Source organism: Nocardia rosealba (assembly GCF_020216065.1).
Lineage (GTDB): Bacteria > Actinomycetota > Actinomycetes > Mycobacteriales > Mycobacteriaceae > Nocardia > Nocardia rosealba.
Genome location: NZ_JAIWNA010000007.1, coordinates 1 through 230,686, shown reverse-complemented (window position 1 = coordinate 230,686; position 230,686 = coordinate 1). Strand labels below are relative to the sequence as shown.

Sequence of the window (230,686 nt, the reverse complement as noted above, 5' to 3'; positions counted from 1 at the left end):
TCACGACCAGACCGTCGTAGTACTCGAGCAGCGGCTCGGTCTCCTCGCGGTAGACCCGCAGCCGGTTGCGGATGACGTCCTCGGTGTCGTCGGCGCGGCCACGGGCGAGCATGCGCTCGACCACGGTGTCCTCGGCGACCACGAAGCACAGCACGGCGTCGAGCGCGGTGCCGTGATGCTCGAGGATCTTCTTCAGCGCGTCGGCCTGGTCGACCGTGCGCGGGTAACCGTCGAGGACGAAACCGTTCGCGGCGTCCGGTTCGGCGACGCGGGCTTCGACCATGCGGTTGGTGACGTCGCTGGGGACCAGGTCACCGGCGTCCATGTACTTCTGCGCCTCGCGACCGAGGGCGGTCTGCTGGCTGATGTTCGCGCGGAAGAGGTCTCCGGTGGAGATGTGCGGAACGCCCAGCTTTTCCGACAGCAGGACGGCCTGAGTACCTTTGCCGGCACCAGGCGGACCGAGCAGAACAACTCTCACTTGAGGAACCCTTCGTAATTTCGATTCATCAGCTGGCTCTCGATCTGCTTGACCGTGTCGAGACCCACGCTGACCATGATGAGCACCGCGGCACCGCCGAAGGACATGTTCGCCGACTGGCCCGTGCTGCCGCTGCCGAGGGCGATACTCGGCAGGACGGTGACCGCGCCGAGGTAGATCGAGCCGGGCAGGGTGATGCGGCTCAGAACATAATTGAGGTAGTCGGCGGTCGGCTTACCGGGGCGGTAGCCCGGAATGAAGCCACCGAACTTCTTCATCTCGTCCGCGCGTTCCTCCGGGTTGAAGGTGATCGCGACGTAGAAGTAGGTGAAGAACACGATCAAACCGAAGTAGACGGCGATGTAGACCGGGTTGGTCGGATCGACCAGATACTTCTGGATGATCTCCTGCCACCAGCTCGGGTCCGTCGCGGTGCTCGACGAGGTGAGCTGCGAAATCAGGTTGGGCAGGTAGAGCAGTGAGGACGCGAAGATCACCGGGATAACACCGGCCTGGTTGACCTTCAGCGGCAGATAGGTCGAGGAGCCGCCGTACATCTTGCGGCCGACGACCCGCTTGGCGTACTGCACCGGGATCCGGCGCTGACCCTGTTCGACGAAGACCACCGCGACGATGATCAGCAGCACACCGACACACACGAGGCTGAAGATCATGGCGCCACGGGTATCGAGGATGGCCTTGCCGTCGAGCGGGATACGCGCGGCGATACCGGCGAAGATCAGCAGCGACATGCCGTTACCGACACCGCGCTCGGTGATCTGCTCGCCGAACCACATCACCAGGGCCGCACCGGCGGTCATCACCAGCACGATGACGATCATGCCGAAGATGCCGGTGTCCTCGAGGATGTCTTCCTGGCAGCCCTGCAGCAGCTGACCGCGAGCGGCGAGCGCGACGAGACCCGTGGCCTGCAGGATCGCCAGGGCGATCGAGAGGTAGCGGGTGTACTGCGTCATCTTGGTCTGGCCTGCTTGGCCTTCCTTGCGCAACTCCTCGAAGCGCGGGATGACCACGGTCAGCAGCTGGATGATGATGCTCGCGGTGATGTACGGCATGATGCCGATCGCGAACACCGAAAGCTGCAGTAGCGCACCACCGGAGAACAGATTGATGAGCTGGTAGATACCGGCGGATTCGCCACCGGAAACCAGCTTCACGCATTCCTGGACGTTCTGATAGTTGACGCCGGGGGACGGCAGCGCGGCACCCAACCGGTACAGCACGATCAACCCCAGCGTGAAGAGAATCTTCCGCCGTAAGTCCGGAGTCCGGAAGGCCGATACGAAGGCGGAAAGCACAGATCCTCCTGGCGAACGACATGGTCATGCCATGCGACTGAACCAACACGGCGTCGTGGTGGAGACGTCAGCCGATGACGAGCTTGGCAGACAACACTTGTTGAGACTCTACAGTGACACCGGACGAGTACTCGACTCGTCCGGTGTCGCTGTGACTACAGTACCGTCAGGCCAGTTCGGTGACGGTGCCACCGGCGGCGGTGATCTTCTCCTTGGCGGAGCCGGTCACCTTGTCGGCGGTCACCTGCACGGCGACGGAGATGTCGCCGTCACCGAGGACCTTCACCAGCTCGTTCTTGCGAACGGCGCCGGCCGCGACGAGCTCGGCCTTACCGACCGTGCCGCCTTCGGGGAACAGCTCCGCGATGCGGCCCACGTTCACAACCTGGTACTCCACGCGGAAGCGGTTGGTGAAGCCCTTCAGCTTCGGCAGGCGCATGTGCAGCGGCATCTGGCCACCCTCGAACGCCGCGGGGACGTTCTTGCGGGCCTTGGTGCCCTTGGTACCACGACCGGCGGTCTTGCCCTTGGAACCCTCACCGCGACCCACACGGGTCTTCTCGGTCTTGGAACCCGGCGCAGGACGCAGGTGGTGCAATTTGATGGTCATGTCAGACCTCCTCAACTGTTACGAGGTGGCGCACGACATTGATCAGACCGCGGTTCTGAGCGTTGTCCTCACGAACCACCGACTGGCGGATCTTCCGCAGGCCGAGGGTACGCAGGCTCGCGCGCTGGTTCGCCTTGGCACCGATCGTGCTCTTGATCTGGGTCACCTTGAGATCTGCCATGTCAGGCTCCCTGTCCCGCACGCGCACGCAGCATGCCCGCCGGAGCGACGTCCTCGATCGGCAGACCGCGACGCGCGGCAACCTCTTCGGGACGCTGGAGCATCTTGAGCGCGGCAACCGTCGCGTGAACGACGTTGATCGCATTGTCGCTACCGAGCGACTTGGCCAGAATGTCGTGAATGCCAGCGCATTCGAGCACGGCACGCGCCGCACCACCGGCGATCACACCGGTACCGGGCGAAGCCGGACGCAGCATGACCACACCGGCCGCCGCCTCACCCTGAACCGGGTGGGTGATGGTCGAGCCGATCATCGGGACGCGGAAGAAGCTCTTGCGAGCCTCCTCGACACCCTTCTGGATGGCCGCGGGAACTTCCTTGGCCTTGCCGTAGCCGACGCCGACCAGACCGTTGCCGTCACCGACGATCACGAGGGCGGTGAAGCTGAAGCGACGACCACCCTTCACGACCTTGGAGACGCGGTTGATCGCGACTACGCGCTCGAGCTGGTTCTTCTCGGCCGCGTTGTCCCGACGGTCGCCGCCACCGCGACGATCGCCGCCACCGCGACGGTTGCCCTCGGGGCCACCGCTGGGGTTGTTGTTGTTCTGTCCGGCGGGTCCGTTGCCGCCGTCACGCCGCTGACGTCCCGGCATCAGACGTTCCTTCCGTTCGAAAATTCAGTCATCAGAACTTCAGCCCACCTTCACGAGCGGCATCGGCCAGCGCCGCGATGCGGCCGTGGTAGTCGTGACCACCACGGTCGAACACGACCGACTCGATACCGGCAGCCTTGGCGCGCTCGGCGATCAGCTGACCGACCTTGGCGCCCTTGGCGGACTTGTCGCCCTCCAGCGCACGCACATCGGCCTCGATCGAGGACGCGGCGGCGATGGTCTTGCCGACCGAATCGTCGACGAGCTGAGCGTGCAGGTGCCGCGAGGAACGGTTGACGACCAAGCGGGGACGCTCGGTGGTGCCGACGACCTTCTTACGCAGACGGAAGTGACGGCGGGTCTTCGACAGACGACGCTTCGTCGATGCGTCCTTGCCGAGCGGAATCCGCTTGGCCTTCTGGTTAGCAGTTTGCGCCATGATCACTTACCCGTCTTTCCGACCTTGCGGCGAACGACCTCGCCGGCGTAGCGGATGCCCTTGCCCTTGTACGGGTCGGGCTTACGCAGTCCGTGGATCACAGCGGAGATCTGGCCGACCTTCTGCTTGTCGATCCCGGAAACCGAGAACTTGGTGGGCGATTCCACCGCGAAGGTGATGCCTTCCGGGGCCTCGATCGGCACCGGGTGGCTGTAGCCGAGGGCGAACTCGAGGTTCGAACCCTTGGCCTGAACGCGGTAACCGACGCCGAAGATTTCCATCTTCTTCTCGTAGCCCTTGGTGACACCCTCGATCATGTTGGCGATCAGGGTGCGGCTCAGGCCGTGCAGCGAACGGTTGGCGCGCTCGTCGTTGGGACGGGCGACCACGAGCTGGTTGGCTTCGTCTTTGCTGACGGTGATCGGCTCGGCAACGGTGTGCGACAGGGTGCCCTTGGGACCCTTCACCGTGACGACCTGACCGTCGATGCTGACGTCGACACCGGCCGGGATTGCGATGGGGTTTTTACCAATACGCGACATTAGTCCAGACCTCCCTTACCAGACGTAGGCGAGGACTTCGCCCCCGACGCCCTGCTTGGCCGCTTGCCGGTCGGTGAGCAGGCCGGTCGACGTGGAGATGATCGCCACGCCGAGGCCGCCGAGGACCTTGGGCAGGTTGGTGGACTTCGCGTACACACGCAGACCCGGCTTCGAGACGCGACGCAGGCCCTGCAGGCTGCGCTCACGGCTCGGGCCGTACTTCAGATCGACGACGAGGGCCTTGCCCACCGGCGCGTCTTCGGTGCGGTAATCGGCGATGTAACCCTCGCGCTTCAGGATCTCGGCGATGTTCGCCTTGAGCTTGGAGTGCGGAGCCTTCACCTGATCGTGGTACGCCGAGTTGGCGTTGCGCAGACGCGTCAAGAAGTCTGCGATCGGATCAGTCATGGTCATGGTTAGACCTCGACACCTTTCTCGCTGCGGTTCCCATGCAGCATCTCCCCGCTTTCGCGAGGCGACCGTGGGCCTACAACAATTCGGCTGGTCCGGGCGGCACTTACCGACCGGATGAGTACTCTTCACGAGCGCTCGGCGCCCGGCACGATCCGCCCACGTCGAGCGTGGAGCGGACACAGATCTGCCCAGGCAACCGCTCTAGTGTAGGCAACGCCGTGGTCAGGACAAAATCCGGGGTTCAGGACGCGGGCTGGTTCGCGCGGGAGGTGGCCAGAATCGCCGAAGCCGAGACCCCGGTGGCCACGATCAGCATCATCTCGCCGCCGACCAGCATGCTCATCACGCCGCCCAGCAGCGCGCCCGTCGCGAAGGCCGCGTACTGCAGGCCGTACCCGAGCCAATCCCGCACGCTGCCGCCGCTGACGTGACTCTCGATGCCCTGGCCAAGTTTCACAACCGTTCCGGTGACATAGCTGAGCGGGACGCTGACCTCACCGCTCTTGACAAAGGCGGTGTTGAGCGCGCCGACCGCGAACGCGACGAACATGATCGGGACGAAACCCAGTTCCTGCCCGCCGGTTCGGCTGACCACGTAGTCGACCACCACCGCGGCGGCCAGCGCGACCGTGGTCACCACCGAGGCGCCGTAGTGGCCGTTGCGCCACAGCCGCCGTCGCAGCAGTGAGGCCACGAAGACGCCGAGACCGAAGGCGAACAGCAGCGATATCGCGCCGATGGCCAGCAGATAGTCGCCGTCGAACCAGCCGAGGAGCGCGCGTTCGGTATTTCCGGTCATGAATGTCACGAAGTATCCGGCGGAATGTGTATAGGCTGCCGCGCCGATAAATCCCGCCAATATCGAAAGAAACGCCACCATTGTCATCGCACCTGCCGGGATACCCCGCAGCGGCTGACGGTTGTCCAGGTCACGTGCACTTTTTACTGTGGTCGCAGTCACAATCCCACATCCTTCGCATCGAATCGAATCGGGGATCGACTTTGACCCTTCCCGCTGTCGTGACAACCCCGACGGTAGCGACAAGTGGAATTGCGGGCCATTGCTCGGATCACATTCTCGGAGAAGACACAGGATTATCAGGTTCCGGTAATACACAGGTAACCCGGTAATTCCCGATGAATTCTGTGTGACTTTTGTGAATCGACCGCACTACACGATGTGGTATCGAAACAGGTTCGGCGACAACCGATTTCCCCAGGTGAGGGGTGTGGTAGCTTCACGGAGTTCGTCGGATCTGCGCAGGAGGCTCGGCAGGTGTTTTCGCGCTCGGTGCGCCGTGGAACTCGCCGAGGCGGCTTCTACGCGCTGGCTGTTCTGCTCGGTGTCGGCACATTCGCGTTCCCCTCCCCCGCTCGCGCCGCCGATGCCTATGTCGACCGGCTCGCCGAATCCGCGGCCACTCCCGAGTTGAGCTGGTCGGACTGCGACGACGGTTTCCAGTGCGCGTTGGCGCGCGTACCCATGGATTACAACGAGCCGGCGGGTGCGCAGCTCGAACTGGCCACCATCCGGCTTCCCGCGAGCGATCCGAGCAAGCGCCTCGGCACTTTGTTCGTGAACTTCGGTGGTCCGGGGCCCTCGGGCGTCGACCGGTTACGGGAACGGGCACGCTGGCCGTGGCTGTTCTCCGAGGAGCTTCGCGCGCGCTTCGACCTGGTGTCGTGGGACCCGCGCGGGGTCTCACGCAGTGCGGGCGTGCGCTGCTTCGCCACTGCCGAGGAACAGGCCGAATACTTCGGCACCTTCCCCGGGACGCCCACCGACGCGAGTCAGGAAGCGGAATTCTTCGCGCGTTCGGCCGATCTCGCCGCCCGCTGCGGTCAGGCGGCAGGCCCGATCCTGAGTCACGCCTCCACCGCCAACACCGCCCGTGACCTGGACCTGCTGCGTCGCGCGGTCGGCGACAACGCGCTGACGTATCACGGCATCTCCTACGGCACACAGGTCGGCGCGGTCTACGCGAACATGTTTCCGCGCCGGGTGCGCGCGATGGTGTTCGACGGTTCACTCGACTTCGAGGGCAATGCCGACGGGCACGGCGCGGAGGGCACCCACCTTCCCCTCGACACCAGGCAGGGTGTCGCGGTCGGCATCGCCGAGACCTTCGACGCGTTCCTGCGCGAATGCTCGGCGGCGGGCCCGCGCTGCGCGTTCTCGGCCGGCGATCCGAAGCTGAAGTGGCTCGCGCTGGCCGAACGGGCCCGCCACGCCCCCATCCTGCTCGACGGAACACCATGGACGTTCTCCCAGGTGGTGACCGCCGCGGGCAGCCTGTCGCGCCCCGACACCTACGCCGATCTGGCGAACTTGCTGCAGCAGCTGTTCGACGCTGCGACCAGCGCCCCCGCCCTCGTGCCCGACTCGCTGTTCGACCCCGCCTACCCCGCCAACCGAGCCGAGGCGTTCTACGCCATCCAGTGCGCCGACAGCATGGTCCCGACCGAACCCGCGGCCTACAGTCGCGTCGCCGCCGTCGAAGACCTACACAACCCCTACTTCGGCCGCACCGCCGTCTTCAACGCCATGCCCTGCGCCTTCTGGCCCGCCCGCGACGCCGACCGCTACACCGGCCCATGGAACCGGCAGACCGCCGCCCCCATCCTGGTCATGAACAGCCGTTACGACCCGGCGACCCCCTTGCACGGCGCCTACGCCGGCGCTGCCCAACTGTCCACCGCACGAGTCCTGGTGATCGAAGGCGCCGGCCACAGCAGCATGTACGTCCCCAGCACCTGCGCCGAACAAGCCAAACGCGACTACCTGTTCACCGGCCAACTACCACCCGAGGAAATGCGCTGCGGCGTCGACCACTCCCCCTTCCCCTGACCCGTACCTATCATTGCGCCATGACGAACGCGCACGACCGGCGCCCGAAGCTGCCCGAATATATGACGTGGGAGGAACTCGAGCAGCAGCCCGAGGAAATCGCCTCGCGCATCGAACTGTGGGACGGTCGTGTGGTCTGGACGCGACGTGGACCAGGCGAGCATCAGGAAGCGAGCAACCTGTTGTGGAGCGCTCTTCGGCGCGACGCCAAGTGCGCGATGGACAGCAGACCCGACGAGTGCTGGCAGGTTCGCACCGAGACCAACGTCTTCTTCGGCCGGGAGGGCAAATCCGACTTCGTGACACCGGATTTCATGGTCCACCGATGCCTGGACGAGCCTTACGCCCACGTCCGCGCGGACGACGCGCTGCTGGTCGGCGAGGTCCTCTCCCCATCGAACACTGCCGCCGAAATGGAAGCCAAGAAGGCCAAATACGCGGCCGCGGGCATCCCCTGGTACTGGGAAGTCACCCTGCATCCGCGGCGCAGTGAAATCGCCTACGTGCAGGCGTCCGGCCTGGAATCCGGTACCGGGCCCTTGCCTGCGGGCGTATCACCGCTGCACAAGGCCAACTACATCTTGGTCGGCGCATGGTCGCCGGGCGATTCCACCGAGATCACCATCGGCTTCCCGTTCCCGATCACCATTCCGTGGCGGGATCTGGTGCTCTGAGCAGCGCCCGAAACGCGCGAAGGCACGGACTTCGGTGGAAGTCCGTGCCTTCGTTCGGTATTCGCCTTGGTGGCTGCGCTCACGAGGAGCGCGGGGTCACCAGGAGCTCTTGTGCACGCCCGGGAGCTCACCGCGGTGGGCCATTTCGCGCAGGCACACGCGGCACAGGCCGAACTTGCGGTAGACCGCGTGGGGGCGGCCGCAACGCTGGCAGCGGGTGTAGGCGCGGACGGCGAACTTCGGCTTGGCCTCCGCCTTGATGCGCAGTGCTTTCTTAGCCATGTGCTCAGTTCTCCTTGAACGGGAAGCCGAGGTGCTTCAGCAGCGCGCGGCCTTCTTCGTTGTTGGTCGCCGTGGTCACCACGGTGATGTCCATACCGCGCGGGCGGTCGATGGAGTCCACGTCGATCTCGTGGAACATCGACTGCTCGCTCAGGCCGAACGTGTAGTTGCCGTTGCCGTCGAACTGCTTCGGCGACAGGCCGCGGAAGTCGCGGATACGGGGCAGCGCGATGGAGACCAGGCGGTCCAGGAACTCCCACATGCGGTCGCCACGAAGGGTGACCTTGGCGCCGATCGGCATGCCCTCACGGAGCTTGAACTGCGCGATCGACTTGGTGGCCTTGCGGATCTCCGGCTTCTGGCCGGTGATCAGCTCGAGGTCCTTGACGGCACCGTTGATCAGCTTCGCGTCACGGGCGGCGTCGCCGACACCCATGTTGACGACGACCTTGACCACGCCGGGGATCTGCATCACGTTGGCGTACTCGAACTCGCTGTTCAGCGCGTCCTTGATCTCGGCGCGGTAGCGCGCCTTCAGCCGGGGCTGAGTCTGCTCAGAGGTGGTCATGTCAGATGTCCTTCCCGTTCTTACGGGAGATCCGAACCCGCTTGCCGGTGGTTTCGTCGGTGCGGTAGCCGACGCGAGTCGGGTTTCCGTCGGAGTCGACGACCATCACGTTGGAAACCTGGATGGGGGCTTCCTGGGTCACGATGCCACCCGAGGAGGCGCCACGCTGGTTGGCGGAATCCGCGACGTGCTTCTTGATGCGGTTCACGCCTTCGACGAGAACCTTGCCGGTCGCCGGGTAGGCCTGGATGACCTTGCCCTTGGCGCCCTTGTCCTTGCCCGAGATGACGAGCACGGTGTCACCCTTGTGCACCTTCATGTCAGAGCACCTCCGGGGCCAGCGAAACGATCTTCATGAAACGCTTGTCGCGCAGCTCACGGCCGACGGGGCCGAAGATGCGGGTGCCGCGCGGATCGTTGTCCGCCTTGATCAGCACAGCGGCGTTCTCGTCGAACTTGATGTAGGAACCGTCCGGACGGCGGCGCTCCTTGACGGTGCGCACGACGACAGCCTTGACGACGTCGCCCTTCTTGACGTTCGCGCCGGGGATGGCGTCCTTGACGGTGGCGACGATGATGTCACCGATACCGGCATAGCGACGCGACGAGCCACCGAGCACGCGGATGCAAAGGATTTCCTTCGCCCCGGTGTTGTCGGCGACGCGCAGTCGCGACTCCTGCTGAATCACTTCAGCACCTCCTGGACCTGGATGTATACGTACGCCGGATTGCCGACCCGACGCACATGGTCAGTTACCCACCAGACGCGCGCCTGCCAGCGGTTTTGTCCACCACTGGGGGTTCACGGCCGGATTGCGAGGGCAGAGCTCCCGCAGGCAACCGGTCTAGTGTAGGCGAACCCGCAGGTCGACCCAAATCGGGGGTCGTCGGCCAATTTGAAGCGAATATGTTTCAAACTGCCGTGCGCGTGTGTGCCCCGTTGTTACGGTCCCCCTGCTCGTCGCGGGGACGAGCCGACGAGGAGCCACCATGAAACTCACCCTTGCCTCCACAGCCTTCGCCGCCGTCCTCACGGTGCTCGCGCCGCAGGCCGCCGCCGGGCCCGTCATCGACATGCTCACCGACACCCTCACGGTCGGCTGCACCTCCAAGATCGACGTCGTCGGCCTCGACGACTACGTCGGCGCCCAGGTCGACTTCGTGGCCAACGGCAAGTTCTTCGCCAGCGACACCGTCGACCTCGAGGTCACCGTCGGTGGTGTCACGGTCGCCAAGGCCACCGCGTTCTACCACGTGGAATCCGAGGTCGAAGTGCAGTTGACGGCGTTGCTGCACGCCACCGGCATGCCGCTGGTCTCCAAGCGCGTACCGACGGTCATGCGAATCATCAACGCGGGCAGCGGTTTGGCCTGTGACCTGGTGACCGGCAGCGCGGGCAGCTCTTCCTGATCGCCGCAGCCCCCGAGACGGCAGCCGCGCCGGTAGCCTGTGCGAGCTGGATCGCAACGAGCATGGGTGCGGTTGCCGCATCGGGGAAGGAAGTCCTGTGACACAGTCCGGCCGTCCGTCGGTTGTCGACCGCCGCGCATTCCTGGCCGCCCTGGGGTTGGTGCCGGTGGCCGTCGCCCTGGCATCGTGCTCGTCCGATGCGCCCGCGGCGCAGTTGAACGGTGTGGATCTGAGCGGGGGCGATCCGGCGATTCGCCCGCAGGACGACCTGTACCGCCACGTCAACGGCGCCTGGCTGCGCGACTACCAGCTGCCGCCGGACAAGGCCTCGGTCGGCGCGATCACCGACGCCAACGACCGGACCCTCGATCAGCTGCGCGCGATCATCGAATCCATCTCCGATCCCGAGCCGGGTTCGGAGGCGCAGCAGATCAAGGATCTCTACGACGCGCGCCTGGATCTCGACGAGATCGAGCGCCTCGGCATCACGCCGCTTGCCGGGTTGTTCGCCGCGATCGACAAAGCCCCGGGCAAGCCGGAGCTGGCCAAGGAGATGGCGATCGCACCGATCGCCGGCCTGATCGGGATGGGCATCGGCATCGACCGGAAGAACTCCAAGGCTTACATCCCCAGCGTCGGCCAGTCGGGCCTGATGCTCGGCGAGCAGTACTACCGCAAGCCGGAGTTCGCCGAGCAGCTGGCGGGCTACCAGGTGTACCTGGAGAAACTGGCGCAGGGCATCGGCCTGCCCGACCCGGCCGGGGTGGCCCAGCGCGTGCTCGACCTGGAGAAGCGCATCGCGGCGGCGCACTGGGACAGTGTGCGGCTGCGCGACACCGACGCCACTTACAACCTGATGAGCTGGGACGAGCTCACCAAGCTGGGACCGCAGTTCGACTGGGACCCCTGGCTTTCGGGCATGACCGACCGACCCAAGTCGCTGTTCGACAAGATGGTCGTCGGGCAGCCGTCATTCGTCACCGCGGCCGCGCAGCTGTGGAGCGAGGTCGACATCGCTCTGTGGCGCGACTACCTCAAACTGCACGTCGCCGACACCTACGCGCGGTTCCTGCCCAAGGCGATCGCCGACGCGCGCTTCGAATTCGTGGGACGGGTGATGGCCGGGCTGGAGGAGAAGCCGGAGATGTGGCGCTCCGCGGTGGGCGTGGTCGACGACAATTTGGGCGAGCCGCTCGGAAAGCTGTACGTGGACAAGCACTTTCCGCCCTCGGCGAAGGAACGCGCCAAGGAGATGGTCGCCGATGTCACCGCCGCGTGGCGCGACAACTTCACCAACTCCACCTGGATGTCGCAGGCCACCCGGCAGGCCTCGATCGCCAAGCTGGACAAGATCGTCGCCCAGATCGGCTACCCCGACAAGTGGGTCGACTACTCCTCGGTGCAGATCAAGCGCGGCAAGCTGATCGAATCCCTGCTCGCGATCAACGCTTTCGAGTCCAAGCGCGCCTTCGCCCGCCTCGGCACCGAGGTCGACCGCTCGGAGTGGGGCATGTCGCCACAGACGGTGAACGCCTACTACAGCGCGACCACCAACCAGATCGTGTTCCCCGCCGCCTATCTGCAGCCGCCGTTCTTCGACAAGGACGCCACCGACGCGGTGAACTACGGCGCCGTCGGCTCGACGATCAGCCACGAGATCGGTCACGGTTTCGACGATCAAGGTTCCAAGTACGACGGTGACGGCAACCGACGCGACTGGTGGCAGCCGGAGGACCGCGCGGCGTTCGACGCCAAGACCCAGCAGATCATCGCGCAGTACGACGTGCTCGTCCCCGAGGGCGCCCCGGAGGGTCAGCACGTGAACGGCGCGCTGACCGTCGGCGAGAACCTGGCCGACCTGCGCGGCCTGCAGATCGCGTTGGAGGCGTACAAGAAGGTGGCGCAGCGGTCCGGCGAGACGCCCGATTTCCGCTCGGTGTTCCTGTCGTGGGCGCGGCAGTGGCGCGACAAGCAGACCGTCGAGGCGACTCTGCAGGGTCTGCAGGACACGCACTCCCCCAACGAATTCCGCTGCAACCAGGTGGTACGCAATATCAACGAGTTCTACACGACCTTCGATGTGAAGGAAGGCGACAAGCTGTTCATGCCCGCCGACCAGCGCGTCGCCCTGTAGACGGGGCTTGCACCCTCCCGATTCGCCGTAGGTTAGCCTAGGCTGACCTAAACCTGCTCGATGGAGGATGCGCTCATGACGTCAGTTCGGACTTCACGCGGCTGGCGGCGCGCCGCGGTGGCCGCGCTCGCCGGTGCGCTCGCCTTCGGCGTCGTCGCCTGTGGTTCCACCGAGGACGAGGCGGGCTCGGGCGAAGCGGTGACCATCACCCACGCCCGCGGCGAGACCACCGTCACCGGGACGCCGAAAAAGATTGTCGCCCTCGGCAATCAGTGGCTCGATTCCACGCTGGCGCTCGGCGTGGTGCCCGTCGGCTACATCGACAACGTCTCCGCGCTGTCCAAGAGCACCCCGCCGTGGACGCCCGACAGCCTGAAGTCCGCGACCGCCCTCAACACCCAGGGCAGCGTCGCCGAGCAGGTCGCCGCACTGGAACCCGACCTGATCCTGGCCGACCCGTTCATCGCCGATCAGAAGACCTACGACGACCTGTCGAAGGTGGCGCCGACCATCCCCGCGCTCACCAAGGACGCCGTCACGCCGTGGCAGGACCAGGTCGCGGCCCTCGGCAAGGTGCTGCACAAGGAATCCGACGCGACCGCGACGATCAAGAAGGTCGATGACAAGATCGCCGCCATCACCACCGCCAACCCGGGCCTGAAGGGCAAGACCTTCGCCAGCACCTGGCTGGCCAGCCCCGCTCAGCTGATGGTGCTCACCGACCCCAACGACGGTTCGGCCAAGGTGTTCACCCAGCTCGGCATGTCGATTCCGGCGAACCTCACCGCGCAGCCCGCCAACCAGGGCCGGCTGGCGTTGTCGCCGGAGCGCGTCGACGAGCTCACCGCCGATCTGCTGCTGGCCGGCTACTCCCCCGGTCTCGACGAGAAGTACCGCCAGCTGCCGGGTTACGCCGAACTGCCGTCGGTCCGCAAGGGTTCGGTGGTGTTCCTGACCACGCAGGAGATCAGCGCGATCAACCAGCCGAGCGCCCTGTCGGTGCCGTACATGCTCGACAAGCTCGAACCCGCGTTCGCCGCCGCCGCGAAATAAGCTCCACCCACAACTCGAGGATTCACCGTGCTTGCCTCCCCATATCCCGCCCAGACTCGGTTCGCCCTCCGCGCAGGTGTCACCTGTTTGACCACGCCGGCCGGTGCGGTGCTGCTCAATCCGCCGCGCAACGAGAAGCTGACCGGTCTGGGCGCGGGGGCACTGCAGGCACTGAAAACCCTCAACCAGGGCCCGGCGACGGCCGCCGAGATGGCGACCGCGGCCGCTGGTGACGACATCACCGGCCTGATGCGCAAGCTCACCGACGGCGGCTGGCTCGCGGTGACCGTGCGCGACGGCGGCCGCGATCTCTACAGCATCCGCCCGTTCGCCCAGCCCGCGCCCCGGCCCGAGGTCGCACTGCCGACCTGGTCGGCCACGCTGTCGAAGTTCGCCGTGCTGCACCGCGACGCACAGGGTTTCGTGCTCGAGCATCCACGCTCGTGGTGCGATCTGCGCATCCACGATCCGCGCCTGCTCGCCCTGCTCGACGGGCCGCTGGCCGCCGATTCGCCGGTGGCCGCCGCGGTGAAGACGCAGTTCATGGCCGACCTGCAGTGGTGCGGGTTCCTCGTCGACGGTGACGAGGAGGAGCACGAGTTCACCACCCGTTCCTGGAACGCGCCCGACCTGTGGTTCCACCGGCGCAGCACGCTCGGCGCCCGCACGGTCACCTGGGACGATTTCGGCCCGACCCGCTGGGCCGAGGGCAAGTTCCCCGAATTGCCCGCTCGCCGAGCGCCTTTCGCCGGTGACCCGATCTTCCTGCCCAAACCCGATCTGGTCGCGCTTCGCGTCGGCGACCCGAGCCTGTCGGCCGCCCTCGAAGACCGCGTCTCCACCCGCGCCTTCGACGACAGCGCCCCCGTCACCACCGCCCAACTGGGCGAGCTGCTCTTCCGCAGCGCCCGCACCCGCGAGGACGGCTCCCGCCCCTACCCCTCCGGCGGCGGTGCCTACGAGCTCGAGGTCTACCCCGTGGTGCGCAATGTGGCAGGCCTGGAAAGCGGGATGTACCACTACGATTCGGTCGACCACGCCCTGCGCCACGTTGCCCCCTTCGACTCCCCCGCCGTCCAGAAACTGGTGAAGTCCACCTCGGCCACCCTGGCCGGTGGCGCGGAACCCCAAGTGGTCCTGTTGGTTTCGGCCCGCGCGGGCCGGGTGATGTGGAGCTACGAACAGGTCGCCTACGCCAACATCCTCAAGCACGTCGGCGTCTTCATGCAGACCGTCTACCTCTCGGCCACCGCCATGAACCTCGGCGTCGTCGCCCAGGGCTTCTCCGACACCTCCGCCTTCGCCACCGCCACCGGCCTCGACGAACTCGAGGAGTGCAACGTCGGCAGCATCATCGTCGGCTCGCCTGCCCGCTGAGAAACTTCGCGTGAGAGCTACGTCACAAGATGCAACCCGCGACGCGGGGAGTGCGTCCAACCAATCGACGTGCTTTCTATCGGAGCGAGGGTTTCATGAACGACGACTGGTCGGCGCCGACTCGTGCGGAGAACAACGCCCTGCGTGCGCAGATCGATTCGATGCTCGAGATGTTCGCGTCGGAGAAGTCGGCGCTGCTCGGAATGCAGGCGCGTGCGGCCGAACTGGTGAGCGTGTGGTCCGAGGACGGGTTGGTGCGCGCTTCGGGCAATATCGCCGGGGTGTCCGAAGTGCACATCGAACCGGACGCCTTCAAACGGTCCACTCCTGAGTCCCTCGGCCGCTCCGTCACCGAAGCCCTCGGCGAGCTCGGCCGACAGACCGCCCGTACCCAGGAAGAGGCACTGAGCCCGATCTCGGCAGCCATGCCCGACCTGTCCGACCTGGTTCCCGGCGCACCGAGCATGAAAGAACTGATGGCCCAGCTCGCCCCGCCCGCGCCACCGAAACCGGAACCGGTCGCCGAGGCTCCGCGCGGTCTCGTCGACGATGAAGACGACGAAGACGGCTACTTCCGCAACCGCAACTACCTGCGATGAGTTCGCTGAACGTCGACCCCGACGGCCTGCGCAACACCCAGCCGGCCTTCACATCGGTCGCGTCGACCATCACCACAGCGGCTCAGCAGCTGGCGGCGGTGATCGCGGCCGAAGGCGAATGCTGGGGTGGAGACGAGATCGGCGCCGCGTTCGCCAAGAACTACACGCCCGGCGTCGAGCCGGGACAGCAGGCGATCACCGGTCTGGCCACCGTGATGACGCAGCTGGGCACCAACATGGTGACCATCGCCGACACATTCCAGAACCAGGACACCGGCCACGCCGGGCAGATCGCCCAGGCCGAGGGCGCTCTGTAATGGGCATCGAGATTCCCGACGAACTGCAATGGGTCGCCAAGTACATCCTCGGCGCCGGTGACTGGCCCGATGGCGACGAAACCGCCATGCGCCGCGTCGCCGACGGGTGGACTGCGGTGGCCGGCACTCTCGACACCGTCGACGACGCGGCCGCGCTGGCACTGAACGCCGCGCTGACAGCGATCTCCGAAGGTGAAACCAACACCGCCATAGCCACTTTCCGCGACAAACTGCTGTCCGGAGATCAGGCGACGATGACGGCGGTCCGCAAATGGTGCGAAACCCAAGCCACGCTGCTCGACGACGGTGCCAACGATATCGAGCACACCAAGTTGGTGATCATCGGAACGATGATCGTCACGGCGGTCGAGCTATCCGTGGCGCTGGCGACATCCTGGACGGGTGTGGGTGCGGTCGCCGGTGTCGCCGCGCGCGTCGCGGGCCAGATCGCGGTGCGTATGGCGATCAAACAACTCATCGCCCGCATGCTCACCCGAGGTGCCGCCAAAGCCGCAGCCCGCCTCGCCTTGCGCGGCGCCGCTTTCGAAGCACTGGAAGAGGGCGGCGTCGATTTGGCAGCCCGCCTGATCCAGGTCTCCAACGGCGACCGCACCGCCGACAAGTTCGGCTGGACCGACCTCGGTCTTGCCACCTTCGGCGGGGCGGTCGGTGGTGCGGTCGGTGGTGTATTAGGCGGCGGCACAGGCGCTCTCGCCGACACCGCAGGCTCCACCGTGGGCAAACTCGCCGGAAAGGTCGTCGGCGGCACCGTCACCGAACTGGGCGCCGACATCTCTGCTCAAGCCGCGGCCGCCGGAGTCGGTGCCGCCTTCCTCGGCCAGGAATTCAACCTCGACCTCGGTGTCGACACCTTCACCAGTGCCGGTGCCGGCGGTGTCCAGACCGCCCTCGAATCGGGTTCCTCGCCGGGTCAGGCGCCCACGGTCCCCGACCTCGGCACCGGTGTCCCTGCCGCCACCTCCCCCGCCGCCACCAGCCCACCCGCCTCGACTACCGAGGCTCCCGCCGCCACCGCGCCCGCTGCCACCGGCGAACCCTCGACGTCCGCTCCCGACAACGGCTCCCCGTCGACGTCGGCACCAGTCGACAACAACGCCCCGGCAGCCGCCGGCGATCCGGCAACATCGGCACCCGCCGCCGGCGATCCCGCCCAGACTGCCCCAGCCGCCACCGGCGAACCCGCGACATCCGCACCAGCCGACACCGGTGTTTCCGCACCTGCCACAAGTACCGATCCCGCCGCTACCGCCGCGCCAGAGGCCCCAGTCTCCACCAACCCGGACTCCAGCGCCTCCATACCTTCCGATGGGGACGTCCCCTCAGCCGGGCTGAACACCAATGACCCAGGGATCACCGATAATTCGTCTCCGTCTACGAATCCCCCGACGGCGGAAGAACCTCAGTCGAATCCCACCGCCGATACACCACCAACACCCGCCCCGGAGACCGCGCAACCGACAGGCGATCCGACGCCCGACAACGGCACACCTACCAACGACGACGCCCCTCCGTCGAACCCTCCGTCGAACCCGCCGTCCACCACTGTCCCGGACGCACCTGCTCAGTCCACACCGCTCACCACTGACACCTCCACCCTCGACCTTCCGCCCCAACAGTCACCGACAACCGTCGTTCCGGAATCCGAGACAACCGTCCCGCCGGTGGCGCAACAGAATCCGAACACCTCACCCCCGAGCACAGCGCCCGAATCGTCACCCCAGCAAACGCCGACCACTACCGTCCCCGCCTCGGTACCGACAGCCGTCGGCAGCACCACCCAGCCACCGACCGCTAATCCCACCACCGCACCCGCATCCACCGAAACATCCACAGCTACGGCAACTTCCAGTCCCCCACCCGCGACGGCGCCGGCCACTCAGCCCGGAACCACAACGCCCCCGAGTGCTGCGACCAACCAACCGACTGTCTCAACGCCGCCTACCCACAGCTCGACGACACCGTCCTCCACCACCCCCACCTCACCTGGGCGGTCCAATCGCCCCGCCACAACAACTCCGACCCCCAGCCAGGTCGCGCAGAATCATCTACCGGATCCTGGTCACAGTCCCGATGTCCGTCCGCTCCGCGATTCGCCACCGATCAGCCTGGCTGCCCACTCCTCGGCTTCCACCGTCATGCCGGTCGACCAGCAGGAAGCATCCGATGCAGCCGCCACAACTTCGAACAACGGAACAACTGCGGGCGTACCTGGCTCAGATCTTTTCGACCCAGGAATTCACGATAATCGAGAGCCGTCACGCGTGGATCTGTCGCCAGATCCTGACCCCGAAGGAGATCGAGGAGGGAATGGGGCTCGGCCTGGCGAGCTACGCAGTGGACAAGACGACCGGGGTAGTCATCGCGCAGTCGAGCCTGGCGCTGGAAACGATCGGGGAGATGTACGACACGGCAATCGAGGAGGAGAGGCCGCTCCAAGCCGAGCAGGTCTACCCGCCACTGAACCGGTTGGCGCTCAATCAGATCCGGGAGGACTCCGAGACGATCGAGTACCGGGTGACGGTCGAGTCGATGGAAACATCACCTCCGACCACCGAGGACCTGCATCTGACGATCAACAAGACAACCTTGGAAACCACGCCGTACACACCACTGGCACCGATGGTGGCCGCCCGAGCGGCGTGGAGCCGGGAACGCCACGGCACGTGGCCGACAACGGAGACGTTCGAGGTCTAGCGGGGTCACGCGACGCGAACTCCACTCTGCCCGCCGATAGCCAGGCGACCGTGCAACCGGAAGCGCCCAGAACCACAACAACTTCTGAGGCCTCTACTCCTACTCAGCCTGGTACGTCCCCGCACTACGGTCCCTCGCAGCAAAGCCCGCAGCTCACGCCGCACCAAACCGCCCAAACCGCCATCACGAGCTCTGCGGAACACAGCAGGCAGCGTCGTGACCGACTCCGAAACCGGAATCCTCAGCAATCGAACCAAGTTCAGAATGCGCGGACCAACGGACGGTTCCTCTGGGAACGGCACGACAATCAGGTCGACCAACCCATCTCGGTTATCCGACTCCGGGTCTTTATCGCCGGCAATCTCCCCCCACATATCCGTGCCGACATCGCGCATCATCTGTCCTGGATCGCTGACACTTCCTTCGCAGACCCCAACGCTTCGCTACGGTCGGGCGACCCCCTGGTCATCGATATCGTCCCGGTCGCAGACCCCGGCGAAGCAGACATGGCTGTCGACCCGAGCCAGATCACCAATCCCCAACAGCTCGAATCTGCGCTGCGCCAACACCTCGGCGTCACAACGCAACTCGGGGCACCACTGACCCTGGATGATCTTCGTTCGCTGAGTAACGATGTCGCAAGGGCAAATACGAATCCCCCGGTCACCAACCCGGGGGCCCTGCGCTCGTATGGACCGCAACGGCTTCGGGGAATCGAGACACCCGCCTATCAGGCCGACCTGGAAGACCTTCTGCGAGAAGGCAATTCTTTCAGCTCGGGCGCCGACCCCCGAACACACCCGTATGGCACGGCGATAAACGACGGCGGCACCAGTGTGTCGGGACGTGGGAACAACTGCTTGGACTGTTCACTCTCAGCCCTTGCCTCGTTCTTCGGCCTTCCGCAGGTGTCGGCACCGCGGTTCCCCGATCCCGCGCCGACCGGCGGAATCGACGAGCAGAGCGGCGAAAGTACCGGGCTCGACCGAGCCCGCACGTGGCTCGGGGACGGTTTGCGTTCGTTCGTCGGCGGATTGCCGATAGCGGCCCAGTATGCGGAACTTCATAATCACATCGCTGCGCTCGGGCCCGGGTCGGCCGCCCTGGTCGTCAACAGTTGGCATGCTCGCGACAGCGCGGGCAACCTGCGATACAACGGCGACGGCACGCCGGTCATCGCTGGTTCCCATGCGACGGTGATCGTGTTTCCGCCCGGTGCGACGGGACCGGTGTGGTGGGATCCGCAGCAGGGCTTCACCTCGGACACCCCGCCCGCTTGGATGGTGGACAATTCCTATTCGCTGAGCTTCACCCCGATCACTCCCTACGGAGGTACGGCCCATGGCACAACCGGTTCCAACTCTGGAGCAAGCCCAGCAGCTCCTTCGGACGGCGTTCGAATCGACCCGGGAATTCAATCTGATCGAGACCCGTCAGGGTTGGGTAGCCCACCCGGTTCCGACAGCGGAGCAAGCCGAACAGGGGATGACGGTCGGCCAGGGCAACTTCGTGATCAACAAGGCGACCGGGGTGATCACCGCGCACAGCAGCCTGCCGATGCAGATGATCGGGGAGCAGTTCGACCAGGCGATCGAGACAGGCCGACCGGTGCAGGGTCACCAGGTGTATCCACCACTCCATCGGATCCATCTGGTGAAGACCTTCGAGGACCCACAAACAGTCCGGTATCAGGTCCACGTAATGGAGCTGGAGCAACCGAACAACCCGCCGACGACGCAACTGCTGACGATCGACAAGGAAACCCTGCACTTCCAGCCGAGCAGTGGACCACTGTCGCAGGCCACAGCGTGGGCCGAGATGCTCAGCAGAACGACGGGATCCTGGCCGACGGAGGAAACGATCGACCGGTAGACAGCGCACCGTCGGCCGTCGAATCTCCGACTCCGCGGGAATCCTCACCCGCCAGCGACATACACGGCGCCACGAGCCCGTCGGCGACAACCCCACCGGGCCAACCGTCGCCGGTACCGCAGCAGTCGCTCGGGACGAGCCCGACGCCGTCGCATCCCCCGAACGATCAACCGGCGTTCGGGCAGACTCCATTGCCTGCAATCAGCGCAACCACGGCGACAAGCACGAATCAGTCCGCCCGTGCTCTTCGCGAGTCTCTTCGAGGGTTGCCGTCTCAGGGCGGACATACGGTACCGGTCGACACCAACCGCAGCCCATTCATCCAGCGCCCACCCGCCTATCGCATCCGCCGCTTCCACCTCGGCGGAAACCAACGGGTCGCCGTCGCCACCATCCGCGCCCACATCCCCAACGCACACCTGATGTCGCCTGCCGACCTGCGGCAGGCGATGGAGAGTATCCAGGCGCGGGTGGACGCCACCTTCAACAACGGGTCCCGACTATTGAGTGGAGATCTACTGCTCGTCGACCTGGAGTTCACCACCGATCCGCAAGACGCAGACCTCGAGTTGGACTCGGCCCAGCACCCGAATCGCCAGGCCAACATCCTCCGCGAGCACATCGGACTGTTCCCCAGTCCACCCGGAACAATGTTGAGCCCCGATGACCTCCGAGAAATCAGCAACGACATCGCACGCGCCAACACACCGACGCCCTTCTCCGACCCGGCGGATTCCCGGGTCGTCGATCACAACCATCTCGATGACATCGAAGACTCGGCGTACCAGAACGAGGTCGAAGACCTTCTTCGCGACGGCAATTCCTTCGTCACCGGGGCCGATCCGCGCACCCACCCGTATGGGCAAGCGATCAATGACGGAGGCACGGAAGTGCCCGGGCGGGGAAACAATTGCCTCGACTGCTCCCTGTCGGCATTGTCTTCGTTCTTCGGCCTTCCCCGTGTTTCGGCACCTCGTTGGCCAGACGTGAACGATGACGGAACACCGGATTCCCGCAGTGGTGAGGAAGACGGCAACGAGCGCGCCGCAACATGGCTCGGCCGTAATTGGGTCTCGTACTCGAGTACTTCGGGTATGCCGGTCGTCGCGCAGTACCAGGCGCTGCACAACTACATCGCCAGTCTCGGCCCCGGCTCGGCAGCCTTGGTCGCCACGGGTTGGCACGCGCGGGACCAGAACGGCGCCCGACGGTACAACCCCGATGGAACACCGGTCATCGAAGAAGGACACGCGACCGTCATCGTGTTTCCACCTGGCGCGGCCGGGCCGGTCTGGTGGGACCCTCAATCAGGCGAAACGTCCGACGTACCCCCGCCTGCCCTGCTCAAGGATGCCGGGGCGATGTGGTGCATACCCATCGACGCGAACAATGGAGGATCGAACAATGGCGCAACCAGTGCCGGACAGGGAACAGGCCCGACAGTTGCTGGCCCAAGTCTTTGGCCCGGAGAAGACGTTCAGTATCTTGGAGAGCAACCACGGCTGGGTATGCCGCGAGATGAGCGCCCAGGCCAGCACTTCACGCCAGCAGATGCCGACCCTCGGCCGAGGGAGTTTCGTGATCAACAAGCACACCGGGGTGATCACGGCGCACTCGAGCATGGGCATGACATCGATCGGCGAGGAATTCGACCAGACAACGGAAGCGGGCCTACCGCCCCAGGGCTATCAGATATATCCGAAACAGCGCCGAATCCACCTGACACGAATCTCGGAGGAACCGAACACCATCGTGTACCGGGTCGACCTGACATTCCTGGAAGCACCGGACGACCCGGGGATCACCCAGGAAGTCGAGATCACCAAGAACCCGATCCGCCACCAACCCACGGATCGGGTCTCAGCAGTGGTGACATCGTGGGCATCCATGAAGAGCCGTACCACGGGAACCTGGCCCGCGGAGGGGACGATCGAGGAGTAGCGGGCCAACAATTCACGGTCGCCTCCGCCACACCCACACCGCAGCAAATTCAGAACGCGAACCGAGCGCGTGCGGCGCGTGCCAGTCTGCGAACACGGCAGCCGGATGGTGGTGTACAGCCAGTTGTCGAAAGCGGCAGACGTTTCACCTGGGCTCGGCACGTCAGCGCTTTCAACACCCCCGTCTCTGTACTTCGAGTCGGCCTCGGCATGGATGCCAGGGGCATCGATCCTGCGGTGCTCGCGGCTCTCCACGCGCGGCTTCAGCTAGCCGTCGACCTCCATTTCAATGGCGGCAGTCGGTTCGCGAACGGCGACTGGGTCATGGTCGATCTCGTTCCGGTGGCGAACTCCAGTGCGGCTGATATGGAACTGCGAGTAGACAATTCAGGCCTGCCCGGCACGATCGCCCCTGAAGCCGACATGAGCGAGGTCACGGCTCACCTGCGTGCGCAATTGGGCCTCGAACCCGGGGGCGAGCAGCTTTCGCCGCATGACCTTCAGCAGCTCAGCAGCGCCATAGATCGAGCAACTTGTGCACCTCCCACACCACCATGGCTCACCGACCCGCCCGTTGGCCACGCTTCGGCGACAGTGTCCCAGCCGAACTCCCCGTTCCCGTCTCCAACCCCGCCAGATTCCCGTGCGCCCGAGTCGATTCCGGCTGCACGCCAGGCACCGCCTTCGACGGCGAGCGGTAGTGCGCCCCGATGGCCCGCCGGCGACGGGCCGGATCAGACTTCGCGATGGATTCCGGACGGCCAGTCCTGGGGTATGGCCAGTCCCGCTCAATCACCACCGGCGGCCGGCCGACGACCGCTCTGGCGCAGGATCCTCGGGCTGCCACCGCGTACTCCCACACCGGCCGCACCCGTACAACAGCCCCATCCGACGCCCACGCCAGCGGTCGTTCCAGCACCCGCTCCACCACAGCACCACAACGACGATCACCGATCGCAGTCGATCGAGGAGCAACTCGGTTCGACGGCTTACCGACCGCGACCTCCGTTCGAAACCCGCGATATGCAGAACACATACCGCGGCGAACACCTTCCGGGAAACAGCATTTGGACATCGCCGCCTTCGCACGTGGACTACCTGGATGAAAACAGACGTCAAGCATTTCGCATCGAAATCCGAGGTGGACGTATCTACAATTCGAACGGCGAACTGTTCGATACCAGAGCTGGGCATTCGGTCTGGGGCGGATCCGGTCGCGCAATATTCGCGATGGACGAACACGGCAACCTGTATGCTGCACTCGAACACGCGCCCGGCGAGTTCCATCATTCCAGCTTTCTCGCCGGAGCGCCGGTCGCGGCGGCAGGCGAACTCGTCGTTGTCAACGGAGTAGTTCAGCAACTGACCGACTCCAGTGGTCATTATCGACCCGAACGAGGCCACACCTTGCAGGCCGTCAATCACCTGCGAGCATTGGGAGTTCAGCTCACTGCAGCGCAGATACGGCTCGAGGCATCGCAGTGATGAAAGGAATGTGGATGGATTACTGGGACGGAATCGTCCAGCGAATATTCTATCGGATCCAGTTCGAGCCCGAGCTCAGCGAAGAACTGGCGAGCAGAATCGCTGAAGCGCTGGTGCTCGAACCCATCGAATACCTCACCGCCGAGATGGAGTACGAATCTCTGGCAGGCGGGATCAACGACGGAAAACCCCTGCCCACACTTGTTCCGATGCGCCAGACCGAACCACAGCTGCGCGACTTCATCGGCCGAGTGGTAGCACACCTGGATTCGACTCGCCCCTGGCCGACACCTGCCTTCACCAAGCTGCCGGCAGAGTATCTGGCCGAATTTGCGAATTCCCGCCCCATCGCCCGGCTCGCCCTGGCCGTCGACGAAGTGTCAGCACGCCTAGCTCGGAGATTCAGTCACGACAGTGACGACGGCCCATTTCTGCTGCTGAAAATGCGCTCGGGAGAAGTCATCGGCATGTTCTCTCCATATTGGGACGACAGCACCGATGTCGTTGTCTACAGCGCCGACTCGAGTCGCGATGCCACCGATATCCTCCGCGAACTCACCGACTCCGGGCGGCTCGAACCGGAACGAATCTTCGTGCTCACCGCCGAATCAGCCCAGCAAAGCGCTGGGCGATACGAGACCACGAGCATTATCCCAGCATTTCACGGTGAGAGCGAACCCGGGAATACTGTATGGGAGGGCACTCATGTGGACTACCTCGACGATACTGCGCGACGCGAGTTCCGCCTCTTCGGCTACGACGGCCTACTTCATGACAGCAAAGGCGACTTGTTCGACACGTCGGCTGCGAAAACGCTATGGACCCCCGGCGGCGGGCGGGCAATATTCGTCATGGACCGCAATGGCGTCCTGTATTCGGCACCCTTTCACCTTCTCGGCAAATTCCACCATTCCAGTTTTCTGGCGGGAGCGCCGGTAGGGGGTGCGGGCGAGATCGAGGCAAAAGCTGGCGTAGTGCGCCTGATCAGTGACCACAGCACTCATTACCAGCCGACTCGGAAATACACTGGGCAAGTCTTGGACAGTCTTCGCCGTCAAGGTGTGGACACGACACCGATCGTAGTCGAGCACCATTCGGCCGAGGAATGAACTGAGCGCCCACCGCGAGCTTCGGGCCCACCGCAGTTACCCCGCTAGCCGACCTGGCTGTCGCGGCGGCGGACATTGGTTCAATGCGTTCAATGTGGAAGGGGTGCACATTGATGCCGACGGAGACCACCTGAGAGAAAGCGAACTTCCATGATCGAGGAATCGCAGGCCAGAGAAATTGCGCAAGCCTTTCTGGGGTCGGACGAGTTCAGTCTCAATGAATTCAGTTCCGGCTGGCGTGTCGTACCGCGTACACAGAATCAGGGTTCAACCCCGTTGGTTGTGGAACGCGAAAAAGGAGAAGTACGTCAATTCCCTTCCTCCATCCCTCCGATGCGGATCGAGACCAGATATGTATACGTACGACACCTCGGACACGCCATTGTGACCGAGGCCTAGCGACAAATCTCCGACCGATGAACCCGAACCGGACGAAGCGATCAACGAACTGCTGTCGACCACACGGATTGACCCGGCAACGGTCACACCGTTGTCGACCGAAGACCTAGAGCCGTTCACCGACCAGTGAGAGCGAGAGGCGGGGATGAATCGCCCTGAGTTGCGGCGACATCGGCGATCTATGGTCGCCAGCCCATAGAGGACACCCATTGGCAGTAGTATCATCAATGTTACTAACATCAATGATACGGAGGGTCTATGGACTTCGTCGGTCGATGGCGTGAGTTGCGAACCCTCGATGAGGCGTTGGACGGGGTTCGCGCCTCGATCGGCACCGCGAAACCGGGGCGCTGCCTCATCCTGCGTGGCCGTCGGCGGATCGGGAAGTCCGCTCTGGTCGAGGAGTTCACTCAGCGCAGCGGTGTACCGAATGTGTTCTACACCAGCGAGATCGGGCTCGGCGCCGATCCGCTCGCCGAGTTCTCCGACACGGTTGTCCGCTCCACGCTGCCGGAGGCCGAGATCTTCGCCGAGGCGTTGCCTGCCAATTGGACAGCCGGCCTGCGCCAGCTCGCGGGCATCCTGCCCGATGACCAACCGAGCATTGTCGTTCTCGACGAACTGCCCTACCTGATGGACGAGGCCGGCGCGTTCGAGAGTGTCTTGCAGCGTGCGTGGGACCGCGAACTGTGCCGTAAGCCGGTGCTCTTGATCCTGATCGGCTCGGATCTCGCGATGATGCAAGCGCTCACATCCTATGGCCGCCCGTTTCACCAGCGTGGCTCCGAAATGCGGCTCGGACCGCTCGACCCCGCCGATGTCGCCACCATGATCGGGGCAGAGCCCGCCCCTGCGTTCGACGCCGCCCTGATCACCGGTGGTCTGCCCATCATCTGCGCACGGTGGCGGGCAGGCGAAGACATGTGGAAGTTCCTGGAGCGCGAGCTGGCCGACCCGGTCAGTCCGTTGGTCGTCTCGGCGCAACTGTCGTTGGCCGCCGAATTTCCTGAGCACACACTGGCACGCCAGGTCCTTTCGGCGATCGGTAGCGGGGAACGCACGTTCGCCAATATCGCCCGAGCAGCAGGGGGCCTGGCGTCAACGAGCCTGACGCGCGCACTGAGCCTCTTGGTGGACAAAGGAATTGTCGCCGCGGAGCTGCCCGTCAGCTTGACTCCGTCGAAGGACCGCCGTTACCGGATCACCGACTCGTATCTACGATTCTGGCTGACATTCCTCGGTCCCTACCTTCCCGAATTGGATCGGCTGCGCGCCGATCTCACTCTGCACAGGATTCGCCGCGGCTGGTCGAGTTGGCGTGGGCGCGCGGTGGAGCCGCTGATTCGCGAGTCGCTCTCCCGGCTCCTACCGGCCGAGGGCCTACCGGCCGTCCCCGTGATCGGCGGGTACTGGACCCGGACCAACGACGTGGAGATCGATATTGTCGGCGCCGACCGGGAGCCTGTAGCCCAGGAGTTGGCGTTCCTCGGTTCCATCAAATGGCTCGAGAACTCCCCCTTCGACGTCCATGACCTCACTGACCTGCAGAACCACCGGTTTCGGTTGACGGATGCGGCGATCCCGCTGATCGCTGTCAGCCGTTCCGGTTTCGCCACAGACCACCTCGCTGCCAGCTTCGGTCCCGCGGATCTGCTCGCGGCCTGGCAGCCGCCCGGAGGTCGATGAGGGTTCGACCTCGCCCGGCTCAGTCAGGGTTTCCCGGGACCGAATACAAATAGAGGGCGGGGGCTGCCGGTTGATCGAGGGAACCGGTTGGTGCCGGGGTGCGTCTAAGTTTGTAGCGGCGGGATTCTGCCGTGGGCGATCAGGTAGGAGTGCTGTGCGTAGCGTTGTGGTGATGCGGGCCGTGGTGTGTGGCGCGGTCGGGGCGGCGGTGCTTGCCGGGTGTGGGGAGAGCACTGAGGGGTCGGCCGGGCCTACTACTACCGTGCGGGATCCGGACACGATCGAGGTGTTCAACCCCTGCCGGGGGGCGTTGTCGGATGAGGTGCTGCGCAGTGTCGGACTTGATCCAGCGACCAAGCTCGTGACCACCGATCCTCCGAGCGGGGTGTCGGCATGGCGCGTCTGCAGTTGGGCGCCGCTCGACAGGCGCCCGGATGTCGGTCGGACCAGGGTCGCCGTTCTGTCTACCAGCCACAGCCTGGCAGAGGGACGCCAGAAGGCAAGCCTCGTCAACCTGCGAGATACCGAGGTGAACGGCCGCCCGGGTTTCGTTTCGCAAGAACGGGACGATCCCGACAGCTGCTACGTGTCGTTCGCGGCCGAACAGGGGATGTTCGAGGTCAAAGTCGGTTGGTTGAGCACCGAAGGGCCACGAGTCGGAGACACATGCAGCATGGCAGCCGACTACGCCACGGCGCTCGAACCGAATCTTCCGAAGTAGAGGGGGAAGCTGATGTCGCAGGACCACGCCACGCACTGGCGAAACCTGAAGACCCAAGCCATGAACGGCGAATTCAAGCTCGAGGAGGATCTCGGCCAAGCGCTCGCTGACGTAGTGAGCCAATACATCTCCGACCTCGAGGCACAAAAGTTCGAGGCGGGAACCCTCAGCCACCTCAGCGGCTGGGGCAGCCTCCCTTCCGCGGAGGCGATCCGCGGCAAGTACGAGAACAAAGCTGTAGCCGGCGGCTCGCACGACCCCGACGACTCCGCCGTGAAACGCCTGGATCAACACATCGCCATCGCCCGCGACCAGCGCGACACCTTCCTCGCCGCCATCGGCAAGTTGCAGGCTGTCGATCAGCAGTCCGCGGGCGCGATCGGCAATGCGGGAGCGGGGATCTGATGGGGTTCTGGGATCCCCTCGAGTCGGTCGGCATGGGTGTCTTCCACGTCGGCACTCTCGGGATCTTCAAGGTGCTCGACAACCATGACCGGTCCGACAACGCCGACGATCAACGGCGCGCTCTCGATGACCAGGGCAAGCTGGCGTGGGAGGGCGACCGCACCATCATCGGCGACGAGTGGGCGCGGTTGCGTGCGTGCGCGGATGTCACCATGCAGGAGGCTGCGGTGAAGGATCCCGAGCCGTTCAGCGACTGGCCGCATCAGCGGATCTGGGAGGCCTTGCAGGGCAAGGACGGTCAGGGCGGGGTCGATGCCGGGCAGATCAATGCGACGGCCGACGGTTGGCGTCGGCTCACCACCGGCACGGAAACCGCTGTCAACAACTACCGCACCAACTTCGAACGGGTGTTGACCGAAAAGTGGTCCGGCGCTTCGGGTTCCGCGGCCATCGAGGCGGTGAAGAGTTACACCACCGAGGCTGCCAAGCTGCCGACCACCTTCCAGATGGTCGCCAACGGTATCGACTACATGGAAGGCCTTCTCGGACAAGCGAAAATCGCCATCCCGAAACCGGAAGAGGTCAGCGCCTTCGACGAGTTCGTCGGCCATATCCCGGGCAACGGTACGGTCAAGGCCGCTCAGCATCGGGCGAACGAAGCGGAGGCGGACGCTCGGCTGTTCATGATCGGCACCTATCAGCCGGGTGCGCTCACCGTCGACCAGCAAACTCCGGTGCTACCCCTCCCCCGGAACAATGTCACGGATCCGGGCGGCGGAGTGCCGGGTGACGGTCCGGCGGGAGATCCGAACGGCGGGGGCGACAACACCGACAACGGTGGCGGCGCGTCGACGAATCCTGCTGGTACGCCGGAGAATCCAACCGCCGAGACCCCACAGTCGACCACTCCCGGCGATGATCAAGAGGACGACGGCACCGACGACGACTCGACCAGCCCGGCAGGCACCGAGTCACCGGCCACAACGCCCGCTACGACGCCGACGACGACACCGGCCACACCCGGCGACAGCAAACTCGGGTCTCCCGGAGCCGGGTCTCCCGGCTCAGGATCGCCGGGGTCTGGATCGCCCGGCTCGGGCGTGCCCGGTGGTTCCGGAGTACCGGCCGCGGGACGCTCCGTCGCGGGAACACCGGGAGCCGCAGGGGCGCAGAACTCCGGCGCTCGTGCGGGGGCGTCGGCGGCGGGTGCGCGCGGTATGAGCGGGATGCCCGGCATGATGGGCGGCGGCGGAAGGGGCGGTGGGCGTGACGACGAGAACGAGCACACCACCCCGGATTACCTCATCCATGATCGCGAGCACGAACTCATCGGGCAGTTGCCGCCCACGCTGCCGGCGGGTGGGGTGATCGGCGCATGAGCCGACCCCAAGCACCGGCCCTTGATCACACCTGGGTGCTCGATCCACATGCCTTCGCCATCGGGCTGGAAGCGCACGGCCGGGACCGGATGCCGTACCCGCTGACCTTCCAGCCCGAATTCGCCGAGACCATGGGAATCCACCGGCAGCGGCGGGAAGCTGCCCGGCACCGGTTGGTGCAGGTGTACGACGCGGTTCTGGACAGGGTGTTCCGGGCCGTTCTCGAGCCCGAGGTCCGGGTGGAGATCCAGGGCTTACACGGGCCGGGCCAGACCGAGGTCGTGCGCGTTTATGCGGGCATCGTCGAGGATCACGTGGCGTTGGCCGTTCAGGCCCCGGGGCCGACGCGCGAGCAAGGCGGCGACATCACGCTCTCCGTTGTCCCGCTGGGCGATCTGGCAGCGGCTATCGTCGCGAAACTGCCACGCCTGCACGGTGGTTCGACACAGCGTTTCGAGGGCAGGCGCAGCGATCTCGAGACGGCCACGTTCGCTCGCCACCCCACCCGCCTGTCCCCGGTCGAGCACACGCAACGCTTCTTCCGGCGCCCCCGAATCGGCACGGGCGAGATCACCGTTTTCCCTGGGTTCCAGGTCGATTCCCGGCCCACTTCCGACGGCAAAGCGTTCCTCTGGCTCGACTACCCCGATGACGGCCGCTACCTCCTGCAACACCACGACGCCGACAATTTCACGGTGATCCCCGGCCCACCCGCCGAGTTGGAGCACCGTCTCTTCAGGCACATAGCCATCTTCACCGATCGCAGATGAACCCTCACCGTCGATCGGATTCGACGCGGCGGGTGTAGCCGTGGCGCCTGCGCGTGTCAGGCAGCGGGAGTGCCGTCCCAGGTGACGAGTTTCCAGCCCTTCGCGGGGCTGCCCTTGACGACTACGCGCCCGGTATTGCGGATGGGGTCGGACTGCAGTTTGGTCATGTCGGGGTTGCTGACGGTCATGAGGGTCCAGACCATGATGGAGCCGCCGTGGGAGAAGATCGTGGCGCGCTTGTCGCCGCGGTCCTGGATGTCCTGGATGGAGTCGTCCATGCGCTTTTTGAATTCGTGGCCGTTGATCGAGCCGGGAATGCGGGCGTCGAGGTTGCCTTGCATCCACTGGACCGGTGCGGCGAAGTAGTTCGCCATCGCGTCTTTCTCGGGTGTGCCTTCGTAGATTCCGGCTTCGATTTCGTGGAAGCCCTCCTCGACGACAACGGGGCGGTCGCACAGTTCCGAGGTGGGTAGTGCGGTCTGCTGTGTGCGCACCATCGTCGAGGCGTAGACGCCGTCGAACTTGCAGTCGGCCAGGCGTAGCGCGGCCGCGGCGGCTTGCTCCCAGCCCTTTTCGGTGAGGTCGGGGCCGGGCACGGACGTGTCGATCAGGCCGGATGCGTTGCCGGCCGATTCGGCGTGGCGGACGAAGGTGAGGGTCATTTCACCTGTCTGCGGTGCGGCGGCCGCACTACCGCCGCCGGCTGTGATGACGGCAACCGCGGCGATGACCACGGACAGACGTGACGCGATCTGGGGCATAGGGACTCCTCGAGTAACCGGTGTGGGCCCACGCTGGTGCATGAATGCGACCCGATCCGGGACGGTAGGTTCGCGGCCGACCGGTCACCACGTCGTCTCCCGATGAACGGCACGTTATCTACTTTTCGCGAGGACCCGGTAGACGAAGACGATCTGCCAGAGGCCGATGAACAGTGTCGGGAGGCGTTCGTATAAGCCGGCCGACGATTGGGCACCGGCCGGTGTCGATTCCACGGCGGCGAAGAAGGCTCCGACCGCTGCTAGCGAGAACACGGCGGTGGCGACGGAGAAGGCCGACCACAGGCGGGCGTGGCGGGACACGGCGGTGAGGGCCGCTACGGGAAAGGCCGTGAACACGACGAGGGCGCCGAGGTTGTGGATGCTGCCGGTCGCGGTGACGACCGTGGGGGCTCCTTCGGGGAAACCGAGCACCGGGTCGGTGGGGAAGAACCCGATGACGATCAGCCCGGCGGCGGCGACCAGCAGGGCGAAATACCCGGCGGTGCGCAGGGACGCGGCGCGGCGGAGCCCTTCGGCGAAGAGCACCGTCAGGATGCCGTAGAGGACGAAGTTGCTGTTCTGGATCCAGCCGTGGGGGGCCAGGCTAAGGGCGCTGATGGTGTCGTGGGATGAGTCGTAGCCGGCCTGGAGTGCGCCGTTGATCAGATAGCCGAGGACGAAGACGGCCGGACCGAAGGCGCCCGCCAACAGCAGATGTGTACTGCGTATGCTCACAGATACAAAGTACACATCTCGTGCGTACTAAGTACACATCAGGAGCGGAACAGGCGTGACTTCTCTCTGGGAACGGCTCACAGAAGGCGACCGGAACACCGGTAAACCCTTGTCCGCCAGACGAATTGCCGAAACCGCGGTGACGGTTGCCGACGTCGACGGGCTCGACGCCATCACGATGCGCCGGCTGGCCACGGAGCTCGGGGTGGCGCCGATGGCGGCCTACCGGCATGTGGCGGGCAAGGACGAGGTGCTGGAACTGATGGTCGACCTCGTCTACGGCGAGGTCGACTGCACGGTCGGTGACGGCTGGCGCGCGACGCTGCGTGAGCTGGCGACGGCCCTTCAGGCGCTGATCCTGCGACATCCGTGGCTCACCCGGCTCACCGCGCCGGAGCTCGTCTACGAGCTCACACCCAACCGCATGGCCCTGACCGAGCACGCCTTGACCGCGCTCCACGACGACCTCGGCCTCGACCTCGATACGGCGATGGCGGCCGCGCGAACGGTTTTCGCGTATGTGCAGGGTGCGACCGGTGCCGAGATCGGCCTACGCGCGCTCATGGACGATCGCGGCTGGACCACCGGCGCACAGGCGCGCACCGGCCTGTCCACCCAGATGACCTGGCTGCTCGGCACCGGCCGCTATCCGACCTTCCAGCGCTATGTGCACGAGGCACGGCGCAAGGACGACCTGCGCTGGCAGTTCGACACCGGCCTCGAGCAGGTACTCGACGGCATCGAAGCGCGTCGGTGACCTACTTGCCGCGCAGGCCGAAGGGGTTGCCGTCGGGATCGGCGAGGGTGCAGATGCGGAGGTCGGGGGCAACTGTCTGCGGGCCCGATTTCTCGGTGGCTCCTGCGGCGAGAAGGGCGTTTCGGGTGGCGTCGAGGTCGTCGACGTCGGTCATCGCGACCGGTCCGGTAGCGCGGTCGCCCTGGGGGTTGAGGCTGATCTCGAAGCCGTTGACGTTGTAACCGACGTAGTAGGGCTGGTCGGTGTGAGGCCGGCCGTAGAGGGCGGTGTAGACCTTCTTGGCGGCTTCCAGGTCGGAGACGGGGATGACGACGGCACCGATGGCGGGACTCATGTGCTTCCTTCCGAAGAACAGCAGGACTGCGTCGAATGGAAAACGGTCGGCAACCAGCGTAACCAGTGGTCAGCCCGAAATGCGGCAGCCGGGCGTGATCGCGGATATGCCCTGGCGTTATCGGCCGGGGGCGGGTGTGAGCATGCCGCGGTCGATGATCAGTTCCGTATCCGGTGTGAGGAAGCCCTGCGCGCCGAAATCGATCAAGGGTTGCGGACGGAACCACTCGACGCGGTGGACCGGACGGGAACCGACGAGGAACAATGAATTCGGATAGTGGACCCTTTCGTAGAAGGGGTCGAAGGTCGGAATCCCCTTCACACACATATTCGGATCGTCGATGCCTGCGGCCGCGAGGATCTTTTCCGGGGCCGCGCCTGGTCGGAGCGGGATCATGCGGTCCCATTCCGGCGACCAGCCTGCGCGGCGGCCGATCTCTCGCATCGTGATCGGCACCTCACGCGCGGTCACCACGTCGCGGACCTTGTCTTGCAGCGCGACGAAGTTACCCAACTGGCTCTCGTTCGTCTGCACGTTCAATGTTCCCGACGGACAGTGCGGCTCGGCCGTACCGATTACGGCGCACGACGTGAGCATCAAGGACAAAGCGAAAAACCCCGCGACTACGCGCACCACATTCCTCCCCTGATAATGGCCCGCCAACTCTACCGGCCCACCGGCATCGACGATCGGTCCTCAGAGAGCAGCGGCCAGGATTCGAACGGCCTGGGCCCACAGTTCGGCGAACCGGTCAGCCTGCTTTTCCGTGAACAGAGCGGTGCTCCAGCGGAAGTTGGTCGTCAGGGCTGGGCCTTCGGGGGTGGTGCCGATGCCGGCGATGACGTCTACCGCGTACCGCAAGGGAAGGTCGGGTTCCGGATCGAGCGGAAGGGCGGTGTCGTGGGCTCCCACGAGCAGCGACCATGGCTCGTTGTCGTTGCCGCTGAGGTCGATTCGGCCGAGGTAGTTGAATTCCACCTGCGGTTCGGCGGCGTTGCGCAGTTCGGGGGCCCGGTCGACGTAGCGGAGCAGGCCGTAATCGAGCCCCTGGTTGGGGATTTCGCGCAGGTGGCGGATGACGGAGTCGAGCAGCGACCGCGCGGAGGCCGGATCAGCTTGGGCCCGTGCGACATCCACGCACTGCTCGCCGACGCCGAGGCGGACGGGGAACACGCTGGTGAACCAGCCGAGAGTGTTGGCGGTGTCGGTGCCGAGTTCGGCGTCGGCGCGGCCGTGGCCCTCGAGGGCGATCAAAGCGCCTGCGGCTGGATCGTTTCCGTTGTTCGCGTGCAGCGAGGCCATGGTCATGGTGAGGGCGGTGAGCAGGAATTCGCGGACGCCCTCGTCCTTGCCGATGCGGTCGAGGAGGCGCTGGGTCACCTCGACGGGGGTGGCGACGGTGTTCACGCGAAGACTCGACCAGGTGTCGGACGCGGGGGCGGGGTGCCGGGAACCGAGGGGCGCGTCGGGTCGGCGCACCTGGGACGCCCAATAGTCACGCTGGGCAAGCACTTCCGGCGTGCTGGCGCGCTGCCACATGGCCTCGGACCACTGCCGGTAGGAGGTGAACTCGGGCAGCATCTTCGGTGCGACGCCGGACTGGATCTGCTGCCAGGCGGCGGCGAGACCGTCGATCATGATGTGCCAGGACACCACGTCGACAGCCAGGTGGTGCACCGCGAGCAAAAGAATGTCGCCGGGATCGCCATCAGCGTCGTCCCCGGAATTCTTCGCGTCGCCCGAGCTCTGGTCGACTTCCGACGAGCCCGGTGCACCCGGGAACCACACCGCGCGCACCATCTCCCCCGACCTCGGGTCGATCGCGTCGTTGGCGATACGCGCGTATTCCGTGATGACGGAATCCAGTTCGGAACCGGCGAGTCCACGCGGCGCTTCGATCACCACGTCGCCCGCGGCAACGACACCGGGCGCGCGGGTGAGCAGGCGGGGACCATCGGGCGTATCGGTGAGTACGGCACGCAGGGTGTCGTGCGCGTCGAGCAGAGCCTGCAACGTGGATTCCAGGCCGGCACGGTCGATTCCGGCGGGCAGGCGTAGCAGGGCGGTCTGGGTGAAGCGGCGATAGTTGCCGTACTCGTACATCCACGACACGACCGGCAGCGGCGGAACCACACCGTAGGAGTCGGCGCCCGCCTGGGCGGCGGCGGGTGCGTCGTCGACGGCGGCGGCGAGTTCACGGATGGTCGGGCAGGCCAGAACCATGCGCGGGTTGAGCGCGAGGCCTCGGCGGCGGGCCTTGTTCACCAGGGAGATGGCGACGATGGAGTCGACACCGAGTTCGTAGAAGTCGGCGTCGATACCGGGGGCGCGGCCGTCGAACAGTTCGGCGAAGACCTCGCTGAGCGCGATCTCGGTGGGCGTCTCGGCGGCGGCATGGCTGTCGGCCGACGAAAGTGCTTGTTCGGCGAGCTCGTTCAGCGCGTGCCCGTCGAGTTTGCCGTTGACGTTCACCGGCAACCGGTCGAGGACGACGATGCGCGCCGGGATCATGTACGCGGGCAGGCGCTGCGCGAGGTCGGCCCGCACCCGACTCACCACCACGGCGCGTCCGGCCTTACCGACGACGAAACCGACCAGCGACGCGCCACCGGCACGACGGACCACGGTGACGGCCGCGGTGTCGATATCGGCCGAGCGGCGCAGCGCGGTCTCGATCTCGCCGACCTCGATGCGGTACCCGCGCACCTTCACCTGCGCGTCGGCGCGGCCGAGGTAGCCGAAACGACCGCCCGGCAGGCGGCGGACGAGGTCACCGGTGCGGTACATGCGCTGACCCGGGCGGGCCGGGTCGGCGATGAACCGGTCGGCGGTGATGGCGGGTTTACCCAGGTAACCGCGGGCCAGCTGCACGCCCGACAGGTACAGCTCGCCGACGATCCCCTGCGGAACCGGGCGCAGCCGTGAGTCCAGGACGTAGCCGACCATGCCGCCGTTGGCGGTGCCGATCGTCGGGATTTCCGAGGTGGCGACCGGGGCGACGACGGCTTCGACGGTCGTCTCGGTCGGCCCGTAGCAGTTGTACACAGCCGTCCCCGGGAGCGCGCGCAAACGTGCCCACAGGGCGGTATCGATGGCCTCACCACCGAGAGCGAGGACGGACAGCTCACGATCGAGCAAGCCCGCCGCCGCCAGCTGGGCCAGCATCGAGGGGGTGGTGTCGATCATGTCGATGTCGAATTCGGCCATGCCCGAGACGATTCGGTGTGCGTCGCGCATCTCGTCGGCATCGAAAAGATGTAGGGCCTGGCCCGCGAAGAATCCGACCATCGGCTGCCAGGAGGCATCGAACCCGAGCGACCAGGCGTGCGCGATGCGCAGCGGGCGACCGAGTTTCGCCATCGCCGGGCGGTAGAACCGCTCGAGATGGTCGGCGAAGTACCCGGCCAGCGCGGCGTTCGTGCCGACGACGCCCTTGGGTTCGCCGGTGGAGCCGGAGGTGAAAATGATGTACGCGGCGTGGTCGAGTTCGCGGCGGACGACGGGAGCCTGCGCGGGGCGGTTCGCGATCCGGTCGACAACCTCGGCGTCATCCAGCACGAGCACCGCCAGACGGGTCGGCAGGTCCTGCTGCGTAATCCCGTCGAGTAGGTGACGATCCTTGTCGAGGACAATGGCGAGAACCGGCTTCGACTGGCGCAGGATCGATTCGATGCGCCCGGCGGGCAGGGTGATGTCGACCGGGACATATGCCGCACCGGCAGCGAACGTGGCGAGGATGGTGACGATCGCGTCCGTGCCGCGCGGGAGCATCAGGGCGACAACGGTTTCCGGACCGACACCGTGTGCGGCGAACTCGACACCCAGGCGGCAGGCACGATCGTGCAGCTCCCGGTAGGTGAAATGCTCGCCCGAGGTGGTCGTGAGGGCGGTGGCGTCCGGGGTCGCGGCGACCTGCCGCTCGAACAGCTCCCAGGGCGTGAAGGAGGGCGCGGATACGAGTTCCGCGGCAGCACTGGCCAGTTCGGCGTGCTCGGCGGGCGTGAGCAGGTCGATGGCGTCGAGGGTCGCCTCGGCGTCGAGCGTGGGCAGGGTGCGCAGGATGGTGACCAGACGGGCGCCGAGGTCGGCGGGGTCGAGGTGGCCGAGCAGGGCGGGCACCGCCTCGACCAGGACGAGCAGTTCGCCTTCGCTGATGTGCGAGACCACGGTGAGCGGATAGTGGGCGAGGCTTTCCATCTCGATGGGCCGGAACTGGGCGCCGTCGGCGGCGGTGACGGTCTTGATCGCGTCGTCGATGGGGGCGTTCTCGAACACGAACAGGGTGTCGAACAGGGCGCCGTGTCCTGCCGCACGCTGCAGGGTCGACAGGCTCAGGTACCCGATATCGCGCATGGTCGACGAATCACGTTGCAGCCGAGCGCATTGCGCGACGACCGGTTCGGTCGACGCGAGCCGGTGCACGACGGGGACGGTATTGATGAACAGCCCGACCATGCCCTCGACACCGGCCAGCTTTTCGGGGCGGCCGCTGATGGTGGTGCCGTAGACGACATCCGTGCGGTCGGTGATCCGGCCCAGCAGCACCGTCCAGGCGAACTGCACAGCGGTATTGAGCGTCATGCCGTTGGCACGTGCCCACTGCTGCAGAGCTTCGGTTTCGCCGGCGGAGAGACGAAGTCGCGTGGTCTCGGGCACCGAGGAATCGCGCGCACCGGTGCCGTCGGCCAGCACCAACGGCGCGCTCACCTGACCCAGGTACTCGGCCCAGCGGCGCGCGGCCGCATCGTGGTCCTGGGCGCCGAGCCAGCCGATGTAGTCGCGGTACGGGCGCGGGGCGGGCAGCCCGTCGAGACTGCCGCCCGCCTGGTACACGGCGAGCAGTTCGGTGAAGAACACCGCAACCGCCCAGCCGTCCATCAGGATGTGGTGGGCGGTGAGGATCATCCGCTTGCGCGGCTGCGGCGCGTCGGTGACGTTCAGCAGCAGGATCCGCAGGGCCGGACCACGACTCAGCGCGAACGGCACCCGCCGCTCCGACTCGGCGATGGAGTCGAATTCCGTTGCCACCGCGTCACGTTCGTCCCACGGCAGCTCGGCGTGGGACGGGATGATCTGCACCGGCTTGGGCACGTCGGTGTCCCAGAACGCGGCCCGCAGGTTCGGGTGGCGGTCGAGCATGGCCTGGGCGCTGCGGCGCAGCAGGGCGGTGTCCAGCGGGCCGTCGATGTCGACCACGAACTGCATCGTGTAGAGGTCGATCTCGGTCCCGGCCATCCGCGAAAGAGAGAACAACCCCTCCTGCAGGGGGCTCAACGCGAGTACGTCTTCGATCTGCGGCGCACTCATGCTGCGTCCTTTCCTAGTGGTCGGGTCGTCGGAGAGCCGAGACCCGGTCGACATGCGGCGCCGCACCGTGCCGGGCGGGTGCCCGGCAGGTGCGGCGAGGATGTCGGGTTGTTCATCCCTGCGCGGACCACGCCGCGGTGAGGGCGGACAGGGCATCGGAATCCAGGCCGGACGCGCTCATCGGCGCGTGCGTGACCTGCTCGGGCTCTTCGGTTTCCGCCCCGCGGGGAGCGGCATCGACGGCGGCGGCCAGTTCGGTGATGGTCGCGCATTCGAACACCATCTGCGGGGTCAGCGGCAGTCCCTGGGCGGCGGCACGGGCCGACCACTGGATGGAGATGACACTGTCGCCGCCGAGGGCGAAGAAATTGTCGTCGCCGGTGACGTCGTCGATCTCGAGGAGCTCCTCGATCAGGGCGATCAGGGTGCGCTCGGTGTCCGAATCGGCGGCTCCCCCGGCGGCGGCCGTCGTGGCGACCGGCGCCGGCACGGCGAGCAGCCGCTCCAGGTCGGCCTGCGGCAGTACCCGCAGGTCCGCGATCGGCTGGTCCGGGTTGTCGGCGAAGGCGCGCAGGGTCGCGGCCAGGGCGTCGGCGATGAGCGCGGCGGTGGCCGGTTCGTACAGGTCGGCGTTGACGACGACGCGCACGTCCATGCCGCCCTCGGCGGTCACGTTCAGGCTCAGGTTCAGATCGAGGAACGAGACGTCGAAGTCGGCGGGCAGCACGGTGACCGTGCTGGCACCCGAGGTCGCGAACGGCAAGGTGGTCGGGGCCCAGTCCGCGCCGCGGAAGTGGATCATGCTCTGGAACAGCGGGTTCCGCGACCGCGAACGGCGCGGATTGAGTGCCTCGACGAGACGCTCGATCGGCAGTTCCTGATGCGCGTTGGCATCGAGCACCACATCGCGGGCACGGGTCACGGTGTCGCGCAGGGTGGTCGCGCCCGACAGATCGTTGCGGAGCACGACCATGTTGGCGAACAACCCGATCAGGTTCGTGGTTGCCGGATCGGTGCGTGCCGCGACGGGCGTGCCGAGCGTGATGTCGGTGCCGCCGCCGAGCCTGTGCAGCAGGGTCGCGACCGCGGCCTCGCACACCATGAATTCGGTTGCGCCACTGCGCTTGGCGAGAGCCTCGAGACCGGAGCGGACGCTCGCGGGTAGTGAGAACGTGACCACCTCGCCGCGCTTGCCGAGCACCGGCGGACGCGGACGGTCGTGGGCCACCGAGATCTCGTCTGGCACCCCGGCCAGCGCGGCGCGCCAGAAGTCGATCTGGGTCTGCGCGAATTCGCTCGGCGCCGCCTGGTCGAACAGTTCGCGCTGCCACAGGGCGTAGTCGGCGAACTGGATCGGCAGCGGCTCCCAGGCAGGCGCCGTGCCCTGCTCGCTGCGGGCGCGGTAGGCGGTGGTCAGGTCGTCGAGCAGCACACCGAAGGAGGCGTGGTCGGCGACGATGTGGTGCACCAGCAGCGACAGCACGTGGGTGTTCGCGTCGAGTTCGAGCAGTTCGGCACGCAGCAGCGGCTCACCGTCGAGGGTGAACGCGTAGCGGGCGATCTCGGCCAGCTCGGCCGACACCTGGTCGGCGGCGATCTTCCTGATCGGCAGCGCGACCTCGGTAGCGGGGTGGATCACCTGGTAGGGCACACCCTCGTGCTCGGGGAACGTGCTGCGCAGGGATTCGTGACGGGCCACGACATCACCGAGCGCGGCGCGCAACGCGGCGATGTCGAGCGGGCCGTCGAAGCGCATGGCCAGCGGGAGGTTGCCGACCGAACCGGCACCTTCCATGCGGTACTGGAACCACATCGCCAGCTGAGAGTACGACAGCGGGATGCGCTCGCCGCGCGGCCGTCCACCGATCGCAGGGCGGGTGGCCTGTGCGGGAGCGACCGCGTCGCTGCTCGCCGCGGGTGCCGGTTCGGCTGCCTCGTCGAAATCGGAGTCGACCGCATCCAGGTCCATGTCGAACTCGGCGAGGAATCGGGCGACCAGATTCGCGGCGAGCGCGGCGGGGGTCGGGCTGTCGAAGATGACGCGGACGTCGAGTTCGATGCCGAATTCCGCACGAACCTGCGCGACCAGACGGGCGGCGAGCAGCGAGTGCCCGCCGAGTTCGAAGAACGAGTCCTCCGCGCCCACCTCGTCGAGATCGAACAGGGCGCCGAACAGCGCGCACATCTTGCGTTCGGTGGCCGTGGCGGGCGCACGGTGGGTCCGCGCGACGGCCGGGGTGGCGGCGGGCAGGGCGCGCTTGTCGAGCTTGCCGTTGACCGTGAGCGGCACCTCCGGGATCACCGCGAACGCGCTGGGCACCATGAAGTCCGGCAGACCCGCCGCGGCGAAGGCCTGGATCTGTTCGAGGTCGATGAACCCTTCGGCGGGCACCACGTAGGCGGCGAGCATGGCACCGATGGCCGGGTCCTCGGTCACCACGACCACACACTGGGCGACCGACGGATGCGCGGCGATGGCGGCTTCCACCTCACCGAGTTCGATGCGGAAACCACGCACCTTCACCTGCTCGTCAGCGCGGCCGACGAACTCGAGCTCACCGAAGTTGTTGCGGCGCACCAGGTCACCGGACCGGTACAGGCGGGCGCCGGGGGTGAACGGATCGGCGACGAAACGCTGCGCGCTCAGCGCGGGGCGGTCGAGGTAGCCGCGGGCGAGCTGATCGCCGCCGAGGTAGAGCTCACCGACCACACCGTCGGGCACCAGCTGCAGCGCCTCGTCGAGCACGTAGGTGTAGACGTTGCGGTTGGGCACGCCGATCGGCACCACACCGGTCCCCTGCGGCCCGTGCACCGGCATGTACGTCGAGCAGACCACGGCCTCGGTGGGCCCGTAATGGTTGCGCAGTTCGGCTTCCAGGGTGTTGGCGAAGCGGTCGGCCACCTCGCCGGGCAGCGCCTCGCCGCCGACGGGAACCTGGCGTAGCGAACGCCATTCGCTCACCTCGGGCAGCAGCAGGAAGGTGCTCAGCATCGACGGGACCATGTGCAGCACGGTCACCTGACGCCGCGTGATGAGGTCGGCGACGTAGCGGATGTCGCGGAACGGCTTGGGTTTCGGCACCACGATCTGCGCACCGACCGACAGCGGGATGGCGATATCGGCGAGCGAGGCGTCGAAACTCACCGACGACGACTGCATCATGCGGTCGGCGGGCGTCATGTCCCACTCGGCCGAGAAGCACACGATGTGTTCGGCGATCGCGTTGTGCGGCACCGGAACACCCTTGGGCTTGCCGGTGGAGCCGGAGGTGTAGATGACGTAGGCGAGGTTGGCCGGGCGCAGCGGGCGCAACCGGTCGGCATCGGTCGGCGCCGAGCCGGACAGCCCGGTCGCCATCTCCTCGGCGGCGGCCAATTCGACCGCGCCGAGCAGCAATCGGGGGTTCGCGTCCTCGATGAGGTACTCGATGCGGTCTTCCGGGTATGCCGGATCGATCGGCAGGTACGCGCCGCCTGCCTTCAGCACGGCGAGCACGGCGACGATGAACTCCACCGAGGTGCCCAGGCGCAGGCCGACGATGTCCTCGGTGCCGATGCCCTGCCCGATCAGCCAGTGCGCCAGGCGATTCGCACGGGTGTGCAGCTCGGCGTAGGTGAGTTCGGCGGTATCGGCGAGCAGAGCGGGCGCGTCGGGCGAGGCGGCGGCAGCCGATTCGAACAGGGCTACAAGGGTGGTGGCGGGCTGGTCGACGAGCAGACCGTGGGAGCGCTCGAGCAGGGCGCTGCGCTCGGCTGGGGCGAGCATCTCGAGGTCACGCAGCTTGCGGGACGGCTCGCGCAGCGCATTGTCGAGCAGCACGCCGAAATGCACGAGCAGCTGGTCGACGAGGGCGTCGGACAGCACGTCGGTCTGGTATTCGGCCTCGACCACGGCGGTGCCGTCGGCGTCGAGCACCACAGCGAAGGCCAGCGGCACCTGCGCGCTCACGGCGCCGAGTTCGAGCAGGGTGGAGGTGACGCCGTCGAAGGCGAAACCGTCGGCGCTCTTGCGCACGCTGAAGCCGAGACGGACCAACTGGTCGAGACCGTCGCGACCGGCGACGCGGTCCGGGTTCGCTTCGCGCACTACGCGATCGATACCGACACCGCGGCGCGCGAACGCACCGGTGCAGGTCTCGCGGACGGCGGCGACGAGGGTGGTGAAGTCGTCGCCGGTACCGATGCCCGCGCGCAGCAGCAGGGTGTTACCGAAGTAGCCGATGAGCTGCTCGGTGCCTGCCGGACGGTCGGTGACGGGGATGGAGACGAGGAAATCGTCGGCGGCGGTGTAGCGGTGCACGAGGGCGTCGAAACCGGCCAGCAGCACCATGAACGGGGTGGCGGCGTGTTCGCGCGCGAACTGTTCGGTGCGGGTGACGAGGTCGGCCGGGAGCCGGTGGGTGCGGCGCTGCGCCTGCCTGCCCGCGGTGGCCGAGGCCGAACCGGGCAGCTCTAGAGGTTCAGGCAGGGGGCGCAAGGCGTCGCGCCAGTAGGCGACGTCGTCGGCCGCGGGTTCAGCGGTGGGGGCGATCGCGGCGAACTGCACGGTGTCCGCCTGCGCGGACGCGCTGTCGGCTTGCTTGGGGACGCTGTTGGCCTGGCCGGGGATGCCGCCGGGTTGTGCGGGCGCAGCGTCGGCCTGCGCGGGCGCGCTGTCGTCCTGCGCGGGCATGGTGCGGTAGGCGGCGTTGAGCTCGGTGAAGAAGACGGCCCAGGAGTCGTCGTCCCAGCAGATGTGGTGGATGGTGAACAGCACCACGTGCTGGTCGGTGCCGGTGCGGATCAGGGTGGCGCGCAACGGCAGTTCGGTGCCGAGGGCGAAGGAGCGGCTGAACTCGCGCTGCGCCAGCACCTCCACCCGCAGGTCACGGCCGGATTCGGCGAGGTCGGTCAGGTCGTGGGTTGTCCACTCGGCGCGGGCGTCGGTGGTGAACACCTGGAACGGTTCGCCCTCGGCGTCCACACCGTAGGTGGTGCGCAGGATGTCGTGACGGGCAACGACAGCGTCGAACGCGGCGTGCAGGCGGTCGGCGTCGAGCGGGCCGGTGAGGCGGTAGGCCACGCAGATGTTGAGGGCGGTGTCCTGCGGGTCGCGGGTCTGCAGGAACCACATGCGGCGCTGGCCGGGCGTGAGCGGGCGGCGCTCCCCCGCCGCGATGCGCGGCAGGGCGACGGATGCGGTGGACGCGGCCATGCCGCGCTCGCGCAGCTTCTGCTGTAACAGCTGCTTGCGGCGTTCCGCGACGGACAGGGTGGCTTCGGTGTCTGACATGTTCTTTCGGCCCCTAGCCCTGGTTGGTGTTCTGTGCCATCAGCTGCACGACGTCGTCGAGCGACGCGCCGCCGAGAATCGCCGCGACCGGCAGGTCCCGGTCCAGCTCCGCCTTCACGCGCTTGCGGAAGTCCAAGGCCTGCAACGAGTCCAGGCCGAGCGCGACCAAAGGCATGGTGGCGTCGATGGATTCGGCGCTGTCGCCGCCGATCACCTTCAGCAGTTCGGTACGCACACGCAGGTCGAGCGGAGAGCTGTCGGGCTGTACCGGCGTTTGCGCTGCCTCGACCACGGCCTCCGGAGCCGGAGTGACCGAAACAGCTCGGGTGACAACCGAAGCCGTGGAAGGCGATTCGAGACCGGTGAGGACACTGTCCTGACCGAACGCGCCGAGCACCTCGCGCAGGAAGTCCCAGTCGGCGGCGATGATCATGCCGTCGCGCACGGGCGCGGCTAAGCCGGCCTCGATGGCGTCGGAGGGAACCATCGGGAACACGCCCGCCTCTTCCACCCGGGCGAACCCGGCGTCGTCGAGCGGACCCGCCACGCTCCACAGCCCCCACTGCAGGCTGGCCGCGGCGATGCCACGGGTGCGCAGCCTGCGAGCGGCGACATCGAGCATGCGGTTGGTGACCGCGTACAGGATCTGGCCCCGTCCGCCGATGGTCGCCGCCATCGACGAGCACAGCAGCACACGGCAATCGGTGGTCAGCGGCACGGTGTCGATCAGGGTGTCGAGGCCGTGCAGCTTGGCGCGGGCGGCGGTGTGGACGGCCTCGGCGGTGACCTGGTCGAGTTCGGCGTCGACATAGTTCACGGCGGCGTGGATCACCAGATCGGCCGGGCGATCGGCGATCTCGGCGGCGAAGGCCTTCGCCGATTCCGGATCGCTCACATCACAGGACCGCACGACGATCTCGGTGTCACCGAGGCCACGCAGACGCGCCAGTTCTGTTGCCAGGCTGGGGGTTTCACCGCTGCGGCTGAGCAGGGTGACGCGGCCGGTACTCGTGCGCGCCAGGTGATCGGTGAAACGGAGACCGAGCTGACCGGTACCGCCGACGATCACCACATGATCGAGACCCTCGGCGAGCGAGCCGGTTTCGGCGGTCTCGTCGACCACCAATCGCTTGACGAAGAGCTTGCCCGCTCGCAGCGCCAGCTCCGCCTCACCGCTGGAATGCACCGCGCCGACGATCCGGGGCGCCTGCGCGATCGGATCCTCGTTCGCGGCGAGGTCGAGATGGCGGAACAAGGTGCCAGGGTGTTCGATCCCGACGCTGCGGAATCCGGCCGCGACGCCTGCCTGGAACAGACAGGGGATCGGATCGCTCTCGTGCACAGCCTCGCCACCGACGGTCAGCAACCAGCACTCCCCGCCCGGACGCAGCACGGAAAGCGCTGGGGTCCAGCCTCGTTCGGCGTAAAAGGAGGTCAGTGCGGCGACAGCCGTCGCGGTGTCGTCGGACGCCGACGGTGGCACCAGGACAACGACGGAATCGAACGGCTGCATACGCACCGAGTCGGGCAGGCCGCGCGCGTCGCCGGGCACGGCATGCTCTTCGCCGGGTGCGGCGGAGCTCATCGCATCGGCGGCGGATCCTCGATCGTTCGCCTCGGCGCCTGCGCCGACAGCCGGATTCAGTTCGGCCGGGCCGAGCACCCGAGCCTCGGCACCGTGACGGTCCGCGGCGTTCACCAGGGCGACGGCCAGAGCCGAGCATTCACCCGTGTGGTCCACGATGAGCAGGCTGCGCGGGGCGGTCAGGGTGCGGCGCTGGAGCGGGGTCCATTGTTCGACCAGCCGTTGGGGTTTCGGCGTGGTGCTGGCGAGTTCGGGCGGAGTTTCCGATTCGTCAGGGGCGGCCCAGAGCCGCTTCGGGGCGGTGACGGTGTGCGGGAAGTCGCGCAGCGGCAGCGTGACGGTGTCGTCGACCCGCAGCGCGTCCCAGCGGTACCCGGCGTCGAGCACCGCGACCTGGGCGAGATTACGGGTGAACTCCGAGAGACCCTCGGCGGTGCGCAGCGACGTTCCGAGGACACGGAAGTCGCGCTGCGGCAGACCGGGACGCGACGGCACGAGGCCGAGGTTCTCCTGCAGGGCCAGCTGCAGCACGGGGTGTTCGGCGACCTCGATCAGCAGGTCGACGCCGTCGCTGCCCGCCGCGATCACGGCCTTGTCGAAACGCACCCGGTTGCGCAGGTTCCAGTACCAGTAGTCCTGATGATTGAGGTCGGAGCCGATCTTCGCGCCGAGTGTCGCGCCGTAGCAGTCGATCTCGGATTCGGTGAAGTGCGTACCGCTCATCTCGTCGCCGAGCATGTCCACGAAATCGGAACGCAGTTCGGCGACGATGGAGGTGTGCGCCGGGTAGGCCACGCGGATCTCGCGGGCGAACTGGCCGCGCTCGGTCGCGGTGGCGACCAGGTCGACAATGGTCTCGCGGTCACCGGAGATGGCAAGGATGTGCGGTGAGTTGACCACCGACAGCTCGGCCCAGCCCGAATGCCTGGCCAGCAACGCCTCGCAGGACTCGCGGTCCATGCCGAGCACGGCCATCGAGTAGCCGCGCGGGGAGATGCGCTCGACCAGGCGGGCGCGGTGGGTGACGGCCAGGACCGCGTCGCGCAGGGTCATCACACCCGACACCGCACCGGCCGCGAGCTCGCCCTGGCTGTGCCCGATCGTCGCCTGCGGCGCCACGCCGGCGGCCCGCCACAGCGCGGCGAGGCCGGTCATGTGGAACATCAGGGCGGGCTGTACTTCCCACACCGTGTCCTCGTACTGTCCCTCGTCGCCGAGCAGGTAGTGCAGCGGCTGGGAGTGGCCGAAACGTTCGAGGTGGATGGCGGCGCACTCGTCGACGACGGTGCGGTAGGCCGGTGATTGCGCGTAGAACAGCGCACCCATGCCGGGGCGCTGGCTGCCCTGGCCGGGGAAGACGAAACCGATGCGGCGAGAGCTCGCGGGGACGTCACCGAGAACCACGGTGTCGTGCTCGGCGCCGGTCGCGATCGCATTCAGCGCGGCGCGCAGCTCACTCGACGACTCGGCGTCGTTTCCGTGCACGGCGGGCCGGGCCAGGATCAGCGCTCGCCGACGTCGCGGCAGCCGGGTGCGGAACAGCATGTCGGCCAACCGTTCCGGTGTCACCGCGGGGTGCGCGTCGACGTAGTCGCGCAGGGCGGCGGCCTCGGCACGCAGCCCGTCGGCACTGTCGGAGGACAGCAGAACAGGAACGCTGCCGTCGGGCAGACGGTACTCAGCCATGATTGGTTTCCTCCAGCACCGGCAGGCCGACGATGGCGTGCGCGTTGGTTCCCGCGACACCGAACGACGACACCGCGGCGTAGCGCAGCCCGTCGGGGCGCGGCTTCCACTCGGTCGCCTCGGCCGCTAGGCGCAAAGTGGTTGCGCTCCAGTCGATATCGGTGGTCGGCTGATCCGCCCACAGGCTCGGTGCGATGGTGCCGTGCTCGCCGCACAGCAGCACCTTGATGAGCCCGAGCATGCCCGAGGCCGCCTGCGCGTGACCGGCATTGGACTTCACGGAGCCGAGCAGCGGGGCATCGGAACGATCGGCGTTGCCGTAAGTCGCCGCGAGCGCGGTCAATTCGAGCGGATCGCCGACGGCGGTTCCGGTGCCGTGGCCCTCGATCAGGCCGATATCGTCGACGCTCACCCCCGCGGCGGCCACGGTCGCCTCGATCAGTCGCTGCTGTGCGTCCGCGCTCGGCACGGCGATCGGCGCACCGGCGCCGTTGTGGTTCACCCGGGAACCGAGCAGCTGACCGTAGATCCGGTGGCCGAGCGCCTTCGCGCGCGACTCTCGTTCCAGCACGATCACGCCCGCGCCCTCACCCCACAGGGTGCCGGTCGGGTCGGCGGCGTAGGAACGGCAGTGACCGTCGGTGGCCAGGGCATTGTTCTTGGAGAACTCGTAGAACGCGCCGGGCGTGCCCATCACGCACACCCCGCCGGCCAGCGCCCAGTCGCACTCCCCCGCCCGGATCGCCGACGCGGCCTGGTGCACGGCGGTGAGCGACGAGGCGCACGCGGTGTCCACGCTGATCGACGGACCGACCAGGCCGAGCCCGTGCGAGATCCGCCCGGCCACCGCACCGAGCGCGGTGCCGGTGCCCCGGTATCCGCTGTACTCGTTGACACCCGCCGCGCGCGGACCGTATTCGGTGATCGACACGCCCATGAAGACACCGGCCGGATCACCGTCGAGCGCACCGGGGTTGATGCCCGCGTGCTCGAGCGCGCGCCACGCCACCCGCATGGCCACCCGCTGCTGCGGGTCCATCGCGACCGCCTCGCGCGGCGTGATGCCGAAGAACTGGGCGTCGAATTCCGTCGCGCCGTCCAGGAATCCACCGGCGTCGCGCACGGGCGCCCAGCCGTCGAGCCTGCCGAGGGCGAACAGTTCGGCCAGCGCCCAGTCACGGTCGCGCGGGAACGGGCCGATCAATTCCCGGCCGTCCGCGAGCGCGGACCAGAAGTCCGGCAGGGTTTCGATGCCGCCGGGGGCCTCGATTCCCATCCCGACGATGACGATGGGATCCACGCTCATCGGGTCAGCGCCTGTCCGGCCAGCACCTCGGCGATGCCGTCGATGTTCTCGTCGACGTAGAAGTGCCCACCCGCGAAGAGGTTCACCTCAACCTCGCCCGTGGTGGCCTGGTCCCAGCCGTAGAGGTCGCGCGGGCCGACGAACGGGTCGTCGTCACCGCCGAGCACCAGCACGGGTGCGGCGACGCGCACGCCGGCATCGCAGGAGTAGGCGTCGAAGGCGCGGTAGTCGGCCTTGAGCACGGGCAGCGCCATGCGCATCACCTCGCGGCTGGCCATCACGTCGGCGCCGGTTCCGTTGAGGGCGGCCATGTGGTCGAGCAATTCCTCGTCCTCGGTCGGATGACCAGGTAGCTCGGCGATCCGCTGCGGCGCGGCGGCCGCGGAAACCACCAGCAAACGGACGGACAACCCGGCGGCCTCGGCGAGCCGGGCGAATTCGAAGGCCACGATGGAACCCATGCTGTGGCCGAACACGGTGATCGGGGCGCCGGTGTCGCGCGCGGAGTCACGGAAGGCTTCGAAGGCGCCCTGCGCGAGCTCGGGCAGAGTCTCGGCGGCCGGTTCACGAAGGCGGTCCTGACGGCCGGGGTATTGCACGATCACGGTGTCGAAGTCCTGCGCCATACGCTTGGCGAACACCCGGTAGGCCGATGCGCCCGCGCCCGCGTGCGGGAAGACGATCAGTGGCGGTAGGGAGTCGGTTCGGGGGGCCTGGAATTGCCTGATCCAGCCGAGTTCTCTTGCCATGTCGCTCTCCCTCACCGACCGCGCCTAGCAGCGGCCGTTTCGCACTATCTCTCGCCGGGCCCGGACACGGGCCTACCCGGCGCAGTCGTCCGGGACCGGGGCGAATGTTGTTGCCGCCGAGCCCGAACCAGCTCCGGGCGCGCTCCGGCAACCACCGGGCGATCGGTCGGGCAACAGTAGCATCAACCCATTAGTATAGGCTAGCCTTACCAATCGAGGTGACCAAGGTAACGATGGAATGGAGCACCCAGCAGATGAACCCCGCCGGGACCCCCACCGCGCTACCCCGCGAGCAGACAGACCTGCCCGCTGACGTAGCCGCCGCCCCCGCGCCGAACCTGCCGGTGTTCGAGGCGCCCTTCTCTCTGCGGATGGCCGATCCCGACGGTACCGACCCCGACATGCTCGAAGAGTGGATGGCCCGGCCACACCTGCTCGAGTCCTGGGAGCAGGACTGGGACGCGCAGCGCCGTCGCGAGAATTTCCGCGCCCAGCTGGCCGGAACCTATTCACGTCCCTGCATTCTCAGCCTCGACTTCGCGGTGATCGGTCAACCGGAGAAGGGCGTGGTCGATGTCGCCTACATCGAGTTCTACCGTGCCGCCAAGGACGAGATCGGCAAGCTCTACCACGCCGACGCCGGCGACATCGCCTTCCACATCGCCACCGCCGAGACCGCGGTGATCGGCAAGGGCATCATGTCGGCCTGGATCTCGATCCTGCCCGCCGCCGTGTTCGCGGCCAACCCCGACTGCCGGCGCATGATGGGCGATCCCGACCATCGCAACGAACCGATCCGGCGCAGCCTCGAGAAGTCGGGCTGGCAGAGCATCGGCGAGTTCGACGTCCGCCCGGACCGCCGCATCTTCCTGTACACGGTCCCGCGCACCCCGGCGGATCTGCCTGTTCCCGTCTCCCCGCGAATTTAGGCCAGGCCAGGCGCGGCGCGATTTGCGTTGGCGGCCAGACGAGATCGAGGGTCACGGTCGCCCGTTCCCGGTGAGTTACCCATCTTCTCGCGAGATCAGTGGGTAACTCACCGCACGGGTCAGCGTGAGACTGCTTGCGCTGCGGAAACGTGACTGCGCGCCGGGACCGTGCGCAGCACTCGGTCCGACAGCTCGCCCAGGCAGCTGAGGTTCGGGAAGCCGGGGCCCTGCGCCATGGCGGCCATGTTCGGCAGGTACAGCTTGCTCGCCAGTCCGTTGACGGCCAGGTCGTAGCCGATCGACGATTCGATCCGGTTCTGCGTGAGCGGGCCGCCCACAGCCAGTTCCAGCTGATCGGCGGTCTGCTGATCGAACATCTCCAGGAACCACAGCGGCTGACCACCGGTCGCGTCGACGACGAGGTCGAAGTTGTGCACCTGGTCGGCGCGTAGCTCGTTGGTCAGCGTGAGCGCGAGTGAATCACCGGCCGGCACGACCTTGGTGACCCGGCCCTGCAGGTGGTGGACCCGGCTGTCGCCGAGCAGGCTTTCCTGCACGCGCACCGAGAACACACCGCGATCGGTGCGCCGGATCACGTCACGACGCTCCTGGATGCTCAGCGCGTTCCACTTCACCGGGTCACTGAACAGCGAGTTCTCGAAATAGCTTTCGCCGCGGGTGTAGATGGTGGCCATGGGCGAGATCACCGAGATGGTGAGCATTTCGTGGCGCACGAGTTCGTCGAGCGCGGAGCCCGCCGTCTCGCCGCCGCCGATCACCGCGGCCCGCGAGGCGGCGGGCAGACTGCGCTTGCCCGCCAGGTCCCAGAACTTCGCGATGCTCAGCACGCGCGGGTGTTCGGCCAGGGCGCGGCTGCTGCGGCCGGGGCCGGTGATCATCAGGCCGTCGGCGCTCAGTTCGGTGGCGGCGCCGTCGGCGTCGACGACGCGGGCCTGCCAGCGGTCGTCGTGGCGGATCTGCTCGACACGGCCGATCACCAGCTCGAGGTCGATCGACTTGGCCACCCACTGCAGGTATTTCGCCCACACGTGGTGCTGCGGGCTCGGCCTGCCGCGGTCGATCCACTCGGCGTAGGTGCCGTGCTCGATGAGGAACGAGGTCCAGCTGTAGGCCGACATGGCCCGGTCGATCTCGCGATTGCGACCGCGCGCCCAGGTGGAGTGGTACGGGAAGCCGATGTCCTTCTCGGGGCTCGTGCCGAGCCGGTGCTGCCCGTCGGTCCAGCCACCGGTGGGCAACCAGTTGCCACCCACCGCATGCGCCTCGACGACGACCACACGTGGCGCGGGCAGGCCGAGTGAGCGCAGGACATGCGATTTGGCCGCTACCGCAAGGGCTTTCGGCCCCGCACCGACCACCAGCAGGGTTTGCACCGGTTCGTTCTCCACTCTCTCAAGCACGGCCCATAGTTGCATAGGCTTACCTTATTTATCCACCGGGGGCAGACAAGTAAGTGTCGTTAGGCTAACCTAACGTTCATGGGTAAGGGATTCAACGGCCTGATGGTCAAGGCTTGGGGTGGCTCGGACTACCGCCTCACGGTGACTGCCAACGAGCAGATCACGGACAAATTCGTGCGGATCAGTTTCACCGCGGGCGGGCTGCTGGCCGACAATCCGGTGCACCCCACGCAGTGGATCCGCCTGTGGATTCCCGACGAGCACAGCGACAAACTGCACCACCGCGGCTACACCCTGGTGAACCAGAACCCGGCCGAGGACACCGTCTGCATCGACTTCGCGCTGCACGACGGACCCGCCGCCAACTGGGCGCGCCGCGCCAAGCCCGGCGACCCGCTCGATGCCAGCGTCCTCGGCTCCGACTTCCAGCTGCCCGAGCAGACGCCCAGCGAGTACGTCGTCTTCGGCGACACCGCCTCGCTGCCGGCTATCAACTCGCTACTGGACGCCATCGGTGACACCCCCGCGCGAGTGTGGCTGGAATGGCAGTACGAATCCGACACGACGATCCCCGTGCACAACAAGCCGCACCACACGGTCACCTGGGTGCAGCGCATCGACGACGGCCGCCTGCTGCGCGAAGCCGCGAACGAAATGGCCTGCCCCGCAGACGCTTTCGCCTGGATCGCCTGCGACGGCCACACCACGCGCTCGATCGTGAAGACCCTCAAGACCCACCACGCTCTGCCCAAGACGGCCATCAAGTATCAGGCCTACTGGAAGTGAGAACGCGGCGCCCGAACGGGCGCCGGTCCTAGACTGGGGATCTCCTACTCCGAGGAGGTCCCCATGTCCGTTCTCGACGTCAGTACCCCGCTCGGCGCGACGGTCGCCGCACGACTGGCCGACGAGCACGTCGTCTGGCTCACCACCATCGGCGCCGACGGCACCCCGCAGCCGAACCCCGTGTGGTTCCTGTGGCGCGAGGACACCTTCCTGATCTACACGATGCCGAAGGCGAAGCGGCTGCGACACCTGGCGCGCAATCCGCGGGCCTCGCTGAATTTCAACAGCAGCTCGAGCGGTGGCGAGGTGGCCGTGTTCACCGGCTCGGCCCGAGTCGGTGAACCGGTGAGCGACGACGCGCTCGCCGCGTTCGCGAGCAATTACACCAGGGGCTTCGTCGACATCGAGATGACGCGTGACGAGTTCTTCGACACCTACTCCGTCCCGATCCACATCACCCCGGATCACCTGCGCGGCTTCTGATCCCGACAGCGACGGGCGCAACGGAACACCCGTCGCGCCCGTCGTCGTTCTCAGACGGGTACCGGCTCCAGCCGCCAGCCCGACGCCCGCTCCCGCTCGTTCCAGAACGCGGCGTACCGGCCGTCGAGCGCGAGCAGCTCTGCGTGTGTGCCCTGTTCGACGATGCGACCACCGTCGAGGAACAGGATCTGGTCGGCGTGGGCGATGGTCGCCAAGCGGTGCGCGACCACGAGAACGGTCTTGTCCTTCGCCAGTTCGTGGATGCCGCGCACCACGACGGCCTCGCTGTGCGGGTCGAGCGCGCTCGTCGCCTCGTCGAGCAGCACGATCGGGGCGTCCTTGAGCAAGGCGCGGGCGATCGACACCCGCTGGCGCTCACCGCCCGAGAGCGACGCACCGCCCTCGCCGACCATGGTGTCGAAGCCGTCGGGCAGCCGGTCGACGATCTCGTCGACCCGCGCGGCACGGGCGGCGCGCAGCACCTCGTCCTCGCTCGCGTCGGGTTTGCCGATGCGGATGTTGTCGGCCACCGAGCGGTTAAACAGGTAGACGTTCTGGAAGACCAGGGCGAGCTGATCGAGCAGCGTGTTCGACGGTTGTTCGCGCACATCGTGTTCGCTCACCGAGACCGCGCCGGAATCCACATCGTAGAAGCGGGCGGCCAGGCGCAGCAGGGTGGTCTTGCCCGCCCCGCTCGGCCCGACGATGGCGGTGGTCGTGCCCGCCGGGACGGTGAAGGTCAGGTCGCTGAGCACGGGTTCGCCGGGGCGGTAGCCGAAGCTCACCTTGTCGAAGACGACGGCGGGCGCACCGGGCGTGACCGGCTCGGTCGGCATCGGCAGGGTCGGCTCGGCCAGCAGTTCGGTGATGCGGTCGGCGGCCGAAGCGGCCGACCGCAGCGCGGCGCCGAGCTGGGCGGCCTGGTTCACCGGTTCGATGAACCGCGAACTCACCGCGATCAGGGCGATGGCAGCGACGGCCGAGATGGTGCCGTCGGTCACCTGGACCACCGCGAGGTAGGCGAGCACGAGGAACACCGCCTGCACGAACAGCGCGAACACGATCAGGCCGGGCACCGTGGCCACCATCATCTTGCGCACCGCGCCACGCTGGCGGACCAGCGCCGCCTCGAGCGCCTTGTTGCCGGTGCCGACCGCGCCGAACGCGCGGAGCACCGGTTGGGCCTGCGCGAATTCGACCACCCGCGAATCGGCTTCGGCCGCCGCCTCGTGCAGCCGTGCGTCGGCACCGGTGTAGGCGCGGTTGGCGACCGCGTTGACCAGGTACAGCACCGGCGCGGCCAGCAGCATCGCGACACCGATGCGCCAATCGATGAACAGCATGCCGAGCGCGACGACCACCGGAACGATCACACCGGTGAGCACCTTGGTGAGCAGATAGGCGATCAGGCCTTGCATCTCGCGCACCTGCTCGACCATCACCCGCGAGAGCGGGCCTGCCTCACGGCCTTCGAACCAGCCGAGCGGCAGTTCGTTGAGCTTGTCGCCGAGGCGGGTCTGCAGCCCACGCTGCATACCGAGGCCGATGCGCAGACCGATGACGGCCTGCAGGTAGCCGAACACCACCACGCCTGCCACGGCCGCGGTCATGCCGAGTGCCCAGGTCCACGCGCCGCTCAGGTCGTCGCCGAACAGCGCCTCGAGTAACGGGACGAGCAACAGGTAGGCGATGGCCTGGCACACGGCCTGCAGCACGATGGCGGCCAGCAGACGCGGGACGAGCGAGGCGAACTCGTCGGGGACGAGGCGGAAAACCTTGCGGATCATCGTGTTTCCTCCACCAGGGCGAGCGTGCCGAGCGCGGCCTCGTTGATGTCCCACAGGCGCTGATACAGCCCGCCCGTGGAGCGCAGTTCGTCGTGGGTGCCCTGTTCGACTAGAGTCCCGTTGTCCAGCACCAGGATTCGGTCGACACCGGTGATGGTGTGCAAGCGGTGCGCGATGACCAGCACGGTGCGGCCCGCGACCAGCGCGGCGAGCGCGTCCTGCACGGCGGCCTCCGACTCGGGGTCGGCGAAGGCCGTCGCCTCGTCCAGGACGAGGACCGGGGTGTCGGCCAGCAGGGCGCGGGCGATCGAAAGACGCTGTGCCTCACCGCCGGACAGCGTGGCGTCCACACCGATCTCGGAGTCGTATCCGCGTGGCAGCGCGACGATCCGGTCGTGGATCTGGGCGGCGCGGGCGGCTCGTTCGATGGCCGTGTCGTCGGCGCCGGGTCGGGCGAGGAGCAGATTCTCGCGGATCGAACCGCGGATCAAGCGCACGTCCTGGAACACGAAACCGACCGTGCGATACAGCGCTTCGCTGCTGAACTCGCGGATATCGCGACCGTCGATGGTGATTCGGCCCGCACCGACGTCGTAGAAACGCGGCAGCAGTTTGGCGAGGGTGGATTTGCCGGAACCGCTCGGGCCGACCAGCGCGGTGATGGTGCCCGGCGTCAGTTCCAGATCGATGCCGCGCAACACGTTGTGGCCTGTGCGGTAACCGAATTCGACATTTTCGAAGCGGACCACACCGCGCTCGACCGGCACGTCACGGATCGACTCGGCGATCTCGAGTTCCGGCGTCTGGCGCAGCTCGTGCAACCGCAGCGCCGCTGCCCCACCGGCCCGCAATGCCTGCGACCCGTAACCGAGGCCGAGCAGCGAGCTACCGATTCCGAGCCCGACCAGCAGGAACGGCAGCAGGTCGAGCGGTTCCACCCAACCCGCGCCGACGAACGCCAGCCCGGCGAGCACGACGACGAGCATCACGAACACCGGCGTGACGACGATGTCGGAGGCCGACTGCACCCGGATGATCGGCATCTTCAACCGGTGCGCGGCATTCACCTGACCGTCGACGGCGGCCTGGAACTCGCTGTGCGCCTTGCCCGCCTGACCGAACGCGCGAACCACCTGGATGCCGTCGACGAACTCGATGGTGGCCTCGGCGGTGCGCCGCTCCCACCGGGTGTAGACGGCGAGGCGGTCGCGACCGTCGCGGTCCATGATCCGACCGAACAGCACGAAGTAGGCGATCAGCGGGATCAGCAGCACCAGGGTGAGCCGCCAGTCGACGGTGAACAGATACCCGAGGGTGACCAGCGGAACCACCAGTGCGCCGACGAACTCGAGCCGCGCGTGCGCGACCAGATAGTGCAGTGCCTCCACGTCGTCGCGCAGATAGGTCTTCACCTCGCCGGAGCTGCGCTCGCCGAACCAACCGAGCGGCACCCGGGTGAGCTTGGCCGCGAGCAGACGGCGCAGGGTGAGCTGGTAGCCGGCGTCGGCCGCGTGCGACCAGGTGAGGGCGACGGCCTGCAGCAGCGCTCGCAGGACGAGCACCGCGACGGCCGCGCCGAACAGCCACCACACCCGGTCGGTGTCGACCGGGGTCGTGAGCAGTTCCCGGCACGCCTGCACGATCAGCAGGAACGGGACCACGCTGCACACCGAAGCCACCGCGACGATCAGGCTCGCCGCCGTGAGCATGCCCGCCACCGGAGCCAGGATGTCCTTGCGCGCCTGCGCTTCTCGTTGCTTCTGCGCTTTCGCGGCCGCCTTGGACGGCCGGTTGCCCGACTCCACCCCCGGCGGCGGCGCTACCTGCACCGTCATACGTTCTGCCCTCTCGACCTGTCCACAGCAAGCTCTGCCGATGTAGGTTAGCCTAAGTTGAGTGGTTGTGGCCGGGTGGGGAAGGTTGCGTGAACTGCCAGTCAACCCCGGCGATATCGCACCGAATCGGGCGTAATTTGCTCCTACCTTGTTATCCATCGACACGGTGGGAGTACGAAAATGTTTGTCACGTCAATTATTTCGGCAATTGCGGACTGCCGGACCGACCCCGGGAATATGACACCCGAACAAGCGCATCGGGCCATGCAGATACACCTCGAATGCAGCGTCGACCTGTGCCGAGTGCGGCGGCGTGCGCGCCAGATTCTCGTCGAGGCGAAATTGATGGTTCTGGATCAACGCGCCGGCTGAGGATTGATACCCGAATTTCGGGGCATGTCCCAGTCGTGTTCACTCACCTGCCCCCATCGGCCGCCTGGATACAGCACCAGGCGCGAACCGGTTTCGAAGTGACGTATTTCCGCGACGGTGATCGTGGCGTGCTCGTCGAAGGGTGCGCCACCGGAACCGAGGACGGCGCCGTCTGGGTGATCGACTACCGGCTGCGGCTCGACGGCAGCTGGCACACCCGTTCGGCGCAGATCACCGGACGCTATCCCGACGGCAGGCGCACGCTCACCGTGCACTCCGACGGGCTCGGACGCTGGCAGGTCGACGGTGCCACCGCACCCGAACTGGACGGGTGCCTCGACGTCGACCTCGAGGCATCGGTATTCACCAACTCGCTCCCGGTGCGCAGGCTGGCACTCGACATCGGCGACTCGGCCGACGCGCCCGCGGTCTACATCCGCGCTGCCGACCTGAAGACGGTGCGACTGCCGCAGCACTACCGCCGGGCCACCGACGGCGACGACGGGCCGCGCTTCGACTACACCTCGTCGGATTTCGACTACCGCGCCACCCTGTCCTACGACGATGCGGGGTTGATCCTCGACTACCCGGATCTGGCCCGGCGCACGGTCTGAACCGGGGGCCTGTGGCGGGGCCGGGTGGTCCGGCGGCGAGACTGTCGGTATGCGACGCAGGCAGCAGCCGCCGCTGCCCAAGCGGCACGGCCTCGACCCGGCCCGGCTCCGGCTCCCGGAGGACGGACACTGGGCGACCGTGCGCGACCACCTCGTCGAGCGGTTGCCGCGGGTGGATCCGGCGCGCATCGACGAGATGCTGCGGGCGGGCGAGATCGTCGACCTTGACGGGCCGCTCGCGCCCGACGCGCCCTACGTCGCGGGCGGTGCGGTCTGGTTCCATCGCGACCTGCCCGTGGAGCAGGAAGTGCCGTTCGAGATCGGCATCGTGCACCGCGACGAGGACATCCTCGTCATCGACAAACCGCACTTTCTCGCGACCATTCCGCGCGGTCAGCACATCCTGCAGACCGCGCTGGTCCGGTTGCGGCGCGAACTCGACCTGCCCGACCTGATCCCGGCGCACCGACTCGACCGGGTGACCGCCGGACTGATCCTGTTCGTGGTGAATCCGGCCGTGCGCGGGGCGTATCAGACGATGTTCGGGCACCGGACCGTGCGCAAGGAATACGAGGCGATCGCGCCCTACGACCCCACATTGGAGCTGCCGAGGGTCGTGCGCAGCCGGATCATCAAGGAAAAGCATGTGCTCGCCGCGCAGGAAGTGCCCGGAGTGCCCAATGCCGAGACCCACGTGGAGCTCGTCGAGCATCGCGACGGGCTCGGCCGGTACCGATTGCGGCCACACACCGGGCGCACCCACCAACTGCGCCTGCATATGAACAGCCTCGGCGTACCGATCCTCGGCGACGATTTCTTTCCGGTCGTCACCGACAAATCCGTCGACGACTACACGCGGCCCCTGCAATTACTGGCGGCCACCCTCGAATTCACCGACCCGATCAGTCGCGTGCCCCGGCGATTCGAATCGCGGCGAACTCTGCAGGCGTGGCACGATTTGCCGGGTTGGTCCGGATCGGCTGTCGAGTAGCTCACGGACCGTTTCCCTTCTGTAATAAATCCGTACACTCGACCGGGTGCCCGTCTCCGCCGATCCCCGACCCGGACTGCACGCCTATATCGATATCGCCGTCGTTGTGGTGGTGCTCGCCGGAACCAATCTCATCGCACACTTCACCACCGCCTGGGCCAATATCGTCACCGTGCCCGTCGCGGCATTCCTGCTGCTCGCACTGATGCGCAAACGCGGGCTCGGCTGGGCCGAACTCGGACTGTCACCCAGGCACTGGCGCCGGGGCACCGTCTACGCGCTCGGCGCGGTGGGGATCGTGCTCACGGCTGTCGCGATCGGGGCCTTGCTGCCGATCACCAGGCCCTTCTTCCTCGCCGACCGGTACGCCACCATCTCCGGCGCACTGATCGCGTCGATGATCGTCATCCCCTTGCAGACCGTGATCCCCGAGGAACTCGCCTTCCGCGGCGTCCTGCACGGCACCCTCGACCGGGTGCTCGGTGTGCGCGGCCTGTTCGCGGCCGGCTCGCTGCTCTTCGGCCTCTGGCACATCGCCTCCTCCCTCGGCCTCACCGCGAGCAACACCGGCCTGTCCGGGATCGTCGGCGGCGGCCTCGCGGGCCAGGTCATCGGCATCACTCTCGCCGTCGCCGCCACCGCCGCCGCGGGCGTGGTCTTCACCTGGCTCCGCCGCCGCAGCGGCAGCCTTCTCGCCCCCATCGCCCTGCACTGGTCCCTCAACGGAGCAGGCGCCCTCGCCGCAGCCCTCGTCTGGCACACCGCACTGGCCTAGCATCGGTCCGGTGAAACGTGTGCTTGTCGGATTGGTAGTCGCGGTGACCGGTGGGGCGGCCGGGATCGGGCGGGAGATCGCCCGGGAACTCGGGGCCGCGGGCGCCTTGGTGTGTATCGGAGACCTGTCCGGTGACGCGGCCCGGGCGGCGGCGGCCGAGCTGCCGGGGACGGTGCACGGGTGCGAACTCGATGTGACCTCCGAGCGGTCGTTCCACGACTTCCTCGCCGTTACCGAGGCGCTGCTCGGGCCGGTCGATGTGCTGGTCAACAATGCCGGGGTGATGTGGGTCGGCGCGTTCGACGACGAACCCGACAGTGCTACCGCGCGGATGCTCGCGGTGAATCTGCACGGGGTGATCCGGGGTGTGCGGCTGGCTGCGCCCGCCATGCGCGCACGTGGGCGGGGACATATCGTCACCATCGCCTCGGTGGCATCGAAGGTCTCACCCGCCGGGGAGGCGACCTACGCGGCGACCAAACACGGTGTGCTCGGGTACCTGACGGGCGTGCGGGAGGAACTGCGCGGCAGCGGCGTGCGGTTGAGCGCGATCATGCCGGGGGTCGTCGATACCGAACTCGCGAAGGGCACGTCCAGCGGGGCGGCGCCACTGTTGCAGCCCGCCGATGTGGCGCGGGCCGTTGTCAAGGTGATCCAGCGGCCACGCTTCGAGGTGACGGTGCCGGGATCGCTCGGGCCGATGCTGCGCTGGGCCGGAGTGCTTCCACAGTGGGCCCGCGATCTGATCCTGCGCAGGACCGTCCCGAATCAGCTTGCGGCCGTTGGCGGTTCGTCCGCACGAGCCACTTACGAAAAGCGTTTACTCGACGGCGATTCCGGGGCCTGAGGGCTTTCTCCGCTCCATTTTCACACCATGATCGTTGACCCGGGAACGGTCGGCGTTTACGCTCTCTGCAATCACACATATGTTCGATAGTCCATATGTTCGAGTGACGCGGAAGGCGCGAGATGTCCGACGATCGGTCGATCGACCCTGCCGATACCGAGATCACGGCCCTCGCCAAGCAGGTCGCCACCGCCAGGGGCAAGCTGCCGCTGCAGCACGACACGGCACTCTACGACGCACTCTCGGAAGCCGAGATCCGCGCCGAACGCGAACTCGCCGAATGGATCCGGGCCCAGCGCCGCAAACAGCGGCGTCGCACTGTCGCCGACGAACTCGCCGCCGACAAACGTGACCGTCGCACTGGCGCTTTGATCCGGCGTACCGACGAAGCCGACGCCCGCTGGCACCGCAAAGCACTGGCCGCACGACGCCGGGTGTCGAGTGCCGACGCACGACTCGCTCAGCTCTACCGGCGCGCCGAATGGTCCTCGCGCGCACTGATCGGTGTGGTGCTGCTCGGCATGGTGTGGGCCGGGGTGAATGTGCAGCACAACCTCGTGCCGAGCGGGGACATGGGCGATCCGCTGTACTGGCTCAGCTTCGGCATCGAGGCGATGATCTCCATCCCGATCATCGTCATCATGATCGCCGCGACCACCGCGGCCCGCTGGGGGCGCGAACTCGAACGCGGCAAGGTCATCGTGTTCGAACTCGCCCTCCTCGGCACCACCGTCGCCCTCAACGCCGGGCCCCACCTGGCCTCCGGTGCATGGGGGCGGGCGGCAGAGTTCTCCATCGCGCCCGTGATGGTCGGTGTCGTGATCTGGTTGCACGCCTGGGTTTCGGCGCGGTACGCGATGTTGATCGAGAGCGCTTCGGTGGAACTGCCGGGGAGCTACTCCCCCTCCGAACGAGTGGATTCCGCTGTCACACAGCAGGACTCACTGTCGACGATCGGCAATGGCGCGCGCTTGTCCGCCGTCGACACCGATACTCAGGTCGGCGGCAGCGCAGGGCTCAACCACCACGCCTCGCAGGCCGACCGCGCCACACACAGCACAGAGGCCGGGCAGGTCGATCACGCCATGCCCAGCAGCGACGCCGGTCTCGACGACGAAGCCACTCTCGATGGCGACGTCGTACTCGGCGGCAGAACCGGGCACGACGCCGCCGTCGATATCGAAGCGCCGCGCAGCGACGAGGAGGATCTGGTCGCCGGATCCGACGACGCCGCGCCCGGCGAGCGCCCGAACCCCAAGCGCCCGCACATCACCCGCCGCCCTGCTGCCGAAAAGTCGACCGCTCCCGGCACTCTCGAACTCATCCACCGGGCCGCCGCCGACCACCGGCGCAACGGCCACGCCGACACCAACGGTGCCACCCCCTCGTTGCGGCGAATACCTGTCACCGCCGCCGCCCGACCCACTCTCGGCGAAGCGACCGGCACCGACCCCGTTACCGAGGCGACGGCGCACGCCGGCACCGTCGCCCGTGACCACAACGGCGACACGGCTGCCCCCACTCCGGTGGTAGCGCAACACAATTCACCGGCCCCCGCCGACGAGCCAGAACAACTCACCCTCGCCACGGAACCCGCCGAGCAACTGCTGCTGGAGACCGAACCCGCCCGGGTCGCCGAGCCCACCGCCTCGCCCACCGCGGTCACCGAGCCCGTCGCACCGGACAACCCGGTCACTCGGGTCACCCCGGTCACCAAGCCCATCACATCGGCCACGCCGGTAGCCGAGCCCATCGCACCGGCCACCCCGGTAACCGAGTCCGTCGCGCCGGACAACCTGTCCGCCCGCAAATCCGAGTCGGTCGCACAGGGCGAAGTGTCGGCCCAAATATCTGAGCCGCCCGCACAGTTCGAGACGTCCGCCGAAGACACCGAGCCCACCGCGCCGGTCGCACTGCCAACTGACACCTCAGATGCCGACGAACCGCTCACCGCGCAGGAATCCGCCCCAGAGGAAGACCCCTTCGAAGACCACCCCGCCGACGAATTCGACTACGACGACACCGAGGTCCGCGCCCTGGCCCGCCGTATAGCCACCCACAGCCCCCTGCGCCTGACCCTCGAACAAATCGAGGAAATCCTCGAACTCACCGACCAGTCCTGGTCAGCCCGCAGCATCGGCGCCGAAGTAGGCGTCCCCGGCAAAACCGTCACCAACGTCGTCGAATTCGCCCGAAAAATCCGCCACCCCTACGCCTTCACCGGCTGAGGCCTGCGATCCCTTTCGGACCAAGAGTCCAAGCTCCTCGCGGGCAACAACGACGCTCTCGGTGCAACCGAGGTAGCTCACGCAAGCCGCCGCATCAGCACGGCGTGCTCGTCCATGATCGAGTAGACCACCGCACCGAACGCCTCGTGCCCAGCGACGTACCTGCGAATTGCCTCTTGCGCCAAATCCTGCTCGCTCAGTCCGAGACGCTCGGCCAGCTCGGTCATGCGCCGGCCATCATCGCCGTCGAGATGCAGTGTTATGGCCATTCCGCATGATATCCGGCAATATCACCTAGCCCGCGACACGACGAAGGCCCGCTTCCCAGAGGGAAACGGGCCTTCGTGGCAACGATCTCGATGGATCGAGGAGGGACCTTACTTGGCCTTCTCCAGGACCTCGACCAGACGCCAGCGCTTGGTGGCCGACAGCGGACGGGTCTCCATCAGCTGAACGCGGTCGCCGACGCCGGCGATCTCGTTCTCGTCATGCGCCTTCACCTTGGAGGTGGTGCGAATGATCTTGCCGTAGAGCGGGTGCCGGTGACGGTCTTCCAGCTCGACGACGATCGTCTTGTTCATCTTGTCCGAGACGACGTAGCCGCTACGAACCTTGCGGCTGCCGCGCTCTTCCTTCTTCTCGCTCATGCCGCATCTCCCTTGCCCGCGGGCGCCGTGGCCAGGCCGAGCTCGCGCTCACGCATGACCGTGTAAATGCGCGCGATCTCGTGGCGGACGACGCGCAGACGACGGTTGTTGTCGAGCTGACCCGTCGCCATCTGGAAGCGCAGGTTGAACAGCTCTTCCTTCGACTCGCGCAGTTTGGCCACGAGCTCTTCTTCGTTGAGCTCGCGGAGCTCTGCGGCCGGTGTTCCGGTAGCCATCAGAACTGCTCCTCCCTGGTCACGATCCTGCACTTCATGGGGAGCTTGTGCATCGCGCGGCGCAGGGCCTCGCGAGCGGTCTCCTCGTTGGGGTAAGACATCTCGAACATGACCCGACCGGGCTTCACGTTCGCGACCCACCACTCCGGCGAACCCTTACCGGAACCCATGCGGGTCTCGGCAGGCTTCTTGGTGAGCGGGCGGTCGGGGTAGATGTTGATCCAGATCTTGCCGCCACGCTTGATGTGGCGGGTCATCGCGATACGCGCCGACTCGATCTGACGGTTGGTGACGTAGGCAGGCTCGAGAGCCTGGATGCCGTAGTCACCGAACGCCACCGCGGTGCCGCCCTTGGACATGCCGGAGCGGCTGGGGTGGTGCTGCTTGCGGTGCTTGACCCTACGGGGCATCAGCATGCGTCAGCCCTCCTTGTTCTCTGCCGGAGCCTCCGCCACTGCGGTGGCGGCGCGACCGACCTCGGTGCTGGTCGCGGTGGTGCCAGTGGCGCCGGACCGACGGGGGCGGCTCGGACGCTCGCGACGCTGGCGATCCGGAGCAGCGGCAGCGGCAGCGGTCACCTCACGACGACCACCGACGATGTCGCCCTTGTAGATCCAGACCTTCACGCCGATGCGACCGAAGGTGGTCTTGGCCTCGTAGAGGCCGTAGTCGATGTCCGCGCGCAGCGTGTGCAGCGGGACGCGACCTTCACGGTAGAACTCCGAGCGCGACATTTCGGCGCCACCGAGGCGGCCCGAGCACTGCACACGGATGCCCTTGACGTTCGGCGAACGCATGGCCGACTGGATGGCCTTACGCATCGCGCGACGGAACGCCACACGGTTCGACAGCTGCTCGGCAACACCCTGAGCAACCAGCTGCGCATCCGATTCGGGGTTCTTGACCTCGAGGATGTTCAGCTGAACCTGCTTCTTGGTGAGCTTCTCCAGCTCGGCGCGGATGCGGTCGGCCTCCGCGCCACGGCGACCGATCACGATGCCGGGACGCGCGGTGTGGATATCCACACGGACGCGATCACGGGTGCGCTCGATCTCGACCTTCGAGATGCCGGCCCGCTCCATGCCAGTGGCGAGGAGCTTGCGGATCTGAACGTCTTCCTTCACGTATTCCGCGTACTGCTTGTCCGCGTACCAACGCGACTTCCAGTCGGTGGTGATACCGAGGCGGAAGCCATGGGGGTTGATTTTCTGTCCCATTTACTTTGCCCCTCCCTTCCGGCGGCTACGAGTGGCAGCGCCGGCAGTGGGCACGCTCTCGACCTCGATGGTGATGTGGCTGGTGCGCTTGCGAATCCGGAACGCGCGGCCCTGGGCCCGCGGCTGGAAACGCTTCATGGTGGCACCCTCGTCGACAAAAGCAGTCGAGATGACCAGGGTGGCCGGGTTGAGGCCGAGGTTGTTCTCGGCGTTCGCCGCGGCCGAAGCCACGACCTTGGCCACCGGCTCGCTGGCGGCCTGCGGGGCGAACCGCAGGATGGCCAGCGCGTCCTCGACACGCTTGCCGCGGACCATGTCCACGACGCGACGCGCCTTCATCGGGGTGACCCGCACATGCTTAGCGGTAGCGCGGGCAGTCGGGTTCTGAACCGTTTCGGTGTTGGTTTCAGTCATCGCCGCTTGCTCTTCCGGTCGTCCTTGACGTGGCTCTTGAACGTCCTGGTCGGCGCGAACTCACCGAGCTTGTGGCCGACCATGTTGTCCGAGACGAACACCGGGACGTGCTTGCGACCGTCGTGGACGGCGAAAGTGTGACCGATGAAATCGGGGATGATGGTCGAGCGACGCGACCAGGTCTTGATGACCTGCTTGGTGCCTTTTTCGTTCTGGACGTCCACCTTCTTCAGGAGGTGGTCGTCGACGAACGGGCCCTTCTTGAGGCTGCGTGGCATTTCTTACCTCCTCCTTTAGCGCTTCTTGCCGGTCTTGCGACGGCGGACGATGAGCTTGTCGCTCGGGCGGTTGGGCTTGCGGGTACGGCCCTCAGGCTGGCCCCACGGGGAGACCGGGTGGCGACCACCGGAGGTCTTACCCTCACCACCACCGTGCGGGTGGTCGACCGGGTTCATGACGACACCACGGACGGTAGGACGACGGCCCTTCCAGCGCATACGGCCGGCCTTGCCCCAGTTGATGTTCGACTGCTCGGCGTTGCCGACCTCGCCGACGGTGGCGCGGCAGCGCACGTCGACACGGCGGATTTCACCGGAGGGCATACGAAGGGTCGCGTACGGCCCTTCCTTGCCCAGCAGCTGAATGCTCATACCAGCGGCACGGGCCATCTTGGCGCCACCGCCCGGACGCAGCTCCACGTTGTGGATCGTGGTACCGGTCGGGATGTTGCGCAGCGGCAGGTTGTTACCCGGCTTGATGTCGGCCGTGGGGCCGGACTCGATCGGGCTGCCCTGCTTGATGCCCTTCGGCGCGATGATGTAGCGCTTCTCGCCGTCGGCGAAGTGCAGCAGTGCGATGTTGGCGGTGCGGTTGGGGTCGTACTCGATGTGAGCGACCTTGGCCGGGATGCCGTCCTTGTCCAGTCGACGGAAGTCGATGACACGGTAGGCACGCTTGTGACCGCCACCGCGGTGACGCGTGGTGATGCGACCGTGCGCGTTACGACCACCGGACTTGGTGAGCGGGCGCAGCAGCGACTTCTCCGGCGTCGACCGGGTGATCTCGGCGAAGTCCGAGACACTCGAGCCACGACGGCCCGGTGTAGTCGGCTTGTATTTACGGATTGCCATGAGTTCTTCTCTGCTTTCTGGATCGCCAGCCGCTTACGCGACCGGTCCTCCGAAGATCTCGATGGGCTTGCTGTCGGCCGAGATGGTCACGAGCGCGCGCTTGGTGTCCTTGCGCTTGCCGTAACCGAAGCGGGTCCGCTTGCGCTTGCCCTGACGGTTGGCGGTGTTGACGCTGGTGACCTTGACGCCGAAAACCTTCTCGACGGCGATCTTGATCTGCGTCTTGTTCGAATCCGGGTGCACCAGGAAGGTGTAGGTACCTTCCTCGATCAGTCCGTAGGACTTCTCCGAGATGACCGGTGCGAGCAGGATGTCGCGGGGGTCGGCGATGGTGCTCACTTGCTCTCCTCCTGGGCCGCCTCGGCGGGACCGTGAACGAACGCGTTCAGGGCCTCGACGCTGAACACCAGTTCGTCGCTGTTGAGGACGTCGTAGGTGTTGAGCTGATCCGGGGCGATCGGCAGCACGTTCTGCAGGTTCGCCACGCTCTTCCACGCGGCGACGTCCTCGCGACCGACCACGACGAGGAACTTCTTGCGGTCCGACAGCTCGGACAGGAAGCTCTTCGCGGCCTTGGTCGACGGGGTCTGACCCGAGACCAGTTCGGTGATCACGTGGATGCGCTCGTTGCGGGCCCGGTCGGACAGGGCACCGCGCAGGGCGGCGGCCTTCATCTTCTTGGGGGTCCGCTGGCTGTAGTCACGCGGCTGCGGGCCGTGGACGGTGCCACCGCCGGCGAACTGCGGCGCACGGGTCGAACCCTGGCGGGCGCGGCCGGTGCCCTTCTGGCGGTAAGGCTTCTTGCCACCACCGGAGACCTGGCCACGAGTCTTCGTGGCGTGGGTGCCCTGGCGAGCGGCGGCCAGCTGCGCGATGACGACCTGGTGCATCAGCGCGACGTTGGCGGTCACGTCGAAGATCTCCGCGGGGAGGTCGACGGTGCCTTCGGTCTTGCCGCCTGCAGCCTTGACGGTCAGCGTGAGATTAGCGGCCTTCTTCTCCGTGTTAACTGCGGAGCTGGTCATGCGTGCGCACCACCCTTCACGGCGCTCTTGACGATCACGACGTTGCCCTTGCGGCCGGGGATGGCACCCTTGACCAGGAGCAGGCCGTTCTCGGCGTCGACCTTGTGAACCGACAGGTTCTGCGTGGTCACGCGGTCGTTACCCATACGGCCCGACATGCGCATGCCCTTGAACACGCGGCCGGGAGTGGCACAGCCACCGATGGAACCCGGGCGACGGTGCACAGCCTGCGCACCGTGCGAGGCGCCCTGGCCCTTGAAGCCGTGACGCTTCATGGTGCCTGCGAAGCCCTTGCCCTTGCTGATTCCGGTCACGTCGACGTAGGTGCCCTCTTCGAAGACGTCGGCGGAAAGCTCCTGGCCGACCTCGAAGGTGGAGGCATCCGCGACGCGGATCTCGGTGACGTGGCGGCGCGGGGTGACACCGGCCTTGGCGAACTGGCCGGAAACCGGCTTGTTCACCTTGCGCGGGTCGATGGCGCCGAAAGCGATCTGGACGGCCGAGTAGCCGTCGCGCTCCACGGTGCGGATCTGGGTGACCACGTTCGGGCCCGCCTTGATGACGGTGACCGGGACGACGCGGTTCTTCTCGTCGAAGACCTGGGTCATGCCGAGCTTGGTGCCCAGGATGCCGGCTGCGGGCCGGTTCTTGTTGTCAGTCATATCTCGAGTCCCCGTCACTGAATGTTGACGTCGACGCTGGCCGGCAGGTCGATGCGCATGAGCGCGTCGACCGTCTTCGGCGTCGGGTCGAGGATGTCGATGAGGCGCTTGTGTGTACGCATCTCGAAGTGTTCGCGCGAGTCCTTGTACTTGTGCGGCGAACGGATGACGCAGTACACGTTCTTCTCGGTGGGCAACGGCACAGGCCCGACCACACGGGCGCCGGTGCGGGTCACCGTCTCCACGATCTTGCGCGCAGACGCGTCGATCGCCTCGTGGTCATAGGCCTTGAGCCTGATGCGGATCTTTTGTCCCGCCACGCTAAGTGTCCTTTTCTCCGCTTTCCTTCGTGGTCACAGGAGCAAGCTCCCGCACCACCCTCATTTGCACAGCCCGAACACACGTGAGGTTTCGAGATCGCCACCGGGCACCGCCCAGTCCTCGCCGCTGTTCATCTGTCATGGTTCTCCGGTCCACGCGGTCGGGCGTGTCGCCCTTTTTGCTACAACGTGGTCCCGAACGTATCCACACCGGCGAACCGGTGGGATACACAACTGCTGCCTGCCCTGCTCGACCCGTCGGCCCCGAAGGGCGACGATCCTGCGCAAGGCAACCCGAACAGTATGCACCATGCCGACAAAGGTCTTCAAATCGGGGGGCATGAGGCATCGGTCACTGATCGGACTGTGCTCGACCATGGTAGCTGGCGGGTCACCAGCGCTGGTCAGTGGGCTTCCCGCTTATCTTACTTTTGAGTAAGATACGGGGATGGCACAGGAAACCGCGACGTACCGCGGCTGGAAGAAGCTGCCCGACAACCGCATCGGGCACGCGCTGTTCTCACTCGGGATGGTGGCCCGGGTCCCCTACTTCGGCACGGTGCTGCCGCAAGTGGTGCGGCTCGAGCCCGGACTGTGCGAGGTGACCTCGCCGAAATGGTTCGGCATCCACAATCATCTCGGCACCTTCCACGCCATCGCCGCGTGCAATCTGGCCGAGGTGGCGATGGGCATGCTCAGCGAGGCGACGGTGCCGACCACCCATCGCTGGATCCCCAAGGGCATGAATGTGCAGTACCTGGCGAAGGCCGAGTCTGGGTTGCGCGCGGTGGCGAAGCTGGCCGAGATCCCCGATTTCGCGGCGATCACCGAGGGGCGCGAGCTGACGGTGCCGGTGTCGATCTTCGACAAGGACGGCGTCGAGGTGGTGCACGCCGAGATCACCACCTGGGTCACGCCGCGGTAACCCGTTGGGCCGGTACGGTTGTGAGCACGGCTACAGACGGGGAGGTTCGATGCTGGAAGTCGCGCATGTGGTCCGCCGGTTCGGCGACAAGGTCGCGGTCGACGACGTGTCGTTCACGGTGGCGCCGGGGGTGCTCACCGGGTTCGTCGGTGGGAACGGGGCGGGTAAGACCACGACCATGCGGATGATCATGGGCGTGCTCGCCGTGCAGTCCGGCGAGGTGCGCTGGGACGGCCGGCCGGTCACGGCGCTGGATCGCCGCTCCTTCGGGTACATGCCGGAGGAACGCGGGCTCTACCCCAAGCAACCGGTGCTCGATCAGCTCGTCTACCTCGCGCGATTACGTGATGTGACGGCCGAGGCAGCCAAGACCCGCGCGCTCGGCCTGCTCGAACGGTTCGGGTTGGCCGACCGTGGCAAGGACAAGCTCGAATCGCTCTCGCTCGGCAACCAGCAGCGAGTGCAGATCGCGGCGGCGGTGATCGCGCAGCCCACGGCATTGATTCTCGACGAACCGTTCTCCGGGCTCGACCCGCTGGCCGTCGACTCGATGGTCGAGTTGCTGCGGGAGTTCGCCGCGAAGGGTGTGCCGGTGCTGTTCTCCTCGCATCAGCTCGATCTGGTCGAGCGATTGTGTGATCGGCTCGTCATCCTGTCCTCGGGGCGGGTGGTCGGGCAGGGGTCGGTCGATGAGCTTCGTTCGGCCGGCGGGTTGCGATATCGGCTCGTCGTCGACGGTGACGCGGAATGGTTACGGTCCCACCCCGGTATTCGGTCGGCGGAAATAGACGGTGGGCGTGCGGTTTTCGAGGCGTCGGAGACCGATGCCATCTTGAAAGAGGCGTTGTCGCGTGGATCGGTGCGTGAGTTCACCGAGGTCAGGCCGACCGTTGCCGAGATCTACCGGGAGGTGACGGCATGAGAGGTCAGCGCCTGGCGGCGGTAGCTCGCGTGACCACGAACGGCGCCCGATCATGCCAGGGAGGCGCAGCATGACGGGGGTGTGGCGGATCGTCGCGGCTCGCGAGATCGTGGTGAAGCTGCGGGATCGCAATTTCGTGATCTCTACGGTGGTGACCATCGTGGCGATCATCGCGTCGGTGGCGGTCAGCGGGTTCCTCAACAGCAGGCCCGACAAGGTCGATGTCGCGATCACCGGAACGGCTGCCGTAGTGGTGCTCGACCGGGCGAACGAGCTGGGAGCCGAGAAGGACGTCAGCTTCACCGGGCAGGCGGTAGCCGACCGGGCCGCTGTCGAACAGCAGGTGCGCGACGGTGCGGTCGATGTCGGCCTGGTCGCCGCCGAGCCCGACGGCTGGCAGCTGATCGGCAAGACCGCCGAGAACGACGACGCCACCACCTACATCACCGCCGCCGCCCAGCAGTTGGCCTTGCAACGCAATGCCGCCGCTGCCGGTGTCACCATGGACGAACTCGCCCAGGGCGCCGGTGTGGATTACACGCTGCTGGAGAAGAACGCCATCGATCCGGGGCTGGCCAAGATCGTCGCGTTCGTCTTCGCGTTCCTGTTCTATCTGGCGTCGCTGCTGTTCGGGATGTCGATCGCGCAGAGTGTGATCGAGGAGAAGCAGAACCGCATCGTCGAGATCCTGGCGAGCGCGATCCCGTTGCGGCAGTTGCTGATCGGCAAGGTGGTCGGCAACGCGGTGCTGGCGTTCGGGCAGCTCGTGCTGTTCGTGGTCGCCGGGCTCGGCGGGTTGGTCTTCCTCGGCAAGGCCGACCAGCTCGGCCGGATCGCCGGGGCCGCAGGCTGGTTCATCGTGTTCTTCGTGGTCGGTTTCCTCGCGCTGGCCAGCCTGTGGGCGGTGGCCGGCTCCCTGTCGACGCGCAGCGAGGACCTGCAGTCCACCTCCACTCCCCTGTCGATGCTCATCATGATCGTGCTGTTCGCGGGCATCTTCCTCTCCGGAACCGCCCGCGTGATCGCCTCCTACGTCCCCATCACCTCGATCATCGCCATGCCGAGCCGCCTGGCCGAAGGCACCGCCGCCTGGTGGGAACCCCTCATCGCCCTCACCTTGATGGCCGCAGCCACCTACGCCATCGTCATCGTGGCCGAAAAGATCTACCGCCGCTCCCTCATGCAAACCCAGGGCCGCCTCACCCTCCGCCAGGCCCTCGCCCTCGAGGACTGACACCGGGACACCGGTCACGTCTCCTTGCGCCCGGGTGTGGGGTGTGGATTGAATGCGGGGGTGAGTGTGCGGGAGTTCGATATTTGCGTGGTCGGGTTGGGGCCGGCTGGGCGGGGGTTGGCGCATCGGGCTGCCGGGGCCGGGTTGCGGGTTGCGGCGGTGGATCCGCGGCCGGAGCGGCTGTTTCCGCCGACGTTCTCGTGCTGGGTGGACGAGCTGCCGGGCTGGTTGCCCGAGAGTGCCGTCGCGCAGCGGATCGCGGCGCCGACGGTGTGGACCAAGACCGAGCACCGGATCGAACGGGCCTACTGTGTGCTGTCGAAGGCGGGGTTGCACGCGGCGCTCGCGCTCGACGACGCGACGGTGTTCGCGCAGCGGGCCGGGCGGGTGGACCAGCACGAGGTGGAGCTGGCCGACGGGACGGTGATCTCGGCGGGCACGGTGTTCGACACCCGTGGGCTACCGACGCTCGGCAAGCGGCGGGCGGCGTCGGCGCACGGGATCTTCGTCGATGCCGAGACCGCGGCGCCGATGGTCGGTGACGGCGAGGGCCTGCTGCTGGACTGGCGACCGGAGAACGGTGCGGGTCCGGACGAGCCGCCGTCGTTCCTGTACGCGGTGCCGCTCGGCGACGGAACCGTCATCTTCGAAGAGACCAGCCTCGGCCTGCGCGGCGGCATGCCCCAGCACGAACTGCGCAAGCGGACGTTGAATCGTCTTGCCGCCCACGGTATTCGGCTCACCGGCGACGAACCGCACGAGGCCGCCCACTACCCGCTCGACCAGCCGCCACCGAAGAAGGGCGCCGCGGCGGCGATCCCGTTCGGTTCCCGCGGCGGCATGATGCACCCGTGCACCGGCTACAGCGTGGCCGATTCGCTCGCCCTCATCGACACCGCCGTCTCGGCCGTGCAGCAGGGCACCGACCCCGTCGAGGCGCTGTGGCCGTGGCAGGCGCGAGCGGTGTACTGGATGCGGATGCGCGGCCTGTGGGGCCTCGGCAGGCTCACCACCGACCAGTCGATCGCCATGTTCGAGGCGTTCTTCACCGAATCCGAACGCGGCCAACGCGCACTGCTGTCGGCCCACGACGACTACACCGCCCTGGGCGCGGTGCTGTTCAACACCGTCGCCCACACCTGGCCGTTCCGCTGGCGCTACGACCTGGTCGGCTGGACCAACCGCAACCGCTGGGTCGACTACCCGTTCGCGGAACCGGAATGAGAAAGGCCGCGCCGGGCAACGGCGCGGCCTTCCACAGAACTACGCGGTCTCGGCGGCCTTCTTGTAGCCGCGGATGGCCGGGTAGGCGAACACCGCGATCATCCCCACCGTCCACAGGACCGTCTTGAGCAGCGGGTCCGCGACAGGACCGCCGTAGGACAGCCCCTTCATCGCGTCGATCGCACAGCTCATCGGCTGGTTCGCGACCACGGTCTGCAACCACGTGGGGTAGGCGATGATCGGGACGAAACCGGTGTTGAAGAACATCAGCAGCGTGTTGAGGATGCCGATCAGGCTGATGAGCATCACGCCCTCGGTGATGGTCGCCAGCGCCGTCACCATCACCGCGAAGCCGAGCCCGAAGAGGATCGGAACACAGATCAGCGCGATATTGGTGAGCGGGTCTTCCATGAAGAGGAAGCCCAGCGGCACGGCGACGAGCAGCACGATCACCGTGGTGATGAGAATGCGCAACGCCTCCGCGATCAGGCGCCCGGTGAGCAGCGACGCCTTGTTCAGCGGCATCGTGTAGAAGCGGCTGAGCAGGCCCGAGGCCTTCTCGCGTTTGAAGCCGAGGGCACTCACCACCGCACCGGTCATCGCCGCGACGAGCGTGAGCAGCGCGGCCTGGCCGTAGATGCTCGGTGTGCCGGTGGCGGCGGTGATGGAGTCACCGAGGACGATGCGGAACATCAGCAGCGTCACAGCCGGGTAGGCGATGGTCTGGATGGTGGTCGACGGGTCACGCAACCACACCATCAGCAGTCGTTTGGTCTGGATGAGGCTGTGGCTGAACCACACCGACACCGAACTCTCCGGCTTGGCGTGCACCACCGGCAGCTGGGCCGCCGTTTCCGTTGTCGTCATGATCGCCTCACACTCGCCCACACTGCCAGTGGGAGGAATACAACTGCCGCGATGCCGAGCCACACCAGCGATACCCAGCTGCCCGCCCACGACAGGTGACCGGCGGCCATGTCGCTGAGCGTCTGCGCCCACTGCGAGATCGGCTGATTGCGGGCGAACCCGCGCGCCCAGGTGGGGAAACTGTTCTCGGGCACGAACCCGGTCGACATCATGCCGAAGATCAGGATCGGCAGGGTGAGCGCCTGGCTGAGCGCCTCGGGGTTCTTGGTGAGGCTGCCCAGCGCGTCGGCGCCGAGGGTGAGCACCACACCGACCGCCAGCGCGAACCCGCAGAACGCCAGGGCCTGCAACCAACCACCGGTGAACCGGAAGCCGATCATGTACCCGTAGCCGACGGTCGCGACCAGCGAGACCACCGACCGGACGAGCCCGGCGCAGATGCGTGACATCAGCGGAACCAGCGACCCGATCGGCATGGTCTGCAACCGGGTACTCAACCCGGTGAGCGCCTCGAACGCCGCGAGTTGCGCGTTCGACATCATGGTCATCGCCATGGTCTGCAGCACGATGATGGGCATCACGTACTGCGCGTAGTCGATGCCCTGCACCTTCATCACGTAGCGCAGCGGCAGGTAGAACGCGACGGTCACCACCAGCGGGGTGAGCACGGCGACGATCAGTTCGCCCTTGGTCGCCATGGTCCGCACGATGCGACCGGTCAGCGCGCGCCACTGCGCGAAACTGCTCTGGTGCACCTGGGGTAGGTCGGCGAACAACCCCGTCGCCGCGGGGGTCGACACGCTCACTAGTGGCCGCCCGAATGACCGGTGATCGACAGGAACACGTCGTCGAGGGAGGGGCGGCGCAGGGCGATGTCGGCCAGGTCGATGCCCGCGTTGTCGAGCCTGCGCAGCGCCTCGGCGAGGGTGGCCGCGCCGTCGGGCGCGGGGATGGACAGCTTGTCGGCACCCGCGATCTCGGCGGCGACGGCGGCCGGGACCAGGTCACCGAGGGCCTGCACGGCGGCCGCGATGCGGCTGAGGTCGAGCGGGATGATCTCGCAATAGCTGCCGCCGGTCTTGGCCTTGAGCTGGTCGGCGGTGCCTTCGGCGATGACGGTGCCCTTGTCGATGACGATGATGTTGTCGCTGAGCACGTCGGCTTCTTCGAGGTACTGCGTGGTGAGCAGCACGGTGATGCCCTGGTTCTTCAGTGCCGTCACCAGATCCCATACGCCCTGACGGCTGCGTGGGTCGAGCCCGGTGGTCGGTTCGTCGAGGAACACCACCTCGGGGCGGACCACCAGCCCGCAGGCGATGTCGACCCGGCGACGCATACCGCCCGAGTAGTTGCGCACGGCCCGTTTACCGGCGCTGACCAGGTCGAATTCCTCGAGCAGCACCTCGGCGCGCTTGCGGGCGGCCGACTTGGTCAAACCCATCAGGCGACCGAACAGCTCGAGGTTCTCGCGTCCGGTGAGGTTCTCGTCGAGCGCGGCGTACTGGCCGGTCATCATGATCGAGCGGCGCACGCCCGCGGCGTCGGTGAGCACGTCGTGCCCGGCGACGACGGCGGTGCCGGAGTCGGGGCGCAGCAGCGTGGACAGGATTTTGACCGTGGTGGTCTTGCCCGCGCCGTTGGGTCCGAGGATGCCGAGCACGCTGGCCTTCTCGGCCTGGAAACTGATGCCCTGCAGCGCGTGCACGTCGCCGAAGGATTTGCGCACGTCGGAAACGAGCACGGCGGGCTCACCGCCGTGCGACGCGACGCCACCCACGGGCGAATCCACTGAGATAGAACTCGGCATCAACTCTCCACCATCGGCCGCGGCGGCGCCGATCGAACGGGCGCGCGCCACGGAATTTTTCTTCCCGGTAAGTGATCCATACCGTTCGGCGCGATGTTACCGGTCCGGCGATTTTCCGGGTCGGGACTGAGCGGGCCCGGGAAGATTCGGTCCGATTCCTTGTCGCCGCGACGACACGCCCATACCCTGGCATCCGGGTAGAGGGAGGTGACCATGGCCGAATCGGCCGCCGCATTGCCGGGCCGTACCGATCTGCTGATGTCGTTCGATCCGCGCACCGGCGAACAGCTCGCGCAATATCCGGTGCAGGGCGGTGCCGAGGTCACGCGCGCGGTCCGCACCGCGAGGGCGACACAGAACTGGTGGGGGGAACTGGATTTCGGTGAACGCCGCAGCCTGCTGCTGGATTGGCGAAGCCATATCGCCCGGCGCAGTGGCGAATTGGTCGAGATCCTGCGCAACGAGACGGGTAAGCCGGAGGCCGATGCCGCGCTCGAGGTGATGCTCGCGGTGGAGAACCTGGATTGGGCCGCGCGCAATGCCGAACGCGCACTCGGTCGCAAACGATTGCGTTCGGGCTGGTTCACCCGCAATCAATACGCGTCGGTGGGTCATCTGCCGCTCGGTGTGATCGGCGTGCTCGGTGCCTGGAACAACCCGGTGTTCACGCCGATGGGTTCCATCGCCTATGCCATGGCCGCCGGGAACACGGTGGTGTTCAAACCGCACGAGATCACCACCGGCGTCGGCCTCTGGCTGGCCGCGAGCTGGTCGCGCGTGGTACCCGATTATCCGGTGCTGCAGGCCGTGACGGGTGACGGCCGCACCGCGACGGCGCTGTGCGGCGCGGAGGTGGACAAGATCGCCTACGCCGGTCCCGAGGCCGGTGGCCGCGAGGTGATCGCGCAGTGTGCGCGCTCGCTCACGCCGGTGGTCGTCGAGCACAGCGGCAAGGGCAGCATGATCGTGCACGTCGACGCCGCTCTCGACGAAGCCGCCGAGGCCGCGGTGTTCGGGGCGATGGCCAATTCCGGCCAGAACGCCTCGGGTATCCAGCGCTGCTATGTGGCCGACTCGGTCTTCGACGATTTCCTCGCCCGCGCCGCTGACCGGGCCGCCAAGCTGCGGCCCGGCGCCGACAACCGCGCCGCCTACGGCCCGATGATCAATGCCGACCAGGTCGACGTGGTGCGCTCCCAGGTGCGCGATGCCATCGCCCGCGGCGGGCACGCCGTGCTCGGCGGACTCGACTCCTTCCGTGACCCGTATGTGGAGCCGATCGTGCTCGCCGAGGTGCCGGAGGAGAGCATCGCGATCACCGGCGAGGGCATCGGCCCGGTGCTGGTGGTGAACCGGGTGTCGGACCTGGCCGACGCGGTGACCCGGGTGAACGCGGCGGGCAACGGCATCGCCGTCACCGTGTTCACCCGCGATATCGTCAGCGCCGAGTTCATCGCCGCACAGCTGAAAGTCGGTGTGGTGACGGTGAATTCGTCGACCGCGTTCACCGGTATCCCGGCTCTTCCGTTCGGCGGGGTCGGCGAGTACGGGCAGGGGCACAGCCACGGCGGGCAGGGTCTGCAGGAATTCAGCCGGACGATGTCGATCGCACGCAGACGTTTCCGCGCGCCGGTGCGCCTGTCGACGTTCGATCGCAGGCCGGGACATCTGCGCCTGGCCAAGGCGGCGTTCCGGTTACGCCACGGGCGCTGACTGCCCGCCGAGCAGCACCGCGCTGGTGAGCGCGCCGAGCCGGGCGAGCTGCTCGGGCCGGGAGTCGAAGCGCAACAGCCTGCCCACGTCGATGATCTGACCGATCGCGGCATGCACCCGGAACCGCGCCTCGATCGGGTCGCCGTCGAGCAGGTTGGCCCATTCGAGGATGTTCTGGCGCTGGATCGCACGCAGCCGATGCTGTTCGGCCTGGGGCAGATTGCTGAACTCGGCGTAGTACACCGGCATGATCTCCGGCGTCGCGAAGGTGAGGCGGGCGTGCTCGTCGGCGATGCGACGGGCGGCGTCGGCGCGGTCGTTCGACTGCGCGAGCGCCTCGCTGATCCCCACGGCGAGGCGGTCGCCCGCACGGTGGAAGGCCGCGGCGAGCAGGTCGGCTTTGCTGTCGAAGTGGCGGTACACGCTGGAGGCGTTGATGCCGACGGCGGCGCCGATCTCCTCGATACCCGACTCGTGGTAGCCGTTGCGGCCGAAGATGCGGATCGCCTCGGTGAGCAGCTGTTCACGTTTCGATGTCACCGGTAGCCCACGATTCTGCTTGCCGGGCTCGGCCGGCGCCGGTGCGGGCGGCAGGTCGGCGCGCACGATGGACCAGGCCATGTCGAGCTGCAGGGCGAGCATGCGCGAATGCGAGAGTGTGGTGCGGTGCGCGGCGATGCTCGCCAGGGCGCTGAGTGCGCCGACGGCGAGCAGCGTGATGTCCTCGGGGCTCGCGTCCGGCCGCAATTCCGCGATGGGCGTGGCGACCATGGCCTCGAGTTCGCGGTAGAACGCGCGGATGCGGACGCGGTCCTCGCGCTCCAGATAGCGACGTTCCCAGCGGTACAGACCGGCTTCGCGCCGGATGTCGATATTGTGCTCGGCCACGGCGGTGAGCAGCGCGTCGAGGCGGTCGTGCGGGCTCAGCGCCGGGTCATCGGCTGCTTTCGCCACATCGCGCAGCCCACGCGCGCCCTCTTCGGCGGCGGCGACGAGCAGTGCGTATTTGTTGGCGAAGTGGCGGTAGAGCGCGGGCCCGGAGATGCCGACCTCGGCCGCGATCTCGTCGACGCCCACCGGGTAGTAGCCACGCGCGCTGAACGCCCTGGCGGCGGCGCGCATGATCTGCATCTTGCGGTCCTTGGGCCTGCGGCGGACCACCTTGGCCTGGGTGGTCGCCTGCTCGGGGCCGCTGTGGGACTCCCTGCGATCGGCGACCATGTACGTTGCTCACTTCCCGTTGCGCGAACCGTCGTCGACGGTTCGGCGCCGTCCGCAACGGCGCTGGACCAGTCAACCTAAGTTAACCACAATTCGCAAACGGCGTGACGAAGTCGGGCAAACGCGAACCGTCCCGCTCGCGACGGTGCGAGCGGGACGGTTCGAGTGAATCGTGGGGAACTTAGAGGCCGAGCCCCCGGGCCAGCGTCGGCCACGACAGTTTCAGTTCGTCCTGCCAGTAGCCCCACGAGTGGGTGCCGTTGGGACGGAAGTTGAAGGTGGCCGGGATGTTCAGCTCTTTCAGCCGGTTGGCCAGGTTGTTGGTGCAGTAGTTGGTGCCGGCCTCGATGATGCCGCCGATGACGATCTGGTTGGCCAGACCGTAGGCACCGGGCAGTGCGTAGGGGCCGTTGAGGGTGTCGTACGGTCCGGGCAGGCCGTTGCCGGTGGAGACGTACAGTTCCACGCCGCGCAGGCCTTCGGCGTTCACGTACGGGTCGTTCTTGACCCATTCCTCGGAACCCTGCGGGCCCCACATGTTCATGGTGTCGCCGCCGCCCCACGTCTCGACCGTGAGCTTCACGAATTCCGAACCGACCGGGTCGGAGGTCTGCGCGCAGCCACTGTAGGCCGCGGCCGCCTTGTACAGGCCGGGCTTGGCGATCGGCAGCGCGAGAACGGTGGTGCCGGAGGTCGACAGACCCGCGATGGCGTTCACACCGTTGGTGCCGAGCGCACCGTCGACGAGCGGGGGCAGTTCCTCGGTGAAGAAGGTCTTCCACTTGTTGCGGCCGACGACCGGGTCGTCCTTGATCCAGTCGGTGTAGTAGCTCCAGGAGCCACCGATCGGCTGGATCACGTTGACGTTCTTGTCCGACAGGAATTCCAGCGCGTCGGTCTTGGCGACCCAGGACGCCGAATCCTCGCCGCCGCCCGCACCGTTGAGCAGGTACAGGGTGGGGCGCGGGACCGAGGCATCGGCGGGGCGCTGCACGTCGACGATGATGTTCTGGTCCATGGCCGCCGAGTACACGTGCAACCGCAGGCTGCGCGAATCCTTCACCTCGGCCTTGACGATCTTGGAACCGTCCTCGGAAACCGGGTTGGCGAGCAGGCTCTTGGAATCGATGATCGGGTCGGCCGAAGCCGGTGCGATGCCGAGGCCGGACAACAGTCCGGCGGCCACTGCCGTTGCCGCGATCATCGCCGCGGCTCGGAGGCCACGACGCCGGGTGTGCCGACGGATCACTTTCGCACCTTCGCTTCGTCTCGAATTCCGACTCGGTCCGCACCCGTTTTCCCGGGGCGTAGTTGCACCACGGCAGAACCTTACGGGTTATGCACTCGATACAACAGTAGTAATCGTTACAACAGCGCGGTCACATCATGCCGCATCAGCCACAGCCGCCTCATCGCGGCCCGGTCGCCCGGTCACCCGCGTCGAGCAGCTCCGCGAGCCGCGGCCCGATCTCGGCGAGTGCCTGCGGTGAGGTCATCTGATCGTGCACCACGGCGATGGGCCGATCGCGGATTTCGCCGTCGACATACCGGGCCCAGTTCGCGGCCGCCTTCTCGTGTCCGAGGGCGCTGAAATACTCCAGCCTGCCCCGGAATACGGCGGGCCGGTGCTCGGCGATCAGTTCCGCCGAACGCACCGCGCTGCGATAGATGCGGCGCACCCGTTCGGGGGTGAGCACGGCCATGTTGGCCGGGATGATCGCGTGCAGGGCGGCCAGCGCCTCGTCGCTGAGTTCGCGCACCCCGTTGGTCGCCACGGCGGCGCTCAGGTCGACCCCGAGCTCGGCCAGCGCGTCGCGCACGGCGGTGTGGAAATCGGGGACGTCGATGTCGGGGTGCGAGTCGAGCATGGCGAGCATGCTCACCTGCTCGCCGTCCGCCTGCAGTTCGGTGGCGACGGCGTGGGCGAGCACACCGCCGAGCGACCAGCCCATCAGCCGGTAGGGGCCCTGTGGCTGGACGGCTTTGATCTCGATGACGTAGCGGCGGGCCATCGCGGCGAGGGTGCCCGGCAGGTACCCGGACTCGCTGAGCGCGGGTGACTGCAGACCGAAGATCGGTCGGCGCGCCGGAATGTATTGAGCCAGCCCGGCATAGCACCAGGCAAGCCCGTACATCGGGTGCACGCAGAACAGCGGGCCACCCGCTTCGGTGCCGTGCGGCACGCGGTTGCGGATGGGCAGCAGCACGCCGAGGGCGTCGTCGGATTCGAGGTCGTAGTCACCGGCGCCCGCCTGGGTGGCGTCGATGCGTTCGGCGAGCGCGGCCACGGTGGCGTCGCTGAAGAACCACTGCACGCGCACGTCGGCGCCGACGCGGGTGCGCAGCCTGCTGATGGCCTTGGTCGCGACGAGCGAGTTGCCGCCGAGCTCGAAGAAGTCGTCGTCGAGGCCGACCTTGCCCGCGCCGAGCACCTCGGCGAAGACCTCGGCGACCGCGCGCTGGACCGGGGTGGTCGGTGGCCGGTAAGGCCGGGTGGTCGCCGCCGGGACGGGCAGGGCTTTGCGGTCGAGCTTGCCGCTGGCGTTGAGCGGCAGCGCGGTGAGCACGACCAGCGTGGCGGGGACCATGTACGCCGGGAGCGCGGTGCGGGCATAGGCCAGCACTTCGGCTTCGACCAATCCACTTGTACCCGCACCGCTTTCGATGGAGTAGCCCGCCGCCGGGGTGGCGGTTCCCGGCTGCTCGGCAGGCGTTTCGGCGGGGACGACATAGCCGACGAGGCGGTCACCGGTCGGACCGTGCACCAGGGCGACGGCGGCGTGCCGCACCGCCGGATGCCCGCGCAGGACCGCTTCGACTTCACCGAGCTCGATCCGCTGACCCCGGAGTTTCACCTGGAAGTCGCTGCGCCCCAGGTACTCCAGCGCGCCGTCGGCATCGAGCCGGACCACGTCGCCGGTGCGGTAGAGCCTGCCGCCACCCGGGTGGGCGACGAACCGTTCGGCGGTGAGCGCGGGCGCGGCGAGGTAACCACGCGCCAGCTGCACGCCTTCGAGGTACAGCTCGCCCGCGATGCCGGGCGGGACCGGCCGCAGGTGCCGGTCGAGCACGTGGACGCGCGTGTTGGCGACCGGTTTGCCGATCGGAATGTGCTCCCCCGTAGCCACTTCGGTCGCCGTGACGACGGTGGCCTCGGCCGGGCCGTACCAGTTGACGAGGTCGGCTCCGGGGAGCACCTCGGCGAACCGGCGCGCGGTCGGTGCCTGCAGTGCCTCACCGGCGGCGAATACCCGTCGCAGCGAGGGCAGTTCGCCCGCGCGGCGGTCGGTCAGGAAGGCATCCAGCATGGACGGCACGAAGTGCACAGTGGTGACGGAATTTTCGGTGATGACCTCGGCGAGGTAGTCGGGGTCGCGATGACCGTCGGGCCGGGCGATGACCACCGCCGCACCGGTCTGCAACGGCCACAGCAGTTCCCAGGTGGAGATGTCGAAGGTGACCGGTGTCTTGTGCAGCACCACATCGCCGGGGCTGTGCAGGTAGTCGCGTTGCGCCCAGCGGAACTGGGCGACGAGCTGACGGTGGGTGAGCATGACGCCCTTGGGTTTTCCGGTGGAGCCGGAAGTGTGGATCACATAGGCGAGGTTGTCCGGCGCCGGTTCGGCCAGCGGTGCGGACGCGGGGGCGAGGGTGTCGATCTCGACGATCCTTGCGCTGCTGTGGAATCCGGTGCCCGTGGTCGTGAGCACACACAGCGGTGCCGCGGCGGCGAGCACGCGTTCGGTGCGTTCGGCCGGATGGTCCGGGTCGACCGGTACGTAGGCCGCCCCCGTGCGCAACACCGCGTAGATGCTGGTGACGAGGTCGATACCGCGCCGCATGGCGACCGCGATCAGCACCTCCGGGCCGGCTCCGATCGCGCTCAGCGCGGCGGCCAGTTTCCGTGATCTGGCGTCGAATTGCTCGTAGGTGTAGCTGTTCTCCCCGTCGATCACCGCGACCGCGTCGGGTGTGCGGGCCACCTGGGCGTCGAACAGCGTCAGCAGCGTCGAGTCGTCGAGCAGTTCCGGTGCGTCGGTGACGTTGAGCGTGGTGAGGGTGCCGCGTTCGTCGGCCAGCAGCACGTCTAGTGCGCCGAGGCGGGACTGCGGGTCGGCCGTGAAGCGGGCCAGCAGCAGTGAGAACCGCTGGGACAGCAGGTGTGCGGTGTAGGCGTCGAACACGTCGCGCAGGTACTTCACCGACACACGCAGTTGGTCACCTGCCACCACCTGCACGGTGAGCGGGTAGTGGGTGCCGTTGGTCGCGTCGAGACCGGTGATCGCGGCCGACCCACTGGCGGCCCGGTCGATCGCCGCCCGGTCGACGGGGAACGACTCGAACACGACGAGCGAATCGAACAGCGCGTCGACACCGACGATCTCCTGGATCTCACCGAGACCGAGGTAGTGGTGGTCGAACAGGGCGGCCTGCTCGTCCTGCAGGGTGCGCAGCAGTTCGGCGACGGTGTGCTCGGGCCGCACCCGCACCCGCACCGGAATGGCGTTGAGGAACAGCCCGACCATGCGTTCCACGCCGGGCAGCGCGGCGGGCCTGCCCGAGACGGTGGCACCGAACACCACGTCGTCGCGATCGACGAGGCGGGCGATGAGCAGACCCCAGGCCGCCTGCACCACGGTGTTCACCGTGACGCCGAGGTCGGCGGCGAGCCGGGTCAGCGCCGCGGTGTCGGCAGGTGTGAGAGCGAAGCCGGTTTCCCCTGTGCCCGAGGCGATTTCGCGGCCCTTCTCGACCGGGGCGAGCGGGGTCGGTTCGGCCAGGCCGGTGAGCGCGCCACGCCAGGCCTGCCGGGCGGCGTCGAGATCCTGTTCGGTGAGCCAGGCCAGGTAGTCGCGGTACGGCGCCGGTTTCGGCAGGCGACGGGTGCGCCCGACGGTGTAGGCGGCGAGCAGTTCCTGCAGCAGCAGCGGCATCGACCAGCCGTCGATGAGGATGTGGTGGCTGGTCACCAGCAGGTGTGCGCGCTGGGGTGTGCGGACCAGGGTGAAACGCAGCTGTGGCGCCACGGCCATGTCGAAATGTGTTGCCAGGTCGGCACTTCGGATGCGTTCGTAGGTGGCTTCGTCGGCATCGATCACCTGCCACGGCACGTCCACGTCGTCGAGGACAACCTGCAGCGGTGTGCCCGACGGGTCGGTGGCGAAGGCGACGCGCAGGTTGTCGTGCCGGTCGAGCACGGTCTGGGCAGCGGTGTGCAGGCGTTCGGTGTCGACGGCCGGGTCGAGGTCGAGCACGAACTGGGTGATGTAGGGGTCGACCGAGTTCTCGGCGAGCAGGGCATGGAACAGCATCCCGGACTGCAGCGGTGTCACCGGCCAGATGTCGCTGAGCCGGGGGTAGCGGCGCACCAGGCGGTCGAGTTCGGTCTGACCGAGGCGGACCAGGGCGAAGTCCGACGGGGTGAATCCGCCCGCGTCGGGTCGCAGGCCGTGTTCGGCGAGTCCGCCCAGGGCGCGGATCCAGTGCTCGGCGAAGTACTTCACCGCGTCGGCATCGAGAACTGTTGCGGCATAGTCGAAGCGGGCGACCATGCCGTCGGCGGTGGCGTCGACGGTGAGCACGAGGACCAGGTCGTCGACGGCCACGTCCGTGTGGACGCGGGCGGGTCTTAGGTCGCGCACCCGTACCGCGAAACGGCCGCGGTCGACGGTGCGCACGGTGTCGGCCGCGTCGGCGTCGAGATAGCGCAGCAGTCCGAAACCGGCGCCGTGGGCGGGCACGGTGCGGCACAGTTCCTTGATCTGGGACAGGGCCGTGCCCGCGGCGGGGCCGCCGACGAGCGCGTCGGCCGGGTCGACGCCGTCGAGGCGGAGGGCGAGCGGGAAGTCGGTGGTGAATCCGCCGACCACGTTCTCCGCGTCGTGCCGTCCGAGGACGCGCTGGTCGGCGCGCAGCCGGACGACGCTGCCGATCGCGCGGACGGCCGCCGAATCGGCTGCGGTGTGCAGTGCGAGGGCGACGGCGGTGAGCAGCACCTCGTCGAGCGTGGCGCGGTAGGCCTCGGCGACGGTGCCGACGGCGGCGGTGCCCTCGCCGGTGATGCTCAGCGATACCCGGCGACGCTGGCGCAGGTCGCCCGGATCGGCCACCCTGGCGCGCACGGCGCGGTGCCAGTACTCGCGTTCGGCACGGGCGGCGGGCGAGGACGGGTAGTCGGCGAGGCGGCGGATGAGGTCGTCGAGACCCGCGTCGGGTGCCGAGGGTGCGGCGTGGCGGCCCCGGCTCCAGGCGGTGGTGAGCTGGTCGACCACGGCGCGCCAGGAAACCTCGTCCAGCACGAGCGCATTGGCCACCACGACGAGGGTGAACGGGCCGTCGCCGGTGAGGATGAAGTGGATGTTGCGACCCTCGTCGGGGTCGAGCGCGGCGGCCGCGGCGGCGACGATGTCGTCCACGGGCAGCGAGGCCTCGCCGTCCTCACCGGCCAGTCTGCGGAAGGCGCCGCCGGTGCGTTCCGCGGGCGGCGGGATGCGCAGTACCGGGTCGGGTTCGGTGCGGTCGAGGACCGCCCACAGCATGGGGTGCTGGTTCATCACCGCGGCCGCGACGGCGGCGACGGCCTCGTGGGGGCAGTCGGCAGGCACGTCGAGCAGCAGTGCGCGTGGTTCGACGGCCTGCTCCCCCGCTTCCAGGAGCTGGGCGGCGGTGGCGGTGAGCGGCAAGGCGCCGGTGCGGGTGGTCGCCTCGGCGGTGAGTTGCGCGCGTTCGGCGAGAGCGGCCACGGTCCGCGCGGCGAACAGGTCGCGCGGACGGAGGGTGACGCCCGCGTCGGCGGCCCGCGACACCACCTGGATGGCAGTGATGCTGTCGCCGCCGAGGGCGAAGAAGTCGTCGTCCACACCGACCCGGTCGTGGCCGAGCACCTCACCGATCACGCGGGCGACAGCGCGTTCGGCCGAGCTACGCGGCGGTCGGAACTCGCGGCGGCCGAGCACCGGATCAGGCAGGGCGCGGCGGTCTAGTTTGCCGCTCGGGGTGAGCGGCAGGTCGTCGAGCGCGACGACGGCGGCGGGCACCATGTAGTCCGGCAGCACCTTGGCGGCGGCGGCCGTGAGCGCGCTCGGTTCCAGGTCGGTGCCCTGCACGTACGACACCAGCATGGTGGATCCGGTGCCGTTGTCGCGACCGACGGTGGTGACCCAGCCGACGCCGGGGACGCCGGCCAGCACGGCGTCGATCTCGCCGAGTTCGATGCGCAGGCCGCGGATCTTCACCTGGAAGTCGTTGCGGCCCACGAATTCCAGCACGTCGCCGCGACGGCGGACGAGGTCGCCGGTGCGGTAGAGGCGTGACCCGGCCGGCCCGTACGGATCGGCGACGAAGCGGGTGGCGGTGAGGCCCGCCCGCTGGTGGTAGCCGCGGGCCAGCTGGATACCGCCCACGTAGAGCTCACCGGTGGTGCCTTCGGGCACCGGGTGCAGGCGCGGATCGAGGATCAGTGCGCGGAGGCCACGGATCGGGCCGCCCATGTGCACGTCGGTGCCGTGCAGCGGTGCGCTGATCGTGGCGGCGATGGTCGCCTCGGTGGGGCCGTAGGCGTTGTGCAGGCGGCGCTGCGGCAGCGCGTCCCATCCGGCGGCGAGGTCGGCGGGCAGGTGCTCGCCGCCGACGATCAGGACGCGCAGGTCGGGCAGGCCCTCGGGCTCCAGGGTGGCGAGCACGGTCGGGGTGAGGAAGGCATGGGTCACCCCTTCCGTGCGGATCAGTTCGGCCAGGTCGGTGCCGCCGACACTGTCGGCCGGGGCGACGACGAGCGTGCCGGCACCGCCGAGGGCGAGCAGTAGTTCCAGCATGGACGCGTCGAACGACGGTGAGGCGAATGCCAGTGCGCGCGTGGACTTGTCGAGCCGGTAGCGCTCGACCTGTTCGGCGCAGAAGTTGGCGACACCGGCATGAGTGACCACGACGCCCTTGGGCAGACCGGTCGACCCGGAGGTGTAGATCATGTACGCGGCACCGTCCGGGCGCGCGGTGCCGAGGAGCTCGATCTCGCGCAGCCCGACACCGGGATTGGCCGCGACCTCGGCGGTGAACGCGCGGTCGTCGAGCGCCACCCAGCCACCGGCGGCGGGCAACGCGGGCAGGTCGGCGAGTTCGGCGGCCAGGGTGACGCCGAGGGTCGCACCCGAATCGGCGACCATGTGCGCGATCCGGTCGAGGGGGTAGCCGGGGTCGATCGGCACGATCACCGCGCCGGTGCGGGCGATGGCCCACAGCGCGAGGACGGATTCCACCGATCGCCGGATGGCGACGGCCACCGGCACTTCCGGGCCCGCGCCACGCGCGATGAGCGCACGGGCCAACTGGTTGGCGGCCGCGTCGAGGTCGGTGTAGGTGAAGCCGCGTCCTTCGCCGCGTAGCGCGATTCCCGACGGGTTGGCGCGGACGGCGTCGCCCATGAGCTGGGCGAGGGTGCGCGGCGGCGCGGCGGGTGGGCCCGCGAAGGTTGTCTGCGCGGCGAGTTCCTGGTCGTCGAGCAAGTCGATATCGCCGACGGGCACGGTGGGGTCGGCGACGACTGCGGCGAGCAGGCGTGCGAAACGGGCGCCGAGGGTACGGACCGTCGATTCGTCGAACAGGTCGGTGGCGTAGGTGAATTCGGCGTACATGCCGCCGTTGCGCTGCTGTTCGCGCACGGTGAGCAGCAGGTCGAACTTGGCGTCGGCGGTGCGGGCGTCGAGGGCGTGCACGGCGAGACCGGGCAGTTCCACGGTCACCGGGGCGAGGTTCTCGAACGACAGCGCCACCTGGAACAGGGGGTGCCTGCTGGTCGAGCGGGCCGGTCGGACCGCGTCGACGACCCGCTCGAACGGGACGTCGGCGTGGGCGAAGGCGCGCAGGTCGGTGTCGCGGGTGGCGGCGAGCAGCGCGGTGAACGGTTCGTCGCCCGCGACGCGGCTGCGCAGCACGAGGGTGTTGACGAACATGCCGACGAGGTCGTCGAGTTCTCGCGCGCCGCGACCGGCGATCGGGGTCCCGATGGCGACGTCGTCGGTGCCGGACAGGCGGGCCAGGAGGGTGGCGAGCGCGGCCTGCACGACCATGAACACGGTGACGCCTTCGCGGCGGGCCAGTGCGGCGAGTCCGGCGTGCAGGTCGGCGTCGATGTCGAAACCTGTTGTGGTACCGGCGAAGGACTGCACCGCCGGGCGCGGCCGGTCGGTCGGCAGGTCGATCTCGTCGGGGAGGTCGGCGAGTTCGGTGGTCCAGTAGGCGAGCTGGTTCGCGGCGATCGATGACGGGTCCGCCTCGTCGCCGAGCGTATCGCGTTGCCACACCGCGTAATCGACGTATTGGAGGGGCAGTGGCGTCCACGCGGGCGCGGCGCCCGAGGTGCGCGCGGTGTAGGCGAGCACCAGGTCCCTGGTGAGTGGGCCCATCGAAAAGCCGTCGGCGGCGATGTGATGCGCGACGAACACCAGCACGTGTTCGTCGGCACTCAGCCGGAGCAGACGCAACCGGACCGGTGGCGCGGCGGTGACATCGAACCCGGTCGAGGCGGTGCATCGCACTTCGGCGAGCACGTCGTCGGCGGTGACCGGTACGGGCGTGAGGTCGAGGTCGACCGCCCCCGGTGCCAGCACCTCCTGCACAGGACCCCGTTCGGTGCCGCGCCCGGCCGTGGCGCCCGCCGACGCACCGGTCGCCGGTTGCCCAGCCGTCCCCGTGCCGCGATGCCCTGTGCTGGCGCCCGCCGACGCACCGGTCGCCGATTGCCCAGCCGTCCCCGTGCCACGGTGCGCTGTGCTGGCATCCACCGACGCACCGGTCGCAGGTTGCCCGGCGGCGGTTCCCCTGGTGAGCGCCGCAGGCTGACGGGTCCGATCGTGCGGGGTCGCCGGGTAGCGGGTGCGCAGGACTTCGTGGCGGGTGAACAGGTCGCGGACGGCGGCCTCTAGGGCGGGCAGGTCGAGGGTGCCGGTGAGGCGGATGGCGGCGGGGATGTTGTAGACGGTCGCGTCGGGGTCGAGCTGGTTGAGCAGCCACATGCGCTGTTGGGCCAGCGACAGCGGCACCTGGGCCGGGCGCGGTCCCGCGACCGGGCGCGCGGCCGACAACTCGTCGGCCCGGTGTACCCGCAGCGCGAGTTCGGTGACCGTCGGGGCCTCGAACAGCAGTCGCACGCCCACCGCACGGTTCAACGCCTCGGCGATGCGGGCGGCCGCACGGGTCGCGAGCAGCGAGTTGCCGCCGAGGGCGAAGAAGTCGTCATCGGCACCGACGTCGTCCACCCCGAGGATGTCTGCGTAGACCCCGGCGATCAACTGCTCCGTAGGCGTCGTCGGCGCCCGGAAAGCGGCGGATTCGAAGACCGGCGCGGGCAGCGCAGTGCGGTCCAGTTTGCCGTTGACGGTGCGAGGCAGCGCATCGAGCACCACGAATGCCTCAGGTACCAGGTACGCGGGCAGTTTCTCCCGCAGCGCGGACTTGACCTGCGCCACATCGAGTTCCGGGCGAACGGCCGGGGCGGATGCCGCGACCGAGTTCTCGGCAGCACCGAAATGCGCGGCGCGGTCGGCGGCCGATTCAGAGCGGGTGCCGCCGACAGCCGGGTACGTGCTCGCCCCTGGAGCGGTGCCGCCGGACGCCCCGGTGATGTCTCCACCTTCGGCCGCGCGGGAGGCCGTCGGCACCACGTACGCGACGAGGCGGTCGCCGTAATGGGCGTCGGTGCGTGCCAGGACGGCGACTTGCGCGACCTGCGGGAGGCCCAGGAGCGCGGCTTCGACCTCGCCGGGTTCCACCCGGAAGCCACGGACCTTGATCTGGAAGTCGGTGCGGCCCAGGTAGATCAGTTCGCCATGGGTCCCACTGTCCGCGGGCGTGCGGATGACCAGGTCGCCGGTGCGGTACATCCGGGCACCCGGCTGGAAGGGGTCGGCCAGGAAGCGTTCGGCGGTGAGGGCCGGTTTGCGCAGGTAACCCCTGGCCAGCTGAACACCACCGAGGTACAGCTCGCCACGCACGCCGGGTGGCACGGGACGCAGACGCTCGTCGAGCACGTAGACACGGCTGTTCCACTCGGGCGCGCCGATGGGAACGGTCTCGGTATCGGCGGAGGTCACCCGATGGTCGGTGATCGAGACGGCCGCCTCGGTGGGGCCGTAGAGATTGTCGATCCTGTCGTCCGGCAGGGCATTCAGCAATCGCTGCGCCAGCGCCGCGGGCAGCGTTTCGCCGATGGCCAGGATGCGGCGCAGCGGGGGCGTTGCCGCCTCCCAGTAGCCGACCAAGGTGTCGAGCAGCGACGGGACCGCCGTGAGGGTGGTGACGTCCGCGTCGGCGATGAGCGCGTCCAGGTAGGCCGGATCGCGGTGCCCGTCGGGTGCGGCGATCACCAGGCGTCCACCACAGACGGCCGCCGACCAGAACTCCCACACCGAGAGGTCGAAAGTGGCGGGCGTCTTCAGCAGGAACGCGTCGGCGGCGGTCGTCTCGAATTCGGCACGAAGCCACTGCAATTGGTTGACCACAGCCGCATGCGGGACCGCGACACCCTTGGGTCGTCCGGTGGATCCCGAGGTGAAGATGACGTAGGCCGTGTTCTCCGGACGCAGCGGCGCGCGACGATCCGCATCGGTCACCGGGGCCGGATCGGCGGACTGCACCGCCGGATGGTCCACCCGGACCACGGGCGCCGCGTCGGTGCGGAAGCCGTTGGTCAGCACGCAGATCGGGGCTGCGGTGTGCAGGATGTAGTCGGTGCGGTCGGCGGGTTGATCCGGGTCGATCGGCACGTAGGCGCCGCCGGAACGAGCCACCGCGTACATGGCGACCACCAGGTCCACCGAGCGGGGCAGGGCGAGCGCGACCAACGTCTCCGGGCCGACACCGAGCGAGATGAGATGGCGGGCAAGGCGATTCGCACGCGCCTCGAACTCGGCATAGGTCAGTTCGAGACGGCCCTCGGGCAGGTCCGCGACAAGGGCGATCGCTTCGGGCCGCGCGGCGGCGGGCAGATCGGCGAGGGTGCCCGTCGGCATCGCGAGATCGGCGGCACCGCTGACGATTTCGCTCGCCCGTTCGACGGCCGTGCGCAGATCGACATCGCCGACCACCCGGGCCGGTTCACGCACGATCGCGTCGAGCAGCAGGTTCAGCCGCTCGGCGAACCCGGCCACGGTGGCGGTGTCGAACAGGTCGGTGGCGTAGGTGAAGAACCCTTCGATGCCGGTGGGGGTGCCGTCCCCGCCGTACCCGTCACCGACGATCAGGTGCAGGTCGAATTGCGAGACCGCGAGATCCGCGGGCACCGGGGCGATCCGCAGACCCGGCAGTTCGAGGGTGGCGTGGTCCACGTTCTGGAAGGACAGGCCGACCTGGAACAGCGGGTGACGTGCCGTGGAACGCGGCGGGTCGAGGACCTCCACGAGCCGTTCGAAGGGCACATCGGCGGCGGCGAAGGCGGCCAGATCGCGGGAGCGCTGGTCGGCGAGCAGCTCGGTGAAGGCCGCGCTCCCGTCGTAGCGGGTGCGCAGGACGACGGTGTTGACGAACATGCCGATCAGGTCGTCGAGTTCGCGTTCCCCGCGTCCGGCGACGGGTGTCCCGACCGCCACGTCGGCGGTACCGGCCAGCCGCGCGAGCAGCACGGCGAAGGCCGTGTGCAGCACCATGAAGACCGTCGAACCGGTCTGCTGCGCGATCCGCGCGAGCCCGGCGTGGGTGTCGGCGTCGATCCGCACCGGCACCCGGTCACCGGCGAGCGAGGCGACGGCGGGGCGCGGGCGATCAGCGGGCAGTTCCAGCAGGTCCGGCAGCTCGGACAGTTCCGCCTGCCAGAAGGCAACCTGTTGTGCCGCAAGCGATTCGGAGTCGCTTTCGGCGCCCAGCCGATCCACCTGCCACAGCGCGTAGTCGGCGTACTGCACCGGCAGACTCGCCCAGTCGGGCGCGTGACCGGCCGCCCGTGCGAGATAGGCGGTGGTCATGTCGCGTACCAACGGCGCCATCGACGAGGCGTCGGCCGCGATGTGATGCACCACCACCGCGAGCACGTATTCCGTCGGCGCGTCCGGATCGGCACCGGTCACCTCGAACAACCGCACCCGCAAGGGCACCTCGGCCGTCACATCGAAGGCGGTCGAAGCCAGTGCGGTGATCTGTTCGACCAGCTCCGCGCCGGACCCGGACTCGGCGGCGCCCACACCGGCGGGCTGATCGTCCCCGAAGCCGGAAACACCGGAGGTCGGGTGATCCGCACCGGCGGCAATGTTCACGACCGGGAGCTTGGTGGTGGCGAAGGGGTCGGCGGGTTCACCGATGCGGTGGACCGTGATGCCGAGGTCGACCTCGTCGGCGGGCAGGATCCGCTGGATCGGGCCGTCGCCGGAGTCGGGGTAGACGGTGCGCAGGACCTCGTGGCGGGCGAGGACGTCGTGCAGGGCCGTGGTGAGGGCCGCGACGTCCAGGTTGCCGGTGAGGCGCAGGGCGAAGGGGAGGTTGTAGGCGGCGGTGCCGTCGCCGGTGGCGCCCTGATCGAAGCGGTTGAGGAACCACATGCGGCGCTGGGCCGGTGACAGTGGGAGGTCGGCCGGGCGGTCCAGGTTGCCGAGGGTGGAGACGGTGTCCGCCGTCGCGTCGACGGCGGCCGGGTCGAGGGTGGCGGCGAACGCCGCGACCGTCGGGTGCTCGAACAGGGTGCGCACGGGGATGCGGCTACCGGTGGCGGCGCCGAGACGGGCGACCAGCCGGGTCGCGACAAGGGAGTTCCCGCCGAGGGCGAAGAAGTCGTCTTCGGCGCCGATGTCCTTGCGCCCCAGCACTTCTCCGTAGAGCGCGGCGACCAGCCGCTCAGCCGCGGTCGCGGGGGCACGGAAGGCGCGCGTGGTGAAATGCGGTGTGGGCAGCGCTTTGCGGTCGAGTTTGCCGCTCGGATTGAGTGGCAATTCGTCGAGCACGGTGATGGCGGCCGGAACCATGTACGCCGGAAGCGTTTTGGATACCAGGGCGAGCAGACGATCCGGATCGGCGGCGCGACCGGGCGCCGGAACCACATAGGCCACCAGCTGATCGCCCAGTTCGGTCGCGGTAACCACCGACACTGCCTGGCTCACGGATTCACTTGCCAGCAGCGCGGTTTCGATCTCACCGAGCTCGATGCGCTGGCCACGGAACTTCACCTGGAAGTCGATGCGTCCCAGGTAGTCGAGCCGCTGGGGCTCCCCGGCGGTCGGCCTGCGCCACACCACCAGGTCACCGGTGCGGTACATGCGGGCGGCACCGGTCACCGAGCCACCGAAATCGGCGGCGAACGGGTCGGCGACGAACCGATCGGCGGTGAGACCGGGCCGCGCGACATACCCGCGCGCGAGCTGATCGCCCGCGAGATAGAGCTCACCCGCGACGCCCGGCGGCACCGGCCGCAGCCGCTCGTCGAGCACGTACACCCGGGTGTTCCACTGCGGCAGACCGATCGGCACCGACCGCTCCCCCGCCCTGGCGGGCCAGTAGGTCACCGAGACAGCGGCCTCGGTCGGCCCGTACAGATTGTGCAGCCGCGCCGAACACACCTCGGCCATGGCATCGACGGTTTCCGGCGGCAACGCCTCACCGATCACGAAGACGTCGCGCAATGTCGACAAGCTGGCAGGCTCGGCCCCGACCGGCCCGGGCAGCGGGTTGGCCGAGGTCCGCGAGGCCCGCAGCGACCACGCGGGCGGCTCGTCCTCCTGAGCGGGCGCGGTAGCCAGCGCGGAACGCAAGAGCCGCTCGCGGGTGACACGATCCCCGACGGATCCCGACGGGGCCGCCGGGGACGGACCACCCAGACCGTGCGCCTGTCGCGAACCCGAACCGGACTGCGTCGAGCCACCGAGCCCGGACGAAGCCTGACCGGCATCGCCACCGCTCGTCGCCGAACCACCTCGGAGCCCCGCGGAATTCCCGGGCACACGCTGCGGCAGCCCACCCGCCACGCCTCGCGGCGATGCCGAGTCGGCGGGTCCGCCCGAGGCCTGCGTGGCGTCGGCGACCACACCGGCAGCGTTGTCGCCAGGTGCCGACCCGCTCGTCGCGGACTCGACTTCCGGCCGGTCGGCGCGAGCCTGCGCCGCGAAAACCGTGAGCATCGACGGCACGAAGTCGGTGACGGTGACGCGGTGGGTGTCGATGAGATCGATGAGGTACGCCGGATCGCGGTGGCCGTCGGGGGTGGCCAGCAGCAGAGTGGCTCCCACGCGCAAGGGGAGGAAGTAACCCCAGAGGGACACGTCGAAGGTGGTCGCGGTCTTCTGGAGGTAGACGTCGCCCAGGACCAGGGGGTATTTCGCCAGCATCCACACCAGCTGGTTGTGGATGGCGGCGTGCGAGATCAGCACGCCCTTGGGTTTGCCGGTGGAACCGGAGGTGAAGATGACGTAGGCGGGGTGCTCGGGGTGCAGCGGGGCGAGGAGTTCCTCGGGGCGCACCGGCTCGACGGACACACCGGTGGTGTCGAGTTCGTCGACCAGCACCACGCCGATCCCCGTGGGGAGGGCTGTGGCGTCGGCGCGGGTGCTCACCACGCAGGCGGGGCGGGCGGTGTCGAGGATGTAGGCGATGCGGTCGGCCGGGTGATCCGGGTCGAGCGGCACGTAGGCGCCACCGGCGGTGAGCACCGCGTACATCCCGATCACCAGTTCCGGCGAGCGCCGAACAGCCAGTCCGACAAGGCTTTCCGGGCCGACACCCGCACCGATCAGCACGCGGGCCAGCGCGTTGACCCGCTCGTCGAACTGCCGATAGGTGAGCGCGACGCCCTCGTACACCAGCGCCGTTGCCGACGGATGTGCCTGCACCGCACGGCGATAGGCTTCGAGCACGAGCTCCGGCGCCACCGGGTGGGTGGTGTCGTTCCAGGCGACGATGCTCTGGTGACGTTCCTCGTCGGTGAGCAGGTCGACCTCGGCCACACTCAGCGACGGCTCGGCGGTCACCGCCGAGAGCAGGCGGGTGAAGCGCCCGGCCAGGTTCTCGATGGACGCCGCGTCGAACAGATCGGTGGCGTAGGTGAACAGCGCCGCCATCGGTTCGGCCGGATCGGTACCGGGCACGACGGTCAGTTGCAGGTCGAAACGTGCGACCGCGCCACCGAATTCGACGGGTGCCACTTCCATGCCGGGCAGCCGCAGCGTCGGCAGGTCGAGGTTCTGGAAGAACAGCGCCACCTGGAACAGCGGATGATGCGCCTGCGAGCGCACCGGGTCGAGCAGTTCGACGAGCCGTTCGAAGGGCAGGTCGGCATGGGCGAACGCGGCCAGGTCGGCGCGTTTGGTCGCCCGCAGCAGCTCGAGGAAGCTCGCCCGCTGGTCCACCTGGGTGCGCAGGACCAGGGTGTTGACGAACATGCCGATCAGGTCGTCGAGTTCGCGGGCACCGCGCCCGGCCACCGGGGTGCCGATGGCGATGTCGTCGGTGTGGGCCACCCGGCTCAGCAGCACCGCGAGCGCGGCGTGCACGACCATGAACTCCGAGGTGCCGGTACGTTGGGCCAGGTCGGCGAGGGCGGTGTGCACGGCGGCGGGGATCTGGAAGCCGAATTCCGCACCGCGACCGCTGAATACGGGGGGACGCGGACGGTCGGTCGGCAGGTCGAGGCGGTCGGGCAGGGCGGCGAGGGTGTTGCGCCAGAAGGCGATCTGGGCGGCGGCCAGGGAGTCGGGATCGTCCTCGGCGCCGAGCAGTTCGCGATGCCACAGCGTGTAGTCGGCGTATTGCACCGGCAGAGGCGCCCAGCTGGGCCGGGACCGGTTGCGCCGAGCCAGGTAGGCACCGAGCAGGTCGCGCAGCAGTGGGGTGATGGAGGCACCGTCGGCGGTGATGTGGTGCAGGGCGATCGCGACCACATGATCGCGCGGGCCGAGCTCGGCCAGCGCCACCCGCAGCGGCACCCCGGCCGCCACATCGAAACCCTTGGCGGCGAATTCGGCCAGCCAGAGCGGCAATTCGTCCTCGGACAAACTGTCTACGAGCACCTCGGGCACCGCTTCGGCGGCGGGCAGGATCACCTGGTGCCCGACACCTTCGGCCACACCGTCGCCGTCGGCGGTTTCACCGGCGGTGAGCACCGGGTACCAGGTGCGCAGGGATTCGTGCCTGCCGACCAGATCCGACAGCGCCGCGTACAGCGCGTGCGCGTCGAACGGTCCGGTCAGGCGCAGGGCGAACGGGATCGTCTCGGCCGTGGAGTTCGGGTCGAACTGGTTGAGGAACCACATCCGCCGCTGCGCGGGCGAGAGCGGAATCAGCTCGGGCCGGCCACGCCGGGTCAACGGTGCGTGTCCTCCGGCACCTTTCAGCGGCTCGAGCAGCGCGGCAAGCCCCGCGACAGTGGGACTTTCGAAGACATGCCCGGCCGGAACGCGGGTGGACAGTTCGGCGCCGAGCCGAGCCGCGACCCGGGTGGCGAGCAGGGAGTTGCCGCCGAGGGCGAAGAAGTCGTCGTCGGCGCCGATCGGGTCGGCCGGGTGCAGCAGGTCGGTGAAGACCGCGGCGACCAGCTCCTCCATCGCACCGGACGGCCTGCGGAACTCGGCGGCGCGCAGGGTGGGGGCGGGCAGCGCGGCGCGGTCGAGCTTGCCGACGGGGGTGAGCGGGATGGTGTCGAGCACCGTCAGCGCGGTCGGCACCATGTGGGCGGGCAGACCGGCCTTGGCGTGGGCGAGCACCTCGTCGAGATCGATCGAGGCGCCCGGCGCGGCATGCACGTAGGCGGCGAGAATCGTTGTGCCGTTGTCGAGTTCGTGGCCGACGGTCACCGCGAAGTCGACGGACTCGTGCGCGGTGAGCACGGTGTCGATCTCGCCGAGCTCGATGCGGAATCCGCGCACCTTCACCTGGAAGTCGTTGCGTCCCACGAATTCGATGGCGCCGTCGGGTCGTCTGCGCACCAGATCGCCGGTGCGATACATGCGCCCACCCGCCGGATCGAACGGGTCGGTGACGAACCGGGAAGCGGTGAGTGCGGGCCTGCGGTGGTAGCCGCGCGCCAGCCCGTTACCCGCGATGTACAGCTCGCCGATCATGCCGTCGGGCACGCGGACGAGGCGTTCGTCGAGCACGTACTCGGTGACCCCACGCAGCGGGGCACCGATGTTCACCGTGTCGCCGATCTCCAGCGGCGCACTGATATTGGTGACGATGGTGGTCTCGGTCGGCCCGTAGCAATCGTGGAAACGCCGGGTGCCGGTAGCCCAGCGGCGGATCAGATCCGGCGGACACGCCTCACCACCGGTGGTGACCACGGCCAGTTCGTCGAGGCCGGTGGGATCGAGCGAGGCAAGGGCGGCGGTGGTGATGAACATGTGCGTCACCGACTCGCGGCGCAGCACCTCGGCCAGCTCGGCACCGCCGAGGATGCCCGCGGGCGCGATCACCATGGTCGCCCCCGCACCCACGGCCATCAGCAGTTCCAGCACGGCGGCGTCGAACGACGGCGACGCGAAATGCAGAGTGCGCGAGGTGGGTTCGATGCCGTAGTGGGCGCGTTGCTCGGCGCAGTAGCCCGCGAGACCGGCGTGGGTGACCACGACGCCCTTGGGCAGACCGGTCGATCCGGAGGTGTACACCACGTAGGCGGGATGCTGCAGCCGCAGCGGGCGCACCCGGTCGGCGAAGGTCACCGGGTCGCCGGGGTGTTCCTCGGCGGCGCGGCGCACCGAGGGATCGTCCAGACACAACCAGTCGACGGTGGCGGGCAGGCGATCGACGGCCGCCGACATCGACAGCCCGACCACCGCGCCCGCGTCGGCGAGCATGTGCGACACCCGCGCCTGCGGGTAGTTCGGGTCGACGGGCAGGAAGGCCGCACCGGCCTTGGTCACCGCCCACATGGCGAGCACCGACTCCGGTGAGCGGCCGATACCGACGGCGACCACGTCCTCGGGACCGACCCCACGCTCGATCAGCAATCGGGCCAACCGGTTGGCGCGCTCGTCGAGTTCGCCGTAGGTCAGGCGAACCGGCGCCGACACACCGTCGGACCAGCTCAGCGCCAATCCACCCGGGTTGGACTCCACCGCGACGGACAGCAGTTGCGGCAGCGTCTTGCCCCGCTGTCTGGCTCGGGTCCCGGACGCCCGCGACGCCCTGGTCACGACAGCCCCATCCGATCGCCGGAGTCGACTCGCCGCTGCCCGGTCATGCACGCACCTCGTACCTATCCATCCATCCCAGCCACCGCACGCCGCTGCTGCGACCGGCCGGCGTTGCCGATCATCTCACTCAACGCGACGATCGTCGCACCGGCACCTTCCCCTGGTTCGGCAACAGCGACCGCCGATTCGGTGAACACATGGCTCACCTCGTCGGCGCCGTCGTCACCGGACCCCAGAACGACTGCCGCACCGGCGATTCCGGCGGCGACAAGTTCCAGTACCCCGGCTACCGAATCCGGCCTGCCCGCCGTGCGGGTCCGTGATTCGAAATTCAGACCCGTACGCTGCCCGATCCGCTCGGCCGCACCGGCCAGTTCGTCGTAGTTCAGCACCCGGCCACCACCGACGAAGGCCACGTCGTCGCCGCGCAGGGCGCGGGTGCGGTGGGCGTAGCCGATGGGACGCGGCGACTCGGCGGCCAGTTCGGCGCGCAGGGCCGGGTCGGCCAGGTCGTACCAGTCGAGACCGTCGGGCGGGTCGAGGATGTCGAGACTCAGTCCGAGCTTCACCTCCAGCCCGTCGGGTAGCGGCGCGTCGATGGTGAGCAGCGGCACCACCGCCGCACCCGCCTTGAGCACCGCCCACACGGCGATGGCGGCCTCGGCACCCCGGTCGAGCCGGATCGCGACACCGTTGCCCGGCCCCGCACCGCGTGCGATCAGCGAGCGCGCCAACTGTGAGGAGCGGGCGTCGAACTGGTGGTAGCTGAGTTCGGTGTCGCCCAGGTCGAGGGCGGGCGCGTCGGGGTCCTCTTCCACCGCTGCGGCGAGTTCCTGGGCCAGCGCGGCACCGTTGGCCGACGGGGCGGGCGCGTAGGCCGCGGCGGTGAGCTCGCGTTCCTTCTCCCTGGCATCGCGCAGGTCGATATCGCCCACCCGCACCGCGGGATCGGCGGCGACGGCCGCGACGATCTCGCCGAAGCCACGTGCCAGCGCGGCGACGGTGTGCTCCTCGAAAAGGTCTGTCGCGTAGGTGAACACGACACCGACCTCGGCGGGTTCGCCGGTGGCGGTGTGCATGGGTTCCACGTTCACCTGCAGGTCGAACTTGGCCGAGCGCGCGGCGGAGTCCACCGCCTCGATGGTGAGCCCGGGCAGCCGCAGGATCGGTGTCTCGTTGTTGTGGAACGACAGCACCACCTGGAACAGCGGGTTGTGCGAGACGGCACCGGTGGGCGCCACCTCCTCCACGATCCGCTCGAACGGCAGGTCGGCGTGGGCGAACGCGGTGAGGTCGACTTCGCGCACGGTGTCGACGAATTCGGCGAAACCGCGCTGCGGCGTGACCTCGGTGCGCAGGGTCAGGGTGTTGACGAACATGCCGACCAGGTCGTCGAGTTCCGGTTCACCCCGCCCGGCGATGGGTGTGCCGATGGCGATGTCGGTGTCGCCGCTCACCCGCGCGAGCAGCACCGCCAGCGCCGCGTGCACGACCATGAACAGCGACGCGTTGTGCTCGCGGGCGATCTCGGCCAGCCCGGCGTGCACGTCGGCGGACAGCGTGGTTCGCACATCGGCACCGCGCAGCGAGGCCTGCGGTGGACGCGGGTGGTCGTGCGGCAATTCGATGGTGCCGGCGCGACCGGCCAGGGTGGTCCGCCAGAACGCGAGCTGGCGTGCGGCGGTTGATGTCTCGTCGTTCTCGTCGCCGAGCACCGCGCGCTGCCACAGCGCGTAGTCGGCGTACTGCACCGGCAGCGGCGCCCAGCTCGGCGAACGCCCCTCCACGCGGGCGCGGTAGGCGATCACCAGATCGCGGGCCAGCGGGGCGAGGGAGGCACCGTCGGCGATGATGTGCTGCACCACCACCGCGAGGACATGCTCCTCCTCGGCCAGCGGGTCGGTGTCGGGCACGGTGAACAGGCACGCGCGCAACGGTACTCGCTCGGTGACGTCGAAACCACCGGCCAGCAACCGCATCACCCGTTCGGCCGGGTCGTCGCAGGTCTCGATCGGCAGCCCGCCCGGCAGCACCGCGCTCACCGGCAGGATCTCCTGGTAGGGCAGCTCGCCCGGCGCGTCGGCCGGGAAGCGGGTGCGCAGCGCCTCGTGCCGCTCGAGCACATCGGCCACGGCGTAGCGCAGTGCCGAGGTGTCGAGCGCGCCGCGCAGGCGGAGCACGAGCGGGATGTTGTAGGCCGGGGAATCCGGGTCGATGCGGTTGAGCAACCACATGCGCTGCTGGGCGGGCGAGAGCGGAATGACGCCCCGATCCTGGGCGGGAACCAGCGGCGGGCGCGGGTTGGTGACCGCGCCGGGCCGCACCCGCGCGGACAGGGCGGCCACGGTCGGCGCCTCGAACAGGTCGCGTACCACCAGGTCGGCGGCCAGGGCGGCGTCGATGCGGGCGATGGCCCGGGTCGCCAGCAGCGAGTTGCCGCCGCGATCGAAGAAGTTGTCGTCCAGGCCGACTTCGGGCACGCCGAGCAGGGTGGCGAACACTTCGGCCACGCTCTGTTCGATCGGGGTGGTCGGCGCGCGGAACGTCGCCGCCGAGGTGAACTCGGGGGCGGGCAGCGCGGCCCGGTCGAGCTTGCCGTTCGCGGTCAGCGGCAGCCCGGCCACCACCATCACGGCGTCGGGAACCATGTACCCGGTGAGGAATTCGGCGACGGTCGCGCGGACGGTCACCGGGTCGAGGTCTGCCCCCGCCACCGGGACCACGTACGCGATCAGCCGGTCGCCCGCGTGTTCGTCGGCACGCACGACCACCGCGGCCTGCCCGACACCGGCGACGCCGAGCAGCGCCGACTCGATCTCGCCCGGCTCGATCCGGAAGCCGCGCAACTGCACCTGCTGGTCGCCGCGGCCGCCGTATTCGAGGGTCGGGGTGCCTCGGAAGCTGACCCAGCGGCCGAGGTCGCCGGAACGGTAGCGCCGCGATCCGGGCGGCCCGTACGGGTCGGCGACGAAACGGGTCGCGGTCAGTCCCGGCTTGCCGAGGTAGCCGCGCGTCAGCTGGTTGCCCGCGATGTAGAGCTCGCCGGCCACGCCGAAGGGCACCGGACGCAACCGGTCGTCGAGCACCCCGACCGAAAGACCGGGCAGGGCGCGACCGATCACGCTGCCCGCGGTCGCCGACGGCTGCGGCGCCAGGGCCAGGTGCGACACGTGCACCGTGGTCTCGGTGATGCCGTACATGTTCACCAGTTCGGGTGCGGCCGGGCTGTTTCCGTACCGGTCGTACCAGCGGACGAGTTTGCGCGGGTCGAGCGCCTCGCCGCCGAAGATCACGTAGCGCAGCGCGAGCGGGGCTGCACCCGCCGCCTGGGCGGCGCGGTCGGCTTCGTCGAGCTGGGCGAACGCGGTCGGTGTCTGGCTCAGCACCGTCACCTGTTCGCGGGCGAGCAGGGCACGGAATTCGATCGGCGAGCGCGAGGTGACGTGGTCGACGACCACCACCGACGCGCCGCCCGCCAGCGCGCACCACAGCTCCCACACCGAGAAGTCGAAGGCGAAGGAGTGGAACACCGTCCATACGTCGTCGAGGTCGAAGCTGAACAGCACCTGGGTATTGGCGAACAGCTCGAGCACATTGCGGTGGCTCACCGCCACACCCTTGGGCAGACCGGTGGAACCGGAGGTGTAGATGACGTAGGCCAGATGGTCCGGACGCAGCGGGGCGTGACGTTCGGACGAGTGCAGCGGGGCGTCGGAATGCAGGGCGCGCTCGTCGAGCAGTACCACCGGCAAGGCCGAGGCCCAGCCGTGTCCGGCCGCGCGCAGGATTTCGTATTCCGACGACGAGGCAAGCAGCACAGCGGGTTTCGCGTCGTCGACCACGTACGCGAGGCGTTGCGCCGGGTACCCGGAGTCGATCGGCAGATAGCCCGCGCCCGACAGCAAGACCGCGAGCAGCGCGACCGGCAGCTCCTCGGTTCGTGGCACAGCAACGGCGACAAGGGTTTCCGGGCCCGCGCCGCGGGCGATGAGCGCGCGGGCCAGCGCCGAGGCCTGACCGAACAGGTCGGCGAAGCTCAGCGACCGCTCCCCCGCCCGCACCGCGACGGCGTCGGGCTGCTGCCGCGCCTGGGCGGCGAGGAGGTCGACCAGGGTCACCTCGGGAACCGGCACACCGGGCGAATTGCCTTCCCGGAGCACGAGTTCGCGCTCACCGGGAGCGAGGACGTCGATATCCCCGACGGGCAGGGTCGGATCGGCGACCACGGTGCCGAGTACGCGCGCCCAGCGGTCGGCGAAATCGCTCACGGTGCCGCGATCGAACAGGTCGGTGGCGTACCCGAACGACACGGCCATGCCCTGCGGTGCGCCGTCGTCACCGATGTGTTCGGCGACCTCCACCTGCAGATCGAACTTGGCGATCGGCACCGTGAAATCACCGTCGCTGACGGTGAGCCCGGGCAATTCGAGGTCGGTGCGGGCCAGGTTCTGGAAGGTGAGCATCACCTGGAACAGCGGATGCCGCGACGTCGAACGGACCGGCTCGAGCAGTTCGACGAGACGCTCGAACGGCACGTCGGCGTGGCCGAAAGCCGCCAGATCGCGGGCGCGGACGTCGATGAGCAGTTGCCGGAACGACACCGCCGGGTCGATCTCGGTGCGCAACACGAGGGTGTTGACGAACATGCCGATGAGCTCGTCGAGCGCCTGCTCGCCGCGCCCCGCGACCGGAGTGCCGATGGCGATGTCACGAGTGCCCGACAGGCGCGCGAGCAGCAACGCCAGCGCGGTGTGCACCACCATGAACACGGTGGCGTTGTGTTCGCGCGCGAGGTTCTGCAGGCCCGCGTGCACCGAGGCCGGGACGTGGATGTGGTGCAGGTCGCCCTCGTGGCTCGCGACGGCGGGGCGCGGCCGGTCGGCGGGGAGTTCCAGCTGTTCGGGCAGGCCCGCGAGGGTGTCGCGCCAGAACGCCATCTGGGTGGCGAGCAGCGAATGCGGGTCGTCTTCGCGGCCGAGTAGTTCGCGCTGCCACAGCGTGTAGTCGGCGTACTGCACCGGCAGCGGCGGCCACTGCGGTGCGCCGCCGCCGCGTCGCTCGGCGTAGGCGGTGAGCAGGTCCCTGGTGAGCGGGGCGAAGGAGAACCCGTCGGCGGCGATGTGGTGGATCACGCACGCCACCACGTGTTCGGTCTCGTCGAGTTCGAAGATGCGGATCCGTACCGGCGGGGCGGCGGTGACGTCGAAGCCGGTGAGGACGGTATCGGCGACGGCGGCGGCCAGCTCGGTCTCGTCGATCGCGACGACCTCGAAATTCGGGGTGGCCAGCGGATCACAGGGCGCGAGGATGAGCTGGTGGCCGTGGCCTTCCAGCACCGGCCCGTCGACACCCTCGATGGCCGGGTACACCGTGCGCAGCACCTCGTGCCGGGTGGCGAGGTCACCGATCGCGGCTTGCAGGGCAGGCAGATCCAGGCGCCCGTTCAGGCGGATGACGAGCGGGATGTTGTCGACGGCCGAGGACGGGTCGAACCGGTTGAGGAACCACATCCGCTGCTGGGCGTAGGACAGCGGGATCTGCGCGGGTCGCGACCGGGCGACGAGCGCCAGCGCGCCCGCCGAGGTCCGCTGCTGTTCGGCGCGCTGGGCCAGCGCGGCGACGGTCGGCGCCTCGAAGACGGCCTGCACGGGCACCCGCACGTCGAGTGCGGCACCGATGCGGGCGACGGCCTGGGCGGCCAGCAGTGAGTCGCCGCCGAGCTCGAAGAAGTCGTCGTCGGCGCCGACCCGGCCCGCGCCGTCGCGCAACAGCAGCGCGGCGAACACATCGGCGACGGCCTGCTCGGCGGGGGTGGCTGGCGCGCGGAAACCGCGAGCGGTGAACACCGGGGTCGGCAGTGCGGCACGGTCGAGTTTGCCGACCGAGTTCAGCGGCAGTTTGTCCAGGACCATGATGACGGCCGGGATCATGTACGCGGGCAGCGATTCGGCGAGGAATTCGGCCAGTTCGCCGGTGTCGACCGTGCGTCCGAGCCGCGGCAGCACATACGACACGAGACCGGTGGCCCCCGACGGCATGGACTTGCCGAGGGTGACGGCGTAGTCGAGGTCGGGATGGGCGGTGAGGGCGTTGTCGATCTCGCCGAGCTCGATGCGGAACCCACGCACCTTCACCTGGAAGTCGGTGCGGCCGAGGTACTCCAGGGTGGCACCGCTTTCCACGCGACGCACCAGGTCGCCGGTGCGGTAGAGCCTGCCCGGCCCGAACGGCGAGGCGATGAACCGCTGCGCGGTGAGCCCTGGCTTGCCCAGATACCCCTGCGCCAGCGCCGGACCCGAGAGGTAGAGCTCGCCGACCACGCCCGCAGGCACCGGCCGCAGCCGCGCGTCGAGCACGAACAGGCCCATGCCGGGCACGGCGGTGCCGAGGGTGATCGGCTCGTGCGGGTGCAGGGCGGCGGTGCTGGTGGCGAGGATGGTCGCCTCGGTCGGTCCGTAACCGTTGTGGAAGTTCCGGCCGTCGACCGCCCAGCGGCCGACCAGTTCCGGTCCGAACCGGTCGCCCGCCACGACGACGGTGCGCAGGTCGGGCAGCCCGGCCGGGTCGACCGACTCCAGGGCGCCGGGCGTGATGAGCAGATGGGTCACGCGCTCGCGGCGCAGCAGATCCGACAGTTCGAAACCGCCGAACACGCGCGGCGGCGAGATCACCAGCGTGGCACCGGTGGCGAAGGTGAGCAGCAGCTCGAGCACCGAGACGTCGAAGTTCGGCGAGCACACGTGCAGTACTCGCGAATCCGGGCCGACCCCGAAGTTCTCGCGTTCGGCCGCGACCAGCGAGGCGAGACCCGCGTGGGTCACCACCACGCCCTTGGGTTTGCCGGTGGAGCCGGAGGTGTAGATGACGTAGGCCGGGTGGGCCGGGTCGATCTGGCGCACCCGGTCGGCGTAGCTCACCGCGTGCGCGGGGTGGACCGCGATGCGCTCGGCGACGACAGGGTCGTCCAGTTCGATCCAGTACAGGCTGGTCCCGAGGCTCGCCCGGTGGGCGGCGGTGGTGAGGCCCAGGGTGGCGCCGGAATCGACGGCGATGTGCGCGATCCGGTCGCTGGGGTAGGCCGGGTCGACGGGCACGTAGGCGGCGCCGGTCTTGGCGATCGCCCACACCGCGAGCACCGATTCGACGGAACGGGAGATGCCGACGGCGACCACGTCGCCCGCGCCGACACCACGGCCGATCAGTTCACGGGCCAGCCGCGAGGAGCGTTCGTCGAGCTCACGGTAGGTGAGCACCTGCTCGGCACCGGGCATGCCGGTCGGGTTGTAGCGCAGCGCGACGGAATCGGCTGCGGACTCGACAGCAGCCGTGAGCAATTGGCCGAACAGCGCTCGGCCGCCGGTTCGACGACGTTCACGGCCAGCGCGGCGGGGGCTTTCCACAGACCAATACACCTCTCGCGTCCGACGAGGCCGAACGGGACACAGCATAGATCTCTACATTGCACCGCCGACCGTCGCCGAGGTGTGCGCCATGACACACCGACTCTCTGGCAACAGAATCGTAATCTGCCGCTGGCCCGTTACGTGGTGCTATGCCCAGACCCGCTGATGACCTGGCCCAGAACCGGTCCGATGACGGTCGGTGCCGGGTCGGCGAGCATGAGCTGGTGGGTGGTGGCGACGGGGTGATCGACGATGACCCCGCTGATGTGGTGCCGCCACCGCGAAGCTCCGCCGCGGTCGATGCCGCCGGTGTTCATGGCGGTGAAGTAAGTGAGCGTTCCGTCGAACCGGTCCGGGAGGAGTTCGGTCACCAGCGCGACCGAACGCAGCGCGCCCCGGTACATCGCCACGAAATCGTCCCGTGAGATCGGCAGGTCGGCCGCGAGGGTGGTGTGCAGCGCGGCCACGGCGTCGTCACCGAGGTCGGCCAGGTCGTCGGCCGAGGGGAGCTTGTCGTCGGGGATGCCCAGGTCGAGCAGGGCGTGACGCAGTTCGGCGCGGAAGTCGGTGAGGTCGGCGCCGGGCACACTGTCGAGCATGGTCAGCGAGGCCACCGTCTGGTCCGCTGCCTGCAGTCGGGTGGCGACGGCGTGGGCGAGCACACCGCCGAGCGACCAGCCGAGCAGCCGGTACGGGCCGTGCGGTTGGACGGCGCGGATTTCGGCCACATAGCGGTCGATCAGTTCGTCGGCCGTGCCGGGCCGGAAGCCGGGTTCGCTCAGGGCGGGTGACTGGATGCCGATCACCGGCCGGTCGGCGGGCAGGTACGGGACCAGCGACGAATACGCCCAGGCCAACCCGGATACCGGATGCAGGCAGAACAGCGGTTCAGCGTTCGGCGGACCGCCGGCCCGCGTGCGGCCGCGGGCGGCGTCGTTCAGTGGCAGGACGACCGACAGCGCGGCCGCCAGATCCTGCTGTCCCGAACCGCCGAGACGTTCGGCGAGGCCACCCACGGTGGGGTCGGCGAAGAACGCGGCGACGGTGAGCGCGGTTCCGGTGCGTTCGTGCAGGCGGTGGACCACGCGGGTGGCGAGCAGGGAGTTGCCGCCGAGAGCGAAGAAGTCGTCGTCGAGGCCCGGGTCGCCGACACCGAGCACCTCGGCGAAGACCTCGGCGACCGCGATCTCGTCGCCGCTTTCCGGCGCCCGGTACCGGCGCGGTTCGACGACCGGTGCGGGCAGGGCGGCACGGTCGAGCTTGCCGTTCGCGTTGAGCGGCAGCCGATCGAGGACGACGAACACCGACGGCACCATGTACGACGGCAGCACCTGCGCCACCGCGTTTCTGGCGACGGTCGCGGTGAGTTCGGCGTCGGGGGCCGGCACCACATACGCCACGAGCCGGTCACCGAGCTGCGGGTCGGTGGTGGCGAGCACCGCCGCCTGGGCCACCTGCGGCGCCGCGAGCAGGGCCGACTCGATGTCGCCGAGTTCGATGCGGAAACCGCGGATCTTGACCTGGAAGTCGGTGCGACCGCGGTAGTCGAGTTCGCCGTACCCGATGCGGCCGGCGGAGCGTGACCCCGCAGGGCCCTCGGTCGCATCGTCGGCGGGCACAGCGTTCCAGGCGACCAGGTCGCCGGTGCGGTACATGCGGGCACCCGGTTCGAAGGGGTTGGCGACGAAGCGGTCGGCGGTGAGATCGGGGCGGGCGAAGTAGCCTCGGGCGAGCTGGTCACCAGCCAGATACAGCTCCCCCGCCACGCCCGGAGGCACCGGCCGCAGGCGGGCGTCGAGGACGTAGACGCGGCTGTTCCATTCGGGTGCGCCGATCGGCACCGTGGTGCGGTCGGCGGCGGTGACGCGGTGGTCGGTGATCGAGACCGCCGCCTCGGTCGGCCCGTACAGGTTGTGCAGCGCGGCGTCGGTGGCGGCGAGGAACCGCTGAGCCGTGTCGGCCGGGAGGGCTTCGCCGATGGCGAGCACGCGGCGCAGCGAAACCGGAAGTGCGCCTGCGCATTCGGTGAGCAGGGCGTCGAGCATGGACGGGACCACGTGCAGCGTGCTCACCTGCTGATCGGTGAGCACCCGCAGCAGGTACGCCGGGTCGCGGTGCCCGTCCGGTGCGGCGATCACCAGTTTCCCGCCGCTCACGGCGGTGGTCCAGAACTCCCAGACCGAGAGGTCGAAGGTGGCGGCGGTCTTCAGCAGCACGGAGTCGTCGCTGGTGAGACCGAAATGCTCGGTCTTCCACAGCAATTGGTTGACGATGGCGCCATGGGGCACCGCGACACCCTTCGGCTTGCCGGTGGACCCGGAGGTGAAGATGACGTAAGCCGTGTTCTCCGGCCGCAGGTGACCCCGCCGCTCACGCGCCCCGATCGGGCTCGCCGGATACCCGGCGAGATCGAGCGTGTCGATCGCGACGGCATCGCCGAAACCGTCACGTGCGGTGGTCAATACGCACACCGGCGCGGCGGTGTCGAGCACGTGGCGCACCCGGTCGGCGGGCTGATCGGGATCGAGCGGGACATAGGCCGCACCCGCCTGAGCCACCGCGTACATGGCCACCACGAGATCCACGGACCGCCGGATGGCGAGCCCCACCCGGTCCTCCACACCGACACCTTGCGAAATCAGGTGCCGTGCAAGCTGGTTCACCCTTGTCGCGAATTCGCGGTAGGTCAGCTCGGCACCGTCGGGAGCGACCAACGCCACCCGACCGGGATGCCATGCGACCATCTCGTCGAACAACGCGGGCAGCGTGGTCGACGGGCCTTCGTGCCGAGTGTCGTTCCAGTCGTGCAGGATCCGAGCGCGTTCGTCCTCGGACAGCAGATCGATTTCATCGACGGGCCGCTCGGGTGCGGCCGCGATCCCGGCGAGCACCCGCGCGAACCGGTCGGCGTACACCCGTGCGGTCTCGGGCTCGAAAAGATCGGTGGCATAGGTGAGTATACCGTTGATGCCCTGGGCGACGCCTTCGCTGTCGTAAGCGTCGGCGACGATGGCGTGCAGGTCGAACTGCGAGACCGCCAGGTCCACGTCGACGCCTTCGACGTCGGTCTCCCCCAGCTCGAGCCCGGTGCGGGTGAGGTTCTGGAAGGACAGGCCCACCTGGAACAGCGGGTGCCGCGCGGTGGAGCGAGCCGGGTTGATCGCCTCGACGAGGCGTTCGAACGGCAGGTCGGCGTGGGCGAACACCTGCAGGTCCGTTTCCCGTTGCCGCGCCAGCAGATCGGTGAACGGTTCGCCTGCGTTCAGGGTGGTGCGGAACACGAGGGTGTTGACGAACATGCCGATGAGGTCGTCGAGCGCGGCCTCCCCACGACCGGCTATGGGGGTTCCGATGGCCAGGTCGTCGGTGCCGGCCAGTCTGCCGAGCGTCACGGCGAGCGCGGCGTGCACAACCATGAACAGGGTGGCGCCCTGCGCACGGGCCAGGGTGAGCAGCGCGCGGTGGGTGTCGGCGTCGATCTCGATCGGCACCCGACCACCTGCCAGCGACTGGACGGCCGGGCGCGGGTGGTCGGCGGGCAGGTCGAGCTGGTCGGGCAGACCGGCCAGGGCGGTGCGCCAGTAGTCGAGCTGGGCCGAGGCCAGCGAATCCGGGTCGTCCTCGCTGCCGAGCAGCTCGCGCTGCCACAGCGCGTAGTCGGCGTACTGGACGGGCAGGGGCGCCCAGTCCGGCGCGGTACCGGCCGAACGAGCGCCGTAGGCAAGCATCAGATCCCGGCTGAGCGGGGCGAGCGAGCTGCCGTCACCGGCGATGTGATGCACGACGACCGCGAGCACCGATTCCTCCGGGCCGAGCTGGAACAGCGCGACCCGCAGCGGCACCTGACTGCGCACATCGAAACCGTGCGAGCCGAGTTCCCGCATGGCTGTTGGCAATTCGTCGGCCGTCAGGGTGCGCACCTCGAGCCGGGGTGTCGCCTCCGACGGATCGAGGATCCGCTGCACCGGCCCGTCGTCGGTCTCGGGGTAGACGGTGCGCAGAGTTTCGTGCCTGGCCACCAGGTCGGCGACGGCCGCGTCGAGCGCGGCCACGTCGATGGCGCCGGTGAGCCGCACCGCCATCGGGATGTTGTAGGCCACCGACTGCGGATCGAACTGGTTGAGGAACCACATCCGCTGCTGGGCCAGCGACAGCGGGATCCGGGCGGGTCGCTCGCGGGCCACCAGCGCCGGACGCGCACCGGCACCGGCGGATTCGGCGAGCCGACGCGCCAGGGCCTCCACCGTCGGCGCCTCGAACAGCAGCCGCACCGGGAATTCGGTGTCGAGGGCGGCGCCGAGCCGGGCCGCGACCTGGGTGGCCAGCAGCGAGTTGCCGCCGAGGGCGAAGAAGTCGTCGTCGAGGCCGAGCTGGGTGTCGACGTCGAGCACCTGGGCGAAGGTGCCCGCCACGATCTGCTCGACCGGGGTGACGGGCGGGCGGAATTCGGCATGCTCGAGCACCGGCGCCGGCAGCGCCCGGCGGTCCAGCTTGCCCACGGGGGTGAGCGGGATGGTGTCGAGTTCCATCAGCACGGTCGGCACCATGTGCGCGGGCAGGCTGCGTTCGGCGAACGCGGTGAGCTCGGCGGTGTCGACGACGGCGCCCGGCGCGGCATGCACATAGGACACGAGAATCGTCGCACCGCTGTCGAGTTCATGTCCGACAGTCGCGGCGAAGTCGAGACTCTCGTGCGCGGAGAGCACGGCGTCGATCTCGCCGAGCTCGATCCGGAAACCACGGATCTTCACCTGGAAGTCGTTGCGCCCCACGTACTCCAGGGCACCGTCGGTGGTCCAGCGGACCAGGTCACCGGTGCGGTAGAGCCGGGAACCGGCGGGCTCGAACGGATTCGGCACGAAACGTGACGCGGTGAGGCCCGGCCGCGCGTGGTAACCGCGGGTGAGCTGGGCGCCGGTGATGTACAGCTCGCCGGTGACGCCGGGCGGCACCGGGCCGAGCCGGTCGTCGAGCACGTATTCGGCCACACCGGCCAGCGGTCCGCCGATGGTGAGCGGGTCACCGGGTTTCAGCGGCATACTGATGTTGGTGACGATGGTGGTCTCGGTCGGCCCGTACACATTGTGGAACTGCCGAAGACTGCCGTCGGCCAGCGGAATCGCCCAGCGCCGCAGCAGATCCGGCGGACACGCCTCGCCACCCACCGCGACCACCCGGAAGTCGTCGAGACCGGCGGGGTCGATCGAGGCGAGCGCGGCCGGGGTGATGAAGGCGTGACTCACCCGCTCGCGGCGCAGCAGCGCGGCCAGTTCGTCACCGCCGAACACACTCGGATCGACGATCACCATCGTCGCGCCCGCACCGACCGCGAGCAGCAGTTCGAGAATGGACGCGTCGAACGACGGGGACGCGAAATGCAGTGTCCGCGAGTGCGCTTCGACCCCGTAGTGCTTGCGCTGTTCGGCGCTGAACCCGGCGAGCCCGGCCTGCGACACCGCCACACCCTTGGGCAGACCCGTCGAGCCCGAGGTGTAGATGACGTAGGCGAGGTCCTCGGCGCGGATCTGGCGCACCCGGTCGGCATTGGTGACCGGCACACCGGAGAACTCGTCGAGGCGCGCCACCGTTGCCGCGTCGTCGATGGCCAGCCACTGCACCTGCGCGGGCAGCCGCTCGGCCGCGCTCGCGACGGTCAGCCCGAACACCGCCCCGGAGTCGGTGACCATGTGCGACACCCGATCCGGCGGGTAGTTCGGGTCGACGGGCACGAAACCGGCACCGGTCTTGGCTACCGCCCACACCGCGAGCACCGACTCGATCGAGCGCGGAATCCCCAGGGCCACCAGGTCGCCCGCGCCGATCCCGCGCGCGATGAGCAGGCGCGCGATGCGGCTGGACCGCTCGTCGAGCTCGGCGTAGGTGAGGCTACCGAGGGTGCGGGTGGCATCGGCCAGCACCACGGCGACACCGTCGGGAGCGGTCTCCACGGCGGTGGCCAGCAGCTGCGGCAGCGCGGTCACCCGGGCGCGGCGTGTGCGCACCGGGCGGGTGCGTACCGGTCGTGTCATCGCGAATCCACCTCATCCGTCACCGAAACTGCCTCGGTCATGGTTTCAGACCGCGGCGGCGCTCAGCTCGGCGAGTACCAGGACCACCTCGGCCCGGCCCGCGTCGCCGGGTGCCGCGTCGTCGGCGATCACCGCGCGCAGATCCTCGAGCTCGCCCGTATCCACCGCGTCCAGACCGGCCCGGTCACCGAACAGGTGACTCACCCATTCCTCGGCGAGCGCGTCCGACGGATCGCCGGTGACCAGCACCATCGACGCACCGGCCACACCGGCCGCGACCGGTTCGACGACGGCCGCGAAGGTGTCGGTCGCGGTGGCGAAGGTCCGCGATTCGAAGGTGAGCTCGGCCTCGGTGCGCACCCGCGCGCCCGCGGTGGCGAGGTCGTCGTAGCTGCGCACACCCTCGGCACCGACGAAGGCCGGGTCGCTGCCACGCAGGGCGCGGGTGCGGTCGGCGTAGGTCACCGGGCGGGCCGACTGCGTGGACAGTTCGGTGCGCACGGCGGGATCGTCGAGCACCACCCAGTCGAGCTCGGACGAAGGTGCCGTGCCGGTGGTGATGCCGATCTTGGCCGTCGGCTCGGCCGCCGTCTCCCGCGAGAACGGCACGATCGCCGCGCCCGCCTTGAGCACCGCCCACACCGCGACGGCCCAGTCGGCGCCACGCGGAAGGGCGAGGGCCACACCGGAACCCGGTCCGAAGCCACGCGCGATCAGCAGGCGTGCCAGGCGCGAGGAGCGGGCGTCGAGCTGTTCGAAAGCGACCTGCTCGTCGCCCCAGACCAGCGCGGGACCATCTGGGTCGTCCTCGGCGGCGGCGGTGAACGCCTGGGTGAGCGTGGTTCCACCGGTCGCCGTGGTCGGCGCGGGCGCCTGGGCGGCGCCTGCGAGCAGCCGCGCGCGTTCGCTCTCGTCGAGGATGTCGATGTCGCCGACGCGGACCTGCGGGTCGGCGGCCACCGCCGTGAGGATACGAGCGAAGCGCGTACCGATGGAGCGAACGGTCGCCTCGTCGAACAGGTCGATGGCGTAGTTGAACAGCGCGACCAGCTCACCGGGCGCGCCCTCGTCGGTGTAGCGCGGCTCCACGTCGACCTGCAGGTCGAACTTGGCCGACACTCCGGTGTCGAGCGCGGCGACGGTGAGGCCGGGCAGTTCGAGTGCGGCGGTCTCGTTGTTGCTGAAGGTCAGCGCCACCTGGAACAGCGGGTTGTGCGTGCTGCTCTTGCCCGGCGCCACCACCTCGACGACCCGCTCGAACGGCAGATCGGCATTGGCGAACGCGCCGAGGTCGGTTTCGCGGGCCAGGTCGACGGCCTCGTCGAACGAACCGGCCGGGTCGAGGGCGGTGCGCAGCGTGAGCGTGTTGACGAACATGCCGACCAGCTCGTCGAGCGCTCGCTCACCACGACCGGCGACGGCGGTGCCGATCGCGATGTCGGTGCTGCCCGACAGCCGGGCGAGCAGTACGGCCAGCGCCGCGTGCACAACCATGAACAGCGACGACTTGTGTTCGCGCGCAAGGTGATTCAGCTGCTCGTGCACCTCGGCGGGCAGCCGCAGCTCGGTGGTCGCGCCGCGCAGGCTCGGCACCGAGGGACGCGGACGGTCCTGGGGCAGCTCGAGCAGCGGCGGCATCCCGGCCAGCTGGGTGCGCCAGTAGTCGAGCTGGGCGGCGGCCACCGAACCCGGCTCGTCGTCGGCGCCGACCACTTCGCGCTGCCAGAGCGCGAAGTCCGCGTACTGCACCGGCAGCGGCGTCCACGCCGGGCTCTGCCCACCCGTGCGGGCGACGTAGGCGGTGATCAGGTCGCGCGCCAGCGGGGCGAGCGAGGCGCCGTCGGCGGAGATGTGGTGCACCACGAACACCAGCAGCGAATCCGACGATCCGTCGGTGAGCAGCCGCGTCCGCACGGGCACCTCGCGGGTGACGTCGAAGCCGGCGCTCGCGAGTTCGGCGACGCGGCCGAGCACGTCGTCGGTGGTCTCCACCACGAGGCCGTCGGGCAGCACATCGGTGACCGCCAGGATCTCCTGGTACGCGCCGGTCTGCTCGGTGGCGGGGAAACGGGTGCGCAGCGATTCGTGCCTGCCGAGCACATCGGCGATGGCGGCGTCGAGCGCGGCCACATCGAGGTCCCCGGTGAGGCGAAGCGCGAAGGGCAGGTTGTAGGCGCCCGATGCAGGGTCGACCTGGTTGAGCACCCACATGCGCTGCTGTGCCAGCGACAGCGGAATCCGCTGTGGGCGGGCGGCCGGGACGAGGGCGGGCCGTGCGCCGGCACCGCTCGCGCTGATCCGGGCGGCCAGCGCGGTCACCGTCGGCGCCTCGAACAGGTCGCGGATGCTGATGTCGGCGTCGAGCGCCTCGTTGATCCTGGCGATCGCGCGGGTGGCCAGCAGCGAGTTGCCGCCGAGGGCGAAGTAGTCGTCGTCGGCGCCGACGCGGGCCATGCCGAGCAGTTCGGCGTAGACGCCCGCCACGATCTCCTCGGTGGGCGTGGCCGGTGCCCGGAACTCACCCGCGGTGAAGGTGGCGGCGGGCAGGGCCTTGCGATCGAGTTTGCCGCTGGGGTTGAGTGGCAGTTCGTCGAGCGCGACCAGCGCGGCCGGAACCATGTAGGACGGCAGGATCTCACCGATGGCGGCCAGCAGTGGCGCCGGTTCGATCGTGGCGCCCGGCTTCGGCACCGCGTACGCCACGAGCTGTTCTCCCGCAGGCGAATCCGCGACGATCGCCACGGCCTGGCTCACGGCGGGCTGGCCGAGCAGCGCGGTCTCGATCTCGCCGAGTTCGATGCGCTGACCACGGAACTTCACCTGGAAGTCGGTGCGGCCCAAGTATTCCAGCGTGCCACGGCCGTCGGCCTGCGTGCGCCACACCACCAGGTCGCCGGTGCGGTACATGCGCGCGTTCGCGCCGAAGGGATTGGCGACGAAGCGGTCGGCGGTGAGGTCCGGCCTGGCGACATACCCGCGTGCGAGCTGGTCACCGGCGAGGTAGAGCTCGCCGACGACGCCCGCGGGAACCGGGCGCAGCCGCGAATCCAGTACGTACACCTGGGTATTCCACTCCGGCACACCGATCGGCACCAAGCCGCGGCCCGGGTCGTCGGCGGGCCAGTAGGTCACCGAGACGGCGGCCTCGGTGGGCCCGTACAGGTTGTGCACGCGGGCATCCGAGACCGCGCGCATGGCGGCGACGGTCTCCGGCGGCAGCGCCTCACCGATCGCGAACACGTCGCGCAGGGTGGGAATGCTGCCCGGGGCGGTGTGCGCGGCGAAGACGGTGAGCATCGAGGGCACGAAGTCGGTCATCGTGACACGTTGTGCCGCAATGGTTTCGGCGATGTAGGCCGGGTCGCGGTGGCCGTCGTGGGTGGCGACGACCAGCTTCGCGCCGGTGCGCAGCGGCATGAAGTAGCCCCACAGCGACACGTCGAAGGTGGTGGCGGTCTTCTGCAGGTACACATCGCCGGGGCCGAGCGGGTATTCGGCGAGCATCCAGGCGATCTGGTTCTCGATCGCCGCGTGCGACACCGCGACACCCTTGGGCCTGCCGGTGGAGCCGGAGGTGAAGATGACGTAGGCGGGGTGCTGCGGCAGCACTGGGCGCGCCAGCTCGGACGCGGTCAACGGTTCTGCCGAGAAGTCCCGCAGCGCAACGGTATCGATCGAGATCACCGGCGTTCCGGCGGGCACCTCGACCGCGTCGGCGGTGGTGGTGAGCACGCACACCGGCTGCGCGGTGTCGAGAATGTGAGCGATGCGTTCGGCGGGGTGGTCAGGGTCGAGCGGCACGTACGCGCCACCGGCCGTGACGATGGCGTACATGCCGACAACCAGATCGAGCGAACGCCGAACGGCCAGCGCCACATACGATTCCGGGCCGACACCGTCGGCGACGAGCTTGCGCGCCAACCGGTTGACCCGCGCGTCGAACTCCCGGTACGTCAGTTCGCTGCCCTCGTAGGCGAGCGCGACCGCGTCGGGGTACTCGGCCACCGCACGGCGGTAACCGTCGAGCAGCAGCGCGGGCGCCAACTCGTGACGAGTGTCGTTCCAGCCCAGCAGGATTCGATCCAGCTCGGCCTGCTCCATCAGCTCGTGCCCGCCGAGCGGGGCCGCCGGGTCGGCGACGATGGCGGTGAGCAGCCGGACGAACCGGGCGGCGATACCTTCCACGGTCGCCGCGTCGAACAGGTCGGTCGCATAGGTCAGGCCGACCACGATGCCGTGCGGCACGCCGTGACGGTCGGTGTCCTCGACCATCTCGAACTGCAGGTCGAACTTGGCGAACGGGATGCTCAGGTCCACCCCGCTGACGGTCATCCCCGGCAGCTCGAGAGCGGTGCGCGCCATGTTCTGGAAGGCGAGCATCACCTGGAACAGCGGATGCCGAGCGGTGGAACGGGCCGGGTCCAGCAGCTCGACCAGCCGCTCGAACGGCACGTCGGCGTGGCCGAACGCGGCCACGTCGGTGGCACGCGCCTGGGCGAGCAGTTCCTCGAAGCCCATCGCCGGATCCACCTCGGTGCGCAGCACGAGGGTGTTGACGAACATGCCGATGAGGTCGTCGAGGGCGGCGTCACCACGGCCGGCGACCGGCGTGCCGATCGCGATATCGGTGCTGCCCGACAGCCGCGCGAGCAGCGCCGACAGCGCCGCGTGCACCACCATGAACAGCGTCGAGTTGTGGGTGTGCGCGAGCTTGTCCAGCGCGGCGTGCACGTCGGCGGGGATGCGGAAGTCGAAGGTGGCGCCACGGTAGGTGGCCACCGAGGGGCGCGGCCGGTCGGCCGGGAGGGCGAGCTGGTCGGGCAGGCCGGCGAGCTGGGTGCGCCAGTAGCCGATCTGCTGAGCCAGTACCGATTCCGGGTCGTCCTCGGTGCCGAGCACGGCGCGCTGCCACAGCGTGAAGTCGGCGTATTGCACACGCAGCGGTGGCAATTGGGGTTCGGACCCCGCGCTGCGCTGCACATAGGCGGTCATCAGGTCGCGGGTGAGCGGGCCCATCGACACACCGTCACCGGCGATGTGGTGGACCACGCAGATCAGCACATGCTCCTGCGCGGTGAGCCGCAGCAGCCGCAGCCGGATCGGCGGCGCGAGCGACACATCGAAGCCGACACCGACGGTCTCGGCGACGAGCCCGGGCACCTGCTCCTCGGTGACCTGCTCGCAGGCCATCTCCGGCACCGCACGCGGATCGGACACCGGCAGAATCAGCTGCTGACCGGCGCCGTCGACCTGCGGATACATGGTACGCAGCACCTCGTGCCTGGTCACCAGGTCGCGTACCGCCGCGCGCAAGGCGTCGACGTCGAGCGCGCCCGACAGCCGCACCGCGATGGGCATGTTGTTCACGGCACTGGCCGGATCGAACCGGTTCAGGAACCACATCCGCTGCTGCGCGAACGACAGCGGAATGATCTCGGGCCGCTCCTGGGGCACGAGCTCCTGACCGGAACCGGTGCCGATGTGGCGTTCCACCCGTTCGGCAAGCGCCGACACGGTGCTCGCCTCGAACAGCACCTGCACCGGCACCCTGGTGTCGAGCGCGGCGCCGATGCGGGTGGCCGCCTGGGCGGCGAGCAGCGAGTTGCCGCCGAGTTCGAAGAAGTCGTCGTCGGCGCCGACCCGGATCTCCTCGTCGCCACCGGTGGTGAGCAGGGCGGCGAAGACGTCGGCGACGATCTCCTCGACCGGAGTGGACGGTGCGCGGAACTCGCGCGCGGCGAACACCGGTTCCGGCAGCGCGTTGCGGTCGAGCTTGCCCACCGGGGTGAGCGGGATCCGGTCGAGCACCATGATGGCGGCCGGAATCATGTAGCCGGGCAACGACTCCGAGAGGAAGGCGTCGACGGCGGGGATGTCGAGGGTGGCGCCCGCGCGCGGCAGCACATACGACACCAGCGCGGTGACGCCGGAGGGCAGGGTCTTGCCGAGAGTGGCCGCGAAGTCGATATCGGGGTGGGCGGTGAGGGCGTTGTCGATCTCGCCGAGCTCGATGCGGAAGCCGCGGATCTTCACCTGGAAGTCTGAGCGGCCCATGTATTCGATGACACCGTCACCGGATTCGCTGCGGCGCACCAGGTCGCCGGTGCGGTACAGCCGGGCGTTGGCGTCGCCCGCCTGCGCGCCGAACGGGCTCGCGACGAACCGCTCCGCGGTCAGGGCAGGCCGGTTCAGATAACCCTGGGCCAGCGCGGGGCCGGACAGGTACAGCTCGCCGATCACCCCGGCGGGCACCGGTCGCAGCCGCGAATCGAGCACGAACGCACCGATTCCGGCGATGGCGGAGCCGATCGTCACCGGGGCGGCGGGATCCATCGGCGAGGTGCTGGTGGCGAGGATGGTCGCCTCGGTCGGGCCGTAACCGTTGTAGAAGCGACGGTCACCGACGGCCCAGCGGCCGACCAGTTCCGGGCCGAACTTGTCGCCGGCGACCACGACGACCTTCAGATCGTCGAGATCGGCCGCCTCCACCGATTCCAGCGCACCGGGGGTGATGAGCATGTGCGACACCCGCTCGCGGCGCAGCAGGTCGGCCAGTTCGAAACCGCCGAACACCAGCGGCGGCGCGATCACCAGGGTGGCGCCCGCCGAGAACGCCAGCAGCAGCTCGAGCACCGACACGTCGAAGTTCGGTGAGCACACGTGCAGCACGCGCGAGTCGGCGGTGACGCCGTAGTGCTCGCGTTCGGCGGCGACCAGCGGGGCGAGGCCGGTGTGGGTGACCACGACGCCCTTGGGCTTGCCGGTGGAGCCGGAGGTGTAGATCAGGTACGCCGGATGACGCTCGTCGAGCGTGCGGACGCGGTCGGCGTAGGACACCGGGTGCGCGGGCTGGGCGGCGATCCGCTCGGCGGTCGCGGTGTCGTCGAGCTCGAGCCACGGCAGCGTGGTGCCGAGGACCGCGCGGTGCGCGGTGGTGGTGAGGCCGAGGACCGCGCCGGAGTCGGACAGGATGTGGCCGATGCGATCGGCCGGGTAGTTCGGGTCGACCGGAACATAGGCCGCACCGGTCTTGGCGATGGCCCACACCGCGAGCACCGATTCGATGCTGCGGGCGATGCCGATGGCGACCACGTCGCCGGGGCCGATGCCGCGCCCGATCAGTTCCCGCGCCAGCTGGGCCGACCGCTGGTCGAACTCGGAATAGGTGAGCTCGCGCTGATCGGCGGACTCGCCCGTGGGATTGAAGCGGACTGCCACCCGATCGGCCGACGACTCGACAGCGGCGGTCAGCAACTGCCCGAAAGTCGGACTGCTCGACCGGCGACGGCGGTTACCGCGGGCAGAACGACGGGCAGTTTCCATGCGGGATCATTCACCTCTCATCGAGCCTGACGCGCGGCCACAACCGCACCGTGCAGATCGAGCCATCATATCGACCGTCCACACACATACCGGGATCGCGCCGGTAGCCCCCAGAATCTCGGGCCCAGAGGAGTATCGGCGCCGGCTTTGTCGCTGTTGCCGCTTCAACGGCAAAGTGACGGGGCTCATACGAACCACCGTCACTAGATCGTGCCTGTTTGCGGGCGATATCCGCTCAGTGAGCCGACGGGCCCCATTCCATCGGAACGCCCTTGGAAGCCAGGTACGGCAGCGGGTCGATCTTGGCGCCGCCCTGATCCCAGATCTCGAGGTGCAGGTGCGGGCCGGTGGACTGGCCGCGGTTGCCGACGGTCGCGATGACCTGGCCCGCGTTCACCCGCTGCCCCTCGCTGACGAGCATGTCGTTGACGTGGCCGTAGACCGCGGTGGTGCCGTCGTCCTGCAGCACCCGCACCCACAGGCCGAAGCCCGAGGCCGGGCCCGCCTCGACGACGGTGCCGCTCATGACGGAGTGGATCGGGGCGCCGAGGTTGTCGGCGAAATCGATGCCGCTGTGCATGGCACCCCAGCGAGCGCCGAAGCCGGAGCTGATGGGACCGGCGACCGGGCGGGCGGCCTGCGGCGGCGCGACCTGGTGCTGGATGCCCTGGAGAATGTCTTCGACCTGCGCCAGCGGACCGGAGATCTCCGGGGGCAGGTTGCCGATGCCGAACGGGGCGGCCACCGGAGCGGCGATGGGGGCTGCGACGGCCTGCACCGGCGCGGGCGCCTCGACGTGGGAGGCGACTTCCTGCGCGGCGACGAGGTTCACGTCTTCGCGGGCCGACTCGGGAACGACGGATTCCTCGACGTCGTCCTGGGTGGTCGGCAGCAGCGGAGCGGCGTAGGCGATGGCGGGGACGACCTGCGCGGCGGTCCCGACCAGGGCGCCCGCGGCGACCGCGGCACCGGCGGCGGCCCGCACCCGCTCGGTGCGCGAGGGCGCGGCGCGGTGCCGGCTGGGGCGTCCGGCGCCGCCGTCGGCCAACAGGGCCTTGACGGAGATCGAATCGGGGCCCATACGGTGCTGCGACAAGGTTTCGTCCTAGCGTCCGGCGACAATGACGGTACGAAGCCGATCTCGCGATCGACCTGGGATCTCTCCCGATGCCGAACTATGTGTAACGGTTCGGCATCCGTCGTGACGTGAACTGTACCGCGCCGTGATCATTCCGCAACCTTCGGTGGCAAATTCCCAGGTGAATCGCGTGTTGACTAGTAACGAGCCCAAGATCGAGACGGGTAACCGAGAGCGTCGCGGGGGCTGGACACCGGTTCGCCGGGCCACACTCTTGGCATGGTGATCGAGAGCTTGCGCGTCCCCGTCGTCGCTGCGCCCATGGCGGGCGGCCCGTCCACTCCCGAGTTGGTGGCCGCGGTGTCGGCCGCGGGCGGGTTCGGTCAGCTGGCCGCCGGATACCTCGGCACCGAGGCGGTGGCCGCGCAGATCGCCGCGACCAGAGCGCTCACCCCCGGACCGTTCGGCGTGAACCTCTTCGCGCCGGGCCCCGTCGCCGATCCGGCCTCCTACGCGGGTTACCTGGCCGAACTCGGGATCGAGTTCCCGCTCGGCACGCCAAAGCACGACACCGACAGCTGGGCCGACAAGCTCGACCTGCTGATCGAGGAGCCGGTCGCGGTGGTGTCGACCACCTTCGGTTGCCCCACCGCGGTGGAGGTGGACCGGTTGCACGCCGTCGGCTCCGAGGTCTGGGTGACGGTGACCTCGCCCGCCGAGGCCGCCATCGCGCTCGACGCGGGCGCCGACGCACTGATCGCCCAGGGCGCCGAGGCGGGCGGGCACCGCGCGTGCTTCCTCGACGACCCGGCCGACGACCCGATCGATCCCCTCGGCCTGCTTGCCCTGCTGCAACTGCTCACCGCCGCCACCGATCGCCCGATCGTCGCCGCGGGTGGCATCGCGACCGGCGCGGCGGTCGCGGCGGTCCTCGCCACGGGCGCACGGGCGGCGCAGGTCGGCACGGCCCTGCTGCGCTGCCCGGAAGCCGGAACCAACGCGGTGCACCGTGGCGCGATCGGCTCGACCGAACCGACCATGCTCACCCGCGCCTTCACCGGTCGGCGTGCGCGCGGCATCCGCAACCGGTTCCTCATCGACCACACTGCTGGCGCGCCCGCGGCGTATCCTGAAATCCATTACGCCACTTCCCCTTTGCGCGCAGACGGCCGGGTTTCGGGCAACGCGGATCAGGTGAATCTGTGGGCCGGGCAAGCACATTCGCTCAGCACCGAGCAACCAGCGGGCGAACTGGTCACCACTCTGTGGTCGGACGCGAAATCCTCGCTGCGCCGTGCCCTTTCGGACTGAACCCCGCTTATCGACAACGGATTTCGTTTACACTCGGCCGGGCATCGCATTCCACCGAACACTTCGAGCAGGAGGAGAGCGCCATGTCCCTCGATGTCCCGGCAGCCTTACTAGAACGCGCCGAACAGGGCGATATCGACGACGCGGAATTCGTCGACTGTGTCCGCCGGTCGCTGCCCTACGCCTGGGAAGTGGTGAGCCGGGTCGCCGGTGATCTGCGTGCGGGCACCGACGAATACGCCGACAACCGAATCCCGCCGCCGGACGAGGCGGCCCGCGGCCAGCTGTTGCGTGCCCTCGCCTCCGACGCCATCCGCGGTGGCCTGGAACGCCACTTCGGGGTCAAGTTGGCCTTCCAGAACTGCCACCGGGTCGCGGCCTTCCCGCTTTCGGCGGTCGGCGGGGAAACCTACACCCGCTACATCAGCCCACGCGCCCAGCTCTTGAACCAGAGTCCCGAGCTCCGCAACTGCTGAATCTTCGGCGGGCGGCGAAAGGGCGGGCGTGGAAGTGATTCCACGCCCGCCCTTTTCGTCGTTCTAGACCGTGACGACCTCGAGCTCGCCTTCGGCGTACTGGGCGCGCAGGCGCTTCTTGTCGAACTTGCCGACGCTGGTCTTGGGCACCTCCGCGATGAAGGTCCAGCGCTCCGGCAGCTGCCACTTGGCGAACTTGTCGGCCAGGAAGTCACGCAGCTCGGTGGCCTCGGCGGCCGCGCCCTCGGCCAGCACGATGGCGACCAGCGGGCGCTCGTCCCACTTCTCGTCCGGCACGCCGATCACAGCCGCCTCGGCGACGGCCGGGTGGCCCATCACTGCGTTCTCCAGGTCGACCGAGGAGATCCACTCGCCGCCGGACTTGATGACGTCCTTGGAGCGGTCGACCAGGGTCAGGTAGCCGTTGGGGCTGATCTTGCCGACATCACCGGTGCGCAGCCAGCCGTCGTCGAACTTGTCCGGGTCGACCTCGGCGCCGGTGGGCGAGTAGTAGGAGCCGGTGATCCAGGCGCCGCGCACCTCGAGCTCACCGAGGGACTCGCCGTCGTTGGGAACGACCTTGCCGTCGTCACCGACGAGGCGGGCCTCCACATTGGCCGGGAAACGGCCCTGGGTGTAGCGGTACTCCCAGGCGTCGTCGCCCTCGACACCGGCGGGCGGGTGCGCGACACTGCCCAGCGGCGAGGTCTCGGTCATGCCCCAGGCGTGCAGGATGCGAACGCCGTGCTTCTCCTCGAAGGCGCGCATCATCGACGGCGGCACCGCCGAACCGCCCACGACAGCCGTGCGCAGATGCGAGATGTCCTGCGGCGCGGCCGCCAGCGCGGCGAGCACACCACCCCAGATGGTCGGCACCGCGGCGGCGAAGCTCGGCTTCTCGGCGGCCATCATCTCCAGCAGCGGCGCGGGCTGCAGGAAACGGTCCGGCATCAGGATGTTGGCGCCCGACATCAGCGCCGCGTACGGCAGGCCCCAGGCGTTGGCGTGGAACAGCGGAACGATCGCGAGCACGTAGTCGCCGCCGTGGAAACCCATGCCGTTGGGCGAGTTCACCTGCATGGCGTGCAGCCAGTTGGAGCGGTGCGAGTAGACGACACCCTTCGGGTCGCCGGTGGTGCCCGAGGTGTAACACATCGCGGCGGCCGAACGCTCGTCGACGACGGGGAAGTCGAACTCGGCGGACTGGCTGTCGAGCAGCTCACGGTAGGAATGCACCTGCACGCCCTCGGGCGCGGTGAGCGCGGCCGGGTCACCGTTGGCGACGATCACGTGCTTGACCGTCTTCAGGTTCGGCAGGTACTGAGCGAACAGCGGAACCAGCGTGCCGTCGACGATCACCACCTGGTCCTCGGCGTGATTGGCGACGAACACCAGCTGCTCCGGGAACAGCCGGATGTTGAGCGCGTGCAGGACGGCGCCCATCGCGGGGACCGCGATGTAGGCGGTCATGTGCTCGTTGTTGTTCCACATGAAGGTGGCGACCCGGTCGCCCTCGTCGATGCCGAGCCCGCGCAGCGCGTTGGCCAGCCGAGCGGAATCCGCGCCGAGCTCGCGGTAGGTCATGGTGCGAACACCGTCGCCGGTCCAGGTGGACACAGTGGAATCGCCTTGGAAAGTGGCGGCATAGTTGAGCAGTTTTGCCAGCGAGAGCTGGTCGTCCTGCATTGTGCTCAGCATCGGTGCTCCTTCGAATCCCTCGCCGCGGAATGATCCACGTCACACGGGATGTTACCGAAAGGTTTGGCCCGGGCAACGGGTTCCTCAACCAAGATTCCGGTCTCGACCTTGTCGGCGCGGACGGGTAGCCCGGCCGTACTGTGACCGGCATGGCTGTTGACCGCATGTTGCCCACCGAAGAAGCGCGCGACCTGATCGAGCTGACCCGTGAGATCGCCGACAAAGTGCTCGAGCCGCGCGTTGCCGAAAGCGAGAAGACCGGGGTCTTTCCCGAGGGCGTTTTTCCCGCCCTCGGCGCGGCCGGACTGCTCAGCCTGCCCTACCCCGAGGAGTTCGGTGGCGGCGCGCAGCCGTACGAGGTGTACCTGCAGGTGCTCGAGGAACTGGCGAGCCGGTGGGCGGCGGTCGCGGTGGCGGTGAGTGTGCACGGGTTGTCGTGCCACCCGCTGTTCACCTATGGCACCGACGAGCAGAAGCAGCAGTGGCTGGCCGGGATGCTGTCGGGCGAAACCATCGGCGCCTACAGCCTTTCCGAGTCACACGCCGGTTCCGACGCGGCCGCGCTGCGCTGCCGCGCGACCCCCGTCGACGGTGGTTACCGGATCACCGGAACCAAGGCCTGGATCACCAACGGTGGCCGCGCCGACTTCTACACCCTGTTCGCGCGCACAGGTGAAGGCTCGCGCGGCATTTCGTGCTTCCTCGTGCCCGCAGGCACCGAGGGGCTGAGCTTCGGCAAGCCCGAGGAGAAGATGGGTCTGCGCGGCATCCCGACAACCACCGCCGCCTACGACGACGTCTTCCTGCCCGCCGAACGCCGCATCGGCGAAGAGGGACAAGGACTTTCGATCGCCTTCAGCGCCCTCGACGCGGGCCGCCTCGGCATCGCCGCCGTCGCCACGGGTGTGGCCCAGCGCGCGCTCGACGAGGCCGTCGCCTACGCCAAGGAGCGAGAAGCGTTCGGCCGCAAGATCATCGATCACCAGGGCCTCGGCTTCGTGCTCGCCGACATGGCCGCCGCCGTCGACACCGCCCGCGCCACCTACCTCGACGCCGCCCGCCGCCGCGACGCCGGTCTGCCCTATTCGCGTCAGGCCAGCGTCGCCAAACTCGCCGCCACCGATGCCGCGATGAAGGTGACCACCGACGCCGTCCAGGTGTTCGGCGGCTACGGCTACACCCAGGACTTCCCCGTGGAGCGCTACATGCGCGAGGCGAAGGTGATGCAGATCTTCGAGGGAACCAATCAGATCCAGCGCCTGGTGATCGCCCGCCATCTCGCCGGGTGAGCAATTCGGCAACGCGCTGATCATCCGTGGTCAGCGCGTTCACCGCAACCGGTCAGTAAACTGGACGGCATCTCGACACCTCGACGAAATGAGGCGTGCGATGCTGTGGTGGCTGGTCTTGATCCTGGTGTTATCGGTGGGCGCACTGCTGTACCTGCGCGCCGAACAGAACAAGCGCACCGCCCGCGAATTCGACGAGGCACGAGCCGAGGCCAGGGTGGGCATCGAACGCCTCGGCGGCCAGGTCTACGCCCTCGCCCCGCGCAACGAAGCCGCCCGCCAAGCCCTCGCCGACGCCTCCGAACGCCACACCGCCGCCACCGCCCAACTCGACCGCGCGCGTTCACCCCACCAGGCCGACCTCGCTCGCCGCACCGCCCTCGAAGGCCTCTATTACATCCGCGCCGCCCGGCAGGCGATGAACATGGACCCCGGCGATCCCATCCCCGCCCTCGACGGCCAAGACATCGCGGGCCGCGTCGAACAGTCCCGAACCATCGACTACAACGGCCGCCGCATCACCGCCTCCCCCCACCCCTCCCCGACCACCGGCCACTACTACCCCGGCGGCCGAGTCGCAGGCCGCCCCGTCCCCGCGGGCTGGTACTCCGAACCCTGGTGGAAGCCCGCCCTCCTCGCCGGCGCCTGGGGAGCAGGCTCGGTCCTGTTGTTCTCCGCCTTGTTCGCCGGTATGCACGGCATCGGCTACGACGCCGAAGCCTTCGAAAACGGCACCGGCCAAGCCGCCACCCCCACCCCCACCGACCTCACCGACCCCGGCTACGACACCGGCACGTACCCCGCCTTCTGACCGAGCCCACCAACCCACCCACCGCGTCGCGTTATACTCACCTCGGCCCGCCGAGCGAGCCCCCCGCCTTCGTAGCTCAGGGGATAGAGCACCGCTCTCCTAAAGCGGGTGTCGCAGGTTCGAATCCTGCCGAGGGCACCAGAAATTCTCAGTCGGGCATCGCCGCGTATGTCACTACGAGGGGCGCGTGGTCGGAGAGGCGCTCGGCGGGTGACGGTTCCTTGTCGACGACGACAGACCTCGCGTGGCGGGCGAGGCCGGGTGTCGCGAGTTGGTGGTCCACTCGCCAACCCACATCCTTGGCGAACGATTGTCCCGCCCAACTCCACCAGGTGAGTGGACCCGGGCGATCGCCGTGCACCTGTCGCACCACGTCGACGAGCCGGCGCGTGCCCAGAACCGCACTGAACCACTCGCGGTCGGTAGGCAAGAAGCCGTCCATCGTGCGGGCGGCACGCCAGTTGGTCACATCGTGTCGGGTGTGCGCGATGTTCAGGTCCCCGGTGAGGACGAACTCGCGTCCCGCACTCAGCGCAGCGAGCCGATTCCGGTGCACTTCGCGGGCGAACGCAGCGAGGAACCTCTGCTTGCGTTCGTACTTGACCCCACCGTCGGGCTGTTCGCGCATCGATCCCGGACGCTGGAGATGCGCGGGCAGACCACCCTTGGGGAGATACAGCGAGGCCACCGTCACCGGGCGGTCGGCCAGGTCGACCTCGATATAACGTCCCTGTGCGGTGAATTCACCGAGTCCGCGGGCCCTGGGTGGGTGGGTCACCCACGTCCGCACGGCAGCGGCGGGAACCTTGGTCAATACGGCCACACCGTTGCGACCGGCCACGGAACCGACGTCCACTGCCGCCGAATAGCCCGGGAAGGTTCCCACATCGGCTGCGGAACAACGCAACTCCTGCAGCGCGACCACATCCGCCGCCCGGCCCCGCAACCACTGGTCGAATCCACGACGACGTGACGCACGAATTCCGTTGACGTTGAATGTGGCGACAGTGAAAGAGTCAGCGACCGACGAACCCATGGCAACACTGTGCCGGAGCCCCCTGTCACCTGCCCGGGCGAGCCCTGGATCACGACGCTGACCCCCGATCAACTGCTCGAGCGGAACACCGACGAGTAGCCACACAGCCGCGTATGAACCCGATCGCCCGATACGGCAGATCGACGGCGCAGTTCCCGGCAGATCGACGACACACCATCCGGCAGATCGACGGGAGAGCGTAGGATCCGGCTGTGCATCACACCGCTGATTTCCTCCCGAGAAAAGCCGCTACGCTGGTGAAAGAGGCGCTGGCAGACACGCGGGTGGTCATTCTCAACGGTGCCCGGCAGACCGGGAAGAGCACGCTGGCTGAGCAGTGCCTGCGCGGCATGCCGGAGGTCACCAAACGCTATCTCGACGACAAAGCTACGCGTACCTCGGCGGAGACCGACCCAGCCGCCTTCCTCGACGCACCCGGCACCATGCTGATCGACGAAGTGCAGCGCGTTCCGGATCTCTGGTTGTCGATCAAGCACGCTGTCGACCGCGACCCACGGCCGGGGCATTTTCTGCTGACCGGCTCGGCAAGACTCCTCGGACTGAGTTCGCTGGGCGATTCACCGCCCGGCCGGTCGGAAACCATCGAGCTCTTTCCCTTGTCGCAAGGTGAAATCAACGGCACCCCAGATGGTTTCATCGATGCGGTGTTCGCTGCCGGTGCCGATTTCCGCACCGGATCATCGGAGCTGAGACGCAAGGACTACCTGGCCGCGGCGGCCAGGGGCGGATATCCCGAAGCCATCCGTCGTACCGCGCCGCGTCGACGCGCCCAGTTCTACAGCTCCTACCTCGACGACATCATGAGTCGCGACGTGCACCAGGTGGCAGACATCCGCCGCGGATCCGACATGCGTCGCCTCGTCGCAGCCCTGGCCGCGCAGACCAGCGGCCTACTCAATTACAGCCGCCTGTCCGCTGATCTGGGGATACCAGTCACGACCCTGCGGGCTACGTCGACATCCTGGAGCTCATCTACCTCGTCCGCTTGGTCCCGGCCTGGTCGGCGAACGCCACCGCACGTGCCATTTCGACACCGAAACTGACCTTCACCGACTCCGGCCTCGCCGCCTATCTACTGACCGGCGTCACCAATGACGCGACCACCGGCGCCATCATGGAGACTTTCGTACTGGGCGAACTGACCCGTCAACTCACCTGGAGCACGACCATGTCCAGGCTGCACCACTACCGCGACCGGGACGGCTACGAGGTCGACGCCGTCCTCGAGGACAACGCGGGCAGGATCGTCGCGATAGAGGTCAAAGCGGCGGAGACGATTCGCCCCGACGATTTCCGAGGCCTGCGAGCCCTGCAACGTCGCCTCGGCGATCGCTTCCATGCCGGCTTGGTCCTCTATTGCGGTGACCAGCAACTCCCTTTCGGCGACGCTCTGACCGGTGTTCCGATCAGCGCCCTGTGGACGACCCCGCCGCCCGAGCTGCAAGCCTGAAATAAGTTCAGCTGATGCGCGCCGGTCATGCCATGTCACGGTCTTCCCCGTGACAAATGCCGGCCGCTCCGGCAGGGAAGTCCGCGCTCAATCCGGGACGATGACGGCGCGGGGACGGCCCTGATGTGCCCAGGCTTCGCCGACGCGGCTGAGGGGGTATGTGGTGTACGGCGGGTCGAAGGTGCCGTCGGCGAAGCGGGCGAGGATGGCGGGGACCTCGGCGATCATCTGTTCCTTCGAGACCGAGCCGAGGCCACTGCCGCTGATCCGGATCCGGCGGCTGCGCAGTAGCGCTGCGGGGAGTGAGGCATCGGTTCCGGCGAGTGTGCCGATCTGCACGTAATCGAGCGGCACACTGTTGGCGGACGGGCCGGAGCTTCCCACTGCCGCGAAGGCAGCCTCGGCGACGGTGCCCCACACGTAGTCGAGAACGAGGGTGGGTTGGGTGTCGGCGACGGCCGCACCGAGGGTGGTCGACCAGGTGTCGGGTGCGTCCGGTGCGAGTGCGACGGTCACTACACCCGGGGCGCGCAGTCGTTCCAGCGCTGCGCGGTCGCGCCCGACCGCGACGACCTGTTTCGCGCCGAGGGCCAGCGCGACCCGCACCGCCAGACCGCCCGAGGCGCCGGTCGCGCCGAGCACGAGTACGGTTCCGAGTTCGCCCGCCTCCTCGCGCCGGGCAATCAGGGGCATCCAGCCGGAGAGGGCCGGATTCATTCCGGCGGCGACGGCGAGCGGGTCGGCCCCGGCGGGAAGCTCCGCCTCGAACGGCGTGACCATCCATTCCGCCATGGTCCCCCACGGCGCCCGGGCGAAACCTGTGTAGACCAGCCGCCCGTCCTCGGTGCGGGCGACGGCATCGACGCCCGGAACGAGGGGATGTGCCGGGCCACCGGAGTAGTGGCGCCCGGAGGCCTGCCCACGGACGACGTGGTGCAAACCAGCGCCCACCAGCCTCAACGGTGCTTGGCCCGGCCGCGCTTGCGGATCCGGGAAGTCCGCGAAGACAGGTGTCGCGTCCGGGGTTTCGACGACAGCAGCACGCATCAGATATCTCCTTAACTAAGTTAATTTACGCTGCCACCAACGGTGCCTTAACTTTGTTAAGGTGTCAACCGTGGCAAAAGGAATCACCCGCGAGCAGATCGTGACGACAGCACTCGAACTGCTCGACGAGCAGGGCATGGACGCCCTCACCGTCCGCGCGCTCGCCACCCGGCTCGACGTGAAGGCCCCCGCCCTGTACTGGCACGTCCGCAACAAACAGGAACTCCTCGACGAGATGGCCACCTTCGTCATGCGACGCGTCACCGATGCCCTCGCGGCGATCCCGCGCGGCGCCGACTGGCGTGCCGACGTATCCGCCTACGCCCGCGTCCTGAGGTCGGAATATCTGCGGCATCGCGACGGGGCGCGCATCTTCAGCGGCACGCGTTTCGCCGACCCCGACGTGGTGAAGGCGAAAGAATCGTGGCTCGAGCGCCTGACCGCAGCCGGGTTCTCACTGCCCGAGGCCGACGACACCCTCGACCTACTCACGGCCTTCGTGGTCGGCTTCGTCATCGAAGAGCAGGAGCGCAGCCCCTCCACGAGCGCTCGATACTCGCTTGCCGAACGTGATGCGTGGCTCGGCGGAGGGGCCGAACTGGTGAAGGCCGCCGGACATCTCCGCGACGACGGCGACCCGAGGTTCGAACGCCAACTCGGCGTTGTCCTCGACGGGCTCGCGACCCGGCTGCGCTGACGGCCGGGCGTTCACCCCTCGTCCACATCGTGCTGGTCGGCTACCCGCTGGGGATCCGCCGACCGGTGCAGGCCCAGGACACGAGACACCCGCCACCATCGACGCGATCGCACCACTGCACCCGAACGCGGCGAGCCACGCCGACACCGCACAGCAGGTGCTCGGAGCACTGCCGCCCTAGCTGGTCGAGCGCAGGGCCTTCCCGAGTTTCACCCGGTGCTCATCGTCCGTCGAACGCCGGACAGGCCAAAGGGTTTCGGCGATTTCCGTCCCCGCCTGGGTCCGGTAGGCGTCGACCAAGATGGCCGGGTCGCCGCCTGTTTCGGTGAGGGTGGCCGCCGCTTCGCTGCCGTCGGCGAAGACGAGGTCGAAGCGGTCGCCGGGGAGGTCGAGTTCCAGGCCGGGGAACAGGTGGGTGTAGGCGACGACTACGGATGCTGCTTCGGTCACGGCGTTCCTTCCGGTCGGAGGCGATCTCACCCTACGTCGGGAAGTGCTCCGGCGACCCGCACCGAGTCTCCGGTGTCGGGAGTGCCGGTCACCGATCAGGACTGTCGGATGATCGGTGGGAGTTCGTAGGATCCGTCGAGGACACTGGGGTCGGGTTCGTACACGCGCAACAGGGGGCGGAAGGGGCCGACGGGCGTGGGGAGCCAGTTGGCACGTTCTGTCGGGTCGGTCGGCTGGTCGTGCTGGAGGGTGACGGTGAGGGAGCCGTCGGCGCCGGTGACCAGTCCGGTGGTGCGGTCACCGATGGAGTAGCGGTCGATGGGGTTGTCGACGAGGTAGAAGTTCTCGGCGTCGTACATCGTGATCGACCAGAAGGCACCGCAGGGTGGTGGAGTGGCGAAGGTCAGCTGGTATCGCTGTGATCCGTCCAGTGCGGCGCTGACGCTGTCGACGTAGACCATCGCGTAGGCGGCCTCGTAGCCGTGATTGCCCCACAGTCCCCCGCGCGCCGCCGCGGTGCGTTGCGTGTAGCGGGCAGCGGTATCGGGCACCTTCCATTCCGGATCGTCGAGGGCGCCGACTTCGAAGAAGTCCAGGTTGTAGTCGAAGATGTGGTAGGCCAGGTTCCAGCCGTTCTGTACAGGGCCGCTGACGTGCTCGAGCTCCGATTCGAGGTTCTTCCTGCCCGCCGCCAGACCCTCGACCAGCGCCGCGGCGAGGTCGGGATCGGCAGCGCGGTAAGGGGATTCATCCGACAACAACCCGAGTGGGGCGAACCGCTGCTGGTATCGCTTGTCGCGTTCGGCGGGTGGGAAAGCAGCCATCGCGACGCGTAGCTGTTCGAAGAACAGCAGGTCGTCGGGCACACCGGTGGCCGGCGTCGGCAGTCCCTTTCCGGTACCTGTCGGGGTGAGCCGCAGCCCGGATTGCAGCGCCTTCACCTGAGGCAGGTCGGATTCGCCGTCGACCGCCCAGCGGCCGACGATCGAGACGACCGCGGTCGGGCAGTGGATCACGATGACGTCCCCGGGTGCGTCACCGTTCCATCCGGGCGGCACGAGCAGGAACGATCCGGCCCCGGTTCCGGTCGCACGGTGACCGACATAGGCGAAGTTGTTCGTCCAGGCGTCCACGAATTGCATGACGTAGTAGCGGCCGTCGGCTTCGGGCACGTCGAAGCGCACCGGGCCGCCACTGGTGTCGACCATCGCGTTCGAATAGACGGTGTCGTTGTTGACGGACACGAATTTCGTATCGGGCCCGGCCAGAGACGCTGCGTTGGCGAATTGGTTGAACGGGGCGGCAGAGGTCGCCCCCAAACCGTTCCGCACCGCGTCGGCGACCTTGTCCAGATCGGCCAGGATCGGATACCCGTAGACGAAGGCCTCCGCGGCCAGTGCTGCCAGATCGGGTTTCGACGCCGGTGCGGTAGTCATCGGGCAATCGTCACGCCTGGCCGGACGCGAGGCATCATCCGTTCCGGGTGAGATCGCCGAACCGGTCAGCCGATGCCGCCGACAGCGGGCAGCGCTTCGGCGACCCGCACCGCCTCGGCCAGCTCGTCGGCGGTGCGCTGGAGCTGGTCGGTGGTGTGTTCGGAGGTCAGGAAGAAGCGCAGCCGCTCGCTGCCGACCGGGACGGCGGGGGCGGTGATCGCACCGGTGTAGATGCCCTGTTGAAGCAGCCGGGCCGAGACGAAACCGGCGCGGAATTCCTGCGGCACCATGACCGGGAAGATCGGAGTTCCCTCGGAAACACCCAGGTCGAGGTCACGTTCGACGAGCAAGCTCCGGAAGAACTCGGTATTGGACCACAGCCGGGTCAGGCGTTGCGGTTCCATGTCGAGGATGTCGAGTGCGGCCAGGGCGGCACCGATGGTGGACGGCGCGGGCCCACCACTCAGCATCGCGACGCCGGGTGCGGCGACCTTCATCGCACCGATCAGGTCGGCGTCACCGGCGACGAAGCCACCGCAGCTGCCGAGCGCCTTGGACAGGGTGCCCATCCAGATGTCGACCGCATCGCCGGGCAGGACGAAATGTTCGCGAACGCCCCGGCCGTTCGCGCCGAACACACCGAGCGAGTGGGCTTCGTCGACCATCACCGCACAGTCGAATTCCCTCGCCACAGCGGCGATTTCGGGAAGCTTTCCGATGGTTCCGTCCATGCTGTAGTGACCTTCGAGCACCACGAGCGCACGGTCGAAATTGGCGCGCGCCATCCGCAGCACCGACCGCAGCGACTCGGGATCGTTGTGCCGGAAGGTGAGCTGACGCGCGCCCGACCACTGCACACCCGACACCACACTGCGGTGGATCAGCGAATCACAGATGGCGACGTCGCCGTCGCGCAGGAGAAAGCCGATCACCCCGGCATTGGTGAGATATCCGCTGGTGGTCACCAGGGCGTCGCCGACGTCGTACATTCCGGCCAGACGCTGCTCGAGTTCGGCGTAGAGCGGGATCTCCCCGGCGACGATGCGCGAGGCCGAGGCGGAGGCGCCGTAGGTGTCGAGCGCGTCCTTGGCCGCCTGCACCACCTTCGGATGATTGCTCAACCCGAGGTAGTTGTAGGCGCCGAAGTTCACCAGTTCGCGTCCCTGCCAACGGATCACGGTGTCGTTGGCGCTCTCACGCAGCAGGAAGACCGGGTTCGGCATGTCGAATCGGTCGTACAGTTCGGCGATCGTGGCGCGTTTCTTCGCCATCGCCGCCACTTCGGGGTGGTCGGCGAACTGGCGGCCCGGACCACGGCGGGGCCGCCGCGTGACGGGCGGGGGTGTGGACGGTGCCCGCGACACCCCCTCGCCGACCGTATCGTTGAGCAGCTTCCTGGCCAGTTCCCGCGCCGACTCGCTCATGCCCGCACCCCGACGATCGCCTCCGCCACCCGCGCTCCCGCCTGTTCGAGGCTGAACGAACGGCCCATCTGCAAGGTCAGCAGCTCGACACCGAGCGACTTCGATACCAGCGCACCGAATTCCACCGCCATCAGCGAGTCCAGGCCGAGTTCGGGGACCGGAACGCTCAGGTCGATCGAGTCCGCCGCGACACCCATCACCTGCGCCAGCTGTTCGGCCAGCATGTACGCCACCACCTCCCCGCGTTTGTCCTCGTCGAGTTCGGCGAGCTGGATACGCAATTGGCTCGCCGCCGAATCATCCTGCGCCGCAGCGGCGATCATCGTTTCGAGCCGTCCGGTCTTGGCGAAGAACGGCGCGGTGGCATCGACCTTGGCCCAATCGATCGGAATGATCGCGGCCTGCGTAATACCCAGGCGCAGAGCCTGTTCCAGATATTGCGCGCCCTCGTCCATGTCGAGCGGGTCGAAGCCGGTGGTGCGCAGATAGCGGGTGATGTGCTCGTCGGCGGCGGCCATTCCGCCGCCGGACATGTGACCCCAGCCGACCGCGAGCGCTGTGCCACCGGTGCGCACGACCGATTCGGCCATCGCCTGCAGCGCGGAATTGGCGGCGGTGTAGGCGAATTGACCGACCGCACCGAACATCGTCGAGCCGGAGGAGTACAGCACGAAGTGGTCGAGCCGCACGCCTGCCGCCTCGAGACCCGCGGCGAGGGCGCGCACACCGTCCACCTTCGGCCGATACACCGCCGACAGGCTGTCGATGTCCATCACCGTGGCCCGTTTGTCGTCGATCACGCCCGCCGTGTGGAACACACCGCGCAGCGGATGGTCGGCCGTGTGCGCTCGGTCGATCACCGCGGCGACGGCCTCGGCATCGGTGATGTCGACCAGTTCGCTCACCACCGTGATGCCCTGCTGCGCCCACGCCGCGAGCTGCGCGACCGCCGCCCCCGTGGTCGGGCCGCTACGGCCGAGCAGCGTCAGGTGCCGGGCGCCGTTGCCGACCAACCACCGACCGGTAGCCAGACCGAAGGCACCGAACCCACCGGTGATCAGGTAGTTCGCATCGGCCTCGATACGCACGTGCGGCAGGGCGGGCCGGACCAGGGGCGCGGCTTCGGTGAGGTCGAGCGCCACGCGCCCGGTCCCGGTGGACCGCGCCACCGCCTCGAAGGCCTCCCCGACCTCGGCGGTGCCGTAGCTGGTGAACGGCAGCGCCCGGTAGGTGCCGTCGTCGAGCCGGGCGTTGATTCCACGCACCAGGTCGAGCACGCGGTCGCGCCGGACGCGGGCCATCCGGTCCAGGTCGAAGGAGTAGTAGGCGATGTTCTTGTCGAAGGCGGCCAGTTCCAGCACACCACCGGCATAGATGTCGGCCTTGCCGATCTCGACGATGCGGCCGAATTCGGCGACCATCGTGAAGTTCTGGCGCTGCAGCTCGCCCGGCGCGGTACTGAGGATCACGTCCACACCGCGGCCGTCGGTGAGCGCGAGCACCTCGTCCACGAGCGTGAGCGAGCGCGAACCGAGGACGTGATCGGCCCCTTCGGCCGCCACGAGCGCACGGCGCTGCTCGGTGCTCGCGGTGCCGATCACCACGGCACCGTGCTGCTTGGCGATCTGCACCGCGGCGGTGCCGACACCACCGGCGGCGCCGTGGATCAGCACGGTTTCCCCCGGCTGGATCCTGGCCAGTTCGAGCAGGGAGTGTTCGGCGGTGGCGAAGGCGGTTCCGCTCGTGCAGCGACCGGGCTCGGTGCCGGGGCGCACACGGGCGAGCAGGGCGGCTTCGGTGGTATGGAACCGGGCGATCATGCCCTTCGAGGTCACGGTCACCTCGTCACCGACGGCCACCTCGGTGACTCCGGCACCGACCCGCACGACGGTCGCGGCTCCTTCCATACCGGGCACCGTGCCGAAATATGTGGGCGCCAGCTCCCGCTCACCGAGCACGCCGATCACCTTCAGCGCGTCCTTGTAGTTCAGACCGACCGCACGCATGCGCAGCTCGACCTCACCGGGTCCCGGTGCACGGCGTTCGCACCGCCGCCAGCCCAACCGGGCGAAGCTGCGCGAGCGGGGCAGCTCGAGTTCGAAGTTCGCCTCCGGATCGGTGAGCGGCTCCGCCGTGTCGAGCGCTTCGAGGCGCTGCGGCATGGTCCGGTCGACGACGGTGACCCAGCGCAGTCCGTCGCGCAGGATCACCTCGTCGCTGCGGTCGTAGGTGAAGGCACCCGGTACGGCCAGTTCGGCGGCCAGTTCGGTTTCGGTCACCCGGGCGTCGATATCGACGAGCCGCCACCGCAGCCGGGACTGTTCGTTGAGCAGCACACGACGGGCACCCGCGATCGCGGCCTGGGTGAGCGAGGGTGGCGTCGGGTCGGCCGGGTGCGCGTAGGCGTTGGCGGTGACGACCGTCGCGTGCAGCGACCCGTCGCCGGTCATCGGCAGGTCGACGGCGAGTTCCTTCGCGCGGACGTCGAGAAAGCTTTCGAGGGTGGCCGCGACACGGCGAAGAGTCCACAGGGTGGGTATATCGCCGTCGGCCGAGGCGCCGGGCACCACGCAAACATGCACGCGCTCAACCTCTTCGAGAGCGAAGAGGTCGCGGAGGCGGGCGGTGAGGTTCGCTTCCAGCTCGGTGTCGTCGAGCAGGACGGCGGCCGAACCGGCGGCTCCGGTGCGCACGGCCTGGTGCACCCGTTCGACGCGGTCCTCGACGCCTTCGCCGTAGCCGAGGACCAGCGTGAACAGTCCGTCGTTGCCGGGCAGCGCGGTCGTGTCGACCGGTTCGCGTAGCTCCCAGCGTTCTTCGTAGAAGAAGTCGCTCATCCGCTGCAGTGGTCCCGCACCCGGCGTGAGCGAGGCGAAGCGCACGCCACGCAACTGCAGGCAGACGGCGTTGTCGGCGCCGAGCAGGTCGATGTCGGCGGCGTCACCGGACATCCGGGTGACCACCGTGATCTCGGCGGGCAGGGCGGCCAGCCGGCGCACCGAGCGGACGCCGACGGGAACCATCGCCCCTTCGGCGGCACGCCCGGCGAGCAGAGCCGCCACCGTTTGCAAGGCGGCATCGACCACGGCGGGGTGTGCGAGATGCCGAGCGTCCCGGTCGATTTCACCGTCAACCCGCGCGACGACCGAATCCGTGTCGAGCCGGATCGCGGTCACTCGCTGGAACGCCGGACCGTACTGGAGCCCGGCCGCTGTGAGACCGGTGTAGAAGTCGGCGGGTTCGACCGGTGTCGTCGCGGAAAGGTCGGGCACGTCGGCGGTGACCGGGGCGTAGGAGCCCTCGACGAGCCGTCCGGTCGCGTGCACGGTCCACACCGAACCGGCGGCGCCGCGCGAACGGATGGTGAAGCGTCGTGTCGAAACCTCCAGGTGGAGTTCGACGATCGGTGCGTCACCACCGTCGACGACGAGCGGCGCGACGAACCGCACGTCCTCGAGTCCTACCTGCTCGGACTCGGCTCGCACGGCCGCGGCGCTGAGCGCGGCGTCGAGGTAGCCCGAGCCCGGCATGATCGCGGTGCCGCCGACGACATGGTCGGTGAGCCACGGCAGTGCGGCGGTCGACAAATTGAGCCGCCAGGTGCTCGCGTCGTCGGGGCGCCGGTCGCCGAGCAGGGGGTGCGCGTCCGGGGTGCCGTGCCGTTGCGTCCGCAGCTCGGGTAGTTCCGAGCGCAGTACGGTGCGCTGCCACGGGTAGCGCGGCAGGTCGATATGCGGTGTCGGGCAGACCGTTTCGCTGAACAGCGCGTCGATGTCGAGAGCGCCTGCGGCGTAGAGGTCGACCAGCACCTGACGCATGCTGTGCGCGTCGTCCTGTTTGCGATGCAGGGTGGCGATGGTCGTGCCCGTCTCGCCCGCACCGATGAGGATCTCGCGAATATTGGCGCCGAGCACCGGGTGGGGACCGACTTCGAGGAACACCCGGTGTCCCGCCTTCACGAGCGCCGTTGCCGCCGCCGCGAAGCGCACCGGCTTGCGCACATTGGCGCACCAGTAGTCGGCGTCCCAGTCGGCGCCGGTGACCAGTTCGCCGGTGACGGTGGAGTACAGCGGGAGGCATGGTTCAGCGACGGTGATGTCGGCGAGCGCGGCACGCAGTTCGTCGAGAATCGGGTCCATCAGGGCGCTGTGATACGGCACCTCGACCTGCAGACGTCGCGCGAAAACACCCCGCTCCGTGAGCGTTTCGGCAATGGCGTCGAGCCGGTCGACCGCACCGGCGAGGGTGACCGCCGACGGGCTGTTGATCGCCGCGTTATCGACGGCGTCCTCACCTGCCACGAGCGCACCGGCCTCGTCCGGCCCGAGCCCGACCGCGAGCATGCCGCCGGTGCCCGCCGTGGTCGCCTGCAGCCGCGAACGGTGGTAGCTGACGAGAACGGCGTCGCCCAGCGACAACATGCCGGTCAGATACGCGGCGGCCACCTCGCCGACACTGTGCCCGACGACAGCCGCGGGCTCGATCCCCCGCTCCCGCAGCGTCGCGAACAGCGCGACCTGCACGAGGAAGTTGGCCGGTTGCGCGATGGCGGTGGAGGTCACCCTCGATTCTTCCTCCGGCCGCAGCAGTTCTTCGATGATCGACCAGCCCGCCACCGCCTGGAACTCCGCGTCCACCCGCTTGGCCTCGACAGCGAAAGTGCCTTCCGCCGTGAGCAGCTCACGCGCCATGCCCCACCACTGCGGGCCCATACCGGTGCAGACGAACACCGGTTCACCGGCGCGTTTGGCAACGGTCTTGGCGACCCGGCCCGATCCGGTCGCCAGGTCGATCAGCCCCTGCACCAGCTCGGTGTCGTCGCCGAAAGCGACGCCCGTGCGCACCGGATGATGCTGACGCCGCCGCCACGCCGCCTCGGCCAGCCGCTGCGGATCGGCACCGTCGGCGATGCGTTCGGCGAACCCGCGCGCCAGCTCACGTACCGCACCCTCGGAACGCCCCGAGAGCGGCAGCACACCGAAATGCACAGGTGGCCGCACGGTTTCGGTGCTCGGCCGGTACTCCTGCAGAATCGCGTGCGCGTTCGTCCCGCCGTAACCGAACCCGTTGACCGCCACGGCCATGCGCTCGACGTCGGGCCCGACCGGCTCTGCCTCGGTGAGTACCCGAATCCCCCACTCGTCGAAGGGAATATCGGGGTTCGGCGTGTCCAGCCAGCCCTGCGGCGGGATCGTGCGATGCCGAATCGCCAACGCCGACTTGATGACGCTCGCGACACCGGAGGCGGCCTCGGTGTGCCCGAGCGTGGCCTTCAACGACCCGACGCCGAGCTGCCCCGGCCGTCCGGCAGGTGCGCCATAGGCGCGACCGATGGCCCGCAGTTCGATCGGATCGCCCACCGGGGTGCCGGTACCGTGTGCCTCGACGTAGGTGACATCCCGAACATCGAGGCCTGAGCGCCGGATCACCTCGCGCGCAAGGCTTTCCTGCGATTCGGCATTGGGGACGGTGATGGCGGTGGTCCGCCCGTCCTGGTTGGCGCCGGTGGCCTTGACCACCGCGTAGATCCGGTCACCGTCGCGTTCGGCGTCGGCCAGCTTCTTCAGGACGACCACACCGGCGCCCTCGCCTCGGCCGTAGCCGTCGGCCGCGGCGTCGAACGGCTTGCTCCGCCCGTCGGCGGCGAGGAAGCCGCCCTTGCACATCGTGACGAACGTTTCCGGCTGCACCATCACGTTCACGCCACCGGCGATCGCGACGTCGCAGTCACCGTCGGCGATTGCCCGGCAGGCCAGATGCAGGGCGACCAGCGACGACGAACAGGCCGTATCCACCGTGACGGCGGGGCCTTTCAGGTCGAGCGCGTACGCCAGCCGGTTCGACAGCATCGTGTACGACACACCGACGGCGGTGTGCAGGTCGACATGCGGCAGCGCGGCACCCGCCGAAACCACCATCTGATCGAGGGTGAAGGCACCCACATACACCCCGAGCGAGGACCCCGCGGCTCGTCCGGCCACGCCCGCGTCGTCGAGCGCCTCCCAGGCCACCTCCAGGATCAACCGCTGCTGCGGGTCCATGCTGGTGGCCTCGCGCGGCGAGATGCCGAAGAATTCCGGGTCGAAGGCCCACGGGTCGCCGGTCATGAAGGCGCCGCGTTTGGTGTACATGCGGCCGGGCGCGCGCCGGTCCTCGTCGTAGTAGCGGCGCCAGTCCCAGCGCTCCTCGGGAATCTCGCGAACGCCGTCGCGCTTGTGGATCACGAAGTCCCAGAACGATTCCGGCGACTCGATGCCGCCCGCATAACGGCAGCCGATGCCGACGATGGCGATGTCAGTCATGTGCATTCCTCGGGTCAGAGCGGCCGCGGGCGGCGAATCATGATGTTGAGTTCCGGGCCGGTCGCACCGAGCCGGACGGATCCGGTGCGCTCGTTGCCCAGCGCCTCGTAGTAGCCGACATTGGCGTCTTTGCAGATGCCGCAGATCGACGCACCTTGCCGGTCGGCCTTGTCGGTGAACGAGGCGTACAGCGCCCGGCCCACACCGCTGCGCTGCAGGCTCGGATCGGCGCCGAGGTAGACGTGGAAGAAGTGCGGTTCGGGCGGAGCGGCCCGATCCATGGCGGCGTCGACCTCGATACCGCGACGCACCGCAGATCCCATTGCGACGAGAAGCTCTGGGCCCGCGATCATTTCGCGCAGCCCACCCGGACGATAGCCCTGCGGGTACCACAGCAGCACCCCGACAACCCGCCCGTCGAGCACCGCCACCTCGGCCCCGCCCGCAGGCAGGAAACGGTGCCGGATCATGGCGCGCAACATGCGCGGGGCCCGCCGATACCGGACGGTCTCGTCTGGAAAGACGTACTCATCGATCGGATCGTCATGGGCGAAGGCGGCGGCGAGCACGTCCACCATGGAGTCGATATCGGCCCGCGTCGCCGCACGGACGAGCGGACTCTGCGCTGAACTCAAAGCTGTTGTACCTCAGTAGATCTGCTGTGCCGGATCACGGAAATCGCTCGGGCAGATTGTCTTTCGTTAGGCTATCTCAGCAGATCGACCAGGCATAAAATTCAGAACGACTTGTCGGTTTTCGTCAGGTCGTCAGGCGTCAAGGGGCACTGACAGGGTGGCTCCGAAAGCGTCCGTGTCGCCGTCCGCGCGAACCCCTCGCTCGCGCGGACGGTCTCGAATCATCGGCCGGCGCGGGCTTCGGCCGGGCGGGGTGCGGCCGGGCGGCGGATGGCGATCAGCAGCTGGATCGATGCGGCCGTGGCGAGGATCCACGGGGCCGGTTCGAAGATGGCGGCGCACAGCAGAGTCCAAGCAATGAGGCCGACGGCCAGCAGGACGGGTGGCGTGATGCCGCGGCGGTCCATCCAGGTGATGAGGAAGCCGAGCAGCATCAGGGGGATTCCGAAACTACCGGGGCCCATCCAGAAGGCGCCGATCTCGGGTGGCAGCGCGGCGATATCGGCGTCGGGCGCCCAGAGCTCGAAGGAGAACCACTGCCCGAAATAGCGGTGGCCGAGCATTGTGGCGGCGAGTGCGTGCGCCGCACCGAGGGTGGCCAGCACCCTCCCGGCCCAAGTGATCATGGGCGTACTCCGTTCATGGGCAAGATACGAGACCCTTGCTATCGAAACTGACGGTTCCGTATGCTGCCATTGTGGCGAAGACAAAACAAGCCGGGGGACGCCCCCGCGAGCAGCGAGTGGATACCTCGATCGCCTCGGCGGTGCGGGAGGTGATCGGCGAGTCCGGGTACGGCGGGTTGACCGTCGACGCGGTGGCGGCCCGGGCCGGAGTGAGCAAGGCGGCCATCTACCGGCGCTTCTCCTCCAAGCAGGAGATGACCTTCGCCGTCCTGCTGCACGACCTGGGCGAGGAGTCCCCCGCCGACACCGGGTCCCTGCGCGGCGACCTGGTCGCGCTGTCCGAGCAGATCGCCGCACAGGTGGCCGGCTCGGGCGCTGACACGCTGTCGGGCCTGCTTGCCGACGTGCGCGCCGACCCCGACCTGCGCACCCGTTTCGCCTCGACCTTCCTCGCGATCGAGCGCACGATCATCACCACCGTGGTCGACCGTGCGATCGAACGCGGCGAGGTGATGCACCGGCCGGACCCCGCCGTCCTGCAGGCCCTCATTCTCGGCCCGCTCTACGCCTGGCTGATCGTGCTCGACGAGGACTCCGCGCGGGTCCCACCCCTCATCGAGCTGATCGCCACGATGATCGCCGACGCCCTCACCAAAGATCTACTGCCCTAGGCCAGCTGGACCAGCGCGCACCCGGCGATCAGGGCAGCCAGCCCGGCCAGTCGACTGGTGCTCACCGGTATCGGCGAGGGCTTGTGCGACGAACTGCACCACGGCAGCCGGCTCATCGAATCGGCCATCGCGCGCGCCCGCGCTGACGCGCACGGCATCGGCGACGTGCTCCGGATCGGCATCATGGGCGCGCTCGCCCATGCGATCGCGCCCGTCCTTCGCGCGTTCACCGACGCGTATCTGCAGGTGGATCTGGTGGTCAGGGAGGCGCATTTCGCCGACCCGTTCGGCCCGTCGCGCGCGAATTCGGCTGAATCTCAGCGCTGGCGCCAGCTCAGGGGGCCGGGGAGGTCGACGGCGTTCTTCTTGGTGCGCGAGTTCCAGGACCAGGGACCGATTTTGATGCCCCAGGACGACAGACCGGACTGGGTGAAATTGAACTTCAGGGGGCCGAAGGATTTGCGCTGGCGGAATCGGATGGGCATTGCTGGCCTTTCGGTTCGGCGCGTCGATCCGAATGGAGCTCGGCGGCAGCCGATTCCAGTGCATCGACGCTACCCGCCATGATAGTTCGAATATGGCGGGTGATGTGGTCGAGCGGCCAGTCCCACCAGCCGATATCCAGCAGACGTTCGACTTCGCCTGCGGGATAACGGGTTCGGATCAGCCGGGCCGGGTTGCCACCGACGATCCCGTAGTCGGGCACGTCGGCGGTGACCACGGCGCCGGTGCCGATGATCGCACCGTTGCCGACGCGGACGCCGGGCATCAAGGTCGCGCCGTTGCCGATCCACACATCGTTGCCGATCACCGTGTCGCCGCGGCTCGGCAGGTCCATGACCAGGTCGATATGGTCGGCCCACGAACCGCCGAGGACCGGGAACGGGTAGGTCGACGGGCCGTCCATACGGTGGTTGGCGCCGTTCATGATGAACCGGGCGCCCGTGGCGATGGCGCAGAACTTGCCGATGACCAGCTTCTCGGGGCCGTAGCTGTAGAGGACGTTGCGGGTTTCGAAGGTGGTGGGGTCGTCGGGATCGTCGTAGTAGGTGAAGTCGCCGACCTCGATCCAGGGCGAGGTCACGTGCGGTTTCAGCAGCATCACCCTGGTGCGGTCGGGAATGGGATGGGGTGTGGTCGGGTCGGGTGCGGGCACGGGGGCTCCTTCGGGATTCAGACGGTGGCGGTGGCGCCGAGGGCGAGGTGGGCGCCGCGCCAGCGTGAGCGCAGGCGGCGGTCGTGGCTGACGACCAGCAGTGCCCCGCGATAGGTGCTCAGGGCTGTTTCCAGGTCTTCGATCAGGGCAGGCGAGAGGTGGTTGGTCGGTTCGTCGAGGAGCAGGGCGTCGACGGGCTCGGTGACGAGGCGGGCGAGGGCCAGGCGTTGGCGTTGGCCGGTGGACAGGTCGGCCACGCGGGTGACCATTTGCGCGCGATCGAACAGGCCGAGGGCGAGTAGTTGCTCGGTGTGCTCATCGGGGTCGCCCGTGCGGCCGTGCGCGAAGGCGGCGGCCAGGGTTTGCGACGGGTCGGGGAACGAAGGTTCCTGGGCCAGGTGGCCGATGCGGCCGCGCCGGGCGACGGTGCCACCGTCCGGTGTGATCTCGCCGGTGAGAACCCCGATCAGCGTGGACTTTCCGGTGCCGTTGGGCCCGGTGACCAGCACCCGCTCCCCCGCCGCGATCGACAGGCTCGTACGGTGCAGCCGACCCTCGACCGCCACGTCGACCGCCTCGAGCACCGGCCCCTGCACCCGCCGTGCCCGCAGCACCGGGGTGAACCGCAGCGGCTGCGGCGGCGCGGGAACCGGGTCGGCCAGCAGCCGCCGCAAACGTTCCTCCGCATTGCGGACACGGCTCGCCAATGACTGCTGAACCCGCCCACCGGCCCGGTCGTAGGCCATCTTGTTGTTGTCCTTCATCGCCCGGCCCGGTGCCACGGCGCGGGCGGTGGTCGCGGCGGTCTCGCGCAGGCGGGCGATATCGGCCTGCCACTGTTCGTGTGCCTGCTCCCAGCGTTGCCTGGCCGCCGCCTTCTCAGTGAGGTAGCCCGCGTAACCGTTGCCGTAGCGGACCACTTGTCTGCGGTCGGCATCGACCTCGAGCAGGTCGGTGGCGACGCGTTCGAGGAACCGCCGGTCGTGCGACACCGTGACGATGGTGCCGCGCCGGGTGCGCAGGTGGTCTTCGAGCCAGGTCATGGCGTCGTCGTCGAGGTGGTTGGTCGGCTCGTCGAGCAGCAGCACCTCGGTGCCCGCCGCCAGCACCGACGCCAACCGCAATCGGACCTGTTCGCCACCGGACAGGTCACCGACGCGTCGATCGCGGGTGACGAGCCCGAGTCCGAGACCGTGCAGGGCCCGTTCCACTGCGGCTTCGGCATCGTAACCGCCACGCAGCTCGAAAAGGGTTGTCAGCTCGGCATATTCGGCGAGCCCGGCACCGTCGGCCATCGCGGCTTCCAGCGTCCGCAGGCGGTCCTCGATGGCGCGCAGGTCGGCCAGGGCGCGGTCGATGATCTGCTGCACGGTGAGGTGCGGTGGAAGTTCCTCGTCCTGGGCGAGGTAGCCGACGCCACCGTCGGCCTGGACCACCACCTCGCCGGAATCGGGCAGGTCACGGCCGGCGAGCAGGCGGAGCAGGGTGGACTTGCCCGAGCCGTTCTCGCCGATGATCCCGGTGCGCTCGCCGGTGGCGAACGCACACGTCACCTCATCGAGAACCCGGCGACCCAGGAACGATTTGCTGACCGCGTGTGCGGTGAGTTGTGTTGGCATACAAGCACTCCGAAGCATTCGAGGACGCGGACCGAGCGGACCGCAGGACGTGATGAACGCTTCGAAGGAGCATCGGCAACCTCACTAGTGCGACAACAATTGCATTAGTATGGTGCCACAGGATTTCCCACCGAGCAAGAAGAAGATTCATGAGCGAACCCACACCGCGCCCAGGTGGCCGCACCGCCCGCAACCGGGAGCAGGTCCTGGCCGCTGTCAGTGCCGAGCTGGCCGAGCACGGGTACGACGCGCTGACCATCGACTCGGTCGCCGAGCGCGCCGGTGTGCATCGGACAACGGTGTACCGGCGGTGGCGCAATGTGGGCGGGCTGCTCGCCGATGTCATCGCGGCGGCGGGTGATCTGGATTGGCAGCCGCGCGATACCGGTTCACTCGCCGGGGATCTGACGGCGCTGAACGAGGAGATCCAGGAGTCGTTGCTCGCGGAACCATCGATCGCGTCGGCGTTGATCGCGGTGTCGTTCCGGTCGAGCGAGGCGGCCGAGGGGCTCGCACGGATGTGGGAGGACCGCTACACGCAGTGCGAGATCGTCGTGGAGCGTGCCGTCGAACGCGGTGAGATCCCCGTCGACACCGACGCCCGCGCCCTGCTCATCGCGGCGACGGCCCCGGTGTACCACTGCCTGATGCTGCTGCGCACCCCACCCGACCCGGGGCTGCCGGGGCGTGCGGCGACCAGCACCGCACTCGCCGCCCGCGCCGGCGCGTTCCGCGGGTGACAACCGCCGCACACCGCTCGGCGGTCAATGTCGCGAACGGCGTTCCGTGCGTGACTTATTGCGTGCGTGGGCTTCTCGCAACAGTTCCCGCAGCACCTCGGCGGCATCCGGGCCGGGGTTGGTGATCGAAAGCCAGTGCGCCCGGCCGTACTGCGGGTGCGGGGCGAAGGTGTCGTCGGCGAGCGGGTTGTCGGCGTATTCGGCGAAGGTGTCCTCGGCGACCGCGATATTGACGCGGAAGGCACCGGGTCTGTCCAGGTCGGAAGCGGTGTCGTCGGGATAGTTCTTGGTGACGATCGTGGCGAAGGGCTGGCCACGGGGCACCACGCCCTCCGGGGCGTAGTAGTAGAAGATGTCGCCCCAGCTGATCTCGGGGAAGTCGCTGCCCTCGGTGGGCCGCAGGGCGAGCACACCGTCGAGTCCGCTCACGAAGTCGTCGATCTCGGTAATCTGCATGCTTCAAGCGTCACATTGAAGTGCTTGTGTGGACTCGGACGCGATATCGCCAGGAGAACTCGTGACAAAGCTCTATTCGCGCCGGATGCGCACGGTCGATGTGGCGCGGGCGTCCGGTTACTCGGTGCAGCAGGTGCGCGACCTCGAAAACGACGGTGTGCTGCCCGCCGCGCAACGGTCGCCGGGTGGCCACCGGAACTATCGAGATGTGCATGTCGCCGCCGCGCGGGCGTATCGCGCGCTGGCGGAAGGGACCGGCCCGGTGGCGGCGAAGGCGATCATGCGCGATGCCGTCGCCGGGGAAACCGAGCGGGCACTGGCCGGGCTCGACGCGGTTCACGCCGCCCTGCACACCGAACGCGGTGAGCTGGCGCTCGCGGTGCGGGCGGCGGCCGGTATCGGAGCCGAGCCCATCGCGGACGTGCGCGACTCCGACGCACTCGGGATCGCCGAACTCGCCGACGCGCTCGGCGTCCGCACTTCCACGTTGCGGCATTGGGACGCAATGGGATTGGTCGTCCCCTCGCGAGCGAGGAGGGCGCGCCGGTACACGCCCGAACAGGTGCGCGACGCCAGAATCGTGCACCAGTTGCGGCGCGCGGGTTACGGCATAACCACCCTGCGCACGGTGCTCACCCAGTTCCGGCGCAGCGGGCCGGGCGAACTACGCGACGCACTCGCCACCCGAGAGGCGGCACTCGCCCGTCGATCCCGGGCGCTGCTCGAGGCAGCGGCGGCCTTGGCGGAGGTCCTGCGCGATCACGCCCCGCGGGCTCGCGCGCTCTGCTGAGTGCCTGCCGCGATCAGTTCGAACAGGGCGGTGACGCTCTGGTCGCCGCGTCCCTCGGCGACCGCGCAGCGCAGCAGGTGGTGGATGGGTTCGTGCCAGCTCATGTCGATGCCGGTTTCGGCCGCCAGTTGGGTGTCGTCGGTGACCGCCGTGTGGAACAGGTCGATGGTCGCGCCGAGGCGGGTGTAGTCCTGGGTGTCGATCTCGGTGGCCAGGATCGGCAGCAGGGACTCGATCATCCGCAACCATTTCGCCGAGTACGGCACCATCGTCTCAGCGCGGATACCTCGGGCGGCCAGGATGGCGGCGCCCTCGAAGAAGCCGAGCAACGCGGGCAGAAGGGTTGCGCCGACGGCGGATTCGTAGAGGGCGGCCAGGTCGGGATCGGGGCCGAGGAATTCGATGTCACCGCCGAGCACGCGCAAGGTCTCGATATGGGCGTCGAAGACGGCGCGGTCGCCACCGAAATACAGCAGGGTGTCGAAGTTTCCGACGGCCGATGGCACGTTCTTGATCGCACCACCGAGGTAACGCGCGCCCACGCAATGTGCGAAGCGCGCGAATTGCCTTGCCTGCGCCGGTGTTCCGCTGTTCAGCGTGATGAGATCGCGACCGGCGAGTTCACCGGTGCCGTCCAGACTGTCACGGGTGGCGGCGAAGGTCGTCATGGTCGCCACGATCACCCGGCTCGCGGCGACGGCATCGGCGACGGCGGGATGTGCGATCGCACCCGCCGCCACCAGGGCCGTGGTGCGCTCGGGGCTGCGGTTCCAGACATGGGTGCGGTAGCCGGCGGCGAGAAAGGCCTGGGCGATCGCGGTGCCCATCGCGCCGGTGCCGAGCACGGTCACGTTGTTCATGGGTCCGAGTGTGGGCGCCATCCCGGCGGCGCAGAAGTACGCACTTTTCCCGTCCCTAGCTCACCCGCAGGTAATCGTCCAGGTCAGGACACCGGCGGGTGAACAATTGTGTGGGGCGTCATTGTTGTGAACCCTGCCAAGGCGGCAGGCGAGGATCCCCGGGTGTACAGCCGGTGGCCGTAAAGTTTCAGGTATGTCGGAGCCCGAGATGACCGAATTGGTACAGCGCATCGTCGAGGAGGCGCTACTGGGCGGTCCACGACGGTTCAACCGGACCCAGGTGGCCGAGCTCTCCGGCGTACCGGAGAGCGAATCCCGGCGGCTGTGGACAGCGCTCGGTTTCCCCGCCAACTCCGAGGAAGCAGTCGACTACGCCCAGATCGACATCGACTCGGTCAGCACCTTCCGCGGCATGAAAGTGGTTGCGGCGTCGAATCTCCGGCAGCAGGCGGCGGCGGCGCGCACCATCGGTCAGGGCCTGGCGCGGCTGGCCGAATGGCAGGCCGACCTGGTGCTCGCCGAGGTCAAGGTCCGCGCGGAGGCGGCCGATCCCGCCCTGCCCGTGACCGAGCGGATCAGGGCGGCCGCCGAGGACACCCTCGCCGAGGTCGAGCAGTTGCAGGCGTATGTGTGGCGCAGGCATCTGGTGGCGGCCATCGCGCGTTCCATCGACGACGCCGGGGACGGATCCACCCGCACCCTGGCCGTCGGATTCGCCGACATGGTCGGATTCACCCGGCTCACCCGACACCTGCATCCCGACGAATTGTCCACACTGCTGGAGGCTTTCGAGTCGACCACCACCGCCGCGATCACCGACAACGGCGGCTGGGTGATCAAGAACGTGGGCGACGAGGTGATGTTCGCCGCCGAGAACGCGGTCGACGCGGCCCGGATCGCCCTGGCCGTCCAGGAGTCGACCATGCTCGTCGGCGGTACCCCCGAACTGCGCGTCGCCTTCGCCTACGGTGAGGTGCTGCAACGCTTCGGCGACCTGTACGGGTCGGTGGTCAATATCGCCGCCCGCCTCACCGGCGTCGCCCGCCCCGCCAACATCCTCATCGACGACGCGGCTGCCGAAGCCCTCGCCGACCACCCCGAATTCGCCATCCGCCACCTGCGCAGCGTCCGCGTCCGCGGCTTCAACCGCCTGCGCCCCCACCGCCTCCGCCGCGCGTGAATTCGGCTCGGAGCACCGTGTCGAAGGGGTACGGGACACCGTTCTCTAGGGTGTTGTGGTGGAGATGGATTGGCTGAGTGTGCGCGAGGCGTACACGGTGTTCGCCGATGACGCGGTGGTGGCACTGAACAAGCCGTCGGGCATTTCGGTGACCGGGGAGCGGCACGATACCGATCTGGTCGAGATCGCGCAGGCGGCGGGGACACAGGTGTACCCGGTGCACCGGATCGACAAGGTGACCTCCGGGCTGGTGCTGCTGGCGACCGATCTGGCGGCGCACGGGCAGCTCACCCGCCAGTTCAACAAGCAGACCGCGCGCAAGGCCTATCTGGCGATCGTGTCCGGGGACGACCTGCCCGACCAGGGCGAACTCGACCTGCCGTTGAGCGTGGGACGCAAGAACCGGGTGCGGATCGCGGCGCCGCGCGAGGCGATCCGCCGCGAGGGCGAGCGCTGGTTCGTCGACGACGCCGACCTGCTGCCCGCCAAGAACTACCCCTCGCTCACCAGGTTCACCACCATCGCGCGCAAAGACGATCGCGCCCTGCTCGCCCTGCAACCGGTGACCGGGCGACGACATCAGATCCGCGTACAGCTCGCCTGGACCGGCCACCCGATCCTCGGTGACCCCCTGTTCGACCGCACCGCCGCCCTCCCCCGCACCCACCTGCACTCCTGGCGGCTGCGCCTGGACGCCGACTGGCTCACCCCACCGGTCCTCGACCTACGCGCCACCCCGGGCCCCGACTTCTGGGCACCCTTCACCGCCGACCCCGACGAGGCAGCTCACCTACTCGCCGAAGCCGACCGCCGCTCGGCCTGCTGACCTACCCGACGATTTCCCAACTGCTGCTGCCGTCGTTGCGCGCGGTCCCACTCAGCGGAAGACACCTACTACAACAGGCTGATTCGCGCAGGAGAACGTGCGCTTCCGCGCGGTGAAAACGCACACAGACCAGGCGATGGGTTTCGGTCCGTGGTGCGGCTCATGCAGACGAATAAGCGCAGGTCATCTAGCCTTGAAGGGTGCCGATGAGTCATCCCGGCGCACTCTGACGCAACGGAGCGATCCCAGAGAAGAAAGCGACTGCCGATGATCCTGGCGGCTCAGCTCAGCGACACCCATTTCGACCTCAGCGCACGCAATACCGAACGGGTCGAGGCGGTGATGGGTTATCTGGCGGACCTGCCGCGCAGGCCCGACGTCATCCTCGTCACCGGCGACATCACCGATTCCGGCAGACCCGAGCAGTACGCCGAGGCGCGCCTGGCCCTGACCGCCGACATCCCGGTCTACCTGCTCCCCGGCAACCACGACGACCGCGCGAACTTCCGCACCGGCCTGCTCGGCGAGCCCGCCTCCACGGCACCCATCAACAGCGCCAACCGCGTCGGCCCGCTGACGATCCTCATGCTCGATTCCAGCATCCCCGGCGAGCCGAGCGGTGAGCTGTCCGAGGACACGTACACGTGGCTGCGCGCCGCCCTGGCCGAGGCGCCCGCCGACGGCCCGATCCTCATCGCCCTGCACCACCCGCCGAACCACCTGTTCAGCCCGATCGTCGACGTGATCGCGCTGGCCGATCCCGGTCGTCTGGCCGCCATCGTCGCGGGCGACCAGCGCATCATCGGCGTCCTCACCGGCCACGCCCACTCCCCCATCGCCACCACCTTCGCGGGCAAGCCGATGATCACCTGCCCGAGCACCGCCTCGGTCCTCGGCGGCGAATGGGAGATCACCCCGCCGCACCGCGTGATGGACTACGCGCCCGACCCGGCCATCGCGTTGCACGTCATCGACGAAAACCATGCTCTGACAACGCATTTCCGCACGGTGGCGATGGGCGGCTGGCTGGCCGAACCCCGGATCTGAGCCTGCGCGCCGTGCCCACCACCAGGTGGGGCCACGGAATCCACACATAATCCACACGGCGCGCATATCCGGGTGGGGCAACCCCCTGGCAGACTGGACACGTGAATCACAAGCCCGCGGATCTTCCTCGCGGACCACTGCGTCCCATCGAGCTGGCCACCGGGGCGGTGATGGCGGGGCTCACCGTCGGCCTCATCACCGTGGGGTCGTTGGTGCCGATGGCGGCCGCGTTGCAGCTGGTCGCGGCCGTTCCGCTCGGGCTGCTGGCCCACCGCTACCGGCTGCGGGCGCTGGTCACCGCGACCGTCGCCGCCGGACTGGTGACGTTCGTGGCGGCGGGGATCATGCCCGCGCTCGGGGTGCTCGGTGCCGCGACCATCGCCGGGATCGTCGGCATCGTCAAACGGCGAGGTGGCGGATTCGCCGCGGTGCTGGCGCTCGGGCTGGTCGCCGGCCTCGGCTGGGGGCTGTTCTCGGTGGCGAGCCTGCTGCTGTTCGCCCGCACCAGGCAGCTGTTCTTCGATGCCATCCGCAGCACCGCCGAGGGCATCAACAACCTCGCCGAACGACAGGCGCAGCTCGAACCGCTCGGCCGGATGGCGACCGAGGCCACCGATGCCGTGCTGCGCTGGTGGTGGCTCTACATCGGCGGCTCGGTCGCGCTCGGGGTGTTCGTGAGCACCGTCGTCTCCTGGTTCGTGCTCGGCTCGGTGCTCGACCGGCTGCGGTGGCTGCCGGGCAGCGACCGCCTCGACGCACCCGAGGACGACCGGCAGATCGCGCCGTTGCCCGTCTCCCTGCACGGCGTCGGTTTCCGGTATCCGGGAGCCGCCACCGACGCACTCGCAGATATCGACCTCACCATCCGGCCCGGCGAGTTCGTCGCCGTGGTCGGGCACAACGGGTCGGGCAAATCGACGCTCACCCGGGTGCTCGCGGGCAGACCACCGACCTCCGGCGCCGTCGACCGGCCGGGTTCGGCGGGCCTCGGCAAACTCGGCGGCACCGCGCTGGTGCTGCAACGCCCCGAGAGCCAGACCCTCGGCGTCTCCGTCGCCGACGACGTGGTGTGGGGCCTGCCGCCCGACCTCGCCGCCCAGGTCGACGTGGACGCGCTGCTCGCCGAGGTCGGCCTCGACGGCATGGGCCGCCGCGAAACCGCCACCCTCTCCGGTGGCCAGCAGCAGCGCCTCGCCGTCGCCGCGGCCCTGGCCCGGCGCCCGGCCCTGCTCATCGCCGACGAAGCCACCTCGATGATCGATCCGGACGGCCGCCGCGACCTGGTGGCCCTGCTGGCCCGGCTGCCCGAGCGGCACGGCACCGCCGTGGTGCTGGTGACCCACCACGAAGCCGACGCCAGCGCCGCGGGCCGGGTGATCCACCTGGCGCAGGGCCGCATGGTCGACCGGCTGGCGGCCTGGCCGCAACCGGCCCGCGACCGGCGCCGGGCACCGATGGGTGAACCCATCCTCGAACTCACCGGCGTGCGCCACACCTACAACCGGGGCACACCGTGGGAGGCGCCGGCCCTGCACGGTGTCGACCTGTCGGTGCGCCGCGGCGAGGCACTGCTCGTGGTCGGCGGCAACGGGTCGGGCAAGTCGACGCTGGCCTGGATCATCGCCGGCCTGATCGCCCCGAGCGAGGGCAGCTGCGAACTGCGCGGTACCCCGGTCGACAAGCAGATCGGACGCGTCACCCTGGCGTTCCAGCATTCCCGCCTGCAGCTGCAGAAGCAGACGGTCGGCGAGGAGATCGCCGACTGGGGTGGCAAGGCCACCGGTTCCGGCGCGGTGGGCCGCGCGCTCGACGCGGTCGGCCTCGACCGGGCCTTCGCGGCCCGCTCGGTCGACGAACTCAGCGGCGGTCAGGCCAAACGGGTGGTGCTCGCGGCGATGGTCGCCAGCCATCCCCAGGTCGTGGTCCTGGACGAACCGCTGGCCGGGCTCGACCCGCAGGGCCGCGCCGAAGTGGTGGAACTGCTTGCCCGCCTGCGCGATTCGGGGCTCACCTTGATCGTCATCTCACACGATGTGGCCGATGTGTCGGTGGTCTGCGATCGCACCGTCCACCTGGATTCCGGGGTGATCGTCGAAACCGCGCGACAGACCGTCGGCGCCGTCGCCGCGCACACCGAACCGCTGTGGCGACTGGACAATTCACGCAACGAACCGGGGAACGGAGTGGCCCGATGAGCACCGTTTTGTTGCGCGAGGTACCCGTGGACAGCGTGGTGCACCGCTTGTGGGCGGGCACCAAGATGATCGCGGCGTTCACCATCAGCCTGCTGCTGATGTTCTGGCCCGCGTGGCCGGTGCTCGGCGTGATCATCGCATTCCTGATCGCGATCGCCGTGCTGGCCAGGATTCCGCTCGGCGCGCTACCGCGCCTGCCGCTGTGGTTCTGGGGACTGATCGTGCTCGGCGCGCTGGTCAACATCCCCAACGGAACGCGCGGAGTGCTGGTCTACGCACAGGTGGTCGTGTTCGGTCTGGTGCTGGTCGCGGCCTCGCTGCTGATCGCGTTCACCACCCCGATGGGCGAGGTGGCCCCGGCGCTGGCCAAGCTCGGTGCGCCGCTGCGCAAGCTGCGGCTGCCGGTCGACGAGTGGGCGGTGGTCGTCGCCCTCACCCTGCGCGGGCTGCCGCTGCTGCTCGACGAGATCCGGGTGCTGCGCGCGGCCCGCAAGCTGCGCCCGAAGGAGAGCCTGCTGCACCGCGCCTCCGACGCGAACCCGCTCATCGACATTCTCACCGCGTGCATGGCGGTGTCGTCACGGCGGGCGGGCGAGCTGGCCGAGGCCATCACCGCGCGCGGCGGCACGGGCATGCTCACGGCCCATCCCAGCGCCCCGACCAGGCGCGATGCCGTTGCCCTTGTGATCGTCTTCGCGGTCTGCGCGGGTGCGCTCGGGCTCAACGCCGCACTGTGAAAGAGCATGGCTCGCCATAGCGTATATCTATGAGGAATTTCATGTTTAAAATCTGAATTCCCCTGTGAGACACCAGCGAGACGACTAGCGTTCAACCGACAACCGAGCTGGACCGCTTTCACGTGCCGACGCTCGCTTCTCGGGGGAAGCAACGAACGCGGCGCCTTCGTTTGGGCACGTCTCCTGATGAAAACCAGATGGGAATGTTCACATGATCATCCGTAAGATCGCCGCGGTCGCCATTCCGGTGCTCGCGGCAGCACTCGTCGGCACCGGCGTGGCGAACGCCGAACCGGTGCCGCCGAGCGTCGAGTACCGCACCGAACTCATCGGCAACACTGTTGTCACCACCCTCACGCACGGCACCTTCACCGTCACCGACGGCGCCGTCCAGGTTCGCGACGAAGCGGGCGCCACTCTGCTGTCGCTGCCGCTTTCGGTGCGCGACGGGGCCCTCGAGTACCCGCTGCCGCACGCGGTCAGCGACGAGGGCCGCAAGCTCGAACTGACCGCTGTGAAGGACGTGGCCACCGCGCGCCCCAACCTCACCCCGGTCGCCTCGCCCTCGGAAAACTATGCGGCACAGGCTAATTTCGCCTCCACCTTCGGCCTGGCCACCGCCATCGGCAGCTTCGTCGGCATGGCCATCGGCGCGGTGATCGGACTCGTCGTCGGCGCGGCCGCAGGCGGCGTCGGCGCACTGCCCGGCCTCATCACCGGTGCGTCCGTCGGTGCGATCATCGGCACCATCGTCGCCGGTGGGCCGACCCTGATCGTCGCGGGCATCGACCTGATCAACACCTTGACCGCTCCCCCGGGCACCACCCGCTGGGCGCAGACGGGGTAATCCCCGAAGACAACGCGCTGGTAGCAAACTCTCAGCGCGTTGGTCCGGCGGGCCGGTGGCGGCCGGCCCGCCGTCGGCCTCAGGCCTTGTCGCGCAGCGCGTTCTTCGCCGCTTCCTGAGCCGAATCCACCTGACCGGCGAACTTGCCGCCGGTCTTGTTGTCCACCACGTCACCGGCCTTCTCGATGACGTCGTCGACCTTGTCGGCGTGCTGGGAGGCAAGGCCCATCGCCTTGTCCGCCAGGTTCTTGAAATCCACCGCGTACTCCTCGCTGATTCGAACCGGGTACAACGCGATCACCCTAGCAACAGCCCAGCTCTCGCGCGCGAGCATCATCGTGGCGAACTTGTCACACCGTCCCAGATCGGATGCCACAGGCGTCCGGTATCGGTCCACGCCTGGAACCGCACGATGCCGGTGACGCTCGGCGTGACCCACTCGGCGTCCTTGATCTCCTCCGCTGTCATCTCGTTGGTGAACGGTGAAGTCTTGCGGCGCAGGCGTTGGAGCTGCTCGGCGATGCGGCGCTGCTGTTCGGTGTCGAACCCGGTGCCGACGCGGCCGACGTAGACGAAGTCGTCGTCGTGCGGAATGCCGACGAGCAGGGACTTGAACGGGCGGGCCGCGCTCGACCGCCACCCACCGATCACCACCTCCCTGGATCGCCAGTTCCGCTGTTTGATCCAGGTCTGGCTGCGTTTGCCCGGTTGATACACCGAGTCGACGCGCTTGGCGACCACGCCCTCCTGCCCCTGTTCACGGCTCTGCTCCATCGCCTCGGCCCCGGAACCGCCGAGTCGTTCGGACACCCGCATGGAGGGCGCCAGTTGCCCCAATGCCTCGAGTACCACCCGGCGGTCGCCGTACTTCTTGCGTAGCAGCGAGGTGCCGTCGAGATAGAGGACATCGAAGGCGACAAAGATCGCACGCGCCGAATCCGCCTGTAGCGCAGAGATATCCGAGATCCCGTTCTCGTCGAATACGACCGCCTCGCCGTCGAGCACCACGCGGTGCCCGGCCAGTTCGGCGGCCAGCGCGGCCAGGCGCGGATACCGGGCGGTGACGGTGTTGCCCCGGCGGCTGCGCACGGTGACAGTTCCGTCGTCGATCTCGACGATCACCCGGAACCCGTCCCACTTGGTCTCGAACTCCCACTCCGGAGGCTGCAACGACGCCACGTCACCGGCGGTCGCGAGCATCGGCGACAAACCGTGCGGGAACGACCGGGAACCGCTGTCGGGCAGCGCTTCTCGTGATCCCTGGTCGCGCATGTAGTGCATCAGCCACTGGTCGCCCTTGGTCTGGATGAAGGCGTAACGGCCGCGCACCTTCTTGCCGTCGAACTCGACGATCACCTCGTCGTCGCGCCACTTCTCGGTGCGGTAGGTGCCCGAATCCCAGATCGTCATCCCCCCGGCGCCGTACTCGCCCCTGGGGATGGTGCCGTGGAAGTCGAGGTATTCGAGCGGATGGTCCTCGGTGCGCACGGCCAGGCGATTGTGTTTCGGCTCGGTCGGTGGGCCCTTCGGGACGGCCCAGGAGGCGAGGACGCCGTCGCGTTCGAGGCGCACATCCCAGTGCAGGCGGCGGGCGTGGTGTTCCTGGATCACGAACCGGTCGTCGGAACCACGCTCGGGAGCCGTGGCGGGGACCGGTTCCGGTGTGCGCCCCGGGTCGCGCATGCTGCGGTACTTGGTGAGCGAGTCGGGGCGGGCGGGCAATGGTGGGTCGAGGTCGGCCAGCAGGTCACCGTCGGCTTTCCAGCGGGCGAGCACTTCGTCGAAACGCAACTGCCGCAACGACTTCGCGTCCTCGATCTCGACCCAGTCGCGCGGCGCGGCGGCATTGGGCTCGGTGCGCCCGCGCAGTGAATAGGGCGCGATGGTGGTCTTGGCGGCGTTGTTCTGGCTCCAGTCGAGGAACACCTTGCCACCCCGCGCCGACTTCGCCATCGTCGCGGTGACGAGGTCGGGGTGCAGCTTCTCCAGATTCGTCGCCACCTGCTTGGCGACAGTCGACGCGCCACGCGAACTCACCTGCCGGTCCAGCGGCACGTAGAGGTGAATTCCTTTGCTGCCGCTGGTCACCGGGAAGGCGCGCATGCCGATCTCGCCGACCATGTCCCGCACGGCCAGCGCCACCGTGGCACATTCGATCAGACCCGCACCGGGCCCGGGATCGAGGTCGAACACGATGCGGGTGGCCGGGCCGCGCTCGCCTGCCTCGAAACGCCATTGCGGCACATGGATTTCCAGCGCCGCCTGCTGCCCGAGCCAGGCCATCGCCGCCTCGGAATCGATGAGCGGGTACACCACCCGGCGGCTGGAATGCTCGAGCGCGGCGCGGTGCAACCACGCGGGCGTGTGCTCGGGCAGGTTCTTCTCGAAGAAATCGGGGTGATCCACCCCGTTGGGCCACCGCTTCCTGGTTACCGCACGACCGGCGATATGCGGCGCGATGGCCTCGGTGATCGCCGAATAGTAGGCGATCACTTCACCTTTGGTCGTTCCGGTGGCGGGGTACAACACCTTGTCGAGGTTGCTGAGCTCGACCTCGACATCCGGTTCACCCGGCGCACCACGGAACTCGCGGCGGACCATCGACGTGGCCCGGCGGCGGGGGCCGCGTCGTCGCGGCCCCCGCGCACCGGATCAGGCCTTCGGCCCCGGATCGGTCGGGGTGGTGCCGCCGGTGGCAGGTCCCGAGCCCGGCTGCTGCGGGGGCACGGCCTTCTTGGCGGCTTCCTTGCCCTTCTCGATCTTGTCGCTGTACTTGCCCTTGGTCTTGTCGTCGATGAAGGTGCCTGCCTTGTCGACGGCATCGTTGATCTTGTCCGCGTTCTGCGCGGCGGCCTCCTTGCCCTTACCGAGCAAGCCCTTCAAGGTGTCCACGAGACTCATCTGCCGATGTTCCTTTCCCAGTTTCGCGCGATCGCCCATCGCTGCACTAAGCCGAAAGGTTCACTCCACATCTTCCCACCACGAAACCCGTGGTGGGAGGTCATTCGGAACCACCCGCTCACCCGGCTTGGGCACCGCGATCGCGGTTCCGGCCGCAGCCGCCGCCGATACCAGCCTGCGCACCGGTTCGGCCCAGCCGTGGAAGGCCAGGTTGAAGGTGGCCCAGTGAATCGGGACGAGCAGCCCGTAGCCGGGGTCGCCGAGGCACAGGGCCGCGTGCGCGCGCACCGCTTCCTCGGGAGTCATGTGCACATCGGTCCAGCGCTCGTCGTAGGCGCCGATCGGGAGCAGCGTGAGATCGAACGGGCCGAGCACCGCACCGGCCTGCGCGAACGCCTTGGTGTACCCGGTGTCGCCGCCGAAATACACCCGCTTGGTCGGCCCGGCCAGTGCCCACGACGCCCACAGGGTGGTGTTGCGGGTGAGGCCGCGACCGGAGAAGTGGCGGGCCTCGGCGCAGGTGATGGTCAGACCACGGTCGCCCGACTTGTGGCCGAGGGAAACCGAACCACCCCAATCCAATTCGATGATGCGGTCGTCCGGAACGCCCCACAGCCGCAGGTGCGCGCCGATGCCCATCGGGACCACGAACGGCGCGCGCTGGGCGCGGACCAGCTCGTCGACGGTGGCCTTGTCGAGGTGGTCGTAGTGGTCGTGGGAGATGACGACGGCGTCGACCCGCGGCAGCGTGGACAGCGCGCCCGGTACCGGATGCAACCGGGCCGGACCGATCACCGGCGACGGCGAGACCCGCTCGCTCCACACCGGGTCGGTCAGTACGCGGTACCCGTCGAGGTCGATCAGCGCGCTCGCGTGCCCGTACCAGGTGACAGCCAGTTCGTCGGCCTGCTCGGGTACGGCGGGCGTCACCAGCGGGACCGGCCGCCTCGGCCGCCCCACCCGCCCCTGGGTGAGCCCCGACCACACCAGCGACGCCGCCGAACCGGCCGCGATCATCGCGCTGGCCTCGGTGTTGTGGAAACGGCCGTCCCGATACGACGACTTGCCCAGCGCCGTCGGGGCGATCTCCGACGGCCCGGCGCCTAACGCCCTGGGCAGTCCCCACACGGCACGCGCCACCCAGGCCAGCCCGAGCGCACTCGCCACCGAACCCGCGACCCGTGCCGGATTCATCAGCGCCCCTGGAATTTCGCGGGGCGCTTCTCCTGCCGGGCCAGCCGGCCTTCCTGCGCGTCGTCGCTGGTCCAAGCCGCCGACAGCGCCGTCTCCAGCTGCTCGCTGGCCGGAACGCGGGTGCCGTCGTCGTTGAGCATGAGCTTCATGGCCCGCAGTGACAGCGGCGCGAGTTGGGCGATCGACTTGGCCCAGGCCTTGGCATCGGCGACGGTGCCGATCTTGTTGGCGAAGCCGAACGCGTAAGCGTCTGCGGCACTCACGGTTTCGGCGCCGAGCAGGATGGTGCGGGCCGGGCCGCCGCCGATCAGGGCGGCCAGCCGGGCGACGGTCCAGCGGTCCACCGAGATGCCGAGCTTGGCGGCGGGCACCGCGATGTAGGCGTCGGGCTCGATCACCCGCAGGTCCGAGGCGAGCGCCAGCTGCACACCGGCGCCGATCGCGCCACCGTTGATCGCCGAGATGACCGGCACCGGAAGGCTTTCGATGGTGTGCAGCATGTCGAGCAGACCGGTCAGGAAGGTCTCGGAATACACGCCGGACAGGTCGGCGCCCGCGCTGAAGATCGGGCCACGGCCGGTGAGCACGATGACGCGCGCCCCCTGGTCGACGGCCGCGAGCATGGCGGTGCGCAGCTGGGCGACCAGCTCCTCGTTGAGCGCGTTGCGCCGCTGTTCGCGCTGCAGTTCGATGGTGATCACGTCGCCATCGCGGGTCACGCCGAGCATGAATTCCTCCACAGAAGTACCGGATCACGTGGTTGTCTTCACTCTGCCACAGTCAGCGGTCGGCGCCCGGTAAGGCATACCATCGGCGGCTGTGGGAACCGACTTCGACATCGTGGTGATCGGCGCGGGCCAGGCCGGGCTGTCGGCGGGCTATCACCTGCGCCGGCTGGGGTTGGTGCCCGAACGCGACTTCCTCATCGTCGATCACGCGCCGGGACCGGGCGGTGCCTGGCAGTTCCGCTGGCCCTCGCTCACCCTGACCACGGTGAATCGGGTGCACGACCTGCCCGGCATGTCGTTCGCCGAAACCCTGCCGCCCGGGTCGTCGTCGGCTCCGGCCGCGACCGCCGTCCCGCACTACTACGAGCTCTACGAGAAGCGGTTCGACCTGCGGGTTCGCCGTCAGGTTTCGGTGCGGGTGGTCTGCGACCGGACCGCCGACGGGCAGAGCTGCGCCGGACGCGGTGAAGTGCTGCAGGTCGAGACCGACAGAGCCGGAACACTGCGCACGCGCGGGCTGATCAACGGCACCGGCACGTGGGAACACCCGTTCATCCCGCGCTATCCGGGCGCCGACGGCTTCGCCGGACGTCAGCTGCACACGCGCGACTACCGCAGCGCCGATGAATTCGCGGGCAAGCACGTGATCGTCGTCGGCGGCGGTATCTCGGCGGTGCAGTTGCTCGACGAGATCTCCCAGGTCACCTCGACGACCTGGGTGACCAGGACCGAGCCGCGCTGGCGCGAGACACCGTTCACCGAAGCGGACGGACGCGCGGCGGTGGCCGCGGTGGAGGACAGGGTGCGCCGTGGTCTGCCGCCGGGCTCGGTGGTGTCGCTGACCGGCCTGCCGCTCGACGACCGGCTGCGCGCCGCCCGCGACCGAGGCGTACTCGACCGGCTGCCCATGTTCGAACGAATCGAGCCGACCGGTGTGCGCTGGTCCGACGGCACTTTCCAGCCCGCCGACGTGATTCTGTGGGCGACCGGTTTCCGCAGTTCCCTCGACCATCTGGCCCCGCTGCGGCTGCGCGGACCCGGCGGCGGCATCACGATGACCGGGCGGCTGGCCACCCGGGTCGCGGTCGACCCCCGCGTGCACCTGATCGGATACGGGCCGTCGGCCAGCACGATCGGCGCCAACCGGGCAGGCCGGGCCGCCGCCCGGGAGTTGAGCGACTACCTGGGGATCAGTCCAGACCGGCGCTGAAGGTGGCCGGATCGGGGCCGACCCTGGTGCCCCGATCGAGGCGGTTGATCGCGGCCATCGCGTCGGCGTCGAGTTCGAAGGTGAACACGTCGAAGTTCTCGGCGATGCGCGAGGGCGTCACCGACTTCGGGATGACGATATTGCCCAGCTGCAGGTGCCACCGGATGATGACCTGCGCGGGCGTGCGATCGAGCTCTTCGGCCAGGCTCACGATGGTTGGATCGTCCAGCAGGGTGCCCTGCCCGAGCGGGCTCCACGCTTCGGTGGCGATGGCGTTGTTCGCCTGGAAGGCGCGGAGGTCGGGCTGGGCGAGGGTGGGGTGCAGCTCGATCTGGTTCACGGTGGGGATCTCGCCGGTCTCGGCGATCACCTGCTCCAGATCGGGGATCCGGAAGTTCGAGACGCCGATGGATTTCACCCGGCCCTGCGACTTCAACGCCTGGAAAGCCCGGAACGTATCGACGAAACGACCGGCCTTCGGCACCGGCCAATGGATCAGGTACAGGTCGAGATAGTCCAGACCGAGACGCTGCATGCTGGTGTCGAACGCACGAAGCGTGCTGTCGTAGCCCTGCTCGGAGTTCCACAGCTTGGTTGTCACATAGATCTCGTCGCGGGGAATCCCCGAGGCACGGATCGCGCGACCTACGCCTTCCTCGTTTCCGTAGATCGCGGCCGTGTCGATACTGCGGTAACCGACCTTCAACGCCTCGGCGACCACAGTGGTGACGTCTTCCTCCGGCACCTGGAACACACCGAAGCCGAGCTGCGGTATGACGTTCCCGTCGTTGAGCACGATGGTGGGAACAGGACTGCTTTCGCTGCGGAAGGTCACCCTACCGAAGGGTAGAAGTGGTTGCCGGTGGCGTCAACGACGCGACCTCGCGTGTTTCCCCAGGTGCACGAACCGGGGCAGAGGTCGGTTTCCTCACCGGCCGATGCGGCGGTAGCGGGCCAGGCGCAGCGTGCGCAGTTCCTCGGGTGGGTGGCTGCGCAGGGCCGCGAGTTCCTCGGCGATCGCCAGGACCACGCGGCGGGCGAAGGCAACCGGCTCGTCGGCGGCGTCGGGATACTCCTCCACGATCCGGTCCACCACGCCGTCTTCGAGGAGATCCGCGGAGCGAATGCGTTGGGCAGCAGCCAGTTCCGGAGCATGCTCGGTATCGCGGAAGACGATGGCGCTGGCCCCTTCCGGCGGCAGCGGCGCCAGCCAGCCGTGCCGGGCGGCGAGCACCCGATCGGCGGGGAGCAGGGCAAGGGCGCCACCGCCGGTGCCCTGACCGAGCAGCACGGACACCGTCGGGGTGTCGAGGGTGACGAGATCAGCCAGGCAGCGGGCGATTTCGCCCGCCAGACCGCGTTCCTCCGCCTCCTTGGACAGCGCGGCGCCGACGGTGTCGATCACCAGGACCAACGGCAGCCGCAACTCCCCCGCCAGCGCCATGGCCCGGCGGGCCTCGCGCAGCGCGGCGGGGCTCATCGTCTGCTCCTCGAGGCGGCCGGACCGGTCGTGTCCGAACACCACGCACGGCTGCCCGCCGAACCGGGCCAGGGCGAGCAGGACGGTGCGGTCGGTTTCGCCCTGGCCGGTGCCCGACAGCGGAACCCGTTGGCTGGTATGGCGAAGCAGGTCACGAATGCCCGGGCGGCCGGGGCGTCGGGTACTGAGCACCGAATCCCATGCTGTAGCGGAAGGATTCGTCGACGTGCCCGGATTACGCACGGGCGCAGCCCAACCCGGCTCGGCGGACAACGGCAGCGGCAGGCCCGCGCACACACTCAACGCGCGATGGGCGATCCGGCGGAAGACCTCGATCGGCACCACCCCGTCGATCACACCGTTGCGGTAGAGATTCTCGGCGGTCTGCACATCGGGCGGAAAAGGCTTGCCGTACAGCGCTTCGTACACGCGCGGGCCGAGGAAGCCGATGAGGGCGCCCGGCTGGGCGAAGGTGATGTGCCCCAGCGATCCCCACGATGCGAACACCCCGCCCATCGTCGGATTGCGCAGGTACACCAGGTACGGAAGCCCCGCCGCCTTGTGCACGGCGACGGCACCGGCGATCTTCACCATCTGCACGAAAGCGACTGTGCCCTCTTGCATCCGGGTGCCACCCGAGGTCGGCGAGGCGATCAGCGGCAGCCCTAGTTCGGTCGCCCGCTCCACCGCCGTCACGATCCGCTCCGCCGCGGCCACGCCGATCGACCCGGCGAGAAACCCGAATTCACAGGCGATCACGGCCACCCGCCGCCCGCGCAGCAGACCCTCGCCGGTGAGCACCGATTCGTCGGTGCCCGCCCGGCGACTCGCGTCGACGAGCTCCTGGCGGTAGCGCGGCGAGGCGGCGCGCCCGATCGGTGGGCGATCCCAGCTCACGAACGAATCCACGTCGAGCAGCCGCGCGATCACCTCATTCGCCGAAATCTGCACGAGCAGAGCGTAGCCGGGCGATCACGATATCGCGGATAGTCTTGACAGTCTGTTGTGTTTTTACAACACTATGTTGTGTGAGCCCAGTGAGACGAGGGGAAACCCTCCCGATCTACAACCGCATCGCGGTGCTGCGCGCCGAACAGCGGATGAGCCGGGCGGCCCTGGCCGACGCGGTGAATGTCAATGTCCAGACGATCGGCGCGCTCGAGCGCGGCGACCACTACCCCAGCCTCGACCTGGCGCTGCGCATCTGCGATGTGTTCGCCCTGCCGGTGGAGGCGGTCTTCTCCCGCACAGAATTCGGCCCGCTCTCGGCCGAGGTGTATCCACGAACGAAAGGCAAGTCATGACCAGCGCGACCGGATTGATCGACCGCTATCAGGACTATCGGGTGCGGCGCTGGCTCGTGCAGGAACAGCGCACGGCGGGCATGCTGAAAAGCTGGCGGCCGCGACAACGTCGGCGGCTACTGGTGATCGGTACCGCGACCGCGCTGATCGGCGTGGCGATCGCGGGCGTGCTGTGCGCGTTCGACCTGCGGGTCGTGCCCGTAGTGATCGCGACGATCTCGCTGCTGCTGTTCCTGCCCACCTGGACCATGCTCCGGATCGCCAGCGGCGGACAGGACTACGCACCGGAGCAGATGCTCGACGAATTCGAGATCGCCGAGCGCAACAAAGCCCGCTCGGTCGGCCTCGCCCTCACCCAGTCGTTGACCCTGCCCGGTCTGTTCTTCCTGATCGGGACAAGCGCGATCGACCCCGAAGCCGATGCGTATCGCACCGCCTACGCGGGCGGACTCATGCTGCTGGCAGCGATCATGGCGGGCGGTTGCGCGCCCGCGATGATCATCGGCTGGACCCGTCCCGATCCCGAACCGGAACCCTGACGGGTGACACCGGGGCTGCGGCCTTCATCGACGCAGCCCCACCCGCCGATCAGTAGCCCTGCATCACCTTGCGCAGCGCGTACTCGGTGAGCGAGACCAGTGCCTGCTTGGCCGGCTCGCGGCGGCGGGCGTCGATCGACATGATCGGGACATCCGCGGGGACCGCGAGGGCCTGGCGGATGTCCTCGAGCGGGTACTTCGGTGCGTCGTCGAACTCGTTGAGCGCCACCAGGAACGGCAGGCCACGGGCCTCGAAGTAGTCGACGGCCGCGAAGCTGTCCTCCAGCCTGCGGGTGTCGACCAGCACCACGGCGCCGATGGCGCCGCGGATGAGGTCGTCCCACATGAACCAGAACCGGTACTGGCCCGGCGTACCGAACAGGTACAGGACCAGGTCGTCGGCGAGGCTGATCCGGCCGAAGTCCATGGCCACCGTGGTGGTCGACTTCTGCGGAATGCCGGTGAGGTTGTCGATTCCGGCACTGGCATTGGTCACCAACGCCTCGGTGCGCAGCGGAACGATCTCCGACACCGCACCGACCAACGTGGTCTTACCGACACCGAAGCCACCGGCAACAACGATCTTCGCCGAAGTCGGCTTGCTCGTGCGGGTGTCGACCTGCGCCGTCGAATCAAATACGCCGGAGTCCACTGAGAACCCTTTCGATCAGCTCGCGACGTTCATCGTCGCTGGAATCGTCTTTCAAAGTCGCCGAGACCCGAACATGACCGGCCTCGATGAGGTCGGCCACCAGTACCCGCGCAACCCCGATGGGGATGCGCAGCTGGGCGGCTATCTCGGCGACGGACGGCGATTGTCTGCACAACTCCACGATGGACGTTTCGAGGTTGTTCAGTTCGAACTGCCGCTCCATGGCGACCGGATGCGAGGCAACGAGAGCCTCCAACGCCAACTCGACTGCCGGCCTGGTACGGCCGGAAGTCAACGAGTAAGGGCGAACGAGGCTTGGCTCGGCGCTTCCCATGCGGTGATCGTCTATGTCCATCCCACCATCAGGAACCCATCGTGACGCGTGGCGTGGCCTGGACGGTCTGGCCCACACGCTCGACCAACAGAGCCATCTCGTAGCCGACCTGACCGATGTCACACGAGGTGTTGGTCAGGACCGCGAGATAGGAGCCGTCGCCCACTGCCATCAGCAGCAGGTAACCGTGCTCCATCTCGACGACGGACTGCAGTACCGTACCGCCTTCGAACAGATTCGACACACCGACGGACAGGCTGGCCAGACCGGCGGTGACAGCAGACAGCTGCTCCGCGCGGTCGACCGGTAGCTGGGCACTGGCGGCCATCAGCAGGCCGTCGGCCGAGACAAGGACAGCATGGGCTACGCCAGGAACCTCGTTGGCGAAGTTCGAAACCAGCCAATCCAGCTGACGGTTCGTACCACCTAGATCGGGGTTCATCGGTCTCCTTTATCTCCGGTTAGGTTCATTGCCTTCATTGCGCGGCCATCCCGGACGCCCTGCTGGTGACGACTCAAGCTGGACCTGATGGTTTCAGGGTCGCGCTTCGGTGTGCGGTCGGCGTTACCGGTCACGCCACCGGGCACGAGCCTTCCGCCCGGATTGCGTTGTGGCAAGCCGGCGGCCGTTCGGGCCTCGGCTTGCGCCTCGGCGGCCCGTCGCGCGGCCTGCCAACCTTCGTCACCGGGTGATTCGAAGGCGGCGGCCAGCTGGGACCGGTCGGAATTCTCGTCCGTGAGCCACGCCGACATCATCTCCGCGAAGATCGGCGTTCCGCCCATCACGGAATCGCCCTCCGGTGCCGGCTGCAACCTGGTCTGGAAGAACGACGCGGCCTTGGCCGGATTCGACCGATAGCTGTGCCGTCCCGGATCACGCCCTGCCGACGCAGCGTTCCCCGGCTCCGCAGGATCCCGATCCCGTTGCGGCAGAGCCACTCCCGGCCCGGCGTTCGCCTGCGGTACCACAGTAGCGCCGGGAGCACGCTGGGGCAGCCCATTCGGTCCGAGTGGGCGCTCCGGCGCGGCTTCACCGCGCTGCGGGAGGCCGGGCGCGCGCTGCGGGAGGCCACCCTCGGCCGTATCCCGGTGGGCGGCGGGCGTTTCCGACGGGGTGCGCTGCGGCAGGCCACCGGCGGGGTTGCGTTGCGGCAGCCCGTTGGCCGGATCGCGTTGCGGCAGACCGCCGGAGGGGTTGTCCAGGCGCGGCAGGCCGCCGGACTGCTCGCGGTGCGGCAGACGCGGGGTCGGCTCGCGCTGGGGCAGGCCACCACGCTGCGGCAGACCGGTCGACGGATCGCGCTGCAGTGGTTCGGAATCACGCTGCGGCGCAGGGCCACCACGCTGCGGCAGGCCCGTCGACGGGTCGCGCTGCAGCGGCTCGGAATCACGCTGCGGCACGGGGCCGCCACGCTGCGGGAGACCGGTCGGCGGGTTGTTCTGCGCACGCTGTGGCAGGCCGGTGGACGGATCACGTTGTGGCAGACCACCGGTCTGCTCACGCTGCGGCAGACCGTTGGACGGGTCACGCTGCGGGAGGCCACTCGAGGGCGCGCGCTGCGGCAGGCCACCGGACGGCGGGCCGCTCGCCGGGTCACGCTGCGGGAGACCACCGGTCTGGTCGCGCTGAGGTGCGCGGTTCGACGGGTCGCGCTGCGGCAGCCCGGTCGACGGGTCACGCGGCGGCGCGCCGTTGGCGCCGGGCGAACGCTGCGGCAGGCCGCCCTCACGTGTGGGTGCCGCGTCACGCGGCGGCTGACCCTGCTCGCGGGCGGGAGCACCGTTGGCTCCCGGCTGACGCTGCGGCAGGCCACCGGCCGTCGGCGCGGGCTTGGCCTCGCCCGGCTTGCCCTGCGGGGGCTGGGGTGGCTGGGGTGGCTGCGGACGCTGCGGCGCGCCGGGACCACCCGCTGCCAGATTGCGCTTGGGCAGGTTGGCCGCGGCCAGCTTGCCGCGCTGCGGCACATTGCCCTGACCGGGGGCGGCCGGGCGCAACGACGTGGACTGCTCGTTGCCGTCCTGCGTCTGCGCCATGGCATTGCCCGGCTGACGCTGCGGCAATCCACCGGGACCGGTCGGCGGCGGGCTCACGCCCGGGTCGACGGTGACCATCATGTTGCCACCCGGGGTACGGGTGATCGCCCGGGTCTGCATGGTGCTCGGCTGCTGCGGCTGCTGGGGCTGCGGCTTCTGCTGCTGCGGCGGTTGCTGCTGCTTCTGCAGCTGGTTCGGCGGCACGACCGCGCCACCGGCACCCGAGACGATCAGGCCGACCGGCACGTGCACGGTGACGGTGACGCCCGGATCGCGCGCGGTGTCGAACGTCGGGCGCAGGCGAACGGTGAGACCGTGCCGCTCGGCCAGGCGGCCGACCACGAACAGGCCCATGTGACGTGCGGTGTCGGGGCCGGGCTCGGCGGCCTGCTCGAGCCTGCGGTTGATGTCGGTCATCTCCGCGGGCGGCATACCGATGCCCCGGTCGGCGACCTCGATCAGCAGGCCCTGGTCGTGTGCCTGCGCGAAGGTGAACTTGACGTCGGTCTCCGGCGGAGAGGCGCGCAGCGCGTTGTCGAGCAACTCGGCGAACAGGTGCGCCAGGTCGGAGGCGGCCGGTTCGACGAGCGAACCGCGCGGGGTAGCACCGAGCTTGACGCGTTCGTAGTCCTCGACCTCGGAGATCGCGGCGCGCAGCACGTCGGCGATCTCGACAGGCGCCGACTTGGAACGCCGCTGCTTGGTGCCGGCGAGGATCAGCAGGTTGTCGCCGTTACGGCGCATGCGCGCGGCGAGGTGGTCGAGGCGGAAGAGGTTCTCGAGCAGGCGCGGGTCCTTCTCGTCGTACTCCATCGCCTCGATCAGGGTGAGCTGATGGTCGACGAGCGACTTGGACCGCCGCGCCAGCGTCTCGAACATGTCGTTGACCTGCGAACGCATCTGCGCCTGGTCGCTGGCCAGGCGCAGCGCCTGACCGTGGATGTCGTCGACGGCGCGGGCCAGCTGACCGATCTCCTCGTCGGAGCGCACCGGCATCGGCTCGAGCGGTACGTCCTCGGGGGCGGCGCCGTTGCGGAGCTGGGCGACCTCGTGGGGCAGGTCGGACTCGGCGACGCGCAGCGCGGCCAGGCGCAGGCGGTGCAGCGGCACGATCATCGAGCGCGCGACGAACACGGCGAGCAGCAGCGCGGCGAGGATGGTCGCGATGACGACCGCGGTGTAGGTCCAGGCGCCGGTGGCGGCCGAGGTGGTGAGCTCGTCCATCGAGGTCTCGATGGCCTTGGTCGACCCGTCGACGACGCTTTCGTAGGCCACGAGGCTGGTGACCAGCGAGGTACGCATCTCGCCGATGGGCAGCTTGCCCGCCTGCACGTCGGGCCCGCTCACCAGGTTCTGGCGGATGTCGGCCTGGGTCTTCAGGTCGGCGAGCACCTGGTCGCCGTCGGGGAAGCGGTTGGCGAGCACGTCGAGCAAGTGACGTTCGGTACTCACGCCGGTGAGGTAGTTCTGCGGACCGGCGGGCGATCCACGCAGCATCTCCGAGATCGCGGCGAGCTGGTCGACGAGCACCGAGCGGGTGTTGAGCGAGTCGACGAGGCGCAGCTTCGCGGTGTCCATGACCGGGTTGCTCACCTGGGCGATCGTCGACTCGACGATCGCGACGCTGTCCTTGCGCATCTGCTCGACCGAGGCGAGCGCGGTTTCGGGCGAGGCCGTGAGCCCCTTGCCCTGTGCACGCACATTCTTGGCCTGGGCGACCATCCGCTCGAGCGCGGAATGCGCCTTCGGCAGGTCGACGAGTCGACCGAGCGCGCCCTCACCCTCGGTGATGGCGGCGTCGAGGTCGACGAGGTCCTGATCGGTCACCAGGGTGACCCCGGGACCGGCGGGCACCGTCTGGCTACCGGTCACCCGCGCGGTCACAGCACTGAGCGAGGTGACCGACGGAATCGCGTCTACCTGCTCGTTGATGCTCGAAAGCCGGTTGGCCTCGGTGAACTCGGAGGTAATCCTCGACACGCCGAGCCCGACCGCGACCGCGAGAGGCACGGCCAAGACGGCCGTAACCTTCCAACGCAGGTCCCAGTTGCCGAGCGCCCAGCGCTTGCTGCCGGACCTAGCGGCGTCACGCATCTCCCACTCACTTTCCAAACTGGCCTCGTACCGTGCGCCATCACGAACCTCCACAGGCGCAATGGTGGCTCGCCAGACGGTGCTGGCCGAGAACTGCGGCTGGCCGAGAAATTGCGTCTACGACTGCCCGAATAAGTGACAACAGATTCTAACGGATCAATAACTTCTTGGCCGACTCCCGGTAGAGGTCCGCGCGATGACCTGCCCGTTACAGGCAAAACCAAAGGTCGCGGCACCCCCTCGGGTGTCGCGTGAAGTCTGCCACAATCATCAGGATCTATCGAGCGGGCACGAAGCGAGGCTAGGAGTCACAGGCTTGGACACCGAACACGAGTACCGGCCGGTCTATCAGACCAGCCTGGTCGATCCAGCCGACTTCTGGTCAGCCGCCGCTCGCGAGATCGAGTGGGATCTGGCCCCCGAGCACACTCTCGATGCCGCCGACAAACGTTCGGCCCGTTGGTATCCCGACGGCAAGCTCAATACCTGTGTGAACGCCCTCGATCGTCATGTGCGCGGCGGAACTCTCGCCGAAGGTGGACGTTCGGATCAGGCCGCGTTGATCTATGTGTCGGGCATGACCGACACCACAACGACTTATACCTATGCGGAATTGCTCAGCGAGGTGGAACACTTCGCCGGGGCGATGCGTGATCTCGGCGTGGTCGCCGGTAACCGGGTGGTGATCTATCTGCCGATGATCCCCGAAGCCGTGATCGCCATGCTGGCGTGCGCCCGCATCGGCGCGGTCCACTCGGTGGTCTTCGGCGGGTTCGCCGCGCCCGAGCTGGCGGCCCGCATCGACGACGCGGAGCCGGTGCTCGTCGTCACCGCGTCGGGCGGGCTCGAGCCGGGCCGCCGCATCGAGTACCCGCCGATCGTGCTGCAGGCCCTCGACCTGGCCGAGAGCACCTCGGTACGCACGGTGCTCGTCAAACAGCGCCCGCAGTTCCCGACCATCGAGTTCGCCCAGGACCAGCCCGCCACCGACGTGCTGCCCGCCTCGGATCAGACCATCGCCGCGCGCTGGCTGGACTGGGACGCCACCGTCGCCGACGCCGAACCGGCCGAGCCGGTGACCGTGGGCGCCTGCGACCCGCTCTACATCCTCTACACCTCGGGAACCACCGGAAAGCCCAAGGGCGTGGTGCGCGACAACGGCGGCCACGCGGTCGCCCTCGCCTGGTCGATGCGCAATATCTACGACGTGGGCCCGGGTCAGGTGTTCTTCGCATCCTCCGATGTGGGCTGGGTGGTCGGCCACTCCTACATCGTCTACGCGCCCTTGTTCGTAGGCGCCACCACGGTGCTCTACGAGGGCAAACCGGTCGGCACCCCCGACGCGGGCGCGTTCTGGCGCATCGTCGACGAACACGACGTGCGAGTACTGTTCACCGCCCCCACGGCGCTGCGTGCGATCCGCCGCGCCGACCCGGAGGCCACCGCCGCCCGCCGCCACGACCTGTCCCGGCTGCGTGCCCTGTTCTGCGCGGGCGAGCGGCTCGACCCGGCCACCTTCGAATGGGCGAGCGACACCCTGCTCGCCGGTCATCCCGACACCCCGGTCGTCGACCACTGGTGGCAGACCGAGACCGGCTGGCCCATCTGCGCCGACCCGCTCGGCCTGCAGGAACTGCCCGTGAAGCCCGGTTCGGCCGGGGTGCCGGTGCCCGGGTACCGCCTGCGGGTGCTCGATGCCAGCGGCAACCCGGTACCCAACGGCACCGAGGGCAATATCGTCATCGGCCTGCCGTTGCCCCCCGGCTGCCTGAGCGGTCTGTGGCGCGACCGGGAGCGGTTCGTGCGCTCCTATCTCTCGGCGTTCCCCGGCCACTACCTCACCGGCGACTCCGGCTACTTCGACGAAGACGGCTACCTCTACGTCCTCGGCCGCTCCGACGACGTCATCAATATCGCCGGGCACCGGCTCTCGGCGGGCAGTATCGAGGCCGCCATCTCCGGGCACGAGGCCGTCGCCGAGTGCGCCGTGATCGGCGTGCCGGATGAACTCAAGGGCAGCCTGCCGCTGGCGTATGTGGTGCTCAAGCAGGGCGTCGAGATCGAGCCCGACCAGTTGCGCGACGAGCTCGTGGAACGGGTGCGCGAGCAGATCGGCGCCATCGCCACCCTGCACGACGCGATCGTCGTGACCGGCCTGCCCAAGACCCGCTCGGGCAAGATCCTGCGCAAGACCATCCGCCAGCTCACCGCCGGTGAGCACGTGGAACCCCCGGCCACCATCGAGGACCCGGCCGTCCTCACCGCCCTGGCCGACCGCATCCTCGCCAACCCCCCGCTCGGCAGGCCGACCACCCCCGACCACGACGGCGACCAGGTAGCACCGTGACATTGGCGGCTGGCGCCGCGGTTCTCGGCGCTTGACTCCGCCTCTTCCCTCCCTCCGGGCACTCCTTCGTCGCACCCTCCGCTCAGTCCAGAGGCGGAGGCGCGCCGAGAACAGGACATCGGCGGCAGTTTTCGACGCTCGAGTCCCCCTAGGATTGCGGCGTGACTGAACGTGCTGCCGCTGCCGCTACCGTGCTGGTCGTCGACGACGACGAAGACGTGCTCGCCTCGGTGGAGCGCGGTCTACGGCTCTCCGGGTTCCAGGTGCTCGTCGCCCGCGACGGTGGCGCCGCGTTGCGGGCGGTGTCCGAGCACGCGCCCGACGCGGTGGTGCTCGATATGAACATGCCGGTCCTCGACGGCGCCGGGGTGGTGACGGCGCTGCGGGCCATGGGCAACGACGTGCCGATCTGCGTGCTCAGCGCCCGTGCCTCGGTGGACGACCGGATCGCCGGGCTGGAGTCGGGTGCCGACGACTACCTGGTGAAACCGTTCGAGCTGGCCGAACTGGTCGCCCGCATCCGCGCCCTGCTGCGCAGGCGGACCGACACTCCCGACCAGGCGGCCCCCGGCGCGATCACCGTCGGCCCGCTGCAGGTGGATGTCGCGGGTTATCGCGCACTGCTGCACGGGCGTGAAATCGAGCTCACCAAAAGGGAATTCGAATTGCTGTCCACCCTGGCGCGCAATGCGGGTGTGGTGCTCACGCGCGAGCGGCTGCTGGAATTGGTGTGGGGTTACGATTTCATAGCCGATACGAATGTGGTCGACGTGTTCGTCGGATACCTTCGCCGCAAACTCGAAATAGATGACACGCCAAGGATTTTGCACACCATTCGCGGCGTCGGATTCGTGTTGCGGGAACCTAAATGACCGTGCGGTCGCCGAAAGTCCGTCGCAGGCAATCGTTTTCGTTGCGAACACGGGTCGCGGCGGCCGCGGCGGCGGGTGCGGTGATCATCGTGAGCATTGCCGCGTTCGTGGGTTTTCAAGCGATCGAACGCAATAATGTGACCCAGACAGATCAGCAACTCGAAATCGCCTCGCGCATCGTGCTGATCGAGCCGGTGCTCGCCACCGGTTTCGTGAATCTGACCGGGCTGCAGAACACGATGGCGCTCACCGTGCGCGACAACGGCCAGGTGACCGCGTCCAGCTCCACCCAGCTGCCGGATCTCGCGCCCGGCTCGCAGACCGTCGAGGTGAACGACCAGCCCTACCGGGTCCTCACCACCACCGAGAACCAGCCCGCGGGTCGCACTGTGTCGCTTGCCATTCCGACCACCGAGGCGGCGAAGGCGACGGCCGACCAGCAGCGCTGGGTACTCGCGGGCGCCGCGATCGCGGTCGCCGCGGCGGCTGCCCTCGGCTGGCTCCTCGCTGGTCGGGCTGTCGACCCGATCGTGCGACTCACCCGGCAGGTCTCGGCGCGCAGCGCCTTCCCCGATCCCGACCACCCTGCCCAACCGGTCGACGGTTCCGGCGTCGACGAGGCGGAGAAACTCGCCGAGGCGGTGAACACCATGCTCGCCCGCGTCGATCAGGCCCAGGCCGAGACCGCCGCCGCGCTGGAGACCGCCCGCGACTTCGCCGCGGTGTCCGCCCACGAACTGCGTACGCCCCTCACCGCGATGCGCACCGACCTCGAGGTACTGCGCACGCTCGATCTCACCGACGCCCAGCGCCGCGAGATCCTCGACGATCTGGCCCGCACCGAAACCCGCGTCGAGACGACGCTTTCCGCACTGGAACGGCTGGCCCGTGGTGATCTCACCGCCGAAGCCGACCATGTGGCCACCGATGTGGCCGACCTGTGCGACCAGGCCGCGCACGACGCCATGCGGCACAACCCCGGCCTTTCGGTGCGCATCGACACCGACGCCGAACTGATCACCCGCGGTCTGCCTGCGGGCCTGCGCCTGGCCGTCGACAACGCGCTGACCAACTCGGTGAAACACGGCGGCGCGACCGAGGCCGTCGTCTCGGCGCACCGCGTCGGCGCCGACCGCGTGGTCATCGCGGTCGACGACAACGGCATCGGCGTTCCCGCCGGGGAACGCGACCGGGTGTTCGAGCGGTTCGCCCGTGGTTCCAACGCGACGAAGATCGGCTCCGGCCTCGGCCTCGCTCTGGTCGCCCAGCAGGCCCAGCTGCACGGCGGCCGGGCCTACTTCGAGAACAGCACCCTCGGCGGCGCACGGCTGGTGCTCGACCTGCCGATTCGCCCCGCTGTCTGAGATCGCGACACCCCTGAGACCGCGAGGAACCGGGACAGAGACGACGATCACTCATAATTCGCCGTGACGATGTCCTGCGCGTCGGTGTCCATCACAGGAGCAGCGGAGGAGGTGGGCGTGTGACGACGTCACCCGCGGCCGAGACAGAGCTGGACGACGCGACCCTGGCAGGTCGGGCGCGTGACGGCGATGTCCGCGCATACGAGCAGCTGGTGCTGCGCTATCAAGGACCGATGTTCCGGCTGGCTGCCAAGATGCTGGCCGACCGCGCCGAGGCCGAGGACGTCACCCAGGAGGTGTTCCTCAAGGCCTGGCGAACGATCGCGCGCCTGCAGGACGACGCCGCGTTCGCGGGCTGGCTCTACCGGATGACGACCAACCGGTGTCTCAATGTCATCCGCGCGCGCCGCCCGTCCACCGAGGTCGACCCGGATACCACGGCGTCGACCCGCAGCGACACCCGACCCGAGCACGCCACCGAGGTGAGCAGCCAGATGGCCGCGCTGACCGACGCGCTGCAACTGCTCACGCCCGAACAGCGGGCCTGCTGGCTGCTGCGCGAAGTGCACGGCCGTTCCTATGACGAGATCGCCGAAATCGTCGGCACCAACAGCACTGCGGTGCGCGGACGGATCGCGCGTGCCCGAGCCCAACTGGCAGAGGTGATGAAGCCATGGCGGTGACCCACAACGACAACGACTACCTGCTCCCGTGCGGACGCGGCCTCGAACAGGTGTGGGAACGACTCGACGACAAAGACATCGACAGCCACGAAGCGACGTGCCCGCAGTGCGCCGCGGCCAGGGAGAGCCTGCTGACCTTGCGCACGGCCACCCGCGAACTGATCGAGGAACCCGACCCACCCCCACCCGATCTGTTCGGGCGCATCATGTCGGCCGTGCGCGCCGATGTGCGCCGTGGACGCACCCTCACACTCGACACACCTCATCCCGGCGCCATCCAGGTCAGCGAACAGGCGGTGGCCGTTGTGCTGCGGTTCGCGGCCGACACCGTCGACGGCGTGCGCGCCCGCGGTTGCCGGGTGCAGAGCAGCGAACCCGGCGCGGACGGCGAGCAGGTGATCGCCGTCGACATGACCATCGCCGTGCGCCACGGCGTGCCGCGCATCGAGGACGTCGTCTCGCTGGTGCGCGAACGGGTGCGCGCCGCGGCCACCGCACGGGTCGGCGTGCACCTGGGCAGGCTCGACCTCACCGTGGTCGACATCTACGAGGAGGACCGGTGACCGGGATGCTGCCCGAAACCGAAGTGATCGTCGGCGACGCCGTGATCGCCGCGGTCGCCGCGCGGGCGGCGGCCTCGGTGTCCGGGGTCGCCCGGCTCGAGCCCGGGGTGCTCGGCCTGGTCGGTCAGCTCGCTCGCACCGGCCGTCAGCTCTGGATCGGGCAGGAACCCGCCGCCTCGGCCGGTGTCCGGGTGCGGCGTACCGGTGGGCTGCTCAGCCTCCAGGTCGATCTGGCGCTGACGGCGTCGGCGCATGTCGGCGAGGTCGGCCGGGCGGTGCAGCAGGCGGTCGCGCGAGCGATCACCGAAGACACCGGCGCCGAGGTCGACGGGGTGACGGTGTGGGTACTCGATATCGAACCGGGGCGATCGTGAGCGGTGAGACCGAATTGATCGACCGGATCGTCGCGGCCATCGATGCCGTCGACGGAGTACATCCCGCTGTCCCGATGGGCTTGGAGAACAGTCGCTGGTTGCCGTGGAACGCGGGCAGCTCGGCGGTGGATCTCGATGAGACGACGGTGCAGTTGCGCGTGGTTGCCGCGAGTTTGCCGCTGCGCCCGCTGATCGACAAGCTCGAGGCCGCGGTTCGCCCGCTGCTCGACGAAACCCCGTGGGCAGGCGCGGGGTTGCGGATCCATGTGGTCGACCTGCACGCCGAAACCGTTGCCGGCGGGAGCGATCCAGATCACGTTCCCCGCCCGTGACGAAAGCCCGGCCACGGTGTCCTACCAGTGTTAGTTCGAGAAATGTTGGAGCACAACACCATCGGAGGAAGCTATGACCAGCACGAGCACCGAGAACAGCAAGGCCGTCGAGAAGACCGGCGCACCGGGCAAGGGTACGGGCGCGCTGGCGACCGACCAGGGCACGACGACCATCGCCGATACCGTTGTCCAGAAGATCGCCGGACTCGCGGCGCGTGAGGTCCGCGGCGTGTACGCCCTCGGTGGTGGCACCGCCCGCGCGATCGGCGCACTGCGCGACCGCATTCCGGGCGCTTCCTCGAGCATCGGTCAGGGCGTTTCGGTCGAGGTCGGCGAGAAGCAGGCCGCGGTCGACCTGGAACTCGTCGTCGAATACGGCGTCGCCATCGCCGAATTGGCGCGCGCGGTGCGCCGCAACGTGATCACGGCCATCGAGCAGATGACCGGACTCGAGGTCGTCGAGGTCAACATCAACGTCAATGACGTCTACATCGAAGACGAGTCCGACGATCAGCAGCAGCCGACCCGCGACCGGGTGCAGTGACATGAACGCCACCACGATCTGCCTCGTCATGGGCCTGTCCCTCGGCTTCGCGGCCGCTTTCGGCGGGCTCGGCGCGTTCGCCGTGGTGCTGATCTTCGGTGGCCTCGGCCTGCTGATCGGGCGCTGGCTCGACGGTGAGGTCGATCTGTCCGGGCTGCTGCGGTCGGCGCAGGATCGGAGCAGAAGGTGACCAGCGCCGCCACCGAGCCGGCCGACGTCACCGCCGGTCCCCCGGCCACCGAGCTGCCAGGGGCGACGACGATCGACGAGCGCGTCGTCCGGCGCATCGCCGCTCGGGCCGCGACCGAGGTGGCCGGGGTCGAACCGGATGTGCGGGTGCGCGCCGAGGTCGTCGGGACCGGCGCCACCCTACACGTCCGGCTCCCGGTCCGCTATCCGTCGCCGGTCGCCCGTGTCACCGACGCGTGCCGCGCGCACCTCATCGCCAGGACCGAGGCGCTGACCGGTCTGACCGTGCCACGAGTCGACATCGAGGTGTCGGCCATGGTGCCCGAACCGCCGGAAAGGAGAGTTCGATGACGCGTCGCCCCCGCCGGGTCGTCCCGGCCGTCGTCGTCGCGCTGGCGTTGCTCGGCGTCGCCGTGCTCGTCGCGGTGTCGCTGATCCAGCGGCTCACCGGGTCACGGGAATGGGTTTCCTACGACAGCCTCGCCACTCGGCTGCACGACACGTCGTGGGACAGCGTGTGGGTGCTCGGTGCGGGTGCGGTCCTCGCCGCGGTGGGGTCGGCGCTGCTCGCGGCCGCGGTGCTGCCGGGCAAGCCGGTGGTACTCGCGCTGGAACCCGGCGACGATCTGGAGGCTGGGATCGCGCGGCGCAGCCTGCGGCACGCGCTCACTGATGCCGCCGGCGCCGTCGACGGTGTCGACAAGGCGCGGGTCCGGTTGCGTCGCAAGAAGATCCACATCGCGGGGCACACCAACCACACCGCCGAGCGGACGGCCGAGAATCTCGGCACGGCGGTAGCCGCCCGGTTGGACCGCATCAGACCAGCCGTTGTCCCCCGCCTGCGCACAAGTCTGCGCACGATCGGACCAGGAGGTACGCGATGACCGTCGTCAACCGGCCCGCCCGGCTCAATCGCGGACTGCTCGGACTGCTCGGTCTCACGCTCGCCACGGCGGGTGGGCTGCTGATCGCGGCACACCTCGGTGCCTTCGCCCGGATTTCGCGCGATTCGCCGCTGGTACCCGGGACGGCGGAACCACCGCGCTGGGTCTTCTTCCTCGCTGTGGCGGGAGCCGTCGTCCTCGCGCTCGCCGCGTTGCGGTGGCTGGCCGCCCAATTCACGCGGCTGCCCAAGCAGACCGTGTGGCAGCTCGGGGACTCCACCGACCAGGGGTACACCCGTCTCGGTTCCGCTGCCGCGGCCGAACCGGTTGCCGCCGACATCGAGACCTACGACGGGGTTCGCTCGGCTACCGCCCGGCTCTCGGGTACAAAGCTGGCACCCGATCTGCATCTGCTTGTCGATACCGCCCCCGACGCCGATCTGACCGCATTGCGCAAACGGATACTCGGTCACGCCGTTCCCCGGTTGCGAACAGCCTTGGAGCTCAGCGCGATTCCGGTGAGCGTCGAGTTCCGGATCGCCGATCGCGGAAGAACCAAGCGCGCCGTGTAGCCGAAAGCCCCGCGACCCGCCAGGACGGCGAGTGCGGGGCTTTCGTGTGTCGAGCCGAGAGCTATCGTCCGCGGGTGCGGATCATCAGGGCAGGACCTGGGGGACGGCTTCCGGGATGACCAGGCCGATGACGGCGCCGATGACCGCGCCGGTGATGGCGGTGGAGATCACGCCGGGGATGGCGCAGAAGACGTAGCCGATGATGAACGCGGCCAGGGCCGGGACGCACAGGATGGCGGCGGCGATCGCACCGATCGTCGCGCCCGCGGCGGCACCGTTCTGGACCGGGTCGTGGTTGGCGGCGGCCGGGTCGGTGGCGATGTTCTTCAGCTCGGTGCTGGTGTCGGCCGACAGCGCGGGGGCCATCGACACGCTCTTGCCGTCGGCCGAGATCACGGAGGCGACCGCGATGGCGTTGCCGTCGACGGTGTTCAGCTTCAGCGGCACCTCACCGACGGTGACGCCCTCGGCGGACACCACGGTCAGCGCGTCGGGGGTGAGCACGAAGCGGCCGTTCTCGACGGTCGCGGAGATGGTGCGCAGGTCGGGCGAGACAGAGCTGCGGAAGTCGACACCGCCCTCGGAGACGACGCTGGACAGGCCGGTGGCGATCTGCGCCTGACGCTCTGTCACGTCGGCGGCAGCGGTGCCCGCGGTGACCAGCGAGGTGGCGACGGCCAGCGGCAGCGCGGCGACGAACGCGCGGCGACCCGCACGGGTGATGGTGTGACGGAACATGAAAATGTCTCCCTCCCGATGCCTCCGGTGACCCCCGAACCCCCGGACGAATCGAAAAAATTCTCGATGTCGATTGACTCGAGATTTGTACCGAACAGAACAGCTGCGAAACCGGAACTGTGACACAGCACATAGCATTCGGGGGTTAACAGTCCCGATGAGTGGGAACAGGTGTTCCTCAACGAACTCTCAGACAACCCCCACGACCCGCACCGAACTGTCCCGATACCGTCGCGGCTGTGATCCACACACGCGCCCGCCTGCTCTGCCTGTTCACCGCCGTCCTGCTCACCGGTGCCACCGTCGCCGCTTGCGCCACAACGGATTCCGCGCCGACCGGGATCGCGCTTGTCAACGCCGACACCGGACCGACCGGGGAACGGGTCGCCAAGGCGGTGAAGGACGCGGGCGGCTACGAGTGGACGCTCGCGAAGCCCGGTGAGGTCGACCCCGGCGACTACGCCGCGGTGATCACGCTGCCCGCCGATCTCACCTCGGCCATGGCCACCCTCGCCACGCCGACACCGCAGCGCGCCAAGGTCACCGTCACCACACACGAGGGCGCCGACCATGGCACGGTGAACGGCGCGGTCGACGTGGTGACTCACCGGATCGGCGCGTCCGGCGTGGATGCGGCACTTGCGGCGGTGTCGCAGGCACGCAATCAGATGACCTCGGTGCAGTTCACCGCCCAGCTCCTGAGCGCGGGCGTGAACGCGGCCGCCGATGGGGCCGACCAATTCAGCGGCGGCGCGGAGCAGTTGCTCGGCTTCCTCGACTTCGCCAAACAGGGTGCGGGACAGCTCACTTCGGCGATCGAGCTGCTGAACCAGACCGTCGACGGCGCGGCACTGCAGGCCACCCAGCTCGCCGATGCCCTCAGCTCCACCGGCGTGACCGTCGCGGGCGTGCAGAACAGCGCGGCCGCCCTCGGCTCCGGTCTCGACCAGATCCTGCCGCCGTTGAAGGCACTCCCCTTCGCCGCCGACCCCCAGTTGGCCGGCATCATCACCAAACTCGAAGCGCTCCAGGCGGTCTCGAATCAGGCGGGCACCCAGCTGGCCGGCCTGAGCGAATTGACCGGCGCCGCAGTAGATCCCGACACCGACCTCGGCACCCTCCTGCGCACCGTCGTAGCCCGCCTCAACAGCGCCCGCGACCAGCTCACCCAGGGCGCCGCCCTCGCCAAAGACCTCCCCACCCTCGCCGAACAGGGCGGCGCCCAACTGGTCTCGGCCATCGAACAACTCACCGGCGGCGTAGGCGCCCTCCAGAACATCGTCGGCAACCTCAACACCCAAACCAACAAGGCCCTCGAAGCCCTCCCCCCACGCGGCCAGTCCCAACAATCCGCCCTCGCCCTCGCCCTCACCGACCCGGTCGAGGTCGTCCACGAGTAGCCCCGGTATCTGCGCTGGAAATGCCTGCGGCCCGGTCGAAGTAGACCGGGCCGCAGGGGTTTCGGGGTCAGGGCAGGATCTGGGGGATGACGTCCGGGGCGGCTACGCCGACGATGGCGCCGATCAGGGCGCCTACCAGGGCGTTGGGGAGGCCGACGAGGCCGACGCAGGGCAGGTAGAGGATCATCGTGGTGATCATCGGGATGCAGACGACGGCAGCGGCGATGAGGCCGATGCCCGCACCGATGGCTGCGGCGTTCTGGACCGGGTCGGGGAACTGGGCGGCGGGGTTGGTGGCGATGGTGCGCAGTTCGGCCGTCGCGGCGGGGGTGGGCTGCGGGGTCACCGTGAGGCTGTGGCCGTCGGCGGCGATCTCGGTGGCGAGGGAGATGAGGTTTCCGCCCGCCGTGGTGAACGAGGTGGGGATCTGCCCGGTCTGCTCGCCCGCGGCCGATTCGACGACGACACCCTGCGGGCCGAGCACGAAACGACCGTCGGAGAGCGAGGCCGACACGGTGCGCAGGTCCGGGGCGACAGTCGTGCTGAACCCTTCGCCGGTGCTGGCCAGCCCCTGCGCGAAGCGCACCTGATCGGATTCGGCCGAAGCCGTCCCGGCACCGACCACGCTCACCGCGACGGCGACGGGCAGCACGGCGGCCAGCGCGTGACGGACAACCTTGTGGTGGAACATGATCGAGAATCTCCCTCCCGAATCACCCGGGCAGCCGGGCCCCGGACGAATCGAACAAGTCACTGTCATGGACAACGCATTGGAAACGAGACACACGGGAGCTATGGCTCCGGTCACACTCGCCGCACATTACCCCGATGCCCGACCGGACCGTGCCACGGGTCGTCGCAGCCCGTAAGCTGACGCGCGGGAAGGGGGGCACGATGATCGAAACCGGCTCTGGTACACACAATGTCGCGCCACAACCGGCGACCCGGTCGCACCGCGCCGGCTGGATCGTCCTCGGAGTGTTGCTCGGCCTGGCACTGGTCATCGGCGGCACGGCGGGTGCGGTCGCCCTGCAACGCGACCCCGTGACGCCCACCGCCCTGCCCGGCGAACCCGTGGTCGCCCCGCAGGAAGCCGCGCGCCTGGCGGCCTGCGACTTCGCGCGCGCGATGGCCACCTACCATTACAGCGATCTCGGGCCCTATTTCGACAGTATGAAGGCCGGAACCACCGGCACAATGCATGACGACTTCGCCACGAGCACGGACTCGTTGCGCCAGATGATGGAACCGCTCGGATCGACCTCGGCGGTCGTCGGCGAACCGGAGTGCCTGGTGAGGTCCGGCGCCGGAGACGAGTACGTCATCGTCGTCTTCCTCACCACCCACCGCACGTCCTTCACCGACCCGGTGGGTATGCCGCAGAAGACCACCTTCGCCCTGACCATGCGCAAAGTCGGCGTCCGGTGGTTGTGCGCCCAAGCCGATCCCATGTGAAACGTCGACGGCCCGTGTCTCCCTGAGGGAAACACGGGCCGCCGCTAGCTCAGCTCAGTTGGCGTCGAGCAGGTCGATCACGAAGACCAGGGTCTTGCCCGACAGGTGGTGACCCGCACCGACCGGACCGTAGGCCAGCTCCGGCGGGATGGTCAGCTGGCGACGGCCGCCGACCTTCATCCCCGGGATACCGTCCTGCCAGCCCTGGATCAGGCCGCGCAGCGGGAAGGTGATGGATTCACCACGGTCCCAGGAGGAATCGAACTGCTCGCCGGTCTCGAACTCGACGCCGACGTAGTGGACCTCCACGGTGCCGCCGGGCACAGCTTCGGCGCCTTCGCCTTCGATGATGTCCTTGATGACGAGCTGAGAGGGCGGCGGGCCCTCCTGGAATTCGATTTCCGGCTTGGTCATTGCGGGCTATCCCCTTCGATAGTGTGCGTTGTCCAGATGACTAGCGGTTGTCGATAGCGCGGTAGTCACGCTCACCGTAGCCGGTGTAGATCTGGCGCGGGCGGCCGATCTTGAGCGGCTCGGAGTGCATTTCACGCCAGTGCGCGATCCAGCCGGGCAGGCGGCCCATCGCGAACAGCACGGTGAACATGCGGGTCGGGAAGCCCATCGCGCGGTAGATGACGCCGGTGTAGAAGTCGACGTTCGGGTACAGGCGACGCGAGACGAAGTAGTCGTCGGTGAGGGCGGCCTCTTCGAGCTGCTTGGCGATGTCGAGCAGCTGGTCGTCGCCGCCGATCTTCGACAGGATCTTGTCGGCGGCCTGCTTGACCAGCGTCGCGCGCGGGTCGTAGTTGCGGTAGACGCGGTGCCCGAAGCCCATGAGCTTCACGCCGTCTTCCTTGTTCTTGACCTTGCGGATGAATTCCTTGACGTCGCCGCCGTTGGCCTTGATCTCGTCGAGCATCTCGAGCACGGCCTGGTTGGCGCCGCCGTGCAGCGGGCCCCAGAGTGCGTTGATGCCACCGGACACCGAGGTGAACAGGTTGGCGTCGGAGGAACCGACGAGGCGCACGGTCGAGGTGGAGCAGTTCTGCTCGTGGTCGGCGTGCAGGATCAGCAGCATGTCGAGCGCGGCGGCGACCTCGGGGTCGACCTCGTAGGGCTCGGCCGGGAAGCCGAAGGTCATCCGCAGGAAGTTCTCGACCAGCGACAGCGAGTTGTCGGGGTAGAGGAACGGCTGACCGACCGACTTCTTGTACGAGTAGGCCGCGATGGTCGGCAGCTTCGCCAGCAGGCGGATGGTCGACAGCTCGACCTGCTCGGGATCGCGCGGGTCGAGGGAGTCCTGGTAGTACGCCGACAGCGCGTTCACCGCGGACGACAGCACCGGCATGGGGTGCGCGTTACGCGGGAAGCCGTCGAAGAACCGCTTCAGGTCCTCGTGCAGCAGGGTGTGGCGGCGGATGCGGTCGGTGAAATCGTCGAGCTGGGCCTGGGTCGGCAGCTCGCCGTAGATGAGCAGGTAGCTGACCTCGATGAAGGTCGAGCGGCCCGCGAGCTGGTCGATCGGGTAGCCGCGGTAGCGCAGGATGCCCGCTTCGCCGTCGATGTAGGTGATGGCCGACTTGGTCGACGCGGTGTTCATGAAACCGGGGTCGTAGGTGACGTAACCGGTGCTGGCCAGCAGCTTGCCCAAGTCGAGCCCGTCGTTACCCTCCGCGGCCTTGGTGACCGAGATCGGGAACTCGCCACCGGGGTACTGCAGTACCGCCTTGGCGTCATCGGCGACGTTGGTGATGTTCTCAGCGGGCACGGAAGGATCCCTCTCAGGCTAGTTGAGATTCTCGCCGAGCCCTGAAACCCGGCGCCGAACCGTGCGCCGTTTGCGGTCGGCAGACGGCGCGCTTGGTGTAACGCTAACTCTTGTCGGCCGTGGATGAGCAATCAGGGTTGGCCTGGGCTGTGCTCACACCGGGGCGAATCCGTGGTGAGGTGCTCCACCTGCGCGGATCCGGGTTCACACGGCACGCGGCGGGGCCGGAACCGGTGGTCACGGCCCGAACTTGCCCACCACCCGCCTCGACCATGTATTTCCTTGTCTCCCAACTTATTCGGCGACAACCTCGGCGTGCGCGCGAGCCACGCGGTAGCGAACGAAAGCGGGGAAGGCCAATGCGGCGAGAAGCACCCCGATCACCACGAGTACGCCACCACCCGCGGCGGCAACAGCAGTACCCAGGCTCGCGGCGGCAAAACCGTGGGCAACATCACCGACCCGCGGTCCACCGGCGACAACCACGATGAACACCCCCTGCAACCGACCGCGCATCTCGTCGGTCGACACGTTGAGCAACATCGCCGTCCGGAACGCCGCCGACACCATGTCGACCGCACCGCCGAGCGCCAGGAACGCCAGCGCGATCCACAACCACACCCCCAGCCCGAACAGGTGCCCGGCAAGCCCGACCGCGAGGCCGAAACCGACCATCGCCACGCCCCAGATCGCGATGCACACGATCACCGCCAGCCCTTGCCTGCGCACCCGGGGCACCCACCCGGAGAACACCCCGCCCAGCACCGCGCCCGCCGAGATCGCCGCGAACAACAGACCGAGCGCCACCCCGCCCTCGGCCGGATCGTGGAACGTCTCGTGCGCGATCTGCGGGAACAGTGCGCGCGGCATGCCGAACACCATGGCGATGATGTCGACGACGAAGGACGCGAGCAGGATCCGCTGGCCGGTGAGGTAGCGGAAGCCGTCGATCACGGCTCGCAGGCCGGCCCGGCGCTGCTCACCGCTCGGCGGGAAGGCGGGCAGGCGGCACACCGCCCACAGGGTGGCGAGCAGCGCGATCGCGTCGAGCAGGTACAGCGTCGACAGACCGAGCACGGGGATCAGCACACCGGCGAGGACCGGTCCGGCGATCATGCCCACGTTCTGCACGGTCATGCTCAGCGAACTGGCGGCGGCGATCTGCTCGGGCGGCAGCAGCCGGGCGATCAGCGCGCCGCGGGTCGGCTGGTTGACCGCGAAGAACGCCTGCTGGGTGGCGAACAAGCCGAGCACGAGCCACACATTGTTCAGGCCGAGCGCGGCCTGCACCCAGAACGCGACGGCCGTCGCCCCGGTGCCCGCGGTGGTGATGACGAGCAGGGTGCGCCGGTCCATCACGTCGGCCAGCGCGCCGCCCCACAGCCCGAACACCACCAGCGGAATCAGGCCGAACAGGCCGGCCAGACCCACGTAGCCGGAGCTGCCGGTGATCTGAAAGATCTGCTGCGGCACCGCGACTACCGACAGTTGCGCGCCGATGACGGTGACGATGTTGGTCGTCCACAGCCTGCGATAGTCGCGATTACGCAGGGGCCGGGTGTCGGCGAGCAGTTTCACGCGCCGGAGATTAACCAGTCACGATGAAACGTCCCATGTTTGCGCTCGGTGAGATATCCCACCGTCAGGGTTGCAGGCGCAGAACCGTCGTCCGTTCGCCGTCGATGCGGACGACGATCCGGTTGTGCAGCCGTCCGTGCCTGCCCTGCCAGAACTCCACCTCGTCGGGGCGCAGCAGATAACCACCCCAGTGCGGCGGGACGGGGATGTCGTCGACGTCGGCGAACCGTGCGGTGGTCTCGGCCAGGGCGCGATCGAGGTCGGCGCGGGTGGCCGCGGGTCGCGACTGCTGCGAGGCCCAGGCACCGAGCCGGGATTCGCGCGGCCGGGTCTGCCAGTACGCCTCGGTGACCTCGGGTGCGACACGTTCGGTCACGCCGCGCACGTGCACCTGCCTGGCCAGCGACGGCCAGACGAAGGTGGCCGCCGCGTACGGGTCGGCGGCGAGCTGATTGCCCTTGGCCGAGTCGTAGTTCGTATAGAAGACGACGCCCTCGGGCGAGAGGCCTTTACACAGCACCGTGCGCGCCACCGGTCGCGGCGCCGGACCGGCGAGCGAGACGGTGGCCAGCACCATCGCGTTCGGTTCGGCCACCCCAAGGGTGCCCGCCTGTTCGATCCAGCGGCGCAGCAGCGGCTCCCAGCCACCGGCCACCCACGACTCGTCGAGATCGGGTTCGGTGGTGCGCACCGCCTGCGGATCGCCGTAGTCGACGCGCATCGTGCTCAGGTCGACAGCGCCGGAAATCGCGGCGTCGGACAGGGTTACGGAAGGCTGCGCGGCGGGCTCGGTCGCGGCCGCCGAGGACGGGTCGAGTTCACGCATAGGGGCGACGTTACTCCGCAGTACCAGCGGGTCTATCGTTGCGAAAGATCGGCCTGCCCCTGCAAGGAGAGTCACCATGACCGCGAGCTCGGTACCACAGGATTTCGTCAGCGGATTGGAAGGCGTGGTGGCCTTCACCACCGACATCGCCGAGCCCGACAAGGACGGTGGCGCCCTACGGTATCGCGGCGTCGACATCCAGGATTTGGTCGCCAACCAGGTGACTTTCGGTGATGTGTGGGCGCTGCTCGTCGACGGCCAGTTCGGTCGCGGCCTCCCGCCCGCCGAACCGTTCCCGCTGCCCGTACACACCGGCGACGTGCGCGTCGACGTGCAGGCAGGCCTGGCCATGCTCGCCCCGATCTGGGGTTACGAGCCGCTGCTCGACATCGACGACGAGACCGCCCGCGAGAACCTCGCGCGTGCCTCGGTGATGGCGCTGTCGTATGTGGCGCAGTCCGCGCGCGGCATCTACCAGCCCGCCGTTCCGCAGCGCAAGATCGACGAGTGCTCCACCGTCACCGAGCGGTTCATGACCCGCTGGAAGGGTGACCCGGACCCGCGCCACACCGAGGCCATCGACGCCTACTGGGTGTCGGCCGCCGAGCACGGCATGAACGCCTCCACCTTCACCGCCCGCGTGATCGCCTCCACCGGTGCCGACGTGGCGGCGTCGCTGTCGGGTGCGATCGGCGCCATGTCGGGTCCGCTGCACGGCGGTGCGCCCGCCCGCGTGCTCCCGATGATCGAGGAAGTCGAAAAGACCGGTGACGCACGGGCTCTGGTGAAGGGCATCCTCGACCGCAAAGAGAAGCTGATGGGCTTCGGCCACCGCGTCTACCGCGCCGAGGACCCCCGCGCCCGCGTGCTGCGCGCCACCGCCAAGCGCCTGGCCGCCCCCCGCTACGAAGTAGCCGCCGCCCTCGAACAGGCCGCCCTCGCCGAACTGCGCGAACGCCGCCCCGACCGCGCCATCGAAACCAACGTCGAATTCTGGGCCGCGGTCATCCTCGACTTCGCCGAGGTCCCCGCCCACATGATGCCCGCCATGTTCACCTGCGGCCGCACGGCAGGCTGGTGTGCCCACATCCTCGAGCAGAAGCAGCTGGGCAAGCTCGTCCGCCCCGCCGCCATCTACACCGGACCGGGCCCCCGCAAGCCGGAAGAAGTTGCCGGCTGGTCGGCCATCGCGGGCTGATCCCCTACTCCCCGACCGGGCACCGACTCATCGGTGCCCGGTTTTTTGTTCGCCGAACCGGCGAGTCCGGTCGGCCACCAGATAAGGCAGGGAGAGGCACACCGTCCCCGCCACGACTGCCAGACAACTCTCTGGACCGAACCATTCTTCGCGTCGATACGTAAATTCGTTCTTCACAGGGATAGCGCCCAGAAGAGCGCGGAAAACAGCAGGATCACCGACAGGCCGAGCGCTGCGCCCAGTGAACGTGGACTTCTTTTCCACGCGAGTAGGCAGATCACCGACGCCGCTGTCAGCGTCAGCAAGCCGAACAGGCTGCTGGCCGGGACGTCTACCGCTGGATATGCGGCATCGGCAAGCTTTGCGGTAACTCCGAAAATGAACATCGCGGCACCCGCAGAGATAGGTACCCCCAGAGTCGCGGCCTCCCAGAATGTCGGCATCGCTGACAGCTCCCGGAGGTCGGTCTTCGCTGCGCGTCGCACTATCACGTCACCACAGTAGTTCTTCTTACCGAGGGCTCAATTGCCATGTGCGCGAATACAAACGCAGAGGTTGTCGGGTCAGCCCAAGGAGGTGAAGTCGAGGGCTACGGACTTTCCTCGGTCGACGGTGAAGAAGGCGGCTTCCAGGCGGGTGCCCAGTTCTATTTGGCCGACGGCGGTCAAGGGGACGGGTTGGATGAGGCGGACTCGCCAGGGGGTTGGTTCGTCCCAGGCTCGGAGTTCCAGGTCGAGGCGTAGGACCGGGTCTTCGCGGGCGGTGTAGTCGGTGGCTATGGGGGCTACGGCGAGGACTGTGGCTTCGGCGCGGCGGCCGTTGGCGAGGATCTTGGCGGTGGAGCCGGGGGTGGATTTGGTTTGTTCGGGGAGGTACAGGACGACGCGGTCGGGGTCGCCGGGGTCGACGCGGCAGCCGATGGTGTCGCCGGGGCGCATCCATTCCAGATCCTGGCTACGGATCCGTTGCCGGACCCGCACGTCGTAGGCGAGTTCGCCGGGAAGGTGCACCCGCACGCTGAACCTATTGCCGACTTCACCGCGGCGCGACCACACCGACAGCACCGTCGCGGTGGCGGGCAACCCTCTGAGCAGCAGTTCCCGTCGTGCCCCCTCCGACAGCAATCCCGGGCGCCGCCCGAAAACCCACGCCCACCGATCGAGCAGGTGCCGTCCGGAATCGACCGTCAGCAGACTCATAGCGGAAGAGTACTGCCAACTACGTTGGCGCCAGGGCAAATTCCCCGCACAAGGCACCAGCCGGGCGTCCGGCAGCAACGACAAGAGCCACCACCCTGGCTCGGGGTGTCACCGAGACCCACGGTCCGCGCACACAGCGGGCAAGGCACGGCGCGGATCGCGCCCGGTCGATCGGCGGCGAAGCGCGGGCCGCAACCGCCGCAGGTGCGGGATCGCCGGTCCGACGTGGGGCGGCTCACAGACCCGCACCCACCGCGACCACCGTCATCCGCCCACCACTAAACTCCCCCGCATGACCAGTGCGTTCCCGACAATTCCCGCCGACCTCAAGCCCGCCGACGGACGGTTCGGCTGTGGCCCGTCCAAGGTCCGCCCGGAGCAGCTGCAGTCGCTGGTGACTGTCGGCGCCTCGGTCTTCGGCACCTCGCATCGCCAGAAGCCGGTCAAGGACGTGGTGGCGCGGGTGCGCAACGGCCTGCGCGAGCTGTTCTCGCTGCCCGAGGGCTACGAGGTGGTGCTCGGTAACGGTGGCACCACCGCGTTCTGGGACGCGGCCGCCTTCGGCCTGATCCGTGAGCGTTCGCTGCACCTGACCAACGGCGAGTTCTCGTCGAAGTTCGCCTCCGTCGCCAAGGGCAACCCCTTCATCGGTGACCCGATCGTCGTGTCGTCGGAGCCGGGCAGCGCGCCCGAGCCCGTGTCGGACCCGAGCGTCGACCTCATCGGCTGGGCCCACAACGAGACCTCGACCGGTGTGTCCATCCCGGTGTCGCGCCCGGCCGGTTCGGAGAACGCGCTGATCGCCATCGACGCCACCTCCGGCGCGGGCGGTCTGCCGGTGAACATCGCCGACTCCGACGTGTACTACTTCGCCCCGCAGAAGTGCTTCGCCGCCGACGGTGGCCTGTGGGTCGCGATCATGAGCCCGGCCGCGCTGGCCCGCGTGGAGGAGATCAAGGCCTCGGGTCGCTGGACCCCGGAGTTCCTCTCGCTGCCCGTCGCCATCGACAACAGCACCAAGGACCAGACCTACAACACCCCGGCCATCGCCACCCTGCTGCTGTTCGCCGACCAGATCGAGTGGATGAACACCAACGGCGGCCTGGACTGGACCGTGAAGCGCACCCTCGACTCGTCCTCGCGCCTCTACACCTGGGCCGAGCAGAGCTCCTTCGCCACCCCGTACGTCACCGATCCGGCGCACCGTTCGCAGGTGGTCGGCACCATCGACTTCGACGATTCGGTCGACGCCGCCCAGGTCGCGAAGATCCTGCGGGCCAACGGCATCGTCGACACCGAGCCGTACCGCAAGCTGGGCCGCAACCAGCTGCGTGTGGGCATGTTCCCGGCGATCGACCCGGAAGATGTTTCCCAGCTGACCCGTTCCATCGACTGGGTAGTCGGTCAGCTGTAATTTTTGCGGCGCCTGCGGCGCCGCGGGGGTTTGCGCCCTGTAAGACCGGGAGTTGCGGGCACGATTTTTGTTCCTTCGTCGCAAAAATCGCACCCGCAACTCCCGGTCGGCGCAAACCCCATTCAGCTATTCGTCAGCGTTGACACGCTTCGCAAAGTTCGCATTCTTCGCGACATTCCATCCGGCACCGAGCCGTTGATCTATCACCAAAACGCCTGTACACGACCAGGATTCGCGCGGGGAGCCGATCAGATTAGCCGCCCGGGGTGCCCGCGTGCGCGATTTGGGCGTGCGTGTCTGCTGCCGCGGCCAAGTAATGTGCACTACTGTCTAGGAAAGTGGGCGGTGTCCTAACAGACGGAGCCGACGCGATAGGGAGGTAACGGTGCGTGAACTTCGAGTGATCGGGGTGACGCCCGACTCCACGCACATCGTGTGCAGCGACCTCGAGTCCGGCACCAAGTTCCGGCTGCCCGCCGACGACAAGCTCCGCGCGGCGGCGCGCGGCGACCTCGCACGATTCGGCCAGATCGAGATCGAAATGGAAGCGTCTATGCGTCCTAGAGATATCCAGGCCCGTATTCGCGCCGGCGCGTCCGTCGAGCAGGTCACGGCGGAGTCCGGCATGCCGGCGAGCAAAGTCGAGCGTTTCGCCTATCCGGTGTTGCTCGAGCGTGCTCGCGCCGCCGAGCTGGCGCAGAAAGCCCATCCGGTGCGCCCCGACGGCCCGGCGTTGGAGACGCTGCACGAGATCGTCACCGCGGCCTTCGCCGAGCGCGGGCACACCATCGAACACGCCGAATGGGATGCCTGGAAAGACGAAAAGGGGTTCTGGGTCGCGCAATTGCAGTGGCGGCACGGACACTCCGAGATCGCCGCGCACTGGCGCTACCAGCCCGACGCGCACGGCGGTTCGGTCTCCCCGCTCGACGACCCGGCCAACGACCTGATCGACCCGGATTTCGGCCGCGCCCTGCGTGGTCTGGCCACCATGCCCGCACCGTCGGCCCCCGTGGTCGAGGCGCCGGTTCCGGTGGAGCCGCGTCCGCGTGAGCCGATGACGCCGACGCCGCGCCCGCAGAGCCGTCCGCAGCCCGCGCTGGACGAGTACTACGAGCAGCGCCAGGTCGCGGCAGGCGGTGGGACGGCGGCGATTCCGGCCAAGCCGGCGCCGACGGCCATGCCCGCCACGCCGATGCCCGCCGCACCGATGCCGACCGCGCCGATGCCGGCGGCCCCCAAGCCCGCCGCACCGGTTCCGGCGGCGACGGCCCCTGCCGCACCGAGCGAGCCCGCCGCACCGGCGCCGCCCGCCGCGCAGCAGGACAAGCCAGCCGCCGAGCCGGAAAAGCCGAAGCCCGCACGCAACAAGCGCGGTAAGGCGCCGATGCCGTCCTGGGAGGACGTACTCCTGGGCGTTCGCAGCTCCGGCAACTGACTGTGTACCGGCGGCCCCGAGTTCTCCCCAGAACTCGGGGCCGTGCTGGTCGACAGCCGACAGCGGGGTCGAGTGCACGCCCGGCGCGGCGGCAGCCGCCGCACCACGGGTTCCGATAGCAGTCGGAGGTGACACGTGAAGTCGGCTTCCACCCTCTGGTATGTCGATACCGCTGATCCCGCCGCCGTCTTGCGCGAGCGGCCCACGTCCGATCCCGTTGCCGCGCAGGCACTGGCTGGTGAGCTGTATGCCGACAACGATGTGCGCCCGATCGTGGTCGGGACACTCGACGGCTGCGCCGGTCCGGATCGCGACGAGGTCTACATCGGCTGTTATCCCGGAGTGACGGTCGTGTGCACCGCCGAGGCCGCGCTGATCGAGCCGACCAGATTGCCCGATCTGCTCGTGCGCCCGCTCGCTTCCGAACACACCTATCTGATCTCGTTCGACACCACCGTGCACTGGGGTGCGTTCGCCCACTGGGAACGTGGGGAATTCCGTCGCTCGTTCAGCTCGACCCGGGTCGACATCCTGGAGAACGAGGGGCTGCCCATGGTGTGGGAGCGCGAGTTCTGGGCGGGAGACCATCCGGTGCCGTGGGATCGGGACGACAGACCGGGCCCGCAATCACTGCCCTTCGATCCCCCCGATTTCGCCGACGCGGCCAATGCCCATTGGCTCGGCTTCCGCTATCTCGAGGCACCCCGGCTGGGCGACCTGCCAGTCTGCGGATTCACGCTGTATCCGAAAGGCCGAGCGCCTGAACCCGTGTCGACCGCGCCTTCCCGGCGCCGACTGTCCCGCTGGCTGCGCAGGCCCGGTCGGCTAGCCGACGACCAGATAGACCAGTAGCGCGATCCAGCCGAGCGCCACGCCGACTACCGCCCCCGCGAGCACCCAGCGCACGACGGGCGTGCACCGCCACCGCCACACCGTGGGCGCGACCCCGACGACCGCGATCACGTTCACCGCGATCGCGAGCAGCGGATGCACATCGGCCAGCGCGACACCGAACGCGTACACCGCTACCGCGCCGAGCGCCGCGACCAGCGCGATCACCGTGCCGCCCAACGCCCAAGGCACCGAACCCGGTCCCGCCCGATAGGGCCCGTCCGGACTCATGACGTGCGGACTCGTTCGTAGAAGGCCATCGCGGCAGCCGTGGCGACATTGAGCGAATCGGTCCCGGGCGACATGGGGATACGTGCACGGATATCGGTGGCGCGCATGGCCTCCTCGGTCAGGCCGGGGCCCTCGGCGCCGAGCAGCAGGGCGACCCGCTCGCCCGTCATCGCGGTCGCCAGATTCACCGCCGCTGGATTCGGGGTGAGCGCGATGATCTGAAAACCGCGCTCCCGCAACACCTCCAGCCCATCCGGCCACTGCGGGATCTGGGCGAACGGAACCCGAAGCACGTGCCCCATCGAGACGCGGACCGAACGCCGGTAGAGCGGGTCGGAGCAGCGGTCACCGAACAGCACCGCGTCGGCGCCCAGCCCCGCCGCGTTGCGGAACATCGACCCCAGATTCTCGTGATCGTTGACACCCTCCAGCACGGCCACCGTGCGCGCACCGTCGAGCACCTCGTCGACCGTCAGCTCGGCCGGGCGCGGCGCGACCGCGAGCACACCACGATTGAGGTGGAAGCCGACCACCTGGGCCATCACCTCGGCTGTCGCCTGGTAGTAGGGCACATCGAGCCCCGCGAGGTCGTCGGCGAGGGCCTCGTAGCGCTTGGCGACACCGAGCAGCGCACTCGGGGTGAAACGCGAGTCGAGCATGCGCTGCACCACCACGACCCCCTCCGCGATCACCAGTCCCTTGCGGCCGGGCAGGTCGGGCCTGCGGTCGGCGGAGGACAGATCGCGAAAGTCGTCGACACGCGGGTCGGCGGGATCGTCGATGGGAATTACTTCGGCCACCGGATCATCCTGGCATGCTGGAAGCATGAAGCTGGTTCAGTTGATCTTGAACATTCTGTGGGTGGTGCTCTGCGGGTTCTGGATGGCAGTCGGCTACCTGTTCGCGGCGCTGATCTGCTTCGTCCTGATCGTCACGATCCCGTTCGGCATCGCGTCGTTGCGGCTGGCCGGTTACGTGCTGTGGCCCTTCGGGCGCACGGTCGTCGACAAACCGAGCGCCGGGGCGGGGTCGCTGCTCGGCAACATCATCTGGTTCGTCTTCGCCGGTTGGTGGCTGGCGCTCGGCCACGTGTTCACCAGTGTGGCGCTGGCGGTGACGATCATCGGGCTGCCGTTCGCCTGGGCCAATCTCAAACTGGTTCCGCTGTCGCTGTTCCCGCTCGGCCACGAGGTAGTACCGCAGCAGGACTGACTACTCCGAACCCGCGATGATCTGGTTCATGATCGCCACGGCCTGATCGAGCACCGCGAGCTGCTCCGGGCTCAGGTTGGACAGCTGCTCGGTCATCCAGGCCTCGCGCGCGTGCGTCTCGTCGGCGACCAGCGCCCGGCCGGCGGGTGACAGCGACACGATGATCTGGCGTCCGTCGGTGGGATGCGGTCTGCGCTGGACCAACTCGAGGTCGGCGAGGGAGGCGATCACGCGGGTCATCGACGGCGGCTGCACGCGTTCCTTGCCCGCGAGATTGCCGGGCGTCATCGCGCCGTCGCGAGCGAGGGTGGCCAGGGCCGACAGCTGAGTGAGCGAGATCTGCGCCTCGGCACGGCGGCCGCGCAGGTGTCGCGTGAGCCGCACAACCGCCAGCGAGAGATCACCGGCGAGGGCACGGACGTCGGATGGCACTGTCACAGTGCAGAACTCTACGGTACGGCTGTGCCCCCTGATGGGTTTCAGGGCGCTACTGTTTGGGTATGGATGCCGGACCCGTCAGCCGCGAGATGCCGCACCTGCCGCGAAGCCTGGTCGATCCACGCCCGGTTGTGCTGCTCGGCTTCGCCGCCTGGGCGGTGGCCACCGTGCTGGCTTTCGTGGTCCCGGCCTGGGCCGATGCCCGGTCGGTGTGCCTGATGGGCCTGTTCGTCGGCGTGCTCGGCTCGGCGATCTGGCTGGCACAGCGGCGGTCGGCCCTGCGGGGCGACAAGGGCGCCCAGGTGGGTCTCACCGAGGACTAGACGACCTCGAACTCGTCACTCGTCCCGGTGAACGGGCGAAGCACGCCGTCGGCGCCGAGCGCGTCGGCGAAGTGCACGAACCGGTGCGTTCCCGGTTCCGCGCCGGCCGGGATGTCCCAGACGAAATGGGCGATCGAGACCGCGGCGTCCTGTTTCCGCCAGTAGAACCGCACATCCCACTCCCCCTCGTTGGCCACCCGGACCCAGCCGTTCCCGGTTCGGCGCTGCACCTCGAGGAAGGTTCCGCCGCGTCGCGGATTGTGTTTCGGATGAGCCGAGACGAATTCGGCTTCCACCCGGCCGCCGCGAGCTGTGCGCTCGGGCCGGCGCACGACATCACCGAAATTCCGGCCGGACGGTGTCGCGTCCGGGCCCGGCGCGGCGGCGAAATTCGGCTGTAAGGCGGAGACGTCGCGCGGTGCGGGACCGCGACCCGGGACCGCGCCCGCCACGAAAGCCTCTGCCAGCCTGGTGAATTCCTGCACATACGCGCACAACGTGTAGCGGCCGAACAGTGTCGACGCGCCTTCGTACTGTTGCGCGTCGTATTCCTCCGGCGTGGTGACGTACTGGTGGTAGGCATTCGAATAGCCTTGCAACAGCACCTGTTCCACACCCACACCGAGCGCCTGCGCCACCGCGCGCCGCACGCGCAAGCCGGCGACGATGGTGAATTCGGCTCCGGCGGCGGCCACGTAGAGGTCGCCGAGCCGGATCAGCTGAAGCGGAACCACATTCGGCACCCACGGCACGGGCGGCATCAACCCGAGCGGGGCGAAGATCGCCTTGGGCGCCTGAGCGTCGGCCAGCCACGCCGGGTGGGGATGGTCGATTCCGCCGAGAAAGTCCACCAGCGGGTTACGTACGCCCTCGGGAATGGGTCCGCCGGGCAGGCCCGGACCGTCCTCCACGCTGCCCGCCGCCAGCGAGAGACCTGCGGCAGCCGGTGCGGTGCGGTGTGGTGCGCCGTCGGGAGTGAAGCGACCGTCGACCGTCACGGCCGCGAGGTCGACGTAGCACAGCAGCGAATCGATCGTGCTCGTGATCGGTGCCGCCTGTTCGGCGGCGGTCCTCGACGCGATGTACTGGCGTTCGCCGATGATCCGGGTGTTGTCGAACTCGTCGTCGGTCGGGCCGATGCCCGGTGCGAGCGCGAGATTCGGGGACATGTCACCGGCATTGGTCTGCACGAACGCGGCCAGATACGACGGCTCGCCGTCGAGGTGGCGCACGCCGTGCTCCAGGTGCTCGGCGGCGTAGCTGGCGTAGCCCTTGTTGTCGGAGCTGATGAGCCGGTTCTTGTTGGTCATCGACGTGTTGTGGGTGGCGAACCAGGTGAGCGCGCCGACCTCCTTCGCGCCACGGCGGAAGACGAGGGTGGTGACCGCCGGGTCGATCGCGTCCGGGAAGGCCGCGCGGTCTTCGGCCGGATTGCGGTCGAAGGCCACCCGCGAACGGTTCACGCTCGCGTCGCGCAATTCGGCGCGGCCGAGCGCCACCGTGCCCGGCGCGAGGTCGGCGTCGGCGGCGGCGATCGCCTCGACGATGCCGTCGACTTCGGTGTCGTAGACCTGCTGCTGGAATCCGAGCGTCGCGAGCGTATAGGCGTAATCGTGCGCGGAACCGCCACAACTGGAATGCGTGTGAGTCGAAGTGAGGACGACATTTCGTTCGGTATACCGATCACCGAATCGGCGCGCCAGCGCGAGCAGTACACCCCGGTGCACTGACTGGAACAACGCGCCGTTCTCCACCGCGACGAACGCGACCCGATTTCCGCCCGATTCGATCACGAACGCGCGCGCTCGCGGGCGCAGATGAATTCCCGCCGTGGTCTGTTCGAGTTGTGAGTAGCCCATCATGCCGCATTCCGCGGCGGGCCCCGTGAGATCGGCGATACCGAGCCCGAATTCGAATCCACCGCGCGCGGATTCGGCGTGCGCCTTCGACGCTCCGTGAGCTCCCATGGCCGCGACGAGGGGAATCCCCAGCGTCGAGGCAGCCAGCACGGCACGACGGTTCACAGGCATCCGAACAGCTCCTTCACGGGTGGTGTGACGCAGACAACCATACAACTGGTCGCCTGTCCAGGAATTCGCGGCGGTTCGGCGAATTGACTGTTCGCGACGTGAGCGCTTAACTCGCACAGGTGTCCTCCCGATTGAGCGTCGAAGAACGACGAGCCCACCTGATAGAGGCAGCGATCGGTCTCGCCGAGAAAAAGGGCGTGGCGGGCGTGACCACACGCGATGTCGCCCAAGCGGCGGGCGTCTCGCTCGGTGTGGTGCATTACTGTTTCGAAAACAAGGACGCGCTGATGACCGAGCTGGTCAAAGCGCTCTCGATGGAATTACGCGATTCCGTCGATGCGGATGAAACTGTCTGGGCCGATACCGGAACAGGAAAAGAAGCGCTTCAGAAATTGGTTCGCCAAGGGCTGGAACTGATGTGGCGCAACATCGAGGCCACCCCCGAACGTCAGCTGCTCACCTACGAGACCACCACCTACGCGCTGCGCGAGGGTGAGTCGACCCCGGCCAAACTCGCCATCGCCCGCGAGCAGTACAAGTTCAACGACAGCACCGTCGCCGACGTGATGGACCACTGCCGCGACGCCACCGGCTGCGACTGGAACATCCCGCTCCCCCAGCTGAGCCGCTTCATCCTCAGCGTCATCGACGGCATCGTGCTGCGCTGGCTCGTCGACGACGACAGCGACGCGGTGCAGGCCCAGCTCGACCTGCTCGCCGAGATGGTCACCGCGCACGCGACCTAACCGCGCGGCACCTGCACGTGCACGGTGCCGTCGACGTCCCACCACGGCACCCGCACCGTGCCCGAGAACTCGCCCCGCAGAAAGATCTCGAGAACTTCGTGCAGCACGAGGGTGCCGGTGGTGTGCGGCGGTGACCACAGCTGCCGCAGCACCACGCCGAGCGGTTCCGTGGCCCAGGTGCTCTGCCTGCCGGTACCGAGCACCTCGCCGCTCACCTGGTCGGACACCAGCGGTAGGTCGAGCAGTGCGGCGAGGGCCTCGGCATGTTCCGGGTCGCCTACCACCAGGCGCTCGGCCGGAATGACGAGGCCGAAGCAGGGCCGGTCGAGGACCATGGCCGACTCGGCGTCGACCACCGTTCCCGCCAGTGTCCTGACCTGCTCGGGGAGGTCTAGTTCGCGTGGGTCGAGCGCGCCGGACGCGACGGCGGCGGCCAGGCGGGCATGAGTGCGCGAAACCGTCTCGGGGGTCGGGGTTTTCGATGGGTCGGCGAGCGCATCGAGGAGTTCCTCGGCCAGCTCGGGGGTCATCACGTCGGGACGGACGAGGACCTGGCGGAGGGCGTCGGGGGCGGCTGCCGTGAAAGGTGGGAGCAGACCGGCGAATTCGGTGTCGTCCGGGTGGCGGTAGCGGCCGAGAGGGATGCCATCGATGTGGGCGTGGCGGTGTAGCCACCAGGTGGTGTAACCGTCACGGTCGGCGAGGAGGGCGCGGGTGCGTGGTTCCGCGAGCAGGGTGCGCAGGGCCTGCGGCCAGCGGGTGTCGTCGACCAGGTCGAGGTCGCGGACGGCGACGAGTTCGCGTGGGTCTTCGGGAAGGCCGTTCCACCAGGCAGATTCGTCGTCCAGGTCGTGGTCGGGGCCGAGTGGGTCGGGGTCGGTGACGACGGCGAAATCCCAGCCGACACCGATCGCGCGCAAGGCCTGTTCGCCGAACTCGGCGACCGTCGATTCGGCGACCGTACCGAAGGGTGAGTCGTCGACCAGCACCTCGGCCAGCGGTGCGCCGGGGAGGAGGAGTTCGTCGGCCGGACGCAGTTCTCCTGTGTCGTCGGGCAATTCGAGCAGGCCGAGCCAGTCGGGGAGTTCGTCGGCGCTCACGAGCTGGGCCAGGTGCAGGACCGCGGTGACGGTGTCCGGGTCGGCCGGGTCGTGTTCGAGGAGGTCGCGCAGGCCGGGATCGGTGAGCAGGTCGGTGGCCGAGGCGCTGCGGGCACCGAGGCGGGCCAGCAGCGGGTGGGTGGCGTCCGGATGTACCAGGCGGGCCCAGTGGACCGGGACGGCGACGGTGAGCTGGTCGTCGAGGACGACGGTGCGCGGGCCGGTGACCAGGCGGCCGTCGGCCAGGGGCACGGCCAAGGCGCCGAATTCCTCGGCGGTCCTCGAATCGGTGACGAAGGGTTCCAGCGTGGAGTAGAAGGTGCGCCACCAGTGCGGGTCTCGTTCGAGGCCGGTGGTGAGGTCGGCCAGGGCGGCCGACGACAGGCGGTGGACGTCGAGGACTGTCAGCTTTTCCTGGGCGGAGCGGGTCGAGAGTTCCGGGATGACCAGAGGACCGGTGAGGTCGGCGAGGATCGCGGCAAGTTCCGGCGTCAAGTCGGGGAATACGGAGGCGCGAGTGGGTATTTCGACGCTTGCCGAGCGGGCGGGTTCGGCTGGCTCGAAGGTGCCGAGGTGCTGCGCGGTGCCTACGGACGAGTTGTCGAGGGCGGATACTTCGGCGGTAATCATATCCTTGCCGAAGGCGTCCTGGTCGACTCCGACAGATGAGTTGTGACGATCAGTGGACTCGAAACTCGTCCCGGTGAGGGCGTCGAATTCCTCTTGGTTCGAATCGAATTCGTGGTCTGAGCGGTCGCGGGTCGGGCAGACCGGAAGCCACGGGTTCGTGCGGAGTTCGGTGATGATCGCTTCGCGGAGGAGAGCGTCGGCCTCGCTGCGGGCGAACGCGGGGGCGGGGACGAGGACGAGGCGGTCCTGCGGCGGCAAGGCGCGGACGAAATCGGCGTATCCCGAGGTGATTTCGTGCAGGCGAGCGCCGGGAAGCAGCCTGCGGCGGTCGGGTTGCATGGCGATGTCGGCTACGAGGATTGCCGGGAGGGACAGTTCCTCGTCCGAACGAGTAGGCGCGCGCAGGACATCCGGCGCGGCGGGGACCGGGCGACCGTTGGTCAGCGGGAGCAGCCAGCGCGCACGGGCGCTGCGGTACTGCCACCAGTGCTGGGTGCCGTCGGGTCCGGTGGTGGTCAGCTTGGTGAGGGTGCCCACCGGCGGGCCCACATGGGCCTTCGTATCGAGTCCAGGAGCATGGGCAATTTCCGCGGCCCCTTCGGACGTCGGCGCGGCAATCGAGATCTCGTTGCCCGGCTCCGCGTCAGGGCGTGGGGCCGTATCGACGTGGGCAGCCTCGGCCGCGAAATCGGCGCCAGGTGTGGCGTTCGCGCTGCCGTGTGGCGGGGCGGGGTGGTCGAGGAGGGTTGTGACGCTGGTGAATTCGCTGTCCGCTATGCGGATTCGGCGGAGGGCGGGGAGCTCGAGGAGGAGGTCGGGGGCCTCGGCGCGCATCGAGGTGAGGAGGGTGATGGGGTCGATGTCGTCGCGGAGATGGATGACGACTTCGGTGTCGGCGCCCGAGGGTGGGGTGGTGGGGATGGGCCAGGCCAGGCGTAGGGCCGGTGGGGTGAGGTCTTCGGGGTGGGTGATGCCGTTGTCGTGCAGGGCGTTGAGGGTGGCGGTGAGGGAGAAGCGGATGGAACCCGTGGTGGAGCGGATCTCCACTTCGTCACCCACGGAGCGCACCGCGGTGAAGCCGACACCGAACCGGCCGACCTGCGCGCCGTCGTCCTTGCCCGAGGCACGCAGCGCCGTGAGCGCGTGCACACCCGAAACACTCAGCGGTGCACCGGTATTGGCGACATGCAACCGCCGGTCGACGATCCGCACCGCCAGCTCACCGGGCACACCGCCCTGCACCGCCGCGTCGGCCGCGTTCTGCGCCAGCTCGGTGAGCACCCGATCCCGATAGCCCGCGGCGACCAGATCGGCCTCACCCGCACTGTCCTCCCGCAGCCGCGTCGGCGAATCCCGCCACGCGGCAAGAACTCCGGCCCGCAGCCCCGCGGTACCGAACGGGTCCGCCCCAGCGTTCAGCGCCCCACCGACGATCCGCGCTCCCCGGCGCCCACGACGTGCGTCACACCGGAATCACCCTCGGCGGAAGCAGCATCGGCGGCCGAATCCGCCGCGCCCGCGTCGGCACCTCCCGACGAATCAGCCCCGGCGTCATCAGTCTCCACACCCGAACCTTCGGCCGCAGCGGAATCGGTTACGGGAGCATCCTCAGGCGGGGCGACATCCTGGTTGCGAGTATCAGCGACATCGGCCTCGGCCACCGGCGCCGTTGGCACAACAGCATCGCCGGCCCGGTCAGCGGCACCGGCCTCGGTGACGACGTCAGCGGCAGGCTGCACTCCCGCGTCGGCGGTACCGGTCGCCTCAGCGGCGGTCGCGATCGAGGTCGACTCGGCCGACTCCGTGGTGGCTTCGGCTGCCGAAGGGGAAACCGCTGTGTCCGCGACGGATTCAGGGTTGCTCGATGCCTCGGCCGGGTCGGTGGTCGCCGATACCGACGCGAGGCCGACGAGCGGTGCGACAGCGGCGAGGTCGGTGTTGGCTTCGGCGGCGATGACCTCTTCCGGGGATTCCGGGAGCTCACCTTCGGCGCGGGCCTTGCGGGCGGCTGCTGCCGCGTCGACCGCTTCGGCTTCGGCGGTTTCCTGGGGGGCGATGTCGACGTAGTCGACGGCGTGGTCGTCGAAGGCTTCGTAGCGGGGGGAACCGTTGCCGGAGGGTGCGACGACGTCGGAGTGGGCGCCGCAGCCGTATTCGACGTGCACGACATGGCCGTCGGCACCCATCGCGTTGGCGCACACGCCGAAGGTTTCGCGCAGGGCGCCGGCCAGGGGCAGGAAGAAGCCGCACAGGCCGCAGGTGGAGGGGGCGGCCTTGGCCATCTCGGTGTCGGGGCCGTATTCGCTGTACCAGCGCTGGGCGGCTTCGAGGCGACCCTCGAGGCTGAGCACCTGGGTGCGGCCGAGGCCGACCTCGCGGGCCACCTCGTCGATCACCGGGTCGCCGGTGGCGACGTAACCGGGGACCAGGCGCGGATCGTCGGCGGGCGGGGCGAGCAGGTCGCCGGGGCCGAGGTCGCCGGGGCGCACGCGCTGCTCCCACGGGACGAACTCGGGGGCGATCAGGGCGTCGGGCCCGGGCAGCAGGGCCGACTCGCTGACGGTCGCGTGGTCGGCACCGGGCGGCGCGGCCACCACGACGGCCCACTGCCAACCCCGGTAGCCGGGCAGGGTCGCCTCGAACCGGTGGGTGGCCGACGAGTCGTCCTCGGCGGTCACCCCCAGATGGGCTCCGACCCCGTCGGGTTCCAGCTCGACGAGCGCACGAAGTGCGACCTCGGCCGCCTGGGCCAGAACGGGACGCACGCCGGACTCCGAAACAGATACTGCGCTCACGGCATACATTTTGCCGTATGAAGTGCAATCGGAGTTCGTTGGCCGTCGCAGTGCTGGTCAGCGTGCTCGGCGTGAGCTCCTGCGGGGGCCAGGATCAGTCCGGTCCGCCGCGCTGGCGGGTGGAGGTGATCGGCTCGTCACCGCACGATCCGTCGGCGTTCACCCAGGGGCTCGAGGTGGTCGACGGATTGCGCTACGAAGGCACCGGCATGTGGGGCGTGTCGAACATCCGCGTCACCGACCAGGTCTCGGGTGTGGAGCGGGCGCGCGTCGACCTGCCCGGCCGGATGTTCGGCGAGGGACTCACCCGGGCGGGCGACATCGTCTGGCAACTGACCTGGCGCGACGGCGTCGCCTTCGCCCGCGACCCGCACACCCTCGCCGAAACCGGCCGCGCCACCTTCGAGGGCGAGGGCTGGGGACTGTGTGCCCAGCCGGGCCGCCTCGTGATGAGCGACGGCACCCCGAAACTCACCTTCCGCGACCCGCTGACCTTCGCCGAGACCGGATCGGTGACCCTGCAGGGCCTCGACGACCCGAAACCGAACGAACTCGACTGCGCACCCGACGGCACCGTCTACGCCAACAACTTCCCCACCGACGACATCCTGCGCATCGACCCCGACACCGGCCGTATCACCGCGATCATCGACGCGAGCGGCCTGCTCACCGCCACCGAACGCGAGCGCACCGACGTCCTCAACGGCATCGCCCACCTACCGGGCACCGACCGGTTCCTGCTCACCGGCAAGTACTGGCCGCGACTGTTCGAGGTGCGATTCGTGCCCCGCTGAGGTGACGGGCGCGGTCGTCGGGGCCGTTCAGGTCGACCCGTCCGACCAAGTGTGTCCGACACTGCTCGCCCGCGAGTGAACGCCGAAAGCGCGAGTACGACAGAATTGGGCTGTGACTACTCCCCGCGATCCATCCGGTCCTGACCGTGGTCGCCGGGACGGCAGTGCCTCGGGTGCACCACCCGGTCGGCACCCCGGCTTCGGGCAGTACCCGCCCCCATCCCCGCCGCGCAAGGTCTTCCCACACATCGAGCCACCGACCGCGCCGGTTCGCTCGCGCGGCCGATTCGGGCGCGATCCCGACCCCGGCGCAACCACGCCGCTGGCGAGTCCGAAACGCAACGGCGCCGGTCCACCGCACTCACCGGCAGGCGGCCGCTCGCACCCGGACCACCCCGACGTACCGGGTGGCGGCCGCCCGGACCACGAAGGACCGGCCGGCAGCCATCCGCACCACGATCCACTCGACGGACCGGCAGGAACCCGCCCGCTCCCCCGGGCCGACGAACCCGCCGACGAACCGCCCAAGCAGCGGGTGCCGCGCAAACTGACGGTCACCCGCGTGGCCGCGATGCGCAGTCGCGAACTCACCGAACGCGGTATCGCCACCTTCCAGCGCGCGGCCAAGGCCGACGGCGCCGACCAATCGGGGCTGACCGCCCTCACCTACGCCACGATGGCCAACTTCGCGCTCGACGCCGCGATCGCCGTCGCCCTGGCCAACACCTTGTTCTTCGCGAGCGCGACCGCCGAGTCGAAAACCAAGGTGGCGCTGTATCTGCTCATCACCATCGCGCCGTTCGCGGTGATCGCGCCGCTGATCGGGCCGCTGCTGGACCGGCTGCAACGCGGACGCAGGCTGGCGCTGGCCACGACCTTCGGGTTGCGGGCGCTGTTCGCGGTGCTGCTGATCTTCAATATCGACACCTGGGGGTTGTATCCGCTCGCCCTGTGCATGATGGTCGGCTCGAAATCGTTCGCGGTACTCAAGAGCGCGGTGACGCCGCGCGTGCTGCCACCGGACATCGACCTGGTCCGCACGAATTCGCGGCTGACGGTGTTCGGCCTGGTCGGCGGCACGATCGGGGCGGGTGCGCTGGCCGCGCTCGCCGCGCTCGCCGCCGGCTCCACCGGTGCACTGGTATTCGCCACGGGCATCGCGATCGCGGGCGCCTACCTGAGCCTGCGGATCCCGTCGTGGGTGGAGGTCACCGAGGGTGAGGTGCCGACCACGCTGACCTACCACGGCTCCGACGCACGCACCGAAGTACTCGAACCGGGCAAGGAATCGGCCGTGCCCGCCAGGAAACGCAGGCAACCGCTCGGCCGCGCGGTGGTCACCGGACTGTGGGGCAACAGTTCCATCCGGGTGCTCACCGGGTTCCTGACCTTCTACATCGCCTTCGTCGCCAAGGGCTCCGGCGGCAGTCCGACCGAGCAGGCGGCCATGCTCGGCCTCGTCGGCGTGGCCGCCGGTTTCGGCAATTTCGGCGGCAACGCAACCGGCGCGCGATTACAGCTCGGCAGGCCCGCGCTGGTGGTGCTCGGCTGCACCGCGGCGTGTGTGGCGGTCGCCCTGTTCGCTGTGTTCACCGGCAATCTGTTCGGCGCCGCGGTGGCCGCGCTCGTCGCGTCGGCGGCCAGCGCGCTGGCCAAGGTATCGCTCGACGCGGCCATCCAGGACGACCTGCCACCCGAGTCGATCGCCTCGGGTTTCGGCCGGTCGGAGACCGTTCTGCAGTTGAGCTGGGTGATCGGCGGGGCGGCCGGTGTGCTACTGCCGACCGAGTTCTGGAAGGGTTTCGCGGTGATCAGCGTGATCCTGGTTGCCGGGCTCGCGCAGACCTTCGTCAGCTATACCGGGCACACCCTGCTGCCGGGCTTCGGCGGCAACCGCCCCCAGCACGCCGAGCAGGAAGTGCCGACCCATCCCCGCGAAACAGGAGACCCACACTGGTGAGCAAGCCCAACGTCCGCACGATCTTCGCGCTGGTCGCGGTGGGCCTGTTGGCCCTGGCCGCGGTGACCGCAGGTGTGGTGGCCTACGCGGTGTCCAAGGCGCCGAAGCACTATCCCGAACTCACCGTGTTCGCGAACGGCGAGTCCGTCGTCGTCGAGCCGTACGGGTACTGCGAGCTGTCGAACGGGGAGTGCGTCAACGACGAGTCGACGTACTACATCCCGGCCACCTCGGGTAAGCCGGTGCAGGTGTCGCTGCCGACCAGCATCGCCGAGGCGCCGTGGATCGTCGTCACCGTGTACGAACGCCCCAACGGCGAGCAGTTCGAACGCATCCTGAGCTTCATCGACTACCCGTCGGGCACCCGTTTCCTGAGCCTGGACACCCAGCCGGAACCAGAACTGCGCCTCGCGGGCTTCGAGCTGCGGCTGCCGATCGTCTACACCGACCCGGCCACCGGCCAGGAGATGTACGACGTGCACGGCCTCTGGCGCGTGGGCACCCCGCAGCCCTGATCGCACGGTTCCCGCCGCTTCCGGACCACCACGACCCGACCTCGAGGGGGGTCCGCCGCGAAGCGGCGGTTCGCGGCCGTCCCGACGATCAGGCGCCGTTGCGTAGGCGACGAAGGAGCAAGCAACGGTGCCTGATCGTCGGGACTTGCGGGGCCGCGAACTCGAGCGCGCCAGCGCTCCAAAAGCTCAGTGGTCCAGTTCGCGGGCTACCGCGCGGACCACTTCGGAGATGCGCTGGGACATCTTGCGGTCCGGGTACTTGCCGCGGCGCAGGTCGGGCTGGACCTTGGTCTCGAGCAGGGTGATCATGTCCTCGACCAGGCCGTGCAGCTCGTCGGGCGACTTGCGCGGGCCCGCGTCCTTGCGGGCGGGCTGCGCGCCACGCTCACCGCGGGCGACGGTCGGGGGCGCCTCGAGCAGCTTGAGGCTCAGCGCCTGCGGACCGCGACGACCGGCGGCCATCCCGAACTCGACCCGCTGACCCGGCTTGAGTCCCTCGACTCCTTCGGGCAGCGCGGAGGAGCGGACGTAGACGTCCTCGCCCTCGTCTTGGGAAAGGAAGCCGAAGCCCTTCTCGACGTCGTACCACTTCACCCGGCCGGTCGGCACTGCGCTCACCCGTTCATCATTCGATACCCGAACCCTTGTGGCCCGGGTTACTACCTGCTGCTTGTCGCGAAAAGAACGCGCCCCACAACAAGGCAGGACGCGATGTGGTCAGAGTCTACCCCGGTGGCTATACCGCGAGCACATCAGTTTTACGGTGCACCGGTGACCAACTCACCTCAACCGCCCGCGCGTCGTTCCAGTGATCGGGTGCTGCAGGTGGCGCTCGCGCTGTTCGGGATCGGGATCCTGGCCGTCGTCGCCATCTTCGTGACACCGATCGTGTCCGACGCGGAACCGGGCCTGTGGCTGTATCTGCTCGCCATGCTCGCGCCGGTGGGCTTCCTGCTGGCGATCGGGTTCGCCCTCTGGTCGGGTCGACGGGCCCGGTGAACCGGTTACCCCCATGGATCGATACCCAGGCTCTTGTGTGATTCTCGTCACATAACGGCATGGTTACGAACTGTGCGTGCAACGGTCTCGAACATCTCGCATCGCGACTACCTGCGCGGACAGCTCCGGGACAACCCTGAGACCACCCCGAGACCCACCCGCACACGCGGGTTACCAAATAGTGACTTTCCCCGCTGACCGTCGTACCGTTTCTCTCAGCCGGGGCAGGCCCCCGGAACCACCGGCCCGCCGCACCGAACCTCACCCCGCGGGTACCGGACCCCGATTGGAATCAAGGGGTGAGGGCGGACCGGGAGACCTCTCAGTCCGGACCACATGCAGGTGCGAACGAGAGGAAGAAACCCGATATGAGTGGACGCCACCGCAAGCCGACTTCCACCGGGCGCACTGCTGCCAAGGTCGCCGTCACCGGCGCCATCTTCGGCACCGCAGCCGCTGCCCTCGCAGGAAACGCCAGCGCGGCCCCCGACTCCGACTGGGATCGCCTCGCACAGTGTGAAGCCGGCGGCAACTGGGGTATCAACACCGGCAACGGCTACCAGGGTGGGCTGCAGTTCTCGCCCTCCACCTGGGCCGCACACGGCGGCGGGGAGTACGCCGCCACCGCAAACCAGGCCACCCGCGAACAGCAGATCGCGGTCGCCGAAAAGGTTCTCGCTTCCCAGGGTTGGGGCGCTTGGCCCTCCTGCTCGGCCAAGCTCGGCCTGAGCAGCGGTCCGACCGAGCGCGCCGTGCCTTCGACCCCGAGCTGGGTCCCCGAGGTCAGCGTCCCGCAGGTGCAGGATCCGAGCCAGGAAGTGTTCCAGGCCGTCGATCGCGCCCTCACCGTCGCCCAGCAGCAGGGCGTCGCCGTGCCGCAGGCGGCCATCGACTTCGTCAACAACGCCAAGGGCACCCAGCTGGACCCGGCGGTCATCGATTTCTTCGAGGCGAACAAGGGCCTGCTGCCCTCCTGATCCGCCTTACAACAAGAGCCCGCATCCTCATCCAGGATGCGGGCTCTTGTCTTTCCCGTTCGAATTACACCCGATTGATGACAGTCTGCGGGTGTACATACGGCAGCGTGGCGGCCGGAACGGGAAACTCGGTGTCCTCACCGAAGGGCGAGAGATTACCGGCGCGGGTCGCCGACAGTTCGGTGACGGCGTGCTCGCCGTCGGCCACCTCGGGCCAGCCGTTGTCGACGTAGGGTTTCTTCGATTTGTTGACCACGGGCTCATTCTGGCATATCGAACACGTACGCTGAATCCGATGATCGCGACCGACTCTCTCGCCGATTGGCTAGGTGCGCGCACCGACGCCCAGCTGGTGAAACTGCTGCAGTTGCGGCCCGATCTGGCGGTGCCGCTGCCCGCGTCGATGTCGGTGCTCGCGGTGCGTGCTCAACAGCGGGCCTCGGTGCTGCGTGCCGCCGACGACCTGGACACCCTCGAGTTCGCGATCATCGAGGCGCTGGCGGCCAACGAGGACGCGCGCACGATCGGCACCGCGCATACCCCGCTCACCCGGACCGCCCTGCACGCGCAGCTGAAGGACCGGGTCACCAAGACGGCGTTCACCGCCGCGCTCACCCGGTTGCTCGACCGCGCGCTCGTCTGGGAGACCGGTGACGGCCTGCATCTGGCGGCGAGTGCCGTCGAGGCCCTGCCCTGGCCGCTCGGGGCGACGACGGCGTTACCGGACGCGCTCACCGAGCCGGAAGTACGCACGGCGCTGAACGCCGCGGCCCCTGCCGAGCGGGCGCTGCTGGACAAACTGGCGACGACCGGTCCGCGTGGGCGCACGAGGGACGCCGCGCCCGACGCGCCCGCCGACCGCCCGGTGCAACGGCTGCTCGCGGCACGGTTGCTGCGCTGGATCGATGACGAGACCGTCGAACTGCCGGTCACCGTCGGGCAGGTGTTGCGTGGCGAACCCGTCACCGATCCGCATGCCCTCGCCCCGCCCAAGCCCGCACTCACCAAGCACGCGCCCGCCGAGGTGAACGCCGTCGGCGCGGGTGAGGTGGGTGAGCTACTGCGCGACTGTGCCGACCTGCTCGACGCGCTCGGCAAACTTCCCGCACCCGCGCTGCGCGCCGGTGGACTCGGGGTGCGCGAGCTGCGCAGGCTGGCCAAGCAGACCGGCGTGGACGAGCAGCGCACCGGCCTGCTACTCGAACTGCTCGCCGCCGCGAAGCTCGTCGAGAAGGGTCTGCCCGAACCGCCGCCCGACCTGGATTCCACCGACGACTTCTGGGCACCGACACCCGCCGCCGATGCCTGGCTCGACGCGCCACCCGCGACGCGCTGGGTGACCCTGGCCCAGGCATGGCTCGAGCTGGACCGGATGCCGTGGATGATCGGGTTGCGCGACGCCGCCGACAAACCGATCGCGGCGCTGTCGGCCGAGTTGCGGATCCCGCACGCGGTGCGCGACCGGCACGCGATTCTCGGCCTGCTCGCCGAATACCCCAGCGGCACCCAGGTGTCGCCCGCCGATCTCGGGAAACTGCTCGCCTGGCGAACGCCGAGGCGGCGCAGGCACTTCCGGCTCGACGTGGTGACCGCGACCCTCGCCGAGGCGGCGACCGTCGGGCTACTCGGACGCGGTGCGCTCGATTCGGCCGCCCGTGCCCTGCTGCACGGCAGCCCGACCAGCGTGGCCGATGCCGAGGCCGAGATGACCGCCGCCCTACCGGAACCCGTCGATCATGTGCTCGTGCAGGCCGACCTCACGGTGATCGCACCCGGCCCGCTGGTGCCCGAATTGCGCAGCCGCATCGCGCTGGTCGCCGATGTGGAATCCGCGGGTGCGGCGACGGTGTATCGCGTGGGAGACGCCTCGGTGCGCCGCGCGCTCGACGCCGGACTCACCGCCGCGGAGTTGCACGCCTTGTTCGCCAACCACTCCCGCACCCCGGTCCCCCAGTCGCTGACCTATCTCATCGACGACGTGGCCCGTCGGCACGGGCAGCTGCGCGCGGGTATGGCGCAATCGTTCCTGCGCAGCGACGACCCGGCGCTGCTCGCCCAGGTGCTGTCGGCGCCCGTCGCCGAAACGCTGGCCTTGCGCGCTATCGCCCCCACGGTCGCGATCGCGCAGGCGCCCCTCGGTGAACTCCTCGAGCGGCTGCGGGCGGCGGGCTTCACGCCCGCGGGCGAGGATTCCGGCGGCGCCATCGTCGACCTGCGGCCGCGTGGCGCCCGCATCGCCGTGCGGCCCCTGGCACGCAAGCCCTACCGGCCCAACCCGCCGTCGGACGATCAGCTCGCCCAGCTGGTCACCGAATTGCGCGCGGGCGAGCGCGCGGCGGGTGCCCGCACGTCCCAGTCGGTCCGTGCCGACGGCACCCGCACGGGCACCCAGGCCACCCTGGCCTTACTCCAGCTGGCCGCCCGGGTCGGCCGCCCGGTGAACATCGGTTACGTCGACGCTCAGGGCGTGGCGAGTCAGCGGGTGGTCGAACCGGTCCGGGTCGGCAACGGGCAACTGGACGCCGTCGACCCGGTGACCGGAGCCACCCGCCACTTCACCCTCCACCGCATCGCGTCGGTGGCTCTCCTGGACTGACCGTCAGGGCTTGGCCATGCAGAACGTCGTCTTGGGGTCCGGGACCGTGCGATACAGCGTGGCGTCCATGCCGCACAGCATCTCGTCGGTTTCGCCGTCGATGCGCTTGACCACCTTGAAGGTGGCTTCGGGTGCCGTGCAGTCCACCGCCTCGACCGGGCGGGTGCCCGCGTCGGCGTAGCAGGCGCCCTCGGCGAAGTTGGGCGACAGGCACAGGCCGGTTTTGGTGTCACCGACCGTGCCGTTGAAGGTGGCGTTCTGGGCCGTACAGTTCAGCGGCGCGGCGCCGACCTGCGCGATCCGGTAGTTCGACTTCGCCGACGAGCAGTCACCGACGGTGGCCTTCATCGCGTCGACCGCGTTGTCGGAGACCTCGACGCACGAGCCGACGGCGGGCACCGACGACGCCTCGCTGTCACCCGAGCACGCCGCTACCGCCCCGACCAGCGCGACTGCCGCCACTGGCGCGAACACGAGCCGGACAAGCAGCCGCTTTCCTGGGAAAAACACTCCAAAACCTCACTCACCGAACGGTTCAGCCGATATGACCGCCGGTGACGATACCCAAACGCCCACCTCCGCCGCTCCCCACGTGGATACGATCGGAGGATGACCATCGACGATGTCGCGGGCGAGCTGTACGGTCTCGACCCGGCCGACTTCGTCGCGACACGCACCGAACGTGCGGCCCAGGCCCGTGACGACGGCGATCGCGAGCTGGCCAAGGCCATCGGTGCCCTGCGCAAGCCGACGGTCGCGGCGTGGACGGTGAATCTGCTGGCCAGGCACGCGCCGAAGGAGATCGCCGCGCTGCTGGAGCTGGGTGACGCGCTGCGGTCGGCGCAACGTCAGCTCTCCGGCGACAAGTTGCGCGCGCTCGGTGCGCAACGTCAGCAGGTGGTGAACGCCATGACCAAACGGGCGGGTGAGCTGGCCGCCGAGCACGACCGACCCGCGAGCGAGCAGGTGTTGCGGGAGGTCGGTCAGACGCTCACGGCCGCGCTGGCCGACCCGGACGTCGCCGACCAGGTGCGAGCCGGGGTGCTGCCAGCGACGGTCACCTATGACGGTTTCGGTCCGGCCGGGCTGGTCGCGATCACGGGCGGCAAGGGCAAGGCTCCGGCGAAGAAGGCTCGTCCCAAGAAGTCGGCCGAGGACGCCGAGGCGGCCCGGCGCGCCGAGGCGAAGCAGGAACTCGACGACGCGGAGTCCGGGCTGGCGGAGGCCGAATCCGCCCGCGACGAAGCGGAGGAGGCCGCGGAGCGGGCCAAGTCCGAACTCGACGAGGTCGAGCAGCGGATCGAGCAGTTGCGTGCCGACCTCGAGCACGCCGAGCAGCAACGGCACTTCCTGCGGACCGCCGAGCACCGCGCGCGTGGTGAATTGACCTCGGCCAAAGCGCAATTCGAGCGGATGAAGCGGTGGGTCGAGCGGGCACGTTCCCGCCTCGACGAGGACTGACCCTATCGGCGCAATGACCCCGGGAACAGGAATGCTTCGCGCGGCGGGGTCGTACCGTCCAGCCATTCGGCCAGGAATTCGCCGAGTGGCATCGAGGTCCGGCTCTGGACGAACGCGCGGAATTCCGGCATCGAGGCATGGCCGTCGCGGTGGGCGTTCACGAAATCCTTGACGGCCGTGAAGAACACGTCGTCGCCGATCAATTTGCGCAGGGCGTGCAGGAAAAGGGGGCCACGCCAATAGACGGAGGTGAACTCGCTACCGGCGCCGGGGTCGGCCAGCGGGTACGTCCAGAAGTCCTGCTCCCACCGGTATTTCGCGATGTCCTCGCGGTACTTCGCATCCACATCGACGCCGTCGACTCGCTCGATCCACAGGTAGTCGGCGGTGTAGCTGGCGAAGCACTCGTTGAGGCAGATATCGGACCACTGCCGTACCGACATGGTGTCGCCCCACCACTGGTGTGCCAGCTCGTGCACCACGGTATTGAGATCGGCCCACGGCGCGTAGGTGGGGCGGGTCTGGGTTTCGAGCGAGAACGGGACTTCGGCGTCCACGTAGATGCCGCCGGCCACCTCGAACGGGTAAGGACCGTAGAGGTTTTCGAGGAAGTCGAGGATTTCGGGGAGGCGTTGTTCGTCGGTGCGATTGTCGTCGGATTCGGGGGCGAACGCGCTCAACACCGGTGTGCCGTCGGCACGGTGCTGTTCGAGGAAGGTGAAGTGGTCGACGGCAATGGTGGTGAGGTAGCCGAGCACGGGGCTGCGGGTTTCCCAGCTGGTGTGCAGCTTGCCCTCGCGCGCCTCGTGGCGGGTGCGCGCACCGGTCGACATGACCTCCCATTCGGCGGGCACCGTGGCGTGCAACGTGAAAGTCGCCTTGTCCAAGGGTGTGTCGTTGAGCGGGTACCAGCTGCTCGCGCTGTGCGGCTGGCCGATGGCGAAGGCGCCACCGCTGGGCGCGTACGTCCACCCTTCGCCCTCGGTGTCGGTCGCCTCGCCCGCGTAGTCGATGACGATCCGCATCGGCAGTCCCGGCAGCAGGGGCAGCAGCGGGGAGACGACGAGTTCGTGGTCGCCCTCGCGCGCGAACCCGGCAGGCTGCCCGTTGACGGTCACCATGAGCACATCGGGTCCGCGATAGTCCAGATTGAACTGCGCCAGCGGCTGATTCGCCCGCGCATCGATGCGCGCGGTGCCGCGCAGCTGATGGGTCGGCGGGTCGTAGTCGACGGTGATGTCGTAATGGCTCACGTCGTAGCCGCCGTTGCCGTCGAGCGGGTAGTACGGGTCGCCGAGCCCCGGTGCCCCCACCAGGCCCGGATCCGCTGCTACCGGCGGCATGCCCAGTGCCAGGAGCGCCAGTACCACCACCGAACCTGCCGACCATCGCATGCCGCGGACCCCCGTTCTCGCCGACTCGGATCCGAGTATCGTCGCAGGCGAGCGACGCTCAGGCCAGTTCCGGCGGCAGGTGTTGCGGGTCGAGCATCAGCCGCTTGGTCGCGGTGCGGCGCACCCGCGCGGCGAGGGCGAGATTGTCGGTGAGCAGGCGCCATTCGAGGTCGGAGATGGTGTCGCGGGCCCGCTCGATCACCGTGCGATCCCTGGTGCCCCAGGCGATCGGCATGGCCGTCACCAGCTGCCAGCGTTCGCCGACCTGACGGGGTGCACCGTCGGTGCGCACCGCGACCGACGGCACTCGCTCACCCAGCATCGGTTCATGGCCGGGCAGCGCGCGCACCTTGCGGGTGACCAGTGCCCAGCCCCGCGCGGACGCGGTGGCTTCGGCGGTGTCGACGAGGGCGAGCAGGATGATCCCGTTCGGTTCGGCCGCACAGACCACGGCGGGCACGAGAACACCGTCGCGGTAGAGCTTTTCGATATCGGAGCGGTGCGGTGTCCACAGTGCGACCCACAACGCGATGACCGCGGCGAGGGCGCACACGAAAGCCAGCAGATACCCCCAGGCCTGCCCGCTCCACAGGAACGCGGCGGTGGCCGCGACGGCCAGCCCGGCGGCGAGCAGGGCGAGCACCCGCATCCTGCGTAACCCGGTGAAGGTCTCGTTGACCGCATGAGCATGCTCACGGTCGACCTCGAATTCGAAGCGGCGCACGTTTCCTTCCTAGCACAAGTTGCGGAGGTGTTGCCTCCACTTATCTGCCGGGGTTTCGACCCGCACGCTACCGGCACCTGAGCGGGGAAACGGCGCTACACGCCGCTGTCCCCGATGGCCGGCCCGAGCAGGTCGTCGGCATCGGTGATGCGGTAGGCATACCCCTGTTCGGCGAGGAAACGCTGACGATGCGCGGCATATTCGGCGTCGAGGGTGTCACGGGCGACCACCGAATAGAAATGTGCCTGTCCCCCATCCTGTTTCGGCCGCAACAGTCTACCGAGACGCTGGGCCTCCTCCTGCCGTGAACCGAAGGTGCCCGAAACCTGCACCGCCACCGAGGCTTCCGGCAGGTCGATGGAGAAGTTCGCCACCTTGCTCACGACGAGCACGGGGATCTCACCGGAGCGGAAGGCATCGAAGAGGGACTCACGTTCACGGTTCTTCGTCGCCCCGGTGATGACGGGAGCGTTCAGGTCGATACCGAGTTCCTCGAGCTGGTCGAGGTAGGCACCGATCACCAGGGTCGGTGCGCCCTCGTGCTTGGCCAGGATGGACTCGACGACCGGGATCTTGGTGCGCGCGGTGGAGCACAGTTTGTAGCGCTCCTCCGGTTCGGCGGTGGCGTAGGCCATGCGCTCGGCATCGGTGAGCGTGACTCGCACCTCGATGCACTCGGCGGGGGCGATCCAGCCCTGTGCCTCGATGTCCTTCCACGGCGCGTCGTAACGTTTCGGGCCGATCAGCGAGAACACGTCGCCCTCGCGGCCGTCCTCACGCACCAGCGTGGCGGTGAGCCCGAGCCTGCGGCGCGACTGCAGATCCGCCGTCATCCGGAAGACGGGGGCGGGCAGCAGATGCACCTCGTCGTAGATCACCAGACCCCAGTCGCGGCTGTCGAAGAGTTCGAGATGCTTGTACTCGCCCTTCGATTTGCGGGTGATGACCTGGTACGTCGCGATGGTGACCGGGCGGATCTCCTTGCGCTCACCGGAGTACTCGCCGATTTCGTCCTCGGTGAGGGTGGTGCGCGCCAGCAACTCACGCCGCCACTGCCTACCCGCGACGGTATTCGTGACCAGGATCAGCGTGGTCGCCTTGGCCTTGGCCATCGCGGCGGCGCCGACCATCGTCTTGCCCGCGCCACACGGCAGCACCACCACACCCGAACCGCCCGCCCAGAACGAGTCGGCGGCCATCTCCTGGTAGTCACGCAGGTGCCATTTGCCCTCGGTGTAGTCGAGGCCGATGTCGTGCGCCTCGCCGTCGACGTACCCGGCCAGGTCCTCGGCGGGCCAGCCGATCTTCAGCAGCATCTGCTTGATGTGACCGCGCTCGGACGGGTGCACGATCACCGTGTCGTCGTCGATGCGGGCACCGAGCATGGGTGCGATCTTCTTGTGCCGCAGCACCTCCTCGAGCACCGCGCGGTCGAGGCTCACCAGGCACAGGCCGTGCGCGGGGTGCTTGACCAGCTGCAACCGGCCGTAACGGCCCATGGTGTCGACGATGTCGACCAGCAGCGGCTGCGGCACGGCGTAGCGCGAGAAGTTCACCAGCGCATCGACCACCTGCTCGGCGTCGTGACCGGCCGCACGGGCATTCCACAGCGCCAGCGGGGTGATGCGGTAGGTGTGCACGTGCTCGGGGGCACGCTCGAGCTCCGCGAACGGCGCGATGGCCTGACGCGCGGTGCCTGCCAGCTCGTGGTCGACCTCGAGCAGCAGGGTCTTGTCGCTCTGCACGATCAACGGACCGTCTGTCACTATGCTCCGTATCTTTTGCGGCCGGGGCCGCGGGTTCGGGGCCTGTAACCCTTCGATTCAGCGCTCGAGACTCGCGCTGCGCGCATGCGCTTCGAGCGCTGAATCGAAGGGGCGGCCCCGAACGGCTCGTAAGACTCGCCTGTGCGGGGTTGCGTTCGGCCGGGATGTGTCGGGATTTGGTGAGCCGTTCCGGGGAGGTTCGGCAGCTCGATCAATTGTACGGACCTGCGGTGACAGGGTTCGGTGTCGCGATGGCGGGCTGCTGAGCGCAGGGCCGCGAACCCACCACTCTGTGGCTCGTGACCGAGGCGGTGCGGATCTCGGATCGAGGCCGGTGACGGCGAGGCGACAGCGGTCCAGCGATCGTCGACTGGACCGCGACATGCCTCGCTGACCAGGTCAGACTCGACTCATGCTTCAGACGGCGGCGGTTTTCGGTGTGGGTGCGGCGGCGCTCGGGATGGTGCTCACGCCGGGGCCGAACATGATGTACCTGGTCTCGCGCACGGTAGCGCAGGGGCGAAGGGCGGGCATGATCTCGCTCACGGGTGTGGCGGCCGGGTTCGGGGTGTATCTGCTGGCCGCGACGGCGGGGATCACGGCTTTGTTCGCGGTGGTTCCCGGGCTGTACCTCGGGCTCAAGCTGGCGGGTGCCGCCTATCTGCTGTGGTTGGCGTGGCAGGCGGTCCGGCCCGGCGGAGTCTCGGTGTTCGCACCCGCCGCGCTGCCCGCCGATCCGGCTCGACGCCTGTTCACGATGGGTTTTCTCACCAACCTGCTCAACCCGAAGATCGCGATCATGTACATGGCCCTGATCCCACAATTCATCGACCCGGCCCTCGGATCGCTGTGGTTGCAGAGCCTGTCGCTCGGCGCGATCCAGATCACCGTGGCCCTCACGGTCAACGCGCTGATCGTCGTCGGTGCCGCGGGCCTGGCCGCCTTCCTCACCGCCCGCCCGCTGTGGTTGCGCATCCAGCGCTATCTGATGGGCACCGCCCTGGGCAGCATCGCGGTCCTCCTCGCCACCGACCGCACCCGCCCCGCTCCGGTGTAAGGCGCGCACCGACCGGCTCCGGCGCGCCGGCGGGCGTGCGCTGCGACACATGGGCGGGTGTGCGGTCGCCGGGGGTCGCCATGCCACCCTGCTTGCAGCGGAAAGGAGCGGGTGGTGAGTGGTGTGGTGATGGCGGGCGCGCTGGCGGCGCAGCTCGACGAGGCGGTCACCGTGGTGCATCGCAGCGGCGAGCTGCTCGGGGTGATCTCGTTCGCCGCGTCGGGTGCGCTGGTGGCGGTGCGCAAGCGGCTCGACCTGTTCGGGATGGTCGTGCTCGGCTGCGCTACGGCGCTCGGTGGGGGCATCGTGCGCGACCTGCTCATCGGACGCACCCCACCCGCCGCGTTCACCGACCTGACCTTCCTGACCGCGTCGATCGTGACCGCGCTGATCCTGTACTTCATCGCGCCCTCGCCACGGCTCACCAAGGGCCCGCTCGAAGTGGCCGACGCGATCGGGCTCGGACTGTTCTGTGTCACCGGCACCGTGATCGCCGACTCGGTCGGGCTCGGCGCGCCGACCGCCGCCCTGCTCGGCATGACGACGGCCATCGGCGGCGGCGTGCTGCGCGACGTGCTCAGCGGCGAGGTCCCCTTGGTCCTGCGGCCCGACCAGGACCTCTACGCGATTCCCGCCCTGTTCGGCGCGGCGACCACCGCCGTCCTGCTGCACCTGGACATCTACCAAACCTGGACAGGTTTGCTCGCCGCCGCAGGCGCCGTCGGATTCCGTTTGCTCGCAAGGCATTACGGCTGGCACGCGCCGACCGCCCGGCACGCTCGCGACTGACCGGCAGTCGCACCGATCCGCTGATCAGCGTGTCGCGACTCCCGCACGCAACCGCCGAGCGCCCTCGTCGATGGTTTCGTCCCGTTTGCTGAAGGTGAAGCGCACCAGGTGTTTCCACTCGGCGGGATGGTCGACGAACGCGCTCACCGGTACGGCGGCCACGCCGAGTCGAGCAGGCATCTCCCGGCACAGCGTCAGCCCGTCGTCGATTCCGAGCGGTCGCACATCAGCACACACGAAGTAGCCGCCCGCGGTGGACGAGACTGCGAAGCCGGTGTCGCGCAACGCGTCCGAGAGTCGAAGGCGTTTGTCGGCGAGTCCGTCGCGCATGTGGTGCACCCAGTCCAGCTCGGTGTCGATCGCGTGGGCGACAGCGGGCTGGAACGGGCCGCCACCGACGAAGGTCATGAACTGTTTCGCCGTGAGCACGGCATTCAGCAGTGGCGCGGGGGCGCACGCCCAGCCGATCTTCCAGCCGGTGACATTGAAAGTCTTCGCCGCGCTGGACACCACGATGGTTCGCTCGCGCATCCCTGGCAGCGTCGAGATGCTGAGGTGCTCCACGCCGTCGTACACGAGGTGCTCGTACACCTCGTCGGCCAGCACCAGCAGGTCGTGTTCGCGTGCCAGCTCGGCGATCGCGGTGAGTTCGCCGCGCGAGAGCACCGAGCCGGTGGGGTTGTGGGGTGAATTGATCACCAGCATGCGGGTTTCCGGGGTGATCGCGGAACGCAGGCTGTCGATGTCGAGGACGAAGCGGTCGCCGTCGGGAACCAGTCGCGCGGTCCGGCGCTGCGCACCCGCCAGGGCGACCGCGGCGGCGTAGGAGTCGTAGTAGGGCTCGATGAGCACCACTTCCGCGCCGGGTTCGACCAGGCCGAGCAGTGTGGCGCTGATCGCTTCCGTGGCGCCGACGGTGACCAGGACCTCGGTGTCGGGGTCGTAGTGGGTGCCGTAGCGGCGGGCGCGATCCGCGGCGACGGCGCGGCGCAGGGCGGGTACCCCTCGGCCAGGCGGGTACTGGTTGTGACCGTCGGCGATAGCGGCGCGGGCCACTTCGAGCATGCTCGCGGGACCGTCGGTGTCGGGGAATCCCTGTCCGAGATTCACCGCGTCGTGGCGCACGGCCAGTTCGGTCATCTCGGCGAAAATGGTCGATCCGAAGGGACGCAAGCGGGAGACGGTGGGCGGCACAGACGACATCTCCGCAGCGTATCCCACCTTTCTCAGCCGTTGCCGCACGATAGCGAACACCTATGTTTCACAAACGTTTTTGGCCTTTGACCTGCGGTATTGTTCGATCACTCAACCTCAGCTAGCCTCGCCGTGTTCTACCTCACACACCACAGCGTGGTGGCATATCGAAAGGGGCTCGCATGGCCTCACCTCTGCTCGACTTCATCCTGCAACCGGCCGCGTCGGAGGTCGCCGGTTCGGCACTTCGCTTCATCCAGGAACAGCTGGAAGCCAGCCCGATCGTCGACTTCTTCACCGGGTCGGCCACGCCGGACAACAACATGGGCTCGTCCACCGGGGACCACAACCTCGGCTCGTCCACCGGTGATCACCAGTGGGGGTCCACCTACCCGTAGACACCGCAGCGCCGGATCGGATCGCGCGGGTCCGGTCCGGCTAGGTGCGCAGCCGAGCGCCCGACAGCTTCGCCACATTGGCGAAATCGTAAGCGGCACAGACCAGCCCGTCTTTCACCGAGAACGCGAGCACCCGAACCGCTCGGCCGAACGGTGAGTTCGGATCGGTGAGTACCAGACCCGATTGCCCGTTCACCGCGGCGAAACCGATCTCCAGCGCCGGTTCCTCGAGCTGCTTGCGCCACAGGCCGACCGCCAGCCGCGCCACCTTCTCCGCACCCTCCACGACATTGAGCGCCGTGCGTGCCGTGCCGCCCGCGTCGGCGATGAAATTCACGTCCGGATGCAGGGTGGCGGCCACCGCGGCGATATCGCCGGTGGCCAGCGCGGCCAGGAAACGCTGCACCGCCTCGTCGTGCGCGTCGTCGGTCACCGGGGGTGGGGTGCGGGCCACGGTCTTGCGTGCGCGCACCGCCAACTGCCGTGCCGCATCGGGTGATACGCCGAGGATGTCGGCGATCTCGTCGAACGGTACGGCGAGGCTGTCGTGCAGGACCAGCGCCACCCGCTGCTGCGGGGTGAGCGCGTCGAGCACCACCATCGCCGCCATCCGGTTGTCCTGATTGCGGACGACCACCTCCAGCGGGTCGTCGGTGCGGGCCTGCCCGGTGACGATCGGTTCCGGCAGCCACTGGCCCACGTAGGTTTCCCGGCGCACCGCCGCGCTGCGCAGATGGTCGAGGCAGATCCGGCTCACCACGGTGGTGAGCCAGGCACGCAGGTCCTCGATCTCGGATTGGTGGGCGCCCGCCATCCGCAGCCAGCTCTCCTGCACCGCGTCCTCGGCGTCGCCGACGCTTCCGGTGAGCCGGTAGGCCACCGAAATGAGATGTGCTCGATGCGATTCGAACAGGTCGGCGAGAAGCGGGGAAACCATCGCCGCTGATCCTACGGAGTGGGTTCACGCTGGTTGCACGGGTGTACCGGTTTTGCCGTCGCGCGCGGAAAATGCCGTGAGAACTCTGCACCCGTCCTGCCAGGATGAGGTGATGTACCAGCACACGCTCACCGACGGCACCGTGTGGCTCATCCGGCCGACCGCCGCCGACATCGACCGCATCGTCGAGTGTTGCCAAGACCCCGCCGTAGGGCGCTGGACCACCATCCCCGTGCCCTACGGCCGCACCGACGCCGAGGAGTTCCTCGACCGGAACGTGGCGGGAGGGTGGCTCCACAACGAGCCGATCTGGTCCATCCGCACCGCAGCCGACGGCCGCGTCGAGGGGATGGTCGGCCTGCACGCCCGGGGTCCGGGCGCCTGCGAGATCGGCTTCTGGCTCAGCCCAGAACACCGAGGTCGCGGCCTGATGTCACGCGCCATCACCCTGGTCTGCGATTTCGGCTTCGCCACCGAAGGGCTCGGCCTGCAGCGCATCACGTGGCGCGCGATGGTCGGCAATCACGCCTCGGCCGCCGCCGTCCGCCGCAACGGATTCCACTACGAGGGGAAGGCCCGGTTGGGCGGCGTGCAGCGTGGGGTTCGGGTCGACGAGTGGTACGCGGCACGGTTGGTCGACGATCCGCCCGGCCCGGTGGATGGATGGCCTGCGGAGACCTTTCCTCCGGAAGGATGATCGTGGCTGAGTGCTGGTGGTTCTCGGAGCGCGAGAGGGGCGCGACAGGTGGCTGACGACGCACGGTTCGAGTGGTTCGCCGATGTGATGGGAGTGCGGGCAGGTGAGCGGGTCCTCGAAGTGGGGCCTGGTCCGGGCGCGTCGTTGGCGCGGATGGCGGAGCGGCTCGGCGACGGGCGGATCGTCGGCGTGGAACGTTCGGCGACCGCGTTGGCGCGAGCCGGGCAGCGGTGTGCCGACGAGGTCGCGGCAGGCCGAATCCGGTTGGTGCAGGGCGAGATCGGAAAGATCGCACCGGGCCGCCTGCTCGGCGAACTCGATCCCGGCGAACAGTTCGACCTGATCTACGCGGTCAACGTCAACCTCTTCTGGACCTCCCCCGCACCCCAGGCCTGGGCGACGATCCGAGCCTGCCTGTCCCCCACCGGCCGCCTCTGGCTCTGCTACGGGTACGGCACCCCCACCGACGCCCCCACCTCCCCGAAACCCAGCCCAACTCGCCTCACCGATCGCTGCGCCGCCGCCGGCTTCACCGGCGAACCCACCACCTCAGGCGACCTCCTCGCCGTCCACCTCACCCACACCCCCTGAACCGAGATCACCACGCACTGGTGGCGTTCGCTTCTCGGTCGATGCCGCCATCAGAGCGTGGTGATCACGTCCAGCTCGATGGGTGGCCGCTGGCCTGAAGCGAGGGCAGGCGGGACAGGCGCCGGTCTCGAGGGTGGTCAGGTGGGGCGGAGGCGGCGGGCGGTGCCTCGGTGGGCGGGGGTTCGGGTGGGGTCTTCGGGCCAGGCGTGTTTGGGGTAGCGGCCGCGGAGGTCGGCGCGGACCTGGGGCCAGCCGGTTTGCCAGAAGGAGGGGAGGTCGGCGGTGACGGCTACAGGGCGCTGGGCTGGGGAGAGCAGGTGCAGGAGGAGGGTGGCGCGGCCGTCGGCGAGGGTTGGTGGGGTGGTCCAGCCGAAGATTTCCTGGACCTTCACCGCGAGAACCGGCTGGTCGGCGCTGTAGTCGACGCGGACGCGGCTGCCCGAGGGGACCTCGAGGCGCTCTGGGGCGAGGTCGTCGAGGCGGGTGGCTTCGGGCCAGGGCAGGAGGCGGCGCAGGGCGGTACCCGCGTCGATGCGGGCGAGGTCGGCGCGGCGACGGGCGGTGGTGAGTTCGGGGCCGAGCCAGGAGTCGAGGTCGGCGAGGAGGGCGTCGTCGTCGACATCGGGCCATGGTGCGCCGAGCGTGCGGTGCAGGAAGGCGAGGCGATCACGCAGGTTGCGCGCGTCGTCGGACCAGCGGAGCAGACCGATCCCCTCCGCGCGCAGTCCTTCCCGCAACGCCGCGCCCACCAACGCCGAATCCGGTTCACGCAGCGGCTTTTCGGACAGCACGATCGCACCCAACCCCTCGACCCGCCGCGCGATCACATCCCCGCCGTCCCACCGCACCTCCTCCCGCACGCTGACCAGCCCAGGCGCCGCCTCCCGCGCTAAATCCTCAGAAGCGATGGCCGCCAGCCGAATTCGGCCCTCCGCCCGCCCCGGATCCCGATCCGCCACGGCAACAGCCAACCACTCCGCCGCCACCAGCCCGGACCCCGCAGGCAACGAAACCGCCGTCCCACCCGCCATCAAATACGACCCCGACCCACTCCCCCGCCGCCGCGCCAACCGCTCCGGCTGCGCCAACGCGATCATCAACGCCACCCCTTCTTCGAGCACCCCCAAACCCGACCCGGCCGAGTCACGCCTCCCCAAACCCGACCCGGCCGAGTCACGCCTCCCCAAACCCGACCCGGCCGAGTCACGCCTCCCCGCACCCGAGCCGCCACTGCCACGCCTCGGGTCCGCCTGCCGATCACCATGGCTTCCCGCAGGCGAACTGCCCTCAGCGCGACCATCACCTGGCGATCCCGCCTTGGCTCCGACATCGAACGATGTCGCCGCAGAACGGCTTTCCTCGCCGGCCAGCGCCGCGCCGCCGGTCTCCACGCCCGATGCGATTGCGCCATAAGCACTCTCGAGCGGCAAGTCCGAGCCACCGGATTCGCCGACGAGGCGGGTGAGGCGGGTGACCTCTCGGGTCCAGCGGGGTGGGCGTTCGGTGCGGAGGGTGCGCAGGGCCGCGGTGGCGTCTGTGCCGGGGGCGAGGGTGTCGTCGTCCATCAGGGCGACCATTTCGGCGGCGAGTCTCGGGCCCAGGTGGGCGGCGCCGTCGAGGAGGGCGCGGGCCAGGCGGGGGTGCAGGCCGAGGGTGGCCATGGCGCGGCCGCGGGCGGTGATGTGGTCGTTGCCGTCGAGGGCGCCGAGGGCGTGCAGGACGGTGCGGGCGGCGGTGAGCGCGCCTTCGGGTGGGGCGTCCCACCAGGCGAGGGCGGAACCGTCGGGGGTGCCCCAGCAGGCCAATTCGAGTGCGAGGCGGGTCAATTCGGCGGTGCGGATCTCGGGGTCGGGGTAGGCGGGCAGGGTGTGGTGTTCGTATTCGGGCCAGCAGCGCCAGGCACGACCGGACGCCTCACGACCCGCACGCCCCGCGCGCTGTTCGGCGACAGCGGCCGAAACACGCACTGTCGCAAGGCCGGACAGCCCACGCCGATGGTCGACCCGCGACACCCGCGACAATCCGGAGTCGACGACGGCACGCACGCCGGGCACGGTGAGGCTGGATTCCGCTACGGCAGTGGACAACACGACCCGGCGACGCGCGCCCGGCCGTAGCGCACTGTCCTGCGCCGCCCCGGCCAGCCGACCGTGCAACGGCACGACATCCACATCGAGATCACGCAGCAACCCGGCCGTCCGGTTGATCTCACCGACACCCGGCAGGAAAACCAGGACATCGCCCTCGGTCTGATCCAGCGCGACACGCGTCGCCCGGGCGACATGGCCTTCCACCCGTTCCCGGGGCAAGGCCGGCACATAACCGATGTCGACCGGGTACGTCCGTCCCCGCACCTCGAGCACCGGCGCCCGCTCGTCACCACCGAGCAGTTCGGCGAGCCGGTCGGCGGCGACGGTCGCCGAGGTGGCGAGCACGCGCAGATCGGGACGCAGACCCGACCGAGCGTCGAGCAGCAGGGCAAGCAGCAGATCGGCGTCGAGGTGCCGCTCATGGCACTCGTCGAGGATCACCGTGCCGACACCCGCGAGCTCCGGGTCCTGCTGCAACCGCCGGACCAGCAGACCGGAGGTCACCACCTCTATCCGTGTGCGCGGCCCTACCTTGCGATCCCCACGGACCGCGTACCCCACGGTCTCCCCGACCCGTTCCCCGAGCAGCCCGGCCATCCGCGCGGCCGCCGCCCGCGCCGCCAACCGTCGCGGTTCGGCCACCACAACCCGCCCACCGCCCGCCGAAGCCCACGGCACCGTCTTCCCTGGCCCCACGAACTCGTCCGCAGCCAAGGCCAACGGCACCAGCGTCGTCTTCCCGGTCCCCGGGGGCGCGACCAGCACCGCGACACCCCGATCGGCCAGGGTGCGCGTGATGTCCGCCAGCGCGGGCCGCACGGGAAGATCGGGCAGTTCGGGAAGTCTCATCAGCGAACAGTCTGCCGACCCGCCCGCATCGAGCACCACTGAGACTGCCTGTTCCGAACTCGACCGGAACTGGCTAGCCTGCGGGAGATGAGCATCGAGTTCGCGTTGACCACGCTCGTCATCGTCGCCACGCCGGGCACCGGGGTGCTGTTCACGCTCGCGGCGGGCCTGGCGCGGGGCGTCCGGGCCAGCGTGATCGCGTCCTTCGGCTGCACGCTCGGCATCATCCCGCACATGATCGCCGCCATCACCGGGCTGGCAGCGGTCCTCAACGCCAGCGCGGTGGCGTTCCAGACCTTGAAGTACCTCGGGGTGGCGTATCTGCTGTACATGGCGTGGAACACCTTCCGCGACAAGGGCGCACTGTCCCTCCCGGAGGCGGAGTCCGGTGCCGCGCCGTCGGCGCGCAAGATGATCACCTCCGCGATCCTGCTCAATATTCTCAACCCGAAGCTGACGATCTTCTTCTTCGCGTTCCTGCCGCAGTTCGTGCCGACCGGTACCCCGAACGCGTTGGCGCGCATGCTCGAACTGAGTGGGGTGTTCATGCTGGCGACGTTCGTGGTGTTCGCGCTGTACGGCGCTGCCGCGGCGGCGGTGCGGTCCCATATCCTGTCGCGCCCGGCGGTGGTGACGTGGATGCGGCGCGTGTTCGGCGCGTCATTCGTGGCCCTCGCGGGCAGACTCGCCCTGCAGAACCAGTGAAAGCACTGTGGCCCCGGGGTTTCCGGGGCCACAGTGCGAAACGACTTCAGCCGCGCCGGGTTTCGACAGCCTGCGCCAGGCGGTCGAGCTGCGTGGCGGTGGTCTCCCAGTCGATGCAGGCATCGGTGATGGACTGGCCGTAGGTGAGGTCGGCGGCCTTGCCCAGGGTGAGGTCCTGGCGGCCCGCGACGAGGAACGACTCGAGCATCACACCGACCACGCCCTGCTCACCGGCGGCGAGCCGGGTCGCGATGTCGGTGACGACGTCGACCTGACGGTTGTGGTCCTTGTTGCTGTTGCCGTGGCTGGCGTCGACCACCACGCGCTGGGGCAGCGCGGACTTCTCGAGGCGCAGCTTGGCCTCGGCGACGGAGGCGGCGTCGTAGTTGGTGCCGTTGCTGCCACCGCGCAGGATGACGTGGCAGTCCGGGTTGCCGGAGGTGCGGATCAGCGCCGAGCGGCCGTCGAGGTCGGTGCCAGGGAAGACGTGGCTGGCGGCGGCGGCACGCACACCGTCGACCGCGACCTGCACGTCACCGTCGGTGCCGTTCTTGATGCCCACCGGCATCGACAGCGCCGAGGACAGCTGACGGTGCACCTGGCTGGCGGCGGTGCGCGCACCGATCGCGCCGTAGGACACCAGGTCCGCGATGTACTGCGGGGTGATCGGGTCGAGGAACTCACACGCCACCGGCAGGCCGAGGGCGGTGATGTCGACGAGCACCTTGCGGCCGATGCCGAGGCCGGTGTTCACGTCGAACGAACCGTCCAGGTGCGGGTCGTTGATCAGACCCTTCCAGCCCAGCGTGGTGCGCGGCTTCTCGAAGTACACGCGCATGACGATGTGCAGCCGGTCGCCGAGTTCCTCGGCCTTGGCGGAGAGCTTGCGGGCGTAGTCGAGGGCGGCGACGGGGTCGTGCACCGAGCACGGGCCGACGATCACCATCAGGCGGTCGTCGTCGCCGTTGAGCACGTCGACGGTGGATTTGCGACCCGAGCGCACGGTGTCGGCCAGCTCGTCGGTGATGGGGTGCACGAGGCGGACCTCGGCGGGCGAGCGCAGGGGGCTCACGCTGAGGGTGCGCTGATCGTCGAGATCGGAGTGCCGCGCGTCTACGTCAACTGCGGTGGTCATGAGAATGTGGGTCCTTTTCGGTTGAAGGCCGACCCACGGAAATTTCGCTACCCGTCGAGCCGGTCAGGTATCCGGCTCGGGGTGGAGGAAGTCAGCGCGCAGGGTCGCAGACCGGCCCACCCAGGGCCGGCTCGCTAAACCAGAAATATGCGCGCTGCATGCCGTGGACTGTACCACCGGTGAAACGTCGCGGACCCGCGCCTGGTTGCCCGAAGTGCGCACGATCACACCACTGCGCCGGTTGACCTCAACCTCTGTTGAGTTCCTAGCGTGGGTGCCGAGGAAAGGAAATCGACTGTGACAACACTGGTTACGGGCGCGACCGGCAATACCGGGCGCCAGGTGGTTCGGGAACTCGTCGAGCGCGGCGAGAAGGTCAAAGCACTCACCCGCGATACCGAAAGGGCACGCGCACTCCTCGGTCCCGAGGTGGAACTGGTCGGCGGAACGCACACCGAGCCGGGCACGCTCGACTGGAGCGGTGTCGACCGATTGCACGTGACCGTGACGGCGGGTCTGGCCGAGGTGGGCCAGGAACTGGTCGACCGGGCGGTGGCGGCGGGCGTGCAGCGCATCACGGTGGTCTGGGGTGGCGGCGTCGGTCCGGTCGAGCAGGCGATCGAACGCTCCGGCGTGGAATGGACGCGGCTGGAACCGCAGGAGTTCATGTCGAACACGCTCACCTGGGCCGATTCGATCCGGGCCGAGGGCGTGGTGCGCGAGCCGTACGCGCATCCGAGCGCGCTGGTGCACGAGGCCGATATCGGTGCGGTGGCCGCGGTCGCGCTGCTCGAGGACGGGCACGCCGGGCGTGCCTACAACCTCACCGGCCCGCAGACGCTCACTCCGCAGGAACGGTTGGCCGTGCTCGCCGAGGCCGCCGGAAGGGAGATCGCGTTCGTGACCATCAGCCATGAGCAGGCGATCGAGCGGTTGACGGCGACCGGGGTGTCGCGCGCGGATGCCGAGTACGTGATCGGCTGGTACGCCGAGTCGAGCCCGGAGTCCCGCACCGTCGACCCGACGGTCGAGAACGTGCTCGGCCGCCCAGCGCGCACCTTCGCGCAGTGGGCGGCCGAATACGGGCACCGATTCGCCTGAGCGCTCCCGGATCCTCAGCCGAACTGGCCGGCCACGTAGTCGCCCGCCGGGGTGTGGGCGATGGCGTTGAGCCGGTTCCAGGCGTTGATCGTCGCGATGGCGGCGATCAACGCGGCGATCTGGTCGTCGTCGTAGTGCTTGCGGACCTGGGCCCAGGTGTCGTCGGTGACCTGGCCGCCGTCGGCGACGCGGGTCGCCTCCTCGGTGAGGGCGAGCGCGGCCCGCTCCGCCTCGGTGAACACGTTGGCCTCGCGCCAGGCGGCGACCAGGTTGATCCGCACCGAGGATTCGCCCATGTGCGCGGCGTCCTTGGTGTGCATGTCGACGCAGAAGCTGCACCCGTTGATCTGCGACGCACGGATCTTCACCAGCTCATGGGTGGCCTTCGGCAGCGGCGAGCCGTCGATCACCTTGGCCGCGGTCTGCAGCCGCTTCACGAAGCTGGTGGCGACGGGGTTGTTGTAGAGGTCGAAACGAGCTTCCATGATCACTCCTTCGTCGGGCGGAATACACCTCTACGACGACGCGCGGCGCCGGAGTGTGACATGGGTGATCGCGATCACCTCAGAGCAGACCGCACAGCTTCTCCGACAGCTCCCAGAGCTCGGCGGCGACGGCGCGATCGTGCGCGGGCGCGGCCATCGCGCACGGCGCCGGGTGGCCCCACAGGCCGAACAGGCCGTCGGGACCGTAGAACCCGCCGGGCTCCACGTCGGCGGTGGCGGCGAACAGCGTGGGCAGCGCGCCCTGGGCGGGGCTCTGGGCGAACATCCGGTTGCCGAGCCACATGAACACTTCCTGCACCGATTCGGTGTGCGACATGAGTTCGGTCGCGGCGTACCCGGGGTGCGCGGCCACCGAAAGCACCGACGACCCCTCGCCGGCGAGGCGGCGCTGCAGTTCGGTGGCGAACAGCAGATTGGCCAGCTTGGACTGGCCGTAGGCGCGCCAACGGTCGTAGCGGCGCTGCTCCCAGTTGGGGTCGGTCAGGTCGATGCGGCCGATGCGGTGCGCGTTGCTCGACACGGTGACCACCCGGTCGGCGATCCGGTCGAGCAGCAGGTTGGTGAGTGCGAAGTGCCCGAGATGGTTTGTGCCGAACTGCATTTCGAAACCGTCGGCGGTGCGGCGCAGCGGCAGCGCCATCACGCCCGCGTTGTTGATCAGCACGTCGACCCGCTCGATCGACTCGGCGAAGGCACGCACCGAGTTCAGGTCGGCCAGATCGAGCTCACGCACCTGGGTCTCCCCCGGTAACTCGCTCGCCACCTGCTCGGCCTTGGCCGTATTGCGGCAGGCCAGGATCACCCGCGCGCCTTTCGCGGACAGCGCCCGCGCGGTGGCGGCACCGAGACCGCTGTTGGCGCCGGTCACGATGAAAGTGCGGCCGGTCTGGTCGGATAGGTCAGCGGTAGTCCACTTGCTCACCGACCGAAGTGTAGTGCGAGCTGGGACAACCGCGAATCGAGAACCGCCCTCCGGTCAGGACTGTGCGAGGATCTCCTCGTCGGTCATCGCGGCCACCTCCAGGTACATCGCCGCAACGACTTCCAGCCTGCCCGACGACCCGGACTCGTTCTCCCGCTGCGTCATTCGCTGCGCCAGACCCTCCACGCTGCGGGCGGTGAACAGGTCGGCGACCACGGTGTCGGGTGCGTCGAGCCACTCCCGGATGCGGGCGACGGCGGTGGTGGCGAGCACCGAATCACCACCGAGGGCGAAGAAGTCGTCGGTGACACCGATGTGTTCGGTGGCGAGGACCTCGCCGATCACGGCCGCGAGCGCGCGCTCGAGATCGGTGCGCGGCGCGACGAATTCGTCGGCCGCCTCGCCCTTTTCGAGCACGGCGCGAATGGCCTTGCGGTCGGGTTTGGCGTTCGGGGTGAGCGGGAGTTCGGGCAGCATCTCGAGCCGGGTGGGCACCATGTAGGTGGGGACCAGTTCGGCGGTGGCGGCCAGCACGGTGTCGGCATCGAGGACGGTGCCCGGCGTCGGCACCACCAGCGCGACCAGTTTCGGTGCGGCCTTGCCGACCACGGCGGCCACCGCGTGACGCACGCCGGGCACGGCGCGCAGCGCGCTCTCCACCTCACCGAGTTCCACCCGGTAACCACGGATCTTCACCTGATGATCGGCGCGGCCCAGAAATTCCAGACCACCGTCGGGCAGGTAGCGGGCCAGGTCACCGGTGCGGTACCAGCGCACACCCTCGTGGGTGACGAACCGGTCGGCGGTGCGTTCGGGGTCCTTGCGATACCCGGCGGCCACACCGTCCCCACCGATCCACAGTTCGCCGCTCACCCAGTCGGGGCAGTCGTTGCCCGCCGGGCCGACCACGCGGCACCGCACATTGCGCAACGGGGTGCCGTAGGGAACGGCCGTCCATTCGGCAGGCACCTCGGCGCCGACCACCTCGCAGATGGTGGAGTGGATGGCGGTTTCGGTCGCGCCGCCGAGACCGGCGAAGCGGCAGTCCGGTGCCACGGCCGCCAGGCGTGCGGGCAGCGCGACATCCACCCAGTCGCCACCCAGGATTACTGTGCGCAGCGAGGGCAGCGCTTGTCCGCCTGCCGCGGTGAGCAGCATGTCGAGCAGGCTGGGAACGCAGTTGACCAGGGAAACCTCGTGGCGGCGAATGATCTCCACCCAGCGCGCCGGGTCGCCGCGTTGCGCGTCGTCGACGGTGACCACGGCGCCGCCCGCCGCGAGCAGGCCGAAGATGTCGTAGACCGAGAGGTCGAACTCGAGGGCCGAGAGGGCGAGGGCACGGTCGTTCGCGCCGATGCCGAAGCGGTCGTCGAGGTCGTCGATGGTGTTCATGGCCGCGCGGTGCGGCACCTCGACACCCTTCGGCTTGCCCGTGGAGCCGGAGGTGAACAGCACGTAGGCGATGTTCTCCGGATCGCCGAAGACGGGGCGCGCCAAGGGCTCCGGGTGGTTGCGGGCCTCGGCCAGGTCGACGACCCGGGCCTCGGGGATCTGGGCGCCACCGACGGTGAGTACCGCGACGGCGTCGGCGGTGGAGAGGATTTCGGCGCGGCGGGCAGCGGGCTGGTCGAAGCCGATCGGCACGTACACCGCACCGGCGGCGAGCACGCCGAGGACGGCGACGACCTGATCGGGCCCCTTCGGCAACTGCACTGCCACCGAATCACCCGGCGTCACACCGGCTTCGCGCAGAGCACCGGCCACGGCGAGGGCATCGGCGGCCAGTTCACCGTAGGTCAGCTGCCCCGTCGGCGCCCAGAGCACCGCCGGTGCGGACGGATTCGTCGCGGCGTTGGCGAAGAAGCCTGTGTGCAGGAGATTTCCGCTCAGCGGCGCGGCTGTCGCGTTCACGCGGGCACGAGTCGCCGCCTGTTCCACGGGGATTCGCACGCCCGCCTCGGCCTGCCAGCCCGCAACGGTCGCCGAACCCTGGCCGCCCAGGCGTTCGATGGCCTCGATGTAACGGGCGAACATGTCCTCGACCATGCCGGGCGGGAAGGCGGATTCGCGGATGTCCCAGTTGAGCAGGAGGCCGCCGCGGACCTCGGTGATCTGGGCGTCGAGCAGCACCTGCGGGCCCTGGGAGATGATCCAGACCGGGTCACCGAAGGTATCGGTGACGGTGTCGGCGAACAGTTCGCCGAGATTGAGGGCGCTGGTGTAGACGATGGGGGCCAGCACCGGTTCACCGCGCTGACGGCCCAGGTCACGCAGGACCTCGAGGCCCGAGTAGGCCGAATGGGCGCCCGCCTCGTGCAGGCGCTGCTGCAAAGTGCGCGCACGATCGGCGACGGTGGCGGGCTCGGTGACATCGACCTCGAGCAGCACCGAGGAGGTGAAGTCGCCGACCACGCCGTCGACCTGCGGGTGCACCGGCTCCCGATGGAACAGCGGCAGATTCAGCAGAAAGCGGCGCTGCGCCGACCAGCCGCCGATGGTCTCGGCGAACACCGAGGCCAGCGCCATCGCCGGGGTGATGCCGCGCGCGTGGGCGGCGTCGAACACCTGCGCCTTGGCCTCCGGGGACAGCCACCGGTGCAGGCGAACGGTGCGGTTCGGCTCCGAAACGTGCTGTGCCTGCGGCAGTTCGGGTGCGCCGGGCAGTTCGGCGAGCCGGTCGCGCCACCAGTCGCGGTCGCGGTCGCGTTCCTGATCGGTGGACGGCTGTTCGGCCAGGTACTGGCGGAATGTGTAGTCCTGCGGTGCGAGCTGTTCGCCGTGGTAGAGCTTGGCCAGGTCGGTGACGAGGATGCGGTAGCTCATGGCGTCGGCGGCGAGCATGTCGACATCGAGGTGCAGGCGGGTTCGACCGTCGGCCAGCCGGGTGAGGGCGATATCGATCACCTGGCCGTCCTCCACGGCCATCCGCTGATGGGTGCGCTGGTCGCGCAGCTCCGCCAGCCTGCGCTGCGCCTCGTCCTCGGACACCGCACGCAGATCGGTGACCCCGAACACGGCTCGACCGGGGCGGTCGAGGGTCTGCTGGGTGCCGTCCGGCAGGAACCTCGTCCGCAGCATCGGATGGCGCACGAGCAATTGCTCCACGGCCCGCTCGAGGCGCTGCGGGTCCACACCCTGCCCGTCGAATTCGACGTACAGATGTGCGGCGACACCACCCAGCTCCTGCGCGTCGGAGCGGCCGATCCAGTACGCGTGCTGCATGGGAGCGAGGGGGAACGGTGTCCCGTCATCGGCCACGAGCTCGGAAACCTCTGCGGCAGAACCGTTTCCGCCGCCTTCGGTCTGTGTCGGCTCGACCGTTCGCGCACCCGGTTCGACGCCCTCGGCCTGTCGCGGTGACGTGGCCGAGGTCGGTACGACATTCGGCGCCTGGTCCTGGCCGACCGGATCTGCCGTGGCGCCGCTCAGGGTTTCCGGGTCGGCGCCGTTGAGTAAGGCGTGCCAGGCGTCGATGGTCGGGTGCGCGGCGAGGAGGGCGAAGTTCACCTTGATGCCGCGTTTGCGCCAGGCACCCGCGAGTTTCATGGTGCGGATAGAGTCGAGGCCGAGCTGGATCAGGTCGTCGGCGTCGGCGACAGCGTCGGGGGTGATGTCGAGGTGACGGGCGATCGCGGCACGGATCTCGGCACGGTCGATTCCGCCGCCGTTCGCGGGTGCTGTCTCCATCTGCCGATCACTCCTTGCTCGCCGTCCGACCCCGGACGGATTCGATACTGCTCGCCGGCAGCCTACTCCACTGAGATAGGGTTGCCTAACCTATGGTCGAGCAACCCAGGTTCTCGGCCGCTTTGATCTGGATCGACCGGAGGGTACGACTGTGACTACGTCGACTAGCCATCGCGACGGCTACGTTCCGTTTCCCGAGGCGGCAGCGCAGGAGTACCGCACGGCGGGCTACTGGTCCGGGCGGACGCTCGGTGACCTGCTGCGCGACACCGCCCGCAGCCAGCCATCGAGCCCCGCGATCCTCAGCGACGCCGCCGTGCAGTCCTACGCCGAACTCGACGCCGCGGCCGACGCGATGGCCCACGGCCTGCTTGCCCTCGGCATCCGCCCCGGCGACCGGGTGATCGTGCAGTTGCCGAATATCCCCGAGTTCGCGACGGCCCTGTTCGGCCTCCTGCGGGCGGGCATCATCCCCGTACTCACCCTGCCCGCGCACCGCCGCGCCGAGATCGAGCACCTGGCGGCACTGTCGGAGGCCGTCGCCTACCTGATCCCGGATCGGCTCGGCGATTTCGACTACCGCGAGTTGGCCGCCACGGTGCGCGCCGCCGTGCCGAGCCTGGCGCATGTGCTCGTGGCGGGCGAACCCGGCCAGTTCCGAGCCCTCGATACCGTTCCGGCGCAGGGTGATTCGCTGCCCGAGGTGGATCCCGCTGAGATCGCGGTGATGCTGGTTTCCGGCGGGACAACCGGTCTGCCCAAGCTCATCGCGCGCACCCACGACGACTACGTCTACAACGCCACCGCGAGCGCGCAGGTGTGTGAGCTCACCGCCGACGACGTGTACCTCGCGACTCTGCCTGCCGCACACAACTTCCCGCTCGCCTGTCCCGGCATCTTCGGTACCGTCGCCACCGGCGGGGCCGTCGCCTTCACCCTCGACCCGAGCCCCGAGGCCGCGTTCGCCGCCATCGAGAAGCACCGCGTCACCGTGAGCGCCGTGGTGCCGCCGCTTGCCCAGTTGTGGAGTGCCGCGGTGGATTGGGAGGACGCCGATTTGAGCTCGCTGCGGCTGCTTCAGGTGGGTGGTGCGCGGTTGGCCGAGGTGAATGCCCGTGAAGTGGAACCGGCGTTGCAGTGCCGGTTGCAGCAGGTGTTCGGGATGGCCGAGGGGCTGTTGAACTTCACTCGCCTCGATGACGCCGACGAGCTGGTCTACACCACTCAGGGTAAGCCGCTCTCGCCTGGTGACGAGATCCGTGTGGTCGACGGTCAGGGTGAGGACGTGGCTCCCGGTGAGGAGGGGGAGCTGCTGACCCGCGGGCCCTACACCCTGCGTGGCTACTACCGTGCCCCCGAACACAATGCCCGCGCGTTCACGCCCGACGGGTTCTACCGCAGCGGTGACCTTGTCCGTCAGCTTCCCACGGGGCATCTGGTTGTCAGTGGGCGCATCAAGGATGTCATCAATCGTGGCGGTGAGAACATCTCTTGCGATGAGTTGGAGGAACATCTGTTGGCTCATCCGGCCGTCCGCCATGCTGCGGCGGTGGGGCTGCCCGATCCGTCGCTCGGGGAGAAGGTTTGTGTGGTTTTGGTGGTGACCGGGGGTTTGCCGACGCTTCCTGAGTTGAAGATGTTTCTTACCGAGCGGGGTCTGGCTACTTATAAGCTGCCTGACTTGATTCGGCAGGCGGATTCGTTGCCGGTTACTGCTGTTGGCAAGATTGATAAGAAGGCGCTGCGGGCTAGTTTGTAGGGGGCTTACGGCACTCGAGTGCGGGCACCTGCCGGACTCGGGTGCCGTGCGGAACTGCCTTGGTGTTTTGTGCACCACGGAGGTATTGGGCTGTGTTTTTGGAGCGCTGGCGCGCTCGAGCGCGGCCCCTGAGGGGCCGGGGGGGGGGGGGGGGGGGGGGGGGGGGGGGGGGGGGGGGGGGGGGGGGGGGGGGGGGGGGGGGGGGGGG

At 68.6% G+C, this 230,686-nt stretch carries 187 protein-coding genes, 1 tRNA gene and 6 pseudogenes (1 of these 194 cut by a window edge); 92 read left to right on the top strand and 102 right to left on the bottom strand.

All coding sequences use genetic code 11. The features are described from left to right. The 9 genes from LDL21_RS24180 to LDL21_RS24140 form a co-directional block, all read right to left on the bottom strand. Positions 1 to 481 carry the 5' portion of an adenylate kinase gene (locus tag LDL21_RS24180; RefSeq protein ID WP_067491064.1) on the bottom strand. It extends 65 nt beyond the left edge of the window, so only the first 481 of its 546 coding nucleotides appear in the window; its start codon is at positions 479 to 481; its stop codon lies off the left edge, out of view. Next, positions 478 to 1,800: a preprotein translocase subunit SecY gene (secY, locus tag LDL21_RS24175; RefSeq protein WP_067491066.1), complete on the bottom strand. Its 1,323-nt coding sequence runs from the start codon at positions 1,798 to 1,800 to the stop codon at positions 478 to 480. The genes LDL21_RS24180 and secY overlap by 4 nt, the downstream gene beginning before the upstream one ends. Before the next feature lie 166 nt (positions 1,801 to 1,966). After that, positions 1,967 to 2,410, bottom strand: a complete 444-nt coding sequence (gene rplO, locus LDL21_RS24170) for a 50S ribosomal protein L15 (protein ID WP_067491068.1) — start codon at positions 2,408 to 2,410, stop codon at positions 1,967 to 1,969. A gap of 1 nt (position 2,411) precedes the next feature. Next, complete coding sequence (rpmD, locus tag LDL21_RS24165; protein WP_067491217.1) at positions 2,412 to 2,591, bottom strand: 50S ribosomal protein L30; 180 nt, start codon at positions 2,589 to 2,591, stop codon at positions 2,412 to 2,414. Position 2,592: 1 nt separating this feature from the next. After that, a complete protein-coding gene (gene rpsE / locus LDL21_RS24160) occupies positions 2,593 to 3,246 on the bottom strand; it encodes a 30S ribosomal protein S5 (protein WP_067491070.1) in 654 nt (217 codons plus the stop codon). Positions 3,247 to 3,277: 31 nt separating this feature from the next. After that, the gene (gene rplR, locus LDL21_RS24155; protein ID WP_067491072.1) at positions 3,278 to 3,685 is read right to left on the bottom strand and encodes a 50S ribosomal protein L18; all 408 of its coding nucleotides are present in this window, start codon (positions 3,683 to 3,685) and stop codon (positions 3,278 to 3,280) included. A gap of 2 nt (positions 3,686 to 3,687) precedes the next feature. Next, positions 3,688 to 4,227: a 50S ribosomal protein L6 gene (rplF, locus tag LDL21_RS24150; RefSeq protein ID WP_067491075.1), complete on the bottom strand. Its 540-nt coding sequence runs from the start codon at positions 4,225 to 4,227 to the stop codon at positions 3,688 to 3,690. Between the two features lie 15 nt (positions 4,228 to 4,242). Beyond that, on the bottom strand, positions 4,243 to 4,641 hold the full coding sequence (gene rpsH, locus LDL21_RS24145; RefSeq protein ID WP_067491077.1) for a 30S ribosomal protein S8: 399 nt from the start codon (positions 4,639 to 4,641) through the stop codon (positions 4,243 to 4,245). A gap of 241 nt (positions 4,642 to 4,882) precedes the next feature. Next, positions 4,883 to 5,527: a YoaK family protein gene (locus tag LDL21_RS24140; protein WP_308017166.1), complete on the bottom strand. Its 645-nt coding sequence runs from the start codon at positions 5,525 to 5,527 to the stop codon at positions 4,883 to 4,885. A 390-nt stretch (positions 5,528 to 5,917) separates the two neighbouring features. Between LDL21_RS24140 and LDL21_RS24135 the strand changes: the two genes are divergently transcribed. Then, on the top strand, positions 5,918 to 7,489 hold the full coding sequence (locus tag LDL21_RS24135) for an alpha/beta hydrolase (RefSeq protein ID WP_225281869.1): 1,572 nt from the start codon (positions 5,918 to 5,920) through the stop codon (positions 7,487 to 7,489). Between the two features lie 20 nt (positions 7,490 to 7,509). Further along, positions 7,510 to 8,163 carry a Uma2 family endonuclease gene (locus LDL21_RS24130; protein ID WP_225281868.1) on the top strand — a complete coding sequence of 218 codons (654 nt, stop codon included), beginning with the start codon at positions 7,510 to 7,512 and terminating at the stop codon, positions 8,161 to 8,163. Between the two features lie 96 nt (positions 8,164 to 8,259). Here LDL21_RS24130 and LDL21_RS24125 read toward each other — a convergent pair whose 3' ends face one another. Genes LDL21_RS24125 through rplN form a run of 4 tightly spaced genes read right to left on the bottom strand, consistent with a single transcriptional unit; the run spans position 8,260 to position 9,702 of the window. Beyond that, a complete protein-coding gene (locus LDL21_RS24125) occupies positions 8,260 to 8,445 on the bottom strand; it encodes a type Z 30S ribosomal protein S14 (RefSeq protein ID WP_040731429.1) in 186 nt (61 codons plus the stop codon). A 4-nt stretch (positions 8,446 to 8,449) separates the two neighbouring features. Next, the gene (rplE, locus tag LDL21_RS24120; protein ID WP_067491083.1) at positions 8,450 to 9,013 is read right to left on the bottom strand and encodes a 50S ribosomal protein L5; all 564 of its coding nucleotides are present in this window, start codon (positions 9,011 to 9,013) and stop codon (positions 8,450 to 8,452) included. Position 9,014: 1 nt separating this feature from the next. Then, positions 9,015 to 9,332: a 50S ribosomal protein L24 gene (gene rplX, locus LDL21_RS24115; RefSeq protein ID WP_067491085.1), complete on the bottom strand. Its 318-nt coding sequence runs from the start codon at positions 9,330 to 9,332 to the stop codon at positions 9,015 to 9,017. A gap of 1 nt (position 9,333) precedes the next feature. Then, the gene (gene rplN, locus LDL21_RS24110; protein WP_019045060.1) at positions 9,334 to 9,702 is read right to left on the bottom strand and encodes a 50S ribosomal protein L14; all 369 of its coding nucleotides are present in this window, start codon (positions 9,700 to 9,702) and stop codon (positions 9,334 to 9,336) included. A gap of 301 nt (positions 9,703 to 10,003) precedes the next feature. Here rplN and LDL21_RS24105 point away from each other — a divergent pair, with 301 nt between their 5' ends. The 7 genes and pseudogenes from LDL21_RS24105 to LDL21_RS30260 all read left to right on the top strand — a co-directional run. Further along, positions 10,004 to 10,423: a hypothetical protein gene (locus LDL21_RS24105; protein WP_225281867.1), complete on the top strand. Its 420-nt coding sequence runs from the start codon at positions 10,004 to 10,006 to the stop codon at positions 10,421 to 10,423. A gap of 97 nt (positions 10,424 to 10,520) precedes the next feature. After that, positions 10,521 to 12,557: a M13 family metallopeptidase gene (locus LDL21_RS24100; RefSeq protein ID WP_225281866.1), complete on the top strand. Its 2,037-nt coding sequence runs from the start codon at positions 10,521 to 10,523 to the stop codon at positions 12,555 to 12,557. 75 nt (positions 12,558 to 12,632) lie between these two features. After that, positions 12,633 to 13,610, top strand: coding sequence for an ABC transporter substrate-binding protein (locus LDL21_RS24095; protein WP_225281865.1), 978 nt, complete (start codon positions 12,633 to 12,635; stop codon positions 13,608 to 13,610). Positions 13,611 to 13,637: 27 nt separating this feature from the next. Further along, on the top strand, positions 13,638 to 14,987 hold the full coding sequence (locus tag LDL21_RS24090) for a SagB family peptide dehydrogenase (RefSeq protein ID WP_225281864.1): 1,350 nt from the start codon (positions 13,638 to 13,640) through the stop codon (positions 14,985 to 14,987). Between the two features lie 95 nt (positions 14,988 to 15,082). Then, positions 15,083 to 15,586 carry a YbaB/EbfC family nucleoid-associated protein gene (locus LDL21_RS24085; protein WP_225281863.1) on the top strand — a complete coding sequence of 168 codons (504 nt, stop codon included), beginning with the start codon at positions 15,083 to 15,085 and terminating at the stop codon, positions 15,584 to 15,586. After that, entirely contained in the window at positions 15,583 to 15,903 is a 321-nt protein-coding gene (locus LDL21_RS24080; RefSeq protein WP_067641115.1) for a WXG100 family type VII secretion target, read from the top strand. The genes LDL21_RS24085 and LDL21_RS24080 overlap by 4 nt, the downstream gene beginning before the upstream one ends. After that, positions 15,903 to 16,352: pseudogene (locus LDL21_RS30260) on the top strand (WXG100-like domain-containing protein); the annotation flags it as partial. The gene LDL21_RS24080 and the pseudogene LDL21_RS30260, both read left to right, overlap by 1 nt. A 482-nt stretch (positions 16,353 to 16,834) precedes the next feature. On the opposite strand, the gene LDL21_RS24075 reads toward LDL21_RS30260, so the two are convergent. Next, on the bottom strand, positions 16,835 to 17,128 hold the full coding sequence (locus LDL21_RS24075) for a hypothetical protein (protein ID WP_225281936.1): 294 nt from the start codon (positions 17,126 to 17,128) through the stop codon (positions 16,835 to 16,837). Between the two features lie 959 nt (positions 17,129 to 18,087). Between LDL21_RS24075 and LDL21_RS24070 the strand changes: the two genes are divergently transcribed. The 3 genes and pseudogenes from LDL21_RS24070 (at position 18,088) to LDL21_RS24060 (ending at position 20,490) form a co-directional block, all read left to right on the top strand. Then, positions 18,088 to 18,618, top strand: a complete 531-nt coding sequence (locus LDL21_RS24070) for a hypothetical protein (RefSeq protein ID WP_225281862.1) — start codon at positions 18,088 to 18,090, stop codon at positions 18,616 to 18,618. A 506-nt stretch (positions 18,619 to 19,124) separates the two neighbouring features. After that, positions 19,125 to 19,859, top strand: a pseudogene (locus LDL21_RS30235) (toxin glutamine deamidase domain-containing protein); the annotation flags it as partial. A 100-nt stretch (positions 19,860 to 19,959) separates the two neighbouring features. Continuing rightward, the gene (locus LDL21_RS24060) at positions 19,960 to 20,490 is read left to right on the top strand and encodes an SUKH-4 family immunity protein (protein WP_225281935.1); all 531 of its coding nucleotides are present in this window, start codon (positions 19,960 to 19,962) and stop codon (positions 20,488 to 20,490) included. A 515-nt stretch (positions 20,491 to 21,005) separates the two neighbouring features. Here LDL21_RS24060 and LDL21_RS24055 read toward each other — a convergent pair. Continuing rightward, the gene (locus LDL21_RS24055; RefSeq protein WP_225281934.1) at positions 21,006 to 21,344 is read right to left on the bottom strand and encodes a hypothetical protein; all 339 of its coding nucleotides are present in this window, start codon (positions 21,342 to 21,344) and stop codon (positions 21,006 to 21,008) included. 36 nt (positions 21,345 to 21,380) lie between these two features. On the opposite strand from LDL21_RS24055, the pseudogene LDL21_RS30230 reads away from it, so the two are divergent. The 10 genes and pseudogenes from LDL21_RS30230 to LDL21_RS24005 form a co-directional block, all read left to right on the top strand. Continuing rightward, positions 21,381 to 21,791 (top strand): annotated as a pseudogene (locus LDL21_RS30230) (toxin glutamine deamidase domain-containing protein); the annotation flags it as partial. 103 nt (positions 21,792 to 21,894) lie between these two features. Beyond that, positions 21,895 to 22,431, top strand: coding sequence for an SUKH-4 family immunity protein (locus tag LDL21_RS24045; protein WP_225281933.1), 537 nt, complete (start codon positions 21,895 to 21,897; stop codon positions 22,429 to 22,431). A gap of 1,088 nt (positions 22,432 to 23,519) precedes the next feature. Beyond that, the gene (locus LDL21_RS24040) at positions 23,520 to 23,915 is read left to right on the top strand and encodes an IQM protein middle domain-containing protein (RefSeq protein ID WP_225281932.1); all 396 of its coding nucleotides are present in this window, start codon (positions 23,520 to 23,522) and stop codon (positions 23,913 to 23,915) included. Positions 23,916 to 23,929: 14 nt separating this feature from the next. Next, on the top strand, positions 23,930 to 25,024 hold the full coding sequence (locus LDL21_RS24035) for an IQM protein middle domain-containing protein (protein ID WP_225281861.1): 1,095 nt from the start codon (positions 23,930 to 23,932) through the stop codon (positions 25,022 to 25,024). A gap of 150 nt (positions 25,025 to 25,174) precedes the next feature. Further along, on the top strand, positions 25,175 to 25,423 hold the full coding sequence (locus tag LDL21_RS30290; RefSeq protein WP_504805951.1) for an SUKH-4 family immunity protein: 249 nt from the start codon (positions 25,175 to 25,177) through the stop codon (positions 25,421 to 25,423). 258 nt (positions 25,424 to 25,681) lie between these two features. Beyond that, positions 25,682 to 27,109 (top strand): ATP-binding protein, encoded by a 1,428-nt coding sequence (locus LDL21_RS24030; RefSeq protein WP_225281860.1) that lies wholly within the window; start codon positions 25,682 to 25,684, stop codon positions 27,107 to 27,109. A gap of 172 nt (positions 27,110 to 27,281) precedes the next feature. Beyond that, the gene (locus tag LDL21_RS24025; RefSeq protein ID WP_225281930.1) at positions 27,282 to 27,830 is read left to right on the top strand and encodes a DUF3558 domain-containing protein; all 549 of its coding nucleotides are present in this window, start codon (positions 27,282 to 27,284) and stop codon (positions 27,828 to 27,830) included. Between the two features lie 12 nt (positions 27,831 to 27,842). Then, a complete protein-coding gene (locus tag LDL21_RS24020; protein ID WP_225281859.1) occupies positions 27,843 to 28,235 on the top strand; it encodes a hypothetical protein in 393 nt (130 codons plus the stop codon). Further along, positions 28,235 to 29,614 carry a PPE domain-containing protein gene (locus LDL21_RS29975; protein ID WP_305082688.1) on the top strand — a complete coding sequence of 460 codons (1,380 nt, stop codon included), beginning with the start codon at positions 28,235 to 28,237 and terminating at the stop codon, positions 29,612 to 29,614. The genes LDL21_RS24020 and LDL21_RS29975 overlap by 1 nt, the downstream gene beginning before the upstream one ends. Further along, entirely contained in the window at positions 29,611 to 30,384 is a 774-nt protein-coding gene (locus LDL21_RS24005) for an ESX secretion-associated protein EspG (RefSeq protein ID WP_225281856.1), read from the top strand. The genes LDL21_RS29975 and LDL21_RS24005 overlap by 4 nt, the downstream gene beginning before the upstream one ends. Before the next feature lie 56 nt (positions 30,385 to 30,440). On the opposite strand, the gene LDL21_RS24000 is transcribed toward LDL21_RS24005, so the two are convergent. Both LDL21_RS24000 and LDL21_RS23995 read right to left on the bottom strand, forming a co-directional pair. After that, complete coding sequence (locus LDL21_RS24000) at positions 30,441 to 31,145, bottom strand: histidine phosphatase family protein (protein ID WP_225281855.1); 705 nt, start codon at positions 31,143 to 31,145, stop codon at positions 30,441 to 30,443. 114 nt (positions 31,146 to 31,259) lie between these two features. After that, a complete protein-coding gene (locus tag LDL21_RS23995; RefSeq protein WP_225281854.1) occupies positions 31,260 to 31,880 on the bottom strand; it encodes a DUF998 domain-containing protein in 621 nt (206 codons plus the stop codon). A gap of 55 nt (positions 31,881 to 31,935) precedes the next feature. Here LDL21_RS23995 and LDL21_RS23990 point away from each other — a divergent pair, with 55 nt between their 5' ends. Then, on the top strand, positions 31,936 to 32,637 hold the full coding sequence (locus LDL21_RS23990) for a TetR/AcrR family transcriptional regulator (RefSeq protein ID WP_225281853.1): 702 nt from the start codon (positions 31,936 to 31,938) through the stop codon (positions 32,635 to 32,637). A gap of 1 nt (position 32,638) precedes the next feature. Here the strand turns inward: LDL21_RS23990 and LDL21_RS23985 are convergent, their stop codons facing one another. The 7 genes from LDL21_RS23985 to LDL21_RS23955 form a co-directional block, all read right to left on the bottom strand. Next, the gene (locus LDL21_RS23985) at positions 32,639 to 32,971 is read right to left on the bottom strand and encodes a VOC family protein (protein WP_225281852.1); all 333 of its coding nucleotides are present in this window, start codon (positions 32,969 to 32,971) and stop codon (positions 32,639 to 32,641) included. Between the two features lie 117 nt (positions 32,972 to 33,088). Next, entirely contained in the window at positions 33,089 to 33,604 is a 516-nt protein-coding gene (locus tag LDL21_RS23980) for a hypothetical protein (RefSeq protein ID WP_225281851.1), read from the bottom strand. A 63-nt stretch (positions 33,605 to 33,667) separates the two neighbouring features. Beyond that, positions 33,668 to 38,278, bottom strand: coding sequence for a non-ribosomal peptide synthetase (locus tag LDL21_RS23975; protein WP_225281850.1), 4,611 nt, complete (start codon positions 38,276 to 38,278; stop codon positions 33,668 to 33,670). A 112-nt stretch (positions 38,279 to 38,390) separates the two neighbouring features. Then, positions 38,391 to 43,550 carry a non-ribosomal peptide synthetase gene (locus LDL21_RS23970; protein ID WP_225281849.1) on the bottom strand — a complete coding sequence of 1,720 codons (5,160 nt, stop codon included), beginning with the start codon at positions 43,548 to 43,550 and terminating at the stop codon, positions 38,391 to 38,393. Positions 43,551 to 43,563: 13 nt separating this feature from the next. Beyond that, complete coding sequence (gene nbtC / locus LDL21_RS23965; RefSeq protein WP_225281848.1) at positions 43,564 to 46,821, bottom strand: nocobactin polyketide synthase NbtC; 3,258 nt, start codon at positions 46,819 to 46,821, stop codon at positions 43,564 to 43,566. Then, a complete protein-coding gene (locus tag LDL21_RS23960; RefSeq protein WP_225281847.1) occupies positions 46,814 to 48,127 on the bottom strand; it encodes a beta-ketoacyl [acyl carrier protein] synthase domain-containing protein in 1,314 nt (437 codons plus the stop codon). The genes nbtC and LDL21_RS23960 overlap by 8 nt, the downstream gene beginning before the upstream one ends. Beyond that, a complete protein-coding gene (locus tag LDL21_RS23955) occupies positions 48,124 to 48,876 on the bottom strand; it encodes a thioesterase II family protein (RefSeq protein ID WP_225281846.1) in 753 nt (250 codons plus the stop codon). Before LDL21_RS23955 ends, LDL21_RS23960 begins: the two co-directional genes overlap by 4 nt. A gap of 233 nt (positions 48,877 to 49,109) precedes the next feature. Between LDL21_RS23955 and LDL21_RS23950 the strand changes: the two genes are divergently transcribed. Beyond that, positions 49,110 to 49,805 (top strand): GNAT family N-acetyltransferase, encoded by a 696-nt coding sequence (locus LDL21_RS23950; RefSeq protein ID WP_225281845.1) that lies wholly within the window; start codon positions 49,110 to 49,112, stop codon positions 49,803 to 49,805. Between the two features lie 119 nt (positions 49,806 to 49,924). Here LDL21_RS23950 and LDL21_RS23945 read toward each other — a convergent pair whose 3' ends face one another. Then, on the bottom strand, positions 49,925 to 51,199 hold the full coding sequence (locus tag LDL21_RS23945) for a SidA/IucD/PvdA family monooxygenase (RefSeq protein WP_225281929.1): 1,275 nt from the start codon (positions 51,197 to 51,199) through the stop codon (positions 49,925 to 49,927). A gap of 105 nt (positions 51,200 to 51,304) precedes the next feature. Here LDL21_RS23945 and LDL21_RS23940 point away from each other — a divergent pair, with 105 nt between their 5' ends. Together LDL21_RS23940 and LDL21_RS23935 are read left to right on the top strand one after the other, a co-directional pair. Beyond that, positions 51,305 to 52,012 (top strand): siderophore-interacting protein, encoded by a 708-nt coding sequence (locus LDL21_RS23940; RefSeq protein WP_225281844.1) that lies wholly within the window; start codon positions 51,305 to 51,307, stop codon positions 52,010 to 52,012. Positions 52,013 to 52,075: 63 nt separating this feature from the next. Beyond that, positions 52,076 to 52,495, top strand: coding sequence for a TIGR03667 family PPOX class F420-dependent oxidoreductase (locus tag LDL21_RS23935; protein WP_225281843.1), 420 nt, complete (start codon positions 52,076 to 52,078; stop codon positions 52,493 to 52,495). Between the two features lie 50 nt (positions 52,496 to 52,545). Here LDL21_RS23935 and LDL21_RS23930 read toward each other — a convergent pair whose 3' ends face one another. Both LDL21_RS23930 and LDL21_RS23925 read right to left on the bottom strand, forming a co-directional pair. After that, positions 52,546 to 54,282, bottom strand: coding sequence for an ABC transporter ATP-binding protein (locus tag LDL21_RS23930; protein WP_225281842.1), 1,737 nt, complete (start codon positions 54,280 to 54,282; stop codon positions 52,546 to 52,548). Beyond that, positions 54,279 to 56,117, bottom strand: a complete 1,839-nt coding sequence (locus LDL21_RS23925) for an ABC transporter ATP-binding protein (RefSeq protein WP_225281841.1) — start codon at positions 56,115 to 56,117, stop codon at positions 54,279 to 54,281. The genes LDL21_RS23930 and LDL21_RS23925 overlap by 4 nt, the downstream gene beginning before the upstream one ends. 407 nt (positions 56,118 to 56,524) lie before the next feature. Here LDL21_RS23925 and LDL21_RS23920 point away from each other — a divergent pair, with 407 nt between their 5' ends. From LDL21_RS23920 to LDL21_RS23900, 5 genes are all read left to right on the top strand, one after another. Beyond that, complete coding sequence (locus tag LDL21_RS23920; protein ID WP_225281840.1) at positions 56,525 to 57,103, top strand: putative glycolipid-binding domain-containing protein; 579 nt, start codon at positions 56,525 to 56,527, stop codon at positions 57,101 to 57,103. A 49-nt stretch (positions 57,104 to 57,152) separates the two neighbouring features. Next, positions 57,153 to 58,094 carry an RluA family pseudouridine synthase gene (locus tag LDL21_RS23915; protein ID WP_225281839.1) on the top strand — a complete coding sequence of 314 codons (942 nt, stop codon included), beginning with the start codon at positions 57,153 to 57,155 and terminating at the stop codon, positions 58,092 to 58,094. A 46-nt stretch (positions 58,095 to 58,140) separates the two neighbouring features. Beyond that, positions 58,141 to 58,869, top strand: coding sequence for a CPBP family intramembrane glutamic endopeptidase (locus LDL21_RS23910; RefSeq protein ID WP_133733959.1), 729 nt, complete (start codon positions 58,141 to 58,143; stop codon positions 58,867 to 58,869). A gap of 10 nt (positions 58,870 to 58,879) precedes the next feature. Next, positions 58,880 to 59,716 (top strand): SDR family oxidoreductase, encoded by an 837-nt coding sequence (locus tag LDL21_RS23905; protein ID WP_225281838.1) that lies wholly within the window; start codon positions 58,880 to 58,882, stop codon positions 59,714 to 59,716. Between the two features lie 122 nt (positions 59,717 to 59,838). Beyond that, positions 59,839 to 61,944 carry a hypothetical protein gene (locus LDL21_RS23900; protein WP_225281837.1) on the top strand — a complete coding sequence of 702 codons (2,106 nt, stop codon included), beginning with the start codon at positions 59,839 to 59,841 and terminating at the stop codon, positions 61,942 to 61,944. A 77-nt stretch (positions 61,945 to 62,021) separates the two neighbouring features. Here the strand turns inward: LDL21_RS23900 and LDL21_RS23895 are convergent, their stop codons facing one another. The 12 genes from LDL21_RS23895 to rpsJ all read right to left on the bottom strand — a co-directional run bounded on the left by LDL21_RS23895 (position 62,022) and on the right by rpsJ (position 67,595). Continuing rightward, positions 62,022 to 62,213 carry a ribbon-helix-helix domain-containing protein gene (locus tag LDL21_RS23895; RefSeq protein ID WP_225281836.1) on the bottom strand — a complete coding sequence of 64 codons (192 nt, stop codon included), beginning with the start codon at positions 62,211 to 62,213 and terminating at the stop codon, positions 62,022 to 62,024. 108 nt (positions 62,214 to 62,321) lie between these two features. Further along, the gene (gene rpsQ, locus LDL21_RS23890) at positions 62,322 to 62,591 is read right to left on the bottom strand and encodes a 30S ribosomal protein S17 (RefSeq protein WP_067491145.1); all 270 of its coding nucleotides are present in this window, start codon (positions 62,589 to 62,591) and stop codon (positions 62,322 to 62,324) included. Continuing rightward, complete coding sequence (gene rpmC / locus LDL21_RS23885) at positions 62,588 to 62,827, bottom strand: 50S ribosomal protein L29 (RefSeq protein ID WP_019045024.1); 240 nt, start codon at positions 62,825 to 62,827, stop codon at positions 62,588 to 62,590. Before rpmC ends, rpsQ begins: the two co-directional genes overlap by 4 nt. Beyond that, the gene (rplP, locus tag LDL21_RS23880) at positions 62,827 to 63,243 is read right to left on the bottom strand and encodes a 50S ribosomal protein L16 (RefSeq protein WP_067491147.1); all 417 of its coding nucleotides are present in this window, start codon (positions 63,241 to 63,243) and stop codon (positions 62,827 to 62,829) included. Before rplP ends, rpmC begins: the two co-directional genes overlap by 1 nt. 3 nt (positions 63,244 to 63,246) lie before the next feature. Then, the gene (rpsC, locus tag LDL21_RS23875) at positions 63,247 to 64,044 is read right to left on the bottom strand and encodes a 30S ribosomal protein S3 (protein ID WP_067491148.1); all 798 of its coding nucleotides are present in this window, start codon (positions 64,042 to 64,044) and stop codon (positions 63,247 to 63,249) included. After that, complete coding sequence (rplV, locus tag LDL21_RS23870) at positions 64,045 to 64,458, bottom strand: 50S ribosomal protein L22 (protein ID WP_067491149.1); 414 nt, start codon at positions 64,456 to 64,458, stop codon at positions 64,045 to 64,047. It abuts the gene before it with no gap. Then, entirely contained in the window at positions 64,455 to 64,736 is a 282-nt protein-coding gene (gene rpsS / locus LDL21_RS23865; protein WP_067491151.1) for a 30S ribosomal protein S19, read from the bottom strand. Before rpsS ends, rplV begins: the two co-directional genes overlap by 4 nt. Positions 64,737 to 64,751: 15 nt before the next feature. Beyond that, positions 64,752 to 65,588: a 50S ribosomal protein L2 gene (gene rplB, locus LDL21_RS23860; RefSeq protein ID WP_067491152.1), complete on the bottom strand. Its 837-nt coding sequence runs from the start codon at positions 65,586 to 65,588 to the stop codon at positions 64,752 to 64,754. 33 nt (positions 65,589 to 65,621) lie between these two features. Then, positions 65,622 to 65,927 carry a 50S ribosomal protein L23 gene (gene rplW, locus LDL21_RS23855; protein ID WP_019045018.1) on the bottom strand — a complete coding sequence of 102 codons (306 nt, stop codon included), beginning with the start codon at positions 65,925 to 65,927 and terminating at the stop codon, positions 65,622 to 65,624. After that, a complete protein-coding gene (gene rplD / locus LDL21_RS23850) occupies positions 65,924 to 66,613 on the bottom strand; it encodes a 50S ribosomal protein L4 (RefSeq protein WP_225281835.1) in 690 nt (229 codons plus the stop codon). Before rplD ends, rplW begins: the two co-directional genes overlap by 4 nt. After that, positions 66,610 to 67,275: a 50S ribosomal protein L3 gene (gene rplC, locus LDL21_RS23845; protein ID WP_067491154.1), complete on the bottom strand. Its 666-nt coding sequence runs from the start codon at positions 67,273 to 67,275 to the stop codon at positions 66,610 to 66,612. Before rplC ends, rplD begins: the two co-directional genes overlap by 4 nt. A 14-nt stretch (positions 67,276 to 67,289) precedes the next feature. Then, positions 67,290 to 67,595 carry a 30S ribosomal protein S10 gene (rpsJ, locus tag LDL21_RS23840; RefSeq protein ID WP_003938093.1) on the bottom strand — a complete coding sequence of 102 codons (306 nt, stop codon included), beginning with the start codon at positions 67,593 to 67,595 and terminating at the stop codon, positions 67,290 to 67,292. Between the two features lie 448 nt (positions 67,596 to 68,043). Here rpsJ and LDL21_RS23835 point away from each other — a divergent pair, with 448 nt between their 5' ends. The 4 genes from LDL21_RS23835 to LDL21_RS23820 all read left to right on the top strand — a co-directional run bounded on the left by LDL21_RS23835 (position 68,044) and on the right by LDL21_RS23820 (position 71,900). Then, positions 68,044 to 68,520, top strand: a complete 477-nt coding sequence (locus LDL21_RS23835; protein ID WP_067491156.1) for a hotdog fold domain-containing protein — start codon at positions 68,044 to 68,046, stop codon at positions 68,518 to 68,520. Between the two features lie 49 nt (positions 68,521 to 68,569). Beyond that, positions 68,570 to 69,442, top strand: a complete 873-nt coding sequence (locus LDL21_RS23830) for an ABC transporter ATP-binding protein (protein WP_225281834.1) — start codon at positions 68,570 to 68,572, stop codon at positions 69,440 to 69,442. Between the two features lie 70 nt (positions 69,443 to 69,512). After that, positions 69,513 to 70,676, top strand: a complete 1,164-nt coding sequence (locus LDL21_RS23825) for an ABC transporter permease (RefSeq protein WP_225281833.1) — start codon at positions 69,513 to 69,515, stop codon at positions 70,674 to 70,676. Positions 70,677 to 70,724: 48 nt separating this feature from the next. Beyond that, positions 70,725 to 71,900, top strand: coding sequence for a lycopene cyclase family protein (locus tag LDL21_RS23820; protein WP_225281832.1), 1,176 nt, complete (start codon positions 70,725 to 70,727; stop codon positions 71,898 to 71,900). Positions 71,901 to 71,939: 39 nt separating this feature from the next. Here the strand turns inward: LDL21_RS23820 and LDL21_RS23815 are convergent, their stop codons facing one another. Genes LDL21_RS23815 through LDL21_RS23805 form a run of 3 tightly spaced genes read right to left on the bottom strand, consistent with a single transcriptional unit; the run spans position 71,940 to position 74,574 of the window. Then, positions 71,940 to 72,767, bottom strand: coding sequence for an ABC transporter permease (locus LDL21_RS23815; RefSeq protein ID WP_225281831.1), 828 nt, complete (start codon positions 72,765 to 72,767; stop codon positions 71,940 to 71,942). After that, positions 72,764 to 73,573 carry an ABC transporter permease gene (locus LDL21_RS23810; RefSeq protein ID WP_225281830.1) on the bottom strand — a complete coding sequence of 270 codons (810 nt, stop codon included), beginning with the start codon at positions 73,571 to 73,573 and terminating at the stop codon, positions 72,764 to 72,766. The genes LDL21_RS23815 and LDL21_RS23810 overlap by 4 nt, the downstream gene beginning before the upstream one ends. After that, on the bottom strand, positions 73,573 to 74,574 hold the full coding sequence (locus tag LDL21_RS23805) for an ATP-binding cassette domain-containing protein (protein ID WP_225281829.1): 1,002 nt from the start codon (positions 74,572 to 74,574) through the stop codon (positions 73,573 to 73,575). The genes LDL21_RS23810 and LDL21_RS23805 overlap by 1 nt, the downstream gene beginning before the upstream one ends. Positions 74,575 to 74,787: 213 nt before the next feature. On the opposite strand from LDL21_RS23805, the gene LDL21_RS23800 reads away from it, so the two are divergent. Continuing rightward, positions 74,788 to 76,287, top strand: a complete 1,500-nt coding sequence (locus LDL21_RS23800) for an aldehyde dehydrogenase family protein (protein ID WP_225281828.1) — start codon at positions 74,788 to 74,790, stop codon at positions 76,285 to 76,287. Here LDL21_RS23800 and LDL21_RS23795 read toward each other — a convergent pair. From LDL21_RS23795 to LDL21_RS23765, 7 genes are all read right to left on the bottom strand, one after another. Beyond that, positions 76,270 to 77,508, bottom strand: a complete 1,239-nt coding sequence (locus tag LDL21_RS23795; RefSeq protein ID WP_225281827.1) for a TetR/AcrR family transcriptional regulator — start codon at positions 77,506 to 77,508, stop codon at positions 76,270 to 76,272. The genes LDL21_RS23800 and LDL21_RS23795 overlap by 18 nt on opposite strands. Positions 77,509 to 77,689: 181 nt before the next feature. Beyond that, positions 77,690 to 78,712, bottom strand: coding sequence for an alpha/beta hydrolase (locus LDL21_RS23790; RefSeq protein ID WP_067491167.1), 1,023 nt, complete (start codon positions 78,710 to 78,712; stop codon positions 77,690 to 77,692). A 205-nt stretch (positions 78,713 to 78,917) separates the two neighbouring features. Beyond that, a complete protein-coding gene (locus LDL21_RS23785) occupies positions 78,918 to 96,605 on the bottom strand; it encodes a non-ribosomal peptide synthetase (RefSeq protein ID WP_225281826.1) in 17,688 nt (5,895 codons plus the stop codon). A gap of 62 nt (positions 96,606 to 96,667) precedes the next feature. Next, the gene (locus LDL21_RS23780) at positions 96,668 to 104,005 is read right to left on the bottom strand and encodes a non-ribosomal peptide synthetase (protein WP_225281825.1); all 7,338 of its coding nucleotides are present in this window, start codon (positions 104,003 to 104,005) and stop codon (positions 96,668 to 96,670) included. Positions 104,006 to 104,145: 140 nt separating this feature from the next. Further along, positions 104,146 to 110,010, bottom strand: coding sequence for a non-ribosomal peptide synthetase (locus LDL21_RS23775; RefSeq protein ID WP_372462221.1), 5,865 nt, complete (start codon positions 110,008 to 110,010; stop codon positions 104,146 to 104,148). 72 nt (positions 110,011 to 110,082) lie between these two features. Beyond that, positions 110,083 to 117,360 carry a non-ribosomal peptide synthetase gene (locus tag LDL21_RS23770; RefSeq protein ID WP_225281823.1) on the bottom strand — a complete coding sequence of 2,426 codons (7,278 nt, stop codon included), beginning with the start codon at positions 117,358 to 117,360 and terminating at the stop codon, positions 110,083 to 110,085. A gap of 235 nt (positions 117,361 to 117,595) precedes the next feature. Next, a complete protein-coding gene (locus LDL21_RS23765; protein WP_225281822.1) occupies positions 117,596 to 118,456 on the bottom strand; it encodes a M23 family metallopeptidase in 861 nt (286 codons plus the stop codon). Between the two features lie 261 nt (positions 118,457 to 118,717). Here LDL21_RS23765 and LDL21_RS23760 point away from each other — a divergent pair, with 261 nt between their 5' ends. Both LDL21_RS23760 and LDL21_RS23755 read left to right on the top strand, forming a co-directional pair. After that, the gene (locus tag LDL21_RS23760) at positions 118,718 to 119,749 is read left to right on the top strand and encodes an NAD(P)H-dependent flavin oxidoreductase (protein WP_225281821.1); all 1,032 of its coding nucleotides are present in this window, start codon (positions 118,718 to 118,720) and stop codon (positions 119,747 to 119,749) included. A gap of 83 nt (positions 119,750 to 119,832) precedes the next feature. Next, on the top strand, positions 119,833 to 120,225 hold the full coding sequence (locus LDL21_RS23755) for an SCO5389 family protein (RefSeq protein WP_225281820.1): 393 nt from the start codon (positions 119,833 to 119,835) through the stop codon (positions 120,223 to 120,225). Positions 120,226 to 120,288: 63 nt separating this feature from the next. On the opposite strand, the gene LDL21_RS23750 is transcribed toward LDL21_RS23755, so the two are convergent. Then, positions 120,289 to 121,923: a long-chain fatty acid--CoA ligase gene (locus tag LDL21_RS23750; protein WP_225281819.1), complete on the bottom strand. Its 1,635-nt coding sequence runs from the start codon at positions 121,921 to 121,923 to the stop codon at positions 120,289 to 120,291. A 149-nt stretch (positions 121,924 to 122,072) separates the two neighbouring features. Between LDL21_RS23750 and LDL21_RS23745 the strand changes: the two genes are divergently transcribed. The 3 genes from LDL21_RS23745 to LDL21_RS23735 all read left to right on the top strand — a co-directional run bounded on the left by LDL21_RS23745 (position 122,073) and on the right by LDL21_RS23735 (position 124,164). Next, positions 122,073 to 123,212, top strand: coding sequence for an acyl-CoA dehydrogenase family protein (locus LDL21_RS23745; RefSeq protein ID WP_067641039.1), 1,140 nt, complete (start codon positions 122,073 to 122,075; stop codon positions 123,210 to 123,212). Positions 123,213 to 123,312: 100 nt separating this feature from the next. After that, complete coding sequence (locus tag LDL21_RS23740; RefSeq protein WP_225281818.1) at positions 123,313 to 124,023, top strand: DUF1542 domain-containing protein; 711 nt, start codon at positions 123,313 to 123,315, stop codon at positions 124,021 to 124,023. A 65-nt stretch (positions 124,024 to 124,088) separates the two neighbouring features. Further along, a tRNA-Arg gene (locus LDL21_RS23735) sits at positions 124,089 to 124,164 on the top strand. 7 nt (positions 124,165 to 124,171) lie between these two features. Here LDL21_RS23735 and LDL21_RS23730 read toward each other — a convergent pair. Beyond that, complete coding sequence (locus LDL21_RS23730; RefSeq protein WP_225281817.1) at positions 124,172 to 125,059, bottom strand: exodeoxyribonuclease III; 888 nt, start codon at positions 125,057 to 125,059, stop codon at positions 124,172 to 124,174. Between the two features lie 212 nt (positions 125,060 to 125,271). Here LDL21_RS23730 and LDL21_RS23725 point away from each other — a divergent pair. Continuing rightward, positions 125,272 to 126,098, top strand: a pseudogene (locus LDL21_RS23725) (ATP-binding protein); the annotation flags it as partial. A 96-nt stretch (positions 126,099 to 126,194) separates the two neighbouring features. After that, a complete protein-coding gene (locus LDL21_RS23720; protein ID WP_504806003.1) occupies positions 126,195 to 126,530 on the top strand; it encodes a DUF4143 domain-containing protein in 336 nt (111 codons plus the stop codon). An 87-nt stretch (positions 126,531 to 126,617) separates the two neighbouring features. Here the strand turns inward: LDL21_RS23720 and LDL21_RS23715 are convergent, their stop codons facing one another. Continuing rightward, positions 126,618 to 127,577, bottom strand: a complete 960-nt coding sequence (locus LDL21_RS23715; protein ID WP_225281814.1) for a quinone oxidoreductase family protein — start codon at positions 127,575 to 127,577, stop codon at positions 126,618 to 126,620. Between the two features lie 70 nt (positions 127,578 to 127,647). Here LDL21_RS23715 and LDL21_RS23710 point away from each other — a divergent pair, with 70 nt between their 5' ends. Further along, the gene (locus tag LDL21_RS23710) at positions 127,648 to 128,274 is read left to right on the top strand and encodes a TetR/AcrR family transcriptional regulator C-terminal domain-containing protein (protein ID WP_225281813.1); all 627 of its coding nucleotides are present in this window, start codon (positions 127,648 to 127,650) and stop codon (positions 128,272 to 128,274) included. 177 nt (positions 128,275 to 128,451) lie between these two features. Here the strand turns inward: LDL21_RS23710 and LDL21_RS23705 are convergent, their stop codons facing one another. The 6 genes from LDL21_RS23705 to LDL21_RS23680 all read right to left on the bottom strand — a co-directional run bounded on the left by LDL21_RS23705 (position 128,452) and on the right by LDL21_RS23680 (position 139,147). After that, entirely contained in the window at positions 128,452 to 128,724 is a 273-nt protein-coding gene (locus LDL21_RS23705; RefSeq protein ID WP_225281812.1) for a hypothetical protein, read from the bottom strand. Positions 128,725 to 128,819: 95 nt separating this feature from the next. Next, positions 128,820 to 130,160: a DUF1254 domain-containing protein gene (locus LDL21_RS23700; protein WP_225281811.1), complete on the bottom strand. Its 1,341-nt coding sequence runs from the start codon at positions 130,158 to 130,160 to the stop codon at positions 128,820 to 128,822. 65 nt (positions 130,161 to 130,225) lie between these two features. Then, complete coding sequence (locus LDL21_RS23695; protein WP_225281810.1) at positions 130,226 to 131,584, bottom strand: aminotransferase class I/II-fold pyridoxal phosphate-dependent enzyme; 1,359 nt, start codon at positions 131,582 to 131,584, stop codon at positions 130,226 to 130,228. Further along, a complete protein-coding gene (locus LDL21_RS23690) occupies positions 131,581 to 137,886 on the bottom strand; it encodes a type I polyketide synthase (protein ID WP_225281809.1) in 6,306 nt (2,101 codons plus the stop codon). Before LDL21_RS23690 ends, LDL21_RS23695 begins: the two co-directional genes overlap by 4 nt. Before the next feature lie 14 nt (positions 137,887 to 137,900). Next, a complete protein-coding gene (locus LDL21_RS23685) occupies positions 137,901 to 138,521 on the bottom strand; it encodes a GNAT family N-acetyltransferase (protein WP_225281808.1) in 621 nt (206 codons plus the stop codon). Between the two features lie 221 nt (positions 138,522 to 138,742). After that, on the bottom strand, positions 138,743 to 139,147 hold the full coding sequence (locus LDL21_RS23680; protein ID WP_225281807.1) for a DUF6463 family protein: 405 nt from the start codon (positions 139,145 to 139,147) through the stop codon (positions 138,743 to 138,745). A gap of 71 nt (positions 139,148 to 139,218) precedes the next feature. Between LDL21_RS23680 and LDL21_RS23675 the strand changes: the two genes are divergently transcribed. Continuing rightward, positions 139,219 to 139,818: a TetR/AcrR family transcriptional regulator gene (locus tag LDL21_RS23675; RefSeq protein WP_225281806.1), complete on the top strand. Its 600-nt coding sequence runs from the start codon at positions 139,219 to 139,221 to the stop codon at positions 139,816 to 139,818. Here LDL21_RS23675 and LDL21_RS29870 read toward each other — a convergent pair. The 4 genes and pseudogenes from LDL21_RS29870 to abc-f form a co-directional block, all read right to left on the bottom strand. Further along, positions 139,815 to 139,946, bottom strand: a complete 132-nt coding sequence (locus tag LDL21_RS29870; protein WP_255675395.1) for a hypothetical protein — start codon at positions 139,944 to 139,946, stop codon at positions 139,815 to 139,817. The two genes, LDL21_RS23675 and LDL21_RS29870, sit on opposite strands and share 4 nt — an antisense overlap. A gap of 189 nt (positions 139,947 to 140,135) precedes the next feature. Continuing rightward, positions 140,136 to 140,303: a DUF4236 domain-containing protein gene (locus LDL21_RS23670; RefSeq protein WP_225281805.1), complete on the bottom strand. Its 168-nt coding sequence runs from the start codon at positions 140,301 to 140,303 to the stop codon at positions 140,136 to 140,138. Between the two features lie 35 nt (positions 140,304 to 140,338). Further along, positions 140,339 to 140,974 (bottom strand): annotated as a pseudogene (locus LDL21_RS23665) (CatB-related O-acetyltransferase); the annotation flags it as partial. Between the two features lie 17 nt (positions 140,975 to 140,991). Further along, positions 140,992 to 142,593, bottom strand: coding sequence for a ribosomal protection-like ABC-F family protein (abc-f, locus tag LDL21_RS23660; RefSeq protein WP_225281803.1), 1,602 nt, complete (start codon positions 142,591 to 142,593; stop codon positions 140,992 to 140,994). A 149-nt stretch (positions 142,594 to 142,742) separates the two neighbouring features. On the opposite strand from abc-f, the gene LDL21_RS23655 reads away from it, so the two are divergent. Further along, the gene (locus LDL21_RS23655; RefSeq protein WP_225281802.1) at positions 142,743 to 143,333 is read left to right on the top strand and encodes a TetR/AcrR family transcriptional regulator; all 591 of its coding nucleotides are present in this window, start codon (positions 142,743 to 142,745) and stop codon (positions 143,331 to 143,333) included. A gap of 24 nt (positions 143,334 to 143,357) precedes the next feature. Here the strand turns inward: LDL21_RS23655 and LDL21_RS23650 are convergent, their stop codons facing one another. After that, positions 143,358 to 143,789: a DUF6194 family protein gene (locus LDL21_RS23650; protein WP_225281801.1), complete on the bottom strand. Its 432-nt coding sequence runs from the start codon at positions 143,787 to 143,789 to the stop codon at positions 143,358 to 143,360. Between the two features lie 61 nt (positions 143,790 to 143,850). Between LDL21_RS23650 and LDL21_RS23645 the strand changes: the two genes are divergently transcribed. Further along, a complete protein-coding gene (locus LDL21_RS23645; RefSeq protein WP_225281800.1) occupies positions 143,851 to 144,579 on the top strand; it encodes a MerR family transcriptional regulator in 729 nt (242 codons plus the stop codon). On the opposite strand, the gene LDL21_RS23640 is transcribed toward LDL21_RS23645, so the two are convergent. Continuing rightward, positions 144,549 to 145,439 carry an NAD(P)-dependent oxidoreductase gene (locus LDL21_RS23640; RefSeq protein WP_225281799.1) on the bottom strand — a complete coding sequence of 297 codons (891 nt, stop codon included), beginning with the start codon at positions 145,437 to 145,439 and terminating at the stop codon, positions 144,549 to 144,551. The two genes, LDL21_RS23645 and LDL21_RS23640, sit on opposite strands and share 31 nt — an antisense overlap. A gap of 193 nt (positions 145,440 to 145,632) precedes the next feature. Here LDL21_RS23640 and LDL21_RS23635 point away from each other — a divergent pair, with 193 nt between their 5' ends. From LDL21_RS23635 to LDL21_RS23610, 6 genes are all read left to right on the top strand, one after another. Next, a complete protein-coding gene (locus LDL21_RS23635; protein WP_225281798.1) occupies positions 145,633 to 146,619 on the top strand; it encodes an adenylate/guanylate cyclase domain-containing protein in 987 nt (328 codons plus the stop codon). Between the two features lie 64 nt (positions 146,620 to 146,683). Further along, positions 146,684 to 147,445 (top strand): RluA family pseudouridine synthase, encoded by a 762-nt coding sequence (locus LDL21_RS23630; protein WP_225281797.1) that lies wholly within the window; start codon positions 146,684 to 146,686, stop codon positions 147,443 to 147,445. A 267-nt stretch (positions 147,446 to 147,712) separates the two neighbouring features. Then, positions 147,713 to 148,492, top strand: a complete 780-nt coding sequence (locus LDL21_RS23625; RefSeq protein ID WP_225281796.1) for a metallophosphoesterase — start codon at positions 147,713 to 147,715, stop codon at positions 148,490 to 148,492. Between the two features lie 101 nt (positions 148,493 to 148,593). Next, entirely contained in the window at positions 148,594 to 150,687 is a 2,094-nt protein-coding gene (locus LDL21_RS23620) for an ATP-binding cassette domain-containing protein (RefSeq protein ID WP_225281795.1), read from the top strand. After that, positions 150,684 to 151,424 (top strand): energy-coupling factor transporter transmembrane component T family protein, encoded by a 741-nt coding sequence (locus LDL21_RS23615; protein WP_225281794.1) that lies wholly within the window; start codon positions 150,684 to 150,686, stop codon positions 151,422 to 151,424. The genes LDL21_RS23620 and LDL21_RS23615 overlap by 4 nt, the downstream gene beginning before the upstream one ends. Positions 151,425 to 151,635: 211 nt before the next feature. Continuing rightward, positions 151,636 to 152,271, top strand: coding sequence for a DUF8020 domain-containing protein (locus LDL21_RS23610; protein ID WP_225281793.1), 636 nt, complete (start codon positions 151,636 to 151,638; stop codon positions 152,269 to 152,271). Positions 152,272 to 152,350: 79 nt separating this feature from the next. On the opposite strand, the gene LDL21_RS23605 is transcribed toward LDL21_RS23610, so the two are convergent. From LDL21_RS23605 to LDL21_RS23585, 5 genes are all read right to left on the bottom strand, one after another. After that, entirely contained in the window at positions 152,351 to 152,530 is a 180-nt protein-coding gene (locus LDL21_RS23605; protein ID WP_225281792.1) for an antitoxin, read from the bottom strand. Between the two features lie 74 nt (positions 152,531 to 152,604). After that, positions 152,605 to 154,872 (bottom strand): ATP-dependent DNA ligase, encoded by a 2,268-nt coding sequence (locus LDL21_RS23600; protein WP_225281791.1) that lies wholly within the window; start codon positions 154,870 to 154,872, stop codon positions 152,605 to 152,607. 51 nt (positions 154,873 to 154,923) lie between these two features. Continuing rightward, a complete protein-coding gene (locus LDL21_RS23595) occupies positions 154,924 to 155,172 on the bottom strand; it encodes an antitoxin (RefSeq protein ID WP_067492586.1) in 249 nt (82 codons plus the stop codon). Between the two features lie 60 nt (positions 155,173 to 155,232). Beyond that, a complete protein-coding gene (locus tag LDL21_RS23590) occupies positions 155,233 to 156,366 on the bottom strand; it encodes an MBL fold metallo-hydrolase (protein WP_225281790.1) in 1,134 nt (377 codons plus the stop codon). Continuing rightward, entirely contained in the window at positions 156,366 to 157,094 is a 729-nt protein-coding gene (locus tag LDL21_RS23585) for an enoyl-CoA hydratase (RefSeq protein ID WP_225281789.1), read from the bottom strand. Before LDL21_RS23585 ends, LDL21_RS23590 begins: the two co-directional genes overlap by 1 nt. 91 nt (positions 157,095 to 157,185) lie before the next feature. On the opposite strand from LDL21_RS23585, the gene LDL21_RS23580 reads away from it, so the two are divergent. Continuing rightward, the gene (locus tag LDL21_RS23580) at positions 157,186 to 158,304 is read left to right on the top strand and encodes an NAD(P)-binding domain-containing protein (RefSeq protein WP_225281788.1); all 1,119 of its coding nucleotides are present in this window, start codon (positions 157,186 to 157,188) and stop codon (positions 158,302 to 158,304) included. Here LDL21_RS23580 and LDL21_RS23575 read toward each other — a convergent pair. Both LDL21_RS23575 and LDL21_RS23570 read right to left on the bottom strand, forming a co-directional pair. Then, positions 158,285 to 159,139 (bottom strand): aldo/keto reductase, encoded by an 855-nt coding sequence (locus LDL21_RS23575; RefSeq protein ID WP_225281787.1) that lies wholly within the window; start codon positions 159,137 to 159,139, stop codon positions 158,285 to 158,287. The genes LDL21_RS23580 and LDL21_RS23575 overlap by 20 nt on opposite strands. 93 nt (positions 159,140 to 159,232) lie before the next feature. Beyond that, on the bottom strand, positions 159,233 to 160,735 hold the full coding sequence (locus tag LDL21_RS23570) for a carboxyl transferase domain-containing protein (protein WP_225281786.1): 1,503 nt from the start codon (positions 160,733 to 160,735) through the stop codon (positions 159,233 to 159,235). Positions 160,736 to 160,812: 77 nt separating this feature from the next. Here LDL21_RS23570 and LDL21_RS23565 point away from each other — a divergent pair, with 77 nt between their 5' ends. Both LDL21_RS23565 and LDL21_RS23560 read left to right on the top strand, forming a co-directional pair. After that, positions 160,813 to 161,088 (top strand): helix-turn-helix transcriptional regulator, encoded by a 276-nt coding sequence (locus tag LDL21_RS23565; protein WP_225281785.1) that lies wholly within the window; start codon positions 160,813 to 160,815, stop codon positions 161,086 to 161,088. Then, the gene (locus LDL21_RS23560; RefSeq protein WP_225281784.1) at positions 161,085 to 161,627 is read left to right on the top strand and encodes a hypothetical protein; all 543 of its coding nucleotides are present in this window, start codon (positions 161,085 to 161,087) and stop codon (positions 161,625 to 161,627) included. The genes LDL21_RS23565 and LDL21_RS23560 overlap by 4 nt, the downstream gene beginning before the upstream one ends. Before the next feature lie 49 nt (positions 161,628 to 161,676). Here the strand turns inward: LDL21_RS23560 and LDL21_RS23555 are convergent, their stop codons facing one another. Genes LDL21_RS23555 through LDL21_RS23540 form a run of 4 tightly spaced genes read right to left on the bottom strand, consistent with a single transcriptional unit; the run spans position 161,677 to position 166,741 of the window. Continuing rightward, positions 161,677 to 162,279 carry a GTP-binding protein gene (locus LDL21_RS23555; RefSeq protein ID WP_174550224.1) on the bottom strand — a complete coding sequence of 201 codons (603 nt, stop codon included), beginning with the start codon at positions 162,277 to 162,279 and terminating at the stop codon, positions 161,677 to 161,679. Next, a complete protein-coding gene (locus tag LDL21_RS23550; protein WP_067492470.1) occupies positions 162,260 to 162,634 on the bottom strand; it encodes a DUF742 domain-containing protein in 375 nt (124 codons plus the stop codon). Before LDL21_RS23550 ends, LDL21_RS23555 begins: the two co-directional genes overlap by 20 nt. 7 nt (positions 162,635 to 162,641) lie before the next feature. Next, positions 162,642 to 163,055: a roadblock/LC7 domain-containing protein gene (locus tag LDL21_RS23545; RefSeq protein WP_011207200.1), complete on the bottom strand. Its 414-nt coding sequence runs from the start codon at positions 163,053 to 163,055 to the stop codon at positions 162,642 to 162,644. Further along, positions 163,052 to 166,741, bottom strand: a complete 3,690-nt coding sequence (locus tag LDL21_RS23540; protein WP_225281783.1) for a HAMP domain-containing sensor histidine kinase — start codon at positions 166,739 to 166,741, stop codon at positions 163,052 to 163,054. The genes LDL21_RS23545 and LDL21_RS23540 overlap by 4 nt, the downstream gene beginning before the upstream one ends. Positions 166,742 to 167,057: 316 nt before the next feature. On the opposite strand from LDL21_RS23540, the gene LDL21_RS23535 reads away from it, so the two are divergent. The 12 genes from LDL21_RS23535 to LDL21_RS23480 all read left to right on the top strand — a co-directional run bounded on the left by LDL21_RS23535 (position 167,058) and on the right by LDL21_RS23480 (position 175,465). Beyond that, the gene (locus LDL21_RS23535) at positions 167,058 to 169,088 is read left to right on the top strand and encodes an AMP-binding protein (RefSeq protein WP_225281782.1); all 2,031 of its coding nucleotides are present in this window, start codon (positions 167,058 to 167,060) and stop codon (positions 169,086 to 169,088) included. A gap of 161 nt (positions 169,089 to 169,249) precedes the next feature. Then, complete coding sequence (locus LDL21_RS23530; protein ID WP_225281781.1) at positions 169,250 to 169,960, top strand: response regulator transcription factor; 711 nt, start codon at positions 169,250 to 169,252, stop codon at positions 169,958 to 169,960. 41 nt (positions 169,961 to 170,001) lie between these two features. Beyond that, complete coding sequence (locus LDL21_RS23525) at positions 170,002 to 171,324, top strand: sensor histidine kinase (RefSeq protein WP_308017162.1); 1,323 nt, start codon at positions 170,002 to 170,004, stop codon at positions 171,322 to 171,324. A 119-nt stretch (positions 171,325 to 171,443) separates the two neighbouring features. Continuing rightward, on the top strand, positions 171,444 to 172,007 hold the full coding sequence (locus LDL21_RS23520; protein ID WP_225281779.1) for an RNA polymerase sigma factor: 564 nt from the start codon (positions 171,444 to 171,446) through the stop codon (positions 172,005 to 172,007). Next, entirely contained in the window at positions 171,998 to 172,570 is a 573-nt protein-coding gene (locus LDL21_RS23515; protein WP_225281778.1) for an Asp23/Gls24 family envelope stress response protein, read from the top strand. The genes LDL21_RS23520 and LDL21_RS23515 overlap by 10 nt, the downstream gene beginning before the upstream one ends. A 5-nt stretch (positions 172,571 to 172,575) precedes the next feature. Next, positions 172,576 to 172,944 carry an Asp23/Gls24 family envelope stress response protein gene (locus LDL21_RS23510; RefSeq protein WP_225281928.1) on the top strand — a complete coding sequence of 123 codons (369 nt, stop codon included), beginning with the start codon at positions 172,576 to 172,578 and terminating at the stop codon, positions 172,942 to 172,944. Further along, on the top strand, positions 172,941 to 173,276 hold the full coding sequence (locus LDL21_RS23505) for a hypothetical protein (protein WP_225281777.1): 336 nt from the start codon (positions 172,941 to 172,943) through the stop codon (positions 173,274 to 173,276). The genes LDL21_RS23510 and LDL21_RS23505 overlap by 4 nt, the downstream gene beginning before the upstream one ends. A gap of 73 nt (positions 173,277 to 173,349) precedes the next feature. Then, entirely contained in the window at positions 173,350 to 173,820 is a 471-nt protein-coding gene (locus LDL21_RS23500; RefSeq protein ID WP_067640974.1) for an Asp23/Gls24 family envelope stress response protein, read from the top strand. 1 nt (position 173,821) lies between these two features. Beyond that, complete coding sequence (locus LDL21_RS23495; protein WP_067492453.1) at positions 173,822 to 174,010, top strand: hypothetical protein; 189 nt, start codon at positions 173,822 to 173,824, stop codon at positions 174,008 to 174,010. Continuing rightward, a complete protein-coding gene (locus tag LDL21_RS23490) occupies positions 174,007 to 174,360 on the top strand; it encodes an Asp23/Gls24 family envelope stress response protein (protein ID WP_225281776.1) in 354 nt (117 codons plus the stop codon). Before LDL21_RS23495 ends, LDL21_RS23490 begins: the two co-directional genes overlap by 4 nt. After that, positions 174,357 to 174,893, top strand: a complete 537-nt coding sequence (locus LDL21_RS23485; protein WP_225281775.1) for a DUF6286 domain-containing protein — start codon at positions 174,357 to 174,359, stop codon at positions 174,891 to 174,893. The genes LDL21_RS23490 and LDL21_RS23485 overlap by 4 nt, the downstream gene beginning before the upstream one ends. Then, a complete protein-coding gene (locus LDL21_RS23480) occupies positions 174,890 to 175,465 on the top strand; it encodes an alkaline shock response membrane anchor protein AmaP (protein WP_225281774.1) in 576 nt (191 codons plus the stop codon). The genes LDL21_RS23485 and LDL21_RS23480 overlap by 4 nt, the downstream gene beginning before the upstream one ends. Before the next feature lie 84 nt (positions 175,466 to 175,549). Here LDL21_RS23480 and LDL21_RS23475 read toward each other — a convergent pair whose 3' ends face one another. Next, entirely contained in the window at positions 175,550 to 176,203 is a 654-nt protein-coding gene (locus tag LDL21_RS23475) for a DUF8020 domain-containing protein (protein ID WP_225281773.1), read from the bottom strand. 239 nt (positions 176,204 to 176,442) lie between these two features. On the opposite strand from LDL21_RS23475, the gene LDL21_RS23470 reads away from it, so the two are divergent. Then, positions 176,443 to 177,603, top strand: a complete 1,161-nt coding sequence (locus LDL21_RS23470) for a YhgE/Pip domain-containing protein (protein WP_225281772.1) — start codon at positions 176,443 to 176,445, stop codon at positions 177,601 to 177,603. 67 nt (positions 177,604 to 177,670) lie between these two features. Here LDL21_RS23470 and LDL21_RS23465 read toward each other — a convergent pair whose 3' ends face one another. Further along, positions 177,671 to 178,294: a DUF8020 domain-containing protein gene (locus LDL21_RS23465; protein ID WP_225281771.1), complete on the bottom strand. Its 624-nt coding sequence runs from the start codon at positions 178,292 to 178,294 to the stop codon at positions 177,671 to 177,673. A 203-nt stretch (positions 178,295 to 178,497) separates the two neighbouring features. Here LDL21_RS23465 and LDL21_RS23460 point away from each other — a divergent pair, with 203 nt between their 5' ends. Further along, positions 178,498 to 179,058, top strand: coding sequence for a hypothetical protein (locus tag LDL21_RS23460; RefSeq protein WP_225281770.1), 561 nt, complete (start codon positions 178,498 to 178,500; stop codon positions 179,056 to 179,058). 54 nt (positions 179,059 to 179,112) lie between these two features. On the opposite strand, the gene LDL21_RS23455 is transcribed toward LDL21_RS23460, so the two are convergent. The 4 genes from LDL21_RS23455 to pdxH all read right to left on the bottom strand — a co-directional run bounded on the left by LDL21_RS23455 (position 179,113) and on the right by pdxH (position 183,152). Next, positions 179,113 to 179,472 (bottom strand): FKBP-type peptidyl-prolyl cis-trans isomerase, encoded by a 360-nt coding sequence (locus tag LDL21_RS23455; protein WP_067492438.1) that lies wholly within the window; start codon positions 179,470 to 179,472, stop codon positions 179,113 to 179,115. A gap of 40 nt (positions 179,473 to 179,512) precedes the next feature. After that, entirely contained in the window at positions 179,513 to 180,826 is a 1,314-nt protein-coding gene (locus tag LDL21_RS23450) for a citrate synthase (RefSeq protein WP_225281769.1), read from the bottom strand. Positions 180,827 to 181,120: 294 nt separating this feature from the next. Next, positions 181,121 to 182,404, bottom strand: a complete 1,284-nt coding sequence (locus LDL21_RS23445; protein WP_225281768.1) for an MFS transporter — start codon at positions 182,402 to 182,404, stop codon at positions 181,121 to 181,123. A gap of 64 nt (positions 182,405 to 182,468) precedes the next feature. After that, positions 182,469 to 183,152, bottom strand: a complete 684-nt coding sequence (gene pdxH, locus LDL21_RS23440) for a pyridoxamine 5'-phosphate oxidase (protein WP_443678054.1) — start codon at positions 183,150 to 183,152, stop codon at positions 182,469 to 182,471. Positions 183,153 to 183,306: 154 nt separating this feature from the next. Here pdxH and LDL21_RS23435 point away from each other — a divergent pair, with 154 nt between their 5' ends. After that, positions 183,307 to 184,428 carry a citrate synthase 2 gene (locus LDL21_RS23435; protein ID WP_225281766.1) on the top strand — a complete coding sequence of 374 codons (1,122 nt, stop codon included), beginning with the start codon at positions 183,307 to 183,309 and terminating at the stop codon, positions 184,426 to 184,428. 173 nt (positions 184,429 to 184,601) lie between these two features. On the opposite strand, the gene LDL21_RS23430 is transcribed toward LDL21_RS23435, so the two are convergent. After that, positions 184,602 to 184,814, bottom strand: a complete 213-nt coding sequence (locus tag LDL21_RS23430) for a hypothetical protein (protein ID WP_225281765.1) — start codon at positions 184,812 to 184,814, stop codon at positions 184,602 to 184,604. A gap of 177 nt (positions 184,815 to 184,991) precedes the next feature. Then, on the bottom strand, positions 184,992 to 185,627 hold the full coding sequence (locus LDL21_RS23425) for a hypothetical protein (RefSeq protein ID WP_225281764.1): 636 nt from the start codon (positions 185,625 to 185,627) through the stop codon (positions 184,992 to 184,994). Between the two features lie 292 nt (positions 185,628 to 185,919). Between LDL21_RS23425 and serC the strand changes: the two genes are divergently transcribed. The 3 genes from serC (at position 185,920) to LDL21_RS23410 (ending at position 189,331) form a co-directional block, all read left to right on the top strand. After that, on the top strand, positions 185,920 to 187,041 hold the full coding sequence (serC, locus tag LDL21_RS23420) for a phosphoserine transaminase (RefSeq protein ID WP_067492426.1): 1,122 nt from the start codon (positions 185,920 to 185,922) through the stop codon (positions 187,039 to 187,041). Positions 187,042 to 187,426: 385 nt separating this feature from the next. After that, a complete protein-coding gene (gene sepH / locus LDL21_RS23415) occupies positions 187,427 to 188,479 on the top strand; it encodes a septation protein SepH (RefSeq protein ID WP_225281763.1) in 1,053 nt (350 codons plus the stop codon). 135 nt (positions 188,480 to 188,614) lie between these two features. Next, the gene (locus LDL21_RS23410) at positions 188,615 to 189,331 is read left to right on the top strand and encodes a DUF6928 family protein (RefSeq protein WP_225281762.1); all 717 of its coding nucleotides are present in this window, start codon (positions 188,615 to 188,617) and stop codon (positions 189,329 to 189,331) included. Here LDL21_RS23410 and LDL21_RS23405 read toward each other — a convergent pair. Both LDL21_RS23405 and LDL21_RS23400 read right to left on the bottom strand, forming a co-directional pair. Next, positions 189,305 to 189,601, bottom strand: coding sequence for a DUF2537 domain-containing protein (locus LDL21_RS23405; protein WP_225281761.1), 297 nt, complete (start codon positions 189,599 to 189,601; stop codon positions 189,305 to 189,307). The two genes, LDL21_RS23410 and LDL21_RS23405, sit on opposite strands and share 27 nt — an antisense overlap. Then, positions 189,598 to 190,401: a TrmH family RNA methyltransferase gene (locus LDL21_RS23400; RefSeq protein WP_225281760.1), complete on the bottom strand. Its 804-nt coding sequence runs from the start codon at positions 190,399 to 190,401 to the stop codon at positions 189,598 to 189,600. Before LDL21_RS23400 ends, LDL21_RS23405 begins: the two co-directional genes overlap by 4 nt. Positions 190,402 to 190,426: 25 nt before the next feature. Here LDL21_RS23400 and LDL21_RS23395 point away from each other — a divergent pair, with 25 nt between their 5' ends. Next, a complete protein-coding gene (locus tag LDL21_RS23395) occupies positions 190,427 to 190,813 on the top strand; it encodes a YccF domain-containing protein (RefSeq protein WP_225281759.1) in 387 nt (128 codons plus the stop codon). Here the strand turns inward: LDL21_RS23395 and LDL21_RS23390 are convergent, their stop codons facing one another. Then, positions 190,814 to 191,245 carry a MarR family winged helix-turn-helix transcriptional regulator gene (locus LDL21_RS23390; RefSeq protein WP_067492414.1) on the bottom strand — a complete coding sequence of 144 codons (432 nt, stop codon included), beginning with the start codon at positions 191,243 to 191,245 and terminating at the stop codon, positions 190,814 to 190,816. Positions 191,246 to 191,313: 68 nt separating this feature from the next. Between LDL21_RS23390 and LDL21_RS23385 the strand changes: the two genes are divergently transcribed. Then, positions 191,314 to 191,574 carry a DUF2530 domain-containing protein gene (locus tag LDL21_RS23385; RefSeq protein WP_225281758.1) on the top strand — a complete coding sequence of 87 codons (261 nt, stop codon included), beginning with the start codon at positions 191,314 to 191,316 and terminating at the stop codon, positions 191,572 to 191,574. Here LDL21_RS23385 and LDL21_RS23380 read toward each other — a convergent pair. Beyond that, positions 191,571 to 193,604 (bottom strand): neutral/alkaline non-lysosomal ceramidase N-terminal domain-containing protein, encoded by a 2,034-nt coding sequence (locus LDL21_RS23380; RefSeq protein ID WP_225281757.1) that lies wholly within the window; start codon positions 193,602 to 193,604, stop codon positions 191,571 to 191,573. The two genes, LDL21_RS23385 and LDL21_RS23380, sit on opposite strands and share 4 nt — an antisense overlap. A gap of 119 nt (positions 193,605 to 193,723) precedes the next feature. Between LDL21_RS23380 and LDL21_RS23375 the strand changes: the two genes are divergently transcribed. Next, entirely contained in the window at positions 193,724 to 194,350 is a 627-nt protein-coding gene (locus tag LDL21_RS23375) for a TetR/AcrR family transcriptional regulator (protein WP_225281756.1), read from the top strand. Here the strand turns inward: LDL21_RS23375 and LDL21_RS23370 are convergent. Both LDL21_RS23370 and LDL21_RS23365 read right to left on the bottom strand, forming a co-directional pair. Further along, positions 194,347 to 197,499: a sacsin N-terminal ATP-binding-like domain-containing protein gene (locus LDL21_RS23370; protein ID WP_255675431.1), complete on the bottom strand. Its 3,153-nt coding sequence runs from the start codon at positions 197,497 to 197,499 to the stop codon at positions 194,347 to 194,349. The two genes, LDL21_RS23375 and LDL21_RS23370, sit on opposite strands and share 4 nt — an antisense overlap. 566 nt (positions 197,500 to 198,065) lie before the next feature. Continuing rightward, positions 198,066 to 198,884 (bottom strand): annotated as a pseudogene (locus LDL21_RS23365) (DUF3027 domain-containing protein); the annotation flags it as partial. Positions 198,885 to 198,892: 8 nt separating this feature from the next. Between LDL21_RS23365 and LDL21_RS23360 the strand changes: the two are divergent. From LDL21_RS23360 to LDL21_RS23350, 3 genes are all read left to right on the top strand, one after another. Then, entirely contained in the window at positions 198,893 to 199,669 is a 777-nt protein-coding gene (locus LDL21_RS23360; RefSeq protein ID WP_225281754.1) for a glutaminyl-peptide cyclotransferase, read from the top strand. 112 nt (positions 199,670 to 199,781) lie between these two features. Further along, positions 199,782 to 201,629, top strand: coding sequence for an MFS transporter (locus LDL21_RS23355; protein ID WP_225281753.1), 1,848 nt, complete (start codon positions 199,782 to 199,784; stop codon positions 201,627 to 201,629). Further along, complete coding sequence (locus tag LDL21_RS23350) at positions 201,626 to 202,144, top strand: DUF2771 family protein (RefSeq protein ID WP_225281752.1); 519 nt, start codon at positions 201,626 to 201,628, stop codon at positions 202,142 to 202,144. The genes LDL21_RS23355 and LDL21_RS23350 overlap by 4 nt, the downstream gene beginning before the upstream one ends. A 186-nt stretch (positions 202,145 to 202,330) precedes the next feature. On the opposite strand, the gene LDL21_RS23345 is transcribed toward LDL21_RS23350, so the two are convergent. Next, positions 202,331 to 202,753: a cold-shock protein gene (locus tag LDL21_RS23345; RefSeq protein ID WP_174550347.1), complete on the bottom strand. Its 423-nt coding sequence runs from the start codon at positions 202,751 to 202,753 to the stop codon at positions 202,331 to 202,333. A gap of 162 nt (positions 202,754 to 202,915) precedes the next feature. Here LDL21_RS23345 and LDL21_RS23340 point away from each other — a divergent pair, with 162 nt between their 5' ends. After that, positions 202,916 to 203,143 carry a hypothetical protein gene (locus tag LDL21_RS23340; protein ID WP_225281751.1) on the top strand — a complete coding sequence of 76 codons (228 nt, stop codon included), beginning with the start codon at positions 202,916 to 202,918 and terminating at the stop codon, positions 203,141 to 203,143. A 368-nt stretch (positions 203,144 to 203,511) separates the two neighbouring features. Continuing rightward, positions 203,512 to 204,120, top strand: a complete 609-nt coding sequence (locus tag LDL21_RS23335; protein ID WP_225281750.1) for a transglycosylase family protein — start codon at positions 203,512 to 203,514, stop codon at positions 204,118 to 204,120. A gap of 64 nt (positions 204,121 to 204,184) precedes the next feature. Here LDL21_RS23335 and LDL21_RS23330 read toward each other — a convergent pair whose 3' ends face one another. Next, the gene (locus LDL21_RS23330) at positions 204,185 to 204,376 is read right to left on the bottom strand and encodes a hypothetical protein (protein WP_225281749.1); all 192 of its coding nucleotides are present in this window, start codon (positions 204,374 to 204,376) and stop codon (positions 204,185 to 204,187) included. A gap of 39 nt (positions 204,377 to 204,415) precedes the next feature. On the opposite strand from LDL21_RS23330, the gene LDL21_RS23325 reads away from it, so the two are divergent. Beyond that, a complete protein-coding gene (locus LDL21_RS23325) occupies positions 204,416 to 206,716 on the top strand; it encodes a helicase-associated domain-containing protein (RefSeq protein ID WP_225281748.1) in 2,301 nt (766 codons plus the stop codon). A gap of 3 nt (positions 206,717 to 206,719) precedes the next feature. Here LDL21_RS23325 and LDL21_RS23320 read toward each other — a convergent pair whose 3' ends face one another. Continuing rightward, complete coding sequence (locus tag LDL21_RS23320; RefSeq protein WP_225281747.1) at positions 206,720 to 207,226, bottom strand: LppU/SCO3897 family protein; 507 nt, start codon at positions 207,224 to 207,226, stop codon at positions 206,720 to 206,722. A gap of 99 nt (positions 207,227 to 207,325) precedes the next feature. Between LDL21_RS23320 and LDL21_RS23315 the strand changes: the two genes are divergently transcribed. Beyond that, complete coding sequence (locus LDL21_RS23315; protein WP_225281746.1) at positions 207,326 to 208,177, top strand: hypothetical protein; 852 nt, start codon at positions 207,326 to 207,328, stop codon at positions 208,175 to 208,177. A 2-nt stretch (positions 208,178 to 208,179) separates the two neighbouring features. Here LDL21_RS23315 and LDL21_RS23310 read toward each other — a convergent pair whose 3' ends face one another. The 3 genes from LDL21_RS23310 to LDL21_RS23300 all read right to left on the bottom strand — a co-directional run bounded on the left by LDL21_RS23310 (position 208,180) and on the right by LDL21_RS23300 (position 212,061). Further along, the gene (locus tag LDL21_RS23310; RefSeq protein ID WP_225281745.1) at positions 208,180 to 209,571 is read right to left on the bottom strand and encodes a M1 family metallopeptidase; all 1,392 of its coding nucleotides are present in this window, start codon (positions 209,569 to 209,571) and stop codon (positions 208,180 to 208,182) included. Positions 209,572 to 209,629: 58 nt separating this feature from the next. Continuing rightward, positions 209,630 to 210,295 carry a DUF3239 domain-containing protein gene (locus tag LDL21_RS23305; protein WP_225281744.1) on the bottom strand — a complete coding sequence of 222 codons (666 nt, stop codon included), beginning with the start codon at positions 210,293 to 210,295 and terminating at the stop codon, positions 209,630 to 209,632. 95 nt (positions 210,296 to 210,390) lie between these two features. Then, the gene (locus LDL21_RS23300) at positions 210,391 to 212,061 is read right to left on the bottom strand and encodes a DNA repair helicase XPB (RefSeq protein WP_225281743.1); all 1,671 of its coding nucleotides are present in this window, start codon (positions 212,059 to 212,061) and stop codon (positions 210,391 to 210,393) included. A gap of 412 nt (positions 212,062 to 212,473) precedes the next feature. Here LDL21_RS23300 and LDL21_RS23295 point away from each other — a divergent pair, with 412 nt between their 5' ends. Next, positions 212,474 to 213,118 (top strand): LysE family translocator, encoded by a 645-nt coding sequence (locus LDL21_RS23295; RefSeq protein WP_225281742.1) that lies wholly within the window; start codon positions 212,474 to 212,476, stop codon positions 213,116 to 213,118. A gap of 129 nt (positions 213,119 to 213,247) precedes the next feature. Further along, positions 213,248 to 213,907, top strand: coding sequence for a trimeric intracellular cation channel family protein (locus LDL21_RS23290; RefSeq protein ID WP_067492568.1), 660 nt, complete (start codon positions 213,248 to 213,250; stop codon positions 213,905 to 213,907). A 24-nt stretch (positions 213,908 to 213,931) separates the two neighbouring features. On the opposite strand, the gene LDL21_RS23285 is transcribed toward LDL21_RS23290, so the two are convergent. Next, positions 213,932 to 215,110, bottom strand: coding sequence for a pyridoxal phosphate-dependent aminotransferase (locus tag LDL21_RS23285; RefSeq protein WP_225281741.1), 1,179 nt, complete (start codon positions 215,108 to 215,110; stop codon positions 213,932 to 213,934). Between the two features lie 173 nt (positions 215,111 to 215,283). Here LDL21_RS23285 and LDL21_RS23280 point away from each other — a divergent pair, with 173 nt between their 5' ends. Beyond that, the gene (locus LDL21_RS23280; protein ID WP_067492380.1) at positions 215,284 to 215,499 is read left to right on the top strand and encodes a hypothetical protein; all 216 of its coding nucleotides are present in this window, start codon (positions 215,284 to 215,286) and stop codon (positions 215,497 to 215,499) included. A 40-nt stretch (positions 215,500 to 215,539) separates the two neighbouring features. Here the strand turns inward: LDL21_RS23280 and LDL21_RS23275 are convergent, their stop codons facing one another. Next, complete coding sequence (locus LDL21_RS23275; protein ID WP_225281740.1) at positions 215,540 to 216,436, bottom strand: sigma-70 family RNA polymerase sigma factor; 897 nt, start codon at positions 216,434 to 216,436, stop codon at positions 215,540 to 215,542. Between the two features lie 76 nt (positions 216,437 to 216,512). On the opposite strand from LDL21_RS23275, the gene LDL21_RS23270 reads away from it, so the two are divergent. Both LDL21_RS23270 and LDL21_RS23265 read left to right on the top strand, forming a co-directional pair. Continuing rightward, positions 216,513 to 217,133: a GNAT family N-acetyltransferase gene (locus tag LDL21_RS23270; protein WP_308017161.1), complete on the top strand. Its 621-nt coding sequence runs from the start codon at positions 216,513 to 216,515 to the stop codon at positions 217,131 to 217,133. A 48-nt stretch (positions 217,134 to 217,181) separates the two neighbouring features. Beyond that, entirely contained in the window at positions 217,182 to 217,724 is a 543-nt protein-coding gene (locus LDL21_RS23265; protein WP_225281739.1) for a class I SAM-dependent methyltransferase, read from the top strand. Positions 217,725 to 217,861: 137 nt separating this feature from the next. Here LDL21_RS23265 and LDL21_RS23260 read toward each other — a convergent pair whose 3' ends face one another. Next, a complete protein-coding gene (locus LDL21_RS23260; RefSeq protein WP_225281738.1) occupies positions 217,862 to 220,663 on the bottom strand; it encodes an ATP-dependent RNA helicase in 2,802 nt (933 codons plus the stop codon). Positions 220,664 to 220,750: 87 nt separating this feature from the next. Between LDL21_RS23260 and LDL21_RS23255 the strand changes: the two genes are divergently transcribed. Beyond that, entirely contained in the window at positions 220,751 to 221,368 is a 618-nt protein-coding gene (locus LDL21_RS23255; protein ID WP_067492373.1) for a LysE family translocator, read from the top strand. 46 nt (positions 221,369 to 221,414) lie between these two features. Here LDL21_RS23255 and LDL21_RS23250 read toward each other — a convergent pair whose 3' ends face one another. Then, entirely contained in the window at positions 221,415 to 222,503 is a 1,089-nt protein-coding gene (locus tag LDL21_RS23250) for a 3-deoxy-7-phosphoheptulonate synthase (RefSeq protein WP_225281737.1), read from the bottom strand. Positions 222,504 to 222,800: 297 nt separating this feature from the next. Here LDL21_RS23250 and LDL21_RS23245 point away from each other — a divergent pair, with 297 nt between their 5' ends. Next, positions 222,801 to 223,604 (top strand): NmrA family NAD(P)-binding protein, encoded by an 804-nt coding sequence (locus tag LDL21_RS23245; protein ID WP_225281736.1) that lies wholly within the window; start codon positions 222,801 to 222,803, stop codon positions 223,602 to 223,604. A gap of 14 nt (positions 223,605 to 223,618) precedes the next feature. On the opposite strand, the gene LDL21_RS23240 is transcribed toward LDL21_RS23245, so the two are convergent. The 3 genes from LDL21_RS23240 to LDL21_RS23230 all read right to left on the bottom strand — a co-directional run bounded on the left by LDL21_RS23240 (position 223,619) and on the right by LDL21_RS23230 (position 228,719). Continuing rightward, entirely contained in the window at positions 223,619 to 224,089 is a 471-nt protein-coding gene (locus LDL21_RS23240; protein ID WP_225281735.1) for a carboxymuconolactone decarboxylase family protein, read from the bottom strand. 79 nt (positions 224,090 to 224,168) lie between these two features. Beyond that, complete coding sequence (locus LDL21_RS23235; RefSeq protein ID WP_225281734.1) at positions 224,169 to 225,032, bottom strand: oxidoreductase; 864 nt, start codon at positions 225,030 to 225,032, stop codon at positions 224,169 to 224,171. A gap of 54 nt (positions 225,033 to 225,086) precedes the next feature. Next, positions 225,087 to 228,719 carry a non-ribosomal peptide synthetase gene (locus LDL21_RS23230; RefSeq protein ID WP_225281733.1) on the bottom strand — a complete coding sequence of 1,211 codons (3,633 nt, stop codon included), beginning with the start codon at positions 228,717 to 228,719 and terminating at the stop codon, positions 225,087 to 225,089. 151 nt (positions 228,720 to 228,870) lie between these two features. On the opposite strand from LDL21_RS23230, the gene LDL21_RS23225 reads away from it, so the two are divergent. Further along, positions 228,871 to 230,478 (top strand): (2,3-dihydroxybenzoyl)adenylate synthase, encoded by a 1,608-nt coding sequence (locus tag LDL21_RS23225; RefSeq protein WP_225281732.1) that lies wholly within the window; start codon positions 228,871 to 228,873, stop codon positions 230,476 to 230,478. Positions 230,479 to 230,686: the final 208 nt, after the last annotated feature.

Coding starts and splice junctions, on each gene's coding strand:
- LDL21_RS23625 (WP_225281796.1), top strand. CDS start 147,713: ATGATCCTGGCGGCTCAGCTCAGCGACACCCATTTCGACCTCAGCGCA.
- LDL21_RS23485 (WP_225281775.1), top strand. CDS start 174,357: ATGACGCGTCGCCCCCGCCGGGTCGTCCCGGCCGTCGTCGTCGCGCTG.
- LDL21_RS23495 (WP_067492453.1), top strand. CDS start 173,822: ATGAACGCCACCACGATCTGCCTCGTCATGGGCCTGTCCCTCGGCTTC.
- LDL21_RS24005 (WP_225281856.1), top strand. CDS start 29,611: ATGAGCCGACCCCAAGCACCGGCCCTTGATCACACCTGGGTGCTCGAT.
- LDL21_RS29975 (WP_305082688.1), top strand. CDS start 28,235: ATGGGGTTCTGGGATCCCCTCGAGTCGGTCGGCATGGGTGTCTTCCAC.
- LDL21_RS24025 (WP_225281930.1), top strand. CDS start 27,282: ATGCGGGCCGTGGTGTGTGGCGCGGTCGGGGCGGCGGTGCTTGCCGGG.
- LDL21_RS23290 (WP_067492568.1), top strand. CDS start 213,248: ATGGCGGGCGCGCTGGCGGCGCAGCTCGACGAGGCGGTCACCGTGGTG.
- LDL21_RS23455 (WP_067492438.1), bottom strand. CDS start 179,472: ATGACCAAGCCGGAAATCGAATTCCAGGAGGGCCCGCCGCCCTCTCAG.
- LDL21_RS23795 (WP_225281827.1), bottom strand. CDS start 77,508: ATGGTCGCCGATCGCAGGGAGTCCCACAGCGGCCCCGAGCAGGCGACC.
- LDL21_RS23325 (WP_225281748.1), top strand. CDS start 204,416: ATGATCGCGACCGACTCTCTCGCCGATTGGCTAGGTGCGCGCACCGAC.
- rpmD (WP_067491217.1), bottom strand. CDS start 2,591: ATGGCAGATCTCAAGGTGACCCAGATCAAGAGCACGATCGGTGCCAAG.
- LDL21_RS24000 (WP_225281855.1), bottom strand. CDS start 31,145: ATGCCCCAGATCGCGTCACGTCTGTCCGTGGTCATCGCCGCGGTTGCC.
- LDL21_RS24140 (WP_308017166.1), bottom strand. CDS start 5,527: ATGACAATGGTGGCGTTTCTTTCGATATTGGCGGGATTTATCGGCGCG.
- LDL21_RS23230 (WP_225281733.1), bottom strand. CDS start 228,719: ATGGAGACAGCACCCGCGAACGGCGGCGGAATCGACCGTGCCGAGATC.
- LDL21_RS23590 (WP_225281790.1), bottom strand. CDS start 156,366: ATGAATCCGGCACGGGTCGCGGGTTCGGTGGCGAGTGCGCTCGGGCTG.
- LDL21_RS23615 (WP_225281794.1), top strand. CDS start 150,684: ATGAGCACCGTTTTGTTGCGCGAGGTACCCGTGGACAGCGTGGTGCAC.
- rplV (WP_067491149.1), bottom strand. CDS start 64,458: ATGACTGAAACCAACACCGAAACGGTTCAGAACCCGACTGCCCGCGCT.
- LDL21_RS24035 (WP_225281861.1), top strand. CDS start 23,930: ATGGATTACTGGGACGGAATCGTCCAGCGAATATTCTATCGGATCCAG.
- rpsS (WP_067491151.1), bottom strand. CDS start 64,736: ATGCCACGCAGCCTCAAGAAGGGCCCGTTCGTCGACGACCACCTCCTG.
- LDL21_RS23750 (WP_225281819.1), bottom strand. CDS start 121,923: ATGCTGAGCACAATGCAGGACGACCAGCTCTCGCTGGCAAAACTGCTC.
- LDL21_RS23430 (WP_225281765.1), bottom strand. CDS start 184,814: ATGTTCATTTTCGGAGTTACCGCAAAGCTTGCCGATGCCGCATATCCA.
- LDL21_RS23600 (WP_225281791.1), bottom strand. CDS start 154,872: ATGGTCCGCCGCGAGTTCCGTGGTGCGCCGGGTGAACCGGATGTCGAG.
- LDL21_RS23640 (WP_225281799.1), bottom strand. CDS start 145,439: ATGAACAACGTGACCGTGCTCGGCACCGGCGCGATGGGCACCGCGATC.
- LDL21_RS23540 (WP_225281783.1), bottom strand. CDS start 166,741: ATGCGTGACGCCGCTAGGTCCGGCAGCAAGCGCTGGGCGCTCGGCAAC.
- LDL21_RS24060 (WP_225281935.1), top strand. CDS start 19,960: ATGGCACAACCGGTTCCAACTCTGGAGCAAGCCCAGCAGCTCCTTCGG.
- LDL21_RS23635 (WP_225281798.1), top strand. CDS start 145,633: ATGTCGGAGCCCGAGATGACCGAATTGGTACAGCGCATCGTCGAGGAG.
- LDL21_RS23650 (WP_225281801.1), bottom strand. CDS start 143,789: ATGCAGATTACCGAGATCGACGACTTCGTGAGCGGACTCGACGGTGTG.
- LDL21_RS23925 (WP_225281841.1), bottom strand. CDS start 56,117: ATGACGGTGCAGGTAGCGCCGCCGCCGGGGGTGGAGTCGGGCAACCGG.
- LDL21_RS23550 (WP_067492470.1), bottom strand. CDS start 162,634: ATGGACATAGACGATCACCGCATGGGAAGCGCCGAGCCAAGCCTCGTT.
- LDL21_RS23500 (WP_067640974.1), top strand. CDS start 173,350: ATGACCAGCACGAGCACCGAGAACAGCAAGGCCGTCGAGAAGACCGGC.
- LDL21_RS23405 (WP_225281761.1), bottom strand. CDS start 189,601: ATGAGTCCGGACGGGCCCTATCGGGCGGGACCGGGTTCGGTGCCTTGG.
- LDL21_RS23275 (WP_225281740.1), bottom strand. CDS start 216,436: ATGGTTTCCCCGCTTCTCGCCGACCTGTTCGAATCGCATCGAGCACAT.
- LDL21_RS24045 (WP_225281933.1), top strand. CDS start 21,895: ATGGCGCAACCAGTGCCGGACAGGGAACAGGCCCGACAGTTGCTGGCC.
- LDL21_RS23745 (WP_067641039.1), top strand. CDS start 122,073: ATGGCTGTTGACCGCATGTTGCCCACCGAAGAAGCGCGCGACCTGATC.
- LDL21_RS23240 (WP_225281735.1), bottom strand. CDS start 224,089: ATGGAAGCTCGTTTCGACCTCTACAACAACCCCGTCGCCACCAGCTTC.
- LDL21_RS23915 (WP_225281839.1), top strand. CDS start 57,153: ATGCGACGCAGGCAGCAGCCGCCGCTGCCCAAGCGGCACGGCCTCGAC.
- LDL21_RS23825 (WP_225281833.1), top strand. CDS start 69,513: ATGACGGGGGTGTGGCGGATCGTCGCGGCTCGCGAGATCGTGGTGAAG.
- LDL21_RS23935 (WP_225281843.1), top strand. CDS start 52,076: ATGTCCGTTCTCGACGTCAGTACCCCGCTCGGCGCGACGGTCGCCGCA.
- LDL21_RS23895 (WP_225281836.1), bottom strand. CDS start 62,213: ATGGCCATAACACTGCATCTCGACGGCGATGATGGCCGGCGCATGACC.
- LDL21_RS23250 (WP_225281737.1), bottom strand. CDS start 222,503: ATGACCACCGCAGTTGACGTAGACGCGCGGCACTCCGATCTCGACGAT.
- rplC (WP_067491154.1), bottom strand. CDS start 67,275: ATGACTGACAACAAGAACCGGCCCGCAGCCGGCATCCTGGGCACCAAG.
- LDL21_RS23395 (WP_225281759.1), top strand. CDS start 190,427: ATGAAGCTGGTTCAGTTGATCTTGAACATTCTGTGGGTGGTGCTCTGC.
- rplO (WP_067491068.1), bottom strand. CDS start 2,410: ATGACCATCAAATTGCACCACCTGCGTCCTGCGCCGGGTTCCAAGACC.
- LDL21_RS23460 (WP_225281770.1), top strand. CDS start 178,498: ATGATCGAAACCGGCTCTGGTACACACAATGTCGCGCCACAACCGGCG.
- LDL21_RS23515 (WP_225281778.1), top strand. CDS start 171,998: ATGGCGGTGACCCACAACGACAACGACTACCTGCTCCCGTGCGGACGC.
- rpsE (WP_067491070.1), bottom strand. CDS start 3,246: ATGCCGGGACGTCAGCGGCGTGACGGCGGCAACGGACCCGCCGGACAG.
- LDL21_RS24105 (WP_225281867.1), top strand. CDS start 10,004: ATGAAACTCACCCTTGCCTCCACAGCCTTCGCCGCCGTCCTCACGGTG.
- LDL21_RS23680 (WP_225281807.1), bottom strand. CDS start 139,147: ATGATCACTTGGGCCGGGAGGGTGCTGGCCACCCTCGGTGCGGCGCAC.
- LDL21_RS23545 (WP_011207200.1), bottom strand. CDS start 163,055: ATGAACCCCGATCTAGGTGGTACGAACCGTCAGCTGGATTGGCTGGTT.
- LDL21_RS23730 (WP_225281817.1), bottom strand. CDS start 125,059: ATGGGTTCGTCGGTCGCTGACTCTTTCACTGTCGCCACATTCAACGTC.
- LDL21_RS23900 (WP_225281837.1), top strand. CDS start 59,839: ATGTCCGACGATCGGTCGATCGACCCTGCCGATACCGAGATCACGGCC.
- LDL21_RS23260 (WP_225281738.1), bottom strand. CDS start 220,663: ATGAGACTTCCCGAACTGCCCGATCTTCCCGTGCGGCCCGCGCTGGCG.
- LDL21_RS30290 (WP_504805951.1), top strand. CDS start 25,175: ATGATCGAGGAATCGCAGGCCAGAGAAATTGCGCAAGCCTTTCTGGGG.
- LDL21_RS23955 (WP_225281846.1), bottom strand. CDS start 48,876: ATGGCAAGAGAACTCGGCTGGATCAGGCAATTCCAGGCCCCCCGAACC.
- LDL21_RS23755 (WP_225281820.1), top strand. CDS start 119,833: ATGTCCCTCGATGTCCCGGCAGCCTTACTAGAACGCGCCGAACAGGGC.
- rpsQ (WP_067491145.1), bottom strand. CDS start 62,591: ATGAGCGAGAAGAAGGAAGAGCGCGGCAGCCGCAAGGTTCGTAGCGGC.
- LDL21_RS23830 (WP_225281834.1), top strand. CDS start 68,570: ATGCTGGAAGTCGCGCATGTGGTCCGCCGGTTCGGCGACAAGGTCGCG.
- LDL21_RS23790 (WP_067491167.1), bottom strand. CDS start 78,712: ATGATCGCGGCAACGGCAGTGGCCGCCGGACTGTTGTCCGGCCTCGGC.
- LDL21_RS23695 (WP_225281810.1), bottom strand. CDS start 131,584: ATGAGCGAGTCGGCGCGGGAACTGGCCAGGAAGCTGCTCAACGATACG.
- LDL21_RS23385 (WP_225281758.1), top strand. CDS start 191,314: ATGGATGCCGGACCCGTCAGCCGCGAGATGCCGCACCTGCCGCGAAGC.
- abc-f (WP_225281803.1), bottom strand. CDS start 142,593: ATGCCAACACAACTCACCGCACACGCGGTCAGCAAATCGTTCCTGGGT.
- LDL21_RS23465 (WP_225281771.1), bottom strand. CDS start 178,294: ATGTTCCACCACAAGGTTGTCCGTCACGCGCTGGCCGCCGTGCTGCCC.
- LDL21_RS24070 (WP_225281862.1), top strand. CDS start 18,088: ATGCAGCCGCCACAACTTCGAACAACGGAACAACTGCGGGCGTACCTG.
- LDL21_RS23585 (WP_225281789.1), bottom strand. CDS start 157,094: ATGCTCGGCGTGACCCGCGATGGCGACGTGATCACCATCGAACTGCAG.
- LDL21_RS23630 (WP_225281797.1), top strand. CDS start 146,684: ATGGATTGGCTGAGTGTGCGCGAGGCGTACACGGTGTTCGCCGATGAC.
- LDL21_RS23815 (WP_225281831.1), bottom strand. CDS start 72,767: ATGACGACAACGGAAACGGCGGCCCAGCTGCCGGTGGTGCACGCCAAG.
- LDL21_RS23380 (WP_225281757.1), bottom strand. CDS start 193,604: ATGCCTGTGAACCGTCGTGCCGTGCTGGCTGCCTCGACGCTGGGGATT.
- LDL21_RS24130 (WP_225281868.1), top strand. CDS start 7,510: ATGACGAACGCGCACGACCGGCGCCCGAAGCTGCCCGAATATATGACG.
- LDL21_RS23560 (WP_225281784.1), top strand. CDS start 161,085: ATGACCAGCGCGACCGGATTGATCGACCGCTATCAGGACTATCGGGTG.
- LDL21_RS23700 (WP_225281811.1), bottom strand. CDS start 130,160: ATGACTACCGCACCGGCGTCGAAACCCGATCTGGCAGCACTGGCCGCG.
- LDL21_RS24085 (WP_225281863.1), top strand. CDS start 15,083: ATGAACGACGACTGGTCGGCGCCGACTCGTGCGGAGAACAACGCCCTG.
- rplD (WP_225281835.1), bottom strand. CDS start 66,613: ATGACCAGCTCCGCAGTTAACACGGAGAAGAAGGCCGCTAATCTCACG.
- LDL21_RS23285 (WP_225281741.1), bottom strand. CDS start 215,110: ATGTCGTCTGTGCCGCCCACCGTCTCCCGCTTGCGTCCCTTCGGATCG.
- LDL21_RS23425 (WP_225281764.1), bottom strand. CDS start 185,627: ATGAGTCTGCTGACGGTCGATTCCGGACGGCACCTGCTCGATCGGTGG.
- rpsC (WP_067491148.1), bottom strand. CDS start 64,044: ATGGGACAGAAAATCAACCCCCATGGCTTCCGCCTCGGTATCACCACC.
- LDL21_RS23985 (WP_225281852.1), bottom strand. CDS start 32,971: ATGAGTCCCGCCATCGGTGCCGTCGTCATCCCCGTCTCCGACCTGGAA.
- LDL21_RS23960 (WP_225281847.1), bottom strand. CDS start 48,127: ATGAGCGTGGATCCCATCGTCATCGTCGGGATGGGAATCGAGGCCCCC.
- rplR (WP_067491072.1), bottom strand. CDS start 3,685: ATGGCGCAAACTGCTAACCAGAAGGCCAAGCGGATTCCGCTCGGCAAG.
- LDL21_RS23970 (WP_225281849.1), bottom strand. CDS start 43,550: ATGTCAGACACCGAAGCCACCCTGTCCGTCGCGGAACGCCGCAAGCAG.
- LDL21_RS23690 (WP_225281809.1), bottom strand. CDS start 137,886: ATGACTGACATCGCCATCGTCGGCATCGGCTGCCGTTATGCGGGCGGC.
- LDL21_RS24095 (WP_225281865.1), top strand. CDS start 12,633: ATGACGTCAGTTCGGACTTCACGCGGCTGGCGGCGCGCCGCGGTGGCC.
- LDL21_RS23760 (WP_225281821.1), top strand. CDS start 118,718: ATGGTGATCGAGAGCTTGCGCGTCCCCGTCGTCGCTGCGCCCATGGCG.
- LDL21_RS23770 (WP_225281823.1), bottom strand. CDS start 117,360: ATGGAAACTGCCCGTCGTTCTGCCCGCGGTAACCGCCGTCGCCGGTCG.
- LDL21_RS23360 (WP_225281754.1), top strand. CDS start 198,893: ATGAAGTGCAATCGGAGTTCGTTGGCCGTCGCAGTGCTGGTCAGCGTG.
- LDL21_RS23510 (WP_225281928.1), top strand. CDS start 172,576: ATGCTGCCCGAAACCGAAGTGATCGTCGGCGACGCCGTGATCGCCGCG.
- rpmC (WP_019045024.1), bottom strand. CDS start 62,827: ATGGCTACCGGAACACCGGCCGCAGAGCTCCGCGAGCTCAACGAAGAA.
- LDL21_RS23480 (WP_225281774.1), top strand. CDS start 174,890: ATGACCGTCGTCAACCGGCCCGCCCGGCTCAATCGCGGACTGCTCGGA.
- LDL21_RS24030 (WP_225281860.1), top strand. CDS start 25,682: ATGGACTTCGTCGGTCGATGGCGTGAGTTGCGAACCCTCGATGAGGCG.
- LDL21_RS23295 (WP_225281742.1), top strand. CDS start 212,474: ATGCTTCAGACGGCGGCGGTTTTCGGTGTGGGTGCGGCGGCGCTCGGG.
- rpsH (WP_067491077.1), bottom strand. CDS start 4,641: ATGACCATGACTGATCCGATCGCAGACTTCTTGACGCGTCTGCGCAAC.
- LDL21_RS23335 (WP_225281750.1), top strand. CDS start 203,512: ATGAGTGGACGCCACCGCAAGCCGACTTCCACCGGGCGCACTGCTGCC.
- LDL21_RS23720 (WP_504806003.1), top strand. CDS start 126,195: ATGGAGACTTTCGTACTGGGCGAACTGACCCGTCAACTCACCTGGAGC.
- LDL21_RS23835 (WP_067491156.1), top strand. CDS start 68,044: ATGGCACAGGAAACCGCGACGTACCGCGGCTGGAAGAAGCTGCCCGAC.
- LDL21_RS23280 (WP_067492380.1), top strand. CDS start 215,284: ATGGCCTCACCTCTGCTCGACTTCATCCTGCAACCGGCCGCGTCGGAG.
- LDL21_RS23655 (WP_225281802.1), top strand. CDS start 142,743: ATGAGCGAACCCACACCGCGCCCAGGTGGCCGCACCGCCCGCAACCGG.
- LDL21_RS23435 (WP_225281766.1), top strand. CDS start 183,307: ATGACCGCGAGCTCGGTACCACAGGATTTCGTCAGCGGATTGGAAGGC.
- LDL21_RS23475 (WP_225281773.1), bottom strand. CDS start 176,203: ATGTTCCGTCACACCATCACCCGTGCGGGTCGCCGCGCGTTCGTCGCC.
- rplF (WP_067491075.1), bottom strand. CDS start 4,227: ATGTCGCGTATTGGTAAAAACCCCATCGCAATCCCGGCCGGTGTCGAC.
- LDL21_RS24125 (WP_040731429.1), bottom strand. CDS start 8,445: ATGGCTAAGAAAGCACTGCGCATCAAGGCGGAGGCCAAGCCGAAGTTC.
- LDL21_RS23975 (WP_225281850.1), bottom strand. CDS start 38,278: ATGAGTGCGCCGCAGATCGAAGACGTACTCGCGTTGAGCCCCCTGCAG.
- rplP (WP_067491147.1), bottom strand. CDS start 63,243: ATGCTGATGCCCCGTAGGGTCAAGCACCGCAAGCAGCACCACCCCAGC.
- LDL21_RS23740 (WP_225281818.1), top strand. CDS start 123,313: ATGCTGTGGTGGCTGGTCTTGATCCTGGTGTTATCGGTGGGCGCACTG.
- LDL21_RS23950 (WP_225281845.1), top strand. CDS start 49,110: ATGGAATGGAGCACCCAGCAGATGAACCCCGCCGGGACCCCCACCGCG.
- nbtC (WP_225281848.1), bottom strand. CDS start 46,821: ATGGCTGAGTACCGTCTGCCCGACGGCAGCGTTCCTGTTCTGCTGTCC.
- LDL21_RS24080 (WP_067641115.1), top strand. CDS start 15,583: ATGAGTTCGCTGAACGTCGACCCCGACGGCCTGCGCAACACCCAGCCG.
- rplX (WP_067491085.1), bottom strand. CDS start 9,332: ATGAAGGTGCACAAGGGTGACACCGTGCTCGTCATCTCGGGCAAGGAC.
- rplE (WP_067491083.1), bottom strand. CDS start 9,013: ATGACCACCTCTGAGCAGACTCAGCCCCGGCTGAAGGCGCGCTACCGC.
- LDL21_RS23310 (WP_225281745.1), bottom strand. CDS start 209,571: ATGCGATGGTCGGCAGGTTCGGTGGTGGTACTGGCGCTCCTGGCACTG.
- LDL21_RS23715 (WP_225281814.1), bottom strand. CDS start 127,577: ATGCGTGCTGCTGTCGTCGAAACCCCGGACGCGACACCTGTCTTCGCG.
- LDL21_RS23930 (WP_225281842.1), bottom strand. CDS start 54,282: ATGATCCGCAAGGTTTTCCGCCTCGTCCCCGACGAGTTCGCCTCGCTC.
- LDL21_RS23940 (WP_225281844.1), top strand. CDS start 51,305: ATGGGTAAGGGATTCAACGGCCTGATGGTCAAGGCTTGGGGTGGCTCG.
- LDL21_RS23800 (WP_225281828.1), top strand. CDS start 74,788: ATGGCCGAATCGGCCGCCGCATTGCCGGGCCGTACCGATCTGCTGATG.
- LDL21_RS23805 (WP_225281829.1), bottom strand. CDS start 74,574: ATGCCGAGTTCTATCTCAGTGGATTCGCCCGTGGGTGGCGTCGCGTCG.
- LDL21_RS23610 (WP_225281793.1), top strand. CDS start 151,636: ATGATCATCCGTAAGATCGCCGCGGTCGCCATTCCGGTGCTCGCGGCA.
- LDL21_RS23670 (WP_225281805.1), bottom strand. CDS start 140,303: ATGCCCATCCGATTCCGCCAGCGCAAATCCTTCGGCCCCCTGAAGTTC.
- LDL21_RS23255 (WP_067492373.1), top strand. CDS start 220,751: ATGAGCATCGAGTTCGCGTTGACCACGCTCGTCATCGTCGCCACGCCG.
- LDL21_RS23315 (WP_225281746.1), top strand. CDS start 207,326: ATGACCATCGACGATGTCGCGGGCGAGCTGTACGGTCTCGACCCGGCC.
- rplB (WP_067491152.1), bottom strand. CDS start 65,588: ATGGCAATCCGTAAATACAAGCCGACTACACCGGGCCGTCGTGGCTCG.
- serC (WP_067492426.1), top strand. CDS start 185,920: ATGACCAGTGCGTTCCCGACAATTCCCGCCGACCTCAAGCCCGCCGAC.
- LDL21_RS24020 (WP_225281859.1), top strand. CDS start 27,843: ATGTCGCAGGACCACGCCACGCACTGGCGAAACCTGAAGACCCAAGCC.
- LDL21_RS29870 (WP_255675395.1), bottom strand. CDS start 139,946: ATGGCCGATTCGATGAGCCGGCTGCCGTGGTGCAGTTCGTCGCACAAG.
- LDL21_RS23595 (WP_067492586.1), bottom strand. CDS start 155,172: ATGAGTCTCGTGGACACCTTGAAGGGCTTGCTCGGTAAGGGCAAGGAG.